At 65.3% G+C, this 230,686-nt stretch carries 219 protein-coding genes, 1 pseudogene and 1 riboswitch (2 of these 221 cut by a window edge); of the genes and pseudogenes, 102 read left to right on the forward strand and 118 right to left on the reverse strand.

What is annotated here, in order from left to right; translation table 11 throughout:
• Together CH290_RS12385 and CH290_RS12390 are read left to right on the forward strand one after the other, a co-directional pair.
• Positions 1 to 322, forward strand: the 3' portion of a protein-coding gene (locus tag CH290_RS12385) for a polysaccharide pyruvyl transferase family protein (protein ID WP_033189661.1). The gene continues 578 nt to the left of window position 1, outside the view; 322 of the gene's 900 nt are visible here — the last part of the coding sequence; its start codon lies off the left edge, out of view; it ends in the stop codon at positions 320 to 322.
• Between the two features lie 94 nt (positions 323 to 416).
• Entirely contained in the window at positions 417 to 875 is a 459-nt protein-coding gene (locus CH290_RS12390; protein ID WP_027498535.1) for a MaoC family dehydratase, read from the forward strand.
• Here CH290_RS12390 and CH290_RS12395 read toward each other — a convergent pair.
• The 5 genes from CH290_RS12395 to hemE are packed head-to-tail and all read right to left on the reverse strand — an operon-like array spanning position 856 to position 6,989.
• Positions 856 to 3,156 (reverse strand): molybdopterin-dependent oxidoreductase, encoded by a 2,301-nt coding sequence (locus CH290_RS12395; RefSeq protein ID WP_170947585.1) that lies wholly within the window; start codon positions 3,154 to 3,156, stop codon positions 856 to 858. The genes CH290_RS12390 and CH290_RS12395 overlap by 20 nt on opposite strands.
• An 11-nt stretch (positions 3,157 to 3,167) precedes the next feature.
• On the reverse strand, positions 3,168 to 3,854 hold the full coding sequence (locus tag CH290_RS12400) for an HAD family hydrolase (protein ID WP_020110162.1): 687 nt from the start codon (positions 3,852 to 3,854) through the stop codon (positions 3,168 to 3,170).
• Positions 3,851 to 4,546, reverse strand: coding sequence for a hydrogen peroxide-dependent heme synthase (gene hemQ, locus CH290_RS12405; protein ID WP_019664019.1), 696 nt, complete (start codon positions 4,544 to 4,546; stop codon positions 3,851 to 3,853). Before hemQ ends, CH290_RS12400 begins: the two co-directional genes overlap by 4 nt.
• A 5-nt stretch (positions 4,547 to 4,551) precedes the next feature.
• Complete coding sequence (locus CH290_RS12410; protein WP_020110163.1) at positions 4,552 to 5,913, reverse strand: protoporphyrinogen oxidase; 1,362 nt, start codon at positions 5,911 to 5,913, stop codon at positions 4,552 to 4,554.
• Positions 5,910 to 6,989, reverse strand: a complete 1,080-nt coding sequence (hemE, locus tag CH290_RS12415) for a uroporphyrinogen decarboxylase (protein WP_033189660.1) — start codon at positions 6,987 to 6,989, stop codon at positions 5,910 to 5,912. Before hemE ends, CH290_RS12410 begins: the two co-directional genes overlap by 4 nt.
• Before the next feature lie 109 nt (positions 6,990 to 7,098).
• On the opposite strand from hemE, the gene CH290_RS12420 reads away from it, so the two are divergent.
• The 4 genes from CH290_RS12420 (at position 7,099) to CH290_RS12435 (ending at position 12,463) form a co-directional block, all read left to right on the forward strand.
• Complete coding sequence (locus CH290_RS12420) at positions 7,099 to 7,695, forward strand: DUF3000 domain-containing protein (RefSeq protein ID WP_019664022.1); 597 nt, start codon at positions 7,099 to 7,101, stop codon at positions 7,693 to 7,695.
• Between the two features lie 64 nt (positions 7,696 to 7,759).
• On the forward strand, positions 7,760 to 9,031 hold the full coding sequence (locus tag CH290_RS12425; protein WP_037142402.1) for a ribonuclease D: 1,272 nt from the start codon (positions 7,760 to 7,762) through the stop codon (positions 9,029 to 9,031).
• A 70-nt stretch (positions 9,032 to 9,101) separates the two neighbouring features.
• Complete coding sequence (locus tag CH290_RS12430) at positions 9,102 to 10,361, forward strand: thiolase family protein (protein ID WP_020110166.1); 1,260 nt, start codon at positions 9,102 to 9,104, stop codon at positions 10,359 to 10,361.
• Complete coding sequence (locus CH290_RS12435; RefSeq protein ID WP_033189658.1) at positions 10,358 to 12,463, forward strand: 3-hydroxyacyl-CoA dehydrogenase NAD-binding domain-containing protein; 2,106 nt, start codon at positions 10,358 to 10,360, stop codon at positions 12,461 to 12,463. Before CH290_RS12430 ends, CH290_RS12435 begins: the two co-directional genes overlap by 4 nt.
• Positions 12,464 to 12,533: 70 nt before the next feature.
• Here the strand turns inward: CH290_RS12435 and CH290_RS12440 are convergent, their stop codons facing one another.
• Complete coding sequence (locus CH290_RS12440; protein ID WP_230594241.1) at positions 12,534 to 13,424, reverse strand: SDR family NAD(P)-dependent oxidoreductase; 891 nt, start codon at positions 13,422 to 13,424, stop codon at positions 12,534 to 12,536.
• Between CH290_RS12440 and CH290_RS12445 the strand changes: the two genes are divergently transcribed.
• The 4 genes from CH290_RS12445 (at position 13,423) to CH290_RS12460 (ending at position 17,022) form a co-directional block, all read left to right on the forward strand.
• Positions 13,423 to 14,391 carry a helix-turn-helix transcriptional regulator gene (locus CH290_RS12445; RefSeq protein ID WP_249277809.1) on the forward strand — a complete coding sequence of 323 codons (969 nt, stop codon included), beginning with the start codon at positions 13,423 to 13,425 and terminating at the stop codon, positions 14,389 to 14,391. The genes CH290_RS12440 and CH290_RS12445 overlap by 2 nt on opposite strands.
• A gap of 52 nt (positions 14,392 to 14,443) precedes the next feature.
• Complete coding sequence (locus tag CH290_RS12450; protein WP_019664029.1) at positions 14,444 to 15,187, forward strand: SDR family oxidoreductase; 744 nt, start codon at positions 14,444 to 14,446, stop codon at positions 15,185 to 15,187.
• Between the two features lie 132 nt (positions 15,188 to 15,319).
• Complete coding sequence (locus tag CH290_RS12455; protein WP_019664030.1) at positions 15,320 to 16,717, forward strand: sugar porter family MFS transporter; 1,398 nt, start codon at positions 15,320 to 15,322, stop codon at positions 16,715 to 16,717.
• A gap of 20 nt (positions 16,718 to 16,737) precedes the next feature.
• Positions 16,738 to 17,022, forward strand: coding sequence for a YciI family protein (locus CH290_RS12460; RefSeq protein WP_019664031.1), 285 nt, complete (start codon positions 16,738 to 16,740; stop codon positions 17,020 to 17,022).
• Positions 17,023 to 17,026: 4 nt separating this feature from the next.
• On the opposite strand, the gene dxs is transcribed toward CH290_RS12460, so the two are convergent.
• Positions 17,027 to 18,907: a 1-deoxy-D-xylulose-5-phosphate synthase gene (gene dxs / locus CH290_RS12465; RefSeq protein WP_027498538.1), complete on the reverse strand. Its 1,881-nt coding sequence runs from the start codon at positions 18,905 to 18,907 to the stop codon at positions 17,027 to 17,029.
• Positions 18,908 to 19,161: 254 nt separating this feature from the next.
• Here dxs and glsA point away from each other — a divergent pair, with 254 nt between their 5' ends.
• Positions 19,162 to 20,988, forward strand: coding sequence for a glutaminase A (gene glsA, locus CH290_RS12470; protein ID WP_020110173.1), 1,827 nt, complete (start codon positions 19,162 to 19,164; stop codon positions 20,986 to 20,988).
• A 33-nt stretch (positions 20,989 to 21,021) separates the two neighbouring features.
• On the opposite strand, the gene CH290_RS12475 is transcribed toward glsA, so the two are convergent.
• Both CH290_RS12475 and CH290_RS12480 read right to left on the reverse strand, forming a co-directional pair.
• Complete coding sequence (locus CH290_RS12475) at positions 21,022 to 21,813, reverse strand: anti-sigma factor (RefSeq protein WP_033189657.1); 792 nt, start codon at positions 21,811 to 21,813, stop codon at positions 21,022 to 21,024.
• Positions 21,810 to 22,550, reverse strand: coding sequence for a sigma-70 family RNA polymerase sigma factor (locus CH290_RS12480; protein ID WP_019664035.1), 741 nt, complete (start codon positions 22,548 to 22,550; stop codon positions 21,810 to 21,812). Before CH290_RS12480 ends, CH290_RS12475 begins: the two co-directional genes overlap by 4 nt.
• A gap of 125 nt (positions 22,551 to 22,675) precedes the next feature.
• Between CH290_RS12480 and CH290_RS12485 the strand changes: the two genes are divergently transcribed.
• On the forward strand, positions 22,676 to 23,668 hold the full coding sequence (locus CH290_RS12485; RefSeq protein ID WP_170945344.1) for an ATP-binding cassette domain-containing protein: 993 nt from the start codon (positions 22,676 to 22,678) through the stop codon (positions 23,666 to 23,668).
• Entirely contained in the window at positions 23,665 to 24,501 is an 837-nt protein-coding gene (locus tag CH290_RS12490; RefSeq protein WP_019664037.1) for an ABC transporter permease, read from the forward strand. The genes CH290_RS12485 and CH290_RS12490 overlap by 4 nt, the downstream gene beginning before the upstream one ends.
• A gap of 8 nt (positions 24,502 to 24,509) precedes the next feature.
• Here CH290_RS12490 and CH290_RS12495 read toward each other — a convergent pair whose 3' ends face one another.
• Entirely contained in the window at positions 24,510 to 25,034 is a 525-nt protein-coding gene (locus CH290_RS12495) for a CGNR zinc finger domain-containing protein (protein ID WP_033189656.1), read from the reverse strand.
• 26 nt (positions 25,035 to 25,060) lie between these two features.
• Between CH290_RS12495 and CH290_RS30255 the strand changes: the two genes are divergently transcribed.
• Positions 25,061 to 25,213, forward strand: coding sequence for a hypothetical protein (locus CH290_RS30255; protein WP_167336895.1), 153 nt, complete (start codon positions 25,061 to 25,063; stop codon positions 25,211 to 25,213).
• A gap of 16 nt (positions 25,214 to 25,229) precedes the next feature.
• Here the strand turns inward: CH290_RS30255 and CH290_RS12500 are convergent, their stop codons facing one another.
• From CH290_RS12500 to CH290_RS12510, 3 genes are all read right to left on the reverse strand, one after another.
• Positions 25,230 to 26,219 carry an iron-siderophore ABC transporter substrate-binding protein gene (locus tag CH290_RS12500; RefSeq protein WP_033189655.1) on the reverse strand — a complete coding sequence of 330 codons (990 nt, stop codon included), beginning with the start codon at positions 26,217 to 26,219 and terminating at the stop codon, positions 25,230 to 25,232.
• Between the two features lie 67 nt (positions 26,220 to 26,286).
• Entirely contained in the window at positions 26,287 to 27,567 is a 1,281-nt protein-coding gene (locus CH290_RS12505; protein ID WP_020110176.1) for a class I SAM-dependent RNA methyltransferase, read from the reverse strand.
• Positions 27,564 to 29,567 (reverse strand): APC family permease, encoded by a 2,004-nt coding sequence (locus CH290_RS12510; RefSeq protein WP_019664042.1) that lies wholly within the window; start codon positions 29,565 to 29,567, stop codon positions 27,564 to 27,566. Before CH290_RS12510 ends, CH290_RS12505 begins: the two co-directional genes overlap by 4 nt.
• Before the next feature lie 191 nt (positions 29,568 to 29,758).
• Here CH290_RS12510 and CH290_RS12515 point away from each other — a divergent pair, with 191 nt between their 5' ends.
• Together CH290_RS12515 and CH290_RS12520 are read left to right on the forward strand one after the other, a co-directional pair.
• Positions 29,759 to 30,424, forward strand: a complete 666-nt coding sequence (locus CH290_RS12515; RefSeq protein WP_026347596.1) for a potassium channel family protein — start codon at positions 29,759 to 29,761, stop codon at positions 30,422 to 30,424.
• A gap of 55 nt (positions 30,425 to 30,479) precedes the next feature.
• The gene (locus tag CH290_RS12520) at positions 30,480 to 31,148 is read left to right on the forward strand and encodes a potassium channel family protein (RefSeq protein WP_019664044.1); all 669 of its coding nucleotides are present in this window, start codon (positions 30,480 to 30,482) and stop codon (positions 31,146 to 31,148) included.
• 18 nt (positions 31,149 to 31,166) lie between these two features.
• Here the strand turns inward: CH290_RS12520 and CH290_RS12525 are convergent, their stop codons facing one another.
• The gene (locus CH290_RS12525) at positions 31,167 to 31,763 is read right to left on the reverse strand and encodes a DUF3159 domain-containing protein (RefSeq protein ID WP_230595733.1); all 597 of its coding nucleotides are present in this window, start codon (positions 31,761 to 31,763) and stop codon (positions 31,167 to 31,169) included.
• A 103-nt stretch (positions 31,764 to 31,866) separates the two neighbouring features.
• The gene (locus CH290_RS12530; protein ID WP_019664046.1) at positions 31,867 to 32,244 is read right to left on the reverse strand and encodes an OB-fold nucleic acid binding domain-containing protein; all 378 of its coding nucleotides are present in this window, start codon (positions 32,242 to 32,244) and stop codon (positions 31,867 to 31,869) included.
• Positions 32,245 to 32,419: 175 nt separating this feature from the next.
• Between CH290_RS12530 and CH290_RS12535 the strand changes: the two genes are divergently transcribed.
• Entirely contained in the window at positions 32,420 to 33,121 is a 702-nt protein-coding gene (locus CH290_RS12535; protein ID WP_033189735.1) for an alpha/beta hydrolase, read from the forward strand.
• A gap of 21 nt (positions 33,122 to 33,142) precedes the next feature.
• On the opposite strand, the gene CH290_RS12540 is transcribed toward CH290_RS12535, so the two are convergent.
• Positions 33,143 to 33,997, reverse strand: a complete 855-nt coding sequence (locus tag CH290_RS12540) for a DUF3710 domain-containing protein (RefSeq protein WP_033189654.1) — start codon at positions 33,995 to 33,997, stop codon at positions 33,143 to 33,145.
• 2 nt (positions 33,998 to 33,999) lie between these two features.
• Positions 34,000 to 34,512 (reverse strand): dUTP diphosphatase, encoded by a 513-nt coding sequence (gene dut / locus CH290_RS12545; protein WP_027498542.1) that lies wholly within the window; start codon positions 34,510 to 34,512, stop codon positions 34,000 to 34,002.
• A gap of 226 nt (positions 34,513 to 34,738) precedes the next feature.
• Here dut and CH290_RS12550 point away from each other — a divergent pair, with 226 nt between their 5' ends.
• Complete coding sequence (locus tag CH290_RS12550) at positions 34,739 to 35,209, forward strand: DUF3093 domain-containing protein (RefSeq protein ID WP_019664050.1); 471 nt, start codon at positions 34,739 to 34,741, stop codon at positions 35,207 to 35,209.
• 93 nt (positions 35,210 to 35,302) lie between these two features.
• On the opposite strand, the gene CH290_RS12555 is transcribed toward CH290_RS12550, so the two are convergent.
• Positions 35,303 to 35,605: a DUF4193 domain-containing protein gene (locus CH290_RS12555; protein ID WP_019664051.1), complete on the reverse strand. Its 303-nt coding sequence runs from the start codon at positions 35,603 to 35,605 to the stop codon at positions 35,303 to 35,305.
• A 540-nt stretch (positions 35,606 to 36,145) separates the two neighbouring features.
• Here CH290_RS12555 and cei point away from each other — a divergent pair.
• Positions 36,146 to 36,826 carry an envelope integrity protein Cei gene (gene cei, locus CH290_RS12560; protein ID WP_026347598.1) on the forward strand — a complete coding sequence of 227 codons (681 nt, stop codon included), beginning with the start codon at positions 36,146 to 36,148 and terminating at the stop codon, positions 36,824 to 36,826.
• 77 nt (positions 36,827 to 36,903) lie between these two features.
• Here the strand turns inward: cei and CH290_RS12565 are convergent, their stop codons facing one another.
• Entirely contained in the window at positions 36,904 to 37,800 is an 897-nt protein-coding gene (locus tag CH290_RS12565; protein WP_020110184.1) for an inositol monophosphatase family protein, read from the reverse strand.
• A gap of 234 nt (positions 37,801 to 38,034) precedes the next feature.
• On the opposite strand from CH290_RS12565, the gene ppgK reads away from it, so the two are divergent.
• From ppgK to CH290_RS12590, 4 genes are all read left to right on the forward strand, one after another.
• A complete protein-coding gene (gene ppgK / locus CH290_RS12575; RefSeq protein ID WP_033189653.1) occupies positions 38,035 to 38,874 on the forward strand; it encodes a polyphosphate--glucose phosphotransferase in 840 nt (279 codons plus the stop codon).
• 123 nt (positions 38,875 to 38,997) lie between these two features.
• Positions 38,998 to 40,413, forward strand: coding sequence for an RNA polymerase sigma factor (locus CH290_RS12580; protein WP_033189652.1), 1,416 nt, complete (start codon positions 38,998 to 39,000; stop codon positions 40,411 to 40,413).
• A 123-nt stretch (positions 40,414 to 40,536) separates the two neighbouring features.
• Positions 40,537 to 41,805, forward strand: a complete 1,269-nt coding sequence (locus CH290_RS12585; protein WP_033189651.1) for a sensor histidine kinase — start codon at positions 40,537 to 40,539, stop codon at positions 41,803 to 41,805.
• Positions 41,802 to 42,443 carry a response regulator gene (locus CH290_RS12590; RefSeq protein WP_020110187.1) on the forward strand — a complete coding sequence of 214 codons (642 nt, stop codon included), beginning with the start codon at positions 41,802 to 41,804 and terminating at the stop codon, positions 42,441 to 42,443. The genes CH290_RS12585 and CH290_RS12590 overlap by 4 nt, the downstream gene beginning before the upstream one ends.
• A 30-nt stretch (positions 42,444 to 42,473) precedes the next feature.
• Here CH290_RS12590 and CH290_RS12595 read toward each other — a convergent pair whose 3' ends face one another.
• Complete coding sequence (locus CH290_RS12595; protein WP_019664060.1) at positions 42,474 to 42,833, reverse strand: DUF952 domain-containing protein; 360 nt, start codon at positions 42,831 to 42,833, stop codon at positions 42,474 to 42,476.
• Between the two features lie 249 nt (positions 42,834 to 43,082).
• Between CH290_RS12595 and CH290_RS12600 the strand changes: the two genes are divergently transcribed.
• Entirely contained in the window at positions 43,083 to 43,277 is a 195-nt protein-coding gene (locus tag CH290_RS12600) for a DUF7455 domain-containing protein (protein ID WP_019664061.1), read from the forward strand.
• A 101-nt stretch (positions 43,278 to 43,378) separates the two neighbouring features.
• Here the strand turns inward: CH290_RS12600 and CH290_RS12605 are convergent, their stop codons facing one another.
• The gene (locus CH290_RS12605; RefSeq protein WP_020110188.1) at positions 43,379 to 45,115 is read right to left on the reverse strand and encodes a DEAD/DEAH box helicase; all 1,737 of its coding nucleotides are present in this window, start codon (positions 45,113 to 45,115) and stop codon (positions 43,379 to 43,381) included.
• A gap of 205 nt (positions 45,116 to 45,320) precedes the next feature.
• Between CH290_RS12605 and CH290_RS12610 the strand changes: the two genes are divergently transcribed.
• Complete coding sequence (locus CH290_RS12610) at positions 45,321 to 46,490, forward strand: YihY/virulence factor BrkB family protein (protein ID WP_371828077.1); 1,170 nt, start codon at positions 45,321 to 45,323, stop codon at positions 46,488 to 46,490.
• Here CH290_RS12610 and CH290_RS12615 read toward each other — a convergent pair.
• Positions 46,463 to 46,699 carry a DUF3039 domain-containing protein gene (locus CH290_RS12615; RefSeq protein ID WP_019664064.1) on the reverse strand — a complete coding sequence of 79 codons (237 nt, stop codon included), beginning with the start codon at positions 46,697 to 46,699 and terminating at the stop codon, positions 46,463 to 46,465. The two genes, CH290_RS12610 and CH290_RS12615, sit on opposite strands and share 28 nt — an antisense overlap.
• 82 nt (positions 46,700 to 46,781) lie before the next feature.
• Between CH290_RS12615 and CH290_RS12620 the strand changes: the two genes are divergently transcribed.
• The 3 genes from CH290_RS12620 to CH290_RS12630 all read left to right on the forward strand — a co-directional run bounded on the left by CH290_RS12620 (position 46,782) and on the right by CH290_RS12630 (position 49,803).
• Positions 46,782 to 47,150: a DUF3099 domain-containing protein gene (locus CH290_RS12620; protein ID WP_019664065.1), complete on the forward strand. Its 369-nt coding sequence runs from the start codon at positions 46,782 to 46,784 to the stop codon at positions 47,148 to 47,150.
• A gap of 31 nt (positions 47,151 to 47,181) precedes the next feature.
• On the forward strand, positions 47,182 to 48,726 hold the full coding sequence (locus tag CH290_RS12625; RefSeq protein ID WP_033189650.1) for a N5-glutamine methyltransferase family protein: 1,545 nt from the start codon (positions 47,182 to 47,184) through the stop codon (positions 48,724 to 48,726).
• A 105-nt stretch (positions 48,727 to 48,831) separates the two neighbouring features.
• Positions 48,832 to 49,803, forward strand: coding sequence for a sigma-70 family RNA polymerase sigma factor (locus tag CH290_RS12630; protein ID WP_019664067.1), 972 nt, complete (start codon positions 48,832 to 48,834; stop codon positions 49,801 to 49,803).
• A gap of 120 nt (positions 49,804 to 49,923) precedes the next feature.
• Here the strand turns inward: CH290_RS12630 and CH290_RS12635 are convergent, their stop codons facing one another.
• On the reverse strand, positions 49,924 to 52,602 hold the full coding sequence (locus CH290_RS12635) for a bifunctional acetate--CoA ligase family protein/GNAT family N-acetyltransferase (RefSeq protein WP_020110191.1): 2,679 nt from the start codon (positions 52,600 to 52,602) through the stop codon (positions 49,924 to 49,926).
• On the reverse strand, positions 52,595 to 53,866 hold the full coding sequence (locus tag CH290_RS12640; RefSeq protein WP_026347599.1) for an acetoin utilization protein AcuC: 1,272 nt from the start codon (positions 53,864 to 53,866) through the stop codon (positions 52,595 to 52,597). The genes CH290_RS12635 and CH290_RS12640 overlap by 8 nt, the downstream gene beginning before the upstream one ends.
• A gap of 158 nt (positions 53,867 to 54,024) precedes the next feature.
• Between CH290_RS12640 and CH290_RS12645 the strand changes: the two genes are divergently transcribed.
• Both CH290_RS12645 and galE read left to right on the forward strand, forming a co-directional pair.
• Complete coding sequence (locus CH290_RS12645; protein ID WP_019664070.1) at positions 54,025 to 54,711, forward strand: iron-dependent transcriptional repressor DtxR; 687 nt, start codon at positions 54,025 to 54,027, stop codon at positions 54,709 to 54,711.
• Between the two features lie 14 nt (positions 54,712 to 54,725).
• On the forward strand, positions 54,726 to 55,709 hold the full coding sequence (gene galE / locus CH290_RS12650) for a UDP-glucose 4-epimerase GalE (protein ID WP_033189649.1): 984 nt from the start codon (positions 54,726 to 54,728) through the stop codon (positions 55,707 to 55,709).
• Between the two features lie 27 nt (positions 55,710 to 55,736).
• Here the strand turns inward: galE and CH290_RS12655 are convergent, their stop codons facing one another.
• The 4 genes from CH290_RS12655 to CH290_RS12670 all read right to left on the reverse strand — a co-directional run bounded on the left by CH290_RS12655 (position 55,737) and on the right by CH290_RS12670 (position 59,567).
• Entirely contained in the window at positions 55,737 to 56,849 is a 1,113-nt protein-coding gene (locus tag CH290_RS12655) for a DUF4192 domain-containing protein (RefSeq protein ID WP_033189648.1), read from the reverse strand.
• 148 nt (positions 56,850 to 56,997) lie between these two features.
• The gene (locus CH290_RS12660) at positions 56,998 to 57,642 is read right to left on the reverse strand and encodes a DUF5642 family protein (protein WP_033189647.1); all 645 of its coding nucleotides are present in this window, start codon (positions 57,640 to 57,642) and stop codon (positions 56,998 to 57,000) included.
• Between the two features lie 216 nt (positions 57,643 to 57,858).
• On the reverse strand, positions 57,859 to 58,485 hold the full coding sequence (locus tag CH290_RS12665) for an MBL fold metallo-hydrolase (RefSeq protein ID WP_019664074.1): 627 nt from the start codon (positions 58,483 to 58,485) through the stop codon (positions 57,859 to 57,861).
• Positions 58,482 to 59,567, reverse strand: coding sequence for an S-(hydroxymethyl)mycothiol dehydrogenase (locus CH290_RS12670; RefSeq protein ID WP_033189734.1), 1,086 nt, complete (start codon positions 59,565 to 59,567; stop codon positions 58,482 to 58,484). Before CH290_RS12670 ends, CH290_RS12665 begins: the two co-directional genes overlap by 4 nt.
• 154 nt (positions 59,568 to 59,721) lie before the next feature.
• Between CH290_RS12670 and sthA the strand changes: the two genes are divergently transcribed.
• From sthA to CH290_RS12690, 4 genes are all read left to right on the forward strand, one after another.
• Entirely contained in the window at positions 59,722 to 61,137 is a 1,416-nt protein-coding gene (sthA, locus tag CH290_RS12675; protein ID WP_019664076.1) for a Si-specific NAD(P)(+) transhydrogenase, read from the forward strand.
• A gap of 185 nt (positions 61,138 to 61,322) precedes the next feature.
• Entirely contained in the window at positions 61,323 to 62,300 is a 978-nt protein-coding gene (locus tag CH290_RS12680; RefSeq protein WP_019664077.1) for a proteasome assembly chaperone family protein, read from the forward strand.
• A gap of 217 nt (positions 62,301 to 62,517) precedes the next feature.
• Positions 62,518 to 63,555 (forward strand): alpha/beta fold hydrolase, encoded by a 1,038-nt coding sequence (locus tag CH290_RS12685; protein ID WP_020110196.1) that lies wholly within the window; start codon positions 62,518 to 62,520, stop codon positions 63,553 to 63,555.
• A gap of 60 nt (positions 63,556 to 63,615) precedes the next feature.
• Positions 63,616 to 66,126, forward strand: a complete 2,511-nt coding sequence (locus tag CH290_RS12690) for a DEAD/DEAH box helicase (protein WP_020110197.1) — start codon at positions 63,616 to 63,618, stop codon at positions 66,124 to 66,126.
• Here the strand turns inward: CH290_RS12690 and CH290_RS12695 are convergent.
• Complete coding sequence (locus CH290_RS12695; RefSeq protein ID WP_019664080.1) at positions 66,114 to 67,049, reverse strand: LysR substrate-binding domain-containing protein; 936 nt, start codon at positions 67,047 to 67,049, stop codon at positions 66,114 to 66,116. The two genes, CH290_RS12690 and CH290_RS12695, sit on opposite strands and share 13 nt — an antisense overlap.
• 78 nt (positions 67,050 to 67,127) lie before the next feature.
• Here CH290_RS12695 and CH290_RS12700 point away from each other — a divergent pair, with 78 nt between their 5' ends.
• A complete protein-coding gene (locus CH290_RS12700) occupies positions 67,128 to 67,805 on the forward strand; it encodes a PhzF family phenazine biosynthesis protein (protein WP_094739411.1) in 678 nt (225 codons plus the stop codon).
• Here the strand turns inward: CH290_RS12700 and CH290_RS12705 are convergent.
• On the reverse strand, positions 67,795 to 68,457 hold the full coding sequence (locus tag CH290_RS12705) for a hypothetical protein (RefSeq protein WP_019664082.1): 663 nt from the start codon (positions 68,455 to 68,457) through the stop codon (positions 67,795 to 67,797). The two genes, CH290_RS12700 and CH290_RS12705, sit on opposite strands and share 11 nt — an antisense overlap.
• Positions 68,458 to 68,666: 209 nt before the next feature.
• On the opposite strand from CH290_RS12705, the gene CH290_RS12710 reads away from it, so the two are divergent.
• A complete protein-coding gene (locus tag CH290_RS12710) occupies positions 68,667 to 68,891 on the forward strand; it encodes a hypothetical protein (protein WP_019664083.1) in 225 nt (74 codons plus the stop codon).
• Here the strand turns inward: CH290_RS12710 and CH290_RS12715 are convergent.
• On the reverse strand, positions 68,875 to 70,134 hold the full coding sequence (locus CH290_RS12715) for an aminotransferase family protein (RefSeq protein WP_033189645.1): 1,260 nt from the start codon (positions 70,132 to 70,134) through the stop codon (positions 68,875 to 68,877). The genes CH290_RS12710 and CH290_RS12715 overlap by 17 nt on opposite strands.
• Before the next feature lie 10 nt (positions 70,135 to 70,144).
• Positions 70,145 to 70,789 (reverse strand): Pr6Pr family membrane protein, encoded by a 645-nt coding sequence (locus CH290_RS12720; protein WP_033189644.1) that lies wholly within the window; start codon positions 70,787 to 70,789, stop codon positions 70,145 to 70,147.
• Between the two features lie 84 nt (positions 70,790 to 70,873).
• Here CH290_RS12720 and hrpA point away from each other — a divergent pair, with 84 nt between their 5' ends.
• Positions 70,874 to 74,773, forward strand: a complete 3,900-nt coding sequence (gene hrpA / locus CH290_RS12725; RefSeq protein ID WP_033189643.1) for an ATP-dependent RNA helicase HrpA — start codon at positions 70,874 to 70,876, stop codon at positions 74,771 to 74,773.
• Between the two features lie 11 nt (positions 74,774 to 74,784).
• On the opposite strand, the gene nrdR is transcribed toward hrpA, so the two are convergent.
• Positions 74,785 to 75,249 carry a transcriptional regulator NrdR gene (nrdR, locus tag CH290_RS12730; RefSeq protein WP_026347603.1) on the reverse strand — a complete coding sequence of 155 codons (465 nt, stop codon included), beginning with the start codon at positions 75,247 to 75,249 and terminating at the stop codon, positions 74,785 to 74,787.
• Between the two features lie 127 nt (positions 75,250 to 75,376).
• The gene (locus tag CH290_RS12735; protein ID WP_033189642.1) at positions 75,377 to 75,775 is read right to left on the reverse strand and encodes a hypothetical protein; all 399 of its coding nucleotides are present in this window, start codon (positions 75,773 to 75,775) and stop codon (positions 75,377 to 75,379) included.
• 408 nt (positions 75,776 to 76,183) lie between these two features.
• On the opposite strand from CH290_RS12735, the gene lexA reads away from it, so the two are divergent.
• The gene (gene lexA / locus CH290_RS12740) at positions 76,184 to 76,882 is read left to right on the forward strand and encodes a transcriptional repressor LexA (protein ID WP_033189641.1); all 699 of its coding nucleotides are present in this window, start codon (positions 76,184 to 76,186) and stop codon (positions 76,880 to 76,882) included.
• 132 nt (positions 76,883 to 77,014) lie between these two features.
• On the opposite strand, the gene CH290_RS12745 is transcribed toward lexA, so the two are convergent.
• From CH290_RS12745 to ptsP, 3 genes are all read right to left on the reverse strand, one after another.
• A complete protein-coding gene (locus tag CH290_RS12745) occupies positions 77,015 to 78,157 on the reverse strand; it encodes an acyl-CoA dehydrogenase family protein (RefSeq protein WP_019664090.1) in 1,143 nt (380 codons plus the stop codon).
• A gap of 101 nt (positions 78,158 to 78,258) precedes the next feature.
• Complete coding sequence (locus CH290_RS12750) at positions 78,259 to 79,524, reverse strand: uracil-xanthine permease family protein (protein WP_033189640.1); 1,266 nt, start codon at positions 79,522 to 79,524, stop codon at positions 78,259 to 78,261.
• Between the two features lie 23 nt (positions 79,525 to 79,547).
• Complete coding sequence (gene ptsP / locus CH290_RS12755; protein WP_020110203.1) at positions 79,548 to 81,257, reverse strand: phosphoenolpyruvate--protein phosphotransferase; 1,710 nt, start codon at positions 81,255 to 81,257, stop codon at positions 79,548 to 79,550.
• A 188-nt stretch (positions 81,258 to 81,445) separates the two neighbouring features.
• On the opposite strand from ptsP, the gene CH290_RS12760 reads away from it, so the two are divergent.
• The 4 genes from CH290_RS12760 to CH290_RS12775 are packed head-to-tail and all read left to right on the forward strand — an operon-like array spanning position 81,446 to position 85,603.
• Positions 81,446 to 82,213, forward strand: coding sequence for a DeoR/GlpR family DNA-binding transcription regulator (locus CH290_RS12760; RefSeq protein ID WP_019664093.1), 768 nt, complete (start codon positions 81,446 to 81,448; stop codon positions 82,211 to 82,213).
• A complete protein-coding gene (locus tag CH290_RS12765) occupies positions 82,210 to 83,226 on the forward strand; it encodes a 1-phosphofructokinase family hexose kinase (protein ID WP_019664094.1) in 1,017 nt (338 codons plus the stop codon). The genes CH290_RS12760 and CH290_RS12765 overlap by 4 nt, the downstream gene beginning before the upstream one ends.
• Positions 83,227 to 83,236: 10 nt before the next feature.
• Positions 83,237 to 85,291: a PTS fructose transporter subunit IIABC gene (locus CH290_RS12770; protein WP_033189639.1), complete on the forward strand. Its 2,055-nt coding sequence runs from the start codon at positions 83,237 to 83,239 to the stop codon at positions 85,289 to 85,291.
• Positions 85,292 to 85,345: 54 nt separating this feature from the next.
• Entirely contained in the window at positions 85,346 to 85,603 is a 258-nt protein-coding gene (locus tag CH290_RS12775) for an HPr family phosphocarrier protein (RefSeq protein WP_019664096.1), read from the forward strand.
• Positions 85,604 to 85,607: 4 nt separating this feature from the next.
• Here CH290_RS12775 and CH290_RS12780 read toward each other — a convergent pair whose 3' ends face one another.
• The 5 genes from CH290_RS12780 to CH290_RS12800 all read right to left on the reverse strand — a co-directional run bounded on the left by CH290_RS12780 (position 85,608) and on the right by CH290_RS12800 (position 90,846).
• Positions 85,608 to 86,633, reverse strand: a complete 1,026-nt coding sequence (locus CH290_RS12780) for a hypothetical protein (protein ID WP_033189638.1) — start codon at positions 86,631 to 86,633, stop codon at positions 85,608 to 85,610.
• A gap of 7 nt (positions 86,634 to 86,640) precedes the next feature.
• Positions 86,641 to 88,089, reverse strand: a complete 1,449-nt coding sequence (gene hflX / locus CH290_RS12785) for a GTPase HflX (RefSeq protein WP_026347606.1) — start codon at positions 88,087 to 88,089, stop codon at positions 86,641 to 86,643.
• 219 nt (positions 88,090 to 88,308) lie between these two features.
• Positions 88,309 to 89,178, reverse strand: a complete 870-nt coding sequence (gene dapF / locus CH290_RS12790; RefSeq protein ID WP_033189637.1) for a diaminopimelate epimerase — start codon at positions 89,176 to 89,178, stop codon at positions 88,309 to 88,311.
• Between the two features lie 10 nt (positions 89,179 to 89,188).
• Positions 89,189 to 90,115 (reverse strand): tRNA (adenosine(37)-N6)-dimethylallyltransferase MiaA, encoded by a 927-nt coding sequence (gene miaA / locus CH290_RS12795; protein ID WP_033189733.1) that lies wholly within the window; start codon positions 90,113 to 90,115, stop codon positions 89,189 to 89,191.
• A complete protein-coding gene (locus CH290_RS12800) occupies positions 90,112 to 90,846 on the reverse strand; it encodes a class III extradiol ring-cleavage dioxygenase family protein (RefSeq protein ID WP_196250058.1) in 735 nt (244 codons plus the stop codon). The genes miaA and CH290_RS12800 overlap by 4 nt, the downstream gene beginning before the upstream one ends.
• Before the next feature lie 209 nt (positions 90,847 to 91,055).
• Between CH290_RS12800 and CH290_RS12805 the strand changes: the two genes are divergently transcribed.
• Positions 91,056 to 92,441, forward strand: a complete 1,386-nt coding sequence (locus CH290_RS12805; protein ID WP_033189635.1) for a DUF349 domain-containing protein — start codon at positions 91,056 to 91,058, stop codon at positions 92,439 to 92,441.
• Between the two features lie 180 nt (positions 92,442 to 92,621).
• Here CH290_RS12805 and CH290_RS12810 read toward each other — a convergent pair whose 3' ends face one another.
• The gene (locus CH290_RS12810) at positions 92,622 to 93,230 is read right to left on the reverse strand and encodes an Rv2732c family membrane protein (protein WP_033189634.1); all 609 of its coding nucleotides are present in this window, start codon (positions 93,228 to 93,230) and stop codon (positions 92,622 to 92,624) included.
• Positions 93,227 to 94,750 carry a tRNA (N6-isopentenyl adenosine(37)-C2)-methylthiotransferase MiaB gene (miaB, locus tag CH290_RS12815; RefSeq protein WP_080748744.1) on the reverse strand — a complete coding sequence of 508 codons (1,524 nt, stop codon included), beginning with the start codon at positions 94,748 to 94,750 and terminating at the stop codon, positions 93,227 to 93,229. The genes CH290_RS12810 and miaB overlap by 4 nt, the downstream gene beginning before the upstream one ends.
• A gap of 237 nt (positions 94,751 to 94,987) precedes the next feature.
• Here miaB and CH290_RS12820 point away from each other — a divergent pair, with 237 nt between their 5' ends.
• From CH290_RS12820 to CH290_RS12835, 4 genes are all read left to right on the forward strand, one after another.
• Positions 94,988 to 95,716: an amino acid ABC transporter ATP-binding protein gene (locus CH290_RS12820; RefSeq protein ID WP_170947588.1), complete on the forward strand. Its 729-nt coding sequence runs from the start codon at positions 94,988 to 94,990 to the stop codon at positions 95,714 to 95,716.
• A 98-nt stretch (positions 95,717 to 95,814) separates the two neighbouring features.
• Positions 95,815 to 96,642, forward strand: coding sequence for a glutamate ABC transporter substrate-binding protein (locus tag CH290_RS12825; protein ID WP_019664106.1), 828 nt, complete (start codon positions 95,815 to 95,817; stop codon positions 96,640 to 96,642).
• An 82-nt stretch (positions 96,643 to 96,724) separates the two neighbouring features.
• Positions 96,725 to 97,402 (forward strand): amino acid ABC transporter permease, encoded by a 678-nt coding sequence (locus tag CH290_RS12830; RefSeq protein ID WP_026347608.1) that lies wholly within the window; start codon positions 96,725 to 96,727, stop codon positions 97,400 to 97,402.
• Positions 97,402 to 98,283, forward strand: a complete 882-nt coding sequence (locus CH290_RS12835; protein WP_019664108.1) for an amino acid ABC transporter permease — start codon at positions 97,402 to 97,404, stop codon at positions 98,281 to 98,283. Before CH290_RS12830 ends, CH290_RS12835 begins: the two co-directional genes overlap by 1 nt.
• 94 nt (positions 98,284 to 98,377) lie before the next feature.
• Here the strand turns inward: CH290_RS12835 and CH290_RS12840 are convergent, their stop codons facing one another.
• From CH290_RS12840 to CH290_RS12865, 6 genes are all read right to left on the reverse strand, one after another.
• A complete protein-coding gene (locus CH290_RS12840; protein ID WP_019664109.1) occupies positions 98,378 to 98,926 on the reverse strand; it encodes a regulatory protein RecX in 549 nt (182 codons plus the stop codon).
• Between the two features lie 16 nt (positions 98,927 to 98,942).
• Positions 98,943 to 99,977 carry a recombinase RecA gene (gene recA, locus CH290_RS12845; protein WP_019664110.1) on the reverse strand — a complete coding sequence of 345 codons (1,035 nt, stop codon included), beginning with the start codon at positions 99,975 to 99,977 and terminating at the stop codon, positions 98,943 to 98,945.
• A 210-nt stretch (positions 99,978 to 100,187) separates the two neighbouring features.
• Positions 100,188 to 100,382 (reverse strand): DUF3046 domain-containing protein, encoded by a 195-nt coding sequence (locus tag CH290_RS12850; RefSeq protein WP_019664112.1) that lies wholly within the window; start codon positions 100,380 to 100,382, stop codon positions 100,188 to 100,190.
• 23 nt (positions 100,383 to 100,405) lie between these two features.
• Positions 100,406 to 101,554 carry a glycosyltransferase gene (locus CH290_RS12855; RefSeq protein WP_170947576.1) on the reverse strand — a complete coding sequence of 383 codons (1,149 nt, stop codon included), beginning with the start codon at positions 101,552 to 101,554 and terminating at the stop codon, positions 100,406 to 100,408.
• Between the two features lie 22 nt (positions 101,555 to 101,576).
• On the reverse strand, positions 101,577 to 103,145 hold the full coding sequence (locus CH290_RS12860) for a glycerol-3-phosphate dehydrogenase/oxidase (protein ID WP_033189631.1): 1,569 nt from the start codon (positions 103,143 to 103,145) through the stop codon (positions 101,577 to 101,579).
• Positions 103,142 to 103,750, reverse strand: coding sequence for a TetR/AcrR family transcriptional regulator (locus CH290_RS12865; protein WP_020110215.1), 609 nt, complete (start codon positions 103,748 to 103,750; stop codon positions 103,142 to 103,144). Before CH290_RS12865 ends, CH290_RS12860 begins: the two co-directional genes overlap by 4 nt.
• 130 nt (positions 103,751 to 103,880) lie before the next feature.
• Here CH290_RS12865 and CH290_RS12870 point away from each other — a divergent pair, with 130 nt between their 5' ends.
• Both CH290_RS12870 and CH290_RS12875 read left to right on the forward strand, forming a co-directional pair.
• On the forward strand, positions 103,881 to 105,470 hold the full coding sequence (locus CH290_RS12870; protein WP_033189630.1) for an FAD-binding oxidoreductase: 1,590 nt from the start codon (positions 103,881 to 103,883) through the stop codon (positions 105,468 to 105,470).
• Positions 105,467 to 106,372, forward strand: a complete 906-nt coding sequence (locus CH290_RS12875) for a diacylglycerol kinase (protein ID WP_170947577.1) — start codon at positions 105,467 to 105,469, stop codon at positions 106,370 to 106,372. The genes CH290_RS12870 and CH290_RS12875 overlap by 4 nt, the downstream gene beginning before the upstream one ends.
• Here the strand turns inward: CH290_RS12875 and CH290_RS30260 are convergent.
• The 5 genes from CH290_RS30260 to pgsA all read right to left on the reverse strand — a co-directional run bounded on the left by CH290_RS30260 (position 106,335) and on the right by pgsA (position 109,679).
• A complete protein-coding gene (locus tag CH290_RS30260; RefSeq protein ID WP_019664118.1) occupies positions 106,335 to 106,508 on the reverse strand; it encodes a hypothetical protein in 174 nt (57 codons plus the stop codon). The genes CH290_RS12875 and CH290_RS30260 overlap by 38 nt on opposite strands.
• Before the next feature lie 134 nt (positions 106,509 to 106,642).
• On the reverse strand, positions 106,643 to 107,434 hold the full coding sequence (gene pspM, locus CH290_RS12880) for a phage shock envelope stress response protein PspM (protein ID WP_052083182.1): 792 nt from the start codon (positions 107,432 to 107,434) through the stop codon (positions 106,643 to 106,645).
• 45 nt (positions 107,435 to 107,479) lie between these two features.
• Positions 107,480 to 108,298, reverse strand: coding sequence for a PspA/IM30 family protein (locus tag CH290_RS12885; RefSeq protein WP_019664120.1), 819 nt, complete (start codon positions 108,296 to 108,298; stop codon positions 107,480 to 107,482).
• Between the two features lie 164 nt (positions 108,299 to 108,462).
• On the reverse strand, positions 108,463 to 108,837 hold the full coding sequence (locus CH290_RS12890) for a helix-turn-helix domain-containing protein (protein WP_019664121.1): 375 nt from the start codon (positions 108,835 to 108,837) through the stop codon (positions 108,463 to 108,465).
• Positions 108,838 to 109,058: 221 nt separating this feature from the next.
• A complete protein-coding gene (pgsA, locus tag CH290_RS12895) occupies positions 109,059 to 109,679 on the reverse strand; it encodes a CDP-diacylglycerol--glycerol-3-phosphate 3-phosphatidyltransferase (RefSeq protein WP_019664122.1) in 621 nt (206 codons plus the stop codon).
• Between the two features lie 146 nt (positions 109,680 to 109,825).
• Between pgsA and CH290_RS12900 the strand changes: the two genes are divergently transcribed.
• Together CH290_RS12900 and CH290_RS12905 are read left to right on the forward strand one after the other, a co-directional pair.
• Positions 109,826 to 110,410 (forward strand): amino-acid N-acetyltransferase, encoded by a 585-nt coding sequence (locus CH290_RS12900; RefSeq protein ID WP_020110219.1) that lies wholly within the window; start codon positions 109,826 to 109,828, stop codon positions 110,408 to 110,410.
• A 43-nt stretch (positions 110,411 to 110,453) separates the two neighbouring features.
• Positions 110,454 to 110,735 carry a YciI family protein gene (locus CH290_RS12905; RefSeq protein ID WP_019664124.1) on the forward strand — a complete coding sequence of 94 codons (282 nt, stop codon included), beginning with the start codon at positions 110,454 to 110,456 and terminating at the stop codon, positions 110,733 to 110,735.
• Between the two features lie 52 nt (positions 110,736 to 110,787).
• On the opposite strand, the gene CH290_RS12910 is transcribed toward CH290_RS12905, so the two are convergent.
• Positions 110,788 to 113,496: an FtsK/SpoIIIE family DNA translocase gene (locus CH290_RS12910; protein WP_026347612.1), complete on the reverse strand. Its 2,709-nt coding sequence runs from the start codon at positions 113,494 to 113,496 to the stop codon at positions 110,788 to 110,790.
• 60 nt (positions 113,497 to 113,556) lie between these two features.
• Positions 113,557 to 114,180 carry a TIGR03085 family metal-binding protein gene (locus CH290_RS12920; protein WP_230621012.1) on the reverse strand — a complete coding sequence of 208 codons (624 nt, stop codon included), beginning with the start codon at positions 114,178 to 114,180 and terminating at the stop codon, positions 113,557 to 113,559.
• Between the two features lie 61 nt (positions 114,181 to 114,241).
• On the opposite strand from CH290_RS12920, the gene CH290_RS12925 reads away from it, so the two are divergent.
• Positions 114,242 to 115,021 carry a sulfite exporter TauE/SafE family protein gene (locus tag CH290_RS12925; RefSeq protein WP_019664127.1) on the forward strand — a complete coding sequence of 260 codons (780 nt, stop codon included), beginning with the start codon at positions 114,242 to 114,244 and terminating at the stop codon, positions 115,019 to 115,021.
• 59 nt (positions 115,022 to 115,080) lie between these two features.
• Here the strand turns inward: CH290_RS12925 and CH290_RS12930 are convergent, their stop codons facing one another.
• The 3 genes from CH290_RS12930 to thyX form a co-directional block, all read right to left on the reverse strand.
• Positions 115,081 to 116,919, reverse strand: a complete 1,839-nt coding sequence (locus tag CH290_RS12930; RefSeq protein ID WP_026347614.1) for a ribonuclease J — start codon at positions 116,917 to 116,919, stop codon at positions 115,081 to 115,083.
• Complete coding sequence (gene dapA / locus CH290_RS12935) at positions 116,916 to 117,824, reverse strand: 4-hydroxy-tetrahydrodipicolinate synthase (RefSeq protein ID WP_019664129.1); 909 nt, start codon at positions 117,822 to 117,824, stop codon at positions 116,916 to 116,918. The genes CH290_RS12930 and dapA overlap by 4 nt, the downstream gene beginning before the upstream one ends.
• Before the next feature lie 72 nt (positions 117,825 to 117,896).
• Entirely contained in the window at positions 117,897 to 118,649 is a 753-nt protein-coding gene (thyX, locus tag CH290_RS12940; protein ID WP_170947578.1) for an FAD-dependent thymidylate synthase, read from the reverse strand.
• A 101-nt stretch (positions 118,650 to 118,750) separates the two neighbouring features.
• Between thyX and CH290_RS12945 the strand changes: the two genes are divergently transcribed.
• Positions 118,751 to 119,212, forward strand: coding sequence for a toxin-antitoxin system HicB family antitoxin (locus tag CH290_RS12945; RefSeq protein WP_019664131.1), 462 nt, complete (start codon positions 118,751 to 118,753; stop codon positions 119,210 to 119,212).
• Position 119,213: 1 nt separating this feature from the next.
• Here CH290_RS12945 and zwf read toward each other — a convergent pair whose 3' ends face one another.
• The 8 genes from zwf to CH290_RS12980 all read right to left on the reverse strand — a co-directional run bounded on the left by zwf (position 119,214) and on the right by CH290_RS12980 (position 126,134).
• Entirely contained in the window at positions 119,214 to 120,668 is a 1,455-nt protein-coding gene (gene zwf, locus CH290_RS12950; protein ID WP_019664132.1) for a glucose-6-phosphate dehydrogenase, read from the reverse strand.
• A 57-nt stretch (positions 120,669 to 120,725) separates the two neighbouring features.
• Positions 120,726 to 121,946 carry a winged helix-turn-helix domain-containing protein gene (locus tag CH290_RS12955; protein ID WP_019664133.1) on the reverse strand — a complete coding sequence of 407 codons (1,221 nt, stop codon included), beginning with the start codon at positions 121,944 to 121,946 and terminating at the stop codon, positions 120,726 to 120,728.
• Positions 121,947 to 121,980: 34 nt separating this feature from the next.
• The gene (locus CH290_RS12960) at positions 121,981 to 122,892 is read right to left on the reverse strand and encodes an alpha/beta hydrolase (RefSeq protein WP_033189626.1); all 912 of its coding nucleotides are present in this window, start codon (positions 122,890 to 122,892) and stop codon (positions 121,981 to 121,983) included.
• 27 nt (positions 122,893 to 122,919) lie between these two features.
• Entirely contained in the window at positions 122,920 to 123,369 is a 450-nt protein-coding gene (locus CH290_RS12965; RefSeq protein ID WP_033189625.1) for a flavodoxin family protein, read from the reverse strand.
• Between the two features lie 16 nt (positions 123,370 to 123,385).
• Positions 123,386 to 123,850: a hypothetical protein gene (locus tag CH290_RS12970; protein ID WP_020110224.1), complete on the reverse strand. Its 465-nt coding sequence runs from the start codon at positions 123,848 to 123,850 to the stop codon at positions 123,386 to 123,388.
• Positions 123,851 to 123,854: 4 nt separating this feature from the next.
• Entirely contained in the window at positions 123,855 to 124,613 is a 759-nt protein-coding gene (gene dapB / locus CH290_RS12975; RefSeq protein WP_196250056.1) for a 4-hydroxy-tetrahydrodipicolinate reductase, read from the reverse strand.
• A gap of 73 nt (positions 124,614 to 124,686) precedes the next feature.
• Positions 124,687 to 124,803: an MFS transporter small subunit gene (locus CH290_RS31135; protein ID WP_019664138.1), complete on the reverse strand. Its 117-nt coding sequence runs from the start codon at positions 124,801 to 124,803 to the stop codon at positions 124,687 to 124,689.
• Positions 124,800 to 126,134 (reverse strand): OFA family MFS transporter, encoded by a 1,335-nt coding sequence (locus tag CH290_RS12980; RefSeq protein ID WP_019664139.1) that lies wholly within the window; start codon positions 126,132 to 126,134, stop codon positions 124,800 to 124,802. Before CH290_RS12980 ends, CH290_RS31135 begins: the two co-directional genes overlap by 4 nt.
• 116 nt (positions 126,135 to 126,250) lie before the next feature.
• Here CH290_RS12980 and CH290_RS12985 point away from each other — a divergent pair, with 116 nt between their 5' ends.
• On the forward strand, positions 126,251 to 127,057 hold the full coding sequence (locus tag CH290_RS12985; protein ID WP_033189624.1) for an ABC transporter ATP-binding protein: 807 nt from the start codon (positions 126,251 to 126,253) through the stop codon (positions 127,055 to 127,057).
• Here the strand turns inward: CH290_RS12985 and CH290_RS12990 are convergent.
• The 7 genes from CH290_RS12990 to CH290_RS13020 all read right to left on the reverse strand — a co-directional run bounded on the left by CH290_RS12990 (position 127,039) and on the right by CH290_RS13020 (position 137,646).
• Positions 127,039 to 128,142 (reverse strand): alcohol dehydrogenase catalytic domain-containing protein, encoded by a 1,104-nt coding sequence (locus CH290_RS12990; RefSeq protein ID WP_033189729.1) that lies wholly within the window; start codon positions 128,140 to 128,142, stop codon positions 127,039 to 127,041. The two genes, CH290_RS12985 and CH290_RS12990, sit on opposite strands and share 19 nt — an antisense overlap.
• A 49-nt stretch (positions 128,143 to 128,191) precedes the next feature.
• Complete coding sequence (locus CH290_RS12995; protein WP_033189623.1) at positions 128,192 to 130,861, reverse strand: MGH1-like glycoside hydrolase domain-containing protein; 2,670 nt, start codon at positions 130,859 to 130,861, stop codon at positions 128,192 to 128,194.
• A 23-nt stretch (positions 130,862 to 130,884) separates the two neighbouring features.
• Positions 130,885 to 132,768: a putative nucleotidyltransferase substrate binding domain-containing protein gene (locus CH290_RS13000; RefSeq protein ID WP_033189622.1), complete on the reverse strand. Its 1,884-nt coding sequence runs from the start codon at positions 132,766 to 132,768 to the stop codon at positions 130,885 to 130,887.
• Positions 132,752 to 134,305, reverse strand: coding sequence for a GMC family oxidoreductase (locus tag CH290_RS13005; RefSeq protein ID WP_033189621.1), 1,554 nt, complete (start codon positions 134,303 to 134,305; stop codon positions 132,752 to 132,754). The genes CH290_RS13000 and CH290_RS13005 overlap by 17 nt, the downstream gene beginning before the upstream one ends.
• A complete protein-coding gene (locus CH290_RS13010; protein WP_019664145.1) occupies positions 134,302 to 135,822 on the reverse strand; it encodes an APC family permease in 1,521 nt (506 codons plus the stop codon). Before CH290_RS13010 ends, CH290_RS13005 begins: the two co-directional genes overlap by 4 nt.
• Positions 135,823 to 135,860: 38 nt before the next feature.
• Positions 135,861 to 137,390: an aldehyde dehydrogenase family protein gene (locus tag CH290_RS13015; RefSeq protein ID WP_051127718.1), complete on the reverse strand. Its 1,530-nt coding sequence runs from the start codon at positions 137,388 to 137,390 to the stop codon at positions 135,861 to 135,863.
• Positions 137,391 to 137,466: 76 nt separating this feature from the next.
• The gene (locus tag CH290_RS13020) at positions 137,467 to 137,646 is read right to left on the reverse strand and encodes a hypothetical protein (RefSeq protein ID WP_019664147.1); all 180 of its coding nucleotides are present in this window, start codon (positions 137,644 to 137,646) and stop codon (positions 137,467 to 137,469) included.
• A 162-nt stretch (positions 137,647 to 137,808) separates the two neighbouring features.
• On the opposite strand from CH290_RS13020, the gene CH290_RS13025 reads away from it, so the two are divergent.
• The 16 genes from CH290_RS13025 (at position 137,809) to nuoN (ending at position 154,299) form a co-directional block, all read left to right on the forward strand.
• Positions 137,809 to 138,453: a CG0192-related protein gene (locus tag CH290_RS13025; protein WP_026347619.1), complete on the forward strand. Its 645-nt coding sequence runs from the start codon at positions 137,809 to 137,811 to the stop codon at positions 138,451 to 138,453.
• Positions 138,454 to 138,543: 90 nt separating this feature from the next.
• A complete protein-coding gene (locus tag CH290_RS13030; RefSeq protein WP_019664149.1) occupies positions 138,544 to 138,951 on the forward strand; it encodes an Rv3143 family two-component system response regulator in 408 nt (135 codons plus the stop codon).
• A gap of 196 nt (positions 138,952 to 139,147) precedes the next feature.
• Positions 139,148 to 139,507 carry an NADH-quinone oxidoreductase subunit A gene (locus CH290_RS13035; protein WP_019664150.1) on the forward strand — a complete coding sequence of 120 codons (360 nt, stop codon included), beginning with the start codon at positions 139,148 to 139,150 and terminating at the stop codon, positions 139,505 to 139,507.
• A gap of 38 nt (positions 139,508 to 139,545) precedes the next feature.
• Positions 139,546 to 140,100, forward strand: a complete 555-nt coding sequence (locus CH290_RS13040) for a NuoB/complex I 20 kDa subunit family protein (protein WP_019664151.1) — start codon at positions 139,546 to 139,548, stop codon at positions 140,098 to 140,100.
• Entirely contained in the window at positions 140,097 to 140,753 is a 657-nt protein-coding gene (locus CH290_RS13045; protein WP_033189620.1) for an NADH-quinone oxidoreductase subunit C, read from the forward strand. The genes CH290_RS13040 and CH290_RS13045 overlap by 4 nt, the downstream gene beginning before the upstream one ends.
• Positions 140,753 to 142,084, forward strand: a complete 1,332-nt coding sequence (gene nuoD / locus CH290_RS13050; protein ID WP_019664153.1) for an NADH dehydrogenase (quinone) subunit D — start codon at positions 140,753 to 140,755, stop codon at positions 142,082 to 142,084. Before CH290_RS13045 ends, nuoD begins: the two co-directional genes overlap by 1 nt.
• Positions 142,081 to 142,908, forward strand: a complete 828-nt coding sequence (gene nuoE / locus CH290_RS13055) for an NADH-quinone oxidoreductase subunit NuoE (protein ID WP_033189619.1) — start codon at positions 142,081 to 142,083, stop codon at positions 142,906 to 142,908. Before nuoD ends, nuoE begins: the two co-directional genes overlap by 4 nt.
• A gap of 1 nt (position 142,909) precedes the next feature.
• Positions 142,910 to 144,223, forward strand: coding sequence for an NADH-quinone oxidoreductase subunit NuoF (gene nuoF / locus CH290_RS13060; protein ID WP_033189618.1), 1,314 nt, complete (start codon positions 142,910 to 142,912; stop codon positions 144,221 to 144,223).
• The gene (locus CH290_RS13065; RefSeq protein ID WP_033189617.1) at positions 144,220 to 146,568 is read left to right on the forward strand and encodes an NADH-quinone oxidoreductase subunit G; all 2,349 of its coding nucleotides are present in this window, start codon (positions 144,220 to 144,222) and stop codon (positions 146,566 to 146,568) included. The genes nuoF and CH290_RS13065 overlap by 4 nt, the downstream gene beginning before the upstream one ends.
• The gene (gene nuoH, locus CH290_RS13070; RefSeq protein WP_019664157.1) at positions 146,565 to 147,815 is read left to right on the forward strand and encodes an NADH-quinone oxidoreductase subunit NuoH; all 1,251 of its coding nucleotides are present in this window, start codon (positions 146,565 to 146,567) and stop codon (positions 147,813 to 147,815) included. The genes CH290_RS13065 and nuoH overlap by 4 nt, the downstream gene beginning before the upstream one ends.
• A complete protein-coding gene (nuoI, locus tag CH290_RS13075) occupies positions 147,808 to 148,311 on the forward strand; it encodes an NADH-quinone oxidoreductase subunit NuoI (RefSeq protein WP_019664158.1) in 504 nt (167 codons plus the stop codon). Before nuoH ends, nuoI begins: the two co-directional genes overlap by 8 nt.
• Entirely contained in the window at positions 148,308 to 149,027 is a 720-nt protein-coding gene (locus CH290_RS13080; protein ID WP_019664159.1) for an NADH-quinone oxidoreductase subunit J, read from the forward strand. The genes nuoI and CH290_RS13080 overlap by 4 nt, the downstream gene beginning before the upstream one ends.
• A complete protein-coding gene (nuoK, locus tag CH290_RS13085; protein WP_020110242.1) occupies positions 149,024 to 149,323 on the forward strand; it encodes an NADH-quinone oxidoreductase subunit NuoK in 300 nt (99 codons plus the stop codon). The genes CH290_RS13080 and nuoK overlap by 4 nt, the downstream gene beginning before the upstream one ends.
• 1 nt (position 149,324) lies before the next feature.
• A complete protein-coding gene (gene nuoL, locus CH290_RS13090; protein WP_033189616.1) occupies positions 149,325 to 151,205 on the forward strand; it encodes an NADH-quinone oxidoreductase subunit L in 1,881 nt (626 codons plus the stop codon).
• A complete protein-coding gene (locus CH290_RS13095) occupies positions 151,199 to 152,725 on the forward strand; it encodes an NADH-quinone oxidoreductase subunit M (protein WP_033189615.1) in 1,527 nt (508 codons plus the stop codon). Before nuoL ends, CH290_RS13095 begins: the two co-directional genes overlap by 7 nt.
• A complete protein-coding gene (nuoN, locus tag CH290_RS13100) occupies positions 152,722 to 154,299 on the forward strand; it encodes an NADH-quinone oxidoreductase subunit NuoN (protein WP_033189614.1) in 1,578 nt (525 codons plus the stop codon). The genes CH290_RS13095 and nuoN overlap by 4 nt, the downstream gene beginning before the upstream one ends.
• A gap of 3 nt (positions 154,300 to 154,302) precedes the next feature.
• Here the strand turns inward: nuoN and CH290_RS13105 are convergent, their stop codons facing one another.
• Together CH290_RS13105 and CH290_RS13110 are read right to left on the reverse strand one after the other, a co-directional pair.
• The gene (locus tag CH290_RS13105) at positions 154,303 to 154,659 is read right to left on the reverse strand and encodes a universal stress protein (RefSeq protein ID WP_033189613.1); all 357 of its coding nucleotides are present in this window, start codon (positions 154,657 to 154,659) and stop codon (positions 154,303 to 154,305) included.
• Positions 154,660 to 154,688: 29 nt separating this feature from the next.
• The gene (locus CH290_RS13110; protein WP_033189612.1) at positions 154,689 to 156,152 is read right to left on the reverse strand and encodes a sugar porter family MFS transporter; all 1,464 of its coding nucleotides are present in this window, start codon (positions 156,150 to 156,152) and stop codon (positions 154,689 to 154,691) included.
• A gap of 142 nt (positions 156,153 to 156,294) precedes the next feature.
• Between CH290_RS13110 and CH290_RS13115 the strand changes: the two genes are divergently transcribed.
• The 5 genes from CH290_RS13115 (at position 156,295) to CH290_RS13130 (ending at position 160,327) form a co-directional block, all read left to right on the forward strand.
• On the forward strand, positions 156,295 to 157,302 hold the full coding sequence (locus CH290_RS13115; protein ID WP_052083181.1) for an endonuclease/exonuclease/phosphatase family protein: 1,008 nt from the start codon (positions 156,295 to 156,297) through the stop codon (positions 157,300 to 157,302).
• A 104-nt stretch (positions 157,303 to 157,406) separates the two neighbouring features.
• Entirely contained in the window at positions 157,407 to 158,492 is a 1,086-nt protein-coding gene (locus CH290_RS13120; protein WP_033189611.1) for a GGDEF domain-containing protein, read from the forward strand.
• 15 nt (positions 158,493 to 158,507) lie between these two features.
• Positions 158,508 to 158,684 (forward strand): hypothetical protein, encoded by a 177-nt coding sequence (locus CH290_RS30265; RefSeq protein WP_019664168.1) that lies wholly within the window; start codon positions 158,508 to 158,510, stop codon positions 158,682 to 158,684.
• Positions 158,681 to 159,466 carry a 2-phosphosulfolactate phosphatase gene (locus tag CH290_RS13125; protein WP_033189610.1) on the forward strand — a complete coding sequence of 262 codons (786 nt, stop codon included), beginning with the start codon at positions 158,681 to 158,683 and terminating at the stop codon, positions 159,464 to 159,466. The genes CH290_RS30265 and CH290_RS13125 overlap by 4 nt, the downstream gene beginning before the upstream one ends.
• A 123-nt stretch (positions 159,467 to 159,589) precedes the next feature.
• A complete protein-coding gene (locus CH290_RS13130) occupies positions 159,590 to 160,327 on the forward strand; it encodes a polyprenol monophosphomannose synthase (RefSeq protein WP_026347621.1) in 738 nt (245 codons plus the stop codon).
• Here the strand turns inward: CH290_RS13130 and CH290_RS13135 are convergent.
• Positions 160,314 to 160,985, reverse strand: coding sequence for a lysophospholipid acyltransferase family protein (locus CH290_RS13135; protein WP_033189609.1), 672 nt, complete (start codon positions 160,983 to 160,985; stop codon positions 160,314 to 160,316). The genes CH290_RS13130 and CH290_RS13135 overlap by 14 nt on opposite strands.
• Before the next feature lie 78 nt (positions 160,986 to 161,063).
• On the opposite strand from CH290_RS13135, the gene CH290_RS13140 reads away from it, so the two are divergent.
• On the forward strand, positions 161,064 to 161,687 hold the full coding sequence (locus CH290_RS13140) for a TetR/AcrR family transcriptional regulator (protein WP_033189608.1): 624 nt from the start codon (positions 161,064 to 161,066) through the stop codon (positions 161,685 to 161,687).
• Here the strand turns inward: CH290_RS13140 and CH290_RS13145 are convergent.
• The 4 genes from CH290_RS13145 to CH290_RS13160 form a co-directional block, all read right to left on the reverse strand.
• A complete protein-coding gene (locus CH290_RS13145) occupies positions 161,651 to 162,931 on the reverse strand; it encodes a M16 family metallopeptidase (protein ID WP_230594250.1) in 1,281 nt (426 codons plus the stop codon). The two genes, CH290_RS13140 and CH290_RS13145, sit on opposite strands and share 37 nt — an antisense overlap.
• A gap of 73 nt (positions 162,932 to 163,004) precedes the next feature.
• The gene (locus tag CH290_RS13150) at positions 163,005 to 165,278 is read right to left on the reverse strand and encodes a polyribonucleotide nucleotidyltransferase (RefSeq protein WP_020110252.1); all 2,274 of its coding nucleotides are present in this window, start codon (positions 165,276 to 165,278) and stop codon (positions 163,005 to 163,007) included.
• A gap of 332 nt (positions 165,279 to 165,610) precedes the next feature.
• A complete protein-coding gene (rpsO, locus tag CH290_RS13155; protein WP_020110253.1) occupies positions 165,611 to 165,880 on the reverse strand; it encodes a 30S ribosomal protein S15 in 270 nt (89 codons plus the stop codon).
• A gap of 104 nt (positions 165,881 to 165,984) precedes the next feature.
• Positions 165,985 to 166,953 carry a bifunctional riboflavin kinase/FAD synthetase gene (locus CH290_RS13160; RefSeq protein WP_026347622.1) on the reverse strand — a complete coding sequence of 323 codons (969 nt, stop codon included), beginning with the start codon at positions 166,951 to 166,953 and terminating at the stop codon, positions 165,985 to 165,987.
• Between the two features lie 103 nt (positions 166,954 to 167,056).
• On the opposite strand from CH290_RS13160, the gene CH290_RS13165 reads away from it, so the two are divergent.
• Genes CH290_RS13165 through CH290_RS13180 form a run of 4 tightly spaced genes read left to right on the forward strand, consistent with a single transcriptional unit; the run spans position 167,057 to position 170,355 of the window.
• Complete coding sequence (locus tag CH290_RS13165) at positions 167,057 to 167,989, forward strand: metal ABC transporter substrate-binding protein (RefSeq protein ID WP_019664177.1); 933 nt, start codon at positions 167,057 to 167,059, stop codon at positions 167,987 to 167,989.
• Positions 167,986 to 168,729, forward strand: a complete 744-nt coding sequence (locus tag CH290_RS13170; RefSeq protein ID WP_019664178.1) for a metal ABC transporter ATP-binding protein — start codon at positions 167,986 to 167,988, stop codon at positions 168,727 to 168,729. The genes CH290_RS13165 and CH290_RS13170 overlap by 4 nt, the downstream gene beginning before the upstream one ends.
• 2 nt (positions 168,730 to 168,731) lie before the next feature.
• A complete protein-coding gene (locus CH290_RS13175; protein ID WP_033189607.1) occupies positions 168,732 to 169,592 on the forward strand; it encodes a metal ABC transporter permease in 861 nt (286 codons plus the stop codon).
• A 52-nt stretch (positions 169,593 to 169,644) separates the two neighbouring features.
• Complete coding sequence (locus CH290_RS13180; RefSeq protein ID WP_019664180.1) at positions 169,645 to 170,355, forward strand: metal-dependent transcriptional regulator; 711 nt, start codon at positions 169,645 to 169,647, stop codon at positions 170,353 to 170,355.
• 10 nt (positions 170,356 to 170,365) lie between these two features.
• Here the strand turns inward: CH290_RS13180 and truB are convergent, their stop codons facing one another.
• Genes truB through CH290_RS13195 form a run of 3 tightly spaced genes read right to left on the reverse strand, consistent with a single transcriptional unit; the run spans position 170,366 to position 172,901 of the window.
• Positions 170,366 to 171,292, reverse strand: coding sequence for a tRNA pseudouridine(55) synthase TruB (gene truB, locus CH290_RS13185; protein WP_033189606.1), 927 nt, complete (start codon positions 171,290 to 171,292; stop codon positions 170,366 to 170,368).
• 26 nt (positions 171,293 to 171,318) lie between these two features.
• Positions 171,319 to 171,981 carry a 4'-phosphopantetheinyl transferase Npt gene (gene npt / locus CH290_RS13190; protein ID WP_019664182.1) on the reverse strand — a complete coding sequence of 221 codons (663 nt, stop codon included), beginning with the start codon at positions 171,979 to 171,981 and terminating at the stop codon, positions 171,319 to 171,321.
• Positions 171,978 to 172,901, reverse strand: coding sequence for a metallophosphoesterase family protein (locus CH290_RS13195; RefSeq protein WP_019664183.1), 924 nt, complete (start codon positions 172,899 to 172,901; stop codon positions 171,978 to 171,980). The genes npt and CH290_RS13195 overlap by 4 nt, the downstream gene beginning before the upstream one ends.
• 148 nt (positions 172,902 to 173,049) lie before the next feature.
• On the opposite strand from CH290_RS13195, the gene CH290_RS13200 reads away from it, so the two are divergent.
• The 5 genes from CH290_RS13200 to CH290_RS13220 are packed head-to-tail and all read left to right on the forward strand — an operon-like array spanning position 173,050 to position 176,413.
• Positions 173,050 to 173,229 (forward strand): hypothetical protein, encoded by a 180-nt coding sequence (locus CH290_RS13200; RefSeq protein WP_020110256.1) that lies wholly within the window; start codon positions 173,050 to 173,052, stop codon positions 173,227 to 173,229.
• Positions 173,230 to 173,271: 42 nt separating this feature from the next.
• Positions 173,272 to 173,670, forward strand: a complete 399-nt coding sequence (locus tag CH290_RS13205; RefSeq protein ID WP_020110257.1) for a TOBE domain-containing protein — start codon at positions 173,272 to 173,274, stop codon at positions 173,668 to 173,670.
• Between the two features lie 28 nt (positions 173,671 to 173,698).
• Positions 173,699 to 174,520: a molybdate ABC transporter substrate-binding protein gene (gene modA, locus CH290_RS13210; RefSeq protein ID WP_033189605.1), complete on the forward strand. Its 822-nt coding sequence runs from the start codon at positions 173,699 to 173,701 to the stop codon at positions 174,518 to 174,520.
• Positions 174,517 to 175,326, forward strand: coding sequence for an ABC transporter permease (locus CH290_RS13215; protein WP_033189604.1), 810 nt, complete (start codon positions 174,517 to 174,519; stop codon positions 175,324 to 175,326). The genes modA and CH290_RS13215 overlap by 4 nt, the downstream gene beginning before the upstream one ends.
• A 13-nt stretch (positions 175,327 to 175,339) precedes the next feature.
• Entirely contained in the window at positions 175,340 to 176,413 is a 1,074-nt protein-coding gene (locus CH290_RS13220) for a sulfate/molybdate ABC transporter ATP-binding protein (protein WP_027498557.1), read from the forward strand.
• Here the strand turns inward: CH290_RS13220 and CH290_RS13225 are convergent.
• The 8 genes from CH290_RS13225 to rimP form a co-directional block, all read right to left on the reverse strand.
• Positions 176,395 to 177,744, reverse strand: coding sequence for an MATE family efflux transporter (locus CH290_RS13225; RefSeq protein ID WP_033189603.1), 1,350 nt, complete (start codon positions 177,742 to 177,744; stop codon positions 176,395 to 176,397). The two genes, CH290_RS13220 and CH290_RS13225, sit on opposite strands and share 19 nt — an antisense overlap.
• Positions 177,731 to 178,717, reverse strand: a complete 987-nt coding sequence (locus CH290_RS13230; protein ID WP_033189602.1) for a DHH family phosphoesterase — start codon at positions 178,715 to 178,717, stop codon at positions 177,731 to 177,733. The genes CH290_RS13225 and CH290_RS13230 overlap by 14 nt, the downstream gene beginning before the upstream one ends.
• 5 nt (positions 178,718 to 178,722) lie before the next feature.
• Positions 178,723 to 179,187, reverse strand: a complete 465-nt coding sequence (gene rbfA / locus CH290_RS13235) for a 30S ribosome-binding factor RbfA (RefSeq protein WP_026347625.1) — start codon at positions 179,185 to 179,187, stop codon at positions 178,723 to 178,725.
• A 32-nt stretch (positions 179,188 to 179,219) separates the two neighbouring features.
• On the reverse strand, positions 179,220 to 179,510 hold the full coding sequence (locus CH290_RS13240; protein ID WP_019664192.1) for a DUF503 domain-containing protein: 291 nt from the start codon (positions 179,508 to 179,510) through the stop codon (positions 179,220 to 179,222).
• Between the two features lie 125 nt (positions 179,511 to 179,635).
• The gene (infB, locus tag CH290_RS13245; RefSeq protein ID WP_080748734.1) at positions 179,636 to 182,551 is read right to left on the reverse strand and encodes a translation initiation factor IF-2; all 2,916 of its coding nucleotides are present in this window, start codon (positions 182,549 to 182,551) and stop codon (positions 179,636 to 179,638) included.
• Between the two features lie 140 nt (positions 182,552 to 182,691).
• On the reverse strand, positions 182,692 to 183,000 hold the full coding sequence (locus CH290_RS13250; RefSeq protein WP_020110262.1) for a YlxR family protein: 309 nt from the start codon (positions 182,998 to 183,000) through the stop codon (positions 182,692 to 182,694).
• Between the two features lie 112 nt (positions 183,001 to 183,112).
• Positions 183,113 to 184,123, reverse strand: a complete 1,011-nt coding sequence (nusA, locus tag CH290_RS13255; protein WP_019664195.1) for a transcription termination factor NusA — start codon at positions 184,121 to 184,123, stop codon at positions 183,113 to 183,115.
• Positions 184,120 to 184,695: a ribosome maturation factor RimP gene (gene rimP, locus CH290_RS13260; protein WP_027498559.1), complete on the reverse strand. Its 576-nt coding sequence runs from the start codon at positions 184,693 to 184,695 to the stop codon at positions 184,120 to 184,122. Before rimP ends, nusA begins: the two co-directional genes overlap by 4 nt.
• Before the next feature lie 136 nt (positions 184,696 to 184,831).
• Between rimP and CH290_RS13265 the strand changes: the two genes are divergently transcribed.
• On the forward strand, positions 184,832 to 185,323 hold the full coding sequence (locus tag CH290_RS13265) for a hypothetical protein (protein ID WP_019664197.1): 492 nt from the start codon (positions 184,832 to 184,834) through the stop codon (positions 185,321 to 185,323).
• Positions 185,320 to 185,760, forward strand: a complete 441-nt coding sequence (locus CH290_RS13270; RefSeq protein WP_019664198.1) for a ferritin-like domain-containing protein — start codon at positions 185,320 to 185,322, stop codon at positions 185,758 to 185,760. The genes CH290_RS13265 and CH290_RS13270 overlap by 4 nt, the downstream gene beginning before the upstream one ends.
• Here CH290_RS13270 and CH290_RS13275 read toward each other — a convergent pair.
• Positions 185,675 to 187,168, reverse strand: a complete 1,494-nt coding sequence (locus CH290_RS13275) for a DHA2 family efflux MFS transporter permease subunit (RefSeq protein ID WP_019664199.1) — start codon at positions 187,166 to 187,168, stop codon at positions 185,675 to 185,677. The two genes, CH290_RS13270 and CH290_RS13275, sit on opposite strands and share 86 nt — an antisense overlap.
• A gap of 78 nt (positions 187,169 to 187,246) precedes the next feature.
• Between CH290_RS13275 and CH290_RS13280 the strand changes: the two genes are divergently transcribed.
• Positions 187,247 to 187,837, forward strand: coding sequence for a TetR/AcrR family transcriptional regulator (locus CH290_RS13280; protein WP_020110266.1), 591 nt, complete (start codon positions 187,247 to 187,249; stop codon positions 187,835 to 187,837).
• On the opposite strand, the gene CH290_RS13285 is transcribed toward CH290_RS13280, so the two are convergent.
• On the reverse strand, positions 187,834 to 189,558 hold the full coding sequence (locus CH290_RS13285; protein WP_033189601.1) for an acyl-CoA dehydrogenase family protein: 1,725 nt from the start codon (positions 189,556 to 189,558) through the stop codon (positions 187,834 to 187,836). The genes CH290_RS13280 and CH290_RS13285 overlap by 4 nt on opposite strands.
• Before the next feature lie 62 nt (positions 189,559 to 189,620).
• On the reverse strand, positions 189,621 to 191,372 hold the full coding sequence (locus tag CH290_RS13290; RefSeq protein ID WP_019664202.1) for a proline--tRNA ligase: 1,752 nt from the start codon (positions 191,370 to 191,372) through the stop codon (positions 189,621 to 189,623).
• Positions 191,373 to 191,420: 48 nt separating this feature from the next.
• Here CH290_RS13290 and yaaA point away from each other — a divergent pair, with 48 nt between their 5' ends.
• Together yaaA and CH290_RS13300 are read left to right on the forward strand one after the other, a co-directional pair.
• Positions 191,421 to 192,164: a peroxide stress protein YaaA gene (gene yaaA / locus CH290_RS13295; protein WP_019664203.1), complete on the forward strand. Its 744-nt coding sequence runs from the start codon at positions 191,421 to 191,423 to the stop codon at positions 192,162 to 192,164.
• The gene (locus tag CH290_RS13300) at positions 192,161 to 193,384 is read left to right on the forward strand and encodes a DUF2786 domain-containing protein (RefSeq protein ID WP_019664204.1); all 1,224 of its coding nucleotides are present in this window, start codon (positions 192,161 to 192,163) and stop codon (positions 193,382 to 193,384) included. The genes yaaA and CH290_RS13300 overlap by 4 nt, the downstream gene beginning before the upstream one ends.
• Here CH290_RS13300 and CH290_RS13305 read toward each other — a convergent pair.
• Positions 193,302 to 194,513 carry a DUF418 domain-containing protein gene (locus tag CH290_RS13305; RefSeq protein ID WP_033189600.1) on the reverse strand — a complete coding sequence of 404 codons (1,212 nt, stop codon included), beginning with the start codon at positions 194,511 to 194,513 and terminating at the stop codon, positions 193,302 to 193,304. The genes CH290_RS13300 and CH290_RS13305 overlap by 83 nt on opposite strands.
• Before the next feature lie 107 nt (positions 194,514 to 194,620).
• On the opposite strand from CH290_RS13305, the gene mgtE reads away from it, so the two are divergent.
• Positions 194,621 to 195,967: a magnesium transporter gene (mgtE, locus tag CH290_RS13310; protein WP_020110270.1), complete on the forward strand. Its 1,347-nt coding sequence runs from the start codon at positions 194,621 to 194,623 to the stop codon at positions 195,965 to 195,967.
• Between the two features lie 47 nt (positions 195,968 to 196,014).
• Here the strand turns inward: mgtE and CH290_RS13315 are convergent, their stop codons facing one another.
• The 10 genes from CH290_RS13315 to mqo all read right to left on the reverse strand — a co-directional run bounded on the left by CH290_RS13315 (position 196,015) and on the right by mqo (position 208,874).
• A complete protein-coding gene (locus CH290_RS13315; RefSeq protein ID WP_033189599.1) occupies positions 196,015 to 197,517 on the reverse strand; it encodes an MFS transporter in 1,503 nt (500 codons plus the stop codon).
• Positions 197,518 to 197,528: 11 nt separating this feature from the next.
• Entirely contained in the window at positions 197,529 to 198,770 is a 1,242-nt protein-coding gene (gene cobA / locus CH290_RS13320) for a uroporphyrinogen-III C-methyltransferase (RefSeq protein ID WP_019664208.1), read from the reverse strand.
• Between the two features lie 11 nt (positions 198,771 to 198,781).
• Positions 198,782 to 200,596 (reverse strand): ATP-binding cassette domain-containing protein, encoded by a 1,815-nt coding sequence (locus tag CH290_RS13325; protein WP_033189598.1) that lies wholly within the window; start codon positions 200,594 to 200,596, stop codon positions 198,782 to 198,784.
• 15 nt (positions 200,597 to 200,611) lie between these two features.
• Positions 200,612 to 202,276 (reverse strand): DUF7800 domain-containing protein, encoded by a 1,665-nt coding sequence (locus tag CH290_RS13330; protein ID WP_230621011.1) that lies wholly within the window; start codon positions 202,274 to 202,276, stop codon positions 200,612 to 200,614.
• Positions 202,277 to 202,322: 46 nt separating this feature from the next.
• Positions 202,323 to 202,685 (reverse strand): cobalamin biosynthesis protein, encoded by a 363-nt coding sequence (locus tag CH290_RS13335; protein WP_019664211.1) that lies wholly within the window; start codon positions 202,683 to 202,685, stop codon positions 202,323 to 202,325.
• A complete protein-coding gene (locus CH290_RS13340) occupies positions 202,682 to 204,115 on the reverse strand; it encodes a cobyrinic acid a,c-diamide synthase CobB (protein ID WP_170947579.1) in 1,434 nt (477 codons plus the stop codon). Before CH290_RS13340 ends, CH290_RS13335 begins: the two co-directional genes overlap by 4 nt.
• On the reverse strand, positions 204,109 to 204,729 hold the full coding sequence (gene cobO, locus CH290_RS13345; protein ID WP_019664213.1) for a cob(I)yrinic acid a,c-diamide adenosyltransferase: 621 nt from the start codon (positions 204,727 to 204,729) through the stop codon (positions 204,109 to 204,111). The genes CH290_RS13340 and cobO overlap by 7 nt, the downstream gene beginning before the upstream one ends.
• A gap of 13 nt (positions 204,730 to 204,742) precedes the next feature.
• Positions 204,743 to 206,668, reverse strand: a complete 1,926-nt coding sequence (locus CH290_RS13350; RefSeq protein WP_033189595.1) for a magnesium chelatase subunit D family protein — start codon at positions 206,666 to 206,668, stop codon at positions 204,743 to 204,745.
• A gap of 44 nt (positions 206,669 to 206,712) precedes the next feature.
• Positions 206,713 to 206,862: riboswitch (adenosylcobalamin (AdoCbl) riboswitch) on the reverse strand.
• 11 nt (positions 206,863 to 206,873) lie between these two features.
• Positions 206,874 to 207,350 carry a GNAT family N-acetyltransferase gene (locus tag CH290_RS13355; protein ID WP_019664215.1) on the reverse strand — a complete coding sequence of 159 codons (477 nt, stop codon included), beginning with the start codon at positions 207,348 to 207,350 and terminating at the stop codon, positions 206,874 to 206,876.
• A 12-nt stretch (positions 207,351 to 207,362) separates the two neighbouring features.
• Positions 207,363 to 208,874: a malate dehydrogenase (quinone) gene (gene mqo, locus CH290_RS13360; RefSeq protein ID WP_033189594.1), complete on the reverse strand. Its 1,512-nt coding sequence runs from the start codon at positions 208,872 to 208,874 to the stop codon at positions 207,363 to 207,365.
• Between the two features lie 179 nt (positions 208,875 to 209,053).
• Here mqo and CH290_RS13365 point away from each other — a divergent pair, with 179 nt between their 5' ends.
• Complete coding sequence (locus CH290_RS13365) at positions 209,054 to 210,094, forward strand: alpha/beta hydrolase (protein ID WP_026347628.1); 1,041 nt, start codon at positions 209,054 to 209,056, stop codon at positions 210,092 to 210,094.
• On the forward strand, positions 210,091 to 211,479 hold the full coding sequence (gene mtr / locus CH290_RS13370) for a mycothione reductase (protein ID WP_019664218.1): 1,389 nt from the start codon (positions 210,091 to 210,093) through the stop codon (positions 211,477 to 211,479). The genes CH290_RS13365 and mtr overlap by 4 nt, the downstream gene beginning before the upstream one ends.
• 9 nt (positions 211,480 to 211,488) lie before the next feature.
• Here the strand turns inward: mtr and CH290_RS13375 are convergent, their stop codons facing one another.
• Positions 211,489 to 212,055 (reverse strand): alpha/beta fold hydrolase, encoded by a 567-nt coding sequence (locus tag CH290_RS13375; RefSeq protein WP_019664219.1) that lies wholly within the window; start codon positions 212,053 to 212,055, stop codon positions 211,489 to 211,491.
• 143 nt (positions 212,056 to 212,198) lie between these two features.
• Between CH290_RS13375 and CH290_RS13380 the strand changes: the two genes are divergently transcribed.
• The 3 genes from CH290_RS13380 to CH290_RS13390 are packed head-to-tail and all read left to right on the forward strand — an operon-like array spanning position 212,199 to position 214,206.
• Entirely contained in the window at positions 212,199 to 212,561 is a 363-nt protein-coding gene (locus CH290_RS13380; protein WP_026347629.1) for a GntR family transcriptional regulator, read from the forward strand.
• Complete coding sequence (locus CH290_RS13385; RefSeq protein ID WP_019664221.1) at positions 212,558 to 213,514, forward strand: ABC transporter ATP-binding protein; 957 nt, start codon at positions 212,558 to 212,560, stop codon at positions 213,512 to 213,514. Before CH290_RS13380 ends, CH290_RS13385 begins: the two co-directional genes overlap by 4 nt.
• Positions 213,511 to 214,206 (forward strand): hypothetical protein, encoded by a 696-nt coding sequence (locus CH290_RS13390; protein WP_033189593.1) that lies wholly within the window; start codon positions 213,511 to 213,513, stop codon positions 214,204 to 214,206. The genes CH290_RS13385 and CH290_RS13390 overlap by 4 nt, the downstream gene beginning before the upstream one ends.
• 14 nt (positions 214,207 to 214,220) lie before the next feature.
• Here CH290_RS13390 and CH290_RS13395 read toward each other — a convergent pair whose 3' ends face one another.
• Positions 214,221 to 215,729 (reverse strand): cobyric acid synthase, encoded by a 1,509-nt coding sequence (locus CH290_RS13395; protein ID WP_033189592.1) that lies wholly within the window; start codon positions 215,727 to 215,729, stop codon positions 214,221 to 214,223.
• A gap of 145 nt (positions 215,730 to 215,874) precedes the next feature.
• Positions 215,875 to 216,750, reverse strand: coding sequence for a type I methionyl aminopeptidase (map, locus tag CH290_RS13400; RefSeq protein WP_019664224.1), 876 nt, complete (start codon positions 216,748 to 216,750; stop codon positions 215,875 to 215,877).
• Positions 216,751 to 216,859: 109 nt separating this feature from the next.
• Between map and CH290_RS13405 the strand changes: the two genes are divergently transcribed.
• Entirely contained in the window at positions 216,860 to 217,726 is an 867-nt protein-coding gene (locus tag CH290_RS13405; protein ID WP_170947591.1) for a LuxR C-terminal-related transcriptional regulator, read from the forward strand.
• Here the strand turns inward: CH290_RS13405 and CH290_RS13410 are convergent.
• From CH290_RS13410 to dxr, 5 genes are all read right to left on the reverse strand, one after another.
• On the reverse strand, positions 217,723 to 219,525 hold the full coding sequence (locus CH290_RS13410; protein ID WP_033189590.1) for a penicillin-binding transpeptidase domain-containing protein: 1,803 nt from the start codon (positions 219,523 to 219,525) through the stop codon (positions 217,723 to 217,725). The two genes, CH290_RS13405 and CH290_RS13410, sit on opposite strands and share 4 nt — an antisense overlap.
• Positions 219,526 to 219,575: 50 nt before the next feature.
• Positions 219,576 to 220,412 (reverse strand): GNAT family N-acetyltransferase, encoded by an 837-nt coding sequence (locus CH290_RS13415; RefSeq protein WP_019664227.1) that lies wholly within the window; start codon positions 220,410 to 220,412, stop codon positions 219,576 to 219,578.
• Between the two features lie 110 nt (positions 220,413 to 220,522).
• Positions 220,523 to 221,662: a flavodoxin-dependent (E)-4-hydroxy-3-methylbut-2-enyl-diphosphate synthase gene (gene ispG, locus CH290_RS13420; RefSeq protein WP_019664228.1), complete on the reverse strand. Its 1,140-nt coding sequence runs from the start codon at positions 221,660 to 221,662 to the stop codon at positions 220,523 to 220,525.
• A gap of 64 nt (positions 221,663 to 221,726) precedes the next feature.
• Positions 221,727 to 222,941, reverse strand: a complete 1,215-nt coding sequence (locus tag CH290_RS13425) for a M50 family metallopeptidase (RefSeq protein WP_019664229.1) — start codon at positions 222,939 to 222,941, stop codon at positions 221,727 to 221,729.
• A 5-nt stretch (positions 222,942 to 222,946) separates the two neighbouring features.
• Positions 222,947 to 224,134, reverse strand: coding sequence for a 1-deoxy-D-xylulose-5-phosphate reductoisomerase (dxr, locus tag CH290_RS13430; RefSeq protein ID WP_371828075.1), 1,188 nt, complete (start codon positions 224,132 to 224,134; stop codon positions 222,947 to 222,949).
• A gap of 64 nt (positions 224,135 to 224,198) precedes the next feature.
• Here dxr and CH290_RS13435 point away from each other — a divergent pair, with 64 nt between their 5' ends.
• Together CH290_RS13435 and CH290_RS13440 are read left to right on the forward strand one after the other, a co-directional pair.
• Positions 224,199 to 225,101: a LysR family transcriptional regulator gene (locus tag CH290_RS13435; RefSeq protein ID WP_230621009.1), complete on the forward strand. Its 903-nt coding sequence runs from the start codon at positions 224,199 to 224,201 to the stop codon at positions 225,099 to 225,101.
• Positions 225,102 to 225,179: 78 nt separating this feature from the next.
• Positions 225,180 to 226,247: pseudogene (locus CH290_RS13440) on the forward strand (TDT family transporter); the annotation flags it as partial.
• A gap of 19 nt (positions 226,248 to 226,266) precedes the next feature.
• On the opposite strand, the gene puuE reads toward CH290_RS13440, so the two are convergent.
• A complete protein-coding gene (gene puuE / locus CH290_RS13445; RefSeq protein ID WP_020110283.1) occupies positions 226,267 to 227,178 on the reverse strand; it encodes an allantoinase PuuE in 912 nt (303 codons plus the stop codon).
• 188 nt (positions 227,179 to 227,366) lie between these two features.
• On the opposite strand from puuE, the gene CH290_RS13450 reads away from it, so the two are divergent.
• Positions 227,367 to 227,636 (forward strand): DUF2631 domain-containing protein, encoded by a 270-nt coding sequence (locus CH290_RS13450; protein WP_019664234.1) that lies wholly within the window; start codon positions 227,367 to 227,369, stop codon positions 227,634 to 227,636.
• Between the two features lie 105 nt (positions 227,637 to 227,741).
• Here the strand turns inward: CH290_RS13450 and rlmN are convergent, their stop codons facing one another.
• Positions 227,742 to 228,806, reverse strand: a complete 1,065-nt coding sequence (gene rlmN / locus CH290_RS13455; RefSeq protein WP_052083186.1) for a dual-specificity RNA methyltransferase RlmN — start codon at positions 228,804 to 228,806, stop codon at positions 227,742 to 227,744.
• Positions 228,807 to 229,087: 281 nt separating this feature from the next.
• Here rlmN and CH290_RS13460 point away from each other — a divergent pair, with 281 nt between their 5' ends.
• Positions 229,088 to 229,501, forward strand: a complete 414-nt coding sequence (locus CH290_RS13460; RefSeq protein WP_019664237.1) for a LapA family protein — start codon at positions 229,088 to 229,090, stop codon at positions 229,499 to 229,501.
• Between the two features lie 107 nt (positions 229,502 to 229,608).
• A complete protein-coding gene (locus CH290_RS13465) occupies positions 229,609 to 230,448 on the forward strand; it encodes an HpcH/HpaI aldolase/citrate lyase family protein (RefSeq protein WP_020110286.1) in 840 nt (279 codons plus the stop codon).
• A gap of 9 nt (positions 230,449 to 230,457) precedes the next feature.
• On the opposite strand, the gene CH290_RS13470 is transcribed toward CH290_RS13465, so the two are convergent.
• A protein-coding gene (locus tag CH290_RS13470; protein WP_019664239.1) for a class I SAM-dependent methyltransferase crosses the window boundary here: on the reverse strand, positions 230,458 to 230,686 show its 3' portion. Its footprint extends 485 nt past the window's final position; the window shows 229 of its 714 coding nt (coding positions 486-714); its start codon lies beyond the right edge, outside the window; the stop codon is at positions 230,458 to 230,460.

Consider the following 230,686-nt stretch of genomic DNA (forward strand, 5'->3'; position numbering starts at 1 on the left):
GAAGCCGTCCAAGGTCGTCGCGGACATCACGTCCTGTGAGTTCGTGATGTCCACGAGCCTGCACGGACTCATCGTCGCGGACTCGTACGGTATCCCGAATGCGTGGATCGAGCTGACGCAGGAGATAGGCGGCAAGGGCTACAAGTTCGAGGACTACTACTCCGCATTCGATGGAAAAGCGGTTCAGCATTCGTCCGACCTCGCATGGGATGCGGAGCACATCGAGGCCCTTCGCACCGAGTATCGGCCGATTCCCAATCTCGCAGAGATTCAGGACAATCTCGTCGCTGCATTTCCATACGCCGCAGTCGACGTACGATGACCTGACACAAACGAAGTGCGGCGGCGATCGGCTTCGGACAGCTACGTACCGAGGTGACACGCGGAGTACGTCCCCTCGCGTGCATACTGTGACCATGCGCACTTTTACTTCACCTGAGCAATTGAAGGCAGCGGTCGGCGAGGACCTCGGTAGCAGTGACTGGCTGCAGATCACGCAGGAACGGGTGAACACGTTCGCCGATGCCACGGGTGATCATCAGTGGATCCATGTCGATGTCGAACGCGCGAAGAAGGAAAGCCCGTTCGGTGCGCCGGTCGCCCACGGTTACTTGAGTTTGTCTCTCGTTCCGCTGCTCAACTGGCAGATCTACACCATCGAGAACACGAAACTCGGAATCAACTACGGCTCCAACAAGGTTCGGTTCGTCAATCCGGTGAAGGTGGGTTCGCACGTCCGCTTGCAGACGACGCTGACATCGGTGGACGAAGTGTCCGGTGGGGCTCTGCAGGTCGTCGCCACCAGCACGCTGGAGATCGAGGGTGAGGCGAAGCCTGCGCTCGTGGCGGAGACGATCAGTCGGATCGTGTTCTGACTGCTGCTCTGTCGAGTAGTTCGGGAGGATCGAACGCGGTGATCGGCGGCAGGTCACCGTCGTAGAGTTCGATCTGCACCAGAACGTGCTGACCCGTCGATCCTCGTGCGAGCGAGGATGTGCCGACGTCGGGCGTCAGCACGTTCGGGTTGCCGTGTTTGCACAGCGTGACGGGATCGGCAGGGTCGAGCGGGTCGTACCACGCACCGGTGGACAGTTGTACGACGCTGTCCATCATGGCGTCGTCGATGATCACACCGGCCAGGCAGGCTCCGCGGTCGTTGAACACCTTCACCACGTCGCCCGCGGCGATCCCTCGCGCGGCAGCCGCGGCGGGATGGATCCGAATCGGCTCTCGCCCTCCGATTTTCGACGCCTGGCTGGTAGCACCGTGATCCAGTTGGCTGTGCAATCGAGTGCGGGGCTGATTGGCGATCAAATGCAGAGGATACGTCGCAGCTCGTGCGCCGCCCAACCATTCGTCCGGTTCGAACCAGGCCGGGTGTCCGATGCAGTCGGCGTAATCGAAGCCCGCGATCGTCTCGGAGAAGATCTCGATCTTCCCGCTCGGTGTACGCAGGGCGTTCCGTCGAGGGTCCGCCCGATAGTCGGCGAGCAGGGTGAGGTCGTCCTCGGTGGTCATCCGGAACGAACCGGTGTGCCAGAAGTCGTCGAACTCCGGGGTGTCGACGCCGGCTGCGCGTAGGTAACCGCGCCACTGGTCGTAGAGATGCTCGACCCACTGCCGGGACGACCGACCTTCGGTGAATGTCTCTGCCACGCCCAGCTTCTCGGACAACGCCGCGAAGGTGTCGTAGTCGTCACGCGAATCGGCGTATCGAGGTACGGCGCGGTGCATGGCCACGAGCAGCGGATCGTTGCGGGTGCAACTCAGATCCTCACGTTCGAGCGACGTGGTCGACGGAACGACGATGTCCGCGTGTTTGGCCATCGGCGTCCAGTAAGGATCATGCACGACGATGGTGTCCGGACGCGCCAGTGCGCGCCGCAGTCGTCCCAGGTCCTGGTGGTGATGGAACGGGTTGCCCCCCGCCCAGTGCACGAGCTTGATGTCGGGGTACGTCAGTCGCCTGCCGTCGTAGTCGAACTCGGCACCGGGCCGGAGCAGCATGTCCGAGACCGCGGCCACCGGAATGAAGGACGTGACCGGATTCAGCCCCTGCGGAAGGGTCGGCAACGGGTACGGCACCGGTGCGAGACCAGGCTCGTTCATCGAGCCGTAGCCGTGGCCGAATCCCCCACCCGGGATGCCGATCTGGCCGAGCATCGATGCCAGCGTCAATCCCATCCACGGGGCTTGCTCACCGCTTCGCACTCGCTGCAGGGACCAGGTGACCGTCAGCAAGGTGCGTTGCGACGCCATCGACCTGGCGAGTTCGGTGATCACCTCGGGGGCCAGCCCGGATTTCTCGGACGCCCATGCGGGGGACTTCGGTGTGCCGTCGGTGTCACCGAGGAGGTAGTGCTCGAACGCGTCGTATCCCGTGGTGTACTCGTCCAGGAATTCTCGGTCGAGCAGGTTCTCGGTCGCCAGTACGTGAGCCAGCCCGAGCATCACTGCAACATCCGAGCCTGGACGCGGCGCGAGCCACGTTGCAGCGCCCGACATGTCGTCTCGTAGCGGACTGACGGTGACGATTTTTCCGCCGCGAGCCCGGAGTTCCGCGAGTGCGGATTCGGTGGGGTGATTCGATGTGCCGCCGTGATTGACGGACGTGTTCTTCACCGGCACTCCGCCGAACGCGACCAGGAGGTCGGTCTCGCGCGCGATGACATTCCAGGATGTCGACCGTGAGAACAACTTCCAGTGCGCTCCGACGACGTGCGGCATGACCACGGACGTGGCGCCGGTGGAGTAACTGTTCACGGACCGGGTGTAACCACCGAGGCAGTTCAGGAAGCGATGAACCTGGGACTGGGCGTGATGGAAGCGCCCGGCACTGGCCCACCCGTAGGACCCACCGTAGATCGCAGTGTTTCCGTACCGGTCGATGACCCGCCGGAGTTCGTCGGCGAGGAGGTCGATGAGCTCGTCCCAGGTGACGGAGACGAACTGATCGCTTCCGCGATGCTCGCTCGGACCCGGCCCGTCTTCGAGCCACCCTCGTCGCACGGCCGGTCCGGTGACGCGCGAGCGGTGACGTACCGATCCGGGAAGATTCCCCAGAACGGGTGACGGGCTCGAATCGCCTGCGTCGGGCGTGATCCCGGTTATCTCACCGTGCGCCGCGTCGGCCCGGAACATGCCCCAGTGGGCCATGTGCTGTGCACTCACAGGTCGATGCCGCGGCTTCTCACAGCATCCAGCAATGCAGTGGGTCGCTCGGTCGTCGGAACGGGGTCGACGAGCGCGAACGAACATCCGATGGCGCGTGCAGCGCCGTCGGCTTCTTCACTGTCCCCGACCATCAGGGTTCGTGTCGGGTCGACCCCGAGACCGTCGACGGCGATGCGGAAGATCTCCGGTTGCGGTTTGACGACTCCGACCTCGAAGGACAGCGTGAACCTGTCGACGTACTTTTCGATGCCGAGCTGCGCGAACGCCGGCCTGATGTCGAAGGGGATGTTGCTCAGGACACCGACCGAGATAGACCTCGCGGCAAGGGCTTTCACCACCTCGGCCGTGTCGGGATACGGCGTCCAGCTGGCTGCGTCGACGACGCGGCCGTACACGGATTCCGCCTGCTCCGGTCGGTCTATTCCGGATTCCTTCAGAACGTGAAGATATGCCTGCCGGTGCAGTGCCGGGTCCAGGTCGCGGTTCCGCCACGCGTGGCGGGTGATGTCGTCGAACTGCACGACCTCCCCGACCGGTGCGGTCATACGGCGCATCAACTCCGCCGCGTGATGCCCGTCCACCGGAGCGCCGTCCGAGTGGGTGACACCGTCGAACCACGAGTCGTCCTCGTCCAGCCGAAAGAGGGTGCCGGAGAAGTCGAAGATGACCGCCTCGATCATGGCAGGGATGCCACGAGTGCCTCGACGTCGACGCGTGGTCCGGTGAAGAACGGTGTCTCCTCGCGTACGTGGCGCCGTGCTTCGGTGGCACGCAGGTCGCGCATGAGGTCGACGATGCGGTCGAGTTCCGGTGCCTCGAAGGCGAGAATCCATTCGTAGTCCCCGAGGGCGAACGACGGCACGGTGTTGGCCCGGACGTCCTTGTAGCCGCGGGCGGCCATGCCGTGATCGGCGAGCATCGTACGACGCTCCTCGTCGGGCAGCAGGTACCAGTCGATGGAGCGGACGAACGGATAGACGCAGATGTAGGCGCCCGGGTCCTCACCGGCGATGAACGCCGGTACGTGACTCTTGTTGAACTCGGCCGGGCGATGCAGTGCGGAGTTGCTCCACACCGGGGTGCTTGCCTTCCCCAGCGCGGTGGTCCGACGGAAGTCGGAGTACGTGGCCTGCAGGTCCTCGATGCGCTCGGCGTGCGTCCAGACCATGAAGTCGGCATCGGCGCGCATCCCGGCGATGTCGTAGACGCCGCGTACTGCGACGCCTTTCTCTTCCTGGCTCTCGAAGAACACCCGGGCTTCCTTCGATGCGGCGGCGCGGTCGTCGCCCAGGACTCCTGGGGTGACCTTGTACACCGAGAACATCAGGTAGCGAAGTGTGGAGTTGAGCGCTGAGTAGTCGAGGCGTGCCATGCGCCCTATCGTGCCACCTCGGATACGGCGGCGGCCGCTCTGGTGGCGGATGCGACACAAGCGGGGACTCCGACGCCGTGGCTCCAGGCACCGGCGACGGCGAGCCCGGGGACGTCACGGACGGCGGCGTCGATCTCGGCGACTCGCTCGACGTGCCCCGGCGCGTACTGCGGTAGCCCGCCTCGCCAGCGCTGCACCACGGTCTCGACCGGTGCGACGTCCAGGCCGGTGACCGTACGCAGATCCTGCGTGGCGATGTCGACGAGTTCCCTGTCGGTCATCTCCAGCGCTGCAGTGTCGCCGAAACGGCCGAGAGACGCACGCAGCAGCGGTGTTTCCCGCTCCCCCAGGTGCGTCCATTTCCGGCTCGAGAGAGTGAACGCTTTCACCGAGAGTCCTGCGTCGGTGGCGACGAGGACACCCGAGTTGTCCGGCAGTGCGGTCCCCGGTGGTAGAGACATGGCCACCACGACGGACGACGCGAGTTCGATGTCCGCGGCGGCGTCCGCGGCGTCAGGAACTGTGTCCGCGAGGATGCGTGCGAGAGCCGGGGCAGGTACGGCGAGAACCACGACGTCCACGTGACCGATGGGGTCGACGCGCCAGCCACGCCGCTCTCCCCGGATCGACACGACTTCGGTACCCATGACAGTTCGAGCGTTCGTCGCCGATACCAGCGCGTCGACCAGTACTCCGTACCCGTCGCGGAGTGCACCGAACACCGGTCCGGAGCTGGGCGGGGGCAGTGCCCGCTTCACGGCAGCCGTCAAGCTGCTCGCTCCTGCGTCGAGTGCTGCGGCCAACGTCGGCAGCGCGGCCCGTACGCCGATCGAGTCCGACAGTCCGGAGTACACCCCGCCGAGCAAGGGATCGACGGATCGACGAAGCACCTGATCGCCGAACCGACCACCCACCAACTCGGCGACGCTGACGTCTTCGCCCACGTTCCAGGTCATCGGCGAGTCGGATTCGGCGGAGATCCTCCGCACGGTCTCGTCGTCGACCATTCCGCGTAGCGCGACAGCGTCGGACGGGATTCCCATCAAGGTGTCCGGTGGCATCGGATGCAACGCACCGCCCGCGTAGAACAGTGGTCGCCTACCCGCCGGATGCACCAACTGCTCGGACAGGCCGAGTTCGTCCAGCAGAGCGGGAACCTCGGGCCGTCGCCCGATGAAGGCCTCCGCACCCACGTCGAGTGAACCACCGGCGATGCGTGCCGTCCGCAACGTTCCGCCGAGCCGCTCGGATGCCTCGACGACGGTGATCTCCGCGTCCGGGCCCAGGCTGCAGCGCAGTCGGTAAGCAGCGACCAGTCCGGTGATTCCGCCGCCGACCACCGCGGCGCGAGGCGCCGACACCGTCACAGCGAATGCACCAGCTCCACGACACGGGTGAGGATCGTGGGGTCGGTGTCCGGCAGGACTCCGTGGCCGAGGTTGAACACGTGCCCGGTGGCCCCCGCCGCGAGCGCACGATCCGCCTCCGCAACGATTCGCCTCACCTCGGTCTCGACGGCGTCCCAACCCGCGAACAGCACCGCCGGGTCGAGGTTGCCCTGCAGAGCTTTTCCTGCCCCGACGCGGGTGATCGCGTCGTCGAGTGGGATCCGCCAGTCGACGCCGACCACGTCGGCACCCGCGTCGCCCATTGCGCCGAGCAGTTCCCCCGTACCGACTCCGAAGTGAATCTTCGGGACACCGGCCGAGCTCACCGCGTCGAACACCTTGGTCGAGTGCGGAAGGACGAATTCACGGTAATCGGCGAGTGAGAGTGCCCCCGCCCAGGAGTCGAACAGCTGGAGTGCATCGATTCCGGCCGCGAGTTGTGCCGTCAGGAACGTGATGGTGGTGTCCGCAAGTGTGTCCAACAACGTGTGCCAGGTCTGCGGGTCGGACCGCATCAACGCCTTCGTCTTCTCGTGGTTTCGGCTGGGCCCGCCCTCGACCAGATACGAGGCGAGCGTGAACGGGGCGCCGGCGAAGCCGATCAGCGCTGTCTCGCCCAGCTCCTTCGTCAGCAGAGCAACGGCGTCCGCTACCGGCTGTACCTGGTCGGCACTCAGCTGCGGTAGTGCATCGACATCGGCACGCGATCGCACCGGATTCGCCACCACCGGGCCCGTACCGGCGACGATGTCGAGGTCGATGCCTGCGGCCTTGAGCGGCACGACGATGTCCGAGAAGAGAATTGCGGCGTCGACGCCGTGCCGCCTGACCGGTTGCATCGTGATCTCGGTGACCAGCTCTGCATCGAAGCAGGATTCCAGCATTCCGATCCCGGCCCGGATCGTGCGGTACTCGGGTAGAGAACGCCCGGCCTGACGCATGAACCACACGGGTCGGCGCGTCGGGACGCGGCCCGCGGCGGCGGCCAACAGGGGCGCGTCGGGAAGGTGGCGACGCGAGGACGGCGTGTCGGTGCTGGGCGTGACGGTGTTCATTGCAGTCCATGCTGCCACGCCTCACGATCGACGCCTCTACGCAGGTCCGTGCTGGTACTTCGGCGCGCCTCCGACGAACGGGAACGTGAGAAGTCTAACGTCCGGTGACGTGACCACACCCGGATCCGCTGCCGAGCCTGCGCCGTTTCGATCGGCTGTCGAGGCGATGCACCGGGCAGTCGTGCACCCCTCGATCGAAGTCGGCCCGATCAGACCGCCGCAGCGTCTCGCGCCGTACAGCTATGCGGTGGGCGCCGAGGTCAAGCACCCTGTCGGTGAGGACGTCGGCGAGCAGTCCGACGGTGACGCATTCGGCCGACTGATCTTGTTGTACGACCCGGACGGTGACGAGGCATGGAACGGCACCATGCGCCTCGTCGCCTACATCCAGGCCGACGTCGACGAGACCCTCGCGTCGGACCCACTGCTTCCCGAGGTCGGGTGGAGCTGGCTGGTCGATGCTCTCGGTAGTCGTGCCGAGCCGGTGACCGCGCTGGGTGGGACTGTCACATCGACCAGTTCCGTCCGGTACGGGGACATCGCCGGGCCCCCGAAGGCGCATCAACTCGAGCTCCGCGCGTCGTGGACGGCGGGATCGGTGGAGCTCGCGTCACACGTGGAGGCGTTCTGCGAGGTCCTGGCCTACGCCGCCGGATTGCCTCCGGCCGGGATCACCGAGTTACGGAGCACAGCCGAGAAACGGTGACGCGACCCGAACTGGATCGTGAGTTCGCACGCGGTCCGCTCGTTTGGGCTTAGAGTCACCTCTCATGTCAGCGACAAGTTCCAGTGAACCGTCGGATGTAACGGACGGTCCTCCGCCTGCCGTTCCTCTGCTCGCGCCCGCCGACGGTGTCCCCCCGGTCGTCGACACCGTCGCCGGCGTCGCCGAGGCCGCGGCTGCACTGGCGGGCGGTCACGGTCCGCTCGCAGTGGACGCCGAACGTGCGTCGGGTTTTCGCTACTCCCAGCGTGCGTACCTGCTGCAATTTCGCCGCCGCGGTGCGGGAACGGTCCTGCTGGATCCGATACCGGTCACCGGGCAGCTCACCGCCTTGGCCGAGGTGATCAACCCGTTGGAGTGGGTGTTGCACTCGGCCGACCAGGATCTTCCCGGCCTCGAAGAACTGGGCCTCGTCCCGACGACGCTGTACGACACCGAACTTGCCGGCCGTCTGGCAGGCTTCGAGCGCGTCGGACTCGGCGCGATCGTCGAGAGAACGCTCGGCCTCTCGTTGCAGAAAGGGCACGGCGCCGCCGATTGGTCGACGCGGCCACTCCCGGACACGTGGTTGAACTACGCCGCACTGGATGTGGAAGTACTGCTGGAACTGCGCGACGCGATGGCCGCCGAACTCGAGAGCCAAGGCAAGACGGAGTGGGCGGCGCAGGAGTTCGCACACATTCTGACCCTCGGTCCCCCGAAGCCGAAGACCGACCGTTGGCGCCGGACATCGGGTATCCATGCGGTGAAATCTCAGCGTGTCCTCGCGGCGGTGCGTGAACTGTGGCAGGCGCGCGACGAGATCGCTCGCCGCCGCGACATCGCCGCGGGACGGGTTCTGCCGGACTCGGCCATCGTCGCCGCCGCCACCTCGGATCCGAAGAACGAGAACGAGTTGAAGGCGTTACCTGTCTTCGGCGGCCCCCGCCAGCGCCGGTCCGCGAAAGTATGGCTGGGCGCGCTCGGCCGGGCACGCGCACTGCCCGCCTCCGACCTGCCGCCCAAGGCAGCACCGTTCGACGGTCCTCCCCCGGTGAATCGGTGGGCTCGCCGCGACCAGGATGCCGCCGATCGGCTCGCCGCGACGCGAGCGGCAATGACGGAACTCAGCGAGCGCGTGTCGGTTCCCGTCGAGAATCTGCTGCTTCCCGATCTGTTGCGCCGGCTCGTGTGGGACTGGAAGCCGCTGACGTCGACCGACGCCGCGGGTGCGATCGAGCACGAGCTGGCCGACGGCGGGGCCCGTCCCTGGCAGCGTGAGCTCGTCGTCCCAGTGCTCACGGCCGCATTGACCCCTCCTCAAGTTACCGACGGGTAATACCCGCTACAGTGGGCGTCAACCCGGCGTCGGTCGGGTCCATGTCCGCATCTGTCGGGAGGATCGAAGCGTGTCTGTACCCGCGTCCACCAGCTCACAGCGGAATGTCGTGTTCGTCGACGGCATCCGCACACCGTTCGGCAAGGCAGGCCCCAAGGGCATCTACGCCGACACTCGCGCCGACGACCTCGTCGTCAAAGCCATCCGCGAACTGCTCCGCAAGAACCCCAACCTTCCTCCCGAGCGGATCGACGAGGTCGCCATCGCCGCGACCACGCAGACCGGCGATCAGGGCCTGACGATCGGCCGCACGTCCGCTCTGCTGGCAGGTCTTCCCCGCAGCGTGCCCGGCTTCGCCATCGATCGCATGTGTGCGGGCGCCATGACGTCGGTGACCACCACCGGATCAGGCATCGGCTTCGGCCAGTACGACGTCGTGATCGCAGGCGGCGTCGAGCACATGGGTCGTCACCCGATGGGCGAGGGCGTCGATCCGAACCCGCGGTTCCTCGCGGACAAGCTCGTCGACCCGAGTGCTCTCGTCATGGGCAACACCGCCGAGAACCTCCACGACCGCTTCCCGTCGATCACCAAGGACCGCACCGACGCCTACGCCGTGGCGAGCCAGGAGAAGTACGACGCCGCCAAGAAGGCCGGCTACATCGCCGACACCCTCGTCCCTGTCGCCACCAAATCTGCCGCCGGATGGGGTCTGGCCACCGAGGACGAACCACCTCGTCCGGGCACCACCGTCGAAGACCTGGCGAAGCTCAAGACTCCGTTCCGTCCGGCCGGCCGCGTGACCGCCGGAAACGCAGCAGGTCTCAACGACGGTGCCACCGCCGCGATTCTCGCAGGTGAAGACACTGCGCACGAGCTCGGACTGAACATCGGCATGCGGATGGTCGGCTTCTCGTTCGCAGGCGTCGACCCCGCCGTGATGGGCATCGGACCGGTCCCGGCGACCGAAAAGCTGCTCGGCCGAACCGGATTGAGCATCTCCGACATCGGCTTGTTCGAGATCAACGAAGCCTTCGCCATCCAGGTCCTCGCGTTCCTCGAGCACTACGGCATCGCCGATGACGACCCCCGCGTCAACCAGTGGGGCGGCGCCATCGCGTGTGGCCACCCGCTCGCATCCTCCGGCGTGCGCCTCATGACACAGCTGTCGCGTCAGTTCGCGCAGCGTCCCGACGTCCGCTACGGCTTGACGACCATGTGCATCGGCCTCGGTATGGGCGGCACCGTCATCTGGGAGAACCCGAACCACTCCGACTACGCGGGAGTGAAGCCTGCAGGAACGACCCAGACGGCAGGAGCAGCCAAATGAGCGACATCACCACTGCGTTCACCGACGAGGTAGTCACGAACGCATTCACCAAGATCATCTCCGTCCCCGGCCTCGAAGGCTCGATCGCCCTCGTGACGCTGGACAACGGCTACGACCACACCAAGCCGTCGACGTTCGGCCCCGGCGGCCTCACGCAGTTCGACGCCGCACTGGACGAGGCATTCGCCGCGAACCCGGTCGCGATCGCAGTGACCGGCAAGCCGTTCATCTTCGCGGTCGGTGCCGACCTCAATGGTGTACCGAACATCAAGACCAAGGACGAGGCGCTCCAGATCGGTCAGCTCGGCCACAAGGTGTTCCGGCGCCTGCGTGAATCCGAGATCCCGACGTTCGCATTCATCAACGGTGCGGCTCTCGGCGGCGGCCTCGAAGTCGGCCTGCACTCGCACTACCGCACCGTCGCCGACAACGCGGCAGCACTGGGATTGCCCGAGGCGTTCCTCGGACTCGTTCCGGGATGGGGCGGAACTCAGTTGCTGCCCAACATCATCGGCGCATCGAACGCCGTGACGGTGATCATCGAGAATTCGCTCAACCAGAACCGAACCCTCAAGCCGCAGCAGGCGCTCGATCTCGGTATCGCCGACGCCGTGTTCGGCGGCGCCGACTTCATCGAGCAGTCGCTGGCATGGGCAGCCCAGGTCATCAAGGGCGACATCACTCCCGCCCGTCCCGAGATCGACCGTGGCCAGGCCTGGGATGACGCCGTTGCCCGCGCCAAGGGCATCGTCGCGGGCAAGACCGGTAACTTCGCTCCCGGTCCGGTCGCTGCTGTCGAGCTGATCGAGCTCGCCAAGAACACCGACATCAACGACTCGGCTTCGCTGGACGCCGCATTCGCTGCCGAGGACGAGGCACTGTCCACTCTGCTCGTGAAAGACGAACTGCGTGCAGGCCTCTACGCATTCGATCTCGTACAGAAGCGGGCCAAGCGACCCGCAGGCGCACCGGACAAGTCGTTGGCGCGCAAGATTTCCGGCGTCGGCATCGTCGGGGCAGGTCTGATGGCCAGCCAGCTCGCTCTGCTCTTCGTCCGGCAGCTGAAGGTTCCGGTGATCCTCACCGACATCGACCAGGAGCGCATCGACAAGGGCGTCGGCTACGTTCACGGTGAGATCGACAAGCTGCTCGGCAAGAAGCGTCTGTCCCCGGATGCCGCCAACCGATTGAAAGCACTGGTCTCCGGCTCCATCGACAAGGCGGCGTTCGCACAGGCAGACTTCGTCATCGAGGCCGTGTTCGAGAATCTCGACGTGAAGAAGAAGGTGTTCGCCGAGGTCGAGGAATTCGTCTCTCCCGACACGATTCTCGCCACCAACACCTCGTCGCTGTCGATCACGAAAATGGCAGCCGATCTGAAGCACCCCGAGCGCGTGGTGGGCTTCCACTTCTTCAACCCCGTCGCCGTCCTCCCGCTACTGGAGGTCGTCAAGGGCGAGAAGACCGACGATGCCACGCTGGCAACGGCATTCGCCACGGCCAAGACGCTCAAGAAGTCGGCCGTGCTCTCTGCCGACCTGCCCGGATTCGTCTTCAACCGGCTCGTCACCCGCGCATCCGGCGAGATCATCGCCGCGATCGACGAGGGCACGCCCTTCGACGTCGCCGACGGGGCGGTCGCCGAGCTCGGCATGCCGATGAGCCCGCTCACCCTGCTGGCATTGGTCGGACCGGCCGTCGCCCTGCACACCGCGGAGACCCTCGCCGAGGCGTACCCCGAGCGGTTCAAGGACTCCGCCGGATTCCGCGCACTCGTCGACGCCAAGAAGCCCGGCGTCTGGACCTACGGACCCGAAGGCCAGATCGTCGACCCCGAGGTGGCAGCGCTGTGGCCGCAGGGTGATTCACCGTCGACGGCAGAGCAGGTTCTGGATCGAACCCGCCGAGCGTTCGCCGACGAGATCAACATCATGTTGGAGGAAGGCGTCGTAGCCGCGGCGGAGGACATCGACCTCTGCCTGCTCCTCGGTGGCGGCTTCGGATTCTGGAACGGCGGAATCACGCCGTACCTCGACCGAACCGGCACCTCGGAAGCGGTGACCGGCAGGCGATTCCTCGCCGACGGCGTCGCGAACGTCTGACGGAAGTCCGAGATCGAAGTTGTGTACGTCGTCACCGTGAACCATGTACACAACTTCGATCTCGCCGGCGTTACAGCGTGCCCAGAAAAGCCATGAGCTCAGATTCGCGTGCGGGGTCGTAGGACTCCGCGGAAGACGACACAACGCGGTTGCGGTCGACGTAGTCGCCGCTGCGAGCGAGCGTTCGGCCGGACACCAGGTCAGCGAGTGCCGCACCTGCCTGCGTGGACGTGGTGGCCAGTGGCGTCAGAGTAAGCACTGGACCCAGCGCTCGCATCATCAGCTGCGCTCCCCTGCCTGCATGTCTGGCCAGGCCGGTCCCCGGGACCAGACCGGGGTTGAACGAGATGATGTCGACGCCCGGTTCGAGGGCGTCAGCCCATGCATGAACGAGGTGGACCGCCGCAAGTTTGCTGGTCGAGTACGCGGTTCTCCCGGCTGCGGCCGACTCCGGTTCGGCGAAGGCACCGGGACGCGCGAGGACGTCCGGAGCCGACCACACGGGCGCCGGAACCAGCGCGAGATTGTGCCGGAGATCCCCGAAGTGCGTGTCGCTGACGGTGATCACGATGCGCGAGGAATCCGTCAGGTGGGACCGGAGCTGGGTCAGAAGTACGTGGTTGGCAACTACGTTGACCGCGAAGGTCGCTTCGAGACCGTCGACCGTCGTCGTGACGGCATCGGTGTACTGGATGCCCGCGTTTCCGACGAACCTGTCGAGTTTCGGGATCGAACCGTTCTGCACCAGCGCGCCGATGTGACGGCCCGCCGCTCTCGTCGCCTCGACGTCAGCGAGGTCGGCGTCCACGAACGTGACCCGAGGAGAGGTCGGGCCAGGTCTTCGCCCGACCACGACGAGGTGTGCATGAGGGTCGTCGGCAAGCAACCTCGAGGCTGCTACGGCGCCGATCCCCTGGCTGACTCCGGTCATGACAATGGTGTGTGCGGAACTGTGGGTCATGGCACCCACGCTGTCACCGGCACAGGAGTACAACCAGCACCCGGTGAGACGGTGGGATCAGCAGTACCAGGATGCATCCGCCGAAGCGGGAGATGATGGACCGATGAGCGACACGGCATCCGACCTCGGTGAAGTCCTGCGCGGATGGAGGGACAGACTCTCACCTGTCGATGCAGGCCTGCCGACGGGCCCGAGGCGGCGGACCGAGGGTCTACGCCGTGAAGAGTTGGCACAGCTGGCCGGAGTGTCCGTCGACTACCTCGTCCGACTCGAACAAGGCCGCGCCACGACGCCGTCCGCGCAGGTCACCGCGTCTTTGGCACGAGCCTTGCAGTTGAACGGCGCCGAGCGAGATCACCTGTACCGCTGCGCTGGCCTGTTGCCACCGGGCCCGGGAAGCATCGATCGACACGTCGGTCCCGGCATTGCGCGCCTCGTCGGCCGCCTGGCGGACACGCCTGTGGCCGTGTTCGCGGCGGATTGGGACCTTCTGACGAGGAACCCGATGTGGAGCGCACTGCAAGGCAATCCGACGGCGATCGACGTGACGCACCGAAACCTGGTTCGGGTGATGTTCGGGAGCGACGATCGCGGCCGAGCCGCCTATCCACCCGCGTCGTCGACGGCAGACCTGGAGCATCTCGCGACGGCACTCGTCGCCGACCTCAGAATCGCAGCCGTCCGGTTCCCACGCGACGCACCGCTGCTTGCGTTGATCACCGAATTACGTACGCAGAACTCGTATTTCGATGCACTGTGGCGCTCGGGGACCGCCGCCGAGCATGCCACCGATCGCAAGACGATCCACCATGCAACCGTCGGGGACATCACCCTCGACTGCGACGTTCTCACCGCACCCGGCACCGACCTCCGGCTTGTCGTCTACACCGCTGCGACGGGCACGGCAGATGCAGACAAGCTCGACTTTCTTCGGGTCGCGGCAGGCGTCGCCGTAGCCGAGCACTGAGATTGCCGTCACGTCGCGATACATTTCGGCGGGCTGTGCCGTCGAGAGGGACATGAACACACTGAAGATCGCAGTTGCAGGTGGAACCGGCGTCGTCGGCAAGCACGTGGTCGACCTCGCACGAGGACGCGGTCACGACGTTCTCGTGCTCACCCGCTCCAACGGCGTGGACCTCGTCGACGGAACCGGCCTCGACGACGCTCTCGCCGGGGTCGACGTCGTCGTAGACGTTGCCTCGACGCAAACAATGTCTGCCAAGGAATCCGTCCGGTTCTTCACGAGCGTTACCGCACATCTCCTTCGGGCGGAGCACAATGCGGGCGTGCGGCATCACGTGGCGCTCTCCATCGTCGGCGTCGACGAGGCGCCGTACTCGTACTACGCGGGAAAAGTCGCGCAGGAACAAGCGATTCGAGACGGCGACATTCCCTGGACCATCCTGCGCGCAACGCAGTTTCACGAATTCGCCGAGCAACTCGTCGAGCGAACCACGCTCGGTCCGCTCGTCGTCGTACCACGTATGCGGTGCATGCCCGTCGCGGCACGAGACGTTGCGCGGACACTCGTCGAACTGGCCGAAGGCACACCCGCAGGCAAAGTCCCGGACCTCGGCGGACCACGAGAGGAACGCATGGTGGACATGGTCCGCACCCACGTGGCCACACTCCACGGCAGACACTGGGTTGTCGAGGTCCCCGTGCCAGGCGCCTACGGGAGAGCCATGCGCGACGGCACCCTCGTGCCGGGAGCCGATGCCGACCACGCGTCGACCACCTTCGCGGATCGACTCGGCTGAAGGAACCCGACCCTCCGCGCTGGGGTAACCCTTCGGATGAAATCCGCTGATTTCAGCCACCGACCGGCTGGAGCAGGTCCATGATGTCGATGACCACCACCGACGCTGGCTCGTCAGAAAGCTGGGTTCGTCATGACGCAACCTGCAGAACGCCATACCGCGAAAGTCATCGGAGTCACCGTCGCGGCAGCGGTCGGTGGCTTCCTCTTCGGTTTCGATTCGTCGGTCGTCAACGGCGCGGTCGACTCGATCCAGGAGAACTTCGGCCTCAGTTCGTTCGTCACCGGATTCGCCGTCGCGATCGCGCTGCTCGGATGCGCAGTCGGTGCGTGGTTCGCCGGGCGGCTCGCCGACAGTTGGGGACGCAAACGCGTCATGCTGTTGGGCTCGGCGTTGTTCACCATCTCGTCGGTGGGTTCCGGTTTCGCATTCTCCATCCCCGATCTGATGTTGTGGCGAGTGCTCGGCGGACTCGGAATCGGAATCGCATCGGTCATCGCGCCTGCCTATATCTCCGAGATCGCGCCCGCACGCTATCGCGGTGGTCTCGCGTCGCTGCAGCAGTTGGCCATCACCGTCGGTATCTTCGCCGCGTTGCTGTCCGACGCGGTGCTGCAGAACGCGGCGGGTGGGCCGTCGAACGATCTGTGGTTCGGTATGGAGGCGTGGCGATGGATGTTCCTCGTCGGCGTCGTACCCGCACTCGTCTACGGTTTTTTGGCCACGCTCATCCCCGAGTCCCCTCGTTATCTGGTCGGCAAGCACCTCGACGAGGAAGCAGCCCGAATTCTCGGGGAGATCTCCGGCGAGGTGAACCCGAACGAGCGCGTGAAGGAAATCCGGCTGACGCTGCGGCGCGAAGCGAAGTCGTCGTTTGGCGACATTCGCGGACCGAAGTTCGGTCTGCAGCCGATCGTCTGGGTCGGCATCACGATGGCGGTCCTGCAACAGTTCGTCGGCATCAACGCGATCTTCTACTACTCGACGACACTGTGGAAGTCCGTGGGCTTCAGCGAGAATCAGTCGTTCGTCACCTCGGTGATCACATCCGTCATCAACGTCACCATGACGTTCGTGGCGATCCTGTTCGTCGACCGATTCGGCCGTAAGAACTTGCTTCAGATCGGTTCCGTCGGAATGTTCGTGGGACTGGTGCTCGCTGCGGTGTCGTTCACTCAGGCCGTGGGCACCGGAGACGACCTGACACTTCCGACGCCGTGGGGAACGATCGCGCTGATCGGAGCCAACCTGTTCGTCATCTTCTTCGCCGCCACCTGGGGTCCGATCATGTGGGTGATGTTGGGAGAGATGTTCCCCAACAACATGCGTGCGGTTGCTCTCGGTATCAGCACTGCAGCCAACTGGGTAGCGAACTTCGCGATCACGTTGGCGTTCCCGCCGCTCACTCAGTCGATCGGCCTCGGTTTCATCTACTCGTTCTTCGCGTTCTTCGCGCTGGTGTCCTTCTTCTTCGTAAAGTTCAAGATCCGCGAAACGAAGGGCATGGAGCTCGAGGACATGGTTCTGTAACTCCGGTCAGGAGGCGCGTCATGCCGATGTTCGTCGTCGAATACACGTACACGCCGGAAACGTCGGGCGGCCGAGACGACCACCGAACCGACCACCGAGCGTGGATCCACGAGATGGTTCGCCGAAAAACCATCAGGTCGTCCGGGCCGCTGGCCGACCACAGTGGCGCAATGTTCATCGTCGAATGCCCCGACCGCGACGCCGTCGCCCGGTTGTTCGCACACGATCCGTTCAACCGTGCCGGCTTGGTGGCCGACGTGCGGATCAGTCAGTGGGCGCCCACCATCGGTGAACACGCCGACTGACGCCTCAGTTCGACCCGAGCCACCCGGCGATGCGGCGCGTCAGGTCTTCCGGCGTGAGCCCCAGTTCACGGTGGATCTGCTCGCGTGACGCGTGATCCAGGAATCGCTGCGGAACTCCGATGTCGCGGCACGCGGTGTCCACACCGACTGCCCGGACCGCCGCGGACACCGTCGATCCGACGCCTCCGTGCACCCCCGAATCCTCGAGGGTCACGACGAGTTTGTACTCCTCGGCCAATTTCAACAGGGCCTCCGGGACCGGAAGCACCCATCGTGGATCGACTACGGTCACCGACACACCGTGCTCGGCCAGAGCGGCAGCCGTCTCGAGCGCCAGTCCTGCGAAGGCGCCGACGGCCACGATGAGCACGTCTCGGCCCGCGGAATCAGGCTCGGCCAACACGTCGATGACACCGTCGAGACGTCGGAGCGCCGGGATGTCCTCCGTGACAGCGCCCTTCGGGAACCTGAGGGCAGTGGGCCCGTCACTCACCGCGAGTGCCTCGCCGAGTTCCTCACGGAGAGAGGCGCAGTCGCGTGGTGCGGCAACCCGCATGCCGGGAACGATCCCGAGCAACGACATGTCCCACATGCCGTTGTGGCTGGCACCGTCGGCACCGGTGACACCGGCGCGGTCCAGAACGAGAGTGACCGGCAGATTCAGCAGCGCAACGTCCATCAGTAGTTGGTCGAAGGCGCGATTGAGGAACGTCGAGTACACGGCGACGACGGGGTGCAGGCCACCGAGCGCAAGGCCTGCCGCCGACGTCATTGCATGCTGTTCGGCGATCCCGACGTCGAACATACGGGTGGGGTACTTCTCCCCGAACGCCGCGAGGCCGGTGGGACCCGCCATGGCCGCGGTGATCGCGACGATGTCCTCACGCTCGGCCGCACGGTCGATCAATTCGGCCGAGAACACGGACGTCCAATCGGGAGCCGATTGCTTGCGGGCGAGCCCGGTCAGGGGATCGATGACGCCGGTGGCGTGCATCTGGTCGGCGACGTTGTTCTCGGCGTGGGCGTACCCCATACCCTTGCGAGTGACTGCGTGCACGATCACCGGGCCGCCGTATGCCTTGGCTCGGCGCAAGGCGGACTCCATGGCCTGCTCGTCGTGACCGTCGACCGGTCCCAGGTATTTGATGCCGAGGTCGGTGAACAGGACCTGAGGGCTGATGGCGTCCTTGACGCCCGCTTTCATGCCGTGCAGCATCGCGTACGCCGTCTTGCCGAACAACGGAATCTTGCGGACGATGCGGCGTCCGTTGTCGAGAATGCGCTCGTAGCCCGGCTGCAGGCGTAGGGCGGCCAGATGTTCGGCCAATCCGCCGATGGTGGGAGCGTAGGAGCGACCGTTGTCGTTGACGACGATCACGAGGGAACGATCCTTGCCCGCCGCGATGTTGTTGAGTGCTTCCCAACACATCCCGCCCGTCAGCGCTCCGTCACCGACGACGGCGACGACGTGGCGGTCGCTCTGCCCGGTCAGCTGAAAAGCCTTGGCCAGCCCGTCCGCGTAGGACAAGGACGCCGACGCATGCGAGGACTCGACCCAGTCGTGTTCGCTCTCGGCGCGCGAGGGGTAGCCGGACAGTCCGCCCTGCTTGCGGAGCGACGCGAACTCGGCGGTGCGGCCGGTGACCATCTTGTGCACGTACGCCTGATGGCCGGTGTCCCAGATGATCGGGTCACGCGGAGAATCGAACGTGCGGTGGACGGCCAACGTCAGCTCGACGACACCCAGGTTGGGACCCAGATGACCTCCGGTGGCCGACACCGTCTCGACGAGGAATTCACGGATCTCCTCGGCCAGATCCACCACCTCCGCCGGCGAAAGACGGCGCAGGTCCTCAGGCGACTGAACGCGCGCTAGAACACCCAACGAGATCGCTCCCTCCGGCCGGAAACTTCGGCAACACGTGCGGTACTTCGATGTCGATGGCTCGACACTTCTTCGATCAGAACAGTCTACGTAGCGAAACGTAGACGCCGTACCGACACTGCCGATGCCGTACCGCGACCACCGCAGAATCATGTACCGACTCCGACAATACTGTGACCTCCGGGCAACACGACCATCACGCCCACGCGTCGATGATCACACCGAACCCCGAGGTCGGAGCATAGGGTTGCCTCATGTCGAGCGTCGTGGATCGAATACTCCAACACGTCTTCGACGCGTGCCGAGACGACACCTCGGGCAGCGTCGCCGATTACATCCCCGAACTCGCCGCGGTCGCGCCCGACGGTTTCGGGATCGCCCTGGCGACGAGCGACGGGTACGTGTACGAGGTGGGCGACACGTCGACGCTGTTCACGATCCAGTCGATCTCGAAGCCCTTCACCTACGGACTGGCCCTCGCCGACCGGGGTGAGGACGCCGTCGCGCAGAAGATCGACATCGAGCCGTCGGGTGAACCGTTCAACGAGATCAGTCTCGATCCGATCACCGAACGCCCACGCAATCCGATGATCAATGCGGGAGCCATCACCTCGGCGTCGCTGATCGCCGGGAAGTCGGCCGCGGATCGGTTCGAACGAATCCGTCAGGCCTACTCCCGGTACGCGGGTCGCTCGCTGACGTTCAACGAATCGGTGTACCGCTCCGAGGCCCGCACCGGCAACCGGAACCGTGCGATCGGATACATGCTGCGCTCGTTCGACATCATCACCGACGATCCCGACGCCGCAGTGGATCTGTACTTCCGCCAGTGCTCCATCGACGTCACCGCGGTCGACCTCGCCATGATGGCTGCCACCATGGCGAACAACGGCTCAAACCCGCGCACGAAGGAACGTGCACTCGCACCGGCGTTGGTGGAGCGCGTCCTCAGTGTGATGACGACGTGCGGGATGTACGACGGTGCGGGCGACTGGGTCGCGCGAGTGGGGATGCCGGCGAAGAGCGGGGTGGGCGGCGGCATTCTGGCCGTCCTGCCCGGTCAGATGGGAATCGCGGTCTACTCCCCCCGGCTCGACCCGCACGGAAACAGCGTGCGCGGCGTCGCGGCGTGCCGAGAACTGTCACGCAAGCTCGAACTTCACTTCCTGCACGTCACGCGCGCGGCCCGGTCCGCGATCCGCGGCAAGTACACCGTCGGTGAGGCCCCGTCGCGTCGCCGACGAAGCGACGTCGAGCAGGCCGCTCTCGCTCGGTTCGGCAGCCGCGCTCGGGTGTACGAGCTGCACGGCGATCTGTTGTTCTCCGGGGCGGAGACCGCGGTTCGCGAGATCGGAAACCTCGACGAACAGCTCGATGCGTTGGTCATCGACGTCCGCGGCGTCGACGAGGTCAGTGACGTGGCGCGCGGAATGTTCGACAGCGTGCTCGGTCACCTGTCCGAGCATGGTTGCAGGGCCTCGCTCGTCGACCCTGCGGGTGTTCTGGGTCGCACCAGTTCGAGCATCGATCCGGGCGGCGCATCCGGCCGCGTCTTCGCCGACCTGGGTTCCGCCATTCAATGGGCCGAGGAGATTCTGCTCGACAAGTACTGCGTCGGACCTCGCCAACCCGACCGTATCGCCTTGCGGGACCACCCGGTGCTCGACGGCTTGACCCCGGCCGAATACGCCGCTGTCGAACCCGCCTTCACCGTGCACACCTACGCAAGGGGCGACACCGTCGTGACCAGCGGACAACCGGCCGCCGGGTTGTTTCTCGTACTGGCCGGGCAGGTGTCGTCGTCGTTCACCTCACCGGGAGGCCGACATCACCGCATCTCGACGCTGTCTCCTGGGATGAGTTTCGGCGAGATGCCCCTTCTGGCCCGAACGGAGTTCCTGCTCGATTTCCGGGCGGACACCCCGTTGTCGGTCGCCGTAATGTCGGTTCGAGATTTCGAAGCGTTGTCCGAGTCGGCACCGTCGGTGAAGCTGGAGCTTCTCACCACCCTCGCGACCGGTGCGTACATGCAGATGAACACCGCGATCAAATCTCTCGGGCAGTTCGATGTGGGGCGCTGAGGCCCCACATCGAACTCGACCGGCGTCGACGCGTCACGCGTCGAGTGTCACCATCGTCAGAACCTCTGTCGGCTGCGGAGATCCGCCTGCGGGCTCGAGCGAGAACGCGAAGTTCGTTGCCGCGCCCATGCCGTCGATTACAGTGCCGTCGCCGTCGGCCAACTGTTCGGCCGTCACCAGACCGACCGACCGAGGCGTGCCGTCGACGAACCACATCTGGTAGTCCTGGCCTGCCGCGGGTGCGGAAACGCCGTCGAGCGTGACGACGAGCGAACCCGACTCACGGGAGTAGGAGATGTTCGCCGTGCCGCCACCGGGGAACTCGGCGGTGGTCTCACGTGCGTCCGGCGCTGCCACGATCTGTTCCGCCTGGGTCGGTGCCGGGTCGTTGCCCAGTACCTGGGTGGCGACCACTCCGCCGCCGACGGCCACGACGACTGCTGCCGCTGCGGCGAGCATCGTGGTACGCCACCGACTTGCCCCTGGGCCGTTCCGCCCCCTCCGCTCCTGCTTGGCGCGGCGATCTCGGTGTCCGCGCAGAGTGGTCACCGTCGCGGGTGCGGGTTCGGCGACGTCCTGCGTGATGCGCGGAATTTCTTGCAGCACGCGATCTCTCAGCTGAGCCGGGGGTTCCGCGGCATCCAGGACGGACACCAGCGCAAGAGTTTCCTGTATCTCGCCGACAAGGATGTTGAACTGCACACGGGCGGTGTCGTCCACCGCCGCACGGTCACGTTCGATGTCGGCTTCCTCGGCGGCGCTCACCGCATGGAGGGCGTACACCTCGGCGGCGTCGAGCAGCCGCTGTCGCGTTGCTTCGCTCATGAGGGTGTCACCCCCAGACATGTCTTCAACTTGATCAGTCCGTCCCGTATTCGCGATTTGATCGTCGGAACCGCGACCCCGAGCCGCTCCGCCACTTCGCGGTATGTCCAACCGCTGTAATAAGCCATTCGTACCGACTCGCGTTGCGTATCGGTCAGTGTGTCGAGGCACGCAACCACGGCGTCGGATTCCAGTCGCTGGGTGACGGCCTCGAGCACCTCGTCGTGTTCCGGGGTGTGGCTGATCGCCCCGTACGCAGCTTCACGGTCGGTCCCGGACTGCTCGGACCGCACGCGGTCCACCGCGCGCCGGTGCGCCAACGTCATGATCCACGCCAGGGGGCTTCCCTGGTTGGGGTCGTAGTTGGGTGCCGACTTCCAGATCTGGAGGAACACCTCCTGCGTCGTCTCCTCGCTGTACCCCGGGTCGCGAAGGACACGCAGCACCATGCCGTAGACACGTGCGCTGGTGGCGTCGTACAACTCGCCGAAGGCGCGTTGGTCACCACCGGCGACCGCGGCCATCAGCCGGCGGAGCCGCTCCATCTCGTCTGCTCGCAGGTTGCGCAACTGCGCACTGGGCACAGCACAGGCCGCACCTTGTTCTGCCGACGGGTCGTCTTCTGAATCCGGTGGCCCCTGGTACTGCGAGCCCGGCGTGGGGTCCGTGCTCACCGTGACGATGTCCCAACGAATTCGACTCTGATCGCGTTCATTGATCAAGAGAGTAGTGCTCATGTTGCTCTCACACCGAAACCTCCGCGTTTTCCCGCCGCACAACATATTCGGTACACCCTGCGCCGCGGATGGCTGCGCGGGATAATCGATTGCACTTCGAGGTCGATTCGGACAATCTTGGAGGAATGGGACACATGCCTGCGATCGAGACATCGGGCCTGATCAAACGCTTCGGCGACAACACTGCGGTGGACGGAATAGACCTGTCGGTTCCGAGTGGAGGTGTATACGGTGTCCTCGGCCCCAACGGAGCAGGCAAGACGACCACGATCCGAATGCTCGCGACCCTCCTTCCGATCGACGGCGGGTCGGCGCGCGTCCTCGGCCACGACGTCGCCTCCGAGGCGGACGCCATTCGCGGCAAAGTCTCGCTGACCGGCCAGTTCGCCTCGCTGGACGAGGATCTGACCGGTACCGAGAATTTGATCCTGCTGGCCCGGCTCTACGGATACTCGCGTCCGGCGGCGCGGTCGCGAGCGGACGAGCTGCTCACCGCGTTCGGGATCGCCGACGCCGGGTCTCGCCAGGTGAAGACGTACTCGGGCGGTATGCGGCGTCGGATCGACATCGCTGCGAGCATCATCGTCACTCCCGAGCTGATCTTCCTCGACGAGCCGACGACCGGCCTGGACCCTCGCAGCCGCAATCAGGTGTGGGACATCGTCCGCGCTCTCGTCGGTGGCGGCACGACGGTTCTGCTCACCACTCAGTACCTCGACGAAGCCGATCAACTGGCCGGACGGATCGCGGTCATCGACCGCGGCAAGGTCATCGCGGAAGGCACCACCGGCGAACTGAAGGCGTCGGTCGGCGCGGGCTCGCTGCACGTGCGAGTGCTGGATCCCGCTCGACGATCCGAGGCCGCAGCGATTCTTCGCACGATTCTGTCCGAGTCGGTGACCGAGGAAGCAGATCCGGTCGCGCTGTCGGCTCGGCTGGACCGGACGTCGTCGGTGGCTGCCGCTCTGCCCGCGTTCGAGGACGCGGGAATCGCGGTGGCCTCGTTCGCCATCGGCCAACCCAGCCTCGACGAAGTGTTTCTCGCGCTGACCGGCCACCCCGCGGACGACGAGTCCGCCCGCACGAACGCCACCGAGAGAACAGAGACATCATCATGACAACGCTGTCGAAGGACGCGTCCGAGCAGGCCGCGGTCGCGGACGTACTACGAAGCGGCGCTACACGACCCCCGCGGCCGAACGCCGTCGCCAGCTCACTGTCCTTCGGGTGGCGAGCGCTCCTCAAGATCAAGCACGTCCCCGAGCAACTGTTCGACGTGACGATGTTCCCGATCATGTTCACGTTGCTGTTCACGTATCTGTTCGGAGGCGCTCTCGCCGGATCCACCACCGCCTACATCCAGTTCCTGTTGCCGGGAATTCTGGTGCAGACCGTCGTGATGATCACGATGTACACGGGCGTGACGTTGAACAAGGACATCGAGAAGGGCGTGTTCGATCGGTTCCGATCGCTACCCATCTGGCGCCCGTCACCGTTGGTGGGCGCGCTCCTCGGTGACGTCGTCCGCTACTCACTGGCGTCGGTCATCGTGCTGATCCTCGGTCTCGTGATCGGGTTTCGGCCCGACGGCGGTCTCCTCGGCGTCGTCGCCTCGATCGCACTGCTGTTGATCTTCTCGTTCTGTCTCTCCTGGGTGTGGACGATGATCGCGATGATCGTGCGCACCGAGGCCGCGGTCATGGGCGTGTCGATGTTCATCCTGTTTCCGTTGACGTTCGCCAGCAACATCTTCGTCGACCCCCAGACCATGCCGGGGTGGCTCCGCGCGTTCGTCGAGGTCAATCCGGTGAGCTTCCTCGTCACGTCCATCCGGTCGTTGATGTCGGGGGAACCGGACGCCACCAAGCTCGCGGTCACTGCCGCGATGTGTGGCGGCTTCCTACTCGTGTTCGGGCCGATCACGATGCGTCTGTACAACCGCAAGACCTGATCTTCTCGTCATGCGGGGGCGGCCTTGGCTCGGTGTCGCCGTACGGCGTCTCGGTTGGAACACACAGTGCCGCAGTACCGTTGCCTGCCGGTCCGCGACACGTCGGCGAACACTCGTACGCAGTCCTCCGCCGCGCACCTGCCCAGCCTGTTCATTCCGCGACCGGTCAGATGCAGTGCCGTCCCGACGCTGACCAACGCCCGCACCACCGATCCGAGATCGATGTCCGGGTCGCGGTAGTGCATGTGCCATCCGTCGCCCGCATGGTTGGTCAAGCGCGGGTACGCCGACGCCTGCGCGAGCAGTCCGTTGAGGATGTCCGCCCGTGCTTGTTCGGTATCGGCGTCGATCACCGCCTCCCACTCGCGGAGAAACGCAACGGTGGCGGTGACGTCCGCATCGGTTGCCGGTGCGTCGAGGACGAGTCCACCCTCGATGCACCGATGCCCGAGCTCGTCCGCCGACGTCGGCGGCGAATTGAGCAGGTCGACTCCTAGTTGCACCGCATACGTTCCGTAAGGGTTGATATGCACAAGACCATTACAGCACAGTTGTCGGTATGACCGCACACACCCACACCTGGACCACCGAGAGCAGCCACAACACCAGCGAAGGCACCGTCACCTACCAGCGGTGCACCTGCGGCTCCCAGCGCATCCGCGCCCCGAAACCCGCCGCAGCCACGTCCGTCGCCGTCGTCGAAGCTCGGTGACCGGAGCTCCGTCCGGTCAGCGTTCGGCCCGCTCCGCGATCAGCGGAACAACAGTGTCGAGGGCGTACGTCGCCGACAGAATCGAATTGGTCGAGTAGGACTTGGCCACGTCGGGATCGTCGAACACCAGCGAGCGTCCGTCCCGAACGGCAGGGATCTGCTGGAAGAGAGGATTACTCGTCACGTCGTCGGACGATCGCTGTACCGGGAAGATCACCACGACGTCGGCGTCGAGCGTGTTCAGTTCCTCGTCCGATACGGGCACCGAGAATCCGGTCGAGCCGGTCCTCGTCGCCGTCAACGCGTCGACCGTGGGGTTCGACACGAAACCGAGCTTCTTCATGAACACGACTCTCGTGCTGTCGGAGATGTACGCCCCGTATCCGGTTCCGCTGAAGGCTCCGACCGTGATGGTCTTGCCCTGGAATTCCGGATGCTCCGCCGCTGCGGTCTGGAACCGACCGTCCAGGTCGGCCAACAGCTGGGCGCCCTTCTCCGATTCACCCAGCGCCGCCGACACCATGGTCACCTGCTGCTCGACGGTGGTCAGGTAGTTGTCCGCGCCGTCGGGAAGAGCCACCGTCGGCGCGATCCGGGTCAACTTGTCGTACCGATCCTGATCGCCGGAGCTCTTGGTGTCCAGGATCAGGTCCGGTTCGAGAGCCGCGACCGCCTCGTAGGACGGCTCCTGGGTGCCGATGATCTCGGGGGAACTGTCGTACAGCCCGTCGGCCCACGGGCCCACACCGTCGCCTCCGAACGCCAGCCAATCGCTCGCGCCCACCGGCTGCACGCCGAGTGCAAGCGCGGTTTCCGCGTCGGCCCATCCCAAGGCAACGACACGCTGCGGACGCTCGGGCACGGTGACGTCACCGAACTTGGTGTCGATCGACACCGGAAACGCCTCGTCAGCGCCCGCTGCCGCAGGGGTGGTCGCCGCGTCGTCTGCTGTCGACGAGCAGGACACGGCAAGACCCACAACGGCCGCGGCGGCGATGATCGACACGGTACGGGCACAACGGAAACGAGAGAGGCGCTTTTTCACGCGGCTCAATCTACCGAGCCCACGACCTCTACGGTGTGCCACCTTCTCGCACGAGCAAGCCGATGCACTCCACGTGATGGCTGAGAGGAAATGCGTCGAACGCACGCACCTGTTCGAGTCGATATCCGGCGTCGACGAACAGCCGGGCATCGCGGGCGAAGGATGCAGGGTCGCAGCCGATGTGCACCACGCGGCCGGGTGCCGATGCCGCGACTGCTGCCACGACCTCTTTGCCCGCTCCCGATCGAGGTGGGTCGAGCACGACGACGTTCGGCGCGGGAAGCGCACGGACGGTGCGTTCGACTCGTCCGGGCACGAATCGCACCTGCTCGAGATCGGCGAGCGCACGGGCTCCGTCCGCCGAGGCCTTACGCGAGAACTCGACACTGACGACCTGGCCGGTGGCGCCGACTCCTGTCGCCAGGCTCGACGCGAAGACTCCGACTCCCCCGTACAGATCCCACGCGACCTCACCGGGCCTGGCGTCGGCCCACTCGGTCACCACGTCGGAGTAGACCTGCGCGGCGCCTCGGTGCGCCTGCCAGAATCCGGTTGCGTCCAGTTCCCAGTCACGACCGGACACAGATTCGTGTACTCGTCCGCTACCGACCACCGCCCGCTCCGGACGTGGGGCCGACGATGCAGCCCGCCGGGCAGATGCGCCACGTCGGCCGGGGGATCGTCGACCCGTGCGCGACACGGATGCAGGTGATATCTCGACGACGTGCCGCTCTCCCGAGCTGCCGACGGCAACCACGAGCTCCGAGCCCGGACGCCATGTCGAGTCGGTGAGACCGTCGAATGCGCCTGCGACGACCTGCGGACAGCTCAGGGCAGGGACGACGGTGGCGCTGCGGTATCGATGGAAGCCGGGGCGGCCGCCCGCGTCGACGGCCAGTCGGACACGACTCCGCCAGCCGGTGCCGTCGCCGGTGTACGGCAGTTCCTCGACGGTCACTGCACGGTCGATACCGCCGATCCGACGCAGTTGTTCCTCCACCACGGCCGATTTCATGGCCCGCGACGCGGACTGGTCGATGTGGGAGCAGTCGCAGCATCCCGAGCCGCCGGGACCGGAGATGGGACACAGCGGAGTGATGCGATCGGCCGACGGGGCAAGTATCTCGACGGCGTCGGCGCGGCAGTAGGACCCACCCCGATCCTCGGTGACCTTCGCCCGCACGATCTCCCCGGGCAGGCCGTGTCGGACGAACATCACGCGTCCGTCGTGCCTGGCCACACAGAATCCTCCGTGCCCGGGTGCACCGAGAGTGACCTCGACAGTCGAGCCGAACCAGCTGTCGGTCATCGGCCGTGTCCGCTCGGGGGTTCGTATCCGCGGCGCGACGCGCCGGGCGCGTTCTCGATGCTCTCGCGCTTCGCTTTCGCCGACGACTGCAGCTGCCAGGGCACGCTCGTCACCATCACTCCCGGTTGGAACAGCAGCCGGCTCTTGAGGCGCAGTGCACTCTGGTTGTGCAGAATTTGCTCCCACCAGTGACCGACGACGTATTCGGGTATGAACACCGTCACCACGTCGCGCGGCGAGTCGCGTCGTACGCGTTTGACGTAGTCGAGGACCGGCTTGGTGATTTCCCGGTACGGGGATTCGACCACCTTGAGTGGCACGGTGACATCGCTGGCCTCCCACTCCTTGACCAGTTGACGGGTGTCCGGCTCGTCGACGTTGACGGTGATCGCTTCCAGGGTGTCCGGGCGGGTCGCGCGGGCGTACGCCAACGCGCGAAGGGTCGGCATGTGCAGCTTGGACACCAGCACGATCGAATGCGTGCGGCTGGGCAGCACACCGTCCCATTCCTCGTCCTCGAGTTCACGGGCGACCGTGTCGTAGTGCTTGCGGATCAGGCTCATCAGTCCGAACGCCGCGAACATGGCGACGATGGCGATCCACGCTCCGGCCGCGAACTTGGTGATGAGCACGATGACGAGGACCGTGGCGGTGAGCCCGAGGCCGACACTGTTGACGATGCGCGAACGGAACATCCGGCGACGCTGTTCGGGATCCTGTTCCACACGCAGCAACCGCGTCCAGTGCCGGATCATGCCGGTCTGGCTCAGGGTGAAGGACACGAAGACACCCACGATGTAGAGCTGGATGAGCTTGGTCACTTCGGCGTCGAACACGACGACGAACGCGATCGCGGCAGCGGACAGGAAGAGAATTCCGTTGCTGAACGCCAGCCGGTCACCCCGGGTGTGGAACTGGCGCGGAAGATACCGATCCTGGGCGAGAACCGAACCGAGCACCGGAAATCCGTTGAACGCGGTGTTGGCGGCCAGAACGAGAATGAGTGCGGTCACGACCGTGATGAAGAAGAACCCGATCGGGAACCCGTGGAAGACCGCTTCGGCGAGCTGTGCGATCAGGGTCTTCTGCTGGTAGCCGTCCGGCGCTCCGACGAGCTGTTCGCTCGGCTCGAGCGCGTACTTGATGCCGATCTTCTCGGCCAGAAGGATGATTCCCATCAACAGCGCTATGCCGATCCCGCCGAGCATGAGCAACGTCGTCGCCGCATTGCGTGACTTCGGCTTGCGGAAGGCAGGCACACCGTTGCTGATCGCTTCGACTCCGGTGAGCGCCGCGCAACCCGACGAGAAGGCTCGGGCGATCAGAAACGCGAACGCGATGCCGTAGAGGTGGGAATCCTCGGCTTTCAGCTCGAAGCCCGAGGATTCGGCGTGCAGTTCGTCCCCGAGCACGTAGACGCGGAACAGGCCCCATCCGAGCATCACGAACATTCCGATCATGAACGCGTAGACCGGCACAGCGAACGCGGCTCCGGACTCGCGGATGCCGCGCAGATTGATCGACGTGATCAGCACGATCGCCAGAACCGCGAACAGTACTTTGTGCTGGGCCACGAACGGGATGGCCGAGCCGATGTTCGACGCTGCCGCCGACACCGATACCGCGACGGTCAGCACGTAGTCGACGAGCAGCGCGCTTCCCACCGTGAGTCCGGCGGTCGGCCCGAGATTGACCGTCGCGACCTCGTAGTCACCACCGCCCGACGGATAAGCATGCACGTTCTGTCGATAGCTTGCGACGACGACGGCCATGACGACGCACACCGCGAGCCCGATCCACGGAGTGAAGGCGTACGCGGAGATGCCGGCGACCGACAGCACGAGGAAGATCTCCTCCGGTGCGTACGCCACCGACGACATGGCGTCGGAGGCGAACACCGGCAGCGCGATCCTCTTGGGGAGCAAGGTGTGACCGAGCTTGTCGCTTCGGAACGGTCTACCGAGCACGAGCCGCTTCGCGGCGGTCGAGAGCTTGGACACCGTGAAAGCGTAAGCCGTCCGAATCGAATCACGACATCGGTGCACCCGAACTCGCCGAATTGCTCGACACGCAACCCGATTTGTCCAACTCGGCGACGGCCGATGCATCCCGACGCTCGATCCGTGCGTCCCCGACCGTTACGTTGGTGCAGAGCGAGCGCCGAGAAAAGAATCCGAATGGAGTTGGATCTGTGTACGTAGTGGTGATGGGATGCGGGCGGGTGGGCGCGTCGCTGGCCGGTGCTCTGCAGAGAATCGGCCACGAGGTGGCCGTCATCGACCGTGACGAGACGGCGTTTCTCAGACTCGATCCCGCGTTCGACGGCCATCGAGTCATCGGAATGGGCTTCGACCGCGACGTTCTGACGAAGGCAGGCATCGAGAAGGCCGAGGCGTTCGCCGCAGTGTCGTCCGGCGACAACTCGAACATCATCTCCGCACGCGTGGCCCGTGAGACATTCGGTGTCGAGCGGGTCGTCGCACGGATCTACGACGCCAAACGCGCCGCGGTGTACGAGCGGCTCGGAATTCCGACGGTGGCCACCGTGCCGTGGGCGACCGACCGTTTCCTGCACAACCTCCTGCGGGACGATCCGACGACGAAATGGCGTGACCCGTCGGGCAACGTCGCCGTCGTGCTGCTCGATTTCCACGAGGGGTGGATCGGGAGAAAAGTATCCGTCCTCGAGGAGTCGACGAGGTCGCGGGCTGCGTTCATCATTCGGTTCGGCACCGGACTGCTACCGGACAAGAAGACCGTCATCCAGTCCGACGACGAGATCTACGTGGCCGCGGTGTCCGGAACGGTCGCCGAAGCCATTGCGCTCGCGTCCAATCCCCCACCGTCCGACGACTGACGCCTCACCCCACGTTCGCCCTCGACACGACACTGAGACTGAGACTGAGGACACCATGAGAGTTGCCATCGCCGGCGCCGGAGCTGTCGGCAGATCCATTGCTCGCGAACTCATTCGCGGTGAGCACAGCGTCATGCTCCTCGAACGCAAACTCGATCACCTCGACCGCGACGCGATTCCCGAGGCGGAATGGGTTCTCGCCGACGCCTGCGAACTGGCACTGCTCGAGGCCTCACGTCTCGAGCAGTACGACGTCGTCATCGCGGCCACGGGCGACGACAAGGCAAACCTCGTCCTGAGCCTGCTGGCGAAGACGGAGTTCGGCGTCAACCGTGTTGTCGCGCGGGTCAACGATCCTCGTAACGAGTGGCTGTTCGACGCATCGTGGGGCGTGGACGTCGCGGTGTCCACCCCGCGAATGCTGGCGTCGCTGGTCGAGGAAGCGGTGTCGGTGGGCGATCTTGTTCACCTGATGACGTTCCGAAAAGGTCAGGCGAACCTGGTGGAGGTCACGCTTCCGGAGAACACGGCGCTCGCCGGTAAGCCGGTGCGCAAGCTCTCGCTGCCCCGCGACGCCGCACTGGTGACTATTCTGCGCGGTGGTCGAGTCATCGTTCCGCAGCAGGACGACCCGCTGGAGGGAGGCGACGAATTGTTGTTCGTCGCGTCCAAGGAAGTCGAGGACGAGTTGCGTGTCGCCGTGGGCCTGTCCAAGTTGGGGTGACGCGCCACTACCGCTGAGCTACTTGATCTCTCGGTGCTCGGCGGACTCGTCGTCGAGCGCCCTGTCGGCCCGGCGCACGGCCCAGAACGTCACCAACAGCGCGACGCCTGTCAGCGGCCAGCCCATGCCGATACGGGCGGCTGCGAGCCACCCCGTCTGGTCGGCGTCGTAGAGCTGCGACTGCACGAGGTACCGCGCGCCGAACACCACCGCCCAGGCGAACGTCGCGATGTCGTAGGAGACCACGGCGCGACTGCTGCGACGCCACGCGGTGCCCTTGCCGTTCAGATACCCCCAGACGACGCCGACGAGCGGCCACCGGACGATCATCGACAGCACGAATGCACCGGCGTAGGCAAGTGAAGTGTAGATGCCGAACAGGAAGTAGCCCTTGGCATCTCCGGTTCGGTACGCGATGAACGCGCAGATACCGACCCCGAAGAATCCGGAGATCGCGGGTTGAACCGGCGCCTTGGTGGCCAGTCGCCACACCATGACGGCGAGCGCAACGCCCAGCGCGGTCCAGATGGCCACCGTCAGATCGAAGAAGCTGTTGGCCGGGACGAAGGCGATGACGGGCAGCGTCGACGCCACCAGGCCACTGAGCCCACCCATCTGTTCCAGGATGGTCTGCTTGCGTTCCTCGGCTTCTGGCCTGTCGCTCTCGGTCACGATGTCGAGGGTGCCACACCGTCCGCTGCGCACGGCGGCAAGGGCGTCAGGAGTCGTCGCGCAGTTCGTAGTACGGGTTGTAGACGATCTTTCGGCCGTCGCGAACCCCTACCCTGCCGCGGATCAGCACGGTCTTGCCCGGCTCGATGCCCGGGATCTTCCGACGACCGATCCATACGAGCGTCACCGGGTCGGTTCCGTCGAAGAACTCCGCCTCGATGTTGGCGTTCGCGGCCTTGGAGCAGGCCTCCACACTGCGCAGACGTCCGAGCATGGTGACTTCGTCACCGCGGGAACAATCACACGCGCGCTGAGCGCCGGACGCTTCCGACGACTCCGCCATCTCCTGTGCGTCGAGGCTGTCGACGTCCTCGGTCAATTTCCGGGTGAGTTTGCGGAAATACCCTGCGGCAGCGGGTGCCATGGTGCGCTCCTGAAAGCATCTACGAAGTTGTGCCACGTCATGCGGCGTGGCTCCTGGCCACTGTAACCCTGGCGCGCCGATTAAGTCCAAGCGCGCGGCGCTGCGTTCGGGCTCACGACTCGCGCGGCCCCCTCGGGAGTCGACAATGTCGGACGGACGTGGACAATTCCGATTCATGGATACCTGGCCCGCGCACGCCGTCGTCCTGCCCGGCACCGGTTCCGACGCAGCATTCGCTGCCGAGGCGTTCGCAGACGCGCTCGCCCTCGCCGGGACGCGCACCACCGCCGTCGAACCGGACCCGACCCGGGTCGTCGAGTCGTACGAAGCCGCTCTCGACGAGGCCGCCCTGCAGTACGGCCGCATCATCGTCGGCGGTGTGTCGATCGGTGCTGCGGTGGCGGCGTCGTGGGCTCTGCGCAATCCCGAGCACGTCTTCGGGATCCTGGCGGCGCTACCTCCGTGGCTCGGTTCGGCGCAGGGTGCGCCCGCCGCCCTCAGCGCGGTGTACACCGCGACAGCGCTGCGGAACGACGGACTCGGCGCTGTCATCGACGCCATGGCGGCCACGTCTCCCGCGTGGCTCGCTTCGACACTGCGCCGGTCGTGGACCTCGCAGTGGCCGGATCTGCCGTCGGCGCTCGACGAAGCGGCTGTCTACACGGCGCCGGACCTGTCCGAACTCGCCCGATCGACGATCAGAACGTCCATCGTGGCGGCCGTCGACGATCCAGTTCATCCACACGACGTGGCGATCGCCTGGCACGGCGCCATCGCCCGATCGTCGCTGGCGACGGTCACGCTGACCGAGATCGGTGCGGATCCGTCCGTTCTCGGTCGACGGGCGGTGGAGGGGCTGTCGGCCCTCGGCGTGTGAGCCGCTCCACCGCCCGTTCCGTCAACCCAACTGCTGCATCGCCGATCCGGAGGTACCACGCCGGGGACCTTCCGTGGGTCCGACAGGGTTCGGCGGCTCGGCCTGCGGCGCCACCTGGCCCCCTGCCACCTGGCCCCCTGCTTGCTGTGCCCCTGCTTGCTGTGCCCCTGCTTGCTGTGCGGCGGCCTGTTGTTGCTGTTGAGCGGCCGCCAACTGCGCCAGCAGAGCCTGAGGGAGAACTACCGGGAGGGGTGTGCGAACCGGATGGGGATCGCTGCCTCGGTCGACGACCGTCTGCGACAGCACGTCGCGAGCGATCGCCACGAGCGGCGAATCGGCACCGACAGCGCCCGACGGGCCTGCAAGAACGCAACGAACCATCCACCGGTACCCGTCGATGCCGATGAAACGCAGGTCCGCGTTCGCGGTGACGCCGTGTAGTTCCCGTCCCCAGGGGCCGGTCTCGACGGAGACCACCGACTGATCTCCTCGCAGCGAACCTGCGAGGTCCGCGGCGACCTCGCGCCATTGTCCCGGCGACTTGGGGGCGGCGTACGCCGCGATGGTGATGCGGCCGTACTGGGTTACCACGTGGACGGCCTGCGGCGCACCGGCCTGCGTCATCTCCACCTGAAGTTGACCGCCGGCCGGAAGTGGCAGCAGAACCGAACCGAGGTCCAACCGAGTCGCCGCAAGGGTCTCGCGGTCCTCGTCGAGTTCCTCGAGGTCGAACGGACCCTGATCGGCGGCACGATCCTGTGGATCGAGTGCCTCGTCGGCATCTCGACCGCCCGCGCCGCTCGCTGCGTCGTCGGCCCGGGTGTTCTCGTTGGGGGCACCCGCCGCGTCTGCGTCCTTCTTGCGACGTCCGAACATGATCAGCTCACTCCCTCTCGACTCGATGTGTCTGCCGTCGGCGCGGAGGTCGTCAGACTGGAATGACCACCACTCGACCCGTAGCCTCCGTCACCTCTACTGGTCTCGTCGAGAGACTCGACCTCGGCGAAGGTGACGAGTTCGACGCGCTGCACCAACAACTGGGCGATGCGATCACCGCGGACCAGGTCGATCGCCTCGCGCGGATCCAGGTTCACCAGGCAGACCTTGATCTCGCCTCGATAACCGGCATCGATGGTGCCCGGCGCGTTGACGATGGACAGCCCCGACCGCGCAGCCAAACCCGAACGGGGATGAACGAGACCGACTGTGCCGAACGGGAGTGCGACCGCGATACCGGTGCCGACGACCACACGCTCCCCCGGCGCGATCGAGGTGTCTGCGGTGATGTGCAGGTCGACCCCCGCATCGCCTGCGTGCGCGCGAACCGGAAGGGGTAACTCTTTGTCCAGACGGACCACTCGGACCGACCCGAGGGGCGCATCCGCCGACATCGCGGCACCGAACGTGCCGTCACTGCTGAAATCGTCACTCACGTGCACTGAGACTACGCGCCGACCCCGGACCGAACTCGGCCTCGTACGTCTTCCGGCGGAACTTTCCCGAGCGGAGCACCGACCGCTCGCCGTACGGGCGCCAGCTACTCTGGAGTACGTGTCACAGAACTCACGCCGCGACCTGCATCCCGACGCTTCGCCCGACCGCGGAGACGGTCGGCGCGTGGTGCACTCCGAGAAACTGTGGGTGCCGCTGTGGTGGTGGCCGGTTGCCGTGGCCGTCGGGGTCCTGCTGGCTGCCGAGGTGCACATGGGCGCCCCGGGTCTCAGGGCCTGGCTCCCGTACGTCCTGGTCCTACCGTTTCCGATCTGGGCTCTGATCTGGCTCAGCCGCATGCGGGTCGAGGTCGAGAGGGACGCAGCAGGAGACGGCGAGCTCCGCGTCGGAAAGGCACACCTACCGCTGGACGTGATCGCACGCGCGGCTGTCGTGCCCGCGACAGCAAAAAGTGCGGCACTGGGAAGGCAGTTGGATCCTCTCGCCTTCGTTCAACACCGCACTTGGGTCAAACAGATGGTTCTCGTCGTTCTCGATGATCCGGACGATCCCACACCTTATTGGTTGGTCAGTACCTCACGCCCCGACGCGCTGGTATCGGCTCTGACGCGGCCCACCCCCGGAGATCACGCCTGAGCGCTCTCGGCCGCATCGTCTGCACCACCTGATTTATGTGACCTCGTCGGTCGGCGTGGTTCAGCTAGGTCGTTCGATTCCTGTCGTCCGAAATCACGCTGCGCAGTCACGGCAGACGAGAACGCCGTTGGCGTCGCTCGCAAGCCTGCTCCGGTGGTGGACCAGGAAGCAGCTCGAACAGGTGAACTCGTCGGCCTGCTTCGGAACCACCCGGACCGACAGCTCTTCGCCGGACAGGTCGGCACCCGGGAGTTCGAACGACTCCGCCGTGTCCGACTCGTCCACGTCGACCACCGCGGACTGCGCCTCGTTGCGGCGTGCCTTCAGCTCCTCGAGCGAATCCTCCGACACATCGTCGGATTCTGTTCTTCTCGGTGCGTCGTAGTCGGTTGCCATTGTCTTCTGTTACCCCTCGTCCTCGTGCGTGTTGTGCGGGTGGACACGTGCCGATCGTTGCCTTCGGCCTGCTCCCGAGCCGCCTCCACCGTGTCTGATTCTCTGCGGCTGTTCTCTTCATTTGTGGGTGCTGCTCGCCCGGACATGCAGGCCGAACACCGCTGGTACTGCTCTACAACGGACGACCTCGATGCAAGGTGCCCGAGAAACTACCCGGGTAATGCCCGAACGTCCCAGGTTGAAACACGATCGAGACATCGACACAGCGCTGCCGTCCACCACGGTGACTGCTCGGATTTCTCAGCACCGGGGCCGCCAGACAATAGCCGAAGCGAACGACATCGACGAAACCGCCTCACCGTCTTCCTCCACAATCACCTGACAAACCCCTTGAACACCTCGGACACGCCGGGCATTCCATGCCTGCGAGGGACCATTTCCTCGGGTGAGCACTACAGTGGGCTGGCGCGCGCAAGCACGGGTCCGAACCCTCGTGTGCCCGCGCGTTCGATCCTCGCGAACGAAAGGCGCATCGACACCGTGGTTTCACTGATCACCGAGGGCTCATCGTTCGACGATCGTGGGCGGCCCTTCCGGCGACGCCGAGCACTGCCGATCGTCGCGGTGCTCGCCGTACTGGCACTACTCGGCGTGTTCACGTGGATCCGCGTGTTCACCTCCGGTGAGACCGTCGCGACCACCGTCGAGTGCAACGAACCGTCGACGGCCCCTGCCGACGACGGAACAGTCCCGGTGGCACTGGGCGAGCGAATCGATCGCGAGACGCTTCTGGACACCGAGCCCGCAGCCCTGTCCGCCACCAAGGTCCGAGTGTTCAACGCGAACGGCGAGCGCGGACAGGCCGCGACCGTCGCCGCCGACTTGAGCGAGTACGGGTTCGCGAGTGCACCGGACGTACAGGTCGGCAACGATCCCGTGTACGTCGATCAGAACATGCAGTGCCAGGGCCAGATTCGGTTCGGCGAGAACGGTAGAGCGGCGGCCAGTGCCGTGTGGCTCGCAGCCCCCTGCGCGGAACTGATTCAGGATTCACGCGCCGACGACACCGTCGATCTCGCGCTCGGAACGTACTTCAAGAATCTGCAGCCCAACGACGACGCCGAGTCGGTCCTGCAGTCGCTGGCCGGCGTGACGCCGGGCTCGACGCCTGCACCGCTGGACATCAGCCTGCTCGAAGCAGCGCGCACCGCGCGCTGCTGAGCCGGATCCGCTCGGCGTCCGCCGACCGAGCGGATCTCGACTGCCGCAGCGTCTTTCGCCGCTCGGTTCGTCGCAGATCAGGCGTCGTCGGCGCCGGAGATCGCGTCCAACGCACCCACGTCGCCGAGTGCAGCCACGAATTCTCGTGCGATTCCCGGTGCGACGGCGACGGTCACTGCGCCGTCGAGTGATGTCGACGTCGGACTCGGCGCGATCACCGTCGCGCCCGCCTCTTCGGCGATGAGCGATCCTGCGGCCCAGTCCCATGGGCTCAGACCGTGTTCGAAATGAGCATCCACGGCGCCGGAGGCAACCATGCACAGATCCAGTGCAGCCGAACCGACGCGGCGAATGTCGCGGACACGCGGGAGTAGTTCCGCAATGATCGCGCCCTGCACCCGTCGCCTGGCCGCGCCGTAGCCGAAACCTGTTGCGACGAGCGCCAGTGCGACGTCCGAGGTGGGGTTGCACGTGAGCTGTTCCACCGAGCCGTCCGAGTACTCCGCCGTGGCGCCGTGTCCCCGTGATGCGCTGTAGAGAACGTCACGGGCGACGTCCACGACGACCCCCACGACGCTCACACCGTCGATCTGGACGGCGACCGACACCGAGTATGCGGGGAGGCCGTAGAGGAAGTTGACGGTGCCGTCGATGGGATCGAGCACCCATCGAACTCCAGCGACCGATTCGGACTGGCCACCGCCTTCCTCGCCGAGAATGGTGTCGTCCGGCCGCAACTCGGCGAGCAGAGACCGCAGAAGCTGTTCCGTCTCGGTGTCGACGACGGTGACCGGGTCGGTGGGAGTGCTCTTCGTGTGGACGGAGTGTCCGGAATCGGACGTCTCCGCGGGTGCACCCGGCCCGAACACCTGCGGTCGCCGAGTCCGAACATGCGCCGCCGCTGCGCGAGCCACGTCACGTGCCACCGTCGACAGTGCAGTCAGATCCGCCTCCGATACGCGAGAGTCGGGCACCCGAGGGGTGGGGGCAGCGGACGTCGAGGTCGGATGGAAGGCGTCATCGGATGCAGTCGGCACGCTCTCCATCGGATCACAGTGTGCGGGAATCGCACCACTCGGTCGCCGGTGCGGACTGCGTCACACCCGCCGAATCACCGTCGCGGCACTAGTGTCGATGTACGCAGCTTGGCTACGCTTTTCACCGCACGTGCACGAGTAGATGCCCCGATGATCAGGAGTGAACTCCACATGACTCAGTCAGGCCCGCACACACAGACCGATCCGGTGATCCAACCCGGATCCGTCACCACGCCGACGGACGCGCGGCAGCGGCAGGGTTTCGGCGTCGACGTCGGCGGCAGTGGCATCAAGGGTGGAATCGTCGATCTGGTCACCGGTGAATTGGTCGGCGATCGGTACAAGATCGAAACGCCGCAACCGTCGACGCCGGAGGCAGTGGCCGAGGTGGTTGCCCGGATCGCCGCTCACTTCGAGTGGACCGGGCCCGTGGGCGTCACGCTGCCTGCCGTCGTGACCGGAGGAATTGCACGTTCCGCAGCCAACATCGACAAGTCGTGGATCGATACCGACGCGAAGTCGCTGTTCGCGTCGGCGTTGGGGCACAGCAATGTGGTCGTGCTGAACGACGCGGATGCCGCGGGTGTCGCCGAGGACCGATACGGCGCAGGCAAGGACAAGAACGGCGTGGTGATTCTGCTGACGTTCGGCACGGGCATCGGCTCCGCAGTTCTGCACAACGGGGTACTTCTGCCGAACACCGAGTTCGGTCACCTCGAGGTCGACGGCAAGGAAGCCGAGCACCGAGCGGCATCGTCCGTGAAGGAGAACAAGGACCTGTCGTACAAGGAGTGGGCCAAGGAGGTCTCGAAGGTTCTCGCGACGTTCGAAGCGCTGCTGTGGCCGGATCTGTTCATCGCCGGAGGCGGAATCAGCCGCAAGAGCGAGAAGTGGATTCCGCACCTGACCAACAGAACGCCCGTGGTGGCGGCCACTTTGTTGAACACCGCGGGAATCGTCGGTGCAGCTCTCGCCGCCGACACAGCGGCCGATACGGCACTGGCTCGGTAACAAACTCCCGACGGGTCGTTACAATGGTTGATGCCGGTCTGCACGCCGGCACATTCGACAAGACCTCTCCGCCGGAAACCACTCTGGCGTGACGCCGCACGACACCGTCACGAAAGGGCGTACGTGGCAGCCACCGATATCCGTCAGACCGTAGATTCAGCAACAGAGTCTGCGAACCCTGCACCTGCTGCGGAGGCACCGAACGGCACCGTCAGAGAGGCCGCCGTCGCTTCCGCGACCGCTGCCCCTGCAGAAGCGGCACCGGCAGCGCCGGCAACCAAGGCTCCGGCCAAGAAAGCTGCGGCGAAGAAGGCTCCCGCGAAGCGCGCGGCCGCCAAGAAGGCTCCGGCGAAGAAGGCCGCAGCCAAGAAGGCAGGCGACGCAGCACCGGCCGCCGACGGGGACGACGACGCTCCCGGCATCGATGACATCGACATCTCCGACGGCGACATCGCTGCGGCCGCCAACGATGTGGTCGAGGTCGTGGCAGCCGGAGACGACGCCGACGACGACGCCACCTCCGAGCCGACCGCCGAGGACAAGGCGTCCGGCGACTTCGTCTGGGACGAGGAAGAGTCCGAGGCTCTTCGCCAGGCACGAAAGGATGCGGAGCTCACGGCGTCGGCCGACTCCGTTCGCGCCTACCTCAAGCAGATCGGTAAGGTCGCGCTCCTCAACGCCGAGGAGGAGGTCGAGCTCGCCAAACGCATCGAGGCAGGCTTGTTCGCCACCGAGAAGATGCGCGAGTTCGCCGAGAAGGGCGAGAAGCTTCCCGTTGCGGCACGTCGCGATTTCACATGGATCTGCCGGGACGGTAACCGCGCCAAGAACCATTTGCTCGAAGCCAACCTTCGCCTCGTGGTATCGCTCGCGAAGCGTTACACCGGTCGGGGAATGGCGTTCCTGGATCTGATCCAGGAGGGAAACCTGGGCCTGATCCGTGCCGTCGAGAAGTTCGACTACACCAAGGGCTACAAGTTCTCCACCTACGCGACGTGGTGGATCCGTCAGGCCATCACGCGCGCCATGGCCGACCAGGCACGCACCATCCGTATTCCGGTGCACATGGTGGAAGTCATCAACAAGCTCGGCCGTATCCAGCGTGAGCTGCTTCAGGACCTGGGCCGCGAGCCCACTCCCGAGGAGCTCGCCAAGGAAATGGACATCACGCCGGAGAAGGTGCTGGAGATCCAGCAGTACGCGCGTGAACCCATTTCGCTCGATCAGACGATCGGCGACGAGGGTGACAGCCAACTTGGTGATTTCATCGAGGACTCCGAGGCCGTTGTGGCCGTCGACGCGGTGTCGTTCACCCTTCTTCAGGACCAGCTGCAGTCCGTCCTCGAGACCCTGTCCGAGCGCGAGGCCGGTGTCGTTCGGCTTCGTTTCGGCCTGACGGACGGACAGCCCCGCACGCTCGACGAAATCGGTCAGGTCTACGGCGTCACTCGTGAACGTATCCGGCAGATCGAGTCGAAGACGATGTCGAAGCTTCGTCATCCGTCGCGATCGCAGGTTCTCCGCGACTACCTCGACTGACAGTTCGCATTCGACGAAGCCGCCGTTCCCCGTTCGGGAACGGCGGCTTCGTCTTTGTTCCGGCGACCGAAGGTCATCCCTTCGTCGGACGTGGATGCGCGGTGAGTGTGCTGTGATGGTGTGATGCTTCGCTGGTCGGAACTATCGGCGACGAGCAAAGACGTGCTCGTCGTGGCGGCGTACCTGTCGGTGGGTATCGTCCTGTATTGGGCGAACATCTTCAGCTTCCTTCCGGTCGAGAACCCTCCACCTCTGTGGGTCAGGGTCGGCATCCTCGCCTTGCTGTGTGTGTGCACGCTCTGGAGGCGGCGTGCACCCGTTCTCGCGCTCGGCACGGCCGCGCTTCCGTTCACGCTGGATCTGCTCGTGGGAGCGTCGCTGCCGATCTGGCTGATCATGACCGACCTCGTGTACTGCGTCGCGCTCTACGGCAGCAGACGCCAGGCGGTGTGGATCGTCCGCTTGTCCGTGCTTCTGACCGTGGTGGTGTGCACCGTCGCTTTCGTCCTCACGACGGACTGGCGTGAGGTCGTCATCGCCCTGGGCGGCGCTGCGGTGTTCCTCGGCACGCCGCTCGGGTGGGCGTTGAACATCCGCCAGCACAAGGAGATCGCGCACAGTGAACGCGAGCGAGCCGAGGCCATGACCGTCATCGCGGAGTTGGACAGGCGCGCGGCGATCGACGCGGAACGCTCGCGGATGGCCCGTGATCTGCACGACGTCGTCGCGGGGCATCTGTCGGCTATCGCGATCCAGTCCGAGGCAGCCCTGCGCATCGTCGCAGCTCGAGGCGGTGCCGACTCGCCCGCGGTCTGCACCGGCTCTAGCCACGGTGCTGCAGACCACAGTGTTGCGGACGTCGTGTCGTCCATCCGGTCCAACAGCACCGATGCGTTGACCGAGATGCGAGCGATGATCGGACTGCTGCGAAACGGGGGTGAAGGCGTGGACGAGACCCGCTCCCCCGGACGGATTGCCGAGTTGGGGAGGCTCGTCGCCTCCGCAGGTGCCAGTGGTACCGAGGTCACCGTCAGCGGTGACTTCGCACCGGGCGCACCATCATCACGGTCCGTGCCGGCGGCGGTCGATCACGCCGCGTTTCGAATCGTGCAGGAAGCGTTGACGAACGCGGTGGTTCATTCGCCGGGCCAACCGGCCGAGCTCGACCTCCGGTGCGACCACGGCAGTCTCCGAATCGAAGTCGTCAACGCGCTACCGTCCACGGCCGAAGCATCGACGCACACGACCGGACACACTGGAGCGGGGCTGACCAACATGACACAGCGGGCCGAACTTCTCGGCGGTGACCTCCGTGCCGGCTCGAACGGCGGTAGGTGGGTCGTCGAAGCCGTTCTGCCCCTGTCGACCACGCCCGGGGCGTCGACACCGTGATCCGAGTACTGATAGCCGACGACCATGCCGCAATTCGCTCGGGCCTGGCGATGATCGTGGGCTCCGCGCCCGGATACACGGTGGTCGGCGAGGCAGTCGACGGACAGGACGCCATCGACCAGGCGCGGGCGCACACGCCGGATGTCGTGCTGATGGATATTCGAATGCCGGGCATCGACGGGATCGAGGCAACCGCCGCCGTCGTCGGAAACGATCTAGCCCGTGTTCTCGTCCTCACGACGTTCGACATCGACGACTACGTGTTCCGTGCTCTGGAGGCGGGCGCGTCGGGCTTCGTTCTGAAATCGGTGTCCGCCGACGCGTTGCTCGACGCCATCGCTGCTGTTCACGCCGGCGACGGTGTGCTGGCGCCCGAAGTCACTCGGACGGTGATCGACGCGTTCGCAGCGGGCGGCCGCGATGTTCCGAAGGTCGGACCTCCTGGGTTGACCGAGCTGACCGAGCGCGAACACGATGTGCTGCGGTGCCTCGGCGACGGCATGTCCAATGCGGCGATCGCCCGTGAGCTCTTCATCGGGGAGACCACGGTCAAGACGCACGTGTCGAGAGTGCTCACCAAGCTGGGAGTCACCTCGCGCGTGCAGGCTGCAATCCTCGCCCGGTCACGGCCACGGTGAACGGCGCAGTGATTCCCTGGTCCGGCAGATCTACAGGTGCGGCGGTGTGAAGGTGCCGTCGTCGCCCGGCAGGTATTCGACGACGGAGGTCACGGCCGACGTGGGCAGCGGCCCGTACAGGTGAGGAAAGACCATGGCGTCCGGGTCACCCGGGACGCCCGGCTCCCAGCGCACCGGTGACCCCAGTCGTGCCGGATCGAGAACGAGCAGAATCAGATCGTCTCGGCCGGCGAACAGTCGGTTCGCCGGCAAGTGCACCTGTGCGGGCGTCGACAGGTGCACGAAACCGACGGCCGACAGCGACTCCGGCTCGATCCCCGGCGACTCTCGAACCGACAGCCAGTCCGCCAGAGTGCAGATGTGCAGCAAGGTTTCCGAGGTGTCACTCACGATCGACGATTGTTCCAGGCGCGGCCGTTCTGCGGGGTACCGAAATCAGCTGTGAGCGAACAGTCCGAGGCTGCACACGCACGGCCAGCAGGTTTCCTCGTGTTTCGTGTTAGTGACAACACAAAGAAACGCGCGCGGGAACAACACGTGACTGCCAATCGTCTGAAAGAGTGTACGGACCGCGCCATACCGACGCGGCGGACCGGCCCCAGGCAATCGGGTGACACCGAACGCCAGTACGGAGGAGTCATGCCCGGAACATTGACCAGCCCACAGTTGACAGCTGCCGACCGGTGCGACCGGTGCGGTGCAGGGGCTCGCGCACGTGTTGTGCTCGCGACCGGAGGAGAGCTTCTCTTCTGCGGTCACCACGCCAAGGAGCACGAAGACCGTCTGCGTGAAGTGAACGCAACGGTGATGACCGAATCGGGCTCCACGGTGTAGGGCCGGTAAACCTGCCGACAACAACATCGACACCGAGAACGGGTGGCCGCATCAGCGGCCACCCGTTCTTCTCTGTCCAGGTCGCAGGTTCACCGGTCTCGTCACATCTTGCGCAACTGGGCTATCCGCTCGCTCAACTGATCCGCCGTGGCCATGGCCGTCGGAGGGCCACCACACACACGTCGTAGATCGCCGTGAATGACGCCGTGCGGCTTCCCGGTGCGGTGGTGGTACACCGCAACCAGAGAGTTGAGTTCGCGCCGCAGCGCGGCCAGCTGCCCCGCCGTCGACACACGGTCCGACACGACCGGCGGTGGGACCGCCGGAACCGGAGCCGCCGGCTTCTCCATCTGTTCCTGCTGCCGCTGCCGCAGCAGATCTCGCATCTGCTTGGCGTCGAGCAATCCGGGAAGCCCGAGGTAGTCGGCTTCCTCGTCGCTGCCGGAGAACGTCGCCGTGCCGAACGAGGATCCGTCGTAGATGACCTGGTCCAGCTCGGCGTCGGCGCCGAGTGACGTGTAGGCCTTCTCTTCCTCGCCGAGCTCGTCCTTCTGCTTGTTCGCGTCCGCCAGGAGGTCGTCGTCGAGACCGTCCTTCTCGCGGTGCGGCTTGCCCAGGATGTGGTCACGTTGCGCCTCGAGCTGGCTCGCCAGATCGAGGAGAACAGGCACCGAGGGGAGGAAGACGCTGGCCGTCTCCCCCGGCCGCCTGGATCGCACGAATCGACCGATGGCCTGTGCGAAGTACAGCGGCGTGGACGCGCTGGTGGCGTACACCCCGACGGCAAGACGCGGAACGTCCACACCCTCGGACACCATCCGCACCGCAACCATCCACTTCTGATCGCTCTTGCCGAATTCCGCGATCCGAGCGGAGGAAGTCGGGTCGTCGGACAGCACGATGCACGGAGTTTCGCCGGTGATGACCTCGATCAACTTCGCGTACGCGCGAGCGACCGTCTGATCCGTCGCGATCACCAGGCCGCCCGCGTCGGGCATGCCACCGGCGCGCAACTGGCCGAGACGAGTGTTGGCCGCCAGCAGGACCGCAGGCATCCAGTCACCCTGAGGATCCAACGCGGTACGCCACGCACGAGCGGTCTGCTCGGCGTTCAGAGGCTCGCCCAGACGGGCTGTGTACTCCTCGCCCGCGCTGTCGCGCCACCGCGCCTCGCCCGAGTACGCCAGAAACACCACGGGCCGCACGACGCCGTCGGCGAGCGCGTCCGAGTAGCCGTACGCATGGTCCGCGCGCGAGCGCATCAGACCGTCCTGATCCGGCTCGTAGTTCACGAACGGGATGGGGCTGTCGTCGCTGCGGAACGGAGTTCCGGTCAGCGCGAGGCGACGAGTGGCGTCACCGAACGCCTCCCGAATGCCCTCACCCCAACTCTTCGCATCGCCGCCGTGGTGAATCTCGTCGAGGATGACGAGCGTCTTACGACTCTCCGTGCGGACCCGGTGCCTGAACGGGTGCGACGCGATCTGCGCGTACGTGACGACGACACCGTGGTAATCGCTCGACGTCTGACCGGTCGAGTTGGAGAACCGCGAGTCCAGCGCGATGCCGACTCGTGCCGCGGATTCGGCCCACTGATGTTTCAGATGCTCCGTCGGTGCGACGACGGTCACCTGATCGACCGTCCGGTGAGCGAGCAACTCCGATGCCACACGCAGCGCGAACGTCGTCTTACCTGCACCGGGCGTCGCGACCGCCAAGAAGTCCTTCGGAGAGGACACCAGATATTTCGTCAGAGCACGCCTCTGCCACGCGCGCAGCGGCGCACCACCTGCTGCGGGTGCCGTCGAGGCGTCGATCGGGTCTGTCGTGTCGGTCATGTCAGCGCTCACTGGCCGCCGATTCCTGGCATCGATGAATGTCCTCGCGCTCTCGCCTCGCCTTGCAGTGTCCGCCGTGGAGCCTAACTCTCGGCACCGACCGATTCCTCATCGCCGAGCTAGAGGGAGTCGTACGACACGCCGAAGGGCTGCAGGCGGGGTGGAACGAGCGCTCGTGCCCGGCGTCAGGAATGCTGGAGTGACCATGAGCGAATCGACGGCTTCCCCCTCGCCGACCGAGCAGTTGTCGGCACGCCACCCCGTGCGGCTGGTGTGGGTGGTGACCTTGCGCACACTGAGCAAGGCATGGGACGACTCGATATTCAGCAAGTCCGCGACCGCGGCCTTCTGGCAGACCCTGTCTCTGCCGCCCCTGCTGCTCGGCGTCCTGGGAAGTCTCGGATTCGTCGCGGGATGGTTCGGTCCGAACACCATCGACATCATCGAGTCCAAGATCATCACGTTCAGCAGCACGCTGTTCAGCGACAGCGTCGTCGACGGCATCATCGAACCGACCGTGCAGGACATTCTGCAGCAAGGTCGGGGCGAGATCGTCTCGGGCGGTTTCGTTCTGTCGCTGTGGGCGGGGTCGTCGGCCATCTCGACGTTCGTCGATTCCATCGTCGAGGCCCACGGTCAGCAGGACGCCCGCAATCCGGTGTGGCAGCGCATCTTCGCGCTCCTGCTGTACGTCGCCTTCCTGATCGTCGCGGTGTTCGTGCTTCCGCTCGTTGCACTGGGGCCGACGTACGTTCAAGCGTTGCTACCCGATTCGTGGTTCGAGATCGGTAGCGAACTGATCGACATCCTCTACTACCCGGCAGTCGGCCTGCTGTTGATCGCCGGGCTGACCACGCTGTACAAGGTCGCGTTGCACACGTCTCTGCCCTGGCATCGACTTCTGGGCGGCGCGTTGCTGGCCGGTGTCTTCTTCATGATCGCGAGCGCCGTGCTGCGGTTCTATCTCACCTGGGTCACCGGGACGGGCTACACCTACGGCGCGCTGGCGACCCCGATCGCATTCCTGCTCTTCACGTTCTTTCTCGGCTTCGCCGTGGTGCTCGGCGCCGAATTCAACGCGACCATCCAGGAGTTCTTTCCGGCGCGCGCCACCAGGATCGAGCAGATGAGGGAGTGGCTCGCCGCACAGGCCGCTTACGAGGAGTCGGGGGCAGTGTCCGCCGTCGCCTGGCGTCTCGCCACCGGTCCCATCCGCCTGACCGGCGACCGGTCACGACCCAAGCGGGCCGGGTTCTCCCAAGCAGAACCCGAGCCGCACGCGGACTCGCCCGAGACCGGCCCGACCCATCCGTCTGCACAGCAGAACGGTGGGTCGGAAAGGTCGGATCAGTCGCCCTTCTTCAAGCCGTCGTAGACCTTCTTGCAGTCGGGGCACACCGGCGAACCAGGCTTGGCCGACTTGGTGACGGGAAACACCTCGCCGCACAGCGCGACCACGTGGGTACCCATGACCGCGCTCTCGGCGATCTTGTTCTTCTTGACGTAGTGGAAGAATTTGGGCCGGTCGTCGTCGGTGGTCTCGTCCGGCGCGATATCGGGACGTTCCTTGGTCTGAGTGCTCATGCCCCGATTATTCCGCACCGGAGCGAGCCACGACCACCTACCGTTCAGTGCAATCCGAGCAACGTAGTGACACAGTGGAGGTATGACGCGAACATCCGGGTTCTCCGACCCGGCGGACAGCGGCTCGGCCCGTCACCCCGCACTGATCACCGAAGCACGAACGTCGGTGGAAGAACAGCATCGTGCTCGCGTGAAGAAGTACATGTTCATCATGTCGTTTCGGATCCCCGCGCTGGTGCTCGCCGCCGTTTCCTACAGCATCTGGGCCAACCCGTGGATTGCCATGGCGATCGTCGGTGTGTCCATCCCGCTTCCGTGGATGGCGGTGTTGATCGCCAACGATCGACCGCCTCGCACGAAGGACGAGGTGAGTCGCTACGACGGCCGCCGACAGGAGGACCCCGCGATCGAGGCGCGCGCGCACCACGTGATCGAGGCAGGCGAGGACTGAACGCTCGCTCCGTCCTGAGAGACTGAGCGATGTGACTGCACCGCTGCTCTCGGCCTGCCCACCGCTGCGCGACGCGTTCCTGCGGGTCGGGTACTCCGCTGATGCCCTGCTCGACGCCCTCGGCGTCGACGCTCACTCCGCACTCGGTCGCAGTGAGCCGGTTCCGGTTCGGCGGGCGTCCCGTGCGCTCGGGGATCTGGGCGTGCTCATTCGTCTGTTTCTTCTCGTCGACGACGTTCCCGAGGCGGGTGCGTCGGCGGCACTGGCACCACTGCCGCTGGACGACGCTGTCGCGGCGGGGATCGTCGGGCGCAGCGGCCCGGGTCTGGTTCGGGCTGCCGTGGACATCAGGCCGCTCGACACCGGATCGGGCACCCGCTGGGTCGTGTCCGATCTCGACGGCAGCATGCGAGACGCCCCGACTGCACCCGACCACGTCCTCGGAGTCGGCCAGGCGTCTCTGTCCCTGTTGCGCGGGACTCCGACGACACCGGTCCCGTCGGTTCTGGATGTCGGAACAGGCTGCGGGGTGCAGGCCGTCCACGCGGCACACTATGCGGACTCGGTGACCGGGACCGATATCAGCGAAAGGTCGATGTTGTTGGCCGCGGCCACGTTCGCTCTCAACGACATGGATGTCGAGCTTCTTCGCGGGTCGTGGTTCGAACCGGTGAAGGGACGTGTCTTCGATCGAATCGTCGCCAATCCGCCGTTCGTCGTCGGGCTCGGCACGGTCAGCCACAGCTATCGGGACTCGGGGATCGACCTGGACGGCGCGAGCCGGCTCATGATCGAGCAGGCCCCGACGCATCTCGTCATCGGAGGCACGGCTGCCGTCCTCGCGTCGTGGATTCACGTCGACGGCGAGGACTGGCGACGGCGGGTGGCGTCCTGGTTGCCCGAGCACGGCGTCGACGCGTGGATCCTCCAACGTGACGTCGCCGATCCGGCTCTGTACGTGGGGACGTGGATGAAGGACGGCGGCGTCGATCCGCGAGACGGAGCCGGAGCGGTCCAGGCCGAGGCGTGGCTCGATCACTTCGAATCGGCCGACGTGACGGGCATCGGGTTCGGGTTCGTCTATCTACGCCGAACCGACCTTCCCACCGATGTTCTCGCCGAGGACCTGCGGCACGCGTTCGACGATCCGCTGGGCGACGAGGCGATCGACTACTTCGCTCGATTGACGTGGCTACGCGAGAACGACGTCCAGACTGCCGTCTTCGAGCTGGATCCGGCGACGGCACTGGAGAAGGTGTCGCTGCCCGGAGACGAGGGGTGGTCGCCGGTGGTGACCCGCGTGCACCGCGGCAACGGACCCAACTGGCAACACGAGATCGACGACCTGGGCGCTGCCCTGCTCGCTGGAATGTCACCGGGCGGATTGCCGCTGGCCGAGTTGGTCGAACTGCTCGCGATCGCGCACGACGCGGAACCGGAGGACCTGACGCCTGCAGCCACGGCTTTGGTGGTCGATCTCTTTCGTCACGGCCTGATCAGGCCCCGAGGCTTTCGGGCCGTGTCGGGGCAAGTTCCGACCGAGAGAAGCTTCTCAGCAACTTCTCAGGACGAGTAAGGGATAGAGCCTGGTCAGGCGGGTATCAGAGGGTGGAGCGCGGGAACTTATCGAAGTCTTCCGGACGTTGAGCACTATGAGACACCACCGATCAGGAGGCAAGTCATGACCAGCCCCAGCACCACGACCCGCCCGCGCCCCAGCGATGCCGACCTCGACGCCCAGAGCCCGGCCGCAGATTTGGTCCGCGTCTACCTCAACGGAATCGGCCGCACAGCTCTGCTGACCGCGGATGAGGAAGTGGATCTCGCCAAGCGGATCGAGGCGGGGTTGTACGCGAAGAACGTGCTGGAGAACACCAAGCGGTTGACCGCCGCCAAGAAGCGGAATCTCGCCATCATCGTGCGCGACGGAAGTGCAGCCCGTAGCCACCTTCTGGAGGCCAATCTCCGCCTGGTCGTGTCGCTCGCCAAGCGATACACCGGACGCGGTATGCCTCTGCTCGACCTCATCCAGGAAGGCAACCTGGGACTGATTCGAGCGATGGAGAAGTTCGACTATGCCAAGGGGTTCAAGTTCTCCACGTACGCCACGTGGTGGATCCGCCAGGCCATCACGCGCGGCATGGCTGATCAGAGCCGCACGATCCGGCTTCCTGTTCACCTGGTGGAGCAGGTGAACAAGCTGGCCCGGATCAAGCGCGAGCTGCATCAGCAGCTCGGCCGCGAGGCTACCGACGAGGAACTGTCGAACGAGTCCGGAATTCCCGCGGAGAAGATCGCAGACCTTCTCGATCACAGCCGTGACCCGGTCAGCCTGGACATGCCGGTCGGTACCGACGAGGAGGCGCCACTCGGCGACTTCATCGAAGATTCCGAGGCCACGTCGGCCGAGAACGCTGTCATCGCCGGGCTCCTTCACACCGACGTGCGGACTGTGCTGGGAACGCTCGACGAACGCGAGCAGCAGGTCATTCGGCTTCGCTACGGCCTCGACGACGGTCAGCCGCGCACTCTCGACCAGATCGGTAAGCTTTTCGGTCTCTCGCGGGAGCGTGTTCGCCAGATCGAGCGTGAGGTCATGGTGAAACTGCGTCAAGGAGACCGTGCCGAGAAGCTGCGCTCCTACGCGAGCTGATCTCCAGCCCCAAGTCAGGTGGTGCAGCGGTGAGTCGCCCCGCTGACTCACCCAAAGCAGTGGCCGCTCCGAATGCTCGTGCATTCGGAGCGGCTACTGCTTGTGTTCACCTCGCGGTGTTCACCGCAGGCGACGCGGGCCCAGATCTGCTCGGGTGGGTTCGGGTCCGACGCGCAGTCGTGTGTCGATGATCTCCGCCCCGCGCGCCGACGCCAGGACCGGCTCGCAGACGAGTTCCCGCAGTTCGGGGATGTCGTCGGCCATTGCCGAGACCCGCTGAACGAGGTCGACGAGCGCGCTCTTGTTCACGGGGACCGCATTTCTGTAACCGGACAGCAGGGGCGCGGCTTTGGGCGCGTCGATCAGTTGTACGGCTTCGTCCTCGGTCAGTGGGAGCACGCGATACGCACGGTCTCCCAGCAGGTCCGAGATGACGCCGGCCAGCCCGAAGGAGATGAGCGACCCGAAGCTGGGGTCGTCCTGAACCTGCACCACGCAGCCGATTCCCTTGGGCGCCATACGCTGCACCTGCAGGAGTGGTTCGCCCGTCTCGTGCGCGAGGGTGTGGTACGCGATACGCACCGCGTCCGCGCCGGCAAGATCGAGACGAACTCCGCTGAGGTCCGGCCGGTGCTTCCACAGTTCCCCGGTTGCCTTGACGGCCACGGGATAGCCGAGTTCTTCCGCTGCGGCGACCGCCTCGGCCTCGTCGGTGACGGATCGGAAATCCACGACCTCGATTCCGTAGCAGGACAGCAGTTCTGCAGATTCGAAATCCGACAGCCATCGATCCTTGTCGGCGGACATCCAGCCACGGACCAACGCCGAGGCGCGTTCGGAGTCGATGCCGTTCGGTCGGATCGGCGTGGACGCCGGCCTACTTCTCCACGCACTGTAGCGCCACGCCTTCGCGAGTGCTGTCACGGCACGCTCCGGGCTGGAGTACGACGGAACCGATCCCCGCACGGGTTGCCCCTGCTCTCCTCGGACCGCCAGCACGTCGGGAATACCCTCGGTTGCAAGGAAAGTCGTCAGGACAGGCTTGTCTGCGCCGCGGACGGCGTCGCCCAGCGCTTCGGCGAAGGGCTCGACGGTCACTGCGACCGGAGGCACGAAGACCACGATCACCGAGTCGACGTCTCCCGCCTGCAACGCGCCGGACACAGCCGCCGCGAACTCCTGTGGGCCCGCTTGAGGTCCGACATCGATGGGCGCTCCCGCGTGCAGTCCTTCGGCTCGTGCAGCATCGACGGCGAGGACACCGAGTGCGGTGGAGTTGCCGACGACCGCAACACGTGGCCCGGTGGGCAGAGGCTGGAAACCGAACAGGATTGCGCAGTCGAACAGCTGCGCAATGGTGTCGACCTGTATGACGCCTGCCTGTTCGAACAGCGCTTTCACGATCGAATCGTCGATGTCGGGGCCGGTGGCGAGTGCCGGGGGGATCGCACCGCGCCCGCTCTTGACGGCGACGATGGGCTTGGACCGCGCCACCCGCCGCGCGATTCGGGTGAATTTCCTTGGATTACCGAAGCTTTCGAGATACAGCAGAACGACTTCCGTCGCTGGATCGGAATCCCAGTACTGGAGTAGATCGTTACCGGAGACGTCGGCACGGTTTCCTGCCGAGACGAAGGTGGAAAACCCCAGACTGCGTTTCGTCGCCTGATCCAGAATAGCGATTCCTAGTGCGCCCGATTGGCAGAAGAACCCCACGTGACCCGGCATGGGAAGGGACGGTGCGAGCGTTGCGTTCAGCGCGAATTCGGGGTCGGTGTTGGCGACACCGAGAGCGTTCGGTCCGACCAGCCGCATGCCGTGGGCCCGCGCGGAGCGCACGAGCCGACGTTCGTTCTCCTGCCCTTCCGGACCGGACTCTCCGAATCCGGCGGATACGACCACGAGCGCCTTCACGCCCTTGTCGAGACAGTCGTCGAGCACCTCGTCGATCGAATCCGCAGGCACCGCAGCGATCGCCAGGTCCACCGAATCCGGAATGTCGTGGACCGTCGGGTAGGCCCGAACTCCGCGAACCGATCGGTGGTCGGCGTTGACCGGGTAGACCGGCCCGGTGAAGCCGCCGGCGAGCAGGTTCGCGAGCACCGCGTTGCCGACTTTCGAACTGTCGGTCGACGCGCCGATCACGGCAACGGACGTCGGGCTCAGCACGTTTCTCACACTGCGCGCTTCGGCTGCTCGCTCGCGTGAATTTCGCACGGAGAGAAGAGCTTCACTGGGGTCGATCGCGAACTCGAGCCGCAGAACGCCGCCTTCGAAGCTGCGTGAGACCTGGTACCCGGCCTCACGGAACACCGTGACCATGTTTCGATTCTCGGCGAGAACCTCGGCGACGAACATCGTCACTCCGTTCTCGGCCGCCGCTCCGGCGAGATGCTCCAACAGAATCGGTCCGAGTCCGCGGCCCTGGTGGGAATCGGCGACGACGAAGGCGACCTCGGCGGAATTGCCGTCACCTTCGGGCAGACGCTCGTAGCGACCGACGGCGATGATGTCGTCACCGAGAATCGCCACGAACGCGACTCGGGCGTGATGATCGACCGTCGTGAAGTTGAGAACGTCTCGCTGCGGCATCGTCGGGTAGGGGCCGAAGTAACGCAGGTAGCGCGTGCGTTCGGAGAGGCGCCCATGGAAGGCGACGAGAGCATCCGCGTCCGACGGGACGATCGGCCTCAGGTGGACCACTCCCCCGTCGGATGCCAACACGTCGGCGACCCAGTGCTTGGGAAAGGATGTCTCGGCACGTTCTCGTTCGCGCTCTTTGGCGGTGGGTTCAGTCACGAGGGTCCTCCGGGTCGAGGCCGAGCAGGGGAAAGCTTGCTCGCCGGGTGGCGATGATCGCCGAGTCGACACGCTCGAGCGCACGATCGGCGGCCTCGACGCTCCCCGCCACGGCGCCGCCCGGGCCGTCCCACGGTGGATAGTCGATGTCGCCACCGTCTCCCATCACCTGCGGTAGATCGACACTCGGAGCGATGGCGCGCACACGGTCACGCCACTGCTCGGGCAGAGCGAGGCCGGGGTCGATGCTTCGGCCCAGAGCGGCAGCGATCAGATGCGTCCATGCACGGGGCACGACGCGCACGAGACCGTAACCACCTCCGCCGACCGCGAGCCACCGTCCCTCGGAGTACCTGTCCGCGAGGTCACGCATGGCGAGGAATGCCGCATTCTGACCGTCGACGGTCAACGCCAGGTCGGCCAACGGGTCCTCCCGGTGGCTGTCCACGCCGCACTGGCTGACGATGATCTGCGGGCGGAACGCCGAGATGGCCCCCGGCACGATCGCATGAAACGCGCGCAGCCACAACCGGTCTCCGGTTCCAGGCAACAGCGGAATGTTGATCGCGGTCCCTTCGGCCGGTCCCGAGCCGACTTCGCTCGACCATCCGGTGTTGGGCCACAGCGTCGCGGGATGTTGGTGAAGAGACACCGTCAGCACTCGGGGATCACCGAGGAACGCCTGTTGCACACCGTCACCGTGGTGGGCGTCGACGTCGATGTAGGCGATACGGTCGAAACCGTTGTCGAGCAACCACGAAATGGCGACCGCAGCGTCGTTGTAGACGCAGAATCCGGACGCCCAGTCGGCCATGGCGTGGTGCATGCCGCCGCCGATGCTCACGGCCCGCCGTGCCCGTCCGGCCGCGATTTCCCGTGCCGCGGTCAGTGAACCACCGGTGAGCATCGCGGATGCTTCGTGCATCTTCTCGAACACCGGGTTGTCGTCCGATCCCAGTCCGTGTTCCACGTGATCCGGGTCCACCAACGCCGTACCCTTCTCCGGCGCACGTTTGACCGCCTCGATGTAGGCGGGTGTGTGAATTCGGAGCAGCTCCTCGTCCGGAGCCGCAGTGGGTTCGACGAGTTCTATTCCGTCCAGAACACCGATCTGTCGCGCGAGCTGCATCGTCAGATCCAGACGCGTGGGGTTCATCGGATGATCCGCACTCCACCGATAGGAGAGGTAATCCGCGCTCCAGACGACGATGTCGTCGCCTGCCACCGGAGTTCGTGGTGGCGATGCCGTCGCCTGATCTGCCATGAAACGCAACGCTACTTGTCCCGCCGGGACTGTGCGAGCGTCCCTCGGTGTTGTAGTCGGTTACCGGCGGGTACGAATTCGCGGCACGCGGGCACATGGCCTACGGCGCCACTATGCGCCGATCAACGGTAGAATCCGTTGCGACGAAGGGGTTGAGTGTGAAGGATCTGGTCGACACCACGGAGATGTACCTCCGGACGATTTACGACTTGGAAGAAGAGGGCGTCGTACCGCTGCGGGCACGTATCGCCGAACGCCTCGAACAGAGCGGTCCCACCGTCAGCCAGACCGTCGCTCGAATGGAGCGAGACGGGCTGCTTTCGGTCGCGGGTGACCGCCACCTGGAACTGACGGAGAAGGGCCGCAGCCTTGCCGTCGCAGTGATGCGCAAGCATCGGCTCGCCGAGCGGCTGCTCGTCGATGTGATCGGTCTGCGCTGGGAAGACGTCCATGCCGAGGCGTGCCGCTGGGAGCACGTCATGAGCGAGGAAGTCGAGCGTCGGCTCGTGGCCGTGCTGAACAACCCGACGACCTCGCCCTACGGGAATCCGATCCCCGGCTTGGCCGAACTCGGGCTCGGTCAGCCGGCTGCCGCGCCGGAGGACCTGATCAGGTTGACCGATCTGCCCCACGGGAACGCAACGGCCGTGGTCGTCCGTCGCCTCGCGGAGCACGTCCAGTCCGACCCCGAGGTCATCGCGCAGCTGCGCGATGCAGGCGTCGTGCCCGACGCGCGTGTGACGGTGGAGGCCAAGCCCGGCACGGTGACGATCACGGTCCCGGGCCACGACGGCATCGATATTTCCGAGGAGATGGCTCACGCCGTCCAGGTGAAGCAGGTCTGAGCGGAGTCACGGACGTGAAGTTGTTGGTGACCGGTGGAGCCGGGTACGTGGGCAGCGTGTGCGCTGCCGTCCTGATCGAACGCGGCCACGAGGTCGTGGTGGTGGACAACTTGTCGACCGGCAATCGGGATGCGGTTCCAGCAGGCGCCGAGTTCGTCGAGGCGGACATCAAGGATGTCGCGTCGTCGATTCTCGGCGACGGCCGGTTCGACGGAGTTCTGCACTTCGCTGCGCAGTCTCTCGTCGGAGAGTCCGTGGTGGCGCCCGATCGGTACTGGTCGGGCAATGTGGTGACCACGCTCGCGTTGCTCGAGGCGATCCGGGAGTCGGGCACACCGAAGCTCGTCTTCTCGTCCACGGCCGCGACGTACGGTGAGCCGGAGCGAACTCCGATCACGGAGTCGATGCCTACCGCGCCCACCAATCCGTACGGCGCAACCAAACTGGCCATCGACCACGCCATCACGTCGTACTCGAACGCCTACGGCCTGGCCGCGACCAGCCTGCGGTACTTCAATGTCGCGGGCGCGTATGCGGGTTTCGGCGAGAACCGAGTCGTGGAAACGCATTTGATTCCGCTGGTTCTGCAGACCGCCCTCGGTCAGCGGGCCAAGATCTCGGTGTTCGGAACGGATTGGCCGACTGCCGACGGCACCGCGGTGCGTGACTACATCCACGTGCTCGATCTTGCCGATGCCCACATCCTCGCACTCGAGTCGGCAACGCCGGGATCGCACACGATCTTCAATCTGGGCAGCGGTCAAGGTTTTTCGGTACGCGAGGTCATCGACGCCTGCGAGCGCGTCACCGGACTGCCCATTGCGGTGGAGAACGCGCCGCGCCGGGCAGGTGATCCGGCGGTTCTCATCGCTTCGAGCGAACGCGCCACCACCGAACTCGGGTGGTCGCCGCAGAGGACCGATCTCGATATCATCGTCGCCGATGCGTGGAACTTCCTCCAGAAGTTGGGCGATCGAGCGCATTCGGCACGGCCGTAGCATCCGGTAGGGGCATTTCGGTTCAGGTCAGTCCACCGGCGGCGGGAGCGCGACTCCGCACAGCTCGGCCACTGCATATCCGCTGAGCGCCACCTCCCGGATCATCGAGGGCCGCGCGCCTGCGGCGAGCGAGCGGCTCAGCAGGTGAGCGAGCGAGTAGTTCTCGTCCGCCTGGTGGGCGATGTCGAGCGCAACGGACGCCAGCGCGCCTTCGCCCCGCGTATAGGCACTGAACGCCAACAGCGTTGCCGGGCATGCCCGTTCCGGCGCGGGCAACGTGCGCATCAGCAGAGTCCACAACTGTTCGGCCAGCCCGGCGACACCGGTGAGCGCCAGTGCGAGGACGCTGTCGCGCACCATGACGTGCTGGACCGCCGCTCCGAACTCCGCGATCCGTTCCGGCGGCAGAGTGACCACGGCAGGGTTGTCGGGAGAGTACCCCGACCATTCCTCCAATTGTTCGACGATCGAGTGGAGACGTCCGCGGTCGCTGCCGACGTCGACGACAGCGCCCGACGCCAGTGTCCGTGCGACTGTCCGCGACAGCGGATCGTCCACCGGCCGAACGGTTCTTGCCAGCATGGTGCGGGATTCGTGTACTCCGCGACCCTGGAGCATGTATGCCAGTGCAACGGGCGATGTTCTGGGGTCGGTGAGGTACCCGTATTCCATGACGCCGATCGCGGACCTCCACCGGCTCCCCCGGGTCACCTCTGCGATCAGGTACACCTCGGTGAGTTCGACCCCCCGAACTCGCAGCTGGTCGGACAATCGATGTGCGAGGCCCCTGAACCGTCCGTCCACGGTGACACCGCGATCGTCGACGATGACTGCCAGTGCGGCCCTGACCTGATACTGGGCACACATCTCAGCGAAGTGCTCGATAACGCTCTGCATGTCCTCGGTCACACCCGACTCGAAAAGCGACTGCCCTTCGGAACGGTCCGGCAGGGTCAGGTCGTGGCGCATCACGGTCTGGACTTCCAGGGTCGACCCGGCAAGAACGTCGAGGCACACCAACACCAGCGAACGCTCGGGCGTGAATCCAAGAAAGGCCGGGATCGCGGCGATGAGTTCACCCGGCCCGACGATGCGCTCGGGTATCGGCGGGTGTCGGTGGGTTCCGGAGTCGGTTGTCATGCTGCACAGCGTGCCCGGGCCGAACTCCGAGTCTCGGTTCCGACCTGGGGCGGAAGACAGCCTGTGGATGACGGGCACCCTGTGGACAACCACCTGCGTCGACGGCCGATCCGAGAAGGGACGGCACGGGTGACGTCGGTGGGATGTGCTAGCCGGCCTTCACCTTCTGCACCGCTGCGGTGAAGACCTCGTCCAACGTCGCGCCGTCGGTCGCGCCCTGCTCGAAGGACATGTAGGTCGCTGCGATCCTGACGTCTCCGACCTGGGCGAGCAACGTCAACATCGACTGTGTCACCGTGTCCGAACCCGTTCCCGACGACACTGTCTGGCGGACAGCGAGGGTGTCGTCGGCGTCGATCGGCGGGGCTGGGACGACCGTCGAGCGGATGGTGGACGTTGCACCGGATTTCGTTGCCTGGACCTCGGCGCATTCGGCAAGTTGCGATTCCCGTACCGACAACGGCTCGTCGGTTGCGGTCAGTTCCACCGAGATCGTGGCGCGATCGGTGTTGTCGGTGCCGACGATCAGGGCGGCTTCGCCCGGTCGGACTTCCTTCGGTTTGCAACCGGCCGGACTCACCTCGGCGCCGGCGGGGATTCCCGTCAGGTCCGGTGATGCCTGCGCAATTGCCTGTGGCGGAAGGACGATGGCCTCGTACGGGGCGGGGAACACCGACGGATCGACCAACAGCGCGTTCAGGTCCGTGGCCTCGGCCGATACCGACGGTGACCCGCTGGTGCCGGCCGGCTCGGGGGTACCGGACACGTCGGACCCGCACGCAGCCAGCGTCACGGCGGCGCAGATGCCGATCCCGAGAAGAGTCGGTCGATGTCCTGCGTTACGACGCACCACGGGAAGAGCCTCCAGACTTTGGCCACGGAAAGTACCGGAAATCTCGCCGGTTCACCTCAGGCAAGACGTCCGGATCCACCCTCTCATTCGGAGGGTGGAACCGGACGTAAGGCACGCCCGTGTCCGCCGAGATACCCGGGAGAACACGGCGGGGGCTCAGCTTCCGCGTTTGATCCATTCCTCGAGGTGCGGGGACTCGTCGCCGATGCTCGTTCCGTCACCGTGTCCGGTGTTCACACGGGTGTCGGCGGGCAGCGCGAACAACCGATCCCGGATCGAGCCGATGATGGTCGGGAAATCGGAGTACGACCGTCCGGTGGCACCGGGCCCGCCGGAGAACAGGGTGTCCCCGGAGAACAACTGACGTGCCTCGGGCACGTGGAGGCACGTCGAGCCCGGCGAGTGTCCCGGTGTGTGCAGCGCCAGGATCTCCGTACCTGCCACGGAGATTCGCTGACCGTCCTCGAGCGTGGAGTGCGCGAGTCCGGGATGGGTCTGCTCCCACAACACGTCGTCGGCCGGGTTGAGCAGGATCGGCGCGTCGAGCTCGCGGGAGAGCTCCGGCGCCACGGTGACGTGATCGTTGTGGCCGTGTGTGCACACGATCGCCTTCACCGTCCGGCCGGCCACGGCCTCGATGATCGGGCGAGCGTCGTGAGCCGCATCGACGATCACCACTTCGCTGTCGTCGCCGATCAGCCAGATGTTGTTGTCGACATCCCATTCACCTCCGTCGAGAGCGAAGGTTCCCGAGGTCACCACCTTGTCGATACGCAGGCTCACAGTTCGACCACCGATCGCAGGACGGTGCCCTTGTGCATCTTCTCGAACGCAGCCTCGATGTCCTCGATCCCGATCCGTTCGGTCACGAACTTCTCCAGCGGCAACCGACCCTGCTCGTACAGATCCACCAACAACGGAAAATCCCTCTCCGGCAGACAATCGCCGTACCACGACGACTTGAGCGACCCACCACGGGAGAAGAAATCGATCAACGGCATCTCCAGCGTCATCTCCGGCGTCGGAACCCCCACCAACACCACCGTCCCCGCCAGATCACGCGCATAGAACGCCTGCCTCCACGTCTCCGGACGACCCACCGCATCGATCACCACATCCGCACCGAACCCACCGGTGAGCTCCTGCACCGCCGACGTCGCATCGACCGCCGACGCATCGACGGTGTGCGTGGCACCGAGATCCTTCGCCCACTCGAGCTTTCCCTTGTCCCGATCGACAGCGATGATCGTCGTCGCCCCCGCCAACTTCGCACCCGCGATCGCCGCATCACCGACACCACCACACCCGATGACCGCCACCGAATCACCACGCGAGACGTTGCCGGTGTTCATCGCCGCACCGAGCCCGGCCATCACACCGCACCCGAGCAACCCCACCACCGCAGGATCGGACTCCGGATTCACCTTCGTGCACTGCCCTTCGTGCACCAACGTCTTGTCCGCGAACGCACCGATACCCAACGCCGGCGAAAGCTCCGTGCCATCGGCCAGGGTCATTTTCTTCGACGCATTGTGCGTATCGAAGCAGTACCAGGGCTTGCCCTTCTTGCAGGCCCGGCATTCACCACACACCGCACGCCAGTTCAACACCACGAAATCCCCGACCTCCACGTGGGTGACCGCGTCCCCGATCGTCTCGACGGTGCCTGCAGCCTCGTGGCCGAGCAGGAACGGGAACTCGTCGTTGATCCCGCCCTCGCGGTAATGCAGATCGGTATGACACACCCCGCACGCGGCGATCGTCACCACCACATCGTTGGGCCCGGGATCAGGAATGGTGACCTGCTCGATCGAGACAGGCTCACCCTTCGCCATCGCGACCACGGCTCGCACAGTTTGCGGCATTGCTTCCTCCACACTCGGGTTGAAATGTCCTGACATCACACTTCCACAACCCATGCAGGAGTAGCGACATTCGTACATGCCGAACTGTTCGGTGTTCACGTGCTTGTGACCGGAGCGGCATCCGAACTTCGCGCACGCGGAGTATTCATGATCCATGTCTGCATCGATGGAATACGACCTCGTGGTGATCGGCTCGGGACCCGGTGGGCAGAAGGCCGCCATCGCGGCGGCAAAGCTCGGTAAACGGGTTGCCATGGTGGAGAAGGGAAAGATGCTCGGCGGTGTCTGTGTGAACACCGGGACCATCCCGTCGAAAACTCTGCGCGAGGCCGTTCTGTACCTCACCGGAATGAATCAGAGAGAGCTGTACGGTGCCAGCTACCGTGTCAAGGCGAACATCACTCCGGCGGATCTGCTTGCTCGCACGGCCCACGTGATCGGCAAGGAGATCGAGGTCGTCCGCTCGCAGCTGCTGCGGAACCGAATCGAACTGATCACCGGCACGGGTCGCTTCCTGGATGCCCACACCGTCGACATCGACGACGACCAACGTGGCGAGCGGATCACCGTCAAGGCGAAGAATGTCGTGATCGCCACGGGCACCGCCCCAGCGCGTCCCGCGGACATCGAGTTCGACGACTACCGAGTCCTCGATTCCGACGGAATTCTGAACCTCGAGTTCATACCCGCTTCGATGGTCGTGGTCGGTGCGGGTGTCATCGGTATCGAATATGCGTCGATGTTCGCGGCACTCGGCACGAAGGTGACCGTCGTCGAGAAACGAGACACCATGCTGGACTTCTGCGACCGCGAGATCGTGGAATCGCTGCAGTTCCATCTGCGTGATCTGGCGGTGACGTTCCGTTTCGGTGAAGCAGTCACGGCAGTGGACGTCGGACCGTCCGGCACGGTGACCACACTAGCCAGCGGAAAACGCATACCGGCCGAGGCCGTCATGTACTCGGCGGGACGCCAGGGTTTGACCGATGCACTGTCACTGGAGAACGCGGGACTCGAAGCCGACGCGCGGGGCCGCATCTTCGTCGACGACAACTTTCAGACGAAGGTCGATCACATCTATGCGGTCGGGGACGTCATCGGGTTTCCTGCATTGGCCGCTACATCGATGGATCAGGGACGACTGGCCGCGTACCACGCGTTCGGTGAACCGAGCAAAGGGCTGATGGACCTACAGCCGATCGGAATCTACTCGATTCCCGAAGTCTCCTACGTAGGCGCCACGGAGGTGGAGCTGACGAAGAACTCCGTCCCGTACGAGGTAGGTGTCTCGCGCTATCGGGAGCTGGCGCGAGGCCAGATAGCCGGCGACTCCTACGGCATGCTCAAGCTGCTCGTGTCGACGGAAGACAGGTCGCTGCTGGGGGTGCACATCTTCGGTTCGGGAGCCACCGACCTGATCCACATCGGACAAGCAGTCATGGGGTGCGGCGGCTCCGTCGATTACCTGGTCGACGCCGTGTTCAACTACCCCACCTTGTCGGAGGCGTACAAGGTCGCGGCCCTGGACGTCACCAACAAGATCCGGGCGCTCGAGAGTTTCGGGGGCTGACCGAAGTCTCATCCAGCGGTCACAGGGAATGAACGACACGACGGGAGGTGTTCATTGGGGAGTGGGTGTCGTGAAAGCGACTTCCGGTGCTACTGCCCGAACCGCACGAGTATCCTGTCTCGAAGTCGGTTTCGGCGTCCTCCTCGCGCACCGGGCCTCGAACGAACTAGCGAAAGGGGTCCGGCATGGACGAGAAGTCGAGTATGTACGAGCTGGAGTTTCCGGCTCCACAGATCTCTTCCAGCGACGGAGTGGGGCCTATCCTGGTCCACGGTCTCGAAGGATTCTCCGACGCCGGTCATGCGGTGAAGTTGGCGACGAAGCATCTGCGGGAGACGCTGGAAACGGAGTTGGTCGCGTCGTTCGATGTGGACGAGCTGATCGATTATCGGTCGCGGCGCCCGACGATGTCCTTCAAGTCCGATCACTTCTCGGATTACGACGCTCCCGAGCTCAATCTGTACGCCGTCAAGGACAACACCGGCACGCCGTTCCTTTTGTTGTCCGGGATGGAGCCGGATCTGCGGTGGGAGAAGTTCACCACTGCGGTACGCCTTCTTGCCGAGCAACTCGGGGTCCGTCGCACCATCGGTCTCGGTTCGATCCCGATGGCGATCCCGCACACCCGCCCGCTCGGTGTGACGGCCCATTCGTCCAACAAGGATTTGGTTCCCGAGGATCAGAGCTGGTCCGGTGAGCTGCAGGTTCCCGGTAGCGCCTCCTCGCTGCTCGAACTACGGATGGCCCAGCACGGTCACGAGTCCATGGGCTTCTCCGTTCACGTTCCGCACTACCTCGCGCAGACGGATTACCCGGCGGCCGCGGAGACCTTGCTCGAGAACGTCAGCACCGCCGGCGAGCTCGACCTCCCCCTCGTCGCGCTGGGGCAGGCTGCGGCTCGCGTCAAGGAACAGGTCGACGAGCACATCACCGGCAACGAGGAAGTCCAGTCGGTCGTCCACGCGCTCGAGCGTCAGTACGACACGTACGTCGCAGCCCAGGAGCAGCAGTCGACGTTGTTGGCGAAGGATCAGGACCTTCCGAGCGGTGACGAACTGGGTGCGGAATTCGAGAAGTTCCTCGCCGAGCAGACCGGTTTCGGCACCGAGTCCGGCTCCCCGACCGACGCGGACTCCTCGGACGAGGGCCACGACAACCCCTGACCGGTTGTCGGTGATCGATTCTTCATGGGCGGTGTCGGGTGTGATGTTTCACGCCTGACGCCGCCCTTTTCGGTGTAACGAACAGCCCCCGACAAGCCGAAACATACCTGTAACTGTAAATCCGCTCGATATCTCGCCGATGCCGCGAACTCGTGCGAGAGTCTTAAGCGACATCCCTGCCCCGGCAGGACGGAGTTCGTCGGACGAAGGAGGCGAGATGAGCAATCCGCGCACACGCAAGCTGCGTCCGGTGCCGGACACTGCACCGCGGCTCGCCTTCCGCACCGTGCACGGATACAGGCGCGCCTACCGGATCGCGGGCGAGGGCCCGGTGCTGTTGCTCATTCACGGCATCGGCGACAACTCCGAGACGTGGAACGACGTCATCCCCCACCTCGCTCAGAGTTACACCGTCATCGCACCCGATCTGCTCGGGCACGGTCGATCGGACAAACCGCGCGCGGACTATTCGGTCGCCGCGTACGCCAACGGAATGCGGGATCTCCTGTCGGTGCTCGGCATCGAGCACGTGACGGTGGTCGGGCATTCGCTCGGCGGCGGCGTCGCTATGCAGTTCTCGTACCAGTTCCCTCACATGGTCGACCGTCTCGTCCTGGTGGCGTCCGGGGGCGTGACGAAGGACGTGCATCCGATCCTGAGGATCGCGTCGCTCCCCCTCGTCAGCGAGGCCGTGAAGCTGTTGCGCATCCCCGGTGCGTTGTCGCTGGTGAAGCTCGCGGGGTCGGTCGTGGGCCGAGTCAACGGATCACCGCTTCGACCGGGCGGGCTGCTGCACGACACACCGGACCTCGTCCGTGTACTGAGCGGACTCCCGGATCCGACTGCGTCCGAGGCGTATCTACGCACCCTTCGCGCTGTCGTCGACTGGCGAGGACAGGTGGTGACGATGCTCGATCGCTGCTATCTCACCGAGAACCTGCCTGTCCTCCTGGTCTGGGGTGACGAGGATTCGGTGATTCCGATCAGCCACGCGCGCCTCGCTCACGCAGCGATGCCCGGGTCGAAGCTCGAAGTGTTCCGCAGATCCGGTCACTTCCCGTTTCGGGACGACCCCATTCGATTTCTCCGCGTCCTCGAAGCGTTCTTCGAGGAGACGACGACGCTCGAGTTCGACGAGGCGCGGTGGCGGCACCTTCTCGCGACCGGGGTCGGAGAGGACATGATTTCCGGTAGTGCGAGTACGCGTCTGGCCGTGCTCGGCGCGATGGGCTCGGACGAGCGCAGCGCCACGTGACGGCCGGGCTCGAAGGACTCCGGTGACATCGACGTCCCCGTCGACCCATAACCTGTAGGGGTGCTCCTCTTCGATCTCGTCCCCGATCCCACCACCGACGAGGCGCAGGATCCGGACACCCTGTTCGACATCTTTCAGGAGTGGACGGCCGAGCGCGGCCTGACGCTGTACCCGGCGCAGGAAGAGGCGCTGATCGAGCTGGTGTCGGGATCCAACGTCATCCTGGCCACGCCTACCGGATCGGGCAAGTCCATGGTCGCCGTCGGTGCTCACTTCGCGGCCGTGGCAGCGGGGCGGCGAACGTTCTACACCGCTCCCATCAAAGCTCTCGTCAGTGAGAAATTCTTTGCGCTCTGCGACATCTTCGGAGCTCAGAACGTCGGGATGATGACAGGTGACGCTTCGGTCAACGCGGGAGCGCCCATCATCTGCGCCACCGCGGAGATCGTCGCGAACCTGGCGCTGCGCCAGGGCGCGGACTCGGACATCGGGCAGGTCGTCATGGACGAGTTCCACTACTACTCCGAGCCGGATCGCGGTTGGGCCTGGCAGGTCCCCCTGATCGAACTCCCGAACGCACAGTTTCTTCTGATGTCCGCCACCCTCGGTGACGTCTCGTTCTTCCGGGACGATCTGACGAGGCGCACCGGCCGTGTCACCACGGTGGTGTCCGGGACGGAACGACCGGTGCCCCTGATGTTCTCGTACGTCACCACACCGATCAGCGAGACCATCGCGGAACTCGTCGAGACACACCTCGCCCCGGTGTACGTCGTCCACTTCACACAAGCAGCTGCTCTCGAACGCGCTCAGGCTCTGACGTCCGTCAACGTCGCGTCCAAGCAGGAGAAGGCCCAGATCGCCGATGCGATCGGCCAGTTCCGCTTCACGACGGGATTCGGCAAGACGCTGTCTCGGCTGGTCCGCCACGGCATCGGGGTCCACCACGCAGGGATGCTCCCCAAGTATCGACGACTCGTGGAGAAACTCGCTCAGGACGGCCTGCTCAAGGTCATCTGCGGGACCGACACTCTCGGCGTCGGCATCAACGTCCCGATCAGAACGGTGCTGTTCACCGGGCTGACCAAGTACGACGGAATTCGCACCCGCCAACTCCGCGCCCGCGAGTTTCATCAGATCGCAGGCCGCGCGGGCCGCGCGGGATACGACACCCTCGGTACCGTCGTCGTCGAGGCGCCGGAACACGACATCGAGAACGCACGTCTGGTCGCCAAAGCCGGTGACGACCCCAAGAAGCTCAAGCGCGTTCAACGCAAGAAGGCACCGGACGGGTTCGTGTCCTGGGGCGAGCCGACGTTCGAGCGAATCGTCGCGGCAAGCCCCGAACCGCTGACGTCCCGATTCTCGGTGAACAACTCCATGCTTCTCAATGTCATTGCTCGGCCCGGCAATTGCTTCACCGCGATGCGCCATCTGCTCGAGGACAGTCACGAGACTCGCCCCGCCCAACGCAAACACATCCTTCGGGCGATCACCCTCTACCGGGGGCTCGTTGCCGCCGGGATCGTCGAGCAATCGGCCGAACCGGATGCCGACGGGAAGTACGCCCGCTTGACGATGGATTTGCAACCGGACTTCGCGCTCAATCAGCCGCTGTCTCCGTTCGCGCTGGCGTCGTTCGAACTGCTCGACACGGAATCCGCAACACACGCCCTCGACGTCGTGTCGATCATCGAATCGACGTTGGACGACCCACGCCAGATCTTGATGGCTCAGCAGCACGCCGCACGCGGTGAGGCAGTAGCGCAGATGAAAGCCGACGGCATCGAGTACGACGAGCGGATGGAACTCCTCGAAGAGGTGACGTGGCCCAAGCCCTTGGCCGAGCTCCTCGTCCCCGCGTTCGAGATCTACCGGGGAGGCCACCCCTGGTTGAACGACGTTGCGTTGTCACCGAAATCCGTCGTCCGCGACATGATCGAACGGACCATGACGTTCGCGGAACTGATCAGTCACTACGGGCTCAGCCGCTCCGAGGGACTCGTTCTCCGCTACCTCGCCGATGCCTATCGGGCACTGCGCCAGACGGTTCCCCCCGAGGCCAGGACCGAGGAGGTGCAGGACATCACCGAATGGTTGGGCGAGCTGGTCCGTCAGGTCGACTCCAGCCTGCTCGACGAATGGGAGAACCTGACCGACCCCGGTGAGGAACCGGAGACCAGGCCGGAGGCGTACGGCGGGGATTCTCCGAAACCGATCACCGCCAACCCCAGGGCTTTTCGAGTCATGGTCCGCAACGCCGTCTTCAAGCGCATCGAACTCGCTGCCGGGCGCCGATGGAATGCTCTCGACGAGCTCGACGACGGCCCCGACTGGGAATTCGATCTGGAGCCGTACTTCGAGGAGTACGGCGAGATGGGCACCGGCCCGTCGGCGCGGGGCCCGGCCCTGTTCGATCTCGTCGTCGGCAAGGACGAGACGACGGTGCGACAGATCATCGAAGATCCCAACGGGGACCAGGGATGGTCGCTCGTCGGGACGATCGACCTCGAGGAATCGAATGCCGCGGGTGAGATCGTGTTCGACGAGATCGTGGTTCAGGCGGGCTGATTCGGGCCGGCTACCCGAGCACCGATGCGAGATATGAGGTCTGCGATCGCTCGATACTCGTCGCCGCGCGCACTCGAGGCTCGGTGGACCAGTCCCATGGTGCGACCGGGCTTGGGGTCCGCGAACTCTCCGATACCGAGTGCTCCCCTGCCCGTTTCCACGTGCACCGCCGAACGCGGGACGAGTGTCACGCCGAGACCGCCTGCGACGCACTGCACGACGGTGGCCAGAGACGTGGCTCTCGTGTCGCTCGACATCGGCGCGCTGTCGACGGATCGACACAGATCGAGTGTCTGATCGCGAAGGCAGTGCCCGTCGTCCAGGAGCAACATGGGCTGCCCCGCGAGTACGTTCAGCGCGAGCCCGGTTCGGCCCGCAAGGTCGTGGGCAGGCGGCACGACCAGGACGAAGTCCTCGGTGTACACAGGGATTTCGACCAGACCGTTCTCTTCGGTCGGCAAGGCGACGACGGCAGCCTCTATCGCACCGCTCCGCAGCGAGGCGAGCAGTCGTTCGGTCTGGTCCTCCACGATGAACGGCACGACATCCGGATACTCGGCGGCGATCGCCGGCAGCAGGGCAGGCAGAACGTACGGCGCGACGGTGGGAATGAGGCCCAACCTGAGCGGGCCCGCCAACGTGCTGCCCAAGCCGGACGCTTCGGTGACGAAGCCGTCGGCCGCTTCCAGAGTGGCGCGTGCCCGCCCCAGGAGCTGATTGCCTGCAGTGGTCACCAGAACCTTTCGCGTGCTGCGCTCGACCAGCTGGACGCCGAGTCCCTGCTCCAGCGATGCGAGCGCTTGCGAGAGCGTCGGCTGGCTGACCTTCAGCCGTGCGGCCGCGGTACCGAAATGACGGTGCTCGGCCACCGCCACGAATGCGCGCAACTGCGACAGCGTCGGCTGATAACTCTGATCGGACATACCGATCAGTCTAGGCCAACTCATCGGCAACACCTTTCGCCCGGAGTCCTCGTCGGCGCTCGCGTAGACTCTGCCGCCATGGGTATCGACGTGTCGGTAGTGCGAGTGTTCACCGATCAGGACGGCAACCACGGCAATCCCCTGGGAATCGTCGACGCCCAGGACGTCACCGAGAACGAACGACAGGCACTGGCGCATCGATTGGGATTCAGCGAAACCATCTTCTACAGCGGCAGTTCCAGCGATCCGGCTCGCGCCGAGGCGACCATCTACACCCCGGCGCAGCAACTGCCGTTCGCCGGGCATCCCACGGTCGGACTGTCGTGGTGGCTGCGCGCACAGGGCACCCCGATCAACGTGTTGACCGTTCCCGCTTCCGATCTCGCGGTCCGCTACGACGGTGACGTGTCCTGGGTCAGAGCCAAGCCCGAGTGGACGCCCCACTTCGTCGAGCATCACCTGGACTCCGCTGCCGACGTCGACGAACTCGATGCCGCGTCGTTCACCGAGGATCACCACTACGCCTGGGCCTGGACGGACGAGGGCGCAGGGCACATCAGGTCACGAATGTTCGCACCCAGCATGGGAATTGCCGAGGACGAGGCCACCGGCTCGGCGGCAGTCTGGATCACCGGAGTACTCGGACGAGGACTCGTCGTCGCTCAGGGACGCGGTTCCGTTCTCGTCACCGGTCGCGACGGTGACTGGATCGAGCTGGGCGGCCGCACCGTTTCGGAGAACACCATCACCGTGTGACAGCGGACACGTCGACGAAGATCTCGTCGCCCAGCGTGACGCCGGGCACGAGAGGGAGCCGATCGCCGCTCCAGAACTTTCCGGGGTCGAACCAGTTCGCCTTCTTGTTGCCCGTCAGCAACCCCATCGAGTCGTACGTCATCGCAACCACTTCCGCGCAATACGCGGTTTCGAGGGCCGCGGATCCGGCGGCCTCGTCCTCGCGGGATCGGCGACGAAACGTCGGTACCCGTCCCTTGAACCAACTGCCCGCCAACTTCGCCGTCGTCGGGAACGCTGTTCCGTCCATCCGCGCGATGGTGCGCATCAGCGCATCCTCCTGCTCGCGGGTCACGGGCTCACTCAACTGCCGCAGCCAGCATCGCTGCGCGTACTTGTCGGACCACTGCAGCACCGCCGCCCGTAGGTCGTGCAACTGGACCCCGCGCTGAAAGTTGCCCGTCCACATGTCCTGCAGCGTCTTCCCCAGCTCGGCATGCCACATCAGCGGGGGTAGATCGTCGACGACCACGGCCATTCCGACGTGGTTCACCGGACTGTTGGTCAACGTCTGTATCGCACGATCGGCCGCCGAATGCCCCCGGAAGATCCAGATGTCACCGGTCCGAGTGGCATCGACAGCAGTGTCGAGCGAAATCGACGAAACAGTCATGAGACCCAGCGTAAAGGGATCGCTCTTGCCGGCTCCACTCCCGGCCTTCATGGGTCGTTCCTGCCGGCTCCACTCCCGGTTTACATGGGTCGTTCCTGCCGGCTCCACTCCCGGCCTTCCTGGGTCGTTCCTGCCGGCTCCACTCCCGGTTTACATGGGTCGTTCCTGCCGGCTCCACTCCCGGCCCCCGATCCCAGTACGGTGAGGCGATGAAGCTGTGGAAGGTACTCGGCCTTGCGGGCGTCGTCGGTGTTGCGGCAACCGGAGCACTCGTCGTGAAGTCGGAGCGCACTCGCCGCGCCTACGCACCGGACGAGGTGCGCGCGCAGTTGCACCGTCGGTTCGCCGAGGCTGCGGAAACCGAACCGCCGCCGCCGCTGCCCACACCGACTCGCGGGCAGCGCCTTCGGGCGAAATTCAGCCGAGCGCGCTGAGAATTCGAGTCGCGAGCTCCTGCACCTGGGCGTCGGTCATGACGAACGCCGGCGAGATCTGCATGGCTCCCTGTCCGGCTGCGCGGCCGGACACTCCGTGCTCGCGGAGTGTCTTGACGAACGGCAATGCTTCGGCTGGATCGGCGAGCTGGATCGCCGCCACCGCACCGAGCCCACTGCGCACTTCCTGAACACGCGGGTGATCGGCGAGCGGCGCGAGGTAGGTGTGCAACGACGACTCCAGGCGGGCGGATTCCTGCAGGAGGTTCTCGCGTTCGACGATGTCGAGGTTGGCGAGGGCCGCGGCGGCCGCACCGGCGTGGCCGCCGTAGGTGTACCCGTGCCTCCACCAGGCTCCGCCTGCGAAGAACGGCTCGGCGATCCGTGGGGCGATGAACACTGCGCCCATCGGAACGTATCCCGAGGTGAGCCCTTTGGCGGTGGTCATCAGATCCGGTGCGAGATCGAACCGAGAGGACGCGAACCACGATCCGCCGATCCGGCCGAACCCGGTGACGACCTCGTCCGCGACGAACAGCACGTCGTTGTCTCGGCAGATCTGCCTGACCTCCGCCAGGTAGCCGTCCGGCGGCAGGTAGACGCCACCGGCGCCGATGATGGGTTCGCAGAAGAAGGCAGCGACCTTGTCGGACCCCACTTCCTCGATCAGCGCCAACAGGCTCTTCGCGTCGTCCCACGCGACAGTCCTGGCGTCGGGCATCAGCGTGCCGTAGTTCTCGTGGTTGACCGGAATGCCGGCGAGAGAGGTACCTGCGACGTGCATACCGTGATATGCCTTCTGCCGCCCCACGATCAGCGTCTTCTCGGGCTTGCCCACCTCGTGCCAGTAGCGCCGAGCCAGCTTGGCCGCGGTGTCGATCGAGTCGGATCCGCCCGAGGTGAAGAAGATCTTGCTGCCTGCGACCGGTGCGATCTCGGCGAGACGCTCGGCGAGGACCGACGTGGTCTCCGGCACGAAGTCTCCGAAGTTGGAGTAATGCGCAAGAGAAGACAGTTGGGTCGCGACCGCGTCGGCGATCTCGCGACGACCGTGCCCGACGTTGGTGAACCAGAGTCCGGCGGTGGCGTCGAGGTACTCGTTACCGTCGCGGTCGTAGATGTAGGCGCCGTCACCGCGGGCGACGACGAACGGCCCGGACGCGGTGACTGCGCCCATGTCGGCGAAACCGTGCCACAGCGCGGAGTGTCTGGATTCGAAACTCGGTTCGGTCGCGGAAGACATGCTCCGAAGCCTAGTCACTACGGTCGTCCGCGCCACCGCCGAGTCGCCATCTGCTGCCGAGTCGGCCGACGGCGTTCACGGCGAGTGCCATCAGCACGAATGCCACGGTCAGCACCACCAGTCCGATGACGAGCGCGACATAACCTTGCCCTCGGGGGTCGAGGAACGGGTAGGGGTACCAGTCGACGATCGGGCCTCGAATCAGGCTGTAGATCCCGTAGACGAGCGGAAACAGCAGCCACAGAAGAGACCGCGCCTCCGAGATCCGCTTGCGTGCGGGAACGATCACCCAGTCGAGAAGCAGGACCACCGGCATGATTCTGTGCACCACGTTGTTGGTCCACGGATCCGCGACACCGACCTCGATGTTCGCCAGAAGAACGGCGTAGATGATCCCGGTGATCACCATGTACAGCGTCACGGCACCCCGGAACAACTGCCATCCCTCGCCTGGAGGATCGACGATGCCGCCGATACCCAGCACGACGACGGTCAGCACGTTGCTCAGGACGGTGAAGTAACTGAAATAGTTCGCGACCGAGAAACCTTCGGTCCCGACACCTTTCGCGAGAATCGTCGCCAGGGCTGCGGCTGTCAGAAGAGCGAACCCGACCCTCGCAATTCTGATTACTATCGACGTGGAATCGGTAGGCATAGCCGATCTTTGCACAGGCCGACGACCCATCGGTGTGTACCGCGCCGACACCGCGGACGCTGCAGCAACTATCCTTGTGCCAGCATGTCTACCTCATCCACCGCAGAACGTCGTCGCGCACTGTCGACCAGATTGGCCGATGTCTCGATTCGGGACGAACACCGGTTGCGTCGCAGGCTCGACCGCGCCCGCACACCCGACGCCGTCGACACCGTCGAACGTGAGGTCGCGAAGGCGGAAGCGGTAGTCGAGAACCGGCGCGCGGCGCTGCCCCGTATCGAGTATCCCGAGTCACTGCCCGTCAGTCTCCGCAAGAACGACATCGCCGACGCCATCGCGAACAACCAGGTCGTGATAGTCGCCGGTGAAACGGGATCGGGCAAGACGACACAGATACCCAAGATCTGCTTGGAACTGGGACGCGGCATCAGAGGATCGATCGGGCACACGCAGCCTCGTCGTCTCGCGGCACGGACCGTCGCCGAACGCATCGCCGAGGAAGTCGGCGAATCGATCGGTGAGTCGGTGGGCTACAAGGTCCGGTTCACCGATCAGTCGTCGGATTCGACACTCGTGAAGCTCATGACGGACGGCATTCTGCTGGCCGAGATCCAACGTGACCGTCTTCTGCGGCAGTACGACACGCTCATCATCGACGAGGCACACGAACGCAGCCTCAACATCGACTTCATCCTCGGCTATTTGGCTCAGCTCCTCCCCCGCCGCCCGGATCTGAAGGTGATCATCACCTCCGCCACCATCGACCCGGAACGGTTCGCCCAGCACTTCGCACGGGACGGTGTTGCGGCGCCCATCGTCGAAGTGTCCGGCCGCACGTTCCCTGTGGAGATGCGGTACCGCCCGCTGTCCATCGATGTCGACGACAGCACCGTGGATCTCGATCCCGTCGACGCCACGTGCGACGCCGTCGCCGAGCTGATCGGCGAGGGCGACGGCGACATCCTGGTGTTCCTCTCCGGCGAGCGTGAGATTCGTGACACCGCGGATGCGCTGCGCGAGAGACAGTTCCGCGGAACCGAGATAGTGCCACTGTATGCACGCCTGTCGGCGGCCGAGCAGCATCGAGTGTTCACCCCGCACACGGGCCGACGAGTCGTGTTGTCCACCAACGTCGCGGAGACGTCGTTGACGGTTCCGGGCATCCGGTACGTGGTGGACCCTGGAACAGCACGCATCTCCCGCTATTCACTACGGACCAAAGTCCAGCGGCTGCCGATCGAGCCCATCTCCCAGGCGTCCGCCAGGCAGCGGGCAGGCCGGTGTGGACGCGTCGCCGACGGAATCTGCATCCGGCTCTATTCGGAGGACGACTTCGAGTCCCGTCCCCAGTTCACCGAGCCCGAGATCCTGCGGACCAACCTGGCGTCGGTCATCCTGCAGATGACGTCCCTCGGTCTGGGGAAGATCCAGGAGTTCCCGTTCGTCGAAGCGCCCGACCCCCGCAGCATTCGCGACGGAATCGGCCTGCTCGAGGAGCTCGGTGCGCTGAAACCGTCCAGCGGAACCGGCGAATCGGAGCTCACGCCCATCGGGCGCGAGCTCGCGGCTCTGCCCGTGGATCCTCGAATGGGTCGGATGTTGGTGGAAGCCAACAACACCGGGGCACTCGCCGATGCTCTCGTCGTCGTGTCGGCATTGTCCATCCAGGACGTACGGGAGCGTCCCACCGAACACCAGCAGGCCGCCGACGAACAGCATGCGCGCTTCGCCGTCCCCAATTCGGACTTCCTGGCGTACGTCGAGTTGTGGAGCTACCTTCGGGACCGGCGAACCGATCTGTCCTCCAACCAGTTCCGCAGAATGTGCCGCGCCGAGTTCCTGCACTACCTGCGCATCAGGGAATGGCAGGACCTGCACGGTCAACTGCGGCAGATCACCCGAGGGATGGGGTGGAGCATCCCCGATTCGCCGTCGACCCCGACAGCTCTGCACCAGTCTCTTCTCTCGGGTCTGCTGTCGCACATCGGCCTTCGCGAGGGTGACAAACGCGAATTCCTCGGTGCGCGCGGCACTCACTTCGCGGTGTTCCCCGGCAGTGGACTGTTCAAGAACCCTCCGCGCTGGGTGATGGCAGCCGAACTCGTGGAGACCGGACGGTTGTGGGGCCGGATGGCAGCGCGAATCGAACCGGAGTGGGCCGAGAGGCTCGCACCGCATCTGGTCAAGCGCACGTACTCGGAACCGCACTGGTCCACCAAACGCCAATCCGCAATGGCCTACGAGCGCGTCACGCTCTACGGCATCCCACTGGTCGCGGGCAGGCCCGTCAACTATCACACCGTCGACCCGGAGGCGTCCCGCGAGCTGTTCATCCGGCACGCACTCGTACAAGGCGAGTGGAAGACTCAGCACCCGTTCTTCCACAGGAACCGTGAGTTGCTGGACGACGTAGGCGAGTTGGAGAACAAGGCCCGCCGCCGCGACATCGTCGTCGACGACGATGCACTGTTCGACTTCTACGACGCACGGATCGGCGCGGAGGCCGTGTCCGCTCGTCACTTCGACACCTGGTGGAAGAAAACTCGCCGGAGTACACCCGATCTTCTCGACTTCACCACCGAGACGGTGGTGAATGTTGACGCGGCGTCGGTTCTCGGCGGTGATTACCCCGATGCGTGGCGACAGGGAGAGATCCTCTTCCCCCTCACCTATCAGTTCGAACCGGGGTCCGAAGCCGACGGTGTCACGGCCAGGATCCCGATCGCGCTTCTCGCACAGGTCCAGCCGGTGGGGTTCGACTGGCTCGTGCCCGGTATGCGCACAGAACTGGTCACGGCCTTGATCAAACTTCTCCCCAAGGCCCAACGGCGCACCGTCGTTCCTGCACCCGACTTCGCCTCTGCCGCTCTGGCGTCGATGAAACCGCGCTCGGAGCCGATCGTGACAGCACTGGCTCGTGAACTCTCGCGGCTGGGGTCCACACGTATCGACCCGGACGATGTCGATCTGGGTTCTCTGCCCGCACATCTGAGGATGACGTTCGTCGCGGTCGACACCGACGGCAAGACGCTCGGATCGAACAAGGACCTGGTTGCACTGCGCAATGCACTGGCGCCCCGTGTCGATCGTGAAGTCGCGAACGCGGTGGGTGCAGCCGAGCGACCTGCGACCCTGGCTTGGACGTCGTCGACGCTGGGAACCTTGGACGCAACGGTCTCCACATCGGTCGCGGGACAGACGGTGACCGGATATCCCGCCCTCATCCGGGAGGACGGCGGCGTGGCCGTCCGTGTTCTCAGCACCCCGGCTGCTCAGCGCGCCGCGATGCGGGAAGGGACGCGCGCACTTCTTCTGGAGTCGGCACCACGAGGCACGAAGGCGTTGCTTGCCGGCATCCCGACGCGTGAACGACTGGCCCTCGGCCAGAACCCCTACGGCAGCATCGAAAGCCTGCTCGACGACTGCAGGAAAACTGCTGTCGACGAGTCGATGACCGCGCACGGAGGTCCTGTCCGGTCTCCCGAGAAGTTCGCGGCTCTCGCCGCCGCTGTCGGCGCCGACACCGCTCGACGAACCAGCGAGATACTCGGACTGGTCCGGCCGATTCTCACCGCAGCACTGGAACTGCGTTCCGTACTGGATCCTCTACAGGGCGACGCGGCCGACGATGTACGAGAACAGCTGTCATCACTGGTGTTCGACGGTTTCGTGTTCGAGTTCGGATCGACGCGCCTCGTCCATATCCCGCGCTATCTCGACGCCGCGACGGCACGCCTGAAATCTCTGCCGAGCAGTGCCGGACGTGACGATGCAGGGATGGACGTCCTCGACCGCGTGTACGAGGCATACGACAGGATGCTCCGCTCGCTACCGGAGACCAAGCACCACACTTCAGCGGTGCAGGATGTGTTCTGGATGATCGAAGAACTGCGAGTCGGCCTGTTCGCGCAGAGCATCCGCACGGCCTATCCGGTGTCGGAGAAGCGTCTCGTGCGGGCCATGGAGGTCGCGGCACGATCGTGACCCGGCGAGCGTCAGTCGACCGCCGCAGCCTGCCGGTGCGCACGAAGATCGAGGATTTCCTTTTCGAAATCCTCGGCTGAGCTGAACGAGCGGTACACCGACGCAAACCTCAGGTACGCGACCTCGTCGAGGTCACGCAGGGGGCCGAGAATGGCCAGACCGACCTCGTGGCTGGGGATCTCGGCCGATCCCGACGCTCGAACCGCGTCCTCGACCTGCTGCGACAGAAGATTCAACGCATCGTTGTCGACATCGCGGCCCTGGCATGCGCGTCGCACACCCTTGACTACCTTTTCCCGAGAGAAGGGCTCCGTCACCCCACTGCGCTTCACCACCGCCAGCACCGCCGTCTCCACCGTGGTGAACCGACGTCCACATTCCGGGCACGAACGACGACGACGAATAGCCTGGCCCTCGTCTGCTTCCCGCGAATCCACCACGCGCGAGTCGGGGTGCCTGCAGAACGGGCAATGCATGGTTGAGCCTCCGTCGTAGCCGTCACGCACCCCCGAACGGCACACAGGAGGCGCAGGCTTCGAGGATACTCGGAGCGGAACCGAACCGGCTCCGTCCCCTGACAGACGAGGCAGACACAACACAGCGCTACGGACCTACTGTGCTGCTGACGACCGTGCCGTTCGAGACCGTGTCGCCCGATACCGTGTCGCTCTGGACCTGGACCGTGGCAACAGAGGGCGCAGAAACGGATTCGAGCGACGATGCGCGCAGGTTCGCCATTCCGACGAGCGCCAACAGCACCAGTGCGGTCCCCACCACTCCCGCCACCGCGCCCAGCACGGTGATGCGCTGGCTACGATGCGCCTGGTCCGCGCACCCCTCGGCCCGCCGGTCGTGCTGGCCGCCGCGCACCGCGGACGCGCCGACACGACGCCGACGTTGCATCGCCGCACGACGCTGCGACGCAGTCTGACGGCTACGGACAGCACGGCGAGTCTGCTGGTGCTGCTCCGTACGGACGGGCCGCTCGGTGGTGATGCTCATCGGAACCTCCGGTGTCGAACGAGACGTGGATTCGAACGCTATTCGATCAGGCGTTCGATGAACGCTTGTTCGAAAGTTCTATCACGCACCTCCGACAAAGTCAGTAGAAAACGCGACACGGATCGAACAGATGTTTGATCCAACAGCGATTACGGGCTAAGTTCGTGTCAGAAACCACACGTCACATCCATCCCACGCGTTCTGGTCTTCGAGCACGTTCGAGTTCCGGCACACGCACGCATCACGCAGGAGGACGCACGAATGAAAGACGAGACCTCTACTGGGTCGAATGGCACGGGGTCGAATGGCACGGGGTCGAACGGTAAGACTGCTGGGAAGCCCGCTGCGCCGAAAACCGCGGCGACGAAAAGTGCGGCCGGCAAGGCTGCGGCGGGCAAGCCTGCTGCCGTGCCGACGGCGAAGGCGTTCGAGGGCGAGGGAACGGATATCAACGCCGGACTCACCGAGCGTCAGCGCAAGGTGCTCGAGGTGATTCGGGCGTCGGTCACCGAGCGGGGATATCCACCGAGCATCCGCGAGATCGGCGATGCCGTCGGGCTCACGTCCACATCGTCCGTGGCACACCAGCTGCGCACGCTCGAGCGCAAGGGCTTCCTCCGCCGAGACGCCAATCGTCCTCGGGCCGTCGATGTGCGGGGGCTCGACGAGGTGCAAGCGGATCACGCGGCTGCAGTCGCCGACGGTTCTGCTCCGTCCGAGGACCAGCTGCCCACGCCGACTTTCGTGCCCGTTCTCGGACGAATCGCCGCGGGTGGACCCATCCTCGCCGAGGAAGCCGTCGAAGACGTGTTCCCGCTCCCCCGCGAACTGGTGGGCCAGGGGTCCCTGTTCCTGCTGAAAGTCGTCGGCGAATCCATGATCGATGCCGCGATCTGCGACGGAGACTGGGTTGTCGTGCGTCAGCAGAGCGTCGCGGACAACGGCGACATCGTCGCGGCCATGATCGAGGGCGAAGCAACCGTCAAGACGTTCAAACGAACCAAGGGTGATGTCTGGTTGATGCCGCACAACCGCTTGTTCGAGCCCATCCCCGGCAACGACGCAGCGATCCTGGGCAAGGTCGTCACCGTGATGCGCAAGCTCTGAACAGCGCTCGTTCCACCACCACCCCCGTACCGACACGGAGCGAACGTGACGTTCGGTCACTTGAAGTGACCGAACGTCACGTTCGCTCCATTCAGGGGGGTGCGGCGGCGCGCTCTCGGGGTTACGACGGGGTCAGAGGTCCAGTCCTCGGCCGATGATCTCCTTCATGATTTCCGTGGTGCCACCGTAGATGGTCTGCACACGAGAATCCATGTAGGCCTTGGCGATCGGGTATTCCTTCATGTACCCGTAGCCGCCGTGCAGCTGTAGGCATCTGTCGATCAGCTTGACCTGGTTCTCGGTTGTCCACCATTTCGCCATGGCGGCTTCCTGCACGGTGAGCGTGCCGGCGTTGAGGAGTTCGATGAACTTGTCGACCATGATGCGTGTCGCGGTCGTTTCCGTGGCCAGTTCGGCGAGCACGAAGCGGGTGTTCTGGAATTTGCCGATGGACTTGCCGAACGCTTTGCGGTCCCGGCAGTACTGGATGGTCATGTCCAGCGCGGATTCCATGGCTGCGGCTGCGACGACGGCAATCGACAGGCGCTCCTGCGGCAGGTTCTGCATCAGGTAGATGAAGCCCATGCCTTCTTCGCCGAGGAGGTTGGCTGCGGGGACTCGAACGTCGGTGAAGCTGAGCTCGGCGGTGTCCTGGGCTTTCATGCCGATCTTGTCGAGGTTGCGTCCGCGTTCGAAGCCTGGCATGTCGCGTTCGACGACCAGCAGGCTGAAGCCCTGCGCACCCTTCTCCGGGTCGGTACACGCGACGACGATGACGAGGTCGGCGTTGATGCCGTTGGTGATGAAGGTCTTGGATCCGTTCAGGACCCACTCGTCCCCGTCGCGAACTGCGCGGGTCTTGATTCCCTGCAGATCACTGCCGGTACCGGGCTCGGTCATGGCGATCGCGGTGATGAGTTCGCCTGAGCAGAATCCGGGGAGCCAGCGCTGTTTCTGCTCGTCGTTGGTGAGCTCGATCAAGTAGGGCGCGACGACGTCGTTGTGCAGGGTGAACCCGATTCCGCTGTATCCGCCGCGGGTGGTTTCCTCGGTGACGATGGCGTTGTACCGGAAGTCCTTGACCCCGCCGCCGCCGAACTCCTCGGGCGCTGCCGTTCCCAGGAAGCCTTGCTTGCCAGCTTCCACCCAGACGTCACGGTCGACGATGTTCTGCTCTTCCCAGCGCGCATGGTTGGGGGCGACGTGCTGGTCCAGGAACTTGCGGTACGACTCGCGGAAGAGGTCGTGCTCGGGTTCGAACAGGGTGCGGTCCACGGGTTACTCCTTCGAGGGTGACACTTGTCGTGCGTTCCCTCGACACTACGACCGCGCCCGACCTCGGTCGATGACCGAGCCGCGCAGGATCGGTGACCGAACTAGCGGGTAGCGAGCCGGCTGAGTGCGCGCAGAGCCGGATAGCCGACGAGGATGCCCACCGAGCCCCATGCGATGCCGCCGAGGTCGACCGATCCGATGGTCAAGGTCAAATCGCCGATTCCCGCGACCAGTGCGGCCGCGACGACGGTGAGGTTGACCGGGTCGGTGAAGTCGACCTTGTTGTCGGACCAGATCCGGACTCCCAGTAGGCCGATGAGTCCGTAGAGGACGAGCGTGGCGCCGCCGATGACGCCGTCGGGAACCGTGAACACGAGTGCGCCGAACTTCGGGGAGAACGCGAGCACGATTGCCGTGACGGCTGCGACCCAGTACGCGGCTGTGGAGTACACGCGGGTGGCGGCCATGACCCCGATGTTCTCGGCGTAGGTGGTCGTTCCAGAACCTCCCGCGGCGCCCGCGAGCGTCGTGGCCAGCCCGTCGGCGATGAGTGCGTCTCCTGCGAGGTCGTCGAGCGACTTCCCCGTCATCGCGGACACTGCTTTGACGTGGCCTACGTTCTCGGCGACGAGAACGATGACCACGGGCAGGGCGATCAGAACGACGGACAGCTCGAACGTGGGTCCACGGAACTCGGGCATTCCGATCCACGAGGCGGACTTCATGGCGTCGAGTTTCGCTGCGTCGATCTGTCCGACCACCGCCGCGAACACCCAGCCGATGACGACTCCGACGAGAATGCCCAGGCGGCCGAGGAGTCCTGGACCGGCCACGGTCACCACGAGAATGGCGATCAGGGTGACTGCCGCGACAAGTGGTTGCGCCTCGAAGGACGATGTCGCCGCGGGGGCGAGGTTCAGGCCGATGAGCACCACCACGGCACCCGTCACGACGGGCGGCATGACTGCTTCGATCACTCGCCCGCCGGCGAATTTCACGACGAATCCGACTGCGGCCAAAACGATTCCGACGGACATGACGGCGCCGAGCTGAGCTGCCGGACCATCCGCCTGCGCTGCGCTGAGCGGTGCGATGAACGCGAACGACGAACCGAGGTAGCTGGGGATCCGGCCCCGCGTGATGATCAGGAACAAGGCGGTGCCGATTCCGGAGAACAGCAGCGTCGTCGTGACCGGGAACCCGGTCACCGTCGGCACCAGCAGTGTCGCGCCGAACATCGCGATCACGTGCTGCATGCCGATACCCACCGTGCGAGGCCATGACAGCCGCTCGTCGGGCGCCACGACTGCGCCCGCGGAGGGCGTCTTTCCGTCGCCGTGCTGGGTCCATCCGAAGTTTCGACTCACAAGCAGTGAATCCTAGAGGGCATTCACGCCAGAAGCGCGGTGACCGCCGCACGAGCCGCGGCCGAGCTGTCCGTTTTCAGGGCGGCGTCGGCAGCGGCACGGCACTGGTCGAGCGTGACGGAGGACAATTTCGCCCCGACGTGCGCCACGGCGGCGGACGCCGCGGACAGCGAGGTGACCCCCAGACCCACCAACACACACGCCAGCAGTGGGTCTGCCGCGGCCTCACCGCACACCCCGACGGGCTTGCCCGCTGCGGCACCCGCCTTCGCCGTGTGGGCGACGAGCGCGATGACCGCCGGCTGCCACGGATCGGTGAGGTCGGCCAGCTGCGGCGACATCCGGTCCGCAGCCATCGTGTACTGCGCGAGGTCGTTGGTACCGATCGACAGGAAGTCGACGTGTTCGAGAATGTGCTCGGCCATCAACGCCGCGGCGGGAATCTCGATCATCACACCGGGCTTCAACCCGCGTGCCCGCACGTCGTCGGCGAACGCTGCCGCTTCGGCCGCGGTCGCGATCATCGGGGCCATGACCCACGGCGTCGACCCCGTCGCTGTCGCGGCGGCGGCGATTCCGTCGAGCTGGCGAAGCAGAATTCCCCTGTCCTGCGCGGCGATTCGAATACCGCGGATTCCGAGGGCAGGGTTGGCCTCGTCGGCGTGGTTCGCGAACCGCAACGGCTTGTCCGAGCCCGCATCGAGGGTTCTGACGACCACCTTGTGGCCGGCGAAGGCGTCGAGCACCTCACCGTAGATCTCCGCCTGCTCCTCGGCCGTCGGCTCCACGTCGCGGTCGAGGAAGCAGAGTTCGGTGCGGAACAGTCCGATGCCTTCGGCCGCGGTCCGGCGAGCCGCGCGGGCACCGGCACCGTCCTGGACGTTGGCGAGGATGTCCACGAGGTGTCCGTCCGATGTCGAACCCGGCCCGGCCCACCGCGACACACGATCCAGTTCTGCCCGCGCGTCGGCGACGGCCTGTGTCGCCAGCGCCGCGTCCGGGTCGAGCACGATCCTGCCGGCTATGCCGTCGACCACCACGGGCGTGCCCTCGGCCACGTCGTCGAGACCGGACACGGCTACGACACACGGGATTCCGAGCTGGCGGGCGATGATCGCGGTATGACTGGTCGGTCCGCCGAGTGACGTCGCGAGCCCGACGACGAAGTCGGGGTCGAGCCCGGCGGTGTCGGCCGGCGCCAAGTCGTCGGCGAGAAGGATGGACGGAACCGTCGGGGCCGGCACGCCCGGTTCCGGCGATCCGAGTATCTGCGCGACGACCCGATCACGGACGTCACGCAGGTCGGTGACGCGCTCGGCCATCAGGCCGCCGAGCTTGGTGAACATCGATACGAATTGTTCGGTCGCGGCATTGGTCGCCGACGTCGCGGACGATCCCGCAGCGATGTGCTTCTCGGCAGCTTTCAGCCAGCCGCGGTCCTGAGCCATGGCCGCGTTGGCCGAGAGCACCTCCGATGCCGCTCCGGTGGCCAACTCTGCCCGGCCCCGAAGCCGACCGGCCACCACGGACGTCGCCTCACGGAACTTCTCGAGTTCGGGCCCGCGCGCCTGCTCGTCCAGCACCGTGTCGTCGACGGGCACGTCCGGCCGGCCGCCGGGCCTGATCACCGGGCCGTAGCCGACTCCGGGTACGACGGGCGTGCCGGTCAGAACCGCCGAACCGGCCAGTGCTGCTCCGGTCTCCCGGTTCTCGGCGAGGTGCGATCCCGTCATGTGTCCTCCTTGAACGAAAAGTGCGCGCGGCGAAGTGGGCGTGTGTCCGTATCCGCTGTGATCGACTTGTTGTGACTCAGATTACTCTTTGCTCTTGACATGTCAACAGATACGGGCGTAAAACAACATAAACCAACACGTAATCGGATCAGAGCCCAGCCCGTACGCACGACGGAGAGGAGGAACGGATGTACGCAGAGGAACGTCAACAATCGATTGCAGAGCTGATCACCAGTCGTGGACGTGTCTCGGTGGCCGATCTGTCCACCTCGTTCGGGGTCACCACGGAGACCGTTCGCCGGGACCTGGCGATGCTGGATCGCCTCGGTGTCGTTCGGCGCGTTCACGGCGGTGCGGTGCCCGCGTCGGCTCTGACGGTCACCGAACCCGGCGTCGGTGAACGTGAATACACGCGAGCCGAACAGAAGGATGCGATCGCTGCCGCCGCGGTCGAGTACCTCCCGGGTTCGGGAGGCAGCGTCGTACTGGACGCCGGAACCACAACGGGCCGATTGGCCGCGTTGATCGGCCCCGACCGTGAGCTCACCCTGGTCACCAACTCCGTTCCGATCGCAGCGAGAGTTGCACCCCTGTCCGGAATCAGCCTTCGTATGCTGGGGGGCCGAGTTCGAGGTGCGACACAGGCGGCCGTCGGCGAGGAAGCACTGACATCGCTGGAGTGGCTGCGGGTGGACGTGGCGTTCATCGGAACGAACGCACTCAGTCTCGGGCACGGCCTGTCGACCCCGGACAGCGACGAGGCCGCCGTGAAACGTGCGATGGTGCGCTCTGCCAATCATGTGGTCGTCCTTGCCGATTCGTCCAAGATCGGCCGCGAGCATCTGGTCAGCTTCGCCCGGCTCGAGAACATCGACGTCGTGGTGACGGACGCCCAGATCGAGGTATCCGATCGTAAGAGTTTGACCGACAACGGAATCGAGGTGGTGATCGCATGATCGTCACACTGACCGCCAACCCCAGTATCGACCGCACGGTGGTGTTGGATACCGAGCTCGCGCGCGGTGGCGTACATCGAGCGCGCGCGTCGGTGAGCGATCCGGGAGGCAAAGGCGTCAACGTGGCCAGGGTGCTCACCGCTTCCGGCGTGCAGGCCATGGCGGTGCTTCCCGCATCCGAGCACGACCCGTTGCTCGAGGCTCTGTCCGCCCGGGGCGTCCGCTATTGCGCCGTCCCGACGGGCGCGCTCGCTCGGACCAACATCACCGTCAGCGAGCCCGGTGGCGTCACGACCAAGATCAACGAGCCGGGCGCCGAGTTGTCCGAGGCCGCCAGGACAGAACTGTTCGAGACGGTCGTCGACCTGGGACGAGATGCAACCTGGGTGGCACTGTCGGGATCGCTTCCCCCGGGCATACCTGTCGGCTGGTACGGGGAACTCGTAGCAGCACTGAAGTCCACGACGGCGTGCAAGGTTGCCGTGGACACCTCGGATGCACCGCTTCTCGCGCTCGCTGCGTCGTTCCCCCATTCCGCGCCGGACCTGATCAAGCCCAACTCCGAGGAGCTCTCGCAGCTCACCGGAGCGGATGCCGAGAACCTCGAGCGTGCGGCAGCCGCGGGGGATCCGACCGCGGCGATCGACGCGAGTCGAATCCTGTTGGAGCGCGGCGTCGGTGCGGTGCTCGCCACCTTGGGCAGCGCGGGAGCGGTCCTGGTGACCCAGGAGGGCGCGTGGTTCGCCTCGCCCCCCAAGATCGACGCGATCAGCACCGTCGGCGCGGGAGATTCGTCCCTCGCCGGCTACATCCTCGCCGATATAGAGCGATGCCCACCCGCCGACCTGATCCGTCGAGCCGTGGCGTACGGCACCGCGGCGACGGCTCTACCCGGCACCACCCTTCCCACCCCCGAACAGACTCGTCCCGACTCGGTGACCGTCCAAGCAGTGCAGTCACCGAACTCACTCGACCCACAGCCCTCCCCCAGCTCGAAGACCCTCACCTCGTAGGAGCGACGTCATGTCCACACCAACCAACGATCCCGCGATCATCGCGGAGGACCTCATAGTCCTCGACGCGGACCTCGGTGAATCGAAAGACGCTGTCATTGAACGGCTTTCGAACGTGCTCGCCGACGCCGGGCGCGCCACCGACGCCGAACCGCTGCGTGACGCCGCTCTGGCCCGCGAAGCGCAGTCGGCGACGGGCCTGCCGGGCGGCATCGCCATCCCCCACTGTCGCGCCGAGGCCGTGACGACGGCGTCGCTCGGATTCGCCCGTCTGAACCCGAAGGTCGATTTCGGTGCGCCCGACGGCCCGGCCGATCTGGTCTTCCTCATCGCGGCGCCGGCCGGTGCGGGTTCGGCGCACATGAAGCTGCTCTCCAGCCTGGCCAGGGCGCTGGTCAAGCCGGAGTTCGTGACGTCTCTGCGCGAGGCTCCGACGGCCGCGGACGTCGTCGCTCTCGTCGACGGTGTCATCAACCCGGCGCCCAAGGCCGCCGCTGCCCCTGCTGCCGGGGCCACGGTGAGTACTGCCAAGCACTCCGCTCCCGAGGTTCCCGACGCCGCCGCCGCGGATACGCCCAAGCACATCGTCGCTGTCACGGCGTGCCCGACGGGTATCGCCCACACGTACATGGCCGCGGATTCGCTCGTCGCTGCCGGTGATCGTGCCGGTGTGACGGTGCACGTGGAAACTCAGGGCTCGAGCGGAAGCACGCCGCTCGACCCGGCGCTGATCGCGAGCGCGGAAGCGGTCATCTTCGCCACGGATGTCGGGGTCAAGGGTAAGGAGCGCTTTGCCGGCAAGCCGGTGATCTCGTCCGGAGTCAAACGCGCCATCAACGAGCCCGACGTGATGGTCACGGAAGCGCTGCGCGCATCGAACGATCCGAACGCGGCCCGTGTCTCCGGCACGGCAGCCGATCCGGGCACCGCGTCCTCCGGCGCAGGCGAACTCGGATGGGGCACACGCATTCGGCAGATCCTGCTGACCGGTGTCAGTTACATGATTCCGTTCGTTGCGGCGGGCGGTCTGCTCATCGCACTCGGCTTCCTGCTCGGTGGGTACACCATCTCCGAGAGCGCCGAGGACATCGTCGTCAACAACTCGCTCACCGCGTTGCCCGACGGTGGTCTGAAGATCTACCTCGGAGCTGTTCTCTTCCAGATCGGCGCGCTGTCCTTCAGCTTCCTGGTTCCCGCATTGGCCGGTTACATCTCGTACGCGATTGCCGACAGGCCCGGTCTTGCACCAGGGTTCACGGCTGGCGCCGTGGCCGTCCTGGTGGGCGCAGGCTTCATCGGTGGCCTCGTCGGTGGTCTGATCGCCGGTTTCGTCGCGCTGTGGATCAGCAGGTGGAAAATCCCGGCTCTGCTTCGTGGCTTGATGCCGGTCGTCATCATTCCGCTGTTCGCGACGCTGATCGTCGGCGGCATCATGTTCCTCGTGCTCGGCAAGCCGCTCGCCGCCATCACCAGCGGACTGACCAACTGGCTCAACGGCCTGTCGGGTAGCTCCATCATCATCCTCGGCATCATCCTCGGACTGATGATGTGCTTCGACCTCGGCGGCCCGGTCAACAAGGCCGCGTACGCATTCGCCACTGCAGGCCTGTCGGTCACCGACACCGCATCGCTGCGCATCATGGCGGCCGTGATGGCCGCCGGCATGGTGCCGCCGCTCGCTCTGGCTCTCGCGTCGGCCGTACGCCCGAAGATCTTCACCGAAGCCGAACGCGAGAACGGCAAGGCCGCCTGGTTCCTCGGTGCAGCGTTCATCTCCGAAGGTGCGATTCCGTTCGCGGCCGCCGACCCACTTCGCGTGATTCCGTCGATGATGGCGGGCGGCGCAGTGACCGGTGCTCTCATCATGGCGATGGACGTCACGCTCAGCGCTCCGCACGGCGGCATCTTCGTGTTCTTCGCCGTCGGTGGGATCCTGTGGTTCCTGCTCGCCCTCGCAGTCGGCACGATCGTCGCCGCCGTGCTCGTGATTGCGGCCAAGCAGTTCGCCAAGGGCAAGAACGCCCCCTCTGAAGCAACCATCGACCCCGACCTCGTCACCGCTTGATCGTCACCCCCCTGATCATCACCGCCTGACCACCCAACGAAGAAGGAGCACTTCATGCCCAGCACCACAGTCACCGTCGGATCCGCAATCGGTCTGCACGCGCGACCCGCAGCGATCATCGCCGAGGCCGTTGCCGACGCAGGCGTCGACGTCACTCTCGCCGTGGACGGCGAGGAACCGGTGGACGCCGGATCCGCGCTGATGATCATGACCCTCGGTGCAGCCAAGGGCACCGAGGTGACCGTCGAGAGCGAGGACCAGGCGGCTCTGGACAAGGTTGCGGCGCTCGTCGCGTCCGACCTCGACGCCTGACCCGTCAACGCCGTCGGGCTGCCCCGACGGTGTAGAAGATCGACACGATCGCCAGGACACCGGCGACGGCGAGCGCACCCAGCGGCCATCGGCCACCAGGCTGCTGAGGAGCTTCCGTCGCCGGTGTCGGCGTGTCGACGAGACTTGTTGCGCTGCTCAGCACCTCGATGGGGGGAACCGGCCCACCCGCGGCTTCGGAGGCGATCAACAGGTTGCCGTTCGAATCGAATGTGAGTGCCTCACCCTGGGGCTGGGCAGGAAGAGCTATGACTTCCGGCTCACCGGACAGAGCTCGAACGACATCGCCGTCGGGCACCGCGAACAGGTAGGCGTCGGTATAGGTGCGCACGGCAGCGACAGTCCCGTCCGCACTCACCGCTCCCCCGGTCGCGAGAATCGACCCGATGATGAACGGCGGACCCCCGGCCGTGTCGGTCCGCTCGAACGTCGATTCTCCGGCCTTCGTGAGAGCGGTGGGCCCCGGTGACGCCAGCTCGGCCACGGATTCGCCACCCGCGGGGACGTAGATTCCGCTCACCCCGGTCGGCTCCTTCGTGACGACGACCGGACGACCACCGGGCTCGATCAGCAGGGCCTCCGCGTCGTGCGGCCCGTCCGGGTAGGTCAACCGGTGTAGCTCGCCTTGCCCGGTGACGGGATCCATCCGAGTCAACGCGACGGTGTCACGCCTGCTCTGATTGTCGCCTGTATCGGACAACCACAGGTCGCCGTCGTACGACGCCATGTCCTCCACGTCGTACGGGTCGACCGGAACGTCGAGCCACCGTGTCACGGCGCAACCGTCGTCCAGGACGGCCACCCGGTGATCGGTCCCACTGTCGCCGATCGCGTAGAGCACACCGTCGACGAACGCCATCCCCGACACCTCCTCGAGTGCCGGGTCGGTCGGAGTGCAGTAGGTGTCCGACGGTTCCTGCCGCACCTCCGGCCGAGCCTGGGCGGTCGGTGCGCCGGCACCGACGGTCAGCGCCGCCACTGCGACGGCTACCGCGAGGACACCCGGACGCACGCCGATGTCAGACAGCAGCCGGTTCGTACGCGAACTCGGCCAGGACGGAGGCCAGTGCCGTCGGCACTCGCGCCTCGACCCGAGTGCCGTCGCTCTCGTGCGACGACTTGGAGATCCGTCCCTCGGTGTGAATGCGTGCGACGAGATCACCCCGCGTGTAGGGAACGAGGACGTCGATCTCGGCTTCGGGCCACGCCAGAATCTCACCGAGGTGATCACGCAGTTCGTCGATTCCCTCGCCGGTACGAGCCGACACGAACCGTGCTCCGGGCAGAAGCCCGCGAAGCTGGGTCAGCTGGACCGGATCTGCGGCATCGATCTTGTTCACGACGATCAGCTCCGGCGGCATCGTCGAGTCTCGTTCCTTGACGACGTCGACGATGACTTCCCGCACGGCTTTGATCTGGTCCGTGGGCAGCGGATCCGACCCGTCGACGACGTGCAGAAGCAGATCGGCGTCGGTGACTTCTTCCAGTGTCGAACGGAATGCTTCGACCAGCTGCGTCGGGAGATGCCTGACGAAGCCCACCGTGTCGGTGAGGACGATGGCTCGCCCGTCTTCCAACGTGGACTTTCGCGATGTCGGATCCAGGGTGGCGAACAGTGCGTTCTGAACCAGGACACCCGAGCCCGTCAGCGAGTTGAGCAGCGACGACTTGCCGGCATTGGTGTATCCGACGATCGCGATGTTGGGGGTGGTGCTCTTCAGCCTGCTCTCGCGTTTGGTGTCGCGGGCTTGTTTCATGCCCTTGATCTCCCTGCGGAGCTTCGCCATGCGCTCGCGAATCCGTCGGCGATCGGTTTCGATCTTGGTCTCACCGGGTCCGCGAAGGCCGACACCGCCGTTGCTGCCTGCGCGGCCGCCGGCCTGACGAGACATCGATTCACCCCAACCGCGCAGACGCGGAAGCATGTATTCCATCTGCGCGAACGCGACCTGCGCCTTGCCTTCACGCGATGTCGCGTGCTGGGCGAAGATGTCCAGGATCAGTGCGGTCCGGTCGATGACCTTGACCTTCACCACTTTCTCGAGCGCGTTGAGCTGCGCGGGTGTGAGCTCACCGTCGCAGATCACGGTGTCGGCACCGGTGGACAGCACGACATCCCTCAGTTCGTGGGCTTTGCCCGAGCCGATGTAGGTGGCGGTGTCCGGCTTGTCACGCCGCTGAACCAAGGCGTCCAGCACTTCGGATCCCGCTGTTTCCGCGAGTGCGGCGAGCTCGGCCATGCTGCTCTCCACCTGCGCTGCGGTTCCGGTCGTCCACACCCCGACCAGGACGACGCGTTCGAGCCGAAGCTGGCGGTACTCGACCTCGGTGACGTCCGCGAGTTCCGTGGACAACCCGGCGACGCGCCGGAGAGCGGTACGCTCCTCGAGCTGCATGTCGCCCGTCGACGGTCTGCTGTCGGAGCTGCCGTCACCCTGATCCGACGTGGGAAGCGGGGAGCGCGCGATCCGCTTGGACCACGCTTCGCTCTCTTCGCGCGTCCAGGCCGACCCGTTCTGTGCATCGGCGTGGTCGTGATTCTGTGTGTCCGTTATTTCCGTCAATCCTTAGGTCCGGGAATCGAACGATTCCGGTTGTCACAACAACTTCTCTGTCCAACGTCATCCATGATCCACGAAATCCCCAGCGTGTGCACGCGAGTTTCCCGCCCGTGCCGAATCAACGGCTCATGCGATGCGCCGCCACCAGTCGTCGTCGACGTCGCCGCTCGCCAGCAGTACGGACGGGCCCCGAAGCGTCGCGCCGGAATCGTCGATCGACACGGTGACCTCGCCGCCGGGCACACCGACCACGACCTGGCCGGAGTCGAGCCCTTCGTAGGACAGCGCCGCGGCCGCGGCTGCGACCGTGCCGGTCCCGCACGATCGAGTCTCCCCCACACCACGTTCGAACACGCGCATGTCCACCCGGCCGAACTGCAGTCGGGTGAGAATCTCGACGTTTGCGCCTGCGGTGAAGAAATCACCGTCCAGTTCGGGTGCCGACGAGAAGTCCATCCCGCCGAGCGCGGTGACGTCCAGGTCGGGGTCCACGCACGCGAGGTGCGGGTTGCCGACGTCGATACCGATGCCCTCGAAGCGGCGGCCCCCCAGTACGGCAGCACTCGACCCCATCAGATGCACGTCCCCCATCTCGACGGTGACGTCGGCGGTGGTGTCGTCGAAGCGATGGACCGTGACCGGCCTGGCTCCCGCTCGCGAACCGACGACGAATCGATCCTCGGTCTCGAGCCCGGTGGCCCGCAGGTAGTGGGCGAACACCCGCACCCCGTTACCGCACATCTCGGCGATGCTGCCGTCACCGTTGCGGTAGTCCATGAACCAGTCCTCGGCGGACACACCCGCGGGCAGCCGGTCCAGGACTCCTGCGTCACGCAACTGCCCGGCCCGTGCAACGCGCAGTACTCCGTCGGCACCGAGACCGCGACGACGGTCGCACAGAGCAGCGACCCGGGGCCGGAGAAGCTCGATCAGGACGTCCGGGTCCTGCAGCACGACGAAGTCGTTCTGCGTTCCGTGACCTTTCGCGAAGTGCATGCGGAGAAGTCTATCCGCGCGACAGAGCCTCGAGCGCGGACGCCAGCAGGGACGGGTTCGCGCCGTCGAGCCATTGGACCCGTGGGTCGCGCCGGAACCACGAGCGCTGCCGACGTACGTATCGGCGGGTGCCGATGAACGTCCGTTCACGTGCGTGGTCGAGGTCGCTCGTGCCGTCGAGAAACGCCAGGACCTGCGCGTAACCGATCGCGCGCGAGGCGGTGACACCGTCCTTCAACCCGACGTCGATCAGCGCGCGCACCTCGTCGACGAGGCCCGCGGAGAACATCAGATCGGTACGACGCGCGATTCGCTCGTCCAGTTCGGTGGTCTCCCGGTCGACGCCGAGCACGCGCGTTCCCCACCGGGGCTCGCCGATGGTCGGTGCCGAGGCCGCGAACGGTGCTCCGGTGATCTCGACGACCTCGAGTGCCCGCACCATGCGTCGACCGTCCGTGGCGAGGATCGACGCCGCGGCCTCCGGATCCTTCAGCGCGAGCTCACGGTGGACCGCCTCGGTACCTCCGTCGGCCAACACCTTCTCCCATTTGGCGCGAACATCGGGATCGGTTGCGGGAAAGGACCACTCGTCGAGCAGAGATTGCACGTACATCATCGACCCACCCACGATGACGGGAACGTTGCCGCGCGCGATGATGTCCTCGACGTCACGTACCGCCGCGCTCTGGTAGTTCGCCACCGTCGCGGTCTCGGTCACGTCGAGGACGTCCAACCGGTGATGCGGAATCCCGCGACGATCGTCCGGCGCCAGCTTGGCCGTGCCGATGTCCATGCCGCGGTACTGCTGCATCGCGTCGATGTTGACGACCTCGCCGCCGAGCGTTTCCGCAAGATCGAGACCCAGATCGGACTTGCCCGTTGCCGTCGGCCCGATCACCGCGATCGGACGCAGGCGTTCGGTGTTTTCGCCTGTCATCGCGGGAGGGTCCACGTGCCGACGAAGTAACCGACCCCGTACGGAGCGCCCCGGTAGAGCGTGCGCACGTCGACGACGTCGTCCCCGACGACACCGGCTGCAGTCTGCCAGGCAGCCAATCCGCCGACCCCGACCTCGCCGCAGAGCACGGGGTCGAGCCGCGTCAATGCTCCTGCATCGGCTGCGGCGAGAGCGTCGTCGACGTCACGCTGCACGGACTCGGCTCGATCGTCGAAGGAACCAGGAGCCTTGGGAGTCAGCGTGGTCGCACCGTCGGCGACGACCAACAACCCCCAATCGGTTCCCCGCCCGTCGAACTCGGCCCTCAGGTTCGCCCCGAGTCGTCGGTGATCGTCCGCGACACCGCGATCCGCGACCAACTCCACATCGACCGTGATCTCGCGCGACACCTCCCCCGCCGACGCCTGCCCACGGAGCCATCCCGCGATCAGCGCGGGCAACGGCATGTCGGGATCGGACGCAGAGTCACCGTCGGACAGATCGACGCGCACATCGACGCCGTACCCCGTGAACGACCCAGCGGCGGGGTGCGTGATCCGACGAGCGACGTCGGCCACCCCGATCGCCACCCAGGTATCGGCGACCGAGGCCAGGTACGAGGCAGCGTCGCAGGCAGCCGCACGGACGTCGATCGAGTCGGCAGCTCCGCTTCCCGTCAATTCGGGCACCAGGAGGGGCGGGGACGGCACCAAGGCCACGGCACGTAACACGGGACCCAACGCTAGTCGGTGACGCGGTGCCCGGACGACGCGGCAGCGACCGCATGCGAAGACACTCGGCGTCGTAATCGCCGGACGAGCACACCAACCTCGCTCGCACCTGTTTGAATGGTTCGATCGGTCGATACCGACCGATGGTGGTGAAGCACTCGATACAGCGCGATACAGGCAGCCGTGACGCGCGGCAGAGATGAGGAACGATGACCGACACCGACGGCCACACCAGCGGGGAGAACACTCCAGGCGCTCCCAAGCCCGGCGGCCCCAAGCCCGGCGGCCCGAAACCCGGTGGCCCCAAGCCAGGTGGCGGCCCCAAGCCTCATCCGGTGGGGACACACGTCGCGACCGTGACGCCCGCACTCGCGGCGCCGAGCGACCCGAGCAAATTCGGACGGGTCGACGACGACGGCACCGCGTGGGTCAAGACCGCTGACGGCGAACGACAGATCGGGTCGTGGCAGGCCGGTGACGCGGCCGAGGGTCTCGCACATTTCGGTCGCCGGTACGACGATCTGTCCACCGAGATCGCCCTGCTCGAGGCCAGGCTCACCGCCGGATCCGGGGACGCGAAGAAGACCAAGGCCGCCGCGGAAGCACTGGCCGAGACGCTGCCGACCGCCGCGGTCATCGGCGACCTCGACGCGCTCGCCGAGCGACTGCAACTCGTCGTCGAACACTCCGAGACTGCCGCCGCCGTTGCCCGCCACGAGAAGGAAGCCGAGCGCGCCGCACACACGGCACGCAAGGAAGAACTCGCCGCCGAAGCGGAACAGATCGGCACCGAATCCACCCAGTGGAAGCATGCAGGCGATCGCCTACGCGAGATCCTCGACGAGTGGAAAACGATCCGCGGAGTCGACCGCAAGGTCGACGATGCCCTGTGGAAGCGCTACTCCAAGGCTCGCGAGAACTTCAACCGTCGCCGCGGCGCACACTTCGCGGATCTCGACCGTGAGCGCGGCGCCGCGAAGACACGCAAGGAGGAGTTGGTAGCGCAGGCCGAGGCACTGTCGTCGTCCACCGACTGGGGACCCACCGCGGCAGCGTTCCGAGACCTGCTGACCGAATGGAAAGCCGCCGGACGTGCACCTCGCGACGCCGACGACGCACTGTGGAAGAACTTCAAAGCTGCACAGGACGTGTTCTTCGCCGCACGCAACGCGGCAGCGTCCGAACGTGACGCCGAGTTCGAGGCGAACGCAGTCGCCAAGGAGGAGCTCCTCCAGAAGTACGCCGGAATCGACCCCGCCGCCGACCTCGACGCAGCCCGCGCATCACTCCGCGATCTTCAGGAGAAATGGGACGCACTGGGCAAAGTACCCAGGGACAAGATGCAGGAACTCGAAGGCAAGCTGCGCGCCATCGAGAAATCGGTACGCGACGCCGTCGACGCGCAGTGGCGTCGGACCGACCCCGAAGCCCTCGCCCGCGCCGCCCAGTTCCGCGAGCGCGTCGAACAGTTCGAGGAGCAGGCCGCCAAAGCATCCGCCGCGGGCAAGGACAAGGACGCCAAGCGCGCCCTCGAACAGGCTCAGCAGTGGCGCGAATGGGCCGACGCCGCCGAAGGCGCAGTCGGCGAGCTCTAGCCGTCTCCCGAGAGCACGCACCGTCGCGAAGCGCACCCCCTACTGGAGCGCCCCCTCCCGGAGCGCCCCCCTCCCGGAGCGAATGTGCCGTTCGGTCACTTGGAGTGACCGAACGGCACATTCGGTCTCGAAAAGGAGGGCGTCCCACGAAAGAGGGGTCGGAAGGGACGGGGTCGGGCGTCAGCGTTCGTAGTCGGTCGGACGCCCGAGGATGGGGCCGTCCCAGCGGTTGTTCTCCTCCGCTTCGACCGATGCGGCGCGGCGGCGTTCCTGGGCGTCGAGCTGGGCGGTGGTTTTGTTCCAGACAGCCTTGAGCCAATGGAACGTCAGGGCGACGACGAGTATCCATCCGAGGACGAGGCCGATTCCGGGGCCGCTGCCGACGGAGTCGGCGGGCAGGGTCTGACGAGACCAGATGGACAGCATGCCGAAGACCGATGCCACTCCGGATCCGGCCAGTGCGATCCAGGCGAGGGCCCAGATTCGGGTGACGAGTGCGAGGACTGACATGACCACGGCGAACACGAGCACGAGCCAGACGTAGATCCGCGAGGGCAGTGCGATGGCGTCGGCGACGGCGGCGTCGTTTCCGGACAGTACGTCGAATCCGTTGACGGCGCCGGTGTGGGGCAGGGCCAGCGACAGCAACAGAAGCATCACCAGCGAGGCGACGACGACGGCGCGCACACCCGGGTCGATCTCCGAGTCGATCTGCTTTTCGGCTCGGTCGTAGTCCGGGGCCCGGTAGTCGTCGGTTGCGTGCTCGGGGGTCTTGTCGGCGTCGGTCATAGTGCGCATCCTGTCGTGGCGGGCAGCGGGGCGGGGGCGCCGATGGACGGCAACCCCAATCCGACGCCGATGGGTGCCGTCTTCGGCACGGTTCCTCGTTCGTAGGCATCGCCCGCGGCGGTCCGGCGGTGCGATGCGACGCCTGCGTCGGCGATGAGGTGATAGGGCGCGGCTGCGGTGATGGTGGTCGTCACCACGTCGCCCGGGCGGATTGCGGCGAGCTGTTCGGCTTCGCCGCTGAAGTGCACCAACCGTCCGTCCCGTGCCCGGCCGCTCTTGCGGTGGGTGGCTGCGTTCTTACGGCCTTCACCGGTCGCGACCAGGATCTCCACTCCGGTGCCGATCAGCGCACGGTTCTCGCCGAGGACGATCTCCTCCTGCAGTGCGATCAGGCGGTTGTATCGCTCCTGCACCACTTCTTTGGGAATCTGCCCGTCCATGTCCGCGGCCGGTGTGCCCGGCCTCTTGGAGTACTGGAAGGTGTAGGCGTTGGCGAACTTCGCCCGGCGCATGACCTCGAGTGTCTGTTCGAAGTCCTCTTCGGTCTCGCCCGGAAATCCGACGATGATGTCGGTGGTGATCGCGGCGTGAGGCATCGCTGCACGCACCTTGTCGATGATTCCCAGGAACTTGCTCTGGCGGTAGGACCGGCGCATCGACTTGAGGATCCGGTCGGATCCGGACTGCAGCGGCATGTGCAGTGTGGGGCAGATATTGGACGTCGACGCCATCGCCTCGATGACGTCGTCCGTGAACTCGGCCGGATGAGGTGATGTGAACCGGACACGCTCCAGCCCGTCGATGGCTCCGCAGGCTTTCAGCAGAGCGGCGAACGCTCCGCGATCACGGGGCAGTGCCGGATCGGCGAACGACGCGCCGTACGCGTTGACGTTCTGACCGAGCAGTGTGACTTCGAGGACGCCCTGATCGACGAGAGCCTGGACTTCGGCGAGAATGTCCCCCGGCCGTCGATCGATTTCCTTGCCACGCAGCGCGGGCACGATGCAGAAAGTGCAGGTGTTGTTGCAGCCCACGGAGATCGAGACCCATCCCGCGTACGGGGATTCACGCTTCGCCGGAAGGGTCGACGGGAACGCCTCGAGCGATTCCAGAATCTCGACCTGGGCTTCGTCGTTGTGTCGTGCGCGTTCGAGGAGGACGGGGAGGGATCCGATGTTGTGGGTGCCGAACACCACGTCCACCCAGGGAGCTTTCTTGACGACCGTGTCGCGATCCTTCTGAGCGAGGCATCCGCCGACGGCGATCTGCATCCGAGGGTTGCGCCCCTTGGCGGGCCGAAGCATTCCCAGGTTGCCGTAGAGCTTGTTGTCCGCGTTCTCGCGAACTGCGCACGTGTTGAAGACCACCAGGTCTGCGTCGGTCCCCGAGTCGGCCGGCACGTAGCCCGCCTCTTCGAGGAGTCCGGCGAGTCGCTCCGAGTCGTGCACGTTCATCTGGCAACCGTGCGTTCGTACCTCGTAGCTCCGAGCCTCGGACCGTGTAGCTTCTTCGTTCAACATCGACACACACCAGACTAACAGCGCCGTACCTCGTGCTCTGCGACGCCGGCGCGCATCGGGCCATGTCACACGTCACTCGGCACCTGGGGCGATACCGACCATCAGTAAAGTTTCCATTACATAATCCGAATCAGCGGGTGAAAACCGGTGAAGACGAGCAAACTACGAATAGGGTTCTGCTCTATGACGCACGCCACCGACGCGCCGGCTTCCGGTGCTCTTGCCGATCGACCCCCCATGATCTCTCTGAAATCGGTAGACAAGCATTTCGGTGATCTGCACGTTCTCAAGAACATCGATCTCGAGGTTCCTGCCGGACAGGTCGTCATCGTTCTCGGACCGTCCGGTTCCGGAAAGTCGACCCTGTGCCGAACGATCAACCGCCTCGAGCCCATCGACTCGGGAACCATCGAGGTCGACGGGTCCGTACTCCCGGCCGAGGGGAAGGCCCTCGCCGCCCTGCGCGCCGACGTGGGAATGGTGTTCCAGTCCTTCAATCTGTTCGCGCACAAGACGATTCTCGAGAACGTCATGCTCGCCCCGCAGAAGGTCCGCAAGCTCAAGAAGGACGAGGTACGCAAGTCCGCTCAGGCACTTCTCGAGCGTGTCGGAATCGCCAATCAGGCCGACAAGTATCCCGCTCAACTCTCGGGCGGACAGCAGCAGCGTGTGGCCATTGCACGGTCGCTCGCAATGAACCCCAAGGTGATGCTGTTCGACGAGCCGACCTCCGCGCTCGACCCCGAGATGGTCAACGAGGTTCTCGACGTGATGACGTCCCTGGCCAAGGAAGGCATGACGATGCTCGTCGTCACGCACGAGATGGGCTTCGCCCGCAAAGCAGGTGACCGCGTCATCTTCATGGCCGACGGCGCCGTCGTCGAGGACACCGATCCCGAGACGTTCTTCACCGCCCCCGAATCCGAACGTGCCAAGGACTTCCTCGGCAAAATCCTCGGCCACTGACTTCATTCGAAACACCGACTCCGCTCGAAAACATCTTGACTCGAAACGCTCTCTCTGCTGGAACATTTCGCAGTACCAACCTCTGGAGGAACACAGTCGTGAAAATCAATCGCACACTCCGCGTCGCAGCAGGAATCGCAGCGCTCGCTGTCGTGGCCACCGCATGTGGCGGCAACGAAGAGCGCAGTGTGTCGTCGAGCGCGGAGGACGGCAACCTCATCGTCGGCATCAAATACGACCAGCCGGGTCTCGGCCTGCGCAACCCCGACGGCACTTTCAGCGGCTTCGACGTCGAGGTCGCCAAGTACGTTGCCGGTCAGCTCGGTGTGTCCGAGGAGAACATCGAGTTCAAGGAAGCCCCGTCCGCTCAGCGCGAGACGCTGATCCAGAACGGCGAGGTCGACTACGTCGTCGCCACGTATTCGATCACCGATACTCGCAAGGAGAAGGTCGGTTTCGCCGGACCGTACTTCGTTGCAGGACAGTCACTGCTCGTCACGGACGCCAACACCGACATCACCGGTCCGGCATCGCTCGAGGGCAAGCGTCTGTGCTCGGTGTCCGGATCCACCCCCGCACAGAACATCGCCGACGAGTACCCCGGCGTTCAGCTGCAGAACTACGACACCTACTCCGCGTGCGTCGAGGGTCTGCGCAACGGTGCGATCGATGCCGTCACCACCGACGACATCATCCTCGCCGGTTACGCCGCCCAGTACCCGGGTGAGTTGAAGGTCGTCGGCGAGCCGTTCACGACGGAGAACTACGGCATCGGCTTGGCCAAGGACGACACCGAAGGCCGTAATCAGATCAACGACGCCATCGAAGAGATGATCTCGAGCGGCGCATGGGAGCAGGCGTTCAACGACACCGTCGGTGCGTCGGGGTACACGCTTCCGGCCGCGCCCACCGTCGACCGCTACTGACGCACCACCTACCTGCGGGGGCATCCGATCGTTCGGGTGCACCCGCAGGTGAGTCCGCTCCAGCCGATTGGACACCCCTGCCTTGAACCTATTGAGCAAGTACGGCGATCAACTCGTCGACGCGTTCATCATGACGATCAAACTGACGGTTCTGTCCGCGATCGGCGCCTTGATCCTCGGCACGATCATCGCCGCGATGCGCGTGTCTCCGATTCCTATCGCGCGTGCCATCGCGACCGGTTACGTCACCGTCTTCCGCAACACTCCTTTGACGCTGATCATCCTGTTCACGTCGTTCGGTCTGTACCAGACCATGGGCGTCGCCCTGGCTCCGCAGGATTCGCCGACGTTTCTCGTGGACAACAACTTCCGCCTGGCTGTGCTCGGTTTGAGCATCTACACTGCGTCGTTCGTCGCGGAGTCGCTCCGGTCCGGTATCAACACCGTCCCGGTCGGACAAGCCGAAGCCGGCCGTTCCCTCGGCATGACCTTCACCCAGAACATCACGATCATCGTGCTACCCCAGGCATTTCGTGCGGTGATCGGCCCGCTGGGCAGCGTGTTGATCGCGTTGACCAAGAACACCACCATCGCGTCGGTCATCGGTGTCGCAGAGGCGTCGTTGTTGATGAAGACGATGATCGAGAACGAGGCCGCCATCTTCGTCGTCGGTGGAATCTTCGCCCTCGGGTTCGTCGTCCTGACGCTCCCGACCGGACTGCTGTTCGGCTACCTCAGCAAGCGATTGGCGGTGAAGTGATGAGTGACGCCGTAGCCGTTCTCTACGATGTTCCCGGCCCCAAGGCCAAACTCCGGTACCGAATTCTGTCCGGTGTCGTCCTACTGGTCTCGCTGGGCATCGCCTACCTGATCTATCTCGCGCTCGATTCCAAAGGTCAGCTCACCGCGGACAAGTGGGACCCGTTCCTCGAATCCACCACGTGGACGACCTACCTGTTACCGGGCATCCAAGGGACGCTCGTAGCCGCAGCGCTGTCGATCGTGTTGGCGCTGATTCTCGGTGCGGTTCTCGGCATCGGGCGGCTCTCCGATCACCGCTCGGTACGCGTGATCAGCGGCGTCATCGTCGAGTTGTTCCGCGCCGTTCCCGTGCTGATCCTGATGATCTTTCTGTATGCGGTCTACGCCGAGTACGAAGTCTTCAAGGTCAAGTACCTGGCACTGGCCGCCGTGGTCACGGGCCTGACCCTCTACAACGGATCCGTCATCGCGGAAATCGTTCGTGCAGGCGTCAACTCGCTGCCGAAGGGTCAAACCGAAGCGGCGTCCGCCCTCGGCATGCGCAAGGGCCAGGTCATGAGTTTGATTCTGCTGCCGCAGGCCGTCACCGCGATGCTGCCCGCGATCATCTCCCAGATGGTCGTGGCATTGAAGGACTCGGCTCTCGGCTACCTGATCGGATACGTCGAGGTCGTCCGTGCCGGCCAGCAGGTCGGTGCGTTCTACGGCAACTACCTACCGTCGCTGATCATCGTCGCGATCATCATGATCGTCATCAACTCCTTGCTGACGAAGCTCGCGACCGTGGTCGAGGGTCGGATGCGACAGAAGAAGCGTAAGACCGGCGGTACCGTCGTACCGGCGGCCGACTTCGGCGGAGGACCCGCAGGCGCCGCCTGACCTCGCGTCGATCGGATACAAGACGAGGCCCGCAACACCATCGGTGTTGCGGGCCTCGTGTGTTCGACGGGACGCGCTGGTCACGGGTGGACGATCACCCGAGATCATCACCGTCGAAGTCTTCGGTTTCGGCTCCCAGACGGTCGAGCTGTTCCTTCACGACCGCAAATGCCATTCCCTGCGAGTAGCCGCGACGCGCAAGCATTCCAACGAGTCTGCGCACCACCTTGTCTCGCTCGGACCGCGCATCGGGACTCCCCGGCTCCGGGAGAGACATGGTCCGACACTTCTTCCGTACCAGTTCACTGGCGCGCTCGCGCTCGTCTTCGACATCGATCTGATCGAGTGCGATGCGAGCGAGGTCGTCGCTGACGCCCTTGGTGCGCAGTTCCCGACTCAGGACGTGTTTGCCTTTGCCGGAATACGTGTGCCGGGAATGCACCCACTGCTCCGCGAACGCTGCATCGTCGACCAATTTTGCTGTGGTCAGCCTGTCCAGCACTGCCGTTGCGACGGCGGGGGTGAATCCCTTCTTCGCCAAACGCGTTTCGAGTTCATGTCTGCTGCGTGCTCGGTCGGTCAGCAGCCGAAGGCAGACATCCTGCGCCTGCGCTTCGGTGCCACCACCTTCGCCTGAATCCACCGACAACTACCCAGACTTAGAACTCGACGGGCGCGGCTTCGTCGGTGGCCGTGACGTCGGCCCCGATCTGCAGCTTCTCCATGATTTTCTTCTCGATTTCGTCGCGGATGTCCGGGTTCTCGAGCATGAACTTACGAGCATTTTCCTTGCCCTGCCCGAGCTGATCGCCGTCGTAGGTGAACCAGGAGCCCGACTTGCGAATGAACCCGTGCTCGACGCCCATGTCGATGAGCGAGCCTTCACGGCTGATGCCCTTGCCGTACAGAATGTCGAACTCTGCCTGCTTGAACGGAGGCGCAACCTTGTTCTTCACGATCTTCACACGTGTGCGGTTGCCGACTGCGTCGGTGCCGTCCTTCAACGTCTCGATACGGCGAACATCGAGGCGAACGGACGAGTAGAACTTGAGTGCCTTACCGCCGGTGGTTGTCTCCGGGGAACCGAACATGACGCCGATCTTCTCGCGCAACTGGTTGATGAAGATGGCCGTGGTGCCGGAATTGCTGAGCGCACCGGTCATCTTTCGCAGCGCCTGGCTCATGAGGCGAGCCTGGAGACCGACGTGACTGTCTCCCATTTCGCCTTCGATCTCGGCGCGCGGCACGAGCGCAGCGACCGAGTCGATGACCAGAATGTCGAGCGCACCCGAGCGGATCAGCATGTCCGCGATTTCGAGCGCCTGCTCACCGGTGTCCGGCTGCGAGACCAACAGTGCGTCGGTGTCGACGCCCAGTTTCTGTGCGTAGTCCGGGTCCAGCGCGTGCTCGGCGTCGATGAACGCGGCGATACCGCCGTTGCGCTGCGCGTTGGCAACTGCGTGCAGTGCAACGGTGGTCTTACCCGAGGACTCCGGGCCGTAGATCTCGACGACTCGGCCACGCGGCAGTCCACCGATACCGAGCGCTACGTCCAGGGCGATCGACCCGGTGGGAATGACGGCGATCGGCTGACGAACCTCGTCACCGAGCCGCATCACCGATCCCTTGCCGAAGTTCTTGTCGATCTGCGCTAGTGCGAGATCGAGCGCTTTGTCGCGATCGTATGCAGGCATCGTGATCTCCTTGTGTGGTCTGTATCCGTGTGGTCTGTATCGGTGCGGTCTGTCAGCGTGGTTCGTAGTTCAGCGTGTTGTCGGTAACCGTAGAGCCACCCACCGACACGTTCGATCCAGCCGCACTCGACGAGCCCAACCGAATGACACCCAGCATAGGCGAACACGTGTTCGATTGCGTCATCCGACACGCGGAAAGGCCGAGAATTGTCACCAGCGACTACGCGGCACGTCGAACTCCTTGCACAAAGCGCGCCAGACCTCACGCGGATCGACCCCGGCCTCTATCGCCTCGGCGCCGGTGAGCCCGTCGATTCCGGTGATGACGTGATCGACCAGGATCGAGTCACCCCGAATCTGGCCGAACTCCTCGACGAGCAGTTCACGGAATTCAGTCAATCGCACCGCACAACCGTACCGAAACCGTGTCAGGCGAGAGCAGCGCGGCACACCTCGACCGCATCGTCGACGTCGTGCGCGCCTGCCGCAGCGTCAGCAGCAGCGCGGGCGTAGGACGGGCCCTCCAACACTGCCCGCACGGCGGATCCGATCGACTCCGGGGTCGGCGGACGAACCACGATGGCGCTTCCCTGACGCTCGGCGCGGTTGGCCAGCTCCCATTGATCCCCGCCGCCCGGGACCGCGACCACCGGAACACCGTGGATCAGAGCCTTCGACAGGAGACCGTGCCCACTACCGCACACCACGACGTCGGCTGCGCGCAACAGCGCGTCCTGACGCCCGAGACCAGCTACGGCCCACGTCGGCAACGACGACGGAGGGTCGTCGAGTATCGACGCCACCACGCGAGTACCGCTGCCCTGCATTCCTTCCAACGTCATCTCGAGCATTCCCACCGCTCCGGTGAACGCCGTCGACGGCGCCACCATCACGACCGGACCGTCGCCGGGCGGAGGTTCGAGAACCTCGTTGGTCGGCTCCCAGTGCAAAGGGCCCACGACACGCGCCTCCGACGGCCAATCCGGCCTCGGGACTTCGAGAGCGGGGATCGTGGCGATCAGTCTGGCCTTCGGCCCCGGATCCTCCGCGGGAAGTCCGATACCGACCCGAGCCGCACTGCGCTGCGCTCGGCCTTGTGCGATCGACCGTCCGGTCGCGGCGCGCATCATCCGATCGCGAAGCCTACCGCGGAATCCGACGCCACACGCGAGACCACTTCCGATGGGCGGCAACCCTTTCGACGGCGAGTACAGCGGGTGAGGTGAGAGCTCCACCCAGGGAACACCGAGTTTCTCGGCCGCCATACCGCCTCCGGCAGTCAGTATGTCGGAGACGACGAGATCGGCCGATACAGACCGAAGATCCGGAAGAAACTCCGTCGCGACGAATGCGGCGCGCGAGTGAATTCGCTGGCCCGCGTCCATGTCGTCGTCCTCGGGCCGCGGAGCGAGACCCTCGAGCAACCGGGTGTCCACTCCGGCTGCCCGCGCACCGTCGATCCACCTGGAACCGGTGAACAACACCGGCTCGTCCCCCGCCTCGACGAACTTCAGGCACAGAGCTATCGCAGGAAAAGCATGGCCTGGGTCGGGGCCTGCCACTACCGCTACGCGCACGGGTTCAGCGTGCCACAGATGTTCACCGACGCGTGTGCAGGAACTTCTCGAGCGCTCGCTCCGCGGAGTCCACGGCTCGCGCCCGATCGACGTCCACCAGCCCGATCCTCGTGCGTCGGTCGAGGAGATCGCCCACGGACCGAGCACCCTCGTACTGCACCGAGAAGGCCAACTCCGCCTCACAGATGTCGATCCCCTCCGCTACCGGTGCCCACCCACCAGGCATCCGGTCCGCGAGCGCTCGAACGAGCATGGCGTCGGCACCGAACCGCCGGACCACGGACACCGGGGCGTCGATGGCATCGAGGGTCTGCTGCGTCGCGGCCCCCACGAGCGGAATCGATGCCGTGCGCGAAGGTCCGAGCGTCTCACCGAGAGCCGTCGCCACCACGTCGACGGCCTGCTCGGCCATCAACCGGTACGTCGTCAGCTTGCCGCCGACCACACCGACGGGTCCGGCACCGTCGTCGAGCACGGCGTGCCGACGGGACAGGTCGGCCGAAGCGCCGTCACCCGAGGCCAGCAGCGGACGCAGCCCGGCGAAGGATCCGATGACGTCGGCGCGCGTCGGCGACGGGTCGACGACGGTGCCGAGAACTGCGAGCAGGAAGTCCACCTCCGTGTCCGAGGCGACGGGGACATCCGGTACCGGGCCCGAGGTCGCCTCGTCGGTCAATCCGACGTACACGCGGCCGAGCGGCGCTGGAAGTGCGAACACGAAGCGGTTGCGCTCACCGGGTATCGGGATGGTGAGCGAACAGTTCAGCCCGCCGAACGTCGAATCGTCGAAGACCAGGTGCGTCCCGCGGCTGGGACGCAGGGTGATTCGGGAGTCGATCTCACCAGCCCACACCCCTGCGGAGTTGACGACGATCCGCGCCCTGATGCGAGTACTCTCTCCGGACTCGGTATCGGTGATCCGAGCCGACGTTCGGTCCACGTCGGATGCGCCGAGTCCGGTCAGGACGGAGGCCCCGTACGACGCGGCTGTACGCGCAACGGCCACGACGAGTCGGGCGTCGTCGACCAACTGCCCGTCCCAGGATCGTGCGCCGCCGCGCAGTCCGCGACGCCGAACAGTGGGCGCGGCGTCGACCACGCTGCCTGCTCCGATCAGATCTGCGCGTGGCAGCAACGCCGCGGGCGTCCCGGCGGCCGCTCTGAGTGCATCTCCTGCGGCCTGCCCAGCCCTGATCACGACGGCATCGACCCGAGAGACCGACTCGTGCAACGGAATGATCGTCGGGAGGCGCCGAACCAGATGCGGCGCTGTACGGGTCATCAGGATCCCGCGCTCCACCGCACTCTCGTGGGCGATCCCGACGTGGCCCGACGCTAGATACCGCAGGCCGCCGTGGACCAGTTTGGAACTCCACCGGCTCGTCCCGAACGCCAGATCGTGCTTCTCGACGAGAGCAACGCTCAGCCCGCGCGACGCCGCGTCGAGCGCAACGCCTGCACCGGTGACGCCGCCACCCACGACCAGAACATCGACAACGTCACCGTCCCAGAGCTTTTCGAAATCGCGTTCACGTCGAGCGCCGTTCAGCGCCGAACTGCTGGAAGGGGCCGAACTGCCGGAGGGTCTCACGGACCAGCCGGGCTGAGGTACGCGTCGACGGCGTAGGAGACTTCCGCGATCAACTCGTCACCGGGAATGCGCTGCGCGACCATGTTCGCCGATTGAACTGCGGACTGGACCATGAGAAGAACGACGGTCGCCAGATGAATCGTGTTTCCTGGGCGGATCGACGAGTCCCGTTGCCCTGCAGCCACGACGGGTGCGAGCGCGTCGATGATCAGCGACTGACTGGTGCCGAGCCGGTGGAGGATGTAGGTGGACAGGATGTCCGAGTCGGACTCGATGATCTTGACGAACAGCGGATGTGAACGCACCTTGTCCGCCACATCGCGTGCGGCGGAGGACACCTGTGGTCGGACAGGAGCGTCGAGATCGAACGACGGCATGACCGAACCGATCTCACGCGTCAGCAACGACGACACGACGGCCCGTGTGTCCGCCCAGCGCCGGTAAACCGTCGGCCGGCTGACCCCGGCACGTCGAGCGATCTCGGCGAGAGTGGTGCGCCGGACACCGTGTTCGAGGATGCAGGAACGCGCCGCGTCGAGCACCTGATCTTCGACGGAGGACGAATCCTTCACGGCAGACGAGCCTGCAACGGACTGGTCACTCACTGTCGGCACCTCGCTCGGTGGCCTCGAGAACTGAAAACCGAGACCGGGTTACAAATATGCAAGCTGTGTAACACTATAGATCATGCAGGAACATCCCCCGGTGGAGCTGCCCGGCGCGTCGCCCTCGACGATGGTCTGGGATGCGTGGGGAACCGCTGAGAACAAGCGCGTTCTGCCGTCCGAGGTTCGAGACCTGCTGCAGTCCGCGCTGGGCATCTCCCCCGCACCGGATCGGCCCGAGCGGGAGGTTGCTCCGGTGCGGCTGACTCGGTCGCGCCTGACCGACGACCGACGCCGCGGTTTCGAGGACATCGTCGGTGTCGCATACATTTCCACCGACGACGATGTTCGACTTCGGTATCTCGGCGGCAAGAGCACGACCGATCTGCTCGCCCGGCGCCGCGGCGGGGTGCAGCACGCCCCGGACGCAGTCCTCTTCCCCGCGGATACACAGCAGGTGGAATCCCTCCTCCGGTACTGCAGCGACTTCGCGATCGCCGTCGTTCCGTTCGGCGGTGGCACCAGCGTCGTCGGCGGAGTCGACCCGGTCCGCGAATGGTTCGACACCGTGGTCACGGTCAGCACACGTCGACTCGACGCACTAACCCATCTCGACGTCGAATCTCGCACCGCAACGTTGCTGGCGGGAGTCACCGGCCCGGAAGCCGAGGAGATGCTCGGCCGTCACGGCCTGACCCTCGGTCATTTCCCGCAGTCGTTCGCCTTCGCCAGCATCGGAGGATTCGCCGCGACGCGGTCGTCGGGCCAGTCGTCCTCGGGATACGGTCGTTTCGACGACATGGTCGAGGCGATGACCGTCGTCACCCCCGTCGGCACGACCGTCTGCGGACGAGCGCCTGCGTCGGCGGCGGGACCGGACCTGCGGCAGATCTTCCTCGGTTCCGAGGGCACTCTGGGAATCGTGACGTCGGTGACCGTACGAGTGCGGCCGATCCCTCGGTACACCGAGTATCGGTGCTGGCATTTTCCGGACTTCGCCTCCGGTCTCGAGGCACTGCGGAAGCTGTCGGTGGCACCGGGCAGACCGACGGTCGTGAGGCTGTCCGACGAAGCCGAATCCGCCATCGACGCCGCGCTGGCGGGACGGGCCGGGCAGGACGCAGAGCAGGGCGGGTGCACCGCCGTGGCGACGTTCGACTGCCCCGACGGCACAGCCGCCGCGATCGACGCTGCCGCGGCCGCAGACGTGGTGGTGATCGCCGCCGGCGGACGTGTGACGGACCCCGAGGGTGCCAGGCGATGGGAAGCGAAACGTTTCGATTCGCCCTATCTGCGTGACGCGCTGCTCGACGCGGGCGCTCTGGCCGAGACTCTCGAGACAGCGACGAGCTGGTCGAATCTGAGCGCGGTTCGCGCCCGGGTCACCACCGCTCTCGTCGAGGCGCTCACCGGGCTCGGCACTCCTCCGATCGTGATGTGTCATGTGTCGCACGTGTACGCCACCGGTGCGTCGCTGTACGTCACGGTGGTCTGCGCGGCAGCACCCGATGCGACGGCTCAGTGGACTACGGCGAAGCGTGCAGCGACGGCAGCCATCGTCGACAGTGGAGCGACCGTCACACACCATCACGCCGTGGGCCGCGACCACCGATCATGGATGCCCGACGAGATCGGACCTGTCGGGTCTGCTGTCCTTCGAGCAGTGAAGGTCGCCGTCGATCCCGCGGGAATTCTGAATCCTGGCAAACTGATTCCGTGACTGTCACGGTTCTGACGAACCCCACTGCAGGCCGTGGGCGCGGAGTCCGCGTGTCCACCGCCGTCGTTGCACGATTACGCGAGCGAGGCGTCGACGTCGTCACCATCGAGGGCAGAACTCCGGGCGAAGCACTCGATCAGGCCAAAAGAGCGGTCCGCACCGGGACCGACTGTCTCGTGGCCGTCGGGGGCGACGGACTGGTCAACCTCGCTCTGCAAGCAGTCGCCACGACCACGACCCCGCTGGCTGTCGCCCCTGCCGGGACGGGCAACGACTTCGCTCGCCTCGTCGCAGTCCCGCTGGACGACCCGGTGGCGGCGGCGGACATCGTCATCGACGATCGACGCCGATCGCTCGACCTCGGGCGGGTGGGCAACAGATGGTTCGCGACCGTCCTGTCGAGCGGATTCGACAGTCTGGTCACCGAACGCGCCAACGGGATGAAGTGGCCGTCCGGCCCGTCGAAGTACAACATCGCAATGCTGTTGGAATTGAGCCGGTTTCGGACCATCAGGTACTCGGTCGAGCTCGACGGACACTCGTCGGACATCGATGCGACGCTGGTGACGGTCGGTAACGGCCCGTCCTACGGGGGCGGTATGGCGATCTGTCCCGGCGCCGTCGCCGACGACGGACTGTTCGACGTGACCATCGTCAGAGCCTCCAGCCGCAGTCGGTTGGTCCGCCTCTCCCCCACGTTGTACAAGGGCACGCACGTCGACCTTCCCGATGTCGAGACCCACCGCGCGGCCCGGGTCCGCCTCAGCGCTCCCGGGATGGTCGCGTACGCCGACGGGGAGAGGTTCACTCCGTTGCCGGTGCAGATCGACTCGATCCCCGGAGCCGTCACCGCCCTCGTGGGAACTACAGCTTGGTCAGATCGCGCTGATCGCCCGCGGTGATCGCCTTGACCAACCAGTAGATGCCGAACACGATTGCCGCTGCCACCGCCACCCAGAACAAGCCCTTGATCACCGTGCCGAGAACGGCGAACGCGAGCCAGACCAGGACGATGATGCCGAGAACTTTCCAGAACATGTGATTCCCTTTCCTTGGTGTGCTTCCGATCCTGGCATGCCGTGGACGCGAAAACACCACTCCAGCAGGGAGTTCAGGGAAAGATGGGGGAATACCCTTAAGTCTCGGAACGCGCACCCGAGGGCGCGGAAGCCTCAGGAGTGCCGGCCTCTGATCGCTGCCAGTTCTACGAGCGCGCTGGCCCACCCCTCGAGACGATCGGTGGCAGACAACAACTCGGCTTTGCGTAGTTCCACCGCACTGCCGGGCAGGCCGCCCGGGCTCGTCAGACGTGCGGCTGCGGCGACGAGGTCCTCGAATTGGTCGACGCCCTTGTCCAACTCGACTGCGGCCGACGAAATGGTGGGCGACAGGTGCGAGGCAGCTCGGGCGCTTCCCTCCGCCGCACGTTCCAACGACGAGATGTCCGCAGCCATGTCGCGCAGCGTACGGGCGGCGGCGTCGGCGACGTCCGTGATGTCGGATACCTCTGCCGAGTCGACGAACTCGGACCGAGTGAGGATCCCCACCAGCTCGTACAAGCTGTTCTGAGCGCCCACGAGCCTGCGCACGGGTTCGTAGGACGCGGACGACTTGGGCGGCAGCGTCGCTCTGCCAGGACGCGCTGCTGGAAGGGGCTGCGCGCGTAGACGCCGGTAACGACCGAACGCCAACACCGCCGGGACGGCGAGGACGGCCGCGCCACCTCCGCCGGCGAGCAATGTCCACTCGGGAGCCGAGGCAACGGCCAGACCCGCGGTCGACGCGGCGGACACACCGGACGCGCTACCCAACCACGTGCCCCGTCGACGAGCTCGCTTGATCCGTCGGAGATGTTTCTGCCGGGGATCGTTCCATCGACCGACCGCGTCGACGGCGGACTCGACGGACCGTCGAGCCGTGTCGGTGGCTGCACGCACCATCGACACGGACTCGGACACGGGCATGGCCGACCACTTTCGTGACCGGCCATGCTGTTCGTTCGTCACGAGCTACTGGTTCTGTGCCGGGGGCTCGGGGGTGGCGTTCGGAGCCTTCTGGATCGACGGCTTGGGCGCCGCTGCGGAATTGCCGGAAGGAAGGGAATCCCCCGCCATGGATGCGCGGATCTGCTCCAGACGGCTGTGCCCGGCCATCTGCACCGACGCCTGCTGGACCTCCATCATCCGACCGGACACGGAGTTCTGTGCAAGCTCGGCGGAACCGAGTGCATCTGCGTAGCGACGCTCGATCTTGTCGCGGACCGCATCGAGGCTGGGGGTGTTGCCCGGCGCCGACAGCGTGCTGTCCATGGAGCGCAGCGATTCGCTGACCTTCTCCTGCATCTTGGCCTGTTCGAGCTGGCTGAGAAGCTTGGTGCGCTCGGCGACCTTGGCTTGCAGCGCCATCGCGTTCTGCTCGACGGCCTTCTTGGCCTGCGACGCTGCCTGCAGCGACTGATCGTGCAGGACCTTGAGGTCCTCGACGCCCTGCTCGGCCGTGACGAGCTGTGCGGCGAACGCTTCGGCGGCGTTGGTGTACTGCGTTGCCTTGTCCACGTCACCGGCTGCCGCGGCCTGATCTGCCAACGTGACAGCCTGACGGGCGTTCGCGTTCAGCTTCTCGACCTCGTCGAGCTGACGGCTCAGCTTCATCTCCAGCTGACGCTGGTTGCCGATCACCGAAGCAGCCTGCTGGGACAGCGCCTGGTGCTGCCGCTGCGCGTCCTCGATGGCCTGCTGAATCTGAACCTTGGGGTCGGCCTTCTCGTCGATCTTGGAATTGAAGAGGGCCATCATGTACTTCCAGGCCTTGACGAAAGGATTAGCCATGGGTTGATCCTGCCTCCATATCGAGCGCCGGGTTCGCGCATAGGGGGTCAGCTGAGGTGTACAGCGACCGTCGAAGAACTGCCAGTGACACGAGAATACTGGTCTGGTCGGTTTGTCGTGAGTGTCGATTCCACCCTAGCGGTACCAAGCCTCATGTCTGCCGATCAGGCAGCGGCAAGAGCACGCGCGGGCGCAGGAATAACAACGCGAGTGTCGTCGGCAATCCGAGGCGACGCGGCGTCCACGCCTGCTGCCGCATCCACCCCCACGGCAGCATCCGCATCGGCGGCACGGGCTGCAAGCGTCGATTCCGACAGCGACTCGCTGACGTCGCTCATGACGTCGGCGAGGGGGACGGCCAACGCGTCGCAGATCGCGTTGAGCAGTTCACTCGACGCTTCCTTGCGGCCGCGTTCGACCTCGGAGAGGTAACCGAGGCTCACCCGTGCGGTGTTGGAGACCTCGCGCAGGGTCCGGCTTTGCGCAACGCGAGTGCGCCGCAGACTGTCGCCGAGTGCTTCACGCAATAGCAGCGCCATCTCGCTCCTCCTCGTTCTTCGTCATCTGTGGTTCTTCGTCATCTGTGATTCTTGTTCATCTGTACGTACGGGGCGTTCATCTTCAGCTACAACGAAGGACCGTGCTCGATTGGTTCCCGACCCTATACGGCCGTGTTCTCGATTACCCGTCGAAGCACCGACGACACACCTTTTCGGACCGTTTCGAGCGAGGGCTTCGTCAGCCCGGCTCAGGGGGTCGGTCACGAGGTGACGCCTCGCCTGAGCCTGATTGCCTGGACGATGTAATCGAGGCCCGTGTACACGGTGAGCACGACGGCGGCGCCCATCAGTGTCACCGACACGAAGCGCACGTCATCCGGGAGAGGGAACAGATAGAACCCGATCGCGAAGCTCTGCACGAGGGTCTTGATCTTGCCTCCCCGCCCCGCCGGTATCACGCCGTGACGGATCACGATGAACCGGACGAGCGTGATCCCGATTTCGCGGGCCGCGATCACGATGGTCACCCACCAGGGCAGGTCTCCCAGAATCGAGAGGCCGACGAGGGCCGCGCCGATGAGGGCCTTGTCCGCGATGGGATCAGCCATCTTGCCGAAATCGGTCACCAGTCCGTACTTGCGCGCCAGCTGGCCGTCGATTCGATCGGTGATGGCAGCCACGGCGAACACGACGGTTGCCGCGATTCGCCACGTCGTGTCGTGACCGTCGCCGGCGAACAGCACGACGAGGAACACGGGGACGAGCGCGATGCGGAGAACAGTGAGGACGTTGGCGATGTTGAGGATCGGGACGACCTCGGTACTGCCGGTCGCAGAATTGCCGTGCGGCAACTGCGGCGTCGGTGGTACGCGTTCGGTCATGCCGTACCGATCCGTCGAAGTGCGTGCTGTCGAAGTGCGTGCTGTCGGAGTACGTGTCGGCACAGGTGTCCCGGTAGTGCGACGGCGAGTTCGGAGACGGACACACCAGAAGAATATCTGCTCACCTGTTGGCTACTGTTCACCACATGACTTCTGCGCCGAACCGGGCGAGTCGAGACGATCTCGACACCTCCTCGGACCCAGCCTCGAACACCGCACAGTCTTCCCACGGAGGCGACGATCTGGTGATTCGACGAGCACGGACGTCCGACATCCCGGAGGTCAAACGACTGATCGACATCTACGCGGGCAAGATTCTCCTCGAGAAGAACCTGGTGACCCTGTACGAGGCGGTCCAGGAATTCTGGGTCGCGGAACGCGCGGGCACGGTCATCGGCTGCGGCGCGTTGCACGTGTTGTGGGCCGATCTCGGCGAAGTACGCACAGTCGCGGTCGACCCGTCGGCCAAGGGACACGGTGCGGGCCACCTGATCGTCGACAAGCTCGTGCAGGTCGCCCGCGAACTGTCGTTGCAGCGTCTGTTCGTCCTGACCTTCGAGATCGACTTCTTCGCCCGGCACGGGTTCGTCGAGATCGACGGCACGCCGGTCACCGCGGAGGTGTACGCCGAGATGTGCAGGTCCTACGACACCGGTGTCGCGGAGTTCCTCGACCTCAGCTATGTGAAGCCCAACACACTGGGCAACACCAGGATGCTGCTGTCTCTCTGACAGGATTTCATCGTCCCGCAGTTCGAAGACGAAGGAATCTCACATGGCACTGTTCGCCGTCCACTACACCTATTCGCCCAGCACCACCGACGGCCGCGACACCCACCGCGCGACGCATCGTGCGTGGCTCGCCGATCTGCTCGAGCAGAACGTGCTGGTGTCGTCCGGTCCGTACGTCGACGGTAGCGGCGCGCTCATCATCGTGGAGGGAACCGACACCGCGTCGGTGGCCACGCTGTTCGAGCAGGATCCGTTCGCCGTGGAGAACCTCGTGGAGACGTCCACGATCGTCGAGTGGAAGCCGGTCATGGGCGCCCTGTCCTGACACTGCGTCAGGACCCGCACGCTCCGCGTGCTCGGCACCCGGTGACGCGCCGTCAGTCCTCTGCCGGTGCGTCGTCCGGGTCGCCGCCCCTGATCGACCACAGCAAGCCGTCGAGCTCGTCGGGCTTGATCAACACCTCGCGGGCCTTGGAGCCTTCGCTCGGCCCGACGACGCCACGATTCTCCATGAGGTCCATCAACCGTCCCGCTTTGGCGAATCCGACGCGGAGCTTGCGCTGCAGCATCGATGTCGACCCGAACTGGCTGGTGACCACCAGCTCGACTGCCTGCAGCAACACGTCGAGATCGTCGCCGATATCCGGGTCGACGTCCTTCTTGTCCGACGCCTTGGCCGCGGTGACCGTCTCGTTGTACTCGGGCTCCGCCTGGTTCTTGGCGAAGTCGACGACGGCCGAGATCTCCTCGTCGGTGATGAACGCTCCCTGCAGCCGGGTCGGCTTGCCGGCACCCATGGGCAGGAACAACGCGTCGCCCATGCCGATGAGCTTTTCCGCACCCGCCTGATCGAGGATGACCCGCGAGTCGGTCAACGACGACGTCGCGAACGCCAGACGTGACGGCACGTTGGTCTTGATCAGACCCGTCACGACGTCCACCGACGGCCTCTGCGTGGCCAGCACCAGGTGGATGCCGGCAGCACGCGCCTTCTGGGTGATGCGGACGATCGCGTCCTCCACATCGCGGGGCGCCGTCATCATCAGGTCGGCCAGTTCGTCGACGATCGCGAGGATGTACGGGTACGGGCGGTACACCCGCTCGCTTCCCAGCGGTGCGGTGATCTCGCCCGAACGCACCTTCTTGTTGAAGTCGTCGACGTGGCGCACCTTGTTGACCTGCATGTCCTGGTAGCGCTGTTCCATTTCCTCGACCAACCACGCCAAGGCTGCCGCGGCCTTCTTGGGTTGCGTGATGATCGGGGTGATGAGGTGCGGAATGCCCTCGTACGGCGTCAACTCGACCATCTTCGGGTCGATCAGAATCATCCGAACCTCGTCGGGCGTGGCTCGCGCCAGCAACGACACGAGCATCGAGTTCACGAAGCTCGACTTACCGGAACCCGTCGAACCCGCGACCAACAGGTGCGGCATCTTCGCCAGGTTCGCGCTGACGAAATCGCCTTCGATGTCCTTGCCGAGGCCGATCACCAGAGGATGGTGGTCCTTGCGGGTCGACGGAGCGGTGAGCACGTCGGCGAGTCGCACCATCTCGCGGTCGGAGTTGGGCACCTCGATACCGACGGCGGACTTGCCGGGGATCGGGGCGAGCAGTCGGACGTTGTCCGTCGCGACTGCGTACGCGATGTTGCGGTGAAGGGCCGTGATCTTCTCGACCTTGACGCCCGGTCCCAGCTCGACTTCGTAGCGCGTCACCGTCGGACCGCGAGTGAATCCGGTGACGGCTGCGTCGATCTTGAACTGTTCGAGGACCTCGGAGATGGCCTCGATCATCGCGTCGTTCGCTTGACTGCGGGTCTTCGGCGGATCGCCGTCGATCAGCAGTGACAGCGACGGCAGCGTGTAATCGCCGTCGACGACGCGGTCGACGACGATCTTGTCCTCGTCCGCGGCGGGCTTCGGCTCGGCCGCCTTGACGACGGGCTTGGGCCGGGGCCGCGGTGGCGTCGGCGCCGTCGGTGGCTCGAGCGGAAGTTCGGGTTCCGACGCGACCGGTTCGATCACCTCGGTCGGCAGTTGCTCTGCGGCGGGCTTGCGGGCGCGGGATTTCTTGACCGGGATGTACTCCTCGGTCGGGTAGTTGCCGTAGGGGTCTCCACCGAGATGCCCGGCAGCGTTGTCCACGGGGTAGCCGTCGGCGTCGAAGGCCGCCGCGTCGTAGTCCCCGTATCGACCGTCGCCGTAGTCGTTGTCGCCGAACTCCGAACCGTAGTCGGCCGGGTCGTAGTCGCCGTACTCGTCACCGCGGCTGTCGGTCCCGAACAGCGACCGGAGGCGATCCGGAACGTCCCGCACGGTTGTCCCGGTCAGAAGCAGCACGCCGAACAGACCGGCCAACAGCAGCAATGGCACGGCCAGCCACACGGTCAGACCGTCGGCGATCGGTCCACCTGCGACGTACCCGACGAATCCTGCCCCCGACGCGCGACCCTCGGCGTCCGTCGGCGACCCCGCCGCCATGTGCCAGAGACCGAGGATCGGGAGAACCAGCAGGATCGAGCCCAGGACCAGTCGCGGCCGGATGTCCGGATTCGGTTCGGTCCGCATGAGCAGTACGGCCACGCCGACACCGAGAACCGGCACGATGTATCCGGCGTCACCGACGATCGCTCGGACAGCTATCTCGATCCACTCGCCTACCGGGCCGCCGGCCGAGAACCAGACTGCCGCGGCAACGACGACGCTGACGGCGATCAAGCCGAGAGCAAGTCCGTCACGGCGATGACCGTGCTCGATGTCCTTGGCCTTGCTGACCGTACGGGTGGTGGCCCCTACCCCCCGGGCAGCCATCGACCACCCGGACGACATGCCGCGCCCGACGGCGGACATCACTCCAGCCGACTTCTTCTTGGGCGGCCGCCTCGATCCCGATCCGCGCGGCGGCGCATTCCGTGGCGCTGCGTTTCTCGGCGCCGCCTTGCGGGGCGCTGTCGGCTTTTTCGGCGTGGTCACCGTGCGTGCGGTTCGCCCTCCGGACGGCTTGCGTGATCCCCCCGAAGCACGCGATGTCGACGAACCTCCGGCGCTGCCGGCGTTCGAACTCCGTGTGCTGGTCTTTCCTGCCATGGCCCCTAGGTTAGTCGCAAGGGCCCCTTCGAAACCATCCGCAACACGAGTAACAGCCCGTCAGAAACTTCGATCCAAGCCTTCGACGGCCTCGACGGACGACGCGTTTCCGGTCCTGTCGAGGTGAACCTCGCTTCGCCCGAACGCGTGAAGCAGCAGCTCCGACGGCCGACCCACCAGCACGACCTGTTCTCCCCCGCCTCGTTTCACCGTGACCGAGCGTCCGTCGAGGGTCTCGAGCACCACGCCTACCGGCGACCGCCGATACGCGAGGCGTCCCACGACCGTCGCGAGCCTCCACAGACGATTCTGGAGATCGGCGGACAGCAACCTGGGCGACCATCCGGACTGGGCGCGCCGGACATCCTCGTGGTGAACGAACATCTCACCGACGTTGACCAGGGGGTCCAGGATCTTGAACGGCGACCACACCGGTGGCCCGGCCGCGATCTCCGCCACGAGTTCGGAGAACGGCCGGCGTGCCACCTCGTTCTGAACCTTCTGCGTGTAGTAGTCGAACAGCGGCAGGAGTATCCCGGGCGCCGCATCCAACCTCCGCTCGCGGACGACGAGATGGGCCGCGAGATCCCGCGTCGTCCAGTCGCCGCACAGCGTCGGCGCGGACTCACCCGCTGCCGTCAAACTCAGTACCAGTTCTGCGCGTTCGTGCTGTGCAAGGGTCACATCGATCCACCGTACGTGCCCGCTGCCCTGCGCGGCCGTCACGGACCGTAATCTCGGATCGGTGCCGATCTCCGAAATTCTCGTCATTCTCGTTGCCGGCTTCGGCGCAGGTGCCATCAACGCCGTGGTGGGATCGGGGACGCTGATCACGTTTCCGACTCTGGTCGCTTTCGGTTACCCGCCCGTCGTGGCCACGATGTCGAACGCAATCGGGCTGGTCGCAGGGAGCGTATCGGGTACCTGGGGCTATCGACGGGAGCTCGCGGGTCAGTGGTCGCGGCTGCGATGGCAGATGCCTGCGTCGTTCTTCGGTGCGCTCGGTGGCGCGTGGCTGCTGCTTCACCTGCCCCCGTCGGTGTTCAGCGCTGTCGTTCCGGTTCTGCTGATCGGCGCACTCGTCCTGGTGGTGGCGCAGCCGAGCATCCAGGGGTGGGCCAGACGGCGTTCCGAGGCGGCGGGAGTCGCGGTGGACCACGTCAGCCGAACGAAGCTGACCCTGCTCACCATCGGGACGTTCGTGGTGGGAATCTACGGCGGCTACTTCACCGCAGCGCAGGGCATCCTCCTGATCGGCGTCATGGGAGTCCTTCTACCGGACTCGATGCAGCGCATGAATGCCGCCAAGAACTTGCTGTCGCTCATCGTGAACGTCGTCGCCGCGGTCACCTACACCATCGTGGCGTTCGACGACATCAGTTGGGCCGCGGCAGGATTGATTGCAGCTGGATCTCTCGTGGGCGGATCCGTCGGCGCACGCTACGGCCGGAAGTTGTCCCCGTGGGCGCTGCGGATCACCATCGTCGTGATCGGCCTCATCGGCCTGTGGCGGTTGCTGGCCTGACGCGTCCACGCGTCAGACCAGCAAGCGCCGGTGCAGATCGTACGAAGTGTCGTACGACGCTACTTCTGGCCGACCGCCATGACGGTCGGGACGATCATCGGCTTGCGACGGTACTTGTCGGCAACCCACCGACCGACCACGCGGCGAACTGCCTGCGCGATGCGGTGGGTGTCGGTGACCCCGTCGGACGCCAGTCTCTGCAGTTCCGCTTCGACGAGCTGAGCCGCTTCCTTGAGCGCAGCCGGATCGTCGGAGAAGCCGCGACCGGACACCTCGGGAGTCGTGATGGCACGGCCGGTCGTCGAATCGACGGCCACGGTGATGGCGATGAATCCACCCTCACCGAGCACGAGGCGGTCGGACAGGGTCGAATCGCCGACGTCTCCGACGGACAGGCCGTCGACGTAAACGTGACCGACGGGCACCTGACCGACGATGCGGGCCAGTCCGTCGACCATGTCGACGACGACGCCGTCCTCGGCCAGAACGACACGGTCCTCGGCGACACCGGTGGCTTTGGCGAGTGCAGCGTTGGCGCGCAGGTGTCGCCATTCGCCGTGCACGGGCATCGCGTTGGTGGGGCGCACCGCGTTGTAGAGGTAGAGCAGCTCACCCGCGGATGCATGGCCCGAAACGTGGACCTTGGCGTTCTGCTGGGTCACGACGGTCGCGCCGCGCTTGGCGAGGCCGTTGACGACCGCGAAGACGGAGTTTTCGTTGCCGGGAATCAGCGACGACGCGAGAACCACCAGATCATTGGCCTTGACGTTGATCTGACGGTGCTCACCACGGGCCATGCGCGACAATGCCGACAGTGGCTCGCCCTGTGAACCGGTGGAGATCAGCACCAGGCGATCGTCGGGGAGCGTCGCTGCGGTGTCGATGTTCACCTCCAGGCCGTCGGGCACCCGCAGGTAGCCGAGATCCTGGGCGATCTGCATGTTCCGCACCATCGACCGACCGACGAATGCGACGCGACGGTTGTATCGCTCGGCGACGTCGATGACCTGCTGGATGCGGTGCACGTGGCTCGCGAACGACGCGACGATGACTCGCTGCTTGGCCTTGCCGATGACGGTGTCGAGTACGCCACCGATCTCACGCTCGGGCGTGACGAATCCAGGCACCTCGGCGTTCGTGGAGTCCACGAGGAACAGATCGACGCCCTCGTCGCCCAGCCTGGAGAAACCTGCGAGGTCGGTGAGTCGGCCGTCGAGCGGCAGCTGGTCGAGCTTGATGTCGCCGGTGTGCAGCGCGAGACCGGCGTCGGTGCGGATCGCGATGGCGAGCGCGTCGGGAATCGAGTGGTTGACGGCGAAGTACTCGCATTCGAAGGGCCCGTGCTTGGTCTTCTGGCCTTCGATGACCTCGACGAGGTTCGGGCGCAGGCGGTGCTCGCGACATTTGGCTGCGACCAGGGCCAACGTGAACTTGGAGCCGATGACGGGCAGGTCGGGCCGCAACCGGAGCAGGAACGGGACCGCGCCGATGTGGTCTTCGTGGCCGTGGGTGAGGACGACGGCTTCGACGTCGGCCATTCGGTTCTCGATGTGCCGGAAGTCGGGCAGGATCAGGTCGACCCCTGGCTGCTGGTCCTCGGGGAACAGGACGCCGCAGTCGATGATCAGGAGTTTGCCCTGATGCTCGAACACGGTCATGTTGCGACCGATCTCACCGATTCCGCCGAGGGCGACGATGCGGAGGCCCTTGAACGGGGCCTTCGGCGGCGTCCCGAGGCGGTCGGTCGGATCGACCTCACGGCGGGTGTCCGGGCGCTGTGTGCGCGCGGAATTCTGCACCACAGGTTTTCCTGCGGATTTGGCAGGCTGCGCCGGCCGTTCCGCAGGGGGGCCCGCGCTTCGGGTTGCGCGGCCTCGTGAACGTGCTGGTCTACTCATACAAGGACTCCTGCTGCCCGCAGATCTGCTGCGAGCAATTCGATTTGGTCGATGCTCGGTGGCACCTGGGGAAGTCTGGGATCACCGACGTCGAGTCCGATGAGGCGCAGCCCGGCCTTGGATGCGGTGACGCCACCGAGGCGCGCTACCGATCGAATGACGGGGATGAGGCTTGCGTTGATGGCGCGGGCGCGGGCGACGTCGCCGACCATGAACGCGGAGTGCAGTTCCCGCAGGCGTGCGGGAACGAGATGTCCGATGACGCTGACGAATCCGGTGGCACCGACGGACAGCCACGGCAGATTGAGCGGGTCGTCGCCCGAGTAGAACTGCAAGCCGGTGGTCGCGATGAGCTCCGCGCCCGCGTTCAGGTCGCCCTTGGCGTCCTTCACCGCGATGATTCTCGGGTGCTCGGACAGGCGACGCAACGTGTCCGTCTCGATGGGTACGACCGACCGGGGTGGAATGTCGTACAGCATGACGGGCAGGTCGGTCGCGTCGGCGACCGCGGTGAAATGGGCGTACAGCCCGGCCTGAGGCGGGCGCGAGTAGTACGGCGTCACGACGAGCAGGCCGTGCGCACCTGCGCGCGCGGCATCGCGAGCCAGTTGGACGCTGTGCGCCGTGTCGTTGCTTCCGGCACCGGCGATGATCCGTGCACGATGGCCCACCGCGGCGATGACGGCCCGCATCAGTTCGAGCTTCTCGTTCTCGGTGGTGGTCGGCGACTCTCCGGTCGTGCCGGCCAGAACCAAGCCGTCGTGGCCTTGCTCCACCAGGTGGTGTGCCAACCGGACTCCGGCGTCGACATCGAGCTTTCCGTCGGCCGTGAACGGCGTCACCATTGCGGTGAGCACCGTGCCGAACGCCGGTAGTCCTCGAGGAGCGGCATCACCGTATGTCATGGTCAGAAAGGCTACCCGGTACGCGGAGCCCTACCTGCCGGTGGGACGGGAGTTCACTTCCGTGGCGTGGCATCACACCTCGGTGACGAACGGACTGTGCGCTACTTCCGAGCCGTCGGGCAGCGTCGCGATCTCGTAGTCACCGAACACGTCGGGTGCGACGGTGGTCAGTTGCCGCAGGCATTCCACGGCGACACGGCGAATTTCGACGTCGGCGTGCTCGGATGCGCGCATCGCCACGAAGTGACGCCAGGCTCGGTAGTTACCGGTGACGACGACCTTGGTCTCGGTGGCGTTGGGAAGTACCGAACGCGCGGCCTGCCGAGCCTGCTTACCACGTAGAGCGGCGCCGGTCACGCCGTCCAACTTCTGTTCGAGTGCGCCGAGAAGCTCGACGTACGCTGCCCGGCTCTGTTCCGTCGCCTCCAGGAAAAGCGCTTCCAGCTCCGGATCACCGTTGATGGCCGGAGGCACGATCACCTTGGCCTCACGCTCGGGTACGAATCTCTGCGAGAGCTGGGAGTAGGAGAAGTGCCTGTGACGGATCAGCTCGTGGGTACACGAGCGCGAGATCCCGGTGATGTAGAAGCTCACCGACGCGTGTTCGAGAACGGAGAGGTGTCCGACGTCGAGCAGGTGCCGGAGGTAGGACGCGTTGGTCGCGGTCCGAGGATTGGGTTTGGACCAGCTCTGGTAGCACGCCCGGCCCGCGAACTCGGCAAGCGCTTGGCCGCCGTCGGCGTCGGTCTCCCACGGAATGTCCTCCGGTGGCACGAAATCGGTCTTCGCGACCAACTGCACCTTCAGTGACACCGTCTTCGACACGTCGGTTTTCCTTTGCTCGAGCTGCACCGATACACCCGAACACTATCGATGCGTCACACTGACGCCTTGCATGACGCCGTTTCTGACGCCACAATGGCGTCATGGAACTCGACACGTACACCTCGTCCCTTCGAGCCGATCTACTCGCCGCGGCAGCGCTCGGCGACGAACACACCAGGAAGACCGCCGAGGCACTCGGATCCGCGGCGCAGGCGTCGGCCAGGCTCATGCTGCTGCAAGCGCTGTCCGACTTCGCCGACGAGGTCACCGCACAGCTGAACGGCCCGACGGTGCATGTGCGCATCGCCGGGACGCAGGCGGTAGCCGATGTCACCGTGGCACCCGACACCGGCACGCCGGACGATCGCGCCGCCGCCGAGGACTATCCGACGATGGACGACGTCACCGGCGAGATGCGCCGGGTGACGCTGCGGGTGGTCGAGCAGGTGAAGGAACGCGCGGAGGAAGCCGCATCGATGAACGGCGTGTCGCTCAACTCGTGGCTTTCGCAGGCAGTTCAGGGAGCGCTGCGTGATCAGATGCGCAAGGACCGCCCCTTCTGATTCACGGTCGTTCGCGCCACGCCCGTTCGAAGGGCAGCCGCCAGGCGTTGGGTGCAATCAGCTGGTGGATTGCGTTGGGCCCCCATGATCCCGGTGTGTACTGACGAACCGGGGGCGGATCCGCGAGCAGCGGCGCGGACACCTCCCACAGTCGTTCGATCCCTTCGGCCGTGGTGAACAGCGTGTGATCGCCGTGCATGGCGTCCAGTATCAGCCGCTCGTAGGCTTCGAGTACGTCGCCGACGCGCTCGGTCTCGCCGATCGCGAACTGCATGCTCAGCTTGTCCAGACGCATGCCGGGGCCTGGGCGTTTGCCGTAGAACGACAAAGACACTTTCGAGGCGTCGGCCAGGTCGAACGTGAGGTGGTCGGGGCCGTGGGCGCCGACGCCGGACCCGGCAGGGAACATACTTTTCGGTGGCTCGCGGAACGCGATCGAGATGATGCGCTGGCCTTCCGCCATGCGTTTGCCCGTCCGTAGGTAGAACGGCACTCCGGCCCAACGCCAGTTGTCGATCTCGCACTGCAGCGCGACGAAGGTGTCGGTGTCGGAATCCGGCGACACTCCGGGTTCGGTCAGGTAACCCGCGTACTGTCCGCGAACCACCTTGCGGGGATCGAGCAGCTTCATCGACCGGAACACCTTGTTCTTCTCTTCACCGATCGCGCGTGGTTCGAGGGCCGTCGGAGGTTCCATCGCCATGAACGCAAGGACCTGGAACAGGTGCGTGACCACCATGTCCTTGAAGGCGCCCGTCGACTCGTAGAAGTTCGCGCGTCCGTCGAGCGCCAGCTTCTCCGGGATGTCGATCTGGATGTGGTCGATGAAATTACGATTCCAGATAGGTTCGAACAAGCCGTTCGCAAATCTGAACGCCAGAATGTTCTGTGCCGGTTCCTTTCCCAGGAAGTGATCGATCCGGAAGATCTGGTCCTCGTCGAACGTCTCGTGCACGGTGGCGTTCAGTTCGATGGCACTGGCCAGGTCGGTACCGAAGGGTTTCTCCATGATGATGCGAGACCCCTTGACCAATCCTGCCGCGCCGAGCATCTCGACGACGGCCAGCGCGGCCTTCGGTGGCACGGACAGGTAGTGCAGCTTCCGAGTCCCCGGTCCGAGTTCCATCTCGGCGCGGGCGACGGCCTCGGCGAGCGCCGCCGGCCCCGCCTTCTGGGATACGTAACTGAGTTTTCCGGCGAATTGCCGCCACTGCTCGTCCGACACTTTCCGGCTGGAGAACTCGTCGATCGCTTCGAGCGCCATCTGCCGGAACTCGTCGCTGGACATCTCCTCGAGCGAGGTCCCGACGACGCGGATGCGCGGGGCGAGATCGGACAGCGCCAGGTGCATCATTCCGGACAGCAGCTTGCGTTTGGACAGATCACCGGTGGCACCGAAGAGCACCACGACCTGCGGAGGGAGTTCACTCTTGGGCGCGGTGGCCGACGTCGTCACAGTGAAGATAGTGGCACCGATACTCCCATCTCGCAGGCCGAGGCGCTGATCCTCGTCTCAGAGCGCGCGGGAGAGTGCACCCACGAGGTCCCCGCGTTCACCGACCACCACCGATTCGAGTTCGAGCCATTCGGCCATCTCCCGCAAGTGCGGAACGAGTCGATCGGCGATGGGTCCGGGATCGCGGTCCCCTTCGACGAACGCTCCGAGGACCTGCAGTTGCGACGCCGCACGGTCGCCCTTCAGGTCGACCCTGGCCACGAGGTCCCCGTCCATCAGGAACGGGAACACGTAATACCCGTGCACTCGCTTGTGCTGGGGTGTGTAGATCTCGATGCGGTAGTGGAAATCGAAGATCCGCTCGACGCGGGGACGAAAGAAGATCATCGGGTCGAACGGGCACAGTAGCGCCGATCCTGTTGCCGCTCTGGGGGTTCTGGCATCGGCGTGGAGGTATGCCGTCGCTCCCCAGCCCCGGACCGCGACAGGTTCCAGTGTGCCGTCCTCGACGAGATCGACAATGGCGGCCTTCGTCTGCTTCTGAGACAAGCGATAGTAGTCACGGAGATCGGGCTCCGTTCCGATTCCGAGCGCCGACGCCGACTGTGCGACCAACTGCCGTACGGCGTCGGGTTCCGACACCACCTGCGCTGCAACATGTTCGGGTACGACACGCTCGACCAGGTCATATCGCCGGACGAATCCGCTGCGGGTGGCGACCGACACCACACCCGCAGCGAACAGTTGCTCGACGACCACTTTCACGTCACTGCGGTCCCACCACGGGCCTTTTCGACCGGGACGCGGAGAGTCGAGGACTCGCTCGATGTCCCCGGCGCTCGACGGCCCCGCATCTCTCAAGACATCCAGGATGTCCTGCGACAGAGACGGATTACGCTCCAGAACGGTGTGTGCACCACCCCAACGCCCGTGCGCGTACAGCTCGGTGCGCCAGCGAAACAGTGGCCAGTCCTCGACCGGCACCAGGGCAGCCTCGTGCGCCCAGTACTCGACGAGCCTGCGCGGCGTGCGCGCGGTGTCGGTCCACGCTGCGGCGTCGAGCACCGATCGGTCGTACTTTCCGACCCGACTGAACAGTGGCGCGTAGTGGGCACGAACGAGCACGGACACCGAATCGATCTGCAGTAACCGATTTCGTTCGATGACCTTGTGCACCGCCCTCGACGACGCGCCCCGCTCCGTCACACGATGAGGGGACGCCAGACCTTGAGCCGCCAGGGCCGTACGCTTCGCCATCGCGGCACTCATCTCGCGCATGGCCCCACCCTGCCACGAAGGTCCGACAGATCGATCAGCTCTGCCAGCCGTGCGTCCGGGCGAGGTCCTCCATCGTCGACACGAGCTGCGACAGGCCTGGTTCCTCGATCGGAAAGTGCCCGCACCCGTCGAGGTACACCAGAGTCGTGTCGGCGGCGATGCGCTCGAGGAATCGAACGCTGATCTCCGGCGGAGTCCACCGATCCTCGGCGGGATGGACCAGCGTCACCCGGGGACCGCGGTACGTCTGCGGCGGCGTGTGCTCGAACGAGAAGAAGCTGCTCAGAAAGCCGAGGGGTACCGACACTCCCCCGCCCAACGGATCGGATGCGCACAGCGCCGACAACTCCGGATCGGCGCTCATGTTGTCGATGTCGATCAACCATCGGATCGGTAGACTCGTACGGCGGGACAGCCGAGCGCCGAGCTTCAGCAGCGCCGGTGACGGTCCGCCGAGGAAACCGAACCGCGCTGCCGCCGAACGCGCCTGTGGGTCGGACGGATCGAGCAGACACGTCGCGACGACATCGGCGACCTCGCCGGTACGCGCGGCGACCTCGTAGGCCAGCATGCCGCCCATGCTGGCGCCGAACAGCACCAGCGGCCTCGGATCTCGCCGTCGTTCCGCCAGGACGAGATCGCACATCATGTCGATCCAGTCCTCGTACGTGACGCTTCCCGGATCCGGGACTGCGGTGCGGCCGTACAACGGCATGTCGGGAAACAACACTTCCGCGCCCCGGGTTGCTGCCAGCGCCGCGAACGGCCACAGCGCACCGGAATGTCCGCCCGCGCCGTGGACGGCGAGCACCTTCAGCGCCGCGTGCGCATCGCCGGCACGGACGATGTGAACGTCGGAGTCGCGCCACTGCCATCTCGTCGAGACCGGCTGTTCGTTCGGCCGATACTTCTCGGGCAGGAACCTCGCATATCGGTCACCGGTCACGCGTGCCAGACTAGGCGAAAGACCCAGTCAGTTCATCAGAGTCGCGGCCACGGTTGCGCCGAGTTCGTAACACTTCTCCCGCGCAGTTCTGTCCACCGAGGTGATCCGGAGCGGTTGGGCGACCTTGTCCAGACTCCATCCGGTCGCGATCTTCTCGACAGCGGAAGTGGCACCGGCCGTGTCGTTGTTGCCGTGGACCCACAGCCCGTAGGGCCGACCGGCAACTGCGTCCAGGCACGGGTAGTAGGTGGTGTCGAAGAAGTGTTTGAGCGCCCCCGACATGTATCCCAGATTCGCCGGTGTTCCGAAGAGGAATCCGTCGGCTGCGAGAACATCCGGCACTGTTGCTGCCAACGCGGGCACGACCCGGGTGGTGACATTCTCGATGGCGGGGTCGGCTGCACCGGCGAGGACGGCCTCGAGCAGCTCCCGCGTCGGCGGCGACGGCGTGTGGTGCACGACGAGGAGGGTTGCCATCAGTTCGGGGTCGCCGTCATGACGAGGATTCCTGGCGCTCGAGCGCGACAGCTCGCTTCATGGTCTCGCGCGCCCGACCTCGGTCCCCCGCGTAGTCGTACGCCCTCGCCAGTCGGTAGGAGTTACGCCAGTTGTCCGGGTCCTTTTCCCATTCGGCCTTGATCGTCTGGAACAGCTCGTCCGCTGCCTCCCGGGAGATCCTGCCCGAGGGCATGCGCGGCAGGTCCGTCACGTCCAGTTCGAGGCCCTCGTCGTCGACGCGTTGCGCCAGGTGCTGATGGTCGAATCCGGCTTTGAGGGTTGCCCCGACGATCCAGACGCCGATGATCGGGAGGAGGAGCACTCCGATGCCGAGCCCGATGTTGACCGGTCCGCCCGTCTGGACGAGGGAGATTCCGCGGGTTCCGAGAAGGTAGAAGTAGAACCCGAGAATCAACACCATCACGCCGATGGTCAGCAGGACTTTCGTCGCTTTGTTCATGGTCTTACAGATCGAGGAAGAAATCGAGTCCGACGGTCAGCCCCGGCCGTCCGGCGATCTCGCGGACCCCCAGCAGGACGCCCGGCGCGAACGACGTGCGATCGAGCGAGTCGTGACGGATCGTCAGTGTCTCGCCGAGGGTGCCGAGCAGAACTTCCTGATGCGCGACCAGACCGGCGAGCCTGATCGAGTGGACGCGAACTCCGTCCACCTCGGCGCCGCGGGCACCGTCGAACTCCACCGTGGTGGCATCGGGGCTCTTCGGGGTCCCTGCCTTCGCGCGTGCTTTTGCGATGAGTTCCGCAGTGCGATAGGCGGTTCCCGAGGGCGCATCGGCCTTGTTCGGGTGGTGCAGCTCGATGACCTCGACCGAGTCGAAGAAGCGTGCGGCCTGCTCCGCGAAGCGCATGGTAAGGACTGCTCCGATGGCGAAGTTGGGGGCGATCAGCACACCGGTCCGAGGCGAGGACCCCAGCCACCCCGTCACCGACGCGAGCCGTTCCTCGTCGAACCCGGTGGTTCCGACGACGGCGTGGATTCCGTTCTCCACGAGGAACTGCAGGTTGGGCATGACGACGTCGGGATGAGTGAAGTCGACGACCACCTGGGTGGCCGAGTCGACGAACAGCGAGAGCGGGTCACCGGCGTCGACGGTCTCGACCAGGTCGAGGTCCGACGCAGCCTCGACAGCGGCGCAGATCGCCTGGCCCACCTTGCCGCGGGCACCCAGTACGCCGACTCGGATAGGTGCTTCTGAACTCACGTCTGCTCCACTCTCTTCTCACCGACACGATTGGTCGTGTGAAGCCTACTGACGACCTGCGAACGCAGACCACTCAGCTGCCGAAGAGATTCTTGGCTTTGAGGATCAGCTCGTAGAGCCCGTAAACGAACGGCACGGTCACCCACAGCCAGGCCACGATCATGACGGTGTGCTGACGTGTCGAGTTCATGCGTCGACCTCCGGTTCGTGGTACTTCGAGTTCACGGGCTTGATCAGTTCGTTCGCGACGAATCCGATGGCGAGCAGGGCGATCATCACGTAGAACGCCGGTAGGTAGCGGCCGACCTGACCGTCCTCTCCGGCGTCGGCGATGGCGTTGACGATCAGCGGACCGAGGACACCTGCGACCGACCACGCCGTCAGCAACCGACCGTGGATGGCGCCGACCTGGTAGGTGCCGAACATGTCTTTCAGATACGCGGGCATCGTCGCGAATCCCGCGCCGTAGAAGGACAGAATGAGCAGCGCCGAGACGAGAAACAGGACCTTGTTGGAGTTGGTGAACAGTGCGATGTAGAGATACAGCAGCGCGCCGACGCCGAGGTAGAGGCGGTAGATGTTCTTGCGGCCGACCAGGTCGGACACGGACGACCACACGAACCGTCCGATCATGTTGGTCAGCGACAGGAAGGCCACGAAACCGGCTGCAGCAGCCGCAAGTGATTCCGGGGAGGTGGCGTCGGGAAAGAAGTCCTGGTAGATCCCCGACGCGCGCTCCAGAATGCCGATTCCCGCGGTCACGTTGAAACACAGCACGATCCACAGCAGCCAGAACTGAGGCGTTTTGACCGCGTTCGCCGCCGACACGTTGTGAGTCGCGACCAACGGAGACGACGCCGAGGGGTTCCAGCCTGCGGGTTTCCAGTCGTCGGCCGGCACTCTGATCAGGACGACCCCCAGCGCCATGAACACGGCGTAGCCGACGGCCAGCACCAGGAACGTCTGTGCGATCGACGCGTCGGTGAAACCACCGAAGCCCGAAAGCAACTGGGTGGTCAACGGTGACGCGATGAGGGCACCGCCACCGAAGCCCATGATCGCGATACCCGTCGCCATCCCTGGCCGGTCCGGGAACCATTTGATCAGCGTCGAGACCGGCGAGATGTACCCGATGCCGAGTCCGATGCCGCCGACGAACCCGTACCCGAAGATCACCAGCCAGAACTGGTCGAGGCTCATTCCCAAGGCGGACAGCAACAGTCCGCTCACGAAGAAGATCAGGGACACGGTCATCGCCCAGCGGGGCCCGTTCTTCTCCACCCTGGTGCCGAAAACGGCTGCGGACAGACCGAGCATGACGATGGCGAGCTGGAACGGTATGGCCGTGACCGTGCCGCTGAGATCCATGGCGGTGGGTGCGGAGATGGCGTTCTTGAAGACGCTCCACGCGTATGCGGATCCGATCGCCAGATGGATCGACAGTGCTGCGGGTGGGATGAGCCATCGGCTCCATTCCGGGGTGGCAACGATGCGTGATCGTTCGAGTATCGCGAGAGTCATCGAGATCCCTTGTTCGGTGGCAACTAGTACAACTTTCCACTGACTTGGGTGAGTCAAACATCACACCCCGGGGGCCGATCACACCGGGTCCGACCGACGGCGCTAGCGTCCTGAAGGTGAGTGACGAAACCGGTGCCGTTCTCCGAGCGGATCACGTCGACCTGGTTCGAAACGGTCGCTTCCTGCTGCGCGACGCGTCCGTCAGCATCGCCGAAGGCGAGCACTGGGTATTGCTCGGCGCGAACGGCGCAGGTAAAAGCACGTTGTTGAGCCTTCTCGGGGCGTTCGTTCATCCCACGCACGGCACCGTGCACGTCCTCGGGCATCGGCTGGGTCGGGTGGACATGCGCGAACTCCGCACGCACATAGGCCACGTCGACCCGCGTCTGAACATGGAACCGTCACTGACACTGATACAGGCCGTGCTCACCGGGCTGACGAACACTCCGGATCTGATCCCCCGATGGTCGCCGTCGGACGGCGAGATGTCGCGCGCGCAAGGCCTGATCGAGTCCCTCGGCGTCGAGAACCGATCCTCGTCACCGTGGTACACGCTCTCTCAAGGCGAGCGGGGACGCGCACTCATCGCACGCGCACTACTGGCCGACCCCGCGCTGTTACTGCTCGACGAACCCGCCACCGGACTCGACCTCGCTGCACGCGAACAGCTTCTGACCGCGGTCGACAGTTTGCGACGCCAACACCCCTCGCTCGCAAGCATTCTGGTGACGCACCATCTGGAGGAGATCCCGACGTCGACGACGCATGCCGTCCTCATCCGGGACGGTCGGATCACGGCGAGCGGGGCCGTCGACGAGGTGATCACCACAGCCAACATCAGCGCGTGCTTCGATCACCCCATCGAGATCGACCGTCGAAGCGGCCGGTGGGTGGCAACCGCCGTTCAGAACGTGATCACCTGACGGATGGCTTTGCCGTCGGCCAACTCGTCCATTCCGCGATTGACGTCGGCCAGCCCGATCCGTGAGCTGATGAGCTTCTCCACCGGAAGCCGTCCCTCGCGCCACATCTGGGCGTAGAGCGGGATGTCCCGCGACGGCACCGCCGAGCCCAGGTAACTGCCGATGATCGTGCGTGCTTCGGCGACGAGACCCAACGGGGAGATCGACGACCGGGCGTCGGGCGCGGGTAGTCCGACGGTGACCGTCGTACCGCCCGGAGCCGTCGCCGCTACCGCGGCTTCGAATGCACGCGCGTTGCCGGCCGCCTCGATCACGATGTCGGCCTTGACGCCGCGTTCTTCTCGCTCTGCGGGCGAGAACGTCTGTGTTGCACCGAGTTCACGGGCAACGGCCAGTTTGTCCGGCACACCGTCGACGCCGATCACCTCACCTGCCCCCACCGACACGGCGGTCAGGATCGAGGCCATTCCGACGCCGCCGAGCCCGATCACCATCACCGATTGCCCCGGCCGCGGTCGGCCGGCGTTGAGCACCGCCCCTCCTCCGGTGAGTACCGCGCAGCCGAGCACTGCCGCGACATCGGCCGGGATGTCGTCGTCGACAGCGACGACGGACTTGCGACTGACAACGGCGTGGGTCGCGAAGCCGGAGACGCCGAGGTGGTGTTTCACCTCCGACCCGGCTCGGTCCAACCTGGCTCCACCGCCCAGCAGGGTGCCGGCGTTGTTGGCGGCACTGCCCGGGATGCAGGGCATCTGGCCGTCGGTCAGACATCCTGCGCAATCTCCGCATCGCGGCAGAAACGTCATGACCACTCGGGTCCCGACGGGCAGATCGTCGACACCGTCCCCGACGGTCTCGACTCGGCCCGCGGCCTCGTGGCCGAGCAGCATCGGTACCGGGCGAACTCGGTTGCCGTCGACGACGGACAGGTCCGAGTGGCAGAGCCCGGCTGCTTCGATCCGCACGAGCACTTCCCCCGGACCCGGTGGAGCCAGATCCAGCTCGGAGATGGAGATGGGCTTCGACTCGGCGAATGGCCGTGGTCGTCCGATTTCCTCGAGAACTGCGCCGCGGATCTTCATTCCCACACTCTAGGTGAGCGGAAATGCGCGCCCTGCCCTACTCGAGTACTCACAGGGGAAGGCGGGGCCGCAGCAGGTGCGCGACCAATCCGGTCCAGCCGGTCTGGTGGGACGCTCCGAGCCCCTCCCCGGTGTCGCCGTCGAAATACTCGTTGAACGTCGGGTGCACACTCCACAGAGGGTCGTCACTGGACTCGATGCGATCCCCGTCGGCCGGTCGTTTCCCGTCGACGGGCCGGAACAGAGCAGCCAGACCGTTGTCGATGAGATCCGCGGCGTCGGTCAGGGTGCAGTGGTTCCCCGACCCGGTGGGAATCTCGATGGTGAAGGAGTCGCCGTAGTGCCGTCCGTACGCCCGCAACTTGTCGGCCAGCAGGACGTTGACCGGGAACCAGATGGGCCCGCGCCAGTTCGAGTTGCCGCCGAACATCCCGGTGCGGGACTCCCCCGGCTCGTACTCGATCGACAGGCTCCGGCCGTCGATCTCGTACGTGACTCCGTCGCGGTAGGAAGCAGACAGTGAACGTATGCCGAACCGCGACAGGAACTCCTCGGAATCGAACATTCTGGCCAGCACACGCTTGAGACGCTCCGGTTCGACGAGCGAGAGCAGCACCCGTACTTCGTCTCCGTCCTTGCGTGCGAGCAGAGGACTGATCATCTCCGGCCTGCGTCGCTGCACCCACCGGAGCCGCGCCGTCAGGTCCGGGCACTCGTCCTCCACCCACGACGGAATCTCCGTCGCCCCCAGGATCGGCAAAAGGCCCACCATCGATCTCACGCGCAGCGGGACAGCGTCACCCTCGGGCGGAACGAGGACGTCGTAGAAGAATCCGTCTTCCTCGTGCCACAGCGAAATATGCTGCGATCCGAACGATTTCACAGCTTTCGCAATCGACAGGAAGTGCGCGAAGAACTTGGTCGCCACGTCGTCCCAGGCACTGTCGTGCCGCGCGAGCTCCAACGCGATCTTGAACATCTGCTGGCAGTAGAACGCCATCCAACTGGTGGCATCGGATTGCTCGAGCCGGAACCCCGGCGGAAGAGGTGCGGATCGATTGAACAACCCGATGTTGTCCATCCCGAGAAACCCGCCCTCGAAGATGTTCGATCCCTCGGAGTCCTTGCGGTTGACCCACCAGGCGAAGTTCAGCAGCAACTTGGTGAACACGCGAACCAGGAACTCACGGTCCCGGTAACCGTCGATCCGATAGACGTGCCACGCTGCCCATGCATGTACCGGCGGGTTGACGTCACCGAACTCCCATTCGTAGGCGGGCAGTTGGCCGTTGGGATGCATGGACCACTCGCGGCACATGAGCACGAGTTGTTCCTTCGCGAAATCCGGGTCGACGTGCGCGAGCGGAATCGTGTGGAACGCAAGGTCCCACGCGGCGAACCACGGATACTCCCACTCGTCGGGCATCGAGATGACGTCGGCGAGAGCAAGGTGACGCCAATGAGTGTTGCGACCACCGGGACCCCGACGCGATTCCGGTGCAGGCTCGCCCACCCGGTCGCCTTCGAGCCATTGTTCGACGTCGTAGCGGTAGAGCTGCTTGGTCCACAGCAGGCCCGCGTAGGCGCGTCTCGCCACGTGCCGATCCTGCTCGTCGAGTTCGGGTCCGATGACGGTGGAGTAGAACTCGTCCGCCTCGGCACGTCGGTCCGCCACGACGGCGTCGAATCCGCGTCCGAATGTCTGCTCGTCGGGAATCCTCGTCGAGAGTCGGAGCTTGACCTCCACCGTCGCACCGGATGCGATGTCGTCGAACGAGAACCAGAACGCCGACTTCGTGCCGGACTTCTCCGGGTTGACCGCCTCCACGTCACCACCGACGACACGTCGGCCGATTCCGTCCTTGCTGAACGCGGAGCGGTTCTCCTGACCCCACAGTTCGGCCGCGTTGGTTTCGTTGTCGCAGAACAGGACTTCGGGGTGGCCCTCGGCGCTCAGATAGTACTTGCCGAGGAATCCGTGCTCGGCCTCGACGGCAGTCACCCCACCGACCTGCAGTTCCGGCGCTTCGACGACTCGGAGCATCCCGGCCCTGTCGTCGCGGCCCCACGCCCAGGTGTTGCGTAGCCACAGATGGGGAAGCAAGTCGACCGACGCCGCGTCCGGTCCGTGATTGGTGATCGAGATGACGATGCACATGTCGTCCGGCGACGCCTTGGCGTAGGTCACCTGGACGTCGAAAAAGCGGTTGCCGTCCAGAATTCCGGTGTCGGACAGTTCGTATTCGCGTTCGTCTCGCCCGCGTGCCGCGTTCTCCTCACGCAACTGCCGGTACGGATATTCCGCGTGCGGGTAACGGTAGAGCCACTGCATCCAACTATGGGTCGGAGTGCCGTCGACGACCCACCAGTACTCCTTGGCGTCCTCGCCGTGGTTCCCCTCGCCGTTGGTCAGCCCGAACAGCCGCTCCTTGAGAATCGGGTCCTTGCGGTTCCACAATGCGAAGGCGAAGTTGAGAAAGCCGAAGCGGTCGCTGATTCCGCCCAATCCGTCCTCGCCCCAGCGGTAGGCCCGGGCGTGCGCCTGGTCGAAGGGGAACGACTGCCACGCATCGCCGTCGGCCGAGTAATCCTCGCGCACCGTCCCCCACTGTCGTCCCGCCAGGTAGGGACCCCACTGGCGCCACGGGCCCGACACACCGGGCGATTCGGCAAGGCGTGAGTGTTCGGCGGTCGAAGGTGTGTCAGCGTCGTCGGTCACACGCCCAGTCTGCTATCTCGACGTCACGGACGCACGCCGACGTTGCTCGCGAGATATCCCACACGTCGCTGAACCGCTGCGATCTCGCGGACGCCGTCTCCGAGCACACTGCGTTCGATCGCGGAGAGCTCTCCCATGACGAGTACGTCTCCCGGCGCAAGGCCTGCTTCGAGCTGTTCGATCTGATGTCCCAGCCGCAGGCGCTGCAACAGAGTGAACACCTCGGTCAGAATGTCGACGTCGCGATCGGCCAGAAACCCGTTTCCCGACGCCGCCGCCAGTCTCGCCGGGGTGGACGCGGAGGCCAGCCCGACGGACAGGCCGCCCCACCGCGCAAGATTGACGATCGGCGTGATCGCGTGTGCCTTGAGATCGAACGTGCCGCCTCGTCGCGCCAGTACGTCACGCAGCGATCGAAGCCGGGCACGCCCGGCCAGTGCGTCGCGCAGTTGAAGTCGAAGCGCGTCGGGATGATCCGCGGCCATCGTGCGGTACACGTCGGGCACCGTGTGCAGTTCGGGATTTCCCCACACCACTCGCCCGTCGACGAGTAGAGACGACATGATCAGGCCCGAATCCAACGACGGATTGCCCCGGTCACCGAAGGGGTTGCTCAGCCAGTGTCCCGCCGCGGATTGCCATTGGGTCGCCGATCTCGCAAACCTCGGCGAGCTCGCCACTGCACCGTTCGAGTCGGCCGGTAGACCGCATGCGGCAAGGGTCAGATGCACTCGCGCAGCGAGGTCCATCAGCGCGGTGTCCCGGGTTCGCCCTCCGCCCGACGGATCGGGCAGTAGATCGGACCAGGACATGGCGCTGTCCACGTCCGAGGACGGCATCGCTTCCCGACGTGCGACGCTGCCGAGCGTCAACCATGCGACGTCGGACCGCGGAACTTCGGGGTCTGTTCCCCGCTCGAGCTCGAGCGCGCGTCGGACGACGCTGTCCAGGACGACCGAGAGGATGGCGCTCACCGCAGTCGGTTCCGTCCCACCACGGAACAGGTCGATCGCGAGACCGGGAATTCTCCGAGCAGCGTCGATCAGCTCGCCCGTGGTCGTGGCAAGCGCAACCGATCGTCGCAGCACGAAGCTCCGCCGGGTCGACGCCGCATGCAGTTCGGAGTCCTCGATGACGCCGATCATCTCGCCTCGCCCCGACAGCACCGGCATGTGCCGCAGACCTCGATCCAGCATGTCCACCAGCACGGTGGCAGCTAATCGGTCGGCGGTGACGGTCTCGGCAGGTGCGGTCATGACGGCGCAGATCGGTGTGTCGACGCCGATGTCGGCGGCGACGACTCGGATGCGGAGATCGCGGTCGGTGAAGATCCCGTAGCGGCCACGGCCCAGCTGCACCAGTACGCACGATGCCCCGCGTTCGGTCATGGCCCGCACTGCGTCGCGAACCGTTGTGTCCGCATCGACGACGATCGCTGGACCGGACACCAGGTCGCCGACGGTTCTGCGTGTGGTTCGGTCGGTCGGACCAGCCACAGCCGCATTGGCGGTGGTCACCGCCTCGGCAAGGAACGCCAGGCCCGCGGGTTCGGAGAACAGCGGGCGCATGAGCGTCCCGGGCAGCTGGACGACGACGCTCGGTTCCGTCGTACGAGCGACGAAGCCGAACGTCGATCCGGTCAACATGGCCGAGAACCCGAACACACCGCCGACGTCGACCGTGTCGACGGGAACGGCCGTGAGCGCCGTGTCGTCCGGCTGCAGAATGACGACCCGACCGCGTCGGACCACCCACACCGAATCGACGTCGCGCATGTCGACGTCGAGAATGATTGCCCCGGTGGGGTACTCGACGCTCCGGGCCTCGGCGCTCAGCGCGCCCAATTCTCCGGGCGTCGCGGTCCGGAACGGAGGGTAGCGGGCGAGGAAGTCAGCTGTGTCGTCCACGGATCAGGTCCGCGCATTTCTCTGCCATGGTCATGACGGTGATGTTCGGGTTGACCGAGGGCAACTTGGGCATCGCCGATGCATCCACCACACGCAGGTTGCGTACGCCCTTGACCCTCAATTCCGGGTCGAGCACCGCCGTGACGTCTGCGGCGGACCCCATCCGTGCGGTGCCCGCCGGGTGATAGACGGTGTTGTGTGTCTTGTGCACGTACTCGAGCAGGTCGTCGTCGGTCACGGCGTCGGGTCCTGGAGCGAGTTCACGTTCGATCCAGGACGACAGCGGCCCTCGCGCGGCGATCTTCCTCGCCAGCTTCAGGCCGGCGAGCATGACTGCGTCGTCGTGTCCGTCCGGGTCGGTGAAGTATCGGGGGTCCACTTTCGCGCGGTCCCGGAAGTCACGGCTCCGTAGGCGTACCGTGCCCCGCGACCGGCCCTGAGTCACGTTGGGAGTCAGACAGAATCCGTTGTCGGTCGTCGGGTATCCCCAGCGGAGGGTGTTCATGTCGAACGGCACGCTGCCGTAGTGCATCATGACGTCGGGGTAGTCGAGGTTCGGTTCGGTCGCGGCGAAGATACCGATTTCCCACCACTGCGAGGACGTCGTCACCATGGGCCGTGACGCTTCCCAGAAGACGAGGCCTTCGACGTGGTCGTCGAGATTTTCACCGACACCGGGCGAGTCGACTCGCACATCGATTCCCATGGAGCGCAGATGATCCGCGGGTCCGATGCCGGACAACATGAGCAGTTTCGGTGTGTCGATCGCGCCTGCTGTGACAATGACTTCGCGGCGCGCGGTGATCGTGTCGTACCCCGTCAGATCAGGTCGTTGGCAGCGGATCCCGGTTGCGGTGAGTGCGTCGTCGATCAGAATCTCGCTGATCCAGCTGTGAGTCCGAACCTCGAGATTGGGGCGTGAGTCCAGAATCGGATGCAGATACGCGTGTGAGGTGGACATGCGCGTGCCGTCCTCGCCTGCGTTGATCTGAAACCACCCGGCACCGTCGATGACGGTGTCACCGCGGTTGAACTGCACGGTGGGCAGACCGACCTCGGCAGCGGACTCCAGAACCGCTGTCCCGCAGGGATCCACGGGAGAAATGTCGCGGATGCGCACGGGCCCGTCGTGACCGCGTCCGGTGTCGTTGTTCTCCACTCGCGCCACCAACGGCAGCACGTCCTTCGCTCCCCACCCCGTTGCGCCCGCGGCTTCCCAGTCGTCCAGCGTCTGCGCGGGCGGGTGAAATGCGATGCAGGAGTTGTGCGACGAACACCCTCCGAGCACTTTCGCCCGGGCATGGCGCATGAAACTGTTGCCCCGCTCCTGTGGTTCGACGGGGTAGTCCCAGTCGTAACCGGAATCCAACAGGTGCATCCACTGCGACAGGTCGAGAATGCTGTCGTCGCCCACATCGGACGGACCAGCCTCGACGAGGCACACGGTCACGGACGGATCCTCGCTCAGTCTCGCTGCGAGAACACACCCTGCGGTACCGCCTCCTGCGATGACGTAATCGAATGCCGCGTCCGTCACGACGGACTCCTCTCCTCACCGGTGGATGCATGTGACTTCAACGTACCGATGTGGCGACGACCCGTCGTTCCGTACCAGGCCAGACCCAGCACCAGAATCACACCGATGTAGACGAACGCACCCCACGTGTTGTACCAGGGACTGCCGTACACCGCGACGCGCGGCCACGCCAGATTCAAGGCCATGCCTGCTCCCCATACGACGGCGACCAGATTGACGATCAGGCCGGCTCTGCCCATCGTGAAGTAGCCGCCGGGTTTCAGGTCCTTCGGTGGCCATTCTCCTTTGAACCGCTTGACGAGCAGCGGACCGGTCACCATCAGATACGCGAGGTAGATCATGATGATCGCGATCGACGTCAGCACCGTGAAGATCTGCGGCTGACCGACGTTGACGACGAGGATCGCGATGGCCAGCACGCCGATCGTCACGGCAGGCACGACCGGAGTCTGGGTCTTCGGATTGACCTTGGCCAGGCTCTCGCCGAACGGCAATGCGTTGTCGCGCGCCATCGCGAACGTCAGACGGATCGCTGCGGTGTGGACGGCCAGTGAGCAGACGACGACGGCGACGACGATGCAGATCAGGAAGACCGTGCCGAGGGGACCCCACATCACCGATTCGACTATCGACTGAAGACTTCCCTCGGGGCTGCCGAGCGAGGGATCCTCCAGGTCGGGGGCTGCCATCACCGCGAACACGAGAATCGCCCCGCCGATGACGAACGACGCGAGAATGGCGCGCAGAATCGCCTTCGGTGCCGTCCGTCTGGGCTCGACGGTTTCCTCGCCGAGCGACGACGCGGTGTCGAATCCGTACATGACGTAGCCGGACGCAAGAGATGCGACGAGGAACGCGGCAAGGAAGCCGCCGCTCTCACCTGCTCCGTATCCGTTGGTGGAGAAGAAGACCTCGGGGCCTCGTGTGATGTTGGCCGCGAGAATGACGGCGATCAGCACTGCGGCAATCAACTCGATGAACACACCGGCACTGTTGATCATTGCCATCAACTTGACACCCAGCGCGTTGATGGTCGTGGTGATCGCAATCATGATTGCGCCCAACAGGACTGCGTTGGTCGCGAAATCGTTGTCTCCGCTGCCGTCGCCGATGATCTGGAAACCGGTCCAGATTCGCGGAAGATTCAATTGCAACGCGAGAACCACGGCCGACAGCGTGACGATCGACGCCGTCAGCATCAACCAGCCCGCAGACCACCCCACGATGCGCCGCCCCAGAAGCTTGGCCCAGTTGTAGACCGATCCCGCGACCGGATATTTGGCGGCGAGCTCCATGAAACACAGTGCGACGCAGAGTTGCCCGACGAACACTGCAGGCCACGACCACAGGTAGGCGGGCCCGGCCGTACCGAACCCGAAGTAGAACAGCTGGAACGTGCCGGTCAGAATCGATATGTAGCTCACACCTGCGGCGAAGCTGGCGAACTTTCCCAGACTTCGATCGAGCGATTCCTTGTAACCGAAATCGTCCATGCCGCTGTCGGAATCGACTGTCATACTCGTACTGCCTTTCGTCCGGCAGAACTCGTGGAATCTCAGGGGGTGCTGAACCACCCGGCCGCCGTGGGCGAGGTGTTGTGCCAGATATGCTTGGCTTCTTGATATTCGGACAATCCGGACGGGCCCAGTTCTCGACCGTTTCCGGATCGTTTGAATCCGCCCCATTCGGCCGCAGCAGTGTAGATGCCGAAGTCGTTGAGCCACACCGTTCCGTGCCGCAATCCGCGCACCATACGTTCGCCCCGCGCACTGTCCGACGTTCGGACACCCGCCGCGAGACCGTAGTTCGTGTCGTTGCCGAGACGCAACGCGTCCTCCTCGGTCGTGAAACGCTCAACAGTGAGTATGGGCCCGAACGTCTCGTCCTGCACGATTTTCATCGAGCGATCGCATCTGTCGAACACCGTGGGCAGAAAGAAGCTGCCGGCAGCAAGGCGCGGATCCTCGGGCCGTCTGCCGCCGACGACGAGCTCGGCACCTTCGGAAATCCCCAGTTCGACGAAGCCCTCGATCTTCTTCAGCTGCGCCTCCGACACGAGCGGTCCGGTCTCGGAGTTCTCGTCCAGGCCCGATCCCATCGTGATGTGGCCCGCGCGTTCGGCGAGTGCAGCGACGAATCGGTCCGCTACCGACTCCTCGATGATCAGCCGGGTCCCGGCAGAACACACCTGCCCCGAGTGCAGGAACACCCCGGTCAACACATGATCCACGGAGTTCGCGAACGCGTCGTCGTCGACGAGTGCATCGGCGAACACGATGTGCGGGTTCTTTCCGCCCAGCTCGACGGCAACCTTGGTCACGTTCGCGGCCGCCGCCGCCAGGATCGTTCGGCCCGTCGCCAGTCCCCCGGTGAACGAGATGAAGTCGACGTCCGGATCGGTCGTCAACGCCTCACCGAGTACGGCCCCGCTTCCCTGCACGAGGTTGACCACACCCGCAGGCACCCCTGCCTCTTCGACCAGTTTGGCGAACGCGATGGTGCTGAGCGGGGTCACTTCGCTGGGCTTGAGCACCATCGTGCACCCGGCCGCCAGCGCCGGTGCGATCTTCCAGGAGATCTGCAGAAGCGGATAGTTCCACGGCGCGATCATGACGCACACACCGATCGGCTCGTGCACGACGCGGCTGAGAATTTCGGGCCGTCCGACGTCGACGAGCCGGTCGCTGTGCACCGCCGCGAGTTCCGCGTAGTACCGGAACACCGATGTCACGTCGTCGATGTCGATTCGGCTCTCGGCCAACGTTTTACCGGTGTCGACGGTTTCCAGGTGCGCGAGTTGCTCCTTGTCCCGTTGCAGGAGATCCGCGATCGTACTCAGCAGCGCTGCCCGCTCGGAGACAGCCGTTGCCGGCCAGGCGCCGTCGTCGAAGGTTCGACGCGCCGCCGTGACAGCGTCTCGCGCGTCCGCGGGCGTCGCTTCGTCGACGACGACGACAACGCTTCCGTTCGACGGATCGACGATCTCCCGGGTGCCCCCGTCGGACGACTCCGTCCATCGTCCGTCGATCCACAACGACGGGCGCAGATTCGCTGTATCGAGTGCTTCGTTTCCGGAGGTGGGCACGTCGGACTCCTTCTCGCTGACCGGATGACTCGTGATCAACCGTAAGCCCGCGAGGGGTCTTCGTGTGCCAGTGCCGTCAGGAGCAGGCTGCGAGCACCCGTGCGACGTCGACGTCGTCGAGTGCCGCGGGAGGATTACGGAGCAGAATTTCGCGCAGTCGGCCGACGAATGCCTGACGACTGACTCCGAACTCGTTCAACACGTCCTCGCTGGGCCCGTCGCCGTGCGGAAACTGGGCTGTCACATGATCGTGCATGGGCTTCCTCGCAGCTCGTCCGGGGTTCAGGGCTCCGGTGCGGTGCCGAGTCGGGGGTCTGCGGCACCGCGCTCCGGAGTTGCATGGTTAATCAGTCCAACGACTCGAACCGTTACACATCGATACTGAATGGAACGCAGGCATGCAGGTAGCGTGCACGTCATGGCCATCATTCACGCCGCAGAGTTGACGCCGAGCAAGCGCGACGCTCTCCGCGCCTGGCTACCGTCGCGTCCTTGGACGAGCAGCACGGATGTCGACATCCTCGGCGCGTACAGATTCGACGATCCCGCCGGTGCCGTCGGGATCGAGACATTCTTGATCTCGACCGGCGGCCGAGTACTGCAGGTCCCGCTCACGTACCGCGGCGCACCGTGGCCCGGGTCCGACGACGCCCTCGTGACGACGATGGAGCACTCGGTCCTCGGAACGAGATGGGCGTACGACGGTGTGGCCGATCCGGTGTACGTGACCGCGCTGGTAACTGCGATCCTGACCGGTGGAACCGAGGCCGCCCTGGTGTACGACTACGAGGAGTACGACTACGAGGCTCCGCCGGAGAAGCGGGCCGTCACCACCCGAGTCGTCGGCACCGGAACCCCGGGCACCCCGGTACCTGCCCTCGACTCGGTGTCGTCGATCGATTCCGACGACTCGACGACGATCACCGCCGGGGCGACGCGCATCGACCTCGTCCGTGCCGTCGACACCACTCGATCGACCGCAGCCGGCCCGTCCCTGACCGGCATCTGGCCCGGCCAGTCCGAGCCCGTCGTCCTGGCCTGGATCAGGCCGCACGAGGATTGACAGACGATTACGGACTCGTTGTCGGACAAAGGTTTACCTAATTCTGCCGAACCGTACCCACGGCGATGGTTCGGACGTAGCATCGCTCACGTGACCGCCTCGCTGCGCATCCTCGTCTACAGCAGCAATGCGCACACGCGCGCCGACGTCACCTCGTCCATCGGACGACGCCCCGATCCATCGCTTCCGGAAGTCGAATACCTCGAGGTCGCGAGCGAGCCCATGGTGGTGCATCACCTCGACGCAGGCGGTATAGACCTTGCGATCCTCGACGGAGAGGCAGCGCCGGCCGGCGGGATGGGTGTCGCCAAACAACTGAGGGACGAGATCGAACACTGCCCGCCGCTGGTCGTTCTCACCGGTCGCCCCGACGACAGGTGGCTGGCCGAGTGGTCCGGCGCCGATGCTGCGGTGTCGCAACCCCTCGACCCGTTCGTTCTGACGAGGGCAGTGACGGATTTACTGCGCACGTCGTCGAAATCTGTCGGTCACAACTGATTTCCTTCGCCGACTCGTGACGGCGCAAGATCAACTTTTCGACCGACACGCCGATCCGACTGGCCGAAAACCGAGACAAGTCGGGGCATCGCACCGGTAGGCTGTGTTTCAGCTCACAATTTCTGTTGGCTAAGGACCTCTTGGTCGGCAGAACTCCTCATTTGCTCACAAGGCAGGCACGGAGAGGCGACACAGGTTGAACGAGTACATCCCCATTCTGGTCCTGGGCGCTGTCGCAGTCGCCTTCGCCCTCGTGTCCGTCGTCATCGCAGCAGTTGTCGGGCCCAAGCGCTACAACCGCGCCAAATTGGATGCCTACGAATGCGGAATCGAGCCGACCGCGCAGCCGATGGGAGCTGGCCGATACCCCGTCAAGTTCTACTTGACGGCCATGCTGTTCATCATCTTCGACATCGAGATCGTCTTCCTCTATCCCTGGGCTGTTCACTTCGACGCGCTCGGCATCTTCGGTCTTCTCGCAATGGGCATGTTCATCGTCAGCGCCGCCGTCGCGTACGCCTACGAATGGCGTCGAGGCGGCTTGAGCTGGGATTAGTCCGCCGATCGCGCGCCGAACAACAAGAAGGGTCCGACATGGGTCTCGAAGAGAAGCTCCCGAGCGGCTTTCTGCTGAGCACGGTGGAGGGGCTCGCCGGCTACGTTCGCAAAGGCTCGCTGTGGCCCGCGACGTTCGGACTCGCGTGCTGCGCGATCGAGATGATGGCCACCAGTTCAGGGCGGTTCGACATCGCACGTTTCGGCATGGAGGCGTTCCGCGCATCCCCTCGGCAGGCCGACCTGATGATCGTCGCCGGACGGGTCAGCCAGAAGATGGCACCGGTTCTTCGGCAGATCTACGACCAGATGGCCGAGCCGAAATGGGTTCTGGCAATGGGCGTGTGCGCATCCTCGGGCGGGATGTTCAACAACTACGCCATAGTCCAGGGCGTCGATCATGTCGTTCCGGTCGACATCTATCTGCCGGGCTGCCCGCCGCGGCCGGAGATGCTGCTCGACGCGATCCTGAAACTGCACGAGAAAATTCAGGAGATGCCGCTGGGCGTCGACCGAGAGACGGTAGCGCGTGCCGCCGAGGAAGCAGCATTGAACTCCAGGCCGACGATCGAGCTGAAGGGACTGCTTCGATGACGGTGGACAAGCGCGGGATGTTCGGCGTCCGCGGGACGGGCGACACCTCAGGGTACGGGCGGCTCGTGATACCGCCGCTGGTTCAGGGCAGCACCGAGCGGCCGTACGGAGGATTCTTCGACTCGGTCGCAGACGAACTCGCCTCCGCACTCCGAGACGACTTCGGTGTCGAGTTCGACGCCGCCGTCGAATCCGTCGTAGTCTTCCGCAGTGAATTGACCCTGCACGTCCGGCGCGAGCACCTGCGCGCAGTGGCGAGCACGCTTCGAAACGGTCCCGAGCTACGGTTCGAGATGTGCCTGGGCGTCAACGGCGTTCACTATCCACAGAACACCGGCCGGGAACTTCACGCGTGCTATCCCCTGCTCTCCATCACCCACAACCGTCGTGTTCGTCTGGAAGTGTCGGTGCCGGAATCGGATCCGCACATCCCGAGCCTCGTCGGTATCTACCCGACGAACGACTGGCACGAACGCGAAACGTTCGACTTCTTCGGCATCGAGTTCGACGGACACCCGTCGCTGACACGCATTCAGATGCCCGACGACTGGGTGGGTCATCCCCAGCGCAAGGACTATCCGTTGGGTGGGATTCCCGTCGAGTACAAGGGCGCGAGCATTCCCCCACCCGATCGACGGCGGGAGTACAACTGATGACGGACACAGCAGGCCACGACACGTCGGCCCCTCCGGAGAAATCCTTCACCGTGTCCGGGCAGGACTGGGACGACATCGTGGCGGCAGCCGCCGACACGTCGACGTCCTCGGAGGAGCGGATCGTCGTCAACATGGGTCCGCAGCACCCGTCGACGCACGGTGTACTGCGTCTGATTCTGGAGATCGAAGCCGAGACCGTGACTGAGGCCAGATGCGGGATCGGCTATCTGCACACCGGGATCGAGAAGAACCTCGAGTTCCGAAACTGGACCCAGGGCGTCACGTTCGTCACGCGCATGGATTATCTGTCCCCTTTCTTCAACGAGGCTGCATATTGTCTGGGTGTCGAGAAACTCCTCGACATCACCGACGAGATTCCCGAGCGCGCGACCGTGATTCGCGTTCTGCTGATGGAACTCAACAGAATCTCGTCGCACCTCGTCGCGCTGGCGACAGGCGGGATGGAACTCGGCGCCGTGACTGCGATGCTGTTCGGATTCCGCGAACGAGAACAGATCCTCGACGTGTTCGAAACCATCACCGGCCTCAGAATGAACCACGCGTACATCAGGCCCGGTGGTCTGGCGCAGGATTTGCCCGAGGGAGCGATCCAGAAGATACGCGACCTTCTGAAGACACTGCCGTCCGGATTGACCGACATGTCGAACATGTTGGACGACAACAGGATCTGGAAGGCTCGAACCAAGGGTATCGGTTATCTCGACCTCACCGGATGCATGGCGCTCGGGATCACGGGACCGATGCTCAGGTCCACCGGCCTGCCCCACGACCTACGCGTGTCGCAGCCGTACTGCGGTTACGAGAACTACGAGTTCGATGTGTGCACCGACACCGGGTGCGACGCGTACGGCCGCTACATCATTCGGGTCGCGGAGATGCGTGAGTCGTTGAAGATCGTGGAACAGTGCCTCGATCGGCTCCGGCCGGGACCGATCATGATCGACGACAAGAAGATCGCGTGGCCGGCCGACCTGTCCGTGGGGTCCGACGGAATGGGCAATTCCGCGGACCACGTCCGGGACATCATGAACACGTCGATGGAATCGCTGATCCACCATTTCAAGCTGGTGACCGAGGGGTTCCGCGTTCCGGCCGGGCAGGTCTACGTTGCCGTCGAGTCGCCGCGCGGCGAGCTCGGCGTGCACATGGTGAGCGACGGCGGAACTCGGCCGTTCCGGGTGCACTACCGGGATCCGTCGTTCACCAACCTCCAAGCCGTGGCTGCGACGTGCGAGGGCGGGATGGTTGCCGACGTCATCGCCGCCGTCGCCAGCATCGATCCGGTGATGGGCGGTGTCGACCGATGAGCGAGAAGGTCCACCTTCGACTCCGAACCCGCCCGGCTCCGTACCCGGACGATGTCCGGGTCCGCCTCGACGAGGACGCCAGGGCGATCATCGCGAGGTACTCGCCTCCGGACGCGCCGAACCCGGCGATGGCACGGTCGGCGCTGCTGCCGTTGCTCCACCTCGTGCAGTCCCAGGACGGGTATGTTTCCCCCACCGGAATCGAATTCTGCGCCGAGCACCTCGGGTTGACGGGTGCCGAAGTCACAGCCGTGTCGAGTTTCTACTCCATGTATCGGCGCGAGCCGACGGGCGACTACCTCGTCGGCGTCTGCACCAACACTCTGTGTGCCGTGATGGGCGGAGACGCGATCATGGACGCTCTGCGCGAACACGTCGACCCCGCCGATCCGGCCGTGACCCTCACGCACGTCGAATGCAATGCGGCGTGCGACTACGCGCCGGTCGTCATGGTCAACTGGGAGTTCTTCGACAATCAGACACCGGAATCCGCTCGTGCACTGGTCGATTCGCTCCGCTCCGACACCGAGGTGGTTCCCACCCGTGGTGCATCGTTGTGCACGTTCCAGGAGACTGAGCGAATTCTCGCCGGTTTCCCCGACCAGCGGCTCGGCGCCGTGCACGCGGGTGGACGTGCGGGTGCGCCGACGCTGGCAGGTCTGCGGTTCGCTCGCGAGCACGGAATGAACGCGCCGACTGCGGACGAAGTGCGAGACAGTGGAGCCGCCCCGTTGGGCTCCGAGCAGGCCAACGCCGCCGAGACCACCAAGGACAAGCCCGCTCCTGCACCGACGGAACCGGTTCCCCCCGAGAAAGGACCGTGACGTGGCGCTGACCCCTGTCCTGAGCAGTTACTGGGACGACCCCGAATCATGGACCCTCGAAACCTACGAACGCCACGGCGGCTACGACGGCCTCCGCCGTGCACTCGAGATGCCCGCGGGCGACGTGATCGCCACGGTCAAGGACGCGGGACTTCGGGGCCGTGGAGGAGCCGGATTCCCGACGGGGATGAAGTGGAGCTTCATCCCGCAGGGTGACGGCAAGCCGCACTATCTCGTGGTCAACGCCGACGAGTCCGAGCCCGGCACGTGCAAGGACATGCCGTTGCTTCTGGCGACGCCGCAAGTCCTGATCGAGGGAATCGTGGTCGCGGCGTACGCAATTCGGGCGCACCGCGCCTACATCTATCTGCGAGGCGAGGTCGTCCCCGTGCTTCGACGTGTTCAGGCTGCAGTCGAGGAGGCCTATGCCTCCGGGTATCTCGGCAAGGACATCCTCGGCAGCGGATTCGATCTGGACGTCGTGGTGCACGCGGGCGCGGGCGCGTACATCTGCGGCGAGGAGACGGCTCAGCTGGACTCGCTGGAGGGTCGACGTGGGCAACCTCGACTACGGCCGCCGTTTCCTGCGGTGGCAGGTCTGTACGCGTGCCCGACGGTGGTCAACAACGTCGAGTCCATCGCGAGCGTCCCGTCGATTCTGCGCAACGGTGTCGACTGGTTCCGGTCCATGGGCAGCGAGAAGTCCCCGGGTTTCACGCTGTACTCGTTGTCGGGGCACGTGAGCACTCCCGGACAGTACGAGGCTCCGCTCGGCATCACACTGCGGGAGCTTCTGGACTACGCGGGCGGTGTGCGCGAGGGTCATTCGCTGAAGTTCTGGACGCCAGGCGGGTCGTCGACGCCGATCTTCACTGCCGAGCATCTCGACGTTCCGTTGGACTACGAGGGCGTCGGTGCAGCCGGATCCATGCTGGGCACCAAGGCGTTGCAGATATTCGACGAAACGACGTGCGTCGTACGTGCGGTACGGAGATGGACGGAGTTCTACGCCCACGAATCCTGCGGCAAATGCACGCCGTGCCGCGAAGGAACGTACTGGCTCGTGCAGATCTACGAGAGGCTCGAAACCGGCCGCGGAACGGAATCGGATCTCGACACGTTGCTCGACATCGCGGACAGCATTCTCGGCAAGTCCTTCTGTGCCCTCGGCGACGGCGCAGTCAGCCCGATCACGTCGTCGCTGAAGCATTTCAGAGACGAGTACGCACAGCACATCGGCGCATCCTGCCCGTTCGATCCGCACCGCAGCACGCTGATGTCCGCCGAACTGACAGCGGGAGGGCTTTCGTCATGAGCACCTCGGTGGACACCGTCACCGTCAGCATCGACGGCCAGGAAATCCAGGTCCTTCCAGGCACCCTGGTGATACGTGCCGCGGAGCTGATCGGCATTCAGATTCCCAGGTTCTGCGACCACCCGCTCCTCGATCCGGTGGGGGCCTGCCGCCAATGTCTCGTCGAGGTGGAGGGCCAGCGCAAACCGTTGGCGTCGTGCACCACCATGGTGACCGACGGCATGATCGTTCGCACTCAGCTGAGCTCGCCGGTTGCTGCGAAGGCGCAGAAGGGCGTCATGGAGCTGTTGCTCATCAATCATCCGCTCGACTGCCCGGTGTGCGACAAGGGCGGCGAGTGCCCCCTGCAGAACCAGGCGATGTCGGCAGGCCGGTCCGAGTCACGGTTCGTCGAGGAGAAGCGCACGTATCCGAAACCGATTCCGCTGTCCACCGAGGTGCTGCTGGACCGCGAGCGTTGCGTGCTCTGCGCGCGGTGCACTCGATTCTCCTCGCAGATCGCGGGCGACCCGTTCATCGAGCTCGTCGAGCGAGGGGCGCTGCAGCAGGTCGGCATCTACGAGAACGAGCCGTTCGAGTCCTATTTCTCCGGCAACACCGTGCAGGTCTGTCCGGTCGGGGCACTGACCGGAGCGGCGTACCGATTCCGCGCTCGGCCCTACGACCTGGTGTCGACTCCGAGCGCCTGCGAGCACTGCGCCAGCGGGTGCGCGCAACGTACCGATCATCGCCGCGGAAAAGTGTTGCGCCGCCTGGCGGGAGACGACCCTACCGTCAACGAGGAATGGAACTGCGACAAGGGACGGTGGGCGTTCACGTACGCCACCGAGCCCGACAGGTTGACCACTCCGCTCGTGCGCACGGCAGACGGATCTCTGGAACCCGCGTCGTGGTCCGAGGCCATGGCAGTCGCGGCCGCGGGACTGAGCAAGGCCGATCGAGTGGGCGTGCTCGTCGGCGGCCGCGCAACCGTGGAGGATGCCTACGCGTATTCGAAGTTCACTCGGGTCACGTTGCGCACGAACGACATCGATTTCCGTGCTCGTGCACACAGCATCGAGGAGGCCGAGTTCCTCGCCTCGCATGTCGCCGGCGCCGACACGAACGTCACCTACGCGCGACTCGAGAACGCTCCCGCAGTGGTCCTGGTCGGATTCGAGCCCGAGGAAGAATCGCCCATCGTCTTCCTCAGACTGCGCAAAGCCGTCCGCACGAAGGGTCAGAAGGTGAAGGCCGTCGCGCCGTTCCTGTCGGCCGGGACGTGCAAGCTGGGCGCGTCGTTGATTTCCTGTGTGCCCGGCCAGGAGCCCGCGGCGCTCGCCGACCTCGGAGATCTGCCCGAGGGCAGTGTGATTCTGGTCGGCGAACGAGTGGCGGACACTGCTGGCGGCTACACGGCGGTCGTCGCCGCATCGCAGGAAACCGGTGCTGCCCTGGCCTGGATTCCTCGACGGGCAGGCGATCGTGGTGCGCTCGACATGGGAGCGCTGCCGACCCTTCTTCCCGGTGGGCGACCTGTCGGCGACGCAGGCGCGCGAACGGACCTCGCCGAGTTCTGGGGCACGACTGCAGTGCCCGACTCCGACGGGCTGGACACGACGGGAATCCTCGGCTCGGCGAGGTCGGGCGGCGCACTCGTGGTCGGCGGCGTCGAGCTCGCGGACCTGCCCGACCCCGCCGCCGCAGCAGCGGCGCTGAACAGCGCATCGTTCGTGGTCAGCCTCGAGATCCGCCACAGCAGCGTCACCGAACATGCGGACGTGGTGTTCCCGGTCGCTCCGGTGACCGAGAAGGCAGGGACCTATCTGGACTGGGAAGGCCGCTCGCGTTCCTTCGAGGCAGCGATTCCCGATTCGCGGTCGCTGACCGACGGCCGGGTACTCCATGCACTCGCCGCCCAGATGAACGCGCCCATCGGCCTTCCCGACGTCCAGAGCACGCGCAGCGAGATCGACAGGCTGGGATCCTGGACGGGCGCGCCTCCCCCAGCGCCGAGCCACGATCCATCTCCGACCCCGACACCGAGCGCCGGCGAAGCCGTTCTCGCCACCTGGAGAATGCTGCTGGATGCCGGCCGCATGCAGGACGGTGAACCGCATCTCGCCGGTACCGCTCGCACCCCGGTGGTGCGGCTGTCCCCCGGCACGGCGGCAGAGATAGGCGTCTCCGAAGGTGATGCGGTGACGGTGTCGTCGGGCGGGGGATCGATCACCCTCCCGCTGGCGATCACCGACCTACCCGATCGGGTGGTGTGGCTGCCGATGCGCTCGACCGGGTCCGAGGTCAACTCGGCACTCGGCGTAGGCAACGGCGCCGTCGTCCGTGTCGAAGGCGCGTCGTCGTGAGCGGGACGTTCGGGACGGACCCGTGGTGGCTCGTGGTCGCGAAGTCGCTGGCGATCTTCGTCTTCCTGATCCTGACACCGCTCGTCTGCATTCTCGTCGAACGGAAGGTCATGGCGCGTATGCAGAACCGCGTCGGACCGAACCGAGTAGGGCCGGGCGGAATGCTCCAGAGCCTCGCCGACGGCGTGAAGCTGGCGCTGAAGGAAGGGATCGTCCCCAAGGGCGTCGACAAACCGATCTACCTTCTGGCTCCGGTGATCGCGACGGTGCCCGCGTTCATGGCCTTCGCCGTGATTCCCTTCGGACCCGAAGTGTCGATCCTCGGCCACCGGACTGCCCTGCAGCTGACGGACTTTCCGGTCGGAGTCCTGTACATCCTTGCTGTCACATCCGTCGGTGTGTACGGAATCGTGCTCGCCGGGTGGGCGTCGGGTTCGACGTACCCGTTGCTCGGAGGGTTGAGATCCACCGCGCAGGTCATCTCGTACGAGATCGCGATGGGCTTGTCCTTCACCGCGGTTTTCCTGTACGCGGGCACCATGTCGACATCCGGAATCGTTGCCGCACAGTCGAACACGTGGTACATCTTTCTGCTGTTCCCGTCGTTCGCGATCTATCTGACGTCCATGGTGGGTGAAACCAACCGCGCTCCCTTCGACCTTCCCGAGGCCGAGGGTGAGCTGGTCGGCGGATTCCACACCGAGTACTCCTCCCTGAACTTCGCGATGTTCATGCTCGCCGAGTACGTCAACATGGTCACGGTGTCCGCACTCGCGACAACACTGTTCCTCGGCGGATGGCATGCACCGTTCCCGATCAGCCTGTGGGACGGCGCGAATGCCGGGTGGTGGCCGGTTCTGTGGTTCACGCTGAAGGTGTGGCTCTTCCTGTTCGTCTTCATCTGGCTGCGAAGCACGTTGCCGCGACTGCGCTACGACCAGTTCATGAATCTCGGCTGGAAGGTTCTGATCCCGATCTCGTTGATCTGGATAATGCTCGTGGCCACCGTCCGCGCGTTCCGCATCGAAGGATACGGATCACTGGCTGTCGCGCTGGTCGTCGTCAGCGCCGTCGTGGCTCTGTCGGTAGCGGTCTTCGTCCGGCGCCGGTTGCACCGCGAGCCGGACGAGCCGTCCCCACCGTCCACGCACGACGAACCGTTCGATCCGTTCGCCGGCGGTTTCCCCGTCCCACCGATGCCGGGACAGACACTGCCGACACCAGTGAAGGAGCGCAGCGATGCCTGAATTTCTCGGTCCGGTGGCAGGTTTCGGTGTCACGTTCTCGACGATGTTCAAGAAGCCGGTGACGGAGTTCTATCCCGAGGACAAGGTACCGACCGCTCAGCGTTACCACGGCAGGCACCAGCTCAATCGTTACCCCGATGGCCTCGAGAAGTGCATCGGGTGCGAGCTGTGTGCTTGGGCGTGCCCGGCGGATGCAATCTACGTCGAGGGCGCGGACAACACCGACGAGGAGCGCTGGTCCCCCGGTGAGAGATACGGGCAGGTCTATCAGATCAACTATCTCCGCTGCATCGGATGCGGGCTGTGCATCGAAGCCTGCCCGACGCGCGCGTTGACCATGACCAACGAGTACGAGTTGGCCGACGACAACCGCGCCGACCTCATCTACGAGAAGGACCGCCTCCTCGCGCCGATGGAACCGGGCATGGAACCCGCGCCACATCCCATGGCCGAGAACACGACTGCGGCCGACTACTACCGAGGGACGATCCGATGAGCACCGGAACCGCCGAGGCCGTCCAGTTCTGGCTGCTGGGCGGATTGGCGGTACTGGGTGCGATCGCGATGGTCTGCGCCACCAAAGCCGTGTACTCGGCTCTGTTCCTCGCGGTCACGATGATCATCCTGGCCGTGTTCTACATCGCGCAGGGCGCGGTGTTCCTCGGCGTCGTACAAGTCGTCGTCTACACCGGCGCGGTGATGATGCTGTTCCTGTTCGTGTTGATGCTCGTCGGGGTGGACTCGGCGGACTCGTTGACCGAAACGCTGAAAGGTCAACGGCCTGCCGCGATCGCCGCAGGCATCGGCTTCGGGCTCGTCGTCATCGGTGCGATCGGCAACGCATCGGTGGAGAGCGGGCGACCGGACTTCGTCGGACTCGACGCCGCCAATGCGGGCGGCAACGTCGAAGGCCTCGCCGAGCTCATCTTCGTTCGCTACCTCTGGGCGTTCGAACTCACCGGTGCGCTGCTGATCATCGCCACGGTCGGCGCGATGATCCTCGCCCACCGTGAGCGGTTCACCGAGCGGCAAGGTCAGCGCGAGCTGTCCGAGCAGCGCTTCCGCGACGGCACTCACGTCACGCCGATGCCGAGTCCCGGAGTGTATGCCCGGCACAACGCCGTCGACTGGCCCGCGCGTCTGCCCGACGGGTCACCGTCGGAGCTGTCCGTCAACCCGATGCACCGCGGTCACCGGGACGGTGAGATGTGAATCCCGAGAACTACCTGTATCTGTCGGTCCTCCTCTTCACGATCGGTGCGGCGGGTGTTCTGTTGCGCCGCAACGCGATCGTCGTGTTCATGTGCATCGAGCTCATGCTCAACGCCGCCAACCTCGCATTCGTGACGTTCGCCCGGATGCACGGCAATCTCGAAGGCCAGGTCTTCGCGTTCTTCACCATGGTGGTGGCTGCAGCCGAGGTGGTCGTCGGCCTCGCGATCATCATGACCATCTTCCGTGCCCGCCGCTCGGCCTCGGTCGACGACGCCAACCTGCTGAAGAACTGACATGGACGCCATCTGGCTGTTGCCGGCGCTGCCGCTGCTCGGCGCTGTCGTGCTGCTCGTCGGAGGCCGGCGAACCGATCGATGGGGACACGCGCTCGGAACCGTCATGGCCGCGATATCCTTCGGATTCGCCGTGGTCCTCTTCGTCGACATGCTGGGCCGGGCTGCAGACGACAGGGCCGTGACCACCACGCTGTTCAGCTGGGTTCCCGTCGAACAGTTGCAGGTGGACTTCGGCTTTCGCCTGGATCAACTGTCCATGTGCTTCGTACTTCTGATCACCGGTGTCGGCACGCTCATTCACGTCTACTCCATCGGGTACATGGCGGAGGACCCGGACCGGCGACGGTTCTTCGCGTACCTGAACCTCTTCCTCGCCGCGATGCTCCTCCTGGTGACAGCCGACAATTTCCTCGGACTGTACGTCGGCTGGGAAGGGGTGGGTCTGGCGTCCTACCTGCTGATCGGGTTCTGGCAGTACAAACCGTCGGCGGCGACGGCGGCGAAGAAGGCCTTCGTCGTCAACCGTGTCGGAGACATCGGACTGATGGTCGCGTTGATGATCATGTTCGCGAACTTCGGAAGCGTCTCGTTCACGGACGTCTTCTCCGGTACCGAGACTGCGTCCAGCGGAACACTCACCGCACTGGGCTTCGTCCTGCTCCTCGCAGCGTGTGGAAAGTCGGCCCAGGTGCCGCTGCAGTCGTGGCTCGGTGACGCCATGGAAGGCCCGACGCCGGTGTCGGCGTTGATCCACGCGGCGACGATGGTGACCGCCGGGGTGTATCTGATCGTCCGATCCGGACCCGTCTTCGAAGCAGCCCCCGCCGCGCAGACCGCGGTGATCGTCGTCGGTGCCGTGACACTGCTGTACGGGGCCGTCATCGGTTGCGCGAAGGACGACATCAAGAAAGCGCTGGCCGCGTCGACGATGAGCCAGATCGGCTACATGGTTCTCGCTGCCGGCCTCGGTCCGTCCGGCTACGCATTCGCGATCATGCTGCTTCTCGCCCACGGATTCTTCAAGGCCGGACTCTTTCTCGGTGCCGGTTCGGTGATGCACGGCATGAACGACGAAGTGAACATGCGCAAGTTCGGCGCCTTGAGAACCGTCATGCCCGTCACGTTCGTCACCTTCGGTCTGGGTTACCTCGCGATCATCGGTGTTCCCCCGTTCTCGGGTTTCTTCGCCAAGGACAAGATCATCGAAGTCGCGTTCGGTGCCGGTGGAGTGCAGGGTGCCGTGCTCGGAATCGTCACGCTCCTCGGTGCAGGCCTGACCGCGTTCTACATGACCCGAGTCATGGTGATGACCTTCTTCGGCGAGAAGCGCTGGGAGCCCGGCGCGCACCCACACGAGTCGCCGTCGACCATGACCGTGCCGATGATCGTTCTGGCGGTGGGTTCGGTTGCGGCAGGGGCCCTGTTCACCGTCGGTGGCGCGCTGACGCACTGGCTGGAACCGGCCGTCGGCGAGGCCGAGGAAGCGCACGTCGTACCCGCGTGGCTGGTGACCGTGATGGCACTGACGGTCGTGGCCGTCGGCGTCGGGCTCGCGTATCGCCGCTACGCGAGAACTCCCGTACCACCGATCGCGCCGACACCCGTCACTGCGCTGACGACTGCCGCACGAGTCGACCTGTACGGAGACGCCGTCAACGAAGCGTTTCTGATGCGACCGGGTCTGAAGCTGGCCGAGGCCGCGCAGCGTTTCGACGACGTCGCCGTCGAGGGCGGAACCCGCACTCTTGCGGGCGGGCTGACGTCGCTGTCCGCTCGCATTCGTGGCACGCAGACCGGGTACGTGCGCTCGTACGCTCTGACGATGCTGGCCGGTACGGCGGTAGTCCTCGCGATGATGGTGGCGGTGATGGTGTGGTGACTACTCTTCCGTGGCTGACCGTGTTGTGGCTGCTTCCGGTGGCAGGTGCTGTCCTGACCCTGATTTTGCCTCGTACGAGGCCACAGCTCGCGAAGGTGTGCGCGCTCGCGACCTCGCTGCTGACCCTGGCGGTCGCAGTGGTGTTGTTCGCCGGCTTCGATCCGTCCGGTGACGAATTCCAGTTCGTCGAATCCCACTGGTGGATCGAGTCGTTCGGAGCTCGATACGAGCTGGGAATCGACGGCATCGCTCTGGTGCTCGTCCTGCTGACCACGGTCCTGCTTCCGATCCTGCTGGTAGCCGGATGGAACGACCCGCGCGTCGGGCAGTCCACGCACGTCTATGTCGCATCGATTCTGATCGTCGAGTCGATGGTCCTGATGTCCTTCTGCGCCCTCGACGTGTTGCTGTTCTACGTCTTCTTCGAGGCCATGTTGATCCCGATGTACTTCCTCATCGGAGGATTCGGCGGACCGGGACGCGCCGCCGCGGCCGTGAAATTCCTGTTGTACAACCTCGTCGGCGGTCTGGTGATGCTCGCTGCGGTCATCGGACTGTACGTCGTGGCGGGAACCTTCTCGTTCCGTGAGATCGCCGACACCGCTGCTCGCGGCGACCTCGGCGTCACCCCCGGAGTTCTGAACGCGTTGTTCCTCGGGTTCATGTTCGCTTTCGCCGTCAAGGCACCCCTGTGGCCGTTCCACTCGTGGCTACCCGATGCCGCCGTCGAATCCACCCCTGCCACAGCCGTTCTGATGATGGCCGTCGTGGACAAGGTGGGCACGTTCGCGATGCTTCGCTATTGTTTGCAACTCTTCCCCGAGTCGTCGTCGTACTTCGCGCCGGTCATCGTCACTCTCGCGGTCGTGGGCATCGTCTACGGCGCCGTACTGGCGATCGCGCAGACCGACGTGATGCGTTTGATCGCGTACACGTCGATCTCGCACTTCGGCTTCATCATTCTGGGAATCTTCGCCATGACCAGCCAAGGCCAGGCCGGTTCCGCGTTGTACATGGTCAATCACGGAATCTCCACGGCAGCACTGTTTCTCGTTGCCGGTTTCCTGGTCTCGCGTCGCGGCACCCGCGTCATCTCGCACTACGGTGGCGTCCAGAAGGTCGCACCGGTGCTGGCCGGCACCTTCCTCGTCGCCGGTCTGGCCACTCTGTCGCTTCCGGGGCTCGCACCGTTCGTCAGCGAATTCCTGGTACTGATGGGCACGTTCGCGAAGTATCACGTCGCTGCCGTCGTGGCATCGATCGCGCTCGTGCTGTCCGCGATCTACATCCTGTGGCTGTACCAACGGGTCATGACGGGACCACGCCGCGCCGAGAACGACGGAATGAAGGATCTCGTACCGCGTGAACTCGCCGTGATGGGCCCGCTCATCGTGCTGCTCGTCGTACTGGGCGTGTACCCGAAGCCCCTGCTGGACATCGTTTCTCCTGCTGTGCAGTCGACAGTGACCACCGTGCAGGGCATCGACAACGTGGCCGAAGTGCCGGAGGGACCCCGATGAACGACTCCGTCCTGACCGCGCCGAGCATCGAGTACAGCGTTCTGTCACCGATGCTGATCGTCTTCGCTGCAGCTGTTCTCGGCGTACTCGTCGAAGCGTTCGCACCGAGTGCCGCCCGTCGCCGCATCCAGACGACCCTCGCCCTGATTGCGACGACGGGGTCGCTGGTAGCGGTCGTCGTCCTGGCCGTGTCCGGCTCCAGCTCCCCCGGCACCCGGGCCGTGATGGGCTCGGTCGTGGTCGACGGACCCTCACTGTTCCTCCAGGGCACCCTCCTGCTCGTAGCCGTGCCCTCGTTGCTCATGGTCGGGGAACGCTCACTCGAACGCACCCGGGTGGACTCCTTCGCCCCGCAGGCCTCCACCGTTCCCGGAAGTCTGTCCGAACGCCAGGCAGGCCAGGCAGGCGCGGCGCAGACGGAGGTGTTCCCGCTGACGATGTTCGCGATCGGCGGCCTTCTGCTGTTTCCCGCGTCGAACGATCTGCTCACGATGTTCGTTGCCCTCGAGGTGTTCTCGCTGCCGCTGTACCTGATGTGCGGGTTGGCCCGTCGGCGCAGGCTGCTGTCGCAGGAAGCCGCGATGAAGTACTTCTTGCTCGGCGCGTTCTCGTCGGCGTTCTTCCTGTTCGGTACCGCGATGCTGTACGGGTACGCAGGCTCGCTCGAGCTCGGCCCCATCGGTGCTGCCATTGCTCTCGGCGACGGCAACGACGTGCTGGCCGTGCTCGGTACTGCACTCGTCGGTGTCGGCCTACTGTTCAAAGTCGGTGCGATTCCGTTTCATTCGTGGATTCCCGACGTGTATCAGGGTGCACCGACTCCGATCACCGCCTTCATGGCCGCCGCGACGAAGATCGCCGCGTTCGGTGCCATGCTCCGCCTGTTCTACATCGCACTGCCGGACCTGCGCGACGACTGGCGACCGGCGCTGTGGGCCGTCGCGATCGTCACGATGCTGGTGGGCGCTCTGCTCGCGGTCACTCAGACCGACATCAAACGGATGCTCGCGTACTCGTCGATCACCCACACCGGCTTCATTCTCACGGGCGTCGTCGCTCTGGACGCCGACGGGTTGTCCGCGACGATGTTCTATCTGTTCGTCTACGGGTTCAGCACAGTCTCGGCATTCGCCGTCGTCACCGTCGTGCGCGACGGCAACGGCGAGGTGACCGAACTGGCGCGATGGGCCGGCATCGGTCGTCGCTCCCCCGCGATCGCCACCGTCTTCGCGTTGCTGCTGTTGTCGTTCGCGGGGATCCCGCTGACGGCTGGATTCGTCGGTAAGTTCGCAGTTTTCCAGGCTGCGGCCGGCAGCGGCGCGACCGCCCTCGTCGTCGTCGGGGTGCTCAGTAGTGCCATCGCCGCGATCTTCTACGTCCGCGTCATCGTTCTCATGTTCTTCGCCGAGCCCGTGGCCCCCACGAACGACAGTGACGACGGTGGGAGTCCCACCGTCGTCACTCCGGGTGTCGCAACAGCCGTGGCCATCGGCTTCGGCGTCGTCACGACTGTCGTTTTCGGTGTGTTTCCACAACCGCTGCTGGATCTCGCCGCGGGCGCGGCGGTCTGGTGAGTCCTACGGCGCCTTGACCGCCAGGACCGAGACCGGCGAGGTCAGCAGCAGACGCTGACTGACACTGCCGAGCAGGGCCTTTCCGACCCGGCTGCGCTTCCTTATTCCGATCACCAGACGCGTGACGTCGGGGAACACTTCCAACTCGTCGAGAACGGCGGCGACAGGGTCGCGGTCCTCACGACCCTCACGTTCGACGACGGTGACCTTGCAGTCTTCCGGAAGCACGGAGAGGTCGAGCTTTCCCAGCGTCAGGTTGACCGCGATCAGATCGGTGGCGAGAAGCGCCGCCTCGTCCGCCGCGGCGGACAGTGAATGGATGCCCTCGGGGTTGTCGGTCACTGCAACCAGAACTGACATGAAATAACCTCTCTCGGTGTTGCGAACCTCTAGGAGTATTCCTTGCGGAACCGGGTTTCCAGTTCTTCGAGCGTCTGGCCGCGCGTCTCCGGCACCTGAGTGATGCAGAAGATGAGCGCGATCACACCGAGACCGACGAAGATGAAGAACGTGGCCGCAATCCCGAAGGCTGCTACGACCGGCGGGAACAACAGCGCAATGGCCGCGTTCGCAATCCACAGCGCGAAGACACACAGGCCGATCGCGAAACTGCGAATCTTCAGGGGGAAGATCTCCGCGAGCATCAACCACGCCAGAGGTCCGATGGTTCCCTGCATGCAGAACACGAACAGGACGACGAACACCAGAATGAAGTATGCCTTGACCGTGCCGTCCGGCAGTAGAAGCGCGGACAAGCCGACGAGAAGGTGGAACGTTGTAGTCAGCGAGAAGCCCGCGATCAGCATGGTCCGCCGGTTGACCTTGTTCATCAGAAATATGCCGACCGTGATTCCGAGAACACTGAACAATCCGTTGAGGGTGTTCGCGATGATTGCTGCGCTGGACGAGAACCCGGCATCGCTCAACAATTGGGTTCCGTAGTACATCACCGAGTTGATACCGGTGATCTGGTTGGCGACACCGAGTCCGACGCCGATGTAGATCAATCGACGAATCCAGCGGACGGACAGATCCGTGACACCACCGGTCTTCGCCAGTTTCTCTTCCTCGGCGAGTCGGTGCACCTCGGCCATCTCGGCCTGTGCGCGTTCTTCCGACCGAACCTGCCTGAGTACTTCCAGGGCCTCGTCCTCGCGCCCCTGAAGAACGAGCCAACGCGGGCTTTCGGGCATGCGCAGCATTCCGAAGAAAAGCACGATTGCGGGAGCTACCGCAACGAGAAGCATGAAGCGCCAGACGGACTCGTGCTCACCCCAGATGTTGAAGATGATCGCGTTGATCACGAAGGCTGCGAACTGCCCGCTGACGATCATGACCTCGTTGCGCGTGACCAACGAACCGCGCCGCTCCACGGGGGAAATCTCCGACAGGTAGACGGGCACCGTCGCCGATGCGCCACCGACAGCGAGGCCGAGTACGAAGCGGAACACGGCCAAGATCTCCCAGCTCGGTGACAGCACGCACCCGAGCGTTCCGACCATGAAGACCAGAGCGAGCATGATGATGTTGTGGCGTCGGCCGAATCTGTCGGACAGGCGCCCGCCCACCAGTGCGCCGATAGCCGCACCGAAGATGAGAATACTGACGACGAACCCCTCCGTGAACGAGGTGAGCGACAAGTCGTCACGCAGCGGTTCGAGCGCTCCGTTGATCACTCCGGTGTCGTATCCGAAGAGCAAGCCACCGAACGTCGCAATCACCGCGATGATGCCTAGCCGATGACTGTGTGTTCCTACTGTGTCCGGTGGAAGAACTGCACCGGTCGATCCGTCACTACGGGTCATCTCGATCCAATCTTGTGTGCGCGCGGAGGACGGATCCTGAGCACGCATCCGATTCCTTGTACTTATGTCTTTACATATTTCTAGCTTGCTGAGAACTGGATCACAAGTTCCCTCCGTGGGACACCTCCTCACTGAATCGATCCGACCTGGGCGGACCGGGTCGACTTTTATTCGCGGTTACGCTTCTGATGTGCAACATCAAACGGCAAATTCTGCTCGATCAGCTCGTCGTTCTCGGGGTTGGCGAGTAGCCGCGGTTCTCGTTGCCGCCTGCTGCGTACTGATCGGTGCGACGGGCGTCGTCGCCTACTTCAGCGACACGCAGAACAGGTACGTGGTGGGGCTGGCGTCGTTCGCGCCGATCCTCATGGCGTTCTCCTTGCTCGGTATCGCCGTTGCCGCGGTGTCCCGACGCTGGATCCTGGCAACGGCATCGACCGTCGTCGCGGTGACGGCGTCGGCACTGCTCGCGCCCGTGTACATCGCGAGCGACCGAGCGGACGCCGACACACCCGGCCAGGGGCAGGACATCGACGTGCTGCAAGCCAACCTGATGCTCGGGCTGGCCGATTCGGGCAACGTGCTGGACCTCGTCCGATCACACGACATCGACGTCTTCACCGCACAAGAACTGACGTTCGACGCAGAGAGCGCGCTCGACGCCGCCGGGATCGCCGAGCTGCTCCCGTACCGCTACACCAGGCCGACCCCGGGCGGCGGCGGAGGTACCGGCATCTTCAGTCGATTCCCGATCTCCGGAGAGCGCGAGCTCCCGGTATTCACTCTGTCCAACCTGGCGGTCGATCTGGACGTCGGTACCGACGACCCCGTCCGCGTTTACTCGGTCCATCCGGTGCCGCCTTATCCATCGCCGACGCCACTGTGGGCATCGGAGATGGACATGATCCGATCCGAGGTGTCGACAGTCACTTCGATGACCACCGTGATCGTCAGCGGTGACTTCAACTCCACCAGATCTCACAGCAAGTTCAGGCACATCCTCGACGCCGGGTACGAGGACGCTGCGGATGCCACGGGTAGCGGCTTGATTCCGACCTACCCCACGGACAAGTCGTATCCGCCAGTCGTCGGCATCGACCACGTCCTCACCCGCGGCGCACTTGCCACCGCACTGGAACGGATTGCGATCGTCGGGTCGGATCATCATGGACTGATCGCCGAGATTCGACTGCAATGATCGTGGTCGTATCGCCGTTTCGAACCGATCAGTATCGTCGTCTGATTAGATAAACTGTCAACTATCTGCGGGTCGGTCATGTACGGGATGTAGAGGTCCTTGAAATGAGTTCGCTGCACGAGTGGTGGTCGCAACGGACCGACTACGTGTGGAACGTCGCCTACTCGCAGAGCCATCCGATCCTCCGCCAGAGCCGCGTCGCAATCGGATTGTGCTGCTGGTTCTACGGGCTGATCTGCCTGCTCGCGATTGCGACGCCGATCGTCTCCGACCATGTGGACATCGCCGTGATCGGAACCTTCGGGGTCAGCTCGATGGTCGTCGGTTGCCTCTGGATACGCGGACCGTGGCCGGCGTACCGACACTCCTTGCTCTTCGTCGCGTTCGCCGAGATCGGCGTCGCCAGCGTTTTGTTCAGCATCGACGACAGACCGGTCGCACTGCTGTGTGCAGCATTGTTCGGCGTCATGGGCCAGTACGTCTCGGCGTACCACGACACGACTGTATTCGTCGCACACCAGGTATGGGCATTGTGCACCTGCGCCGGTCTGTACGCCCTGGCGATCTCCTACTCCGACGCCGACTTCGCGCAGATGACGGCGTATCTCATCGTTCTCGTCATGGTTCTGGTGTCGTCCCCGATCCTCACTCAGGCGTACCTGACGTTCCTCAAGAGGGATGCCGCCGTCGCACACTTCGACCCGTTGACCGGCCTGCGGAACCGTCGCGGACTCGACTCGGCTGTCGGTGTGATGGCCGACGGAGCAGCGGGCGTCGCGGTCCTCGTCGCAGATCTGGACAACTTCAAGGCGGTCAACGACGGATTCGGTCACAGCTTCGGCGACGATGTTCTGCGAAAGACAGCCCAGGCCATCAACGCGAATTTCCCTCTGCCGGCCGTGACCGCTCGCACCGGCGGTGAGGAATTCGTCGTGGTCTCCGCCGGACCGCTGTCGGAGATGTCCCGGGCGGCCGAAGCGCTGCGCAATGCGATTCCGGCCTGCAATTCCGCAGGCGTGACCACCACGAGCATCGGAATCCACTATCGGGAGATCGCGATCCAGGCCGTCCCCGAACTACTCGACGAGTTGCTCGACAGCGCCGACACCGCGATGTACCGAGCCAAGAGCCACGGCGGCAACTCGGTGGAGATCGACGTCTACGACGGTGACATCAGGACCGGTTCCTGATGGCATCATGAGCGAATGAGTTCCAACGATCTCTTCGGAGGCCCACGGAGATTGGCGGCTGTCGTGGCTGTCATCGTCGTCGTCGCACTTCTCGCTCTGGGAGCCACCCTTCTGGTTCGCCACCTCCTCGGACCACCGGAAGGTCCATCGCCGTACGACACTCCTGCGTCCTCGGAGGTGTCGACTCCGTGACCGAACCGGACCGCGCGCATCGACAGTTCGCGTCGACGGTTCGGTTCGACTGGGGCACCTCGGGTGCATCGGCAATCGCTTCCGGAGCGGACGTTGCCGTCGTCGTCGACGTTCTGTCGTTCACCACCACGTTGACCGTCGCCGCCGATGCCGGTACCGCGGTGGTGCCCTGGGCCGTCGGGCAGGATTCGGCCACCGAGTACGCGCGCCGCACCGGTGCCGTCATGGCGGTACGGCGGCGCGATGCGGGCCCGGGCGACATCAGCTTGTCCCCGGCCACGCTCCGATCGGGGACGCCGCCACACCGGCTCGTGCTGCCGTCGCCGAACGGGTCGACGATATCCGCGCAGCTGGCTTCGGAAGTACCTGTCTGTACCGGGGTCTCGCTTCGCAACGCACCGGCTTCGGCGCAGTGGATCGCCGCGACCACAGATACCGACGCCGTCGTTGCGGTGATCGCTGCCGGAGAACACTGGCCGAACGGTGCCCTGCGACCGAGCGTCGAGGACCTGTGGGGAGCCGGATTCCTCCTCGCGGAACTGGCCGACAGGCGCCCGGACTGCAGTCTGTCGCCGGAGGCAGAGATGGCCCGCGACGCGTGGAAGGCCGTGTCCGGTCGGCTCCCCCACGCTCTGGCCGAATCGGCGTCAGGACGCGAACTGATCGACTCGGGGTACGAGATCGACGTCACGATCGCTGCGGAAGTCGGCTCCTCGCAATCCGTGCCCGTACTGACGTCAGGAATGTTCGTCGACGCGGCATCGCACGACGACGCTGTGTGACCGGCGCAACATTCCGCTGTCCCGCTCGAGCCCCGGAACTGCGAAAACGTCGGCGACATGCGGACACGAGGCTGTCCGTTATTTGGTCTTTGATACCCGATCACGGATCATACGAGCGTGAGCATTCCGAACGTCGCCCCGAAGACGACCGTTGTCGTACCCACGTACAACGAACGCGAGAACCTCCCGAAGCTCGTCGAGCTTCTCGCCGGTCTGGAACTCGAGAACCTTCATGTGCTCGTGGTCGACGACAACTCCCCCGACGGCACGGGCAAGCTCGCCGACGAACTCGCCGAGACAGGGCCTCTGCCGGTGACGGTTCTGCACCGCACCGAGAAGAACGGGCTCGGCCGGGCGTACGTGGCCGGCATGAGCCGCGCACTCGACGACGGCGCGGACATCGTCGTCCAGATGGACGCGGACCTGTCCCACCCCGCCGACGTCATCCCCACGATGGTGCGCACGCTCACGACGACGGACGCAGCCGTCGTACTGGGTTCGCGCTACGTCCCCGGCGGCGCCGTGGCCAGCGATTGGCCCTGGCATCGGAAGGCACTGTCTGCATGGGCCAACTTCTACGTCAACGCGATTCTTCGGTTGAAGGTCAAGGACGCGACCGCGGGCTTCAAAGCCTGGCACGCTGCGACGCTGCGGGCGATCGACGTGAAGTCGGTCGAGAGCAACGGCTATGCGTTCCAGGTAGAGATGAACCACCGCACCGTCCGACGCGGCTTGAAGATCGCCGAGGTCCCCATTCGCTTCGAGGAACGCAACGACGGCGAATCCAAGATGAGCCTCGCCGTGCAGCTCGAATCCGCAGCCGTACCGTGGAAGTTGCTCTTCGGAGTCAGGCGGCCTTGACCTTCGCCGCGTAGGCGTCGACGTACTCCTGGCCCGAGAGCTCCATCAGCGAGTACATCACCTCGTCCGTCGCGGACCGCACGACGGCGTGGTTGCCCGCGTGCTCTCGGTATCGAGCGAAGTCGATGGGCGCGCCGAACTTCACGACGATCTTCGCCGGTCGCCACATCTTGCTGCCGACCGGATTGAATTTCTCGGTACCGAACATGACCACGGGAACGACGGGCGCCCCGGATTCCAGCGCAACTCTCGCCATTCCTGTCTTCCCCTTGTACAGCCTGCCGTCCGGAGACCTCGTCCCTTCGGGGTAGATGGCCCATATTCCGTTGTCGGCAAGTATTTTTCGTGCTGCAGCCAGGGCTGGATCGCCCGCCCCTGCACCGGAGCGGTCGACGGGGACCTGACCTGCACTCGTGTAGAACCAGCACAGCACCCGACCCTTGAGGCCCGATCCCGAGAAGTACTCGCTCTTGGCGATGAAACGGATTCTGCGCCTGACGACCAACACCAGGAAAAACGAGTCGACCACCGTCAGGTGGTTACCCGCAAGAATGACGGGGCCGGACTGCGGCAGATGCTCCATGCCCTCGATGCGTGGTCTCCCCAGCAATCGCAGAACAGGGCCGATCAGAACGTATTTGAACATCCAGTACCACATGAGCGGTGCACTCCCTCGAGTCTGCCGAAAACAACGAGTCATGGACATCGTCTCCGTCCATAGTAGACACTGTCTACTATGGACGGGCACGAAACGCCCGCCGCGCGTTTGATCGACGCGGCGGAGACGCTGTTGGAGACCGAAGGAATTTCAGGGGTGACGGTCCGATCCGTCGCACGGGCCGCGGGACTGTCGCACGGCGCACCACGGCGCTACTTCCCGACCCTCGCAGCTCTGCACGCCGCCGTAGCGCAGCGGGGCCTGCACGACCTCCGCCGGAGAATCGAGCTCGAAGTAGGCGCCAACACCGACCCCGCGCCGCGATTGAAGGCCGCGGCCCTCGCCTATGTGCGCTACGCCGTCGAACGACCCGCCATGTTCGCACTCGTGTTCCGTCACGACGTTCTCGCGAACTCGGGAATGCATCTTCGCGGAACGTCGTTGCCGCTGTTCGCGTTCGTCACCGACCTCGTCGAACCGTTGGCAGGCACCGACGCTCACGTCCGAGCAGTACAGGTTTGGACGGCGGTCCACGGAATCGCTTCGCTGAGCTCGACGACCGCACTGTCGGTGGTCACCGAGGTCGACTCGACCGCTCTGGTGAATGCAGCGGTCGAGTCGATCGTCGACGCACGCCGAAGCGACGCCATCCGAGCCGACGAGAATCAGCCGGCTATGGATTTCACCGACGCGGGCAGCTGACGGACGCTCGTGTACGGGCCGACCACCGCAGCACCGAAAGGCCGGGACAACAGGACCCGAGCCACGTCGCGCACCTCGCTCACGGTCACCTGATCGATCCGGGCCAGGGTCTCCGAGATGTCCCGATGATTGCCGTAATTGAGCTCGCTGCGGCCTATCCGGTTCATCCGTGACCCCGAATCCTCCAGCCCGAGGACGAGTCCGCCGCGCAACGAGCCCTTCGCTCGCGCGCACTCCTCCTCGGTGATGCCGTCGGAGGCGACCTGCGCGAGAACCTCACGCACCACCGTCGTCACCTCGGCGAGGTTCTCGGGCTGACACCCGGCGTACACCGAGAAGGCCCCGGAATCGGAGAAGGTGTCCACCGACGAGTAGACCGAATAGGCCAGCCCGCGCTCTTCACGGATCTCCTGGAACAGGCGCGACGAGAGCCCGCCTCCCACAGCCGCATTGAGTACGGACAGCGCCCACCGGTGTCCCTCGTGCCTACCGAACGCGCGCACACCGAGCGACAGATGAGCCTGTTCGCTGTCTCGTCGTTCGAAACGAAGTTCGGGACGATGACGAAGTCTCGCCAGACCGTCGCGCCGGGGAGCAGGCTTGACGCCCTTGTGCAGATGACCCGCGAATGCGCGTTTGACCAACGCCACCGCCTGGCGGTGATCGACGTTGCCCGCCACCGCCACGACCATCCGCTCCGGTGTGTACCGACGCGTGTGGAAGGAACGCAGCTGAGCGCGCGTCATGTCCTCGATGGATTCCACGGTCCCGATGACGGGCCGGCCGAGCGGATGATCACCGAACATCGCCTCGATGAACAGATCACCGAGGAGATCCTCCGGATCGTCGTCGCGCATCGAGATCTCCTCGAGAACGACCTGACGCTCGACGTCGACATCACTTGCACGACAACGCCCGCGGAGGACGACATCACTGACGAGGTCGATTGCCAAACCGAGATCGTCGTCGAGGACGTGAGCGTAGAAGCACGTGCTCTCTTTCGAGGTGAACGCGTTCAGTTCACCGCCGACCCCGTCCATGACCTGAGCGATCTGCAACGCACTCCGCGTCGGCGTCGACTTGAACAGCAGATGCTCCAGGAAATGAGCGGCACCGGCCACCGACGGACCCTCGTCCCGCGAACCCACGCCCACCCATACACCGACCGACGCCGACCGAACTCCCGGCACGAACTCGGTGACCACACGAAGACCACCGGGCAGAGTGGTGCGTTCGACACCCAGGTTCTGCCCGGCGGGATCCGAAACGGCAGAACGGTACGTCCCGTAGGAACGTACCGTTCTGCCTTGTTGCTTCTTACTCAGCGTTTGCCTCGGCAGGTGCGTCGGCCGGAGCCGAATCGGACGAGCCTGCAGCAGCTGCTCCCTCTTCCTCGACGGGAACGAGGCTGATCTTGCCGCGGTTGTCGATATCGGCGATCTCCACACGAAGCTTCGATCCGACGCTCACGACGTCCTCGACCTTGTTGATGCGCTTGCCGCCGCCGAGCTTCGAGATGTGCACCAAGCCGTCGCGGCCGGGAAGCAGCGAAACGAATGCACCGAAAGCCGTTGTCTTGACGACGGTTCCGAGGAAGCGCTCGCCGACCTTCGGCAACTGCGGATTGGCGATGGCGTTGATCTTGTCGATCGCGGCCTGAGCGGACGGACCGTCCGCTGCACCGACGTAGACGGTGCCGTCATCTTCGATCGAGATGTTGGCGCCGGTCTCCTCGGTGATGGAGTTGATCATCTTGCCCTTGGGTCCGATGACCTCGCCGATCTTGTCGACGGGAACCTTGATGGCCGTGACACGAGGTGCGTACGGGCTCATCTCGTCCGGCGCGTCGATGGCCTCGGCCATGACCTCGAGGATCGTGGTGCGTGCGTCCTTCGCCTGCGACAGCGCGCCTGCCAGAACCTTCGACGGGATTCCGTCGAGCTTGGTGTCCAGCTGAAGTGCCGTGACGAAGTCCTTGGTACCAGCGACCTTGAAGTCCATGTCGCCGAAGGCATCTTCGGCGCCGAGGATGTCGGTCAATGCAACGTAACGGGTTTCGCCGTCGACCTCGTCGGACACCAGGCCCATGGCGATGCCCGCGACGGGAGCGCGCAGCGGCACACCGGCATTGAGCAAGGACAGCGTCGACGCGCAGACCGAACCCATCGAGGTCGAGCCGTTGGAGCTCAGCGCCTCGGAGACCTGGCGGATGGCGTATGGGAACTCGGCCTGGCTCGGCAGAACCGGCAACAGCGCGCGCTCGGCGAGCGCACCGTGGCCGATTTCGCGACGCTTCGGCGATCCGACGCGACCGGTCTCACCGGTCGAGTACGGCGGGAAGTTGTAATGGTGCATGTAGCGCTTGGACGTCTCGGGTCCGAGCGAGTCGACCTGCTGCGCCATCTTGACCATGTCGAGTGTCGTGACACCGAGGATCTGCGTCTCGCCGCGCTCGAACAGCGCCGAGCCGTGGGTACGCGGAATGATCGCGACCTCGGCGGACAGCGAACGAATGTCGGTGACGCCACGGCCGTCGATACGGAAGTGGTCGGTCAGGATGCGCTGACGCACCGACTTCTTGGTCAGCGCGCGGAACGCGGCACCGATTTCCTTCTCACGACCCTCGAACGAGTCGGAGACCTGCTCGAGTACCTGAGCCTTGACCTCGTCGAGCTTGTTCTCGCGCTCGGCCTTGCCTGCGATCGTCAGTGCTTCGCTCAACGGGATCTGAGCTGCATTGGCGACGGCGTCGTAGACGTCGGACTGGTACGGCGGGAACAGGGGGAAGTCACCGGTCGGCTTGGAGGCCTTGGCGGCGAGCTCCTGCTGTGCGGTACACAGCGCAGCAATGAACGGCTTCGAGGCTTCGAGCCCCTCGGCCACGATGGATTCGTTCGGTGCCTGTGCACCGCCCTCGATGAGCTCGATGACGTTCTCGGTGGCCTCGGCCTCGACCATCATGATCGCGACGTCGGCGTCGGCGCCGGAGCCCGAGACGATGCGTCCCGCGACGACCATGTTGAAGACGGCCTTCTCGAGCTGCTCGACCGTCGGGAACGCGACCCACTGCTTGTCGATGAGCGCGACACGCACACCACCGATGGGGCCGGAGAACGGCAGGCCTGCGATCTGCGTGGACGCGGATGCCGCATTGATGGCCACGACGTCGTAGAGATCGGCCGGGTTGAGGCTCAGGACGGTGATGACTACCTGGATCTCGTTGCGGAGACCGTCGACGAACGTCGGGCGCAGCGGCCGGTCGATGAGGCGGCAGGTGAGGATGGCGTCGGTGGAGGGGCGACCCTCACGACGGAAGAACGATCCGGGGATGCGTCCGGCGGCGTACATCCGCTCTTCGACGTCGACCGTCAGCGGGAAGAAGTCGAACCCTTCGCGCGGGCTCTTGCCTGCCGACGTGGCGGACAGCAGCATGGTGTCCTCGTCGAGGTAGGCAGCGACGGCGCCGGATGCCTGCTGGGCGAGGCGACCGGTCTCGAACCGGATGCTGCGCTTGCCGTAGGTGCCGTTGTCGATGACGGCAGTTGCTTCGTAGACGCCTTCTTCGACGTCCAGGTTGGTGGTGTCTGTCATTCTCTTCTTCTCGTCCTCTCGTCTTTGCCGTGCGCGCACCGACGGACCTCTGGCCCCGCTGCCATGTGCAGGCAGGGCTGCGGTCGCTGTTGCTCGGGGGCGGCCATCGATCGAAGCCCTGGGGACGAGAGCTTCGTCCGCCAAGGCCACTACCGAAGACCGACACCCTGGGTGCATCGGGCGATCACGGCGATGTGCGAACACCCATGTGTTCGCTTGTCTTGCTGGCGTGCCAAACACAGATAGCCAACGAGGAACAGTCTAAGCACTGCCTCGTTGGCTACTGCATATTTCGAAGACGGCCCACTTTCGCGGGCGCGTCGGCGCCGATGTTATCGACGCAGTCCCAGACGCTCGATGAGCGAACGGTACCGGGTGACATCCACCTTCGCGATGTACTTCAGCAGGCGACGACGACGTCCCACCAGCAGCAGCAGGCCGCGGCGGGAGTGGTGGTCGTGCTTGTGCTTCTTCAGGTGCTCGGTGAGATCGGTGATGCGCTTGGTGAGCATCGCGACCTGCGCCTCGGGCGAACCGGTGTCGGTCGGGTGCAAGCCGTACTCGCCGAGAACGGCCTTCTTCTGTTCGGTGGTCAATGCCACTGGTACTACTCCTGATCACTGACGTCCGCGGGAAAGGAAAGCGGCGCAGCCACCACGGACCGCAGCATGCACCGAGAAGGCAGCCTACCAGGAGAGGCAGCCGGTCACGAAAGTCGGTCGGTCAGGGCGGCGCGGGCCTTCTCCGCGTCCCTACCCATCTCCTCGATCAAATCGTCGATCGATTCGAACTTCTCCATTCCGCGAATCCGCTCGACGAAATCGACCGCGACGTGCTGCCCGTAAAGGTCACCGTCACTGTCCAACACGAACGCCTCGACCGTCCGGGTCCGACCCGAGAACGTCGGGTTGGTGCCGACGGACACGGCAGCGCGGTGACGTTCACCCGGAGTCACGGTGCCGATGACCGGGCCGGGACCGAGCACGGTGAACCACGCCGCATAGACGCCGTCCGCCGGGATGGCCGAATACATCGGTGGCGCGACGTTCGCCGTCGGATATCCCAGTTGGCGTCCGCGACCGTCGCCGTGCACGACGACGCCCTCGACGCGGTGAGGACGCCCCAACGCAGCAGCAGCCGCGGACACGTCACCCGCGTCGACACACGAACGGATGTACGTGGACGAAAAGGTGACCGCATGCTCGGCCAGAAGATTGACGCCGTCGACGGCGAAACCGGATCGGTCGCCGACCTTGCGCAGCAACTCGACGTTGCCGAGCGCCTTCTTGCCGTAGGTGAAGTTCTCCCCCACCACGACCTCGGCGACATGCAACCGCTCCACCAGAATCTCGTGGACGTAGCGCTCCGGCGTCAGCTTCATCAGTTCGGGAGTGAACGGCATCACGCAGAACACGTCGATGCCCAATTCTTCCGCCAGCTCGGCCCGACGCGTGAGCGTCGTCAGCTGCGCCGGATGCGTTCCGGGCCGCACCACTTCCATCGGGTGCGGATCGAAAGTCATGAGCACACTGGGTATTCCACGCTCCTCGGCCGACGTCACCGCACGGCTGATCAACTGGGCGTGACCACGGTGGACGCCGTCGAATACGCCGATCGTGAGAACACAACGACCCCAGTCGGCAGGTACATCGTCGAGACCTCGCCATCTCTGCACGAGGAGAAGCCTACGGCCCGCGTCGGCGTGGGTCACTTCCGGATGGACATGTCGCGGCGAACAGCAGTGGACAAACCTGCAAACACTCTGCCAAGATTTCGGTGTGCCGAACTTATTTCTTCGACGCATCGCAGCCGTCCTGCTCGGCGTTGCGATTCTGGCGGGCTGCGCCCGCTCCGTAGGCGACGACGAACCGATCATCGCCGACGACGGGCGCCCGCTCGTCCTCACGACGTTCACGGTGCTTGCAGACATGGCACGCAATGTCGCCGGGGACCACCTCCGCGTCGAGTCGATCACCAAGGCCGGTGCCGAGATCCACGGGTACGAGCCGACGCCGGGAGATCTGCGGACGGCGGAGGGAGCCGAGCTCATTCTCGACAACGGCCTGGGACTCGAATCGTGGTTCGAGAAGTTCGTCGAACGAGTTCCCGCACCGCACGCCGTCGTCAGCGCTGGTGTCGAGCCCGTGTTCATCCGTGACGACGCGTACGCCGGGAAGACCAACCCACACGCCTGGATGTCTCCCGTCGTCGCCGAGACCTACGTGGACAACATCGCCGCGGCGTTCGTGCGCCTCGATCCGGCCAACGAGTCGGACTACCGCGCCAATGCCGAGAGCTACAAACTCGAACTGCGCGCTGTCGGCGACGAGCTGAAGCGCGATCTCGATCGGCTGCCCGCCGAGCAACGTGCCCTCGTGTCGTGCGAGGGTGCGTTCAGCTATCTCGCCCGGGACTTCGACCTGCAGGAGGCCTACCTCTGGCCGGTCAACGCCGAGCAGGAAGGCACGCCGAAGCAGGTGGTGTCCGCGATCCGGTTCGTCGAGGACAACGACGTTCCCGCGGTGTTCTGCGAGTCGACCGTGTCCGACAAGGCACAGCTGCAGGTAGCCGAGGACACCGGAGCACGCTTCGGCGGCAAACTGTTCGTCGACTCGCTCAGTGATCAGGACGGTCCCGTACCCACCTACCTCGACCTTCTCGCCTACGACGCTCGCACCATCACCGACGCACTACTCGGAAAGCCGGAATGACCACCATGACACCAGCACTGGACATCGTCGGAGTCTCCGTCGCCTACCGTGAGGTGACCGCACTGAGCGACGCCTCCCTCACCCTCGAATCCGGCCGCGTCTGCGGCCTCGTGGGGATGAACGGATCCGGCAAGTCGACCCTGTTCAAAGCGATCATGGGCGTCGTCCGACCGAACACCGGATCCATTCGAATCCATGGAGGGGCGCCCGCCGCCGCCCGCAAGAACGGGACGGTCAGTTACGTCCCGCAGAGTGAGTCGGTGGACTGGACGTTCCCCGTCAGCGTCCGAGACGTGGTGATGATGGGTCGCTACGGCAAGCAGAACTGGATGCGCTCACCACGTGCACGGGATCACGACGCCGTCGACGCCGCCCTGGACCGAGTGAACCTCACCGACCTCGCGGATCGCCAGATCGGCCGACTGTCGGGCGGCCAGCGCAAACGAGCGTTCGTGGCGCGAGCCATCGCCCAGGAGGCGTCACTCCTGCTGCTCGACGAACCGTTCGCAGGGGTGGACAAGCGCACCGAGGCCACCATCACTCGGTTGCTGAAGGAAATCGCGGCGGCCGGCTCGACGATCCTCGTCTCGACGCACGACCTGCACGCTCTCCCGGATCTGTGCGACGAGGCCGTCCTGCTTCAACAGCGGGTCCTGATGCACGGAGATCCCCGAGAGGTTCTGAAACCGGACAACCTGGCATTGGCCTTCGGCGTCTCGACCACATCGGAAGCGAGCTGACCATGGTTCTCGTCGACATCATCGTCGAACCTCTGCAGTACACCTTCATTCAGCGTGCGCTGCTCGTGACGGTCGTCGCATCGATCGTGTGCGCGGTGTTGAGCTGCTGGCTCGTGCTGATCGGATGGTCGCTCATGGGCGACGCCGTCTCGCACGCCGTCCTTCCCGGCGTGGCGCTGTCCTATCTACTCGGCGCACCGTTCGCGATCGGCGCACTGCTGTTCGCACTGATCGCCGTCGGAGCGATCGGCGTCGTCCGCAACACCACCTGGGTGAAGGAGGACGCCGCGATCGGGGTGGTGTTCACCACTCTGTTCGCGCTCGGCGTCGTGTTGATCTCGAAGTTTCCGAGCCAGATCGACCTCAATCACATTCTGTTCGGCAACCTCCTCGGAGTGTCACGCGGCGACATGTGGCAGGTGATCGTGCTCGGCGGTCTCGCGTTCGGCGTGATGGTCGCCAAGCGCCGGGACTTCACGCTGTTCGCGTTCGACCGCACGCAGGCTCAGGCCGTCGGCATCTCCCCGACCGTGCTCTCGGGTCTGATGTTGACGCTGCTCGCCCTCACCACCGTCGTCGCGCTTCAGGCCGTCGGAGTGATCCTCGTGGTCGCCATGCTCATCACGCCAGGCGCCACCGCGTACCTGCTGACCGATCGCTTCGGGCGGATGCTCGTGCTCGCGCCGACCATCGGCGTCGGCTGCGCCGTGGTGGGCATCTACGTCAGCTTCTACCTCGACGTGTCGTCAGGCGGCATGGTTGTGCTGGCACAGGGACTGGTGTTCCTGCTCGCGTACCTGTTCAGCCCGAGCCAGGGTCTGGTGACTCTCGCGGTGCGCAGGCGCACGGAGGTCGCGGCCTGAACGCGCCGGAGGCAACGTGTCATTTCCGAGTGGATTGCCTAAGCTCGCTTTCGTGGCGGAAAGAACCGGTGAACCTATCGCGGCCGAAAACGTGCAACTGTCGGCCGTTGCACAGGACTACCTGAAGGTCATCTGGACAGCCAGCGAGTGGAGCGAGGACTCGGTCAGCACCAAGATGTTGTCGGAGCGCATCGGAGTGTCCGCATCCACGGTGTCCGAGGCAATCCGCAAGCTGGCCGACCAGGGCATGGTCGACCACGCGCGCTACGGCGCGATCTCGCTGACCGAACGCGGACGCACCGCGGCGATCGCGATGGTGCGTCGTCACCGCCTGATCGAGACCTTCCTCGTTCGCGAACTCGGTTACGGATGGGACGAGGTGCACGACGAAGCCGAGATCCTCGAGCACGCGGTCTCGGATCTCATGATGGCGCGGATCGACGCCAAACTCGGCTTCCCCGAACGCGATCCGCACGGCGACCCGATCCCGTCCGTCGACGGCGACATCGCCTCACCGGAAGCAACGCGCCTGAGCGACTACGTGGACGGGCAGTGTGGCCGCGTTGCCCGCATCTCGGATTCCGATCCGGCGATGCTTCGCTACTTCGACTCCGTCGGTATCACCCTCGACCTGTCGATCACCGTCGTCGAGCGCCGTGACTTCGCCGGAACGGTCGCCATCGAACTCGGCAAGACCGAGAGCGCAGGCCCGATCGACCTCGGCCAACGGGCCGCCGAGGCGATCTGGATGATCCCCGCCTGACGACGGTGCCCTACAGGCCGCGCAGTGTCGCCGGCCTCACGACCATCACCGAACTTGCACGCTTGCCCTTCTCCTGCAACAGGGCGATGGTGTGACCGGTCGGATCGATCGCCGCATACACCCCCGACAGACCGATCGGATCGAGCCACCGCCCCTGGCTGATCGACTCTGCTTCCTCCGCACTGATCTCACGGTGCGGAAAGGCCGTCCTCGCGGCCTCGTCGATATCCAGGCTGACCGACGGTGATTCGGCAAGGTCCTCCAGCGTGCGCGCATGTTCGAGAGTGAAGGGACCGACTCTCGTGCGGCGCAGCACCGTCAGGTGGCCACCCACCCCCAGCGCGTCGCCGAGATCACGCGCCAGAGCACGCACGTAAGTTCCGGACGAACAGTCGACCTCCACGTCGAGATCGACGAAACCGCCGTCCGGCACGTCCTGTCGGCCCACGACATCGAACCTCGTCACCGTCACTCGCCGTGACGGAATCGTGAAGTCCTCGCCGGCCCGCACCAACTTGTGCGCGCGCTGACCGTCCACCTTGATGGCGCTGACACTGGACGGGACCTGATCGATCTCACCGGTCAACACGGCCACGTGCCGAGCGACCGCCTCGTCCGTCACTGCCGACGCGTCGACGTCGAGGACGGTGTCCCCTTCGGCGTCATCGGTGGTCGTGGTACGCCCGAGCCGGATGGTCGCGGTGTACGCCTTGGTCGTCAACGCCAGCAGACCGAGCATCTTCGTCGCCCGTTCGATTCCCAACACGAGCACCCCCGTGGCCATCGGGTCCAAGGTCCCCGCATGCCCGACCTTGCGGGTGTTCAGCAACTTTCGGCACGACGCGACCACGTCGTGGCTCGTCACCCCGGCTTCTTTGTCGACGATCAACAACCCGGCGCCGACGAGGCCGGACGACAACTTCCCACGTGCAGACACGGGAGTTCATTCTGCCAGGAGGCAGGTCAGGTCACTGCAATCGCCGTGACGATCAGTCCGTCGGAGACGAGCCATCTACCGTCGAACGAGCTCAGCGGGGGTCCACTGATCGTGGTGCCCGGCACCAGAAGGGTCGAGTGGAACGTTCCGGACAGATCGGTTCCCGTACCCGTTCGCTCGAACGTGATGTGGGCGTCCTCGAATCCGAGCCATCTGCCCGTCAGCGGCTCCCACGCCTTGTAGGTGGCTTCCTTGGCGCAGAACAGAAGCCGATCCCAGTGAAGACTGGAATCCGCCCCCGACAGCCACTCACGTTCCTTGTCCAGGCTCACGGCATCGAGAACCCCGTCGGGTAGAGGGCCGTGAGGTTCGGCGTCGATACCCACCGAGCGGATCTGCAGGGCGTGCGCCAGGACGGCACCTCGATACCCGTCGCAATGCGTCAGCGAGCCGACGACACCCTTGGGCCATTGCGGCGCACCGGACTTGCCGCGCAGGATCGGAGCCGGCTCGACACCGAGCTTGTCCATCGCAACGCGGGCGCAGTGACGGGCCGACGTGAATTCACGCTTGCGTTTGTCCACCGCCTTCGCCACGAGCGGCGCCTCGAGCGGATGCGGTTGCAGCCCGGGCGGATCTTCGAAGAGTTCTGCAGCGACGACACCGTTCGGCAGGATCGACTCGATCACTTGTTCGCCCTCATCTTCTCTACTTCCGCCTCCATTTCGGGAGTCACCGTGAAGTGACCGCCCCATTTGTTCAGCGTGCCCTCGGGGTACTCGGGAACCGGGAGAATCTGACGCAGCACGTTCGACGGCAGACCACGTCGCTGCCACTCTCGCGGGTAGCCGACGGACACCTCCTCGAACCGCACCCCGTCGTAATATGTCGTCCGCGGAATGTGCAGATGCCCGTAGACCGAGCAGATCGCGTTGTAACGGGTGTGCCAATCCGCGGTCAGCGTCGAGCCGCACCACAAAGCGAACTCCGGATAGAATAGAACGTCGGTCGGCTGCCGAACCATCGGGAAGTGATTGATCAAAACCGTGGGAACGGAAGTGTCGAGCGCGTCGAGTCGTGCACGAGTGCTGTCGATTCGAGCCCGGCACCAAGCGTCCCTGGTGGCGTACGGCTGGGGCGAGAGAAGGAATTCGTCCGTTGCGACGACGTTCTTGTCCCGCGCGATCTTCAGTCCGTGCTCCTTGTCGATCGCACCTCGCGGCAGAAACGAGTAGTCGTAGAGGAGGAACATCGGTACCAACGTCGCCGGTCCCCCTTCGCCCTCCCAGACCGGGTACGGATCCTCCGGTGTCACGACGCCGATCTCGCGACACAGGTTCACCAGGTACTCGTAGCGTGCAACGCCGTGGATCTGAACCGGATCCTTCGCCGTGGTCCACAACTCGTGATTTCCCGGCACCCAGATCACCTCGGCGAACCTGCTGCGCAGCAGTTCCAGCGCCCATCTGATGTCGTCCGTCTTCTCGGAGACGTCACCGGCGACGATGAGCCAATCCTCGGGAGACTCGGGATGAATGTCCTCGGTGACCGGCCGATTACCGCGGTGGCCGACGTGGATGTCGCTGACTGCCCAGAGCTTGGCTGTCACAGGCCAGAAGTCCTTCCGATCACGGTGTGGTTGCGTCCTCGATGCAGAACCAACGCGTGGTTGACCCCTGCCATTCCTGATTGTCCCCTGCCACTACCGGCGACGCGCGCTCGACCCACGGCGTCGGCCGGATGCGAGAATCGGACACATGGGAAACAAGAGCGCGCTCCGGGCGGGTCTGATTCTGTCGGTCATGGCCGCGTTCCTCGCCGGAATCGCCTCCGACAACTTCGTGACCGGGTTCGCGATCACCGCGGTCGTCTGCATCGTCGCGTTGCTCGCGGCTCACTTCGCCGCGCAGAGGGTGATCTCCCGACGAAACCGATGATCGACGCAGTGGATCCGCATCTGCTGGTCTAAAGTCTCATTCATGCCGCAATCACGGATTCGGGTACGCGACGCCGCCGCCCTGCTCGGCGTGAGCGACGACACGGTGCGCCGATGGATCGACAGCGGAGCCCTACCCGCAGGCAAGGACGAGGCGGGCCGCAAGGTCGTCGACGGCGCCGTGCTCGCCACGTTCGCCCGAGACCACGCGTCGCCGCCGCCGGACCCGACGGGCACCGAGAGTTCGGCGCGGAACCGGTTGGTCGGACTCGTCACCAAGGTCACCTCGGACACCGTGATGAGCGAAGTCGAAATGCAGTGCGGACCGTTCACCGTCGTCTCGCTGATGAGCACGGAATCGGTACGCACACTGGGGCTCGAACCGGGGAAGATCTCCGTCGCCGTCGTGAAAGCAACCACCGTCATCGTCGAAGCGCCCTGAACAGGCCATTTCTCGTGGAGGAAGACCATTGAAGCGATCACTCGTCACTACTCTCGTCGCAGTCGGATCGTGCGCCGCACTTCTGTCCGCATGCTCGAACGCCGACGATTCGGACGCGCTGGTGGACTCGACCGAGCCCACCAGCGCGTCCGAATCTTCGTCGGGATCCGACGTCACCGGTGACATCACCGTGTTCGCAGCCGCGTCACTGAAGGCCACGTTCACCGAGCTCGGCGAGACGTTCGAGGCCGAGCACCCCGGCGTCACCGTCGAATTCAATTTCGCCGGATCGTCCGACTTGGTGAACCAAATCGCTCAGGGCGCTCCCGCCGACGTCTTCGCCTCGGCCGACACCAACAACATGACCAAGGCGGTGGAAGGGAATCTCGTCGACGGGGACCCGGTGGACTTCGCCACGAACACACTCACCATCGTCACTGCTCCGGGCAACCCCAAGAACGTGACGTCGTTCGCGGACCTCGCGAACCCGGACGTACTGACGGTCGTCTGCGCACCCCAGGTTCCGTGCGGAAGTGCCACCCAGAAGGTCGAGGACGCTACCGGAACCACGATCCCCGCGGTCAGTGAGGAGTCCGCCGTCACCGACGTACTCGGTAAGGTCACCTCGGGCCAGGCCGACGCGGGCCTGGTCTACGTCACGGACGCCGCGGGCGCCGGCGATCAGGTCACCGCGGTCGAGTTCCCGGAGGCGTCGGGTGCCGTCAACACCTACCCGATCGTGGTGCTGAAGAACAGCGACAACGCCGCCACCGCAGCCGCATTCGAAGCCCTCGTCACCGGAGAGCAGGGCCGGAAAGTTCTGGCCGAGGCAGGATTCGCCGCACCGTGATCTTTACGCGCCGCGGGAACGACGTCCGACTCGGCCTACCGGGCTGGATCTTCGTCCCCGCGGCAGTCGGCGCAGTGTTCGTGGTCCTTCCACTCGTCGCGATTCTCCTTCGAATCGAGTGGACCGACTTCGTTCCGCTCGTCACGTCGGAGTCGTCGCGGACGGCCCTGCTGCTCAGCCTGAAGACCGCCGCGATCAGCACGCTGCTGTGCGTCGTGTTCGGAGTTCCGATGGCGCTCGTCCTCGCACGGACGGAATTCACCGGTCTGTCCGTCCTTCGTGCGCTGGTCTTGCTCCCCCTCGTGTTGCCTCCCGTCGTCGGCGGGATCGCCCTGCTCTACACGTTCGGTCGTCTCGGATTGATCGGTGAACATCTCGAAGCATGGGGTATCTCGATTGCCTTCTCGACGACGGCAGTGGTCCTGGCGCAGACGTTCGTGTCTCTGCCTTTCCTCGTGGTGAGCCTCGAAGGCGCACTGCGGACTTCGGGCCGCGACTACGAAACAGTGGCCGCCACTCTCGGTGCGAAGCCCACCACGGTGCTGCGCCGGGTCACCGTTCCGTTGGTGTTGCCCGGCCTCGTGTCCGGCGCGGTTCTCGCATTCGCCCGTGCCCTCGGTGAATTCGGTGCCACGCTGACGTTCGCGGGATCGCTGGAAGGAAGAACGAGGACTCTGCCACTGGAGATCTACCTCCAGCGTGAAACCGATGCCGACGCTGCCGTCGCACTGTCCCTGCTGCTGATCGTGGTCGCCGCCGTCATCGTCGTCGCAGCACGCGGTCGCCGGGTCGCCGGCGCATTGTGAGGGGGCCTGTGCTGTGAGTTCGATACACCTGAGCGCCGACGTCGCCGCCCGCGGCGTGGACATACAGTTCGACGCCGACGACGGCGAGACGGTCGCTGTCCTCGGGCCGAACGGAGCAGGCAAGTCCACCTTGCTCTCGCTGATAGCAGGCCTGCTCAGACCGGATACAGGACGTGTCGTGCTGGGGCCGGACGTCGTGACCGACACCAGCACTGGGACATTCGTCCCCGCTCATGCACGTGGCGTGGCGAGCCTTACGCAGAAGCCACTGCTGTTTCCGCATCTGTCGGTCGAGGCCAACGTCGCGTTCGCGCCGCGCAGCCGAGGAGCCGGGCGACGTCAGGCGCATACGACGGCCCGTACGTGGCTCGGCGCGGTCGACGCGCTGGAGCTCGCCGACCGCCGACCGAGAGGGCTCTCGGGCGGACAAGCCCAGCGAGTAGCCATCGCACGAGCGCTCGCGGCCGACCCGCGGGTTCTTCTTCTCGACGAGCCGATGGCCGCCCTCGACATCGACACTGCGCCTGCGGTGCGCCGCTTGCTCCGCACCGTCCTGCGCGAGCAGAGACGCACCGCCGTCGTGGTGACCCACGACCTGCTCGACGCACTGGCACTCGCGGACACCGTCGTCGTCGTCGAGAAGGGAAGGATCGTCGAGCGGGGCCCGACGACCGAGGTACTCACCGCGCCTCGCAGCGCATTCGCCGCCAGGATAGCCGGGGTGAACCTGGTCGCCGGGACCGCGGACAGCACTGGCTCGCTGACGACCGCCTGGGGTTCGACGGTCCACGGTCACGGGGAGTCCGTGGCAGGCGGTGCCGTCGCCGTGTTCGCGCCGTCGTCGGTCGCCGTCCACATCGAAGCCCCGCATGCGAGTCCGCGCAACGTCTTTCCGGTGACGATCGCCGAGATGGACGTCCACGGCGCCACCGTTCGACTACGTGCGGCCAAGCATTCGGACGGCAGCCCCGGCATCGCCGCGGATGTGACGCCTGCCGCCGTCGCGGAATTGCACCTCGAACCTGGGATGGACGTGTTCTTCGTCGTCAAGAGCCAGGAAGTGACGATTCATCCGGCCTCACGCTGAATGTCGGCGCCGACCAGTGCCCACTTGCCGGACAGTGTCCTCACCACGACCGCGATCATGCGCAGGGTGACGAACACGCCGAGCCCGAACCAGATTCCGCGCAGTCCCCAGTCGAAGGCCAGGGCCATCCAGATCGCGGGTAGGAATCCGATCAGAGCGCACGCCAGTGTGGCCGTGCGGAGGAATGCTGCGTCGCCTGCGCCGAGGAGCACCCCGTCGAGGGCGAACACCACACCGGCGATCGGAACGATGACGACGAAGATCCACCAGATCGAGTGCATCTCGGCCACGACGCTGCCGTCGGTGGTGAACAGAGCCGGTATCACCGGACGGCCTACCGCGAACACGCCCGCGAGGACCGCGGCGAAGATCGTGGACCACACCGTCAGTCGCCATCCGAGGCGGGTGGCACCGCGCACATCCCCTCTACCCAGCGCCGCGCCCACCAAGGTCTGCGCGGCTATGGCAAGAGAGTCGAGCGTGAGGGACACCAGGTTCCACATGTGCAGGACCACCTGATTGGCGGCGACCGACGCGGCACCGAATCTCGACGCCACGGCCGCGGCCGACAGGAAGCACGCTTGGAATGCCAGGCTGCGGAGGACGAGGTCGCGACCCAGTACCAACTGTGCGCGCATGATCGACCACGACGGTCGCAGCGGCACGCCGGAACGCACCACCGCGGCCACGAAGAACGCGCCCGACACAGCCTGGCCGACGACGTTTGCCACTGCGGATCCGACGAGGCCGAGATCGGGGAACCCCGCGAGTCCGTGCACCAGCAGTGGGCACAACACAGCGGACAGGCCGAGCCCGACCAGGACGAATCGAAGAGGCCTCACCGTGTTCTGGACACCACGCATCCACCCGTTCCCGGCAAGTGACACGAGAATGAACGGCACGCCGAGCACCGCGACGCGGAACCACTGCACTGCCTGGGCCGTGATGTCGCCGCCGCCGCCGATGACGGTGAGGATCGGTACGCACAGCATCTGCATGACGCCCACGATGACTGTTCCGAGTATCAGTGCGAGCCAGGTCGCCTGCGCGCCCTCGCCCACGGCGTCACGTTCACGACCCGCTCCGTGCATGCGGGCAGCGCGGGCAGTCGTGCCGTAGGACAGGAACGTCAATTGGGTACTGACCTGGGCCAGTACCAGGCCGCCGACCGCCAGCCCGGCAAGGGCCGCTGCTCCGAGCCTACCTACGACAGCCGCATCGAACAGCAGGTACAACGGTTCCGCAGCGAGGACACCGAGCGCGGGAAGCGCAAGCGCGAGTATCCGACGAGGTGACGCATCCGGGGAGGCGTCGACGTCACCCGAGGGCATCTGTCAGAGTCTCGATCACGTCCGATTTCGAGCCGAAAGCAGTGAAGCCGGCAGCGTTGCGATGGCCACCGCCGCCCAGAGTTGCTGCCACCGAGGACACGTCGACCGATGCCTTCGACCGAAGCGACACCGTCCATTCGTCGCCCGCCTGCTGCTTCAGTACCGCCGCTACTTCTGCCTCCGTGGTGGTTCGGACGATGTCGATGACACTTTCGATCTCCTCGGACCGAAGCCCTTCGGAGTTCTCACGAAGGATCGCCGCGTACACCAGGCCACGACCGCCGACTGCGTCGGGCACCAGCGTTGCCGAACCGAGGACGGAACCGAGCATGGGCAGCCAGCCGAAGGGGTGACTGTCGAGAAGTTTGCGTGCGATGGCACCACCGTCGATACCCGTCGCGAGCAAGCGCTCGGCCAGCAGATGCGAGCCGGGACGTACCCACCGGAACGAGCCTGTGTCGGTCACCAGGCCCGCGAACAGGCAGTGCGCCAACTCGGCATCGATGTCGACGTTCCAGAGATCGAGAAGGCGGGTGATGACGGCTGTCGTGGACTCGGCGTCGGCGTCGACCACGTTCAGCGATCCGAATCGAGTGTTGGAACGGTGATGGTCGATCACCAGGGACGCGCGCGCCGAGTCGATCCGACTCGCCAAGCTACCGAGACGCTCGCGGCTGCCCGCGTCGACCGTCACCACCAAATCCACCTGAGACCGGACTTCGTCCGACGGGACGAGCAGCCCGCACCCAGGCAGCTCGTTCATGGACTCGGGAAGCGTGTCGGGGACGGCGAACGACACCTGTACCGGGACGCCTCGGCGATGCAGGACCAGAGCAAGGGCCAAGCCGCTCCCGATCGTGTCGGCATCCGGGTGCACGTGGCAGAGCACGGTCACGCTCTGCGCGGTGTCCAGCAAGGACACAGCCGAGGTGAGCTCGGTCTCCACCGACTCGATGCCGGGTGTCGTCGTCACGTCGATCAGTCCAGGTCGGCGTTCGGGTCCGACGATGCTTCGCGCGGAGCCTTGTACGGATCCGGGTCACCGGCCGGCTTGGCGGAGGCCGCGACCCTGGCGACTTCGCTGTCCGCTTCGCGCGCGCGGGCGAGCAGTTCCTCCATGTGCCGCGCCGTGTCCGGAACGGTGTCCGTCACGAACGTCAACGTGGGGGTGAACCGCACTCCCGTACCTGCGCCGACCTTCGACCGGAGAACGCCCTTCGCCTTCTCCAGACCGGCGGCTGCACCCTCGAGATCAGGTGCGGTGTCCAGGTCCTCACCCATGACGGTGTAATAGATCGTCGCATCGTGCAGGTCAGCCGTGACCTTGCAGTCGGTGATGGTCACGAACGCCAACCGCGGGTCCTTGACCTCGTGGTCGATGGCCGTCGCAACGATGGCGGCAATTCGCTTGGAGAGCCGCCGAGCTCTCGCCTGATCCACCATGAACTCCACGCTCCTCACACACGGTGTCCGAGTCAGTCCTCGGGACCGAAAATTCTTCTTCTTACTGCCAACAATTCCAGATCGTGACGCTCGGCGACGTGCCGCTCGCATTCGTCCAGCTTGTCGTGCAGACCGTCGACATCCGATCCGACCGCGGCTATACCGAACAGCGAGCGCCGAAATCGGTCACGTTCACCCGTCTCCGCCGCGGACACACCGAACCGCTGCAGTTCCGACAGGACCGGTTCCACGGTCGACCGCTTGTCGGCAAGCGAACGTATGTCCCCCAGCAGTACGTCCAGCTCCAGAGCACCCAGGTACACGAGGCCTTCCTTCGATCGGTTCGCGTGAGACGCTCCGGCGGCGGTACGTGTGCCGTACCGCCGCCGAAGCAGAACTCAATGCAGTGCCACTCCCCTACTCACCACTGCCACCAGTGACCACGTCACTAGTCGCGAGGCTTCTCACGAAGCTCGTACGCCTCGATGACATCTCCCACCTTGATGTCCGAGTACGTCACCGTGAGACCACATTCGTATCCCTCGCGCACCTCGACCGCGTCGTCCTTCTCGCGGCGAAGCGAGGAGATGGTGACGGTCTCCGCGACCACTGCGTTGTCACGCAGCAACCGAGCCTTGGCATTGCGACGGATCGTACCGGAGGTGACGAGGCAACCTGCGATGTTTCCGACCTTGGAGGAACGGAACAGCGCGCGGATTTCGGCCTGACCCAGTGCCACCTCTTCGTAGATCGGCTTGAGCATGCCCTTGAGGGCCTTCTCGATTTCGTCGATCGCCTGGTAGATGACGGAGTAGTACCGGATGTCGACGCCCTCGCGGTTGGCCAGCTCGGTGGCCTTGCCCTCCGCGCGCACGTTGAAGCCGATGATGATCGCGTTGGATGCCGACGCCAGGTTGACGTTGGTCTCCGTGACGCCACCGACACCGCGGTCGATGACGCGCAGTTCGACTTCGTCGTCGATCTCGATACCGAGGAGAGCCTCTTCGAGGGCCTCCACCGTTCCGGAGTTGTCACCCTTGAGGATCAGGTTGAGCTGCGAAGTCTCCTTCAGAGCTGCATCGAGATCGTCGAGGCTGATGCGCTTGCGACTCTTCGCGGCGAGCGCGTTGCGCTTGCGTGCGTTGCGTCGATCGGCAATCTGACGGGCGATGCGGTCCTCGTCGACGACGAGGAGGTTGTCGCCTGCTCCGGGCACCGAGGTGAAGCCGACGACCTGAACCGGCCGCGACGGCAGTGCCTCGGTGACATCGGCACCGTGCTCGTCGACCATGCGACGAACACGTCCGTAGGCGTCACCCGCCACGATCGAGTCGCCGACGCGGAGCGTTCCGCGCTGGATGAGCACGGTCGCCACCGGTCCACGACCGCGGTCGAGGTGTGCCTCGATGGCAACACCCTGAGCGTCCATGTCCGGGTTGGCCCGCAGGTCGAGAGCAGCATCCGCCGTCAGCAGCACCGCTTCGAGGAGGGCATCGATGTTGGTGCCCTGCTTGGCGGAGATGTCGACGAACATTGTGTCGCCGCCGTACTCCTCGGCAACCAGTCCGTACTCGGTCAGCTGCTGCCGGATCTTGTCCGGGTTCGCGCCTTCCTTGTCGATCTTGTTGACCGCGACCACGATCGGTACATCCGCAGCCTGCGCGTGGTTGATGGCCTCGACCGTCTGCGGCATGACGCCGTCGTCGGCCGCGACGACCAGGATTGCGAGGTCGGTGGCCTTGGCACCGCGAGCACGCATGGCCGTGAAGGCCTCGTGACCGGGGGTGTCGATGAAGGTCACGAGACGCTCGTTGCCTTCGAGCTCGGTCAACACCTGGTAGGCACCGATGTGCTGCGTGATTCCGCCGGCTTCGCCCTCACGAACGGCCGTGTTGCGGATCGAGTCGAGCAAGCGGGTCTTACCGTGGTCGACGTGGCCCATGACGGTGACCACAGGAGGACGCTGTTCGAGGTCTTCCTCGCCACCCTCGTCCTCGCCGTAGGTCAGGTCGAAGCTGTCGAGCAGCTCGCGGTCCTCGTCCTCCGGGCTGACGACCTGGACGACGTAGTTCATCTCGCCGCCGAGCAGTTCCAGCGTCTCGTCGTTGACCGACTGAGTGGCCGTCACCATCTCGCCGAGGTTGAACAGGGCCTGCACGAGTGCCGCCGGGTTCGCGTCGATCTTCTCCGCGAAATCGGACAGCGACGCACCGCGGGCAAGGCGAATCGTTTCGCCGTTGCCGCGTGGCAGCCTGACGCCGCCGACGGCGGGCGCCTGCATGGAGTCGTATTCCTGCCTCTTCTGACGCTTCGACTTACGTCCACGCCGAGGAGCACCACCTGGACGCCCGAAGGCACCGGCTGCTGCACCGCGCTGGCCTGGACGACCGCCACCACCTGGGCGACCGCGGAATCCGCCTGCGGGAGCTCCACCTGCAGGAGCACCACCGGGAGCGCCGGGTGCGCCGCCGCCGCGGTAGCCACCGCCACCACCCGGACGACCGCCTGGAGCGCCGCCTGGGCGGCCCGGGCGACCTGCTGCAGGTCCCGGACGTGCCGAACGAGTAGGCATTGCACCCGGGTTCGGGCGCGGAGGCATGGAACCGGGGCTCGGACGTGGGCCACCCTGGCCCGGAGCCGGACGGGGACCGCCCTGGCCGGGTGCCGGACGGCTACCCGCCTGGGGCGCAGCCGGGCGAGGTCCACCCTGACTGGGTGCCGGACGACCGCCGCCGGGGCGAGGTCCGCCCGGTGCGGGGCGCGGTGCCGGACGCTCGGCCGGAGCCGACGAGTACGGGTTGTTGCCGACACGGGGCGCCTTGGGACCGGGCTTCGGGCCGGGTGCGCCCGGCTTGGGTCCTGCGGGAGCCGCCGGCGCAGCAGACGCGGCTGGAGCCGCCGGTGCTGCGTTCTCGGTTGCCGGAGCCTGCGCCGCGGGGCGAGCAGGAGCCGGAGTGGGACGCGACGGCGCCGGAGCAGCCGGGCGTGCCGGAGCGGACGGCTGGGGTGCCGACTGCTGGGGTGCCGACTGCTGAGGGGTGCTCTCCGGAGCCGGAGCCGATGCCGCCGGAGCGGACGGGGCCGGAGCTGCCGGGCGTGCCGCGGGCTTCGGGCCCGGACGGGGTCCCGCACCAGGCTTGGCGGACGGTGCCGGCTTGGGCGAGCCGTTCGACGCGCCTGCGGCGGGAGCCGAGTCCGATGCTCCGGACGGGAAGGATTCACGAAGTCGACGCGCCACCGGCGCCTCGACGGTGGATGATGCGGACTTCACGAACTCGCCCTGCTCCTTGAGCCGTGCGAGTAGTTCTTTACTGGTGACACCGAGTTCTTTGGCCAACTCGTGCACGCGGGCCTTGCCTGCCACTGCTCTCCTCACTGAGAGGCCGAGCGAGGCATGGTGCCCGCACGACCTCGGGTTATCTCCGATGGACGTTCATCGTTGGTGCTTCACGGTGTGCTCATCAGTGCTGTTGCCTGTTCTTCTCGACGGGTGTAGCTCTGCATTCACTGCTCTGTATTCGGAGCCACCGGTCCCTCGGTGTCTGCCTCCACACCGTTTCCGATGAAGGCTTTCACCGCGGTCACGTCGACCACTCCTTGTACTCGTAGTGCTCTGCCGAATGCTCGGCGTCGTTCCGCATTGACCAGACATTCCGAGACGGGATGCAGCCACGCGCCCCGACCTGGAAGCCTGCGGTGGACGTCCGGGACGATCACGAATTCCGAGGAATCCGAATCACCCGTCCGACCGACCACGACTCGCAGCAGATCGACTGCCGGAACCCGCTCCTTGCATCCGACACAGGTGCGCACCGGCAGACGTGTAGGCGTCGAACCGGTGCTCCCATGACGGAAGGGCGTGGAGTTCAATTCCGAACCACCGACTACTCTACCGCTGTATTGCCCCGAACCCCGCATTCTGTCTTTACCCGCTGGTCGCCTCGGGTGCCACGGCAGCGTCGCTGCGGATATCGATTCTCCATCCGGTCAGACGGGCAGCCAATCGAGCGTTCTGCCCTTCCTTGCCGATCGCCAGAGACAGCTGGTAATCGGGGACGATGACGCGTGCGGCACGAGCGGCCGCGTCGACCACCGTCACCGATACAACCTTCGACGGCGACAGAGCATTCCCGACGAAGCGGGCGGGGTCCTCGTCGAAGTCGATGATGTCGATCTTCTCCCCCGCCAGCTCGCTCATCACGTTGCGCACACGCTGACCCATCGGACCGATGCACGCGCCCTTGGCGTTGAGGCCGGACACCGTGGAGGTCACCGCGATCTTCGACCGGTGACCGGACTCGCGAGCGACGGCGATGATCTCGACGGAACCGTCCGCGATCTCGGGCACCTCGAGGGCGAACAACTTGCGCACGAGATTCGGGTGGGTTCTCGACAGAGTGATCTGAGGTCCACGGTTTCCGCGCGCGACGCCCACGACGTAGCACTTGATGCGTTCACCGTGCTCGTACGACTCGCCCGGAACCTGCTCGGCGGGAGGCAACAGTCCGTCGGCGCCGTTGGCGTCGCTTCCGATCCGGACGATCACGGTGCCTTTCGCGTTGGCACGCGTGTCTCGCTGGATGACGCCGCCGACGATCTCGCCTTCGTGCGTCGAGAATTCTCCGAAGGAGCGCTCGTGCTCGGCGTCACGCAGACGCTGGAGAATGACCTGGCGAGCAGTGGTCGCTGCGATGCGGCCGAATCCCTCGGGAGTGTCGTCCCACTCCGAGATCGTGTTCCCGTCCTCGTCGATCTCCTTGGCCATCACCTTCACCGAGCCGCTCTTGCGGTCGACGTCGATCCAGGCGTGCTGCTGATGACCTTCCGTGTGGCGGTATGCGGTCAACAGAGCGGTCTGGATGGTCGAGATGACCGTCTCGATCGAGATACCCTTGTCCGCCTCGATGGCGCGCAGCGCGGCAATGTCGATATTCACTTGTCGGACCCTTCTTCTGGTTCTTCCACGTTCACGGTGTTCTCGGCGTCGGCCGGCGCCGGCCGGCCGTCCACGACGCCGCCCGCCAATTCCATCTCCTCGGGCTTGGGCCGCGAGAATTCCACCTGCACAACTGCTTTCACGACGTCCGTCAGCGCCACCCGGCGCGTCGACAGAACACCCTTCGTCTTCGTCACGACCGTCACGACGCCCGTGTCGAGTGCGCCGATCCTGGCGTCGAACTTCTCGTCCGGCAACTCGATCCGTACCGCTCGACCCCGTGCCCGACGCCAATGCCGTTCCAGCGTCAGAGGTCGGTCGATTCCGGGAGTGGTGACTTCGAGTGTGTACGGCGCCTCGCCGAAGTCCGACACCCCGTCGAACACGTCGGAGATCTCACGGCTGAGCGACGGCAGAGTGTCGAGATCGATTCCCTGTTCACGGTCGACCATGATCCGAACGGCACTGTGCTTGCCGGCTGCGACGACGGTGACGTCCTCGAGGTCGAAACCGTGTGCGTCGATCAGGTCGGACAGGAGCTCGACGACCCTCTCCTTGGACGGAACAGGCATCGTGGTGTGCACTCCTCGTGAAGTTGTGGGCGGATCGGTTCCTCAGACGGTGAACGTACAGCCTAGCGCCCATCGCGGCGGCCCGTGACCAGGTGCGGGTGCGCACCGGCAAAGTGAGACCTGGCAGCATGGACGCGTGCTGACGCCCGCGCTATCTCGCCCACTCACACGTCGCGCGTCGTTTCGACTGGTAGCGGGGGCGGCCCTCGCGGCGGCCGGGCTCACCTCGGTCACGGCCTGCACGCCGGGCGAGGACACCGCCGAGACGGTGGACACACTCACCACCCACCTGCGGCAGGCTCGTCAGGACGCGCGATCGGCCGCGGCACTCGCCGCCTCGATCCCGGATCGTGCTGCTGCACTGTCGGTCGTGGAACTCGAGCGCACCGCGCATGCCGACGCATTGGCGACGGAGATCGACCGCGTCGCAGGCGGGTCGACGACCACGCCTGCGACCTCCACCACGACCGATGGCCCGACTCCGACGTGGGACGAACTGGTGGCGGCCCTCACCGATTCGGCACGCAGCGCCGCTGATTCGGCACGCAACGAATCCGGCTTCCGCGCCGGCCTGCTGGGATCGATCAGCGCCGCGTGCACGACCTCGGTGAAGGTGGTGTTGGCGTGAACGAACTCGGTGAAGAGCAGCAGGCGCTCGTCGATGCGCTGGAGGCCGAGTACGCCGCGGTGTTCGCCTACGGGATCGTCGGGGCATTTTCCAATCCTGCGCGGGCGGAACTGGTGGCGACCTACGCGGCGGCTCATCGGGCGCGACGTGACGCCACCATCGACGCGTTGACTGCGGCGAGCGTCACCCCGCCGCAGCCCGCGACCGCGTACGCGACGCCGTTTCCGGTGACCGACCCCGTCACCGCGGCCCAATTGGCGGCTCAGGCCGAGGCGGACACGTCCGTCGCGTGGCGCTCGGTGATCGAGCGCAGCCGGTCCGGCCCCACGCGCGAGATCGGAATCACTGCACTCACCGAAGCTGCGCTGCGACTTGCGAACTGGCGGACGATCCTGGGAGTGGTTCCGTCGACGGTGGCGTTTCCGGGTCAGCCGTAGGCGTCGTCGCGCCGATGCCCGAGGGCATGAACAGTGCGGCCAGAATTCCGACCGCGACTGCTGCGGCGCCGACCAACAGCGCGGGCGCCAGCGCATCGGTGTATCCGGTGGGAGTCAACGATCCCCCGCTGCCCAGGAAGACCGCTGTGAGAACAGCGATTCCGAGCGCGATACCGATCTCGCGAATGGTCGAGTTGGTGCTGCTGGCCGTGGCGTGATCGACGTCGGCCATGTCGGTGAGCACCGCCGTCGCCGACGGCGCGAACGTGAGGCCCATTCCGATTCCGGCCATGGCCAGGGCGGGAACCATGCTGATGTACGTCGTTCCCGGTTCCAGTATCGCCGCCATCCACACCAAGGCTCCGGACTGCAACGTCAGACCTGCGACGAGCAGCGTCCGTAGACCCAGCCGGGGTGCCAACACACCTGCGAGGGGTGCCACGATCATCGGGGCAGCCGTCCACGGCAACGTCCGCAGTCCTGCTTGGAACGGTGTGTATCCCATGACGATCTGCAGATACTGAGACAGAAGGAAGACCGCGCCGAACATCCCCAGAGTGAACGACACACCGATGATGTTGGCGACGGAGAAACTGCGAGAGCGGAACAACCGAAGTGGAACGACCGGATGTTCCGTCGACCTCTGACGTAACACGAACGCCACCATGGACACCGCCGATCCGACGAACGAGAGAAGCACCGTCGTCGAGGCCCAGCCGTCCTCGTTTCCGTGCACCACCGCCCACACCAGCAGGAAGACACCCGCGCCCGCGAGCAGGATTCCGACGAGGTCCAGCGGCTGACGATGTCCGTAGGACTCCTTCAGCGCCACGAGGGCGAGTGGCACCGCGACGAGTGCCACGGGGACATTGATCCAAAAGATGGCCTCCCACGAGATGCCGTCCACGACCGCGCCGCCGACGACCGGACCGAGCGCGACACCGAGACCGGACACTCCGCCCCAGATCCCGATGGCCAGTGCACGTTTCGCGGCGGGTACGACTCCGGCGAGGAGCGTCAGCGACAGCGGCATGATCGCGGCGGCTCCCACGCCCTGAATCGCTCGGGCGGCGATGAGCATCGCCGGTGTCGTCGCAAGTGCGGAACCGATCGAGGCGATCGTGAACACGGCGATGCCCCCGAGGAAGACGTTGCGGCGGCCCCACCGGTCGCCGAGCGTCGCGGCCGCGAGCATCAGCGTCGCGAAGCTGAGCGTGTACGCGTTCATGAACCACTGCAGTTCTCCGACCGAGGCCGACAGGTCTGCCTGGATCACCGGGAGCGCACTGGTCATCACCAGGTTGTCGAGGGTCGCCATGAACATCGGTAGCGACGCGGCGAGAATCCCGACCCAGATCGGAATTCGCCGTTCGGTATCGATCCGTGGCGGAGCTGTCTTCGTGGACATGAGAAAGCCTCCGAGTTATGTAAGCATCGAATGATTACTTGAATCGGAACGCTAGTTATCAACTGATAACCTGTCAACATGCCAGCGCCGAAGACCACCCGCATGGACGCAGCCGATCGCCGTGAATTGGTGCTCGACGCTGCCACTCGAGCATTTGCCCGGGGCGGCTACGCCGGAACCAGCACCGACGCCGTCGCCAAGGAAGCGGGCGTGTCTCAGCCCTACGTCGTCCGGATGTTCGGCACCAAGAGCGAATTGTTTCGCCTCGTGTTCCAGCGCGCGATCGACGGGATCATGCGCGCGTTCGATCGCGTTCTCGACGAGTCACCGTCGGAGTCCGACGTCTGGCCCGCACTGGGTCGGGCGTACGCGGCCCTCGTCACCGACCGAGACCTTCTGCTGGTCATGATGCACGGTTTCACCGCGAGCACCACACCGGAGATCGGGACCCAAGCGCGTGACGGCATGTCCGCGATCTACACCCAGATACGCGGACGCACCGGGTGCACGCCCGACGAGGCCCGCGACTTCATCGCGCACGGCATGTTGCTCAACTGCCTGCTGGCCATCCAGGCAGTCGAACACTCGACCGAGGAGTCTCCCCTCGCCGAACTCGCCGATTGCGCGTTCGGGCCGAAGCTGGCCCAGTTCGTCAAGACCTCGGGCTAGGGCCGCATCTCGTAGACCCCGTCGTACGCCAGAACCTCACCCCACACCGCGTCGAATCTCGCGGCGTTCACGACGGGTTTGCGCAGCGCGCCGACAGCCCATGCCTGTTGCGCCTCCGTCGAGGACGGCTTGCTGTACAACGCAACGGCATACGCAGAGAAATCGCGTACCTGAAAGTCGAAGATCTGATCGAGAACTTCGGTCGACACCGCGTCCGCGCTCTCGAGAATCAAGTGACCGTAGACCACGAGCGAGAACAGATGCCCGACGTTCAGCAGGAAGTCGAGATCACGCTGCTGCTCCTCGTTGGGCGCCGACTCGGTCAGAAACTGCCTGAACGCCAACACCTGCTCGTAGAAGCGCCCGACGTTGGGCACGGCCGAGTATTTCTCGTACACGGGCACCCAGTCCTGGAACCGGACCTTGCTCGCGCCGCGCGCCGGTCCCTGAGCGAAGAAGAAGGCGTCGTCCGACGCGTCGTCGCGAACCTCGACCGCCGGAAACTCCGTGGGCGCGAACATGTACGCCGGCATGAACTTGAGCATCAACGCCACGTTGACGTGGACCGTGCCTTCGAGTTTGGGCAACGTACCGATCAGTTGCGCCGCCTCCCTGAAGTACGTGTTCTTCTCGTACCCCTTCGCCGCGATGACGTCGTGCAGTGTACGAACCACGGTTTCGCCCTCCGACGTGACCTTGGCCATGGTCATCGGATTGAACAGGAGATACCGACGGTCCTCCGCCGACGCGGATCGGAAGTAATCGAGGGCACGAGCGCTGAACAGTTTCATGGCGATCAGCCGCGCGTACGCATCGACGAAACTTGCTCTCACGTGCGGAAATTCGGTGACCCGGTTGCCGTAGAGGATGCGATTGTGCGCGTGGGTGATTGCCTCGTGAAAGGCGTGCTCGCAGATGCCGATCGACCCCGTGCACAGGTTGAACTTGCCCACGTTGACGGTGTTCAGTGCCGCGGAGAACGCGTCGGCGCCGGTGTGCAGAATGTCCTCGGCACGGACCGGGTAGTTCTCGAGCGCGAACGTGCTGACGAACATCTGACCGTGAACCACGTTGTCTCGCAACACGTATCCGTCATGGCCACTGTCCGCAACGAAGAAGACGTACGCTTCGGGACCCTCGACATCGGTGCGACGACCGAACACGGACACCGTCCCTGCCACATTGCCGTTGCCGATGTAGTACTTCTCGCCCGACGCCGTGAACTCGACGCCGTCTCCCCCGCCCGGAGCCAGAAGCATGTCGGTCGAATAGACGTCGGCACCGTGTGCCCGCTCGGACAGACCGAACGCGGCGACGCCGCCCTCGTCCAGCAACGCAGCGGCCCGACGCTTGGCTGCGTCGTTGTCGCTCATCCAGACAGGACCCAGCCCGAGGACTGTGACCTGCCACGCATACCAGTAGGACAGGCCGTAGAAGCCGAGGATCTCGCTGAGCACCGCGTTGCGCGACGCATCCCATCGCTTGTTCGGATCACCGTCCGCATACGCAGCAGGCGTGCAGAACGTGGCGAACAGCTTCTCCTTCGCGACGAACGCGAGGAAGTCCGCCGTCCAGACCGCGTCGAGGTCGTCGGAGAGCAACCTCGCCTTACCTCGATCCTCGAACCAGTCGATCAGAGACCGAAGTTGCCGCGCTGACTCGTCGTCGAGTGTCGACGTGTCCAGCTTCGTGGGATCGAACAAAGAAACCTGCGACGCCATCGTTATCTCTCCCTGGTCGGTTAGCTAGAAGCTACCAGCGAGTAACCGACCAGGGTGGCGAATCAGTCTCTACGGCGAACAGCCTTCACGATCTCGGCAGCGGCCGTCGCCTTGTCCAGCTCGACGCTCTCGCCGGTGAAGCGGTCGCGCATCTCGACCTTGCCGTCGGCCCATCCTCGGCCGACGACGACCACCAGAGGCATGCCGAGCAGCTCGGAGTCCTTGAACTTGACGCCGGGCGACGCTTTCCTGTCGTCGAACAGGACGTCGAGTCCCTGCAGGTTCAACTCCGACGCGATCGCCTCGGCACCGTCGCGCGCAGCCTCGTCCTTGTTCGCGATGACCAAGTGAACGTCGTACGGCGCGATCTCCGCAGGCCAACGCAGGCCCTTGTCGTCGTGCATCTGCTCGGCCACCACGGCTACGGCACGCGTGATACCGACACCGTAGGAACCCTGTACGAGCCGCACCGGCTTGCCGTTCTCACCGAGAACGTCCACTGTGAACGCGTCGGTGTACTTGTAGCCGAGCTGGAAGATGTGGCCGATCTCGATTCCGCGCGCGCTGACGAGCGGTCCGCGTCCGTCCGGCGACATGTCACCGTCGCGCACCTCGGCCGCCTCGATGGTCCCGTCCGGAGTGAAGTCGCGGCCGGCCACGAGGTTCGCCACGTGCTTGCCCTTGACGTCCGCGCCGGTGATCCACGATGTTCCGTCGACGATCCTGGGGTCGACGAGATACCGAACACCGTTGGCCTGCAGGCCACGAGGCCCGATGTACCCCTTGACCAGGAAGGGGTTGGCCTCGAAGTCCGCGTCGGTGAGCAACTGGTACTCGGCGGGCTCGAGCGACGCCTCGAGACGCTTCTCGTCCACCTCGCGGTCTCCGGGGACGCCGACGGCGAGCAGTTCCCACTCACCGTCGGGCTGGCGCACCTTGAGCAGAATGTTCTTCAGCGTGTCCGCGGCGGTGACGGTCCGGCCGAGATCTGCACTGTTGGCCCAGTCGACCAGTGTCGCGATGGTCGGGGTTTCGCCGGTCTCGTAGTCGACCGCCTCGGGCTGACCCTCGATGGGCAGCGAGTCCGGGCGGGCGGTGGTGACGGCTTCGACGTTGGCTGCATAGCCGGACTCGATGCAACGAACGTAGGTGTCCTCACCGACCTCGCTCTCGGCGAGGAACTCCTCGGAGGCACTGCCGCCCATCGCGCCGGACGTGGCCGCGACGATGACGTACTTGATACCGAGCCGCGCGAAGATGCGCTGGTAGGCCTCGCGGTGGGCGTGATAGGACGCCTTCAACCCGTCCTCGTCGAGGTCGAAGGAGTACGAGTCCTTCATGATGAACTCACGACCACGCAGAACGCCTGCGCGGGGACGCTCCTCGTCGCGGTACTTGTTCTGAATCTGGTACAGGGTGACCGGCAGGTCCTTGTAGGAGTTGTACTCACCCTTGACCGTGAGCGCGAACAGTTCCTCGTGCGTCGGACCGAGCAGCATGTCGTTGCCCTTGCGGTCCTTCAGCCGAAACAGCGCGTCGCCGTACTCGGTCCATCGATTGGTGGACTCGTACGGTTCACGAGGCAGCAGGGCAGGCAACGAGATCTCTTGTGCGCCGATCGCATTCATCTCTTCACGGACGACGTTCTCGATCTTCCGGAGCACCTTCAGACCCAGCGGCAGCCACGAGTAGACACCCGGCGCGATACGACGGACGTAGCCGGCACGAACCAGAAGCTTGTGGCTGTCGACCTCGGCGTCGGCGGGGTCGTCGCGGAGGGTACGAAGGAACAACTGCGAAAGACGGGTGATCACGGGGTACGAGCGTAGTCGGTGCCCAGCGAAACGGTAACGTTGCTCCCCGTGCTCATCCTGCTCCCACCTTCCGAAACCAAGTCCGACGGCGGTGTGGGATCACCTCTCGACCTCGACGAGCTGTCGTTGCCGGATCTCACCCCGTTGCGGCAGAAACTCGCGGATGCCCTGGTCGAGTTGGCTGCGGACGTCGAGGCCTCGAGCGCAGCCCTCGGACTCGGTCCGACCCAGGCCGACGAGATCCAGCGCAATGCGGCGCTGTGGACGTCGCCGACCGCTCCTGCTCTCAGCCGCTACACCGGCGTGCTGTACGACGCACTCGACGCCGGTTCGTTCACGCGTGCAGGCCGCGCCCGGGCCGCGGCACGCCTGTGGATCGGCTCCGCCCTGTTCGGAGCGGTGCGCGCGACCGATCCCATCCCGTCGTACCGCTTGTCCGGCGGGTCGAAGATTCCCGGATTCGGCACGCTGCGCTCACTGTGGAAGCCGGACCTGACCGAGGCACTTCTGGCCGAGGCCGACGATCTGGTGGTCGACCTTCGATCCGGGACGTATCAGCAGCTGGGTCCGGTCCCAGGGGCGGTCACGGCGACCGTTCTCACCGAGAAGCTCGACGGCACCCGGTCCGTCGTCAGCCACTTCAACAAGCACCACAAAGGCCTGCTGGCGCGCGCACTGACGCTGACGACCGCCGAACCGAAGGACGTCAAGGGAGTGGCACGGGTCGCAGCGAAGTCCGGGCTTCGCGTAGAGGTCGCCTCGCCGACCGAGTTGATCGTGCTCACCGAATGAACCCGGTTCCTTCGCTGCTGCGGCAGGGCGCCGACGCTTCGTACGGCCGCAGCAAGGACCTGCGACTCGTCGACGACATCGCCGACCGGTTGATCGCGCTCGACGAGTTCGACCCGCAGGCACTCGGGTCGCTGGCGCTCACCAACATGATCCAGACGATGTACGAAGCAGGATGGCAACCGTTCGACCTGCTGCACATCGTGCGACGCCAACAAACCGTCGCTGTGTCTTCGCTTGCGGCAGCGGCAATTCTGCACCAATCGGATCTGACCGACGCCGACGACCGTGCGCCGCAGAGCTGGGTCGATCAGCTCTCGGAGATCTGTGCCGCGTATCCCAAAGCTGCGGCCCGAGTCGAAGCGTCTCCGAGCTTCCTGGCGGCACAGTTGTCGGCGAGCGGAAAATCGGACTACATCGCTGCCAGTGATCAATGGATCGCGGTGCTCGCGCTTCTGGGGCAGTGGCAACAATTGCCGAGATGGCCGCAGATCGGGCCGCTGCCCTCACAGTGGCCACGCAAGCGTGCTCCTCGCATGGACCGCGGCGTGACGACCGGTGAATCACCGAACGGCAAGGTGCTCGGCAGGATCCGCGGACTGCTCGCGAAGGCGGACGCCACCGACTTCGAAGAAGAAGCCGAGACCCTGACCGCCAAGGCGCAGGAACTGATGACGCGGTACTCGATCGACTCGCTGCTGTTGACCGAAGGCAACGTCGACGTGATCAGCCGTCGACTCCACGTCGACAACCCTCATGCACCTGCGAAAGCACAGCTGCTGCACGCCGTCGGCGACGTCAATCGGGTCAAGTCCATCTGGGATCCCGAGTTCGCCGTCGCTACTCTCGTCGGCTCCCCCGTCGACGTCGAGCAGACCGAACTGCTGTTCACCTCGTTGCTCGTCCAGGCGACGCGGGCACTGTCGCACTCGCCGAAAGCCAAGCGACGCAAAGGGGCTGCATCCGCAGCGTTCGGCAAGGCGTTTCTGTTCGCCTATGCCGTCAGGATCGGCGAGCGTCTCGCCGACGTCGGCGCACTCGCCCTCGAGGAGGCGACAGAACAGTCGGGAAGCCTGCTCCCGATGCTCGCCACACAGACTGCGGCCGTCGAAGAGGAATTCGATCGGTTGTTCCCCAACGTCAGGGCGATGCGGGGGCCACGACTCGACGCCGAAGGATGGCACTCCGGCCAGGCTGCCGCCGACGAGGCCCATCTGTCGTAGCCGCGCCGATTCCCGCCGAGTAGTTCCACAACCATTCGATCGGCCCACGTCGGTGGCGCCGCAGCCACAGGTGTGCGAACAGGCTTACGATCGACACCGTCACCACGTAGATCGCGACCGTACCGAGGACCTTCTGCGCGGGCGAATCGAGTTCGGCCGCGATCCCGAACCCCCACCCGTAGCACAGAATCGAGGCCACCACGTTCTGGAGAACGTAGCTCGACAATGCCATCCGTCCGATCTCGGTGAGCCGCGCGGTCACGAATCCGTCGCGATCACCGCGAAGGTACAAGCCGGCCACGAATGCCAGAATCCCCAGGGACACCAACGGTGCCGTCAGGTATCGAGACACGATGATTCCGAGGTCTCCGCCCACCAGTCCGAGCGCGAAATCGACAGGCAGCGCGACCGTTCCGAGAACCATCATCCGCCGTCGGAGAATTCTCCCCGATCCGGACAACACTCCCGCGCGAAACAGGCTTGCCCCCAACAAGAACAGTGCAATCGACATCGGAAGAATCAACACCGTCTCGGAGCGGAACACTACTGCGTTGTCGATTCGGAACACCACCAGATCCCAGAACGAGCCGTCCGCATACGGATTGGGCTGGAGCGGTTCCGTCGATGTACCGTTCGGTGCTGCGGCCAGCAGCGCTGCGATCGCCGAGATCATCACGACGTGCACGCCGGCGGCGCCGATCATCCACCGCCGCTGAGCACGTTCCCCTCCGACGAGAACGTACGCGACGACGAAACCGGTGACGGCATACCCCATCAGCACGTCGAACTCGGTGAACAGCAGGAAGTGCAGTAGCCCGTCGACGAAGAGCAGTGCCGCCCGGATGAGGTATCGACCCGGCCACGGTTCCCCTCGCGTCGACGCCGATCGCTGCTGGATCGCAAGCCCTATACCGAACATGACGGTCAGGAGACCGAGGAACTTGCCCTGCGCCAGCTGTTGCAGAATTCGTTCGGCCAGGCCCCACCCACCGTCACCTTTCCCGACACCGTCGAGATATCCGACGAGCCCGGATCCGCTGGTGAAGATCCAGACGTTGGTGCCGAGCGTGCCTGCAATCGCGATGCCGCGCAACACATCCAATGATCGATACCGTTCGAGGGCCGCCATGGTTCAACGGTAACGACATCGATGCATTCATCGCGTCCTCCTTTCGACGGACCCCGAAGGGAAGCAGCCCACGCGGTTCCGCTCGGTGCACTCGGCACAATGGACGAGTGCACCACACTCTCGACGACGTCATCACCCGCTCGACGGAACTGCTTCGCGCGAAAGATCTCGCCGGCATGTCCCAACTCGTCGCGGACCTGCCGCCTGCCGACGCAGCGCGGATTCTCGAACGTACGGACTCGGCCGAACGCGCGGTGCTGTACCGATTGCTGCCGAAGGATCGCGCACTCGATGTGTTCGAGCAGTTCGACGCATCGGTCCGCAGCGAACTCGTCACCGCGCTGCGAGACGACGACGTCGTCACCCTCTTCGCCGAACTGGATCCCGACGATCGCGTCGAACTCGTCGACGAACTTCCCTCCAATGTGGCGCACCGGTTGATGCAAGGACTTTCACGGACGGAGCGTGAGCTCACCGCGCCGATGCTCGGCTACGCGAAAGGGTCCGTCGGACGACGGATGAGCCCCGAGTACGTCCGTGTCCGCCCCACCACGACGGCGGACGAGGCCCTGGCTCAGGTGCGGGCGATCGGAGCCGGTGCCGAGTCCGTCTATCTGCTTCCGATCACCGACGACAGCCGACGGCTCGTCGGCGTCGCGACGCTCGCCGACGTTGCCACCGCCGACCCCGCGACGGTCGTCGAGAACCTCTCGACGAGCCGGCCCGTCGTCACGGCCGACGTCTCCGCCGAGGAAGCCGCCCGTTCGTGCCTCGACCATCGAAGCCCAGCCGTCGTGGTCGTCGATTCGGAGAATCGCTTGATCGGCATCCTCACCATCGACCAGGCATCACGCATTCTCGAAGATGCCGAGGACGAAGATGCGGCTCGTGCCGGCGGCACCGAGCCTCTGCGCCGGCCGTACCTGGCCACTCCGGTGCTGAGCATCGTGCGATCGCGTGTGGTGTGGCTGCTTGTCCTCGCGCTGTCCGCCATTCTCACCGTGCAAGTACTCGAAATCTTCGAGCATGCGCTGGCTGCGGTGGTGACGCTCGCACTGTTCATTCCGCTGCTCACCGGAACCGGTGGCAACACCGGATCCCAAGCCGCCACCACGGTGACTCGTGCACTTGCCGTCGGCGACGTACGCCCGCGCGATATCGGCGCGGTACTGTTCCGCGAAATTCGCGTGGGCGCAACGATGGGCGCGATGCTCGGAACGCTCGGATTCGTGATCGCAGGCCTTGTCTACGACTGGCATCTCGGCCTGGTCATCGGATCCACCCTCCTCGCGATCTGCACTCTGGCAGCTACTGTCGGGGGCGCGATGCCACTGTTGGCCAAGAAGATCGGCGTCGACCCTGCCGTGTTCTCGACGCCGTTCATCTCGACGTTCTGCGACGCAACGGGATTGATCGTCTACTTCGCGATCGCGAAGCTCGTGCTGGGCGTCTAGGCCGCTGGGGTGTCTAGGCCGCTGGGGTGTCTAGGTCGATTGGGTGTCTAGGCCGATTGGGCGTCTTCCTGCGCGGCCTGGGCCTGGGCGACCTGTTGGGGGGTGAAGCGAATGAAGAATGCCGCGAGACCTGCCACGACGGCGAGGATGGAGCAGCAGAAGAGCGCGAACATGTAGCCCGAGCTGAGGGCGCCGAGCTGAACGTCGTTCATCAAGGTCGCCGGGCCCGTGGTGCCCCCCAGTGACAGCGTGCGGGACGTGACCAGCGCGCCGACGATCGCGAGTGCCACCGGGCCGCCGAGTGTCTGCGCGACGAGGGCGATGGCGGTCAAGGGGCCGATTTCGGTGGCCTGCACCCCGGCGATCGCGCACAGTGGAAGAGGGATCGACGCCATGCCGACGCCGAATCCGATGCCGATGACCGGGAAGAAGATGCCGGGGAAGTACGACGAATCGGCGTCCATGGTGGCCACCGAGAACAGAAGCCACCCGATCATGATCAACGCACCGGTCATGACCAACCATCGCGGTTGAATACGTACGACGAGTTGAGAGGTGATGAACGCGGCAGCGCCCAGTCCGAAGGCGAACGGAACGAACGCGAGGCCCGCCGCCAACGGGCTGTAGCCCAGGATGTCCTGAACGAACAGGGCGACGAACGCGGCCAGGCAGAACATGACGCCGCCGGCGAAGAAGATCGCCACGAAGGTGGCGACCCGGTCTTTGCTCGCGAACAGAGAAAACGGAAGCAGCGGGTTGTCCGCTCGGCGCTCGACGACGAGGAACAGACCCAGCAGGATCAGACCCGCGACGAGCGAACCGACCACCAGTGGACTGAGCCACCCCAGTTCGGTGCCTTCACTGAGCGCGAGGACCACGCCGGTACAGCCGAGGGTGCCGAGTATCGCTCCGGGGAAATCGAGGGCCAAGCGGACGCCTGCGGTTTCCTTCAGTGACACCACCGCGAGGATCACGATCAGGATGCCGATCGGCACGTTGATCAGAAAGATCCAGCGCCAGGACACCTGAGTGAGCGCACCGCCGATGATGAGTCCGGCGATGGAACCGACCCCGGTCATCGCGGCGTAGATGGCGATGGCCTGATTTCGCACCGGGCCCGGTGCGAAGGTCGTCGCCACGAGCGCAAAGGCCGTCGGCGACGCCACTGCCGCACCCACGCCCTGCAGTGCGCGCGCGGCCACCAACGTCGCTTCGTTGACGGCGAGCCCGCACAACAGCGACGCGATGGTGAACAGCACGACGCCACCGAGGAACATCTTCTTACGACCGAACGCATCGCCGAGGCGCCCGCCCAGAAGCATGAGGCCGCCGAACGCCAGTGCGTACGACGTCAACACCCAGTTGCGACCCGCGTCGCTCAATCCCAGATCCGCCTGCAGCGGCGCCAAAGCCAGATTGGCCACCGTCCCGTCGAGAACCACCATGAGCTGCAGTCCGCTCAGAACAATGATCGCCAGACCGAATGCCCTGGTGGTGACCGGGTAGACGATCTGCGTCGTGGGCGCTGCGGGCTGCGTGTGATCAGGCACGGGGGTTCACGTTACCGAGAGTTCACAGAAAAACCAGCAACGGTTCCGATTACGACGATCGCAGGTGGACGTATGCCCTCGTCCTTGACCTTCTGGGCCACTGTGGAGAGGTCCGCCCGTACCTCACGTTGGGTACGCATCGTCCCCTCCTGGACCACGAGGACCGGCGTCGACGCGGCTCGTCCGCCGTTCATCAGCACCGCCGCGAATTTGTCGATCCGCTCGACGGCCATCAGGAGCACGATCGTGCCCTTGAGTCGCGCCAGTGCGTCCCAGTCGACGAGAGAGTCGGGGTGGTCCGGCGCGACGTGTCCGCTGACGACGACGAATTCGTGAGTCACACCTCGATGCGTCACCGGCACGCCCGCAGCGGACGGCACGGAGATCGCACTGGTGATTCCCGGCACGACGGTGACCGGGATTCCCGCGTCGGTGAGAGCTTCGAGTTCCTCGTAACCACGGCCGAAGACGTACGGGTCCCCGCCCTTGAGCCGGACGACGAACTTCCCTGCCTTCGCTCCGTCGATCAGCGCCTGGTTGATCGCCTCCTGGGCCATCGCGCGTCCGTACGGAATCTTCGATGCGTCGATGACCTCGACGTGTGGGCCGAGCTCGGCCAGCAACTCCGGCGGCGCGAGCCTGTCGGTGACCACGACGTCGGCATAGGTCAACAGGCGACGCCCGCGAACGGTGATGAGGTCGGGATCACCCGGGCCACCGCCGACGAGTGCGACGCCGGTGTGCGGGGCGTGTGCGGCGTCGGTGACGACACCGGACTGCAGAGCTTCGAGCACCGCGGTCCTCACCGCAGCCGACCTACGGTGCTCTCCCCCGGCCAGCACACCGAGCGTGAGTCCGTCGTAATCCGCCGACGCCGGGGTGACCGCGGTGCCGTCGCGCGCGACGTCCGCGCGAACGCAGAAGATTCTGGCCCGTTCGGCCTCGGCGACGATGGCCGCGTTGGTCTCGGCCTCGTCGGTGCACGCGATCGCGTACCACGCGTCCGCGATGTCTCCGTCGCGATAGTCCCGCAGGTCCAGCGTCACCTGACCAGCCGTCGCCCAGCCCTCCACCGCGGGTGTCGCCTCACGAGTGATGACATGAACCACCGCACCCGAGGAGATCAACAACGGCAGCCGACGCTGCGCGACAGTGCCACCGCCGACGACGACAACACGCCGTCCGGACAGATTCAGGCCGACCAGATAGGGAGAATCGGTCGCGTCGGACTCACTCGATGTGGAGACATTCACGGTACGAAACGCTACCGCGTTGCCCTGGGTGCTCGCTCCCGCAGGCCTCGCGGGCGCTCGACCCGTGTTTCGTCCCAGACGGGCTCACTCGATTCGCGGACCTGCCCGTCGGATCCGAAGACGAGGAACCGGTCGAAGCTGCGCGCGAACCATCGGTCGTGGGTGACGGCGACGACCGTTCCCTCGAATGCTGTGATGGCGTCCTGCAGCGAGTCCGCGGACACCAGGTCGAGGTTGTCCGTCGGTTCGTCGAGGAGCAGCAGGGTGGCGCCGGACAGTTCCAGCAGCAGGATCTGAATCCGTGCCTGTTGCCCACCGGACAGGTTGTCGTACAACTGCTCTGCGGCGAGTGACAGGCCGTAACGATCGAGTGCACGGCTCGCGGCTTCGCGACCCATTCCGTCACGGTGCTCGTTGCCGAGATGCAGGATGTCCAGCAACGTCTTGCCGTGGAGATCCGGCCTGCTGTGAGTCTGCGCGAACAATCCTGGCCGCACCCGCGCACCCAACACGGCGGTGCCGCTGTGCGGTACGGGCGCGATCTTGAGTTCCTGGACCGGGAGGTGCTCCCGCTCGGGGTCGGTACCGCCCGCCGCCAGCAGCCGAAGAAAGTGCGATTTGCCGGATCCGTTGGAACCGAGCACGGCCACCCGATCACCGAACCAGATCTCCGTGTCGAACGGCTTCATCAACCCGGTCAGCTCCAGTCCGGTACACACCAGCGCGCGTTTCGCGGTGCGCCCACCGTGCAGCCGTACCGTCACCTTCTGCTTCAGGGGAACCGCCTCGGGAGGGCCCGCGTCCTCGAACCGCGTGAGCCTCGTCTGCGCTGCCTGATAGCGAGCGGCGATGCCGTCGTTGAACTTCGCTTTCTCCCGCAAACGGAGAACGAGCGCCCGCAGTTTCACTCGTTCCTCGTCCCAGCGGCGGCGAAGTTCGTCGAGCCGGGCGTTCCGGTCCTCGCGCGCGTCGTAGTAAGTGGCGAAGCCTCCGCCGTGGACCCAGGAGGTGGCCCCGTTGAATCCCGGTTCGAGAGTGACGATGCGGGTGGCGGCATTCGCGATGAGCTCGCGGTCGTGGCTGATGAAGAGCACGGACTTGTCCGACTCACGAATCGTCTTCTCCAACCACCTCTTACCGGGAACGTCCAGGTAGTTGTCCGGTTCGTCGAGCAGAAGCAACTCGTCGGAACCGGCGAACAACGCCTCGAGCACGACACGCTTCTGCTCGCCACCGCTCAGAGTCGACACATCACGCCACTTCGCGACGTCGAACGGTGCACCGAGCGCCGCCATCGTCACCTTGTCCCAGAACGGTTCCAGATCGTATCCTCCGACATCGCCCCAATCGGACAGCGCAGCAGCGTAGTTCATCTGCGTCTTCTCGTCGTCCGCCTCCATCATCGCGTTCTCGGCCTCGTCCAGAGCCTCGGCGGCTCGGCGCACCGCGAGCGAGGACACCGACAGCAACAGATCCAGAACCGTCGTTCCGCCGGCTCCACTCCCGACCCCATGGGTCGCTCCGCCGGCTCCACTCCCGGCCCCACGGGTCGTTCCGCCGGCTCCACTCCCGACCCCACGGGTCGTTCCGCCGGCTCCACTCCCGACGAACTGACGCATGACTCCGAGCGCACCCGATCGGGTCACGGCGCCGTCCTCGGGCTCGATATCGCCGGAGACGATGCGAGTCAACGTGGTCTTGCCTGTGCCGTTCGGTCCGATCAACGCCATCTTGGCGCCGTCACCGACACGGAATCCGACGCCGCTGAGAAGCTGCCTGCCGTCGGGCAGGAAGTAGTCGATGTCGGTCAGTTCGAGGTGAGCCACGCCGACAAATCTATGTCAGGGAGTCAACGTCATTTTTCGAGTGGTGGTCAGGGTCTGTCGGCCGACGGGATCGACGTGCGCATGCTCGACGCTCACCCGCGCCGTCTCCCCCTCGGTCGTGAGAAGCATGACGCCGTTGTCGAACCACGGCCCGGCCTCGGCTTCCCAACTCACGTCGGGCGGCGGCACCTTGGCTCCCCGTGCGAGCGAAGCCAGTACCCGCGCGGCCGGACGTTTGATCGCCAGCCGGTTCACGGCACGAATCGGTAGGTTCAGCGGGTTGCGGAACGGCGACATCGTCAACTGGTACGTCGCCGGAACGTCGCCGCCCACCCCGAACTCGGCTCGCGCGACGTACGAGCAGTGCACGTCGCCGGAAAGCCACATGATGCTGGCGGGTGCGTCGTCGCTTCTGGAGATCTCGCGCACCAGCGTCGCCATGTCCAGGAACGACTTTCCGAACGCGGCCCAGTGCTCGAGATCCAGGTCGATTCGGAGCTTCTCTCCTACTCGCGCCGCGAGCTTGCCCCAGCTCCCCTGTGCCACAGCCTCGTTCCACTGTTCGAGATGATGCAGTGCGGGCAGCATCAGATACGGCAGTGACGAGCCGAAGAGCAGGTGCCGCGGAGACTTCTCGAGCGCTCGTTCCCTGACCCACGCCCACTCGACGTCGTCGACCATCGCGCGCCGGCTCGGATCGAGGTCACGCGAGCACCGGGAGTCGATCATGATCAACCGAGTGTCACCGAAGTCCCGGTAGAAACTCCACCGGCCGGTCTCGGGCACCTCGTCGACTCGCAGCGAGAACTCGGAGAGCAGGCGTTCACGATCCTCGTCGGTCGCAGCGGCCTTCACCTGTGCGTACAGCTCGTCCCGACCGAGCTCGTCGGGCGAGAGATTGCCAAGGTGCTGATACACCCAGTACGACGAGAACGCACCCACGACACGGTCCTTCCACCAGGGCCTGGTCTCGATGTCGGCGCGCCACGACGCCGACGAGTTCCAATCGTCACGCAGGTCGTGATCGTCGAGAATCATGCACGACGGCACGCTCGCGAGCAGCGTCCTGACCGGCTCGACTCCCCACGACTCGTGGTAGAGCCACGAGTACTCCTCGAAGTCGCAGATCTCGTCGGCCGCGTCGGTGTCGCGGGCACTCGCCGGACCGTCGCCCGCGGCTCGTCGAGCGCGCAACCTCTCGATGATCTCCGGCGACGGGTCGTCGGCGTAGACCTGGTCGCCGAGCAGGAGCAGCGCCTGCGGCCACTCCTCCGGTCCCTGCCCGGCCATGCGGGTGCCGAGGCCCGCGAGCGCATCCGCGCCGATTCGCTGTAGGGATTCGTCGCTGTAATTGTCTCCGCGCCTGCAGGATCCGAACGCGAAGGTCACCGGACCGTGCCGGTCGATGGTATGAATCGCCGCGGTTGCACCCGGTTCGGGCCAGACGACGCGGCCGTCGAACGTCGAGTCGTAGGTGATGGCGGTGTCGGCAGGCAGATCGGTGAGCGCGACGAGCGCGTAATGGTGACCGTGAACGCCCCACGTCGAAGCCTCACCGCGCACACCGGTGTCGGTGGTCACTCGGACGGTCCCCGGCCGGTCGAACTCGAACCAGAACGTTGCATCGTGCGCACCGACATAGCGGACGAGAGGACCGAGTACGAGCGGTGAAGACGTCATCGTCACCACGATGCCCTGAGTCCGCTCGACGCGCCACTGTGGCCGGTCACAGCAGCGCTGCAGCGACCGTCACACCGCGGGCACTCGTCTTCGCGAGTACGAGGCGTCCTTCGGTTGCGCGCAGCGCCGCCGCCTCCGCGACACTGGGCGTTCCGGTGGCGGCCCGCGTCCGAGCGGACGGTTCGGTGACCGTCACCGCCGCAAGTTCCTCCGCGGACCACAGGTGAAGCGTCACACCGAGGGACTCGGCGACGGGAAGCATCTGAGCGTCCTTCGACTCCAGCGTGGACAACGCCACGATCGTGAACGTCGTCGGTACGACGTCACGCAGGACGGCGAGGCAATCCGCCACCGACGCCGTCGACGTCGCTCCGATACCCACGACCACGTGCGTGGCCGCCGGCGTCACGCGCCCGCTCTGGTCTCGTGGGAACGCGCGGAGGCGAACGTCGCGCAGGCACCGACGAAACGACGGACCGACTCCGGGCTGCCCGCCGGGTGCGTGTGCAGGTACGACGCGTGTACACCGCCGCGCACGAATCCTTCCTGCACGAACGCCCGCTCCGCTGCCACGCTGGGGTTCCGCCACCCCCACGCGGAGTGCAGGTCGGTCGAGGGCGCCTGATCCACGAGCCTGGTCCGATGGAACTCGTGCCCGCTCACTCGTTGCCCGGCGTCGAACAAAACGGACGTCTCCAGCGCCACCGCATCGCGATAACCGAGAGTGAGCGACGTGCCGAAGCGTGCTTCGATGTCGAGCACTCCGGCCATCGAGTGCCCGTCGAGTTCGCGCGCCAGGTACAGGAGCCCGGCGCATTCCGCGTGGATCGGAATGCCGCGGTCTGCTGCGGCGCGGACGTCGGCGAGCAACGCGGTGTTCGACGCCAGCTGTTCGGCGTGCTCCTCCGGAAAGCCTCCGGGGACGACGACTCCGGATGTGCCGTCGGGCAGCCCGTCCGTCAGTGGGTCGAACACCGCGACATCGGCTCCCGACGCTCGGAGAAGTTCGATGTGTTCGGCGTACCCGAAGGTGAAGGCGGGCCCTCCCGCCATCGCCACCACGGGACGGGTCTCGTAATGCCTGCCCACCTCGCCCGCGGGGTCCCACGGTCGATCCTGCACCGCCGAGCGGGCCAGTGCGACGATCGCGGCGATGTCCACGTGTGCGGTGACGAGGTCGGACATCGCATCCACGGCCGCCCGTGCCCGGCCTCCGTGCTCCAGCGCGGTGATCAGTCCGAGGTGCCGGGACGGCACGGCCAGTTCCGCCATCCGGGGCAGCGACCCGAGAACCGGCACGCCGACACGTTCGCACGCTTGACGGAGCACCTCCTCGTGGCGAGGACTTCCCACTCGGTTCAGGATCACGCCGCCGATGCGAACGGACGTGTCGAACGTCGAGAACCCGTGCAGCACAGCGGCCAGACTCTGACTGTGGCCTCGTGCGTCGACGACCAGTACGACCGGCGCACCGAGCATGGCTGCGACGGCGGCCGTGGAGCCCTCGGCTGTGGCGGCGCCACCACCGGACATGTCGATCTTGCCGTCGAACAGGCCCATGACGCCTTCGACGACGGCGATGTCGCAGCCCGCGCTTCCGTGTCGATACAGCGGACCTATCCGCTGGGCGCCGACCATGACCGCGTCGAGATTGCGGCCCGGGAGCCCGGTCGCGAGTGCATGATAGCCGGGGTCGATGTAATCGGGGCCGACCTTGAACGGGGCGACACGACGCCCGGCACCACGCAGCGCACCCATCAAACCCGTTGCCACCGTAGTCTTTCCGCTCCCGGATGCCGGGGCGGCGATGACGACGGCGGGAACGGAGGTGGTCACCATTCGATTCCGCGTTGGCCCTTGCGGCCCGCGTCCATCGGATGTTTGATCTTCGCCATTTCGGTGACCAGATCGGCCGCGTCGATCAGCGCTGCAGGTGCATCGCGGCCGGTGATGACGACATGCTGATTACCCGGCCGACTCCGAAGCACGTCGACGACCTCGTCGACGTCGACCCATCCCCACTTCAACGGATACGTGAATTCGTCCAGGACGTAGAACCGGTGCGTCTGCTCCGAGAGTCGCCGCGCGATCTCCGCCCACCCGTCGGCAGCGGCTGCAGCGTGGTCCACCTCGGACCCCTTCTTTCGGGTCCAGGACCAACCTTCGCCCATCTTGTGCCATTCGACAGCGCCTCCGACACCCGAAGATTCGTGGAGTTCGCCGAGCATCGTGAAGGTTGCTTCCTCACCGACCTTCCATTTGGCGCTCTTGACGAACTGGAACACACCCACGTCGAAACCCTGATTCCACGCGCGTAACGCCATCCCGAACGCAGCGGTCGACTTCCCCTTGCCCGGCCCGGTGTGCACGGCCAGTACCGGTTGATTGCGACGCTGCCGGGTGGTCAATCCGTCCTGCGGTACCGATCCCGGAAGCGGAACTCCCTGAGGCATGCTTCTCGCCTTCCTACGCGGCCGCGCGTACGACGGCGGCGACGCGATCGGCCGACAGATCGGCCAGACGGACGTACCCGCCCTGCAGGTGGCGGGCGAACTCGGCGGCCAATCCGAGCCGAACCATCCCCGACTCGCAATCGACGACGACGGAACCGATGTGATCACCCGCGATGCGGGATGCCGCTGTGCGCGCGCGACCCACCGGATCCGGTCCGCCCGTCGCGCGCCCATCGGTCATCGCCACCACGAGGGCACGGCGCAGCGGGTCGCGAACCTTCTCACGCAGAACGACGTCGCGCGCCGTGACGAATCCCTGAGCAAGCGGTGACCTGCCGCCGGTCTTCATTCTTCGCAGTCGTGTGGCGGCGACGTCGACGCTCGACGTCGGAGGCAGCACCAACTCGGCGTCCCGACCGCGAACAGTGATGACCGCGACCTTGTCTCGTCGCTGGTACGCGTCACGCAGCAACGACAGAACTGCACCGGTCACCGCGGAGAGACGATCCCGTGCCGCCATGGAACCGGATGCATCGACGACGAAGACGATGAGGTTGCCTTCGCGGCCCTCACGCACCGCACCCCGAAGGTCGGACGGCTGCAACACGAATCGGCCGGACTGTCGACCTCGCGCGACCTGAGACTCCGCGGCAGCGAACAATGTCCCCACCAGGTGTAGTCCCTTGCCCGGCTCCGTCGTCGACCGCACGACCCGTCCCTGCGGCGAGCGCGCCCTGGACCTGCGACCCGGGGCTCCCTCCCCGACGCCGGGAACCTCGATCGATCGCGCACGAAACTTCTCGCCGGGTGTTGCGGCGTCTCGCTCACTCGCCTGTTTCTCGGGGGCGTCGGGCTTGTCCGTCGACGACGTGCCGGGCTGTGGCCCGGGATCGGGCTGCGGTTCGCCGCCACCGTCGTCTCCGCCCCCGTCGTCTCCGCCACCGTCTCCACCTCCGTCGTCGTCGGGTCCCGGATCCGACTCGGCGGAGGACTCCGCTTGCTCGGCGGCATCCCGCATCGCGTCGTCGAGGGCCGACTCGTCGATACCCGGTTCGTCGAAGGGATCTCGCCGACGCCGATGCGGCAGTGCGAGTTCCGCGGCGACCCGGACATCGGATTCGTCGACGGCATCGGCGCCGCGCCAGGCGGCGTGCGCCGTGGCCGTGCGAGCCACGACCAGGTCGGCTCGCATGCCGTCGACGTCGAATGCGGCACAGAGAGCGGCGATTCGGCGCAGCTCGGTGTCGTCGAGCACCACATCGGCCAGCGCCTCGCGTGCGTGCACGATCTTCCGTGCAATCTCCGCGTCGGAGTCGGCGTACTCGGCCGCGAACTCCTCGGGATTCCGTTCGTAGTTCAGGCGGCGCCTCACCACGTTCATCCGGGTGTCGACATCGCGGGACGCGGTGACCTCGACCGCCAGTCCGAATCGGTCCAGCAGCTGAGGCCGAAGCTCTCCCTCTTCCGGGTTCATGGTCCCGACGAGCACGAACTGCGCTGGGTGCGAATGAGATACACCGTCACGCTCGATGTGCACGCGGCCCATCGCGGCCGCGTCGAGCAGGACGTCGACGAGGTGGTCGTGCAGCAGATTGACCTCGTCGACGTAGAGCACTCCACGGTGCGCCGCCGCCAGCAGACCCGGCTGAAACGCGCGTTCACCGTCACGTAGCACTTTCTCGAGATCGAGCGAGCCCACCACTCGATCCTCGGTTGCGCCGACGGGCAGCTCGACGAGCCGTGCAGGCCTGGTGACGCCCTCGTCGTCGACGGCAGGCAGCAGCGCTGCCAATGCCCGGACGACGGTGGATTTGGCGGTCCCCTTCTCGCCGCGCACCAACACACCACCGATACCGGGGTGGACTGCGCAGAGGATCAGGGACAACCGCAGCTGCTCCTGACCGACGATCGCACTGAACGGATAGCCGGGCTGCTGCACGAGAGAACTCCTTCGTCCCGGCGGACTCCGCGCCGGAGAGGTGACGAGCCCGCCGATCCGGCGGGCGTACTGCGAAGTTGTGCGGTGATCTGACTTCGGTGCTTCGGCCCCTGGGGACCGAAGCACCTACACAGTGGCGGGACCGTGCCTGATTCACACAGGACTTCCCCGCATCAACTTCCTGGTCGTCGAACGACCGGTCCGATTACGCCTCGCTCCAAGGAGTTCCGCCCCCACGACGCATGGGGGTGTGCGGAATTCCGTCCTCGAGCACTTCCTCCCCGTCGGGCAGGAATCCGTGCTTGGCGTACATGTCGACGAGGTAGCTCTGTGCATTGATGCGGCACGGTGCCGAACCCACCTCGGCGAGCGCTGCGCGCAGGATGCGAGTGGTGTGACCCTGCCCGCGCGCAGACCGCTGTGTGCAGAGCCGGCCGATGCGGAACGCCTTTTCTCCGTCGTCGTGCTCTTCCAGCAGGCGCAACGTACAGACGACTTCGCCGTCTCGTTCCAGCCAGAAGTGCCGGGTCTCGGAGAGGAGGTCTCGACCGTCGAGCTCAGGGTAAGCGCACGCCTGCTCGACGACGAACACCTCGACACGCAACTTCAACAGGTCGTACAACGTCTTGTTGGACAGGTCCAGAGCCCAGGAACGCTTCAGGGCAGCAGCTTGCGTAGTCATCAGCTCTTGCTATCACACGCCGCTGGGCTGTGCGACCTGGGTGGTCTGCCCGAGTTCGAGGCGAGCCGACGTCCAATCGAAGACCTCGCGGAACAACGCCCGGTCCTCGGCGAGCTTCTTGCCGAGCGAGGGCACCATCTCCTTCAGCTTCGGCTGCCAACCGTCGTAGCGGTCACCGAAGCAGCGCTGCAGCACGTCGAGCATCGCCGGCACCGCGGTGGACGCACCCGGCGACGCGCCGAGCAGACCCGCGATGGAGCCGTCGGCCGCGTTGATGACAGCCGTTCCGAACTCGAGCACTCCGCCGCGGCCCTTCTTGCGAATCACCTGCACACGCTGACCGGCCGTGACGAGCTCCCAGTCCTTACCGACGACCTGGGGCGCGAACTCACGCAGGGTCTCGACGCGATCGGCTGCCGACTGCGCGAGCTCGCCGACGAGGTACTTCACCAAACCGAGCTCGGTCACACCGACGCCGAGCATGGACATCAGGTTGCCCGGCTTGACCGAGCTGGGGAGATCCGTGAACTTGCCCTGCTTCAGGAACTTCGGCGACCACCCTGCGTAGGGGCCGAAGAGGAGTCCGGGCTTGCCCCCGATGACGCGTGTGTCGAGGTGCGGCACCGACATCGGCGGCGCACCGACGGACGCTTTGCCGTACACCTTCGCCGAGTGCTGGGCGATTAGGTCCGGGTTGGTGCAGCGCAGCCATTCGCCGCTGACGGGGAACCCACCGAAGCCCTTGATCTCGCTGATCCCGGACTTCTGCAGCAGATGCAGAGCACCGCCGCCTGCTCCGACGAAGACGAACTTGGCGTTGACGGTCTTCTTCTCACCGGTCCGCAGGTTCGCGATCTTCACGTTCCACGTGCCGTCGGACTGCTTGGTGATGTTGGTGACGTCGGTGCCGAAGTGGACGGTGCCCCCGGACCCGGAGATGTAGTTGAGCAACTGACGGGTCAGCGCGCCGAAGTCGACGTCGGTGCCCTCGTCGCTCCAGTTCAGAGCGACAGGGTCGGAGAAATCGCGGCCCCCGCCCATCAGTGGCAGCCGCCGGGTGAACTCGTCCGGACTGTCGATGTACTCCATGCCCTCGAACAGCGGGTTCGACGCCAGTGCGTCGTACCGAGCGCGGAGGTACTTCACGTTCGACTCGCCGTGGACGAAGCTGACGTGAGGAATGGGGTTGATGAAGTTCTTCGGGTCGCTCAGCACGCCGGATTCGATGCTGTGCGCCCAGAACTGACGCGACACCTGGAACTGTTCGTTGACGTTCAGCGCCTTGGCGATGTCGACGGAACCGTCTTTGTTCTGCGGGGTGTAGTTCAGCTCACACAGAGCGGAGTGGCCGGTGCCGGCGTTGTTCCACGCGTCGCTGCTCTCGGCAGCGGCCGCGTCGAGTCGCTCGTACACGTCCAGCGACCACTCGGGTTCGAGCTGCTTCAGCAAAGCCCCGAGGGTGGCGCTCATGATTCCGGCGCCGACGAGAACCACGTCGGTCTTGACCTGCTGTTCTTTTGACACTGGAGAATCGACTTCCTTGTCCGTGAGTTCTCGCTCGGCGACTGACTGCTTCGACTGTTCAACTTTTCGGTGGCGGTTACGTTACCCGTCCGTACGTACCCGATTCGACGCGCCTGAAAAGCCCTGCTCCGATTGTGCTCCTCGTACGCCGCCCGACGCTCCTACTACAGTTGTGATCTGTGACTACCTGGGTGCCCGATGTCCTCGGCGACGGCTACGAACAGACCACCATCACGCTCGGCGACGACCCCGACGGCGAGGGGACGGTCGAAGCGACCCTCGTGCGGTATCAACCGTCGGGGACGGATTCTGCTCGTCGCGCGGTGATCTACGTGCACGGGTACACCGACTACTTCTTCCAGCAACACCTCGCCGAGCATTTCGCGGCCAAAGGATTTGCGTTCTACGCGCTCGACCTGCGTAAATGCGGACGTTCCTTGCGCGAGGGACAGACGCCGCACTTCGTGACCGACCTCGAGATGTACGACGCCGAACTCACCGAAGCTCTGTCTCTGGTTCGCCAGGACACCGGAGGCGGGTCGGTACTACTGACCGCACACTCCACCGGAGGACTGATCCTTCCGCTGTGGCTGGACAGGCTCAATCGCAGGAGCGGCGGGACAGCCGCGCAGGGAATCGACGGAGTCGTGCTCAACAGCCCGTGGTTCGACCTACAGGGACCGTCTGCGATCAGAAGCGTCGGAACGACCGCGATCGACGTCATCGGCCGGGTGAAGGCGAAGACTCCCGTGCCGGGCACCGGCCTCGACACCTACGGCGTGTCGCTCGCCGCGTCGGAGCAGGGCGAATGGGAGTACAACCTCGACTGGAAGCCGCTGGCCGGGTTCCCCGTCACGTTCGGCTGGATCCGAGCGATCCGGCACGGACACGCGACACTGCACCGCGGCCTCGACATCGGCGTTCCGTCGCTGATTCTCCGCTCCAAGGTCACGCATTTCTCGCGGAAGTACAGCTCGCAGACCGACGCGGCCGACGCCGTTCTCGACGTGCGTCAGATCGCACGGTGGGCCGGATGCCTCGGCGACCGGACCACCATCGTTCCCATCGAGGGGGCTCGTCACGACGTCTTTCTGTCCAAGGAGACGCCCCGGAAGCAGGCGTTCGACGAGATGAACGAGTGGATCGACTGGCTGTACCGCAGCGCCCACATAGACCGCGAATCCGGACAGAACCACAGCGAGATCGGAACCATTCGATGACCACACCCGAGCACTTCGACATTGCGATCATCGGATCGGGGTCGGGAAACTCCATTGCCGACGAACGCTTCGCCGACCTGAAAGTCGCGTTGTTCGAGGAGCATTCGCCGTTCGGGGGCACCTGCCTCAACGTCGGGTGCATTCCCACCAAGATGTTCGTGTACGCCTCCGAGGTCGCACAGACCATCCGTGATTCCTCGCGTTACGGCATCGATGCGTCGATCGACAAGGTGCGCTGGCCGGACATCGTCGACCGCGTGTTCGGCCGCATCGACCCCATCGCCGCCGGAGGCAAGGACTACCGCGAGAACGGCAGCCCCAACGTCACCCTGTTCAGCAGTCACGCCACGTTCGTCGGTCCCCGCACGATCGACACCGGAACCGGCTCGGTCATCACGGCCGATCAGGTCGTCGTCGCCGCCGGGTCCCGTCCGGTGATTCCCGACGCGGTCGCCGAGTCCGGCGTCCGCTACTACACCAACAGCGACGTCATGCGGCTCCCCGAGCTCCCCGAGCACCTCGTCATCCTCGGATCCGGCTACATCGCAGCCGAATTCGCTCATGTCTTCGGCGCACTCGGTTCGAAGGTGTCGATCGTGGCCCGCAAGAACGCCTTGCTGCGCGGGCTGGACGTCGACGTGTCCACCCGATTCACCGAGCTGGCGCAGCGAAGCTGGGACGTCCACCTGGACTCGGGCGAGGTGTCCGCAGTCTCGGACGGCGAGCGCGTCGGCCTCGAGCTGAAGGACGGAACCCGTGTGCTGGGCGACGTCCTGCTCGTCGCCGTCGGGCGTGAGCCCAACGGCGATCGACTGGGCGCGGAGGCAGGAGGCATCGAGCTCGACGACGAAGGACGGATCGTCGTCGACGAATTCGGCCGCACCACCGCAGACGGCGTGTTCGCCCTCGGCGACGTGTCGTCGGAGTACCAGCTCAAGCACGTCGCGAACCACGAAGCCCGAGTCGTTCAGCACAACCTCCTGCAGCACGAGTGGAACGACACCTCGTCGCTGCGTGCCTTCGACCACCGATTCGTCCCCGCCGCGGTGTTCACGCACCCTCAGATCGCCGAGGTCGGGCTCACCGAGGAGCAGGCGCGCGACGAAGGGTTCGACATCGCCGTCAAGATTCAGGACTACGGCGACGTCGCATACGGCTGGGCGATGGAGGATCGCGACGGATTCTGCAAGATCGTCGCAGAGAAGAAGACGGGTCGAATTCTCGGCGCCCACGTCATCGGTGCCCAGGCTCCGACGGTGATCCAACCACTCATCCAGGCCATGAGTTTCGGCACCACCGTCTCCGACATGGCACGAGGCCAGTACTGGATCCACCCGGGCCTGCCCGAGGTGGTCGAGAACGCGCTCCTCGGCCTGGACATCTGATTCGTTAGGTCACCAGGGGCTGGTGCGCAGCACGATCTCCGTGGCGAGCTCGGCCGACGCGGCCGAGGGAATGTTGTCCACACCGTCGAGTCTGACGACACGGAAATCGCCGTAGACGAGGCGGCCACTGGCGTCGGCCCCCGGCGCCTTGGTCGACCTGCCGATCACGAGTGTCGTCGGGATCTCCACGGCCGGGCAGTCGGCTGCGCGCACGGTTCCGTTCTCGTCGGCGATGGCGGGGTGGGTTCGGTCGCACACCACCAGTGACGTGAACTTTCCGAACGTGCGTGCTGCGAGGCCCCAGGCCAGCTCCGCGCCCACTCCGCTGCCGACGAGGTGCACCCAGGGCAACCCGAGTTCGGTCAGCAACTCGAGCACTCCATCGTGGTCGAGCCCGTCGATGTCCTCCACCGCAACGGTTTTGAGGTCCGAGTTGTGCAGCCGCTCGGCTACGCCGTCGTACACATCGGGGGCATCGCCTGCGTCGGGGAGCAGCAGCACGACGTGCCGCGATTCCGGACCGGCGATGCGCAGGGTGCAGCTCCCGCCGCGGGCTGCAACGTGCTTGTGATCCATGGGATACGACGCTACTGCACCCCGATGCCGCCGATCCACAACGGACCACTTTGCTCCTCGCTGTTGCGTTACCCCGATCCGGGTTCTATGGTTAGTTACATGAGTAACGAACCACTTAACCACCCGGGCTCATGGAGCTCGCACTGATGGACGAAGGTCGCCCGCTCTTCATCCAGATCGCCGAGATGGTGGAGAACTCGATCATCGACGGCGGACTCGCCGAGGAGAGCCAGGTCCCCTCGACCAACGAGCTGGCTGCCTTCCATCGCATCAACCCCGCAACCGCAGGCAAGGGTCTGGCCAAGCTGGTCGCCGACGGAATCCTCTACAAGAAACGAGGGATCGGCATGTTCGTCACCACCGGCGCCCGCGACGCATTGAGATTTCGTCGCCGAGACGATTTCGCCGATCAGTTCATCAGGCCGTTGGTCACCGAGGCACGCAAGCTCGGCGTGACCGTCGACGAACTCAAGTCCATGCTCGACAACTGGGAGGAAGCACCATGAACGCCCGTCACGACCTCACCGTGGTCGACGACACTCCAGTCATCGCTTCGGTCCGCAACCTCACCAAGACCTACGGGGACTTCACCGCAGTCGACGGTGTCGACTTCGACCTGCACGCCGACAAGATCTACGGTCTGCTCGGTCGCAACGGCGCAGGCAAGACGACGGTCATGCAGTTGCTCACGGCGCAGAATCGCCAGAGCGCGGGCACCGTCGAGGTGTTCGGGATGCCGCCGTTCGAGAACGGCGCGGTCTCGGCCGACGTCTGCTTCGTCAAGGAAAGCCAGAAGTACCCCGACGACTTCAAGGTCCGTCACGTACTCACCTGCGCTGCACGGCTTCTCCCACACTGGGATCAGGCCTTCGCCGACGACCTGGTCCGCGATTTCGACCTGCCGCCGTCGCGCAAGGTCAAGAAGCTCTCACGCGGTATGACCTCCGCGCTCGGAATCGTCATAGGGCTGGCGTCACGTGCACCGCTGACATTCTTCGACGAACCGTACCTGGGACTCGACGCTGTCGCGAGACACATGTTCTACGACCGCCTGTTGGCCGATTACGCCGAGAACCCGCGCACGATCGTGCTGTCGACCCACCTGATCGACGAGGTGAGCGACCTGATCGAGCACGTGCTGCTGATCGACAAGGGGCGGATCGTCATCGACGCCGACGCCGACGCTCTACGCCACAGCGCATTCGTGATATCGGGCGCCGCGGACGCCGTCGAGAAGTTCGTCGCTAATCACACCGTGCTGCACCGAGAGTCACTCGGGTCCATGGCCAGGGTCAGTATCGACGCTGCCCTCACCGACGCGCAACGAGCACACGCATCCTCGCTCGGCCTCGCCGCCGAACCACTGTCGCTGCAGCAGTTGGTCATTCGGAACACCACCGCGTACGGCCGGGGCGCCTCCCTCACATCCGATCACGCCACCAAGGAGTCGGTCTCATGAAACGAACGTTCGACGTCGCTCGTCTGCACACGGTCGCATGGCCGCTGATCATCGGCTGGCCTCTCGGAATCCTCGCCATCTCGTTCGCCATCTGCTACGTCATCTTCGCGTTGATACCCACCACCGACAGCGACTACAACTTCACCGGTGCGCTGTTCTCGATGTACGGATTTGCGGTGGGGTTCTATCTGCAGGCCGTGACCCAGACGTTCCCGTTCGCGCTCGGAATATCTGTGACCAGACGCGAATTCTTCTCCGCCACGGCACTCGTCGGCGTCGTTCAATCTGCAGTACTGGCGACCGTCGTGTGGATTCTGTCCGCCGTGGAATCCGCCACCGGAGGCTTCGGCGTCAAACTGCGCATGTTCGGAATCGTCCGATACGTGACGGACAATCCAGCCGTGCAGTGGTTCGGCTTGTTCGCGACGCTGCTGCTCGTCGCCGCGATCGGATTGTTCCTGGGAGTCGCCTATCAGCAATACCGAGTGAACGGCGTCCTCGCCATCGGCCTGGGCACCGTCGTCCTCGTCGGAGGTGGCGCCATCCTCGTCACATGGCAACGCTGGTGGCCGCAGGTAGGACGGTTCTTCCTCGACACGCCTGCGCTCGTACTGCTGGGCGTCGTACCTCTGGTTCTCGCCGGACTGTTCGCGGTCACCGGATGGGCAGGGTTGCGGTCGGCAACACCCTGAAAAAACGTCGGCACTCAGGCGTCGACGCCTCGCTCGATGACACCGAGCAGGGCGTCGACGTCGACGTTCTGCTCGACGAGATCCGCCAGCAGATCCAGTTGTTCCTGACGAAGCTGCCCGACGCTGGTGGCCGGCGACACCGTGAACCCCGACCGCCCGGAGAGTCGAGCCGCCCAGCGCAGAAACTCGCGACGGAAGTGGTCGGACTCGAGCACTCCGTGCCAGTGCGTACCCATCACCGACCCGCGCACACTGCCCTCGGATTTACCGTCGGCGTACGTCAGCAGCGGCGAATCGCCGGTACGTACGACGCGGCCGTGGTGAATCTCGTAGCCCGACACGGCCGAATCCGCGAACCGAGCCGACGAACCCTCCACACGTGCCAGCACCTTGTCCGCACGGAATTCGACGTCGAGATCGAGAAGGCCCAATCCGTCCACCTTCTCGACGTCGGATTCGATTCCGTCCGAAATGGTCTGCCCCAGCATCTGATACCCGCCGCAGATGCCCAGAACGGGCCGACCGGTGCGGCCACGTTCCTCGAGCGCCTCCGCCAGACCTGTCCTGCGCAACCACGCGAGATCGGACAACGTCGCCTTGCTTCCCGGCAGGACCACAAGATCGGCGTCGGGCAGCCGCGACGGCTCCGTCACCCACTGAACCGAGACGCCTGGCTCGCATGCAAGCGCCTCGACGTCCGTCGTGTTGGATATGCGGGGCAGCCGGATCGCCGCCACCCGCAGCCATTGCCCGCCCACCGGACGCGACGGACGCCCCACCGGCGCGTCGGCAACCACCCCGAGCGAATCCTCGGCGTCCATCCACAGTTCTTCGCAGTACGGCACGACACCGAACGTCGGCCTGTCCGTGAGCGATCGAAGTTGGTCCAGTCCCGGCTGCAGCAACGCCGGATCACCTCGGAACTTGTTGATCACGAACCCCTTGATCAACGCCTGATCCTCGGGCGACAGTACCGCGACCGTTCCGTAGAGATGAGCCAGCACTCCGCCGCGATCGATGTCGCCGATTATCACCACCGGTATCGAAGCAGCGGTGGCCAGCCCCATGTTCGCGAGATCGGTTGCACGTAGGTTGATCTCCGCAGGCGACCCCGCACCCTCGCAGATCACCACGTCGAAATCGCGGCGAAGGGACTCGAGCTCGGCGGCGACGACAGTACGTAAGGCCTCCCGGTGCTCGATGTACGTGGACGCGGACACCTGCGCCACCGCGCGTCCACGCACCACCAACTGCGACGTCCGATCACTTCCCGGTTTCAGCAGAACCGGATTGAACCGCACGCTCGGCTCCAGACCGCACGCCGCAGCCTGCAGTGCCTGCGCCCGCCCGATCTCCCCGCCGTCGAGCGTCACCACCGAGTTGTTGGACATGTTCTGCGCCTTGAACGGCGCCACGGACACACCGCGACGCGCCAACATCCGGCACAGGCCCGCCACCAACACACTCTTGCCCGCATCGGACGTCGTACCCGCAACCAGTAGCGCACCGCCCAGAGTCGTCACAACCCGAACTTTGTTCCGCAGGCTCTGCTCGGAGCCTTCACAACGAGGTTCGTTCCGCAGGCTCCACTCAGAGCCCTCACAACGAGGTTCGTTCCGCGGGCTCCACTCAGAGCCTTCACAACGAGGTTCGTTCCGCAGGCTCCACTCACGGCAGAGTGAGAATTTCGCAGCCCGTGTCCGTGACGACGAGGGTGTGCTCGAACTGCGCGGTCCACTTGCGGTCCCGTGTCACCACCGTCCAGCCGTCGTCCCACATCTCACCGTCGATGGTGCCCAGGTTGATCATCGGCTCGATCGTGAAGGTCATGCCCGGCTCGATGATGGTCTCCACCGACGGCTGGTCGTAGTGCAGCACCACCAGGCCGTTGTGGAACGTGGTGCCGATGCCGTGGCCGGTGAAATCCTCCACGACGCCGTAACCGAAACGATGCGCGTAGGACTCGATGACGCGGCCGACGACGTTGAGCGCGCGCCCCGGCTTGACTGCCTTGATGGCACGCATCGTCGCTTCGTGCGTGCGTTCGACGAGCAACCGCGCCTCCTCGGAGACGTTCCCGGCGAGGAATGTTGCGTTGGTGTCCCCGTGAACACCGTCGATGTAGGCAGTCACGTCGATATTGACGATGTCACCGTCCTGAACGACGGTGGAATCGGGGATGCCGTGGCAGATCACCTCGTTGAGGGACGTGCAGCACGATTTCGGAAATCCCCTGTAGCCCAACGTCGACGGGTACGCACCGTGGTCGATCATGTACTCGTGCGCGATGCGGTCGAGTTGGTCGGTCGTCACACCGGGTGCAACGGCTTTACCCGCTTCCTGGAGCGCGCGAGCGGCGATGGTGGACGCGACCCGCATCTTCTCGATCACCTCGGGCGTCTGAACCCACGGCTCGCTGCCTTCGTTCGCAGTCGGCTTCCACGCGTACTCCGGTCTTTCGATCGACGCGGGAACGGACAGAACCGGTGATACGACACCCGGCACGAGTGGCTGGCGCGGCTTGCTCTCGGCGGTCACAGACATGCGTCCAGGGTAGTCGGTGAGCCTCGAACCCGATCGTCACGGCCCGATACCCCACCCGCTATGATGCAGGTCACAGGACCCCGAGGAGCCCGACGTGTCGACCGACGAAATGCCACGCCCCCGCACACGTGACGGCGTTCTTCGTCCAAGTGACGGGGATGCGCTGCGTGCCGAACTGAGGCACATCGCCGACGCGTCGGGAGTCCCGGTCGTGTTCGGCGGTGAAGTCGACTCGCACACACTGTGTCTCAGCCACTTCCACGGCACCAGAACACGAGGTCTCGACGGACTCGTCATTCCGAGCAGGTCCGGCCTCGGCGGCCGAGTGCTGGATCAACGTCGTCCCGCCGCGGTCAGCGACTACCGAGCGTCGATGTACATCACCCACGATTACGATCAGCCGGTCCTCGGCGAGGGTCTGCAATCGATTCTGGCTGTTCCTGTCGTCGTCGCGGGAGCGTCACGGGCGGTGATGTACGCAGCGATCCGAGAACGCGGACCCATGGGCGACCGCGTGGCGGACAGCATGATCCGCGCATCGAAGCGGCTGGCGCAGGAAATCGCCGTCCGCGACGAAGTCGACCGTCGGTTGCGCCTGATGGACAGCGTCGCCGCACACCCCGCTGCGCCCTCGACGTCGGCGACGGAGACCCTGCGCGAGATCCACGCCGAATTGCGCACCCTATCGGGATCCGACATCGACGAAACCGTGGCAGCACGGCTCGTGGAACTGTCCGACCGCATCGCAGGCTCGTTGCGCGGTCCCGACGTGGAATCGGACGTGACACTCTCCGCTCGCGAAACCGACGTTCTCGCGCAGATAGCACTGGGCTGCACCAACGCGGAGGCAGCCGCGAGGCTGTCACTCAAGCCGGAGACGGTCAAGTCCTACCTTCGGTCGATCATGAGCAAGACCGGCACGCGCACACGCCACGAATCGGTGGTCGCCGCACGCCGGTTGGGCCTTCTCCCCTAGTAACCGGCGGGCAACTGCTCGAACATCTGGCGCGTGACCGCCACCGCGTTGTCCGAGCTACCGCCGCGTACCACCAGGGTCGCGAACGCCAGATCCCCTCGGTAGCCGACGAACCACGCGTGCGATCCACCGTCGACCTCGGCCTCACCCGTCTTCCCGTAGACCTCCCCCTGGTCGGCGATCCGCTCGGCCGTTCCGCTGGTCACCACCGAGCGCATCATGCCGCGAAGACCATCGACCATCGCAGGTTCGATCTGCGGGTGCTCCCCCTCGATCGTGGTCTCCCGACCGACGATGAGAGTGGGCACCGGCGTCGAGCCGTTGGCCACCGTCGCCGCCGCCAACGCCATGCCGAAGGTGGACACCACCACCTTGCCCTGGCCGAAACCGTCCTCGGTGCGCTGCACCAACTCCTCGGCCGGCGGTACCGAACCGGAGTCCGTCGGCAGTCCGACCACGTCGTACTCAGGTCCGACGCCGAATTGCGACGCAGCCACCGTCAACGCGTCCGGCGCCATCTCGCTCGCCAACTTCGCGAACGACGTGTTGCAGGAGCGCGTGAACGCCGTTCCCATGGAGACGTTTCCGAGCGAGAACTCGTTGTAGTTCGGGATGCTGCGTTCGCCGATCTCGATGCGACCGGGGCACGGAACCGTGGTCTCCGGGCCCGCGAGCCCGTTGGAGATGGCGGCACCGGCAGTGATGATCTTGAAGGTCGATCCCGGCGGGTACAGGCCGGCGGATGCAACGGGTCCGTCCCTGTCCGCTTCCTTGTTCTGGGCGACGGCGAGAACGGCACCGGTCGACGGCTGGATCACCACCATCATCGCCTGTTCGGCGCGTGCATCGACCGCGTTCTGTGCCGCGACCTGGATGTTGCGATCGAGACTGATCGAGAACGACGGCGCGGGTTCGGGCGGCGTGTCGGTCAACACGTCGATGTCCACGCCGTTCCGGTTGACCGTCACCACACTCCACCCGGCCTTGCCGTCGACCTCGTCGATGACGGATTTCTTGACCTGGGAGATCAGGTCGGGAGCGAAGTTCCTGTCGGTGGACAGCAGATCCGATTCGTCCGACGCCGATACTCCCGACAGTCCGGCGAGTGCCGCCGCGACTGTTCGATAGTCCTCGTCTCGGAGCAGCGCAACCGGGTACGCACCGTCGACGGACGTCGCGGACTCGACGATGCTCTGCGCCGAGATGCTGGAGTCGAACGGAGCGAGAAGGCGGGCGAGGTTCGTGGCCGTCGCGACGATGTTGTCCGACTCGTCGGCGGTCACCTTGATGCGATGCACGACGCCCGGAACCAACACGTCGGTGCCGGAGCGCTCGTTCACCCGCGCACGCGGCGGTGCCGTCGACCGCAGAGCCATCGTCTGCGTTTCGCCCAGGCCTGGATGAATGTCGGTGGAAGTCCACCGCACACCCCACTGCCCGTCGGTGCGTCCCATACGGAGTTCACCGTCGTACGTCCACACCCGTTCCTTCGGCAGTTGCCACTCGTAGGTGTAACCGACGGTGGCCGTGTCCCCGTCGACGCGAACCGAAGTGGTTGTGGCATGCAAAGATTCAGCTTGCAGGTTGTTCCATGCATCCGACAGCGCGGCGGACGCGACGTCCGGACGGTCGGTGTCCGCGGCCGCGGCGTCGATGTCCTGGGAAGAGAACGCATCGAGGAATGCCTGCGCCGCAGGCTCGGGTCCCGCCGGGCTCGGCGTGCACGCCACTGCAGATCCCGTCACCACGACACACGCAGCCGCGACCACGAGGCAACGACGAAGACCCGAGAATTCCATTGCGCCCATCGTAGTTCGGCGACGCCCGGGTCCCCGGCAACGAATCGCTGTCAGTCGAGAAGGACCGTCGTGAACGTCGCAACCTGAGTGAGGCCGATCCGCGCGTACGCACGACGGGCGGGGAAGTTGAAACTGTTGACGTAGAGGCTGGCCACGCGCCCGCTCCGCACCACCGCGTCGACGACGGTTGCCGTTCCCGCCGACCCGAGACCGCGGCCTCGGTAGAGAGGATGCACCCATACGCCTTGGATCTGGCCCACGGTGGCCGAGCGTGAACCGATCTCGGCCTTGTACACGACCTGGCCGTCCTCGAAACGCGCCCATGCCCGGCCCGCGGCGATGAGACTTGCGATCCGACGACGGTAGCCACGGCCGCCGTCGTTGGCGCGTGGATCCACACCGACTTCCTCGATGAACATCGCCACAGCGGCCGTCAGGTAGACATCGAGTTCGTCGGCGCGCACCAACCGCACTTCGGGGTCCGGTGGAAACTCCGAGAGTTGTGACGTGGCGAGGAGCGGTTGCTCGCTCCGCAACTCACGCGGCGCTCCCCAGTCGGCTTCCAGCATTTCCCACAGCGGAAGCGTCAACTCGGCGCGCCCGACGAGCGAGGAACACATACGTGGGCCTCGGCAGGCGCGGTCCGCGAACGACCGCAGATCGTCGACGTCGCCGAGCAGTGGAACCAGGTTGGCACCGTAGAAGCACAGAGACTCCTGCGGTCCCCCTCGACTCCACATCTCGCCGTGGAACGACCGTGGGTCGAGCCCGGATTCCTGCACACGCGCCGCGATCATGCACGTGGCAATGGGATCGGCGTCGAGCACACGGAGAACACTGGCAGTGTCCTTGTTGCTCAGTGGCTTCGCGCCGAGGAGCTTGAGCACCGTCCGTCACCTCCCGAGCTACGCGCGTCCACCGTCATGGACATAGATTGCCAGATCGACGCATGCATCGGGGACTTTACGGGTGGGACATTCGGCCCCACTTCGAGTGGTTACCCGACGGTGACGACCGGCGCTCCCGAGTCGGCGCCCTCACCCTCGTCGAACTCCTCGGCGATGCGCATCGCTTCCTCGATGAGCGTCTCCACGATCTGGGCCTCGGGCACGGTCTTGATCACCTTGCCCTTGACGAAGATCTGACCCTTGCCGTTTCCGGACGCCACACCGAGATCCGCGTCGCGCGCTTCACCCGGACCGTTGACGACGCATCCCATCACGGCGACGCGCAGCGGGATCTCCATACCTTCGAGACCCGCGGTGACCTCGTCGGCGAGCGTGTAGACGTCGACCTGCGCGCGACCGCAGGACGGGCACGACACGATCTCGAGCTTGCGTGGCCGCAGATTGAGCGACTGCAGGATCTGGTTTCCGACCTTGATTTCCTCGGCGGGCGGCGCGGACAGCGACACTCGGATGGTGTCGCCGATGCCGCGCGACAGGAGCGAGCCGAACGCCACGGCGGACTTGATGGTGCCCTGGAACGCCGGCCCCGCCTCGGTCACACCGAGGTGAAGCGGGTAATCGCACTGCGCCGCCAACTGCTCGTACGCCGCGACCATCACGACCGGGTCGTTGTGCTTGACCGAGATCTTGATGTCACCGAAGCCGTGCTCCTCGAACAGGCCTGCTTCCCACAATGCGGACTCGACGAGCGCTTCCGGGGTTGCCTTGCCGTACTTGTCCATCATCCGCTTGTCGAGCGATCCGGCATTGACGCCGATACGGATGGGGATGCCTGCATCGCCCGCGGCTTTCGCGACCTCTTTGACTCGGCCGTCGAATTCCTTGATGTTGCCGGGGTTCACGCGGACCGCCGCGCAGCCGGCGTCGATCGCGGCGAAGATGTACTTGGGCTGGAAATGGATGTCCGCGATGACGGGGATCTGGCTCTTCTTCGCGATGATGGACAGCGCATCCGCGTCGTCCTGTGTGGGGCATGCCACACGCACGATGTCGCATCCGGACGCCGTCAGCTCGGCGATCTGCTGCAGGGTCGCGTTGATGTCGTGAGTCTTGGTGGTGGTCATCGACTGCACCGAGATGGGGTGGTCGCTGCCGACACCGACGGTGCCGACCTGCAGTTGACGAGTCTTACGGCGGGGTGCGAGTACGGGAACCGGCGGTGCCGGCATTCCCAATCCGACTGACACAGTCACTTCGTTGCCTTCTTCCGGTGAGCTTCACCCATGAGTCTACTTAGAACAACTGGATCGGGTTCACGATGTCCGCTGTGAGCGTCAGCAACATGTACGCGCCGCCGATCACGATCACCACGTAGGTGACGGGCATCAACTTCATGTAGTCGACCGGTCCGCCGTTCGGCAGCCCGCGTCTGTTGCGGAAGAAGTTGCGGATTCGCTCGTAGATCGTCACCGCCATGTGCCCGCCGTCGAGTGGGAGCAACGGCAGCAGATTGAAGATGCCGAGGAAGAAGTTCAAACTCGCGAGCAGCAGCACGAACACCGGCCACATGGACCGCTCCACCAACTGTCCACCGATCACCGACGCACCGACCACGCTGATCGGAGTCTCGGCGTCACGCTCACCGCCGGTGATGGATGTCCACAGATCCGCTACCTTGCTCGGCATCTGCACCAGTCGATGCGCGGTCTCGACGAACATGTCGCCAGTGAACGCGAACGACGCGGGAATCGCGGCGAGGGCGTTGTACTGGGTCGGCAGGAACCGTTCCATCGACACTCCGACCGCGCCGACCGTCGCCGACCGTCGGCCGGTTTCCGTACCGTCGGACACCCAGCGCTGCACCTGCTGGACCTGGACGGGGAACGTCAACTCGGCGCCGTCACGTTCGACGACGAAGGTCGCGGTGCCGGACAGAGGCTGGGTCGCCGCGACGACGTCCGTGAACTCGGGTGTCTCGGTGCCGTTCACCGACACGATGACGTCGCCCTGCCGAATGCCTGCCTGGAACGCCGGGCTAGGTCCGCTGCACTCCGGGAAGGTCAGATCGTCGTTCTGCGTCGGCGGAACGCACTGCATCTCCCCGACCATCGCGCCGGCCGGCGGGTTCAGATTCGGTAGTCCCCACCCGACGGCCAAGGTGAAGATCAGCACGAAGCCCAGAACGAAGTTCATCCCGATGCCGCCCATCATGACGACGAGCCTCTTCCAGGTCTTCTGGCGGTACATGGCACGGTCGATCTCGTCGGGAGCGAGTTCGTCGATCGCGGTCATGCCGGCGATGTCGCAGAACCCGCCCGCCGGAATGGCTTTCAGGCCGTACTCGGTCTCACCTCGACGGAACGAGAAGACCTTGGGACCGAAACCGATGAAGAAGCGGCGCACCTTCATTCCCGTCGCGCGGGCGGTCCACATGTGCCCCGCCTCGTGCAGCGCGATCGACACCGTGATTCCGAGGGCGAACAGGATCACCCCGAATACGAACACCATCCGGCTCAGTCCTTCTGGTTCAGGAGTTCGCGGGCGTGGGCGCGGGCCCACGAATCTGCAGCGAGGACGTCACCGACGCTGGTGGGTTCGGAGGTCCACTGCCCGGTGCCTGCGTCGAGTACCTGTCCGACCGTCTCCACGATCTGCGGGAAATCGATCCGTCCCGCCAGGAATGCTTCGGCAGCAACTTCATTGGACGCGTTGTAGACCGCCGTCATGCACCCACCGAGCACCCCGGCTTCGCGGGCGAGTTGAACCGCGGGAAACACCCGGTCGTCGAGTGGCTCGAAATCCCACGTGAACGACGTGGTGAAATCGATCGCTCGAGCCGCGTCCCGCACGCGGTCGGGCCATCCGAGGGCGAGCGCGATGGGCAGGCGCATGTCCGGCGGGCTGGCCTGAGCGATCGTCGACCCGTCGAAGAACGTGACCATCGAATGGACGATGGACTGCCGGTGAACCGTCACGTCGATGCGGTCGTACGGAATGTCGAACAACAGATGGGTCTCGATGAGTTCGAGCCCCTTGTTGACCAGCGTTGCCGAGTTGAGGGTGTTCATCGGCCCCATCGACCACGTCGGGTGTGCAGCGGCCTGCTCCGGCGTCACCGATTTCAGTTCCACCTCGGACCATCCCCGGAACGGGCCACCCGAGGCGGTGAGGATCAGGCGATCCACTTCCGCCGCGCGGCCTCCGCGCAGACATTGAGCCAGCGCGGAATGCTCGGAGTCGACGGGCACGATCTGGCCGGGAGCGGCCGCGGACGTCACCAGCGAGCCGCCCGCCACCAGTGATTCCTTGTTGGCGAGGGCGAGCGTTGCACCCGACTTCAGAGCGGCCAGGGTCGGTTCGAGGCCGCGCGACCCCACCAGCGCGTTCAGCACGATGTCTGCCTGCACCGATTCCACGAGGTCTGTCACAGCTCGGTCGCCCGTGAGAATGTCCGGCAGGTTCAGCTCGGCGCCGGCCGTGGGGTTCGCCACCGCGACGGAGTCGACGCCCGTGGCGTCGATCTGCCGACGCAGCACGTCGATGTTTCCGCCCCCGGCCGCAAGCCCCACCACCTCGAACTTGTCGGGGTTGGCCGCGATGACGTCGAGCGCCTGGGTCCCGATCGATCCGGTACTACCCAGCAACAGCACCCTCTTGGGTCTGCCCGACGGTGAATCTTCGACTCGCAGTGGCTCTGGCACTCGTCCATTGTTCCTGATCGTGTCTGAGAGTTCGCTATGCGTGTGCCGTCCCTAAGCTGACACCGTGCCGTTGCCGACCCTTGTGACCGATCTGATCAGCTACGAACTGCTGTTGTCCGTGGCAGAACTCGGCAGCATCGGACGCGCCGGGGAGGCCCATGGAATGTCTCAACCGGCCGCCAGCTCGCGGCTGGCAGCTCTGGAGCGACGAGTGGGCGTGCCACTCCTCGAACGGACGCCCCGCGGCGCCACCCTCACCGCGACCGGAGAACTGGTGGCGAGCTGGGCCGAGCGCGTCGTCGTCGAAGCCGCGCGCCTCGCGACGTCCATCGAATCACTTCGGACCGACCGGAACAGCCACGTGAGAGTCGCGGCCAGCCTCACGATCGCCGAGTACCTCGTCCCCCGATGGCTGATCACGCTGCGCGCTCAGGAGCCGTCGGTCACGCCGTCGCTGTCGTCGGGCAATTCCGCCGATGTCTCCGCCGCCGTTCTCGCCGGCCGCGCGGACATCGGTTTCGTCGAGAGCCCCGACGTGCCCAACGGACTCGAGCACTGCGACATCGCGCACGACGAGCTGGTCGTGGTCGTCGCCCCGGGCCACGAGTGGGTGGGCCGCTCGATCACCGCACGAGAACTGGCGTCGACGCCGTTGGTCACCAGAGAACCCGGCTCGGGCACCCGCCGCGCCCTCGAACGAGCGCTCGAGAGCACCGACTCGGCCCCGCCGTTGCTCGAAGTGTCGTCCACCACGGCGATCAAGGCCGCGGTCGGGGGCGGGATGGCGCCCGCAGTGCTCAGTTCACTCGCCGTGTCCGCCGAGCTGGCGGCAGGCACGCTGGTCCGCGTCCGCACGGACGGGCTGGATCTGCGCCGCTCCCTCCGTGCCGTGTGGCCCACGGGAACCCGCCCGAACGAGCCGTCGTCGACGTTGGTGACCATCGCCATAGCGGCCAACGAGTCATAAGCCGAGGTTTGGACGCGACAGGCAATCGACGTCTACCGTCGCCGCCCACGGCCGGGCACCGTGAGTGTCATGACCACGATGCTCCTCGCGAACGTACCCGCCACCCGACGAGGTTCCGGCGCCCCCACCGCGATATTCCGAGACGTCACCCCGAATCTGTTCACCACGGTGATGGGGACGGGCATCGTCGCCACCGCGGCGGCGACGCTCCCCGTCCAGTTCGTCGGGCTGCGGGTGTTCGCGACGATCGTGTGGGCCTCGGCTGCGTTCGTCATGATCGCGCTGACGGTCGCGCTGGCCGTCCACTGGACCGTGCACCGCGTGCACGCCCTGGCTCACGCGGCGAATCCGGTGACGGTGCAGTTCTACGGCGCTCCCCCGATGGCTCTGCTCACTGTCGGTGCGGGCGCGGAACTTCTCGGCGGCGACATTCTGGGCAACGCGACGGCGACGGCCGTCTTCGCGACGTTGTGGACGGCCGGGACCGTGCTCGGGGTCCTCGCCAGCGTGACTGTTCCGTACCTCATGATCACCACGCACGACCACACCGACGTGGCTGCTCTACCAGCGTGGTTGATCCCCGTCGTTCCTCCGATGGTGTCCGCGTCCACCGGCGCGTTACTACTGCCGCACGTCGCACCCGGCCAGGGGCGGTCGGCCATGCTCGTCGGGTGTTACGCGCTGTTCGGGCTTTCGCTCGTCGTCGGCATGCTGACCGTGGCCCTGGTGTACGGGCGTCTGCTCCACCGCGGTGCACCCGCTGCTCAGGCCGCCCCCACGATATGGATCACCCTCGGGATCGTGGGCCAATCCGTCACGGCGGCAGTGCTTCTCGGCAACGACGCAGCGCTGGTGTTCACGGGCGACGACGCGACGATCGCCACAGGTCTACGGGTGTTCGGGATTGTCCACGGGCTGGTGATGGGCGGCTTCGGAGTGTTCGTGTTCGCCCTCGCCGCGGCCGTGACAATGCGCTCCCTGCGTCGTGAACCAAGCTTCTCCATGAGCTGGTGGTCGTTCACGTTCCCGATCGGAACGTGCGTCACCGGCGCGACCGCGCTCGGCGGCGCTCTCGGCTCCGCAGCTGTCGACGCCGTGGCCGTCGTCCTCTACGTGGTGCTGGTCTCTGCCTGGGCGGTGGTCGTCGCCCGCACCGTCTGTTCCCTCACGTCCACCCGTGCGCCGCGGGTGGGTGCTCGGCGATCCAGTGCCGGGCGATGTCGACACGTCGAGCGATCCACACCTTCTCGTGCGACTGGACGTGGTCGAGGAAACGCTCCAGCGCCCTGATGCGGGCCGGACGTCCGACGAGTCGGCAGTGCAACCCCACCGACAGCATCTTCGGTGAACCGGCTTCACCCTCGGCATACAGAACGTCGAACGCATCGCGGAGGTGCGCGAAGAACTCCTCCCCCGTCGAGAATCCACCGGGCGACGAGAAACGCATGTCGTTGGTGTCGAGCGTGTACGGGACGACGAGGTGGTCCACGGTGTCCGACCCGCGATCCACCCGGGCCCAATACGGCAGGTCGTCGGCGTAGGAATCCGAGTCGTACAGAAATCCTCCGTGCTCGACGACGAGCGACCGGGTGTTGGGTGAGTCGCGGCCGGTGTACCACCCGAGCGGAGCCGATCCCGTCAGCTCGGTCAAGATCTCCATGGCTTCGGCCATGTGTTCACGCTCGACGTGCTCGTCGATCAGTTGATAACCGATCCAACGCAATCCGTGACTCGCGATTTCGTGCCCTTGTTCGACGAAGGCGGCCACCGCATCCGGATTGCGCTGCATCGCACGGGCGACGGCGAACACGGTCAACGGCAGTCCGCGACGCTCGAACACACGAAGCACTCGCCATACGCCGGCACGAGATCCGTACTCGTACAACGACTCCATACTCATGTGCCGGTTGGGAAACGCCTGAGCTCCGATCATCTCGGACAAAAAGGTCTCCGATGCCGTATCACCGTCCAGAACGTTGTTCTCGGACCCTTCTTCGTAGTTGAGCACGAACTGAACGGCGATCCGTGCCCCACCCGGCCACCGCGGATCAGGAGGATGCGCGCCGTAACCGACCATGTCGCGCGGGTAGGGCACACGGGAGTGGGACAGTCGTTCCGAAGTCACGAAAGTCGAGTCTTCCAGCAATCGCGCCGCCGCGCCGAGGATACGGACCCTGGTGGCTACGACGGACGGTCGTATGCAAATATTGACGAAGACGAGCGCGCCTGCCGACGGCGTGAGACATGACCCGAGAGGATCGACCGGTGGCACAAACCGAGCTGAACCCCGCTTCGTACGACCCGGTCGAGTACACCCACGAGGACATCGCCGAGGTCCCGTCCGCCGAGTGGGGATGGAGCGGTGAGTCCGGCAAAGCCATGCGTATCGCGGCGATCGTCGTTGCGGCCATGCTGCTGTTCATGATTCACGGCAACCACACGGGCCTGGTCGAGGACCTGTGGCTCATCGGCTTCGCGATCGCGCTGGTCGGCATCGTGGTGCGCGACGTGATCGTGCGCCGCAAGCCTCGCTGACGAACTTCCCAGGTCTTCCTTCGTCGCAGGTCTTCCTACTTACGTCGAATGCCCGGTACGACTCGAAGTCGTACCGGGCATTCGCGTTTTCGGGAAGCAGCGCGCCTAGTTCTCGGCAGCGAGCTGCCCGCACGCAGCGGCGATTTCCTGCCCGCGAGTATCGCGGACCGTGCAGGACACACCTTGGGCGATGACTCGTCGCACGAATTCACGCTCGACGTCCTTCGGGCTCGCGTCCCACTCGCTGCCCGGCGTCGGGTTGAGCGGAATCAGGTTGACGTGCACTCGCGAACCCAGTGCCTTGTGCAGCTTCTTGCCGAGCATGTCGGCCCGCCACGGCTGGTCGTTGACGTTCTTGATCATCGCGTACTCGATCGACACACGGCGACCGGTTCGGTCTGCGTAGTAGCGAGCCGCCGACAGGACCTCGGCCACGGACCACCGATTGTTCACCGGCACCAAGGTGTCGCGTAGCTCGTCGTCGGGAGTGTGGAGCGACACTGCGAGGGTCACCGACAACCCCTCTTCGGCGAGCTTGCGGATCGCCGGCGCCAGTCCGACGGTCGACACGGTCACCGACCGCTGGGACAGACCGAGCCCGTCCGGCGCGGGCGAGACGATCTTGCGGACGGCTGCGACGACGCGCTTGTAGTTCGCGAGAGGCTCGCCCATACCCATGAACACCACGTTGGACAGTCGGCCTTCGCCACCGGCGACCACGCCGTCACGCAGATCCGCCGCCGCCGAACGCACCTGGTCCACGATCTCGGCTGTGGTCAGGTTGCGGTCGAGACCACCCTGTCCCGTTGCGCAGAACGGGCACGCCATTCCGCAGCCCGCCTGACTGGAGATGCACAGTGTCGCGCGGTCCGGGTACCGCATCAGGACACTCTCGAGCAGGGTGCCGTCGTTCGCCTTCCACAGCGTTTTGCGTGTGTCGCCGTCGTCGCACGCCAGGTGTTTGATCGGCGTCAACAGTGTGGGGAACAGGTCGGCGCCGACCTTCTCACGCACAGCGGCGGGAAGGTCCGTCATCTTGCTCGTGTCCGCTTCGAGGCGGCTGTAGTAGTGCCTGGCCAACTGGTCGGCACGGAATGCAGGCAATCCGAGTGCCTTCACCGCGTCCTTGAGGCCGTCACGATCGAGATCCGCCAGGTGACGCGCAGGCATTCCACGCTTCCGATCCGCGAACACCAGCGGAAGCGCGGCCCTCGTCGGTGTGGACGTGCCCTCGGCCGAGTCCGGCGAGGGAGCAGTCCCGGTAGCAGCGTGTGCGTCGGAAACGGAAGCGGAGTCACTCATAGTGCCTCCAGTGTCCCACTCCTGCGCACCGACGCCTATTCAGCACGGTTCACCGTCGCCGCCGTCCGTTTCCAGCTCGATGCGGAGGGGTAACCGAATCGACAGCAGATACGCGTGCATTCCCGCCTCGCGTACGAAAGGATCGAACAATGTCCACACCAGCAGGAGATCGCAACGACGGCTCGTTTCCGGACGCGTCGGCACCGTACGAGGACTCGGGTTCGTCGGCGATCACGACGCCGGATTCGGACCAGCACAGCGCACCCGATCCGGAGGCCGTTCGCGACACGAGACCTGCCGTCGGGACGGCGCCGGACGGTATCGCGCACACCAAAGCCGCAGCTACGTGGACCGGCCTGGTGGTCGGCGCGATCGTACTGGTGATCCTTCTCATATTCATCTTGCAGAATCTCGACGCCGTGCCTGTGGAAATATTCGTGTGGACGTTCGAGCTTCCGCTCGGCGTGAGTATGTTGCTGGCCGCGATTGCCGGTGCCCTCGTGATGGCCCTGGCGGGCGGAGTCCGAATTCTTCAGATTCGGCGTGCGGCAAAACGCAAATAACGGATCGAACCGGTGAACAGTATGCACACAAGCTGGCGTAGTCGAACTGAATCGATAATGCTGGTAGTGCCCGATTTCACCACAAGGAGCCTTTTGTGACCACTTTCATGGAGACACCCGTGACGTCTGGCGTCGCGCCCGAGCGTGCACGCTCGTGGCTGTTGGTACCCGCCACCAAACCCGACACGTTCACCGCAGCCGCCGAGTCCGAAGTCGATGCCGTCATTCTCGACATCGAGGACGCCGTGGCACCCGGCGCGAAGCCCGCCGCCCGCGACGCTGTCGTCTCCTGGCTGGAAGCCGGAAACTCCGCCTGGGTACGAGTGAACGACGCGACCACGAGCTTCTGGGCCGACGACCTCGCCGCCCTGTCCGGCCTGAAGGGCCTCGCAGGCATCATGCTGGCCAAGACCGAAAGCGGAAGCCAGGTCGAGGCAACCGCGTCGCGCCTGGCCGAGGGAACGCGCATCCTCGCACTCGTCGAATCCGCCATGGGTCTCGAAGCAACACCCGAGATCGCGCGCGCGGACTCCACGTTCCGGCTGGCGTTCGGCAGCGGCGACTTCCGGCGCGACACCGGAATGAGCGACGAGCCCCTGGCCATGGCGTACCCACGTTCGAGGCTCGTCGTGTCGTCACGAGCGGCACGCCTCCCCGGTCCGATCGACGGTCCAACCCTTACCGCGAACGAGAGCATCCTCTCGCGCGACTCGGCCCTGACGGTGTCGATGGGCATGACCGGCAAACTGTGCATGCACGCCGAGCAGGCTCCTACCGTCAACCGTGAGCTCGCACCGTCGCCGTCCGACGTGACCTGGGCCGACGAGGTCGTCGACGCACTCGGCGCCGACGGAGCACGAGTGAAGGACGGCAGCGACCTTCCACGTCTCGCCAAAGCGTTGAAAATTCGCGACGCCGCCGAGATTTTCGGAGTTCGCGCCGGGTGAGCCGAACGGTCAGGCCAGTTCGATGCCGGCAGGTTTGTGCCGGACATGGACCCGGTACCTGACATCGAAGCCAAGGCCAGGGATGCTGCGTGCAGCCCTGGCCGCTGTGCGTCGGGTGAACTCGATCCCCAGAACCTCCCGCATCGTCCGGCGATCCGAGAACTTCCACCGGGTGTCGACACGCGTCAACGCGAATCCTTGCGCCTCGAAGAATGCTTCCACGGCGCTGCAGTTGTAC

The sequence above is a fragment of the Rhodococcus sp. 06-156-4 genome, from assembly GCF_002259345.1.
In the GTDB taxonomy this organism is placed as follows: Bacteria; Actinomycetota; Actinomycetes; order Mycobacteriales; family Mycobacteriaceae; genus Rhodococcoides; species Rhodococcoides fascians_E.

Excerpts from the sequence above, each read along its gene's own strand:
- ppgK (WP_033189653.1), top strand. The coding sequence starts at position 38,035 with ATGACTCAGTCAGGCCCGCACACACAGACCGATCCGGTGATCCAACCC.
- map (WP_019664224.1), bottom strand. The coding sequence starts at position 216,750 with ATGTCTGTGACCGCCGAGAGCAAGCCGCGCCAGCCACTCGTGCCGGGT.
- CH290_RS12525 (WP_230595733.1), bottom strand. The coding sequence starts at position 31,763 with ATGGGTGGGCTCAGTGGCCTGGTGGCGTCGACGCTGCCCGTCATCGCC.
- cobO (WP_019664213.1), bottom strand. The coding sequence starts at position 204,729 with ATGCCTCAGGGAGTTCCGCTTCCGGGATCGGTACCGCAGGACGGATTG.
- CH290_RS12400 (WP_020110162.1), bottom strand. The coding sequence starts at position 3,854 with ATGATCGAGGCGGTCATCTTCGACTTCTCCGGCACCCTCTTTCGGCTG.
- CH290_RS13205 (WP_020110257.1), top strand. The coding sequence starts at position 173,272 with ATGCCGCAATCACGGATTCGGGTACGCGACGCCGCCGCCCTGCTCGGC.
- CH290_RS12970 (WP_020110224.1), bottom strand. The coding sequence starts at position 123,850 with ATGAACAAAGCGACGAAAGTCCTGCTGACCATCGGCGTGATGGTGTTG.
- CH290_RS13330 (WP_230621011.1), bottom strand. The coding sequence starts at position 202,276 with ATGACGTCTTCACCGCTCGTACTCGGTCCTCTCGTCCGCTATGTCGGT.
- nuoI (WP_019664158.1), top strand. The coding sequence starts at position 147,808 with ATGCCTGAATTTCTCGGTCCGGTGGCAGGTTTCGGTGTCACGTTCTCG.
- nuoE (WP_033189619.1), top strand. The coding sequence starts at position 142,081 with ATGAGCGAGAAGGTCCACCTTCGACTCCGAACCCGCCCGGCTCCGTAC.
- hemQ (WP_019664019.1), bottom strand. The coding sequence starts at position 4,546 with ATGGCACGCCTCGACTACTCAGCGCTCAACTCCACACTTCGCTACCTG.
- CH290_RS13280 (WP_020110266.1), top strand. The coding sequence starts at position 187,247 with ATGCCAGCGCCGAAGACCACCCGCATGGACGCAGCCGATCGCCGTGAA.
- CH290_RS30265 (WP_019664168.1), top strand. The coding sequence starts at position 158,508 with ATGAGTTCCAACGATCTCTTCGGAGGCCCACGGAGATTGGCGGCTGTC.
- CH290_RS13410 (WP_033189590.1), bottom strand. The coding sequence starts at position 219,525 with ATGGAATTCTCGGGTCTTCGTCGTTGCCTCGTGGTCGCGGCTGCGTGT.
- CH290_RS13425 (WP_019664229.1), bottom strand. The coding sequence starts at position 222,941 with ATGGTGTTCGTATTCGGGGTGATCCTGTTCGCCCTCGGAATCACGGTG.
- CH290_RS12735 (WP_033189642.1), bottom strand. The coding sequence starts at position 75,775 with ATGAGCATCACCACCGAGCGGCCCGTCCGTACGGAGCAGCACCAGCAG.
- CH290_RS12485 (WP_170945344.1), top strand. The coding sequence starts at position 22,676 with ATGGGACACATGCCTGCGATCGAGACATCGGGCCTGATCAAACGCTTC.
- CH290_RS12540 (WP_033189654.1), bottom strand. The coding sequence starts at position 33,997 with ATGTTCGGACGTCGCAAGAAGGACGCAGACGCGGCGGGTGCCCCCAAC.
- CH290_RS13465 (WP_020110286.1), top strand. The coding sequence starts at position 229,609 with ATGGAGACACCCGTGACGTCTGGCGTCGCGCCCGAGCGTGCACGCTCG.
- CH290_RS13460 (WP_019664237.1), top strand. The coding sequence starts at position 229,088 with ATGTCCACACCAGCAGGAGATCGCAACGACGGCTCGTTTCCGGACGCG.
- CH290_RS13390 (WP_033189593.1), top strand. The coding sequence starts at position 213,511 with ATGAAACGAACGTTCGACGTCGCTCGTCTGCACACGGTCGCATGGCCG.
- CH290_RS13405 (WP_170947591.1), top strand. The coding sequence starts at position 216,860 with ATGCCACGCCCCCGCACACGTGACGGCGTTCTTCGTCCAAGTGACGGG.
- CH290_RS12585 (WP_033189651.1), top strand. The coding sequence starts at position 40,537 with ATGCTTCGCTGGTCGGAACTATCGGCGACGAGCAAAGACGTGCTCGTC.
- CH290_RS12605 (WP_020110188.1), bottom strand. The coding sequence starts at position 45,115 with ATGACCGACACGACAGACCCGATCGACGCCTCGACGGCACCCGCAGCA.
- CH290_RS12955 (WP_019664133.1), bottom strand. The coding sequence starts at position 121,946 with ATGCGCGAGATGAGTGCCGCGATGGCGAAGCGTACGGCCCTGGCGGCT.
- CH290_RS13340 (WP_170947579.1), bottom strand. The coding sequence starts at position 204,115 with ATGGTGACCACCTCCGTTCCCGCCGTCGTCATCGCCGCCCCGGCATCC.
- ispG (WP_019664228.1), bottom strand. The coding sequence starts at position 221,662 with ATGCCGGCACCGCCGGTTCCCGTACTCGCACCCCGCCGTAAGACTCGT.
- CH290_RS12700 (WP_094739411.1), top strand. The coding sequence starts at position 67,128 with ATGGGTATCGACGTGTCGGTAGTGCGAGTGTTCACCGATCAGGACGGC.
- CH290_RS13135 (WP_033189609.1), bottom strand. The coding sequence starts at position 160,985 with ATGTGGTACTGGATGTTCAAATACGTTCTGATCGGCCCTGTTCTGCGA.
- nrdR (WP_026347603.1), bottom strand. The coding sequence starts at position 75,249 with ATGCATTGCCCGTTCTGCAGGCACCCCGACTCGCGCGTGGTGGATTCG.
- CH290_RS12805 (WP_033189635.1), top strand. The coding sequence starts at position 91,056 with ATGACCGACACCGACGGCCACACCAGCGGGGAGAACACTCCAGGCGCT.
- CH290_RS12460 (WP_019664031.1), top strand. The coding sequence starts at position 16,738 with ATGCCGATGTTCGTCGTCGAATACACGTACACGCCGGAAACGTCGGGC.
- CH290_RS13105 (WP_033189613.1), bottom strand. The coding sequence starts at position 154,659 with ATGTCAGTTCTGGTTGCAGTGACCGACAACCCCGAGGGCATCCATTCA.
- CH290_RS12620 (WP_019664065.1), top strand. The coding sequence starts at position 46,782 with ATGACGCGAACATCCGGGTTCTCCGACCCGGCGGACAGCGGCTCGGCC.
- CH290_RS13110 (WP_033189612.1), bottom strand. The coding sequence starts at position 156,152 with ATGCGTGCTCAGGATCCGTCCTCCGCGCGCACACAAGATTGGATCGAG.
- CH290_RS12600 (WP_019664061.1), top strand. The coding sequence starts at position 43,083 with ATGCCCGGAACATTGACCAGCCCACAGTTGACAGCTGCCGACCGGTGC.
- miaB (WP_080748744.1), bottom strand. The coding sequence starts at position 94,750 with ATGTTGAACGAAGAAGCTACACGGTCCGAGGCTCGGAGCTACGAGGTA.
- sthA (WP_019664076.1), top strand. The coding sequence starts at position 59,722 with ATGTCTGCATCGATGGAATACGACCTCGTGGTGATCGGCTCGGGACCC.
- mtr (WP_019664218.1), top strand. The coding sequence starts at position 210,091 with ATGACCACACCCGAGCACTTCGACATTGCGATCATCGGATCGGGGTCG.
- nuoN (WP_033189614.1), top strand. The coding sequence starts at position 152,722 with ATGAACGACTCCGTCCTGACCGCGCCGAGCATCGAGTACAGCGTTCTG.
- CH290_RS30260 (WP_019664118.1), bottom strand. The coding sequence starts at position 106,508 with ATGTTCTGGAAAGTTCTCGGCATCATCGTCCTGGTCTGGCTCGCGTTC.
- CH290_RS13385 (WP_019664221.1), top strand. The coding sequence starts at position 212,558 with ATGAACGCCCGTCACGACCTCACCGTGGTCGACGACACTCCAGTCATC.
- CH290_RS13170 (WP_019664178.1), top strand. The coding sequence starts at position 167,986 with ATGACCACCATGACACCAGCACTGGACATCGTCGGAGTCTCCGTCGCC.
- CH290_RS13285 (WP_033189601.1), bottom strand. The coding sequence starts at position 189,558 with ATGGCGTCGCAGGTTTCTTTGTTCGATCCCACGAAGCTGGACACGTCG.
- CH290_RS12765 (WP_019664094.1), top strand. The coding sequence starts at position 82,210 with ATGATCGTCACACTGACCGCCAACCCCAGTATCGACCGCACGGTGGTG.
- CH290_RS12535 (WP_033189735.1), top strand. The coding sequence starts at position 32,420 with ATGGATACCTGGCCCGCGCACGCCGTCGTCCTGCCCGGCACCGGTTCC.
- CH290_RS12630 (WP_019664067.1), top strand. The coding sequence starts at position 48,832 with ATGACCAGCCCCAGCACCACGACCCGCCCGCGCCCCAGCGATGCCGAC.
- CH290_RS30255 (WP_167336895.1), top strand. The coding sequence starts at position 25,061 with ATGACCGCACACACCCACACCTGGACCACCGAGAGCAGCCACAACACC.
- CH290_RS12890 (WP_019664121.1), bottom strand. The coding sequence starts at position 108,837 with ATGGCGCTGCTATTGCGTGAAGCACTCGGCGACAGTCTGCGGCGCACT.
- CH290_RS12555 (WP_019664051.1), bottom strand. The coding sequence starts at position 35,605 with ATGGCAACCGACTACGACGCACCGAGAAGAACAGAATCCGACGATGTG.
- CH290_RS12505 (WP_020110176.1), bottom strand. The coding sequence starts at position 27,567 with ATGACCGACAGCTGGTTCGGCTCGACTGTCGAGGTCACTCTCGGTGCA.
- CH290_RS12680 (WP_019664077.1), top strand. The coding sequence starts at position 61,323 with ATGGACGAGAAGTCGAGTATGTACGAGCTGGAGTTTCCGGCTCCACAG.
- pspM (WP_052083182.1), bottom strand. The coding sequence starts at position 107,434 with ATGCCCGTGTCCGAGTCCGTGTCGATGGTGCGTGCAGCCACCGACACG.
- CH290_RS12775 (WP_019664096.1), top strand. The coding sequence starts at position 85,346 with ATGCCCAGCACCACAGTCACCGTCGGATCCGCAATCGGTCTGCACGCG.
- CH290_RS12810 (WP_033189634.1), bottom strand. The coding sequence starts at position 93,230 with ATGACCGACGCCGACAAGACCCCCGAGCACGCAACCGACGACTACCGG.
- CH290_RS12770 (WP_033189639.1), top strand. The coding sequence starts at position 83,237 with ATGTCCACACCAACCAACGATCCCGCGATCATCGCGGAGGACCTCATA.
- dapF (WP_033189637.1), bottom strand. The coding sequence starts at position 89,178 with ATGCACTTCGCGAAAGGTCACGGAACGCAGAACGACTTCGTCGTGCTG.
- CH290_RS12480 (WP_019664035.1), bottom strand. The coding sequence starts at position 22,550 with ATGAGCACTACTCTCTTGATCAATGAACGCGATCAGAGTCGAATTCGT.
- CH290_RS13225 (WP_033189603.1), bottom strand. The coding sequence starts at position 177,744 with ATGCCCTCGGGTGACGTCGACGCCTCCCCGGATGCGTCACCTCGTCGG.
- CH290_RS31135 (WP_019664138.1), bottom strand. The coding sequence starts at position 124,803 with ATGAACTCGACACGTCAGCACACCGTCATGATCGTGGCCTGGCTGTGG.
- CH290_RS13120 (WP_033189611.1), top strand. The coding sequence starts at position 157,407 with ATGAGTTCGCTGCACGAGTGGTGGTCGCAACGGACCGACTACGTGTGG.
- rimP (WP_027498559.1), bottom strand. The coding sequence starts at position 184,695 with ATGCCTGTTCCGTCCAAGGAGAGGGTCGTCGAGCTCCTGTCCGACCTG.
- ptsP (WP_020110203.1), bottom strand. The coding sequence starts at position 81,257 with ATGACGGGATCGCACCTCGCCGAGAACCGGGAGACCGGAGCAGCACTG.
- CH290_RS12900 (WP_020110219.1), top strand. The coding sequence starts at position 109,826 with ATGACTTCTGCGCCGAACCGGGCGAGTCGAGACGATCTCGACACCTCC.
- CH290_RS13040 (WP_019664151.1), top strand. The coding sequence starts at position 139,546 with ATGGGTCTCGAAGAGAAGCTCCCGAGCGGCTTTCTGCTGAGCACGGTG.
- CH290_RS13175 (WP_033189607.1), top strand. The coding sequence starts at position 168,732 with ATGGTTCTCGTCGACATCATCGTCGAACCTCTGCAGTACACCTTCATT.
- CH290_RS13010 (WP_019664145.1), bottom strand. The coding sequence starts at position 135,822 with ATGACAGTCGATTCCGACAGCGGCATGGACGATTTCGGTTACAAGGAA.
- CH290_RS12910 (WP_026347612.1), bottom strand. The coding sequence starts at position 113,496 with ATGGCAGGAAAGACCAGCACACGGAGTTCGAACGCCGGCAGCGCCGGA.
- CH290_RS13150 (WP_020110252.1), bottom strand. The coding sequence starts at position 165,278 with ATGACAGACACCACCAACCTGGACGTCGAAGAAGGCGTCTACGAAGCA.
- CH290_RS13375 (WP_019664219.1), bottom strand. The coding sequence starts at position 212,055 with ATGGATCACAAGCACGTTGCAGCCCGCGGCGGGAGCTGCACCCTGCGC.
- CH290_RS12475 (WP_033189657.1), bottom strand. The coding sequence starts at position 21,813 with ATGAGCGAAGCAACGCGACAGCGGCTGCTCGACGCCGCCGAGGTGTAC.
- CH290_RS12885 (WP_019664120.1), bottom strand. The coding sequence starts at position 108,298 with ATGGCTAATCCTTTCGTCAAGGCCTGGAAGTACATGATGGCCCTCTTC.
- CH290_RS12870 (WP_033189630.1), top strand. The coding sequence starts at position 103,881 with ATGGTCTGGGATGCGTGGGGAACCGCTGAGAACAAGCGCGTTCTGCCG.
- CH290_RS13200 (WP_020110256.1), top strand. The coding sequence starts at position 173,050 with ATGGGAAACAAGAGCGCGCTCCGGGCGGGTCTGATTCTGTCGGTCATG.
- CH290_RS12905 (WP_019664124.1), top strand. The coding sequence starts at position 110,454 with ATGGCACTGTTCGCCGTCCACTACACCTATTCGCCCAGCACCACCGAC.
- hemE (WP_033189660.1), bottom strand. The coding sequence starts at position 6,989 with ATGAACACCGTCACGCCCAGCACCGACACGCCGTCCTCGCGTCGCCAC.
- nuoL (WP_033189616.1), top strand. The coding sequence starts at position 149,325 with ATGGACGCCATCTGGCTGTTGCCGGCGCTGCCGCTGCTCGGCGCTGTC.
- rlmN (WP_052083186.1), bottom strand. The coding sequence starts at position 228,806 with ATGCCTGCGCGTCACCTGGCGGATCTCGATCGTGACGGCCTCAAGGAC.
- dapA (WP_019664129.1), bottom strand. The coding sequence starts at position 117,824 with ATGACATACGGTGATGCCGCTCCTCGAGGACTACCGGCGTTCGGCACG.
- CH290_RS13355 (WP_019664215.1), bottom strand. The coding sequence starts at position 207,350 with ATGACTACGCAAGCTGCTGCCCTGAAGCGTTCCTGGGCTCTGGACCTG.
- pgsA (WP_019664122.1), bottom strand. The coding sequence starts at position 109,679 with ATGACCGAACGCGTACCACCGACGCCGCAGTTGCCGCACGGCAATTCT.
- CH290_RS12695 (WP_019664080.1), bottom strand. The coding sequence starts at position 67,049 with ATGTCCGATCAGAGTTATCAGCCGACGCTGTCGCAGTTGCGCGCATTC.
- CH290_RS12720 (WP_033189644.1), bottom strand. The coding sequence starts at position 70,789 with ATGCCTACCGATTCCACGTCGATAGTAATCAGAATTGCGAGGGTCGGG.
- CH290_RS12965 (WP_033189625.1), bottom strand. The coding sequence starts at position 123,369 with ATGGCAACCCTCCTCGTCGTGCACCACACGCCGTCGCCGCCGACGCGG.
- CH290_RS12945 (WP_019664131.1), top strand. The coding sequence starts at position 118,751 with ATGGAACTCGACACGTACACCTCGTCCCTTCGAGCCGATCTACTCGCC.
- CH290_RS13080 (WP_019664159.1), top strand. The coding sequence starts at position 148,308 with ATGAGCACCGGAACCGCCGAGGCCGTCCAGTTCTGGCTGCTGGGCGGA.
- CH290_RS13065 (WP_033189617.1), top strand. The coding sequence starts at position 144,220 with ATGAGCACCTCGGTGGACACCGTCACCGTCAGCATCGACGGCCAGGAA.
- CH290_RS12610 (WP_371828077.1), top strand. The coding sequence starts at position 45,321 with ATGAGCGAATCGACGGCTTCCCCCTCGCCGACCGAGCAGTTGTCGGCA.
- CH290_RS12395 (WP_170947585.1), bottom strand. The coding sequence starts at position 3,156 with ATGGCCCACTGGGGCATGTTCCGGGCCGACGCGGCGCACGGTGAGATA.
- CH290_RS12760 (WP_019664093.1), top strand. The coding sequence starts at position 81,446 with ATGTACGCAGAGGAACGTCAACAATCGATTGCAGAGCTGATCACCAGT.
- CH290_RS13275 (WP_019664199.1), bottom strand. The coding sequence starts at position 187,168 with ATGTCCACGAAGACAGCTCCGCCACGGATCGATACCGAACGGCGAATT.
- CH290_RS12820 (WP_170947588.1), top strand. The coding sequence starts at position 94,988 with ATGATCTCTCTGAAATCGGTAGACAAGCATTTCGGTGATCTGCACGTT.
- CH290_RS12615 (WP_019664064.1), bottom strand. The coding sequence starts at position 46,699 with ATGAGCACTCAGACCAAGGAACGTCCCGATATCGCGCCGGACGAGACC.
- hrpA (WP_033189643.1), top strand. The coding sequence starts at position 70,874 with ATGTCTACCTCATCCACCGCAGAACGTCGTCGCGCACTGTCGACCAGA.
- CH290_RS13305 (WP_033189600.1), bottom strand. The coding sequence starts at position 194,513 with ATGGCGGCCCTCGAACGGTATCGATCATTGGATGTGTTGCGCGGCATC.
- dut (WP_027498542.1), bottom strand. The coding sequence starts at position 34,512 with ATGTCGGCGGATGCGCCCCTCGGGTCGGTCCGAGTGGTCCGTCTGGAC.
- CH290_RS13300 (WP_019664204.1), top strand. The coding sequence starts at position 192,161 with ATGAACCCGGTTCCTTCGCTGCTGCGGCAGGGCGCCGACGCTTCGTAC.
- CH290_RS13045 (WP_033189620.1), top strand. The coding sequence starts at position 140,097 with ATGACGGTGGACAAGCGCGGGATGTTCGGCGTCCGCGGGACGGGCGAC.
- CH290_RS12835 (WP_019664108.1), top strand. The coding sequence starts at position 97,402 with ATGAGTGACGCCGTAGCCGTTCTCTACGATGTTCCCGGCCCCAAGGCC.
- CH290_RS13140 (WP_033189608.1), top strand. The coding sequence starts at position 161,064 with ATGGACGGGCACGAAACGCCCGCCGCGCGTTTGATCGACGCGGCGGAG.
- CH290_RS12455 (WP_019664030.1), top strand. The coding sequence starts at position 15,320 with ATGACGCAACCTGCAGAACGCCATACCGCGAAAGTCATCGGAGTCACC.
- glsA (WP_020110173.1), top strand. The coding sequence starts at position 19,162 with ATGTCGAGCGTCGTGGATCGAATACTCCAACACGTCTTCGACGCGTGC.
- CH290_RS13020 (WP_019664147.1), bottom strand. The coding sequence starts at position 137,646 with ATGCACGATCATGTGACAGCCCAGTTTCCGCACGGCGACGGGCCCAGC.
- rbfA (WP_026347625.1), bottom strand. The coding sequence starts at position 179,187 with ATGGTGGATCAGGCGAGAGCTCGGCGGCTCTCCAAGCGAATTGCCGCC.
- CH290_RS12435 (WP_033189658.1), top strand. The coding sequence starts at position 10,358 with ATGAGCGACATCACCACTGCGTTCACCGACGAGGTAGTCACGAACGCA.
- CH290_RS12685 (WP_020110196.1), top strand. The coding sequence starts at position 62,518 with ATGAGCAATCCGCGCACACGCAAGCTGCGTCCGGTGCCGGACACTGCA.
- CH290_RS12490 (WP_019664037.1), top strand. The coding sequence starts at position 23,665 with ATGACAACGCTGTCGAAGGACGCGTCCGAGCAGGCCGCGGTCGCGGAC.
- CH290_RS12445 (WP_249277809.1), top strand. The coding sequence starts at position 13,423 with ATGGCACCCACGCTGTCACCGGCACAGGAGTACAACCAGCACCCGGTG.
- CH290_RS12715 (WP_033189645.1), bottom strand. The coding sequence starts at position 70,134 with ATGTCTTCCGCGACCGAACCGAGTTTCGAATCCAGACACTCCGCGCTG.
- CH290_RS12655 (WP_033189648.1), bottom strand. The coding sequence starts at position 56,849 with ATGACAACCGACTCCGGAACCCACCGACACCCGCCGATACCCGAGCGC.
- CH290_RS12640 (WP_026347599.1), bottom strand. The coding sequence starts at position 53,866 with ATGGCAGATCAGGCGACGGCATCGCCACCACGAACTCCGGTGGCAGGC.
- CH290_RS12670 (WP_033189734.1), bottom strand. The coding sequence starts at position 59,567 with ATGCCGCAAACTGTGCGAGCCGTGGTCGCGATGGCGAAGGGTGAGCCT.
- CH290_RS12705 (WP_019664082.1), bottom strand. The coding sequence starts at position 68,457 with ATGACTGTTTCGTCGATTTCGCTCGACACTGCTGTCGATGCCACTCGG.
- recA (WP_019664110.1), bottom strand. The coding sequence starts at position 99,977 with ATGCCTGCATACGATCGCGACAAAGCGCTCGATCTCGCACTAGCGCAG.
- CH290_RS12930 (WP_026347614.1), bottom strand. The coding sequence starts at position 116,919 with ATGAGTAGACCAGCACGTTCACGAGGCCGCGCAACCCGAAGCGCGGGC.
- CH290_RS13025 (WP_026347619.1), top strand. The coding sequence starts at position 137,809 with ATGGCCATCATTCACGCCGCAGAGTTGACGCCGAGCAAGCGCGACGCT.
- miaA (WP_033189733.1), bottom strand. The coding sequence starts at position 90,115 with ATGACAGGCGAAAACACCGAACGCCTGCGTCCGATCGCGGTGATCGGG.
- CH290_RS12390 (WP_027498535.1), top strand. The coding sequence starts at position 417 with ATGCGCACTTTTACTTCACCTGAGCAATTGAAGGCAGCGGTCGGCGAG.
- CH290_RS12980 (WP_019664139.1), bottom strand. The coding sequence starts at position 126,134 with ATGACTCTCGCGATACTCGAACGATCACGCATCGTTGCCACCCCGGAA.
- CH290_RS12450 (WP_019664029.1), top strand. The coding sequence starts at position 14,444 with ATGAACACACTGAAGATCGCAGTTGCAGGTGGAACCGGCGTCGTCGGC.
- CH290_RS12520 (WP_019664044.1), top strand. The coding sequence starts at position 30,480 with ATGAGAGTTGCCATCGCCGGCGCCGGAGCTGTCGGCAGATCCATTGCT.
- CH290_RS12530 (WP_019664046.1), bottom strand. The coding sequence starts at position 32,244 with ATGGCACCCGCTGCCGCAGGGTATTTCCGCAAACTCACCCGGAAATTG.
- CH290_RS12990 (WP_033189729.1), bottom strand. The coding sequence starts at position 128,142 with ATGAAGATCCGCGGCGCAGTTCTCGAGGAAATCGGACGACCACGGCCA.
- CH290_RS12710 (WP_019664083.1), top strand. The coding sequence starts at position 68,667 with ATGAAGCTGTGGAAGGTACTCGGCCTTGCGGGCGTCGTCGGTGTTGCG.
- CH290_RS12425 (WP_037142402.1), top strand. The coding sequence starts at position 7,760 with ATGTCAGCGACAAGTTCCAGTGAACCGTCGGATGTAACGGACGGTCCT.
- puuE (WP_020110283.1), bottom strand. The coding sequence starts at position 227,178 with ATGGTCGGTTACGGCGCGCATCCTCCTGATCCGCGGTGGCCGGGTGGG.
- CH290_RS12440 (WP_230594241.1), bottom strand. The coding sequence starts at position 13,424 with ATGACCCACAGTTCCGCACACACCATTGTCATGACCGGAGTCAGCCAG.
- nuoD (WP_019664153.1), top strand. The coding sequence starts at position 140,753 with ATGACGGACACAGCAGGCCACGACACGTCGGCCCCTCCGGAGAAATCC.